This is a genomic window from Myxococcota bacterium, assembly GCA_039030075.1.
In the GTDB taxonomy this organism is placed as follows: Bacteria; Myxococcota_A; UBA9160; order UBA9160; family SMWR01; genus JAHEJV01.
Genome location: JBCCEW010000001.1, coordinates 115,344 through 346,029, shown reverse-complemented (window position 1 = coordinate 346,029; position 230,686 = coordinate 115,344). Strand labels below are relative to the sequence as shown.

Annotated in this window: 197 protein-coding genes, 1 tRNA gene and 1 pseudogene (2 of these 199 only partly in view); 99 read left to right on the top strand and 100 right to left on the bottom strand. The window is 68.1% G+C overall.

The genetic code is table 11. From position 1 onward, the window contains the following. Nucleotides 1-228, bottom strand: the 5' portion of a protein-coding gene (locus AAF430_01445; protein ID MEM7408883.1) for a hypothetical protein. 99 nt of this gene lie to the left of the window's left edge; only the first 228 of its 327 coding nucleotides appear in the window; the start codon lies at nt 226-228; the stop codon falls past the left edge of the window. Between the two features lie 18 nt (nt 229-246). Then, nucleotides 247-2,478 (bottom strand): DNA/RNA non-specific endonuclease, encoded by a 2,232-nt coding sequence (locus tag AAF430_01440; GenBank protein MEM7408882.1) that lies wholly within the window; start codon nt 2,476-2,478, stop codon nt 247-249. A gap of 284 nt (nt 2,479-2,762) precedes the next feature. Here AAF430_01440 and AAF430_01435 point away from each other — a divergent pair, with 284 nt between their 5' ends. The 3 genes from AAF430_01435 to AAF430_01425 all read left to right on the top strand — a co-directional run bounded on the left by AAF430_01435 (nt 2,763) and on the right by AAF430_01425 (nt 7,163). Continuing rightward, complete coding sequence (locus tag AAF430_01435) at nt 2,763-3,578, top strand: hypothetical protein (protein ID MEM7408881.1); 816 nt, start codon at nt 2,763-2,765, stop codon at nt 3,576-3,578. A 166-nt stretch (nt 3,579-3,744) separates the two neighbouring features. Continuing rightward, entirely contained in the window at nt 3,745-6,333 is a 2,589-nt protein-coding gene (locus tag AAF430_01430) for an AAA family ATPase (GenBank protein MEM7408880.1), read from the top strand. A 446-nt stretch (nt 6,334-6,779) separates the two neighbouring features. After that, nucleotides 6,780-7,163, top strand: a complete 384-nt coding sequence (locus tag AAF430_01425; GenBank protein MEM7408879.1) for a hypothetical protein — start codon at nt 6,780-6,782, stop codon at nt 7,161-7,163. A gap of 599 nt (nt 7,164-7,762) precedes the next feature. On the opposite strand, the gene AAF430_01420 is transcribed toward AAF430_01425, so the two are convergent. Both AAF430_01420 and AAF430_01415 read right to left on the bottom strand, forming a co-directional pair. Further along, the gene (locus AAF430_01420) at nt 7,763-8,752 is read right to left on the bottom strand and encodes a hypothetical protein (protein ID MEM7408878.1); all 990 of its coding nucleotides are present in this window, start codon (nt 8,750-8,752) and stop codon (nt 7,763-7,765) included. A gap of 86 nt (nt 8,753-8,838) precedes the next feature. Then, complete coding sequence (locus tag AAF430_01415) at nt 8,839-9,078, bottom strand: hypothetical protein (GenBank protein MEM7408877.1); 240 nt, start codon at nt 9,076-9,078, stop codon at nt 8,839-8,841. Nucleotides 9,079-9,362: 284 nt separating this feature from the next. On the opposite strand from AAF430_01415, the gene AAF430_01410 reads away from it, so the two are divergent. Together AAF430_01410 and AAF430_01405 are read left to right on the top strand one after the other, a co-directional pair. Then, the gene (locus AAF430_01410) at nt 9,363-9,584 is read left to right on the top strand and encodes a helix-turn-helix transcriptional regulator (protein MEM7408876.1); all 222 of its coding nucleotides are present in this window, start codon (nt 9,363-9,365) and stop codon (nt 9,582-9,584) included. A gap of 93 nt (nt 9,585-9,677) precedes the next feature. Next, entirely contained in the window at nt 9,678-11,324 is a 1,647-nt protein-coding gene (locus AAF430_01405) for a restriction endonuclease (GenBank protein MEM7408875.1), read from the top strand. A gap of 233 nt (nt 11,325-11,557) precedes the next feature. Here AAF430_01405 and AAF430_01400 read toward each other — a convergent pair whose 3' ends face one another. Then, nucleotides 11,558-11,800: a hypothetical protein gene (locus AAF430_01400; GenBank protein MEM7408874.1), complete on the bottom strand. Its 243-nt coding sequence runs from the start codon at nt 11,798-11,800 to the stop codon at nt 11,558-11,560. Nucleotides 11,801-12,109: 309 nt separating this feature from the next. Here AAF430_01400 and AAF430_01395 point away from each other — a divergent pair, with 309 nt between their 5' ends. From AAF430_01395 to AAF430_01375, 5 genes are all read left to right on the top strand, one after another. Then, nucleotides 12,110-13,855 (top strand): hypothetical protein, encoded by a 1,746-nt coding sequence (locus tag AAF430_01395; GenBank protein ID MEM7408873.1) that lies wholly within the window; start codon nt 12,110-12,112, stop codon nt 13,853-13,855. Next, the gene (locus AAF430_01390; protein MEM7408872.1) at nt 13,837-14,733 is read left to right on the top strand and encodes a hypothetical protein; all 897 of its coding nucleotides are present in this window, start codon (nt 13,837-13,839) and stop codon (nt 14,731-14,733) included. Before AAF430_01395 ends, AAF430_01390 begins: the two co-directional genes overlap by 19 nt. 1,301 nt (nt 14,734-16,034) lie before the next feature. Continuing rightward, complete coding sequence (locus AAF430_01385) at nt 16,035-16,331, top strand: hypothetical protein (protein ID MEM7408871.1); 297 nt, start codon at nt 16,035-16,037, stop codon at nt 16,329-16,331. Nucleotides 16,332-16,615: 284 nt separating this feature from the next. Next, nucleotides 16,616-17,662, top strand: coding sequence for a S8 family serine peptidase (locus AAF430_01380; GenBank protein ID MEM7408870.1), 1,047 nt, complete (start codon nt 16,616-16,618; stop codon nt 17,660-17,662). Nucleotides 17,663-17,707: 45 nt separating this feature from the next. Beyond that, the gene (locus AAF430_01375) at nt 17,708-17,959 is read left to right on the top strand and encodes a hypothetical protein (GenBank protein MEM7408869.1); all 252 of its coding nucleotides are present in this window, start codon (nt 17,708-17,710) and stop codon (nt 17,957-17,959) included. Nucleotides 17,960-18,070: 111 nt separating this feature from the next. Here the strand turns inward: AAF430_01375 and AAF430_01370 are convergent, their stop codons facing one another. Further along, a complete protein-coding gene (locus AAF430_01370; protein MEM7408868.1) occupies nt 18,071-18,823 on the bottom strand; it encodes a PEP-CTERM sorting domain-containing protein in 753 nt (250 codons plus the stop codon). Nucleotides 18,824-19,522: 699 nt separating this feature from the next. Here AAF430_01370 and AAF430_01365 point away from each other — a divergent pair. Beyond that, nucleotides 19,523-19,765, top strand: a complete 243-nt coding sequence (locus AAF430_01365) for a hypothetical protein (GenBank protein MEM7408867.1) — start codon at nt 19,523-19,525, stop codon at nt 19,763-19,765. Nucleotides 19,766-19,839: 74 nt separating this feature from the next. On the opposite strand, the gene AAF430_01360 is transcribed toward AAF430_01365, so the two are convergent. Beyond that, nucleotides 19,840-20,292: a hypothetical protein gene (locus AAF430_01360; GenBank protein ID MEM7408866.1), complete on the bottom strand. Its 453-nt coding sequence runs from the start codon at nt 20,290-20,292 to the stop codon at nt 19,840-19,842. Continuing rightward, nucleotides 20,270-23,149, bottom strand: a complete 2,880-nt coding sequence (mobF, locus tag AAF430_01355) for a MobF family relaxase (GenBank protein MEM7408865.1) — start codon at nt 23,147-23,149, stop codon at nt 20,270-20,272. The genes AAF430_01360 and mobF overlap by 23 nt, the downstream gene beginning before the upstream one ends. 324 nt (nt 23,150-23,473) lie before the next feature. Between mobF and AAF430_01350 the strand changes: the two genes are divergently transcribed. The 3 genes from AAF430_01350 (at nt 23,474) to AAF430_01340 (ending at nt 26,186) form a co-directional block, all read left to right on the top strand. Beyond that, nucleotides 23,474-24,904, top strand: a complete 1,431-nt coding sequence (locus AAF430_01350) for a hypothetical protein (GenBank protein MEM7408864.1) — start codon at nt 23,474-23,476, stop codon at nt 24,902-24,904. Nucleotides 24,905-24,915: 11 nt separating this feature from the next. Continuing rightward, the gene (locus tag AAF430_01345) at nt 24,916-25,818 is read left to right on the top strand and encodes a hypothetical protein (GenBank protein MEM7408863.1); all 903 of its coding nucleotides are present in this window, start codon (nt 24,916-24,918) and stop codon (nt 25,816-25,818) included. 65 nt (nt 25,819-25,883) lie between these two features. Further along, complete coding sequence (locus AAF430_01340; protein ID MEM7408862.1) at nt 25,884-26,186, top strand: H-NS histone family protein; 303 nt, start codon at nt 25,884-25,886, stop codon at nt 26,184-26,186. 82 nt (nt 26,187-26,268) lie between these two features. Here the strand turns inward: AAF430_01340 and AAF430_01335 are convergent, their stop codons facing one another. From AAF430_01335 to AAF430_01300, 8 genes are all read right to left on the bottom strand, one after another. After that, a complete protein-coding gene (locus tag AAF430_01335; GenBank protein ID MEM7408861.1) occupies nt 26,269-26,793 on the bottom strand; it encodes a hypothetical protein in 525 nt (174 codons plus the stop codon). Then, on the bottom strand, nt 26,790-27,050 hold the full coding sequence (locus AAF430_01330; GenBank protein MEM7408860.1) for a helix-turn-helix transcriptional regulator: 261 nt from the start codon (nt 27,048-27,050) through the stop codon (nt 26,790-26,792). The genes AAF430_01335 and AAF430_01330 overlap by 4 nt, the downstream gene beginning before the upstream one ends. 358 nt (nt 27,051-27,408) lie before the next feature. Further along, nucleotides 27,409-28,809: an RNA-binding domain-containing protein gene (locus AAF430_01325; protein ID MEM7408859.1), complete on the bottom strand. Its 1,401-nt coding sequence runs from the start codon at nt 28,807-28,809 to the stop codon at nt 27,409-27,411. A gap of 243 nt (nt 28,810-29,052) precedes the next feature. Next, entirely contained in the window at nt 29,053-33,951 is a 4,899-nt protein-coding gene (locus tag AAF430_01320; protein MEM7408858.1) for an FG-GAP-like repeat-containing protein, read from the bottom strand. Continuing rightward, entirely contained in the window at nt 33,948-34,697 is a 750-nt protein-coding gene (locus tag AAF430_01315) for a hypothetical protein (GenBank protein MEM7408857.1), read from the bottom strand. The genes AAF430_01320 and AAF430_01315 overlap by 4 nt, the downstream gene beginning before the upstream one ends. After that, nucleotides 34,675-38,877, bottom strand: coding sequence for a carboxypeptidase-like regulatory domain-containing protein (locus tag AAF430_01310; GenBank protein ID MEM7408856.1), 4,203 nt, complete (start codon nt 38,875-38,877; stop codon nt 34,675-34,677). Before AAF430_01310 ends, AAF430_01315 begins: the two co-directional genes overlap by 23 nt. Further along, nucleotides 38,865-39,113 (bottom strand): hypothetical protein, encoded by a 249-nt coding sequence (locus AAF430_01305; protein MEM7408855.1) that lies wholly within the window; start codon nt 39,111-39,113, stop codon nt 38,865-38,867. The genes AAF430_01310 and AAF430_01305 overlap by 13 nt, the downstream gene beginning before the upstream one ends. A 1,009-nt stretch (nt 39,114-40,122) precedes the next feature. Next, a tRNA-Lys gene (locus AAF430_01300) sits at nt 40,123-40,198 on the bottom strand. 182 nt (nt 40,199-40,380) lie between these two features. Here AAF430_01300 and AAF430_01295 point away from each other — a divergent pair. Both AAF430_01295 and AAF430_01290 read left to right on the top strand, forming a co-directional pair. Then, nucleotides 40,381-41,436, top strand: coding sequence for a hypothetical protein (locus AAF430_01295; protein ID MEM7408854.1), 1,056 nt, complete (start codon nt 40,381-40,383; stop codon nt 41,434-41,436). Between the two features lie 88 nt (nt 41,437-41,524). Then, nucleotides 41,525-42,265 carry a hypothetical protein gene (locus tag AAF430_01290; GenBank protein MEM7408853.1) on the top strand — a complete coding sequence of 247 codons (741 nt, stop codon included), beginning with the start codon at nt 41,525-41,527 and terminating at the stop codon, nt 42,263-42,265. A 564-nt stretch (nt 42,266-42,829) separates the two neighbouring features. Here the strand turns inward: AAF430_01290 and AAF430_01285 are convergent. From AAF430_01285 to AAF430_01270, 4 genes are all read right to left on the bottom strand, one after another. Further along, nucleotides 42,830-43,525 carry an endonuclease/exonuclease/phosphatase family protein gene (locus AAF430_01285; GenBank protein ID MEM7408852.1) on the bottom strand — a complete coding sequence of 232 codons (696 nt, stop codon included), beginning with the start codon at nt 43,523-43,525 and terminating at the stop codon, nt 42,830-42,832. A 98-nt stretch (nt 43,526-43,623) separates the two neighbouring features. After that, nucleotides 43,624-44,919, bottom strand: coding sequence for an adenylosuccinate synthase (locus AAF430_01280; protein MEM7408851.1), 1,296 nt, complete (start codon nt 44,917-44,919; stop codon nt 43,624-43,626). Beyond that, the gene (gene serA / locus AAF430_01275; GenBank protein ID MEM7408850.1) at nt 44,916-46,502 is read right to left on the bottom strand and encodes a phosphoglycerate dehydrogenase; all 1,587 of its coding nucleotides are present in this window, start codon (nt 46,500-46,502) and stop codon (nt 44,916-44,918) included. The genes AAF430_01280 and serA overlap by 4 nt, the downstream gene beginning before the upstream one ends. 11 nt (nt 46,503-46,513) lie before the next feature. Beyond that, nucleotides 46,514-47,656, bottom strand: a complete 1,143-nt coding sequence (locus AAF430_01270; GenBank protein ID MEM7408849.1) for an alanine--glyoxylate aminotransferase family protein — start codon at nt 47,654-47,656, stop codon at nt 46,514-46,516. Nucleotides 47,657-47,868: 212 nt separating this feature from the next. Between AAF430_01270 and aroA the strand changes: the two genes are divergently transcribed. The 4 genes from aroA to AAF430_01250 are packed head-to-tail and all read left to right on the top strand — an operon-like array spanning nt 47,869 to nt 52,222. Beyond that, the gene (gene aroA / locus AAF430_01265; GenBank protein MEM7408848.1) at nt 47,869-49,143 is read left to right on the top strand and encodes a 3-phosphoshikimate 1-carboxyvinyltransferase; all 1,275 of its coding nucleotides are present in this window, start codon (nt 47,869-47,871) and stop codon (nt 49,141-49,143) included. An 8-nt stretch (nt 49,144-49,151) separates the two neighbouring features. Further along, a complete protein-coding gene (locus AAF430_01260; GenBank protein ID MEM7408847.1) occupies nt 49,152-49,922 on the top strand; it encodes an ABC transporter ATP-binding protein in 771 nt (256 codons plus the stop codon). Beyond that, on the top strand, nt 49,919-50,710 hold the full coding sequence (locus AAF430_01255; GenBank protein ID MEM7408846.1) for a hypothetical protein: 792 nt from the start codon (nt 49,919-49,921) through the stop codon (nt 50,708-50,710). Before AAF430_01260 ends, AAF430_01255 begins: the two co-directional genes overlap by 4 nt. A gap of 9 nt (nt 50,711-50,719) precedes the next feature. Then, on the top strand, nt 50,720-52,222 hold the full coding sequence (locus AAF430_01250; GenBank protein MEM7408845.1) for a DUF4350 domain-containing protein: 1,503 nt from the start codon (nt 50,720-50,722) through the stop codon (nt 52,220-52,222). A 23-nt stretch (nt 52,223-52,245) separates the two neighbouring features. Here the strand turns inward: AAF430_01250 and AAF430_01245 are convergent, their stop codons facing one another. Both AAF430_01245 and AAF430_01240 read right to left on the bottom strand, forming a co-directional pair. Beyond that, a complete protein-coding gene (locus tag AAF430_01245) occupies nt 52,246-52,677 on the bottom strand; it encodes a biopolymer transporter ExbD (protein MEM7408844.1) in 432 nt (143 codons plus the stop codon). After that, nucleotides 52,655-53,344, bottom strand: a complete 690-nt coding sequence (locus tag AAF430_01240) for a MotA/TolQ/ExbB proton channel family protein (GenBank protein ID MEM7408843.1) — start codon at nt 53,342-53,344, stop codon at nt 52,655-52,657. Before AAF430_01240 ends, AAF430_01245 begins: the two co-directional genes overlap by 23 nt. A gap of 679 nt (nt 53,345-54,023) precedes the next feature. Here AAF430_01240 and AAF430_01235 point away from each other — a divergent pair. From AAF430_01235 to AAF430_01225, 3 genes are all read left to right on the top strand, one after another. Further along, nucleotides 54,024-55,175, top strand: coding sequence for a TonB family protein (locus AAF430_01235; protein ID MEM7408842.1), 1,152 nt, complete (start codon nt 54,024-54,026; stop codon nt 55,173-55,175). After that, nucleotides 55,168-58,458: a hypothetical protein gene (locus tag AAF430_01230; GenBank protein MEM7408841.1), complete on the top strand. Its 3,291-nt coding sequence runs from the start codon at nt 55,168-55,170 to the stop codon at nt 58,456-58,458. Before AAF430_01235 ends, AAF430_01230 begins: the two co-directional genes overlap by 8 nt. 171 nt (nt 58,459-58,629) lie before the next feature. Next, nucleotides 58,630-59,403: a tetratricopeptide repeat protein gene (locus tag AAF430_01225; GenBank protein MEM7408840.1), complete on the top strand. Its 774-nt coding sequence runs from the start codon at nt 58,630-58,632 to the stop codon at nt 59,401-59,403. Here the strand turns inward: AAF430_01225 and AAF430_01220 are convergent. From AAF430_01220 to AAF430_01210, 3 genes are all read right to left on the bottom strand, one after another. After that, nucleotides 59,355-59,840 carry a DUF2914 domain-containing protein gene (locus tag AAF430_01220; protein ID MEM7408839.1) on the bottom strand — a complete coding sequence of 162 codons (486 nt, stop codon included), beginning with the start codon at nt 59,838-59,840 and terminating at the stop codon, nt 59,355-59,357. The two genes, AAF430_01225 and AAF430_01220, sit on opposite strands and share 49 nt — an antisense overlap. Nucleotides 59,841-59,939: 99 nt before the next feature. Next, nucleotides 59,940-60,476 carry a DUF4124 domain-containing protein gene (locus AAF430_01215; GenBank protein ID MEM7408838.1) on the bottom strand — a complete coding sequence of 179 codons (537 nt, stop codon included), beginning with the start codon at nt 60,474-60,476 and terminating at the stop codon, nt 59,940-59,942. A 58-nt stretch (nt 60,477-60,534) separates the two neighbouring features. Then, nucleotides 60,535-61,422, bottom strand: a complete 888-nt coding sequence (locus tag AAF430_01210; protein ID MEM7408837.1) for an aspartyl protease family protein — start codon at nt 61,420-61,422, stop codon at nt 60,535-60,537. Between the two features lie 110 nt (nt 61,423-61,532). Between AAF430_01210 and AAF430_01205 the strand changes: the two genes are divergently transcribed. Then, nucleotides 61,533-62,339, top strand: a complete 807-nt coding sequence (locus tag AAF430_01205; GenBank protein ID MEM7408836.1) for a DUF455 family protein — start codon at nt 61,533-61,535, stop codon at nt 62,337-62,339. Next, nucleotides 62,336-63,427, top strand: coding sequence for a hypothetical protein (locus tag AAF430_01200; protein MEM7408835.1), 1,092 nt, complete (start codon nt 62,336-62,338; stop codon nt 63,425-63,427). Before AAF430_01205 ends, AAF430_01200 begins: the two co-directional genes overlap by 4 nt. On the opposite strand, the gene AAF430_01195 is transcribed toward AAF430_01200, so the two are convergent. Both AAF430_01195 and AAF430_01190 read right to left on the bottom strand, forming a co-directional pair. Further along, nucleotides 63,424-64,332: a GDYXXLXY domain-containing protein gene (locus AAF430_01195; protein MEM7408834.1), complete on the bottom strand. Its 909-nt coding sequence runs from the start codon at nt 64,330-64,332 to the stop codon at nt 63,424-63,426. The genes AAF430_01200 and AAF430_01195 overlap by 4 nt on opposite strands. Further along, the gene (locus tag AAF430_01190) at nt 64,329-65,657 is read right to left on the bottom strand and encodes a DUF2157 domain-containing protein (protein ID MEM7408833.1); all 1,329 of its coding nucleotides are present in this window, start codon (nt 65,655-65,657) and stop codon (nt 64,329-64,331) included. The genes AAF430_01195 and AAF430_01190 overlap by 4 nt, the downstream gene beginning before the upstream one ends. Nucleotides 65,658-65,964: 307 nt before the next feature. On the opposite strand from AAF430_01190, the gene AAF430_01185 reads away from it, so the two are divergent. The 4 genes from AAF430_01185 (at nt 65,965) to AAF430_01170 (ending at nt 69,757) form a co-directional block, all read left to right on the top strand. Beyond that, nucleotides 65,965-66,444 (top strand): hypothetical protein, encoded by a 480-nt coding sequence (locus tag AAF430_01185; protein MEM7408832.1) that lies wholly within the window; start codon nt 65,965-65,967, stop codon nt 66,442-66,444. 177 nt (nt 66,445-66,621) lie between these two features. Further along, a complete protein-coding gene (locus AAF430_01180; GenBank protein MEM7408831.1) occupies nt 66,622-67,908 on the top strand; it encodes a sigma 54-interacting transcriptional regulator in 1,287 nt (428 codons plus the stop codon). A gap of 77 nt (nt 67,909-67,985) precedes the next feature. Next, nucleotides 67,986-68,690, top strand: a complete 705-nt coding sequence (locus AAF430_01175) for a class I SAM-dependent methyltransferase (protein ID MEM7408830.1) — start codon at nt 67,986-67,988, stop codon at nt 68,688-68,690. A gap of 218 nt (nt 68,691-68,908) precedes the next feature. Beyond that, nucleotides 68,909-69,757, top strand: coding sequence for a TauD/TfdA family dioxygenase (locus AAF430_01170; protein MEM7408829.1), 849 nt, complete (start codon nt 68,909-68,911; stop codon nt 69,755-69,757). A gap of 61 nt (nt 69,758-69,818) precedes the next feature. Here AAF430_01170 and AAF430_01165 read toward each other — a convergent pair whose 3' ends face one another. Further along, nucleotides 69,819-70,349, bottom strand: coding sequence for a hypothetical protein (locus AAF430_01165; GenBank protein ID MEM7408828.1), 531 nt, complete (start codon nt 70,347-70,349; stop codon nt 69,819-69,821). Between the two features lie 116 nt (nt 70,350-70,465). On the opposite strand from AAF430_01165, the gene AAF430_01160 reads away from it, so the two are divergent. Beyond that, nucleotides 70,466-71,398 (top strand): LysR family transcriptional regulator, encoded by a 933-nt coding sequence (locus AAF430_01160; protein MEM7408827.1) that lies wholly within the window; start codon nt 70,466-70,468, stop codon nt 71,396-71,398. Between the two features lie 72 nt (nt 71,399-71,470). On the opposite strand, the gene AAF430_01155 is transcribed toward AAF430_01160, so the two are convergent. After that, on the bottom strand, nt 71,471-72,349 hold the full coding sequence (locus tag AAF430_01155; GenBank protein ID MEM7408826.1) for a hypothetical protein: 879 nt from the start codon (nt 72,347-72,349) through the stop codon (nt 71,471-71,473). A gap of 147 nt (nt 72,350-72,496) precedes the next feature. On the opposite strand from AAF430_01155, the gene AAF430_01150 reads away from it, so the two are divergent. Both AAF430_01150 and AAF430_01145 read left to right on the top strand, forming a co-directional pair. Further along, the gene (locus tag AAF430_01150) at nt 72,497-73,906 is read left to right on the top strand and encodes a wax ester/triacylglycerol synthase family O-acyltransferase (protein MEM7408825.1); all 1,410 of its coding nucleotides are present in this window, start codon (nt 72,497-72,499) and stop codon (nt 73,904-73,906) included. Further along, complete coding sequence (locus AAF430_01145; protein ID MEM7408824.1) at nt 73,903-74,520, top strand: TetR/AcrR family transcriptional regulator; 618 nt, start codon at nt 73,903-73,905, stop codon at nt 74,518-74,520. The genes AAF430_01150 and AAF430_01145 overlap by 4 nt, the downstream gene beginning before the upstream one ends. On the opposite strand, the gene AAF430_01140 is transcribed toward AAF430_01145, so the two are convergent. Continuing rightward, nucleotides 74,517-74,954, bottom strand: coding sequence for an Rrf2 family transcriptional regulator (locus AAF430_01140; protein MEM7408823.1), 438 nt, complete (start codon nt 74,952-74,954; stop codon nt 74,517-74,519). The two genes, AAF430_01145 and AAF430_01140, sit on opposite strands and share 4 nt — an antisense overlap. Before the next feature lie 103 nt (nt 74,955-75,057). Between AAF430_01140 and AAF430_01135 the strand changes: the two genes are divergently transcribed. From AAF430_01135 to AAF430_01110, 6 genes are all read left to right on the top strand, one after another. Next, complete coding sequence (locus tag AAF430_01135) at nt 75,058-75,714, top strand: SCO family protein (GenBank protein MEM7408822.1); 657 nt, start codon at nt 75,058-75,060, stop codon at nt 75,712-75,714. A gap of 2 nt (nt 75,715-75,716) precedes the next feature. Further along, nucleotides 75,717-76,211: a copper chaperone PCu(A)C gene (locus tag AAF430_01130; protein ID MEM7408821.1), complete on the top strand. Its 495-nt coding sequence runs from the start codon at nt 75,717-75,719 to the stop codon at nt 76,209-76,211. Further along, the gene (locus tag AAF430_01125; GenBank protein MEM7408820.1) at nt 76,208-76,738 is read left to right on the top strand and encodes a cytochrome C oxidase subunit II; all 531 of its coding nucleotides are present in this window, start codon (nt 76,208-76,210) and stop codon (nt 76,736-76,738) included. The genes AAF430_01130 and AAF430_01125 overlap by 4 nt, the downstream gene beginning before the upstream one ends. Then, nucleotides 76,738-78,171 (top strand): cbb3-type cytochrome c oxidase subunit I, encoded by a 1,434-nt coding sequence (locus AAF430_01120; protein ID MEM7408819.1) that lies wholly within the window; start codon nt 76,738-76,740, stop codon nt 78,169-78,171. The genes AAF430_01125 and AAF430_01120 overlap by 1 nt, the downstream gene beginning before the upstream one ends. Nucleotides 78,172-78,183: 12 nt before the next feature. Continuing rightward, nucleotides 78,184-78,777 (top strand): SCO family protein, encoded by a 594-nt coding sequence (locus AAF430_01115; protein ID MEM7408818.1) that lies wholly within the window; start codon nt 78,184-78,186, stop codon nt 78,775-78,777. 74 nt (nt 78,778-78,851) lie between these two features. Then, a complete protein-coding gene (locus AAF430_01110; protein MEM7408817.1) occupies nt 78,852-79,364 on the top strand; it encodes a hypothetical protein in 513 nt (170 codons plus the stop codon). A gap of 16 nt (nt 79,365-79,380) precedes the next feature. Here the strand turns inward: AAF430_01110 and AAF430_01105 are convergent, their stop codons facing one another. Then, nucleotides 79,381-80,934 carry an acetyl-CoA acetyltransferase gene (locus AAF430_01105; protein ID MEM7408816.1) on the bottom strand — a complete coding sequence of 518 codons (1,554 nt, stop codon included), beginning with the start codon at nt 80,932-80,934 and terminating at the stop codon, nt 79,381-79,383. A gap of 355 nt (nt 80,935-81,289) precedes the next feature. On the opposite strand from AAF430_01105, the gene AAF430_01100 reads away from it, so the two are divergent. Further along, the gene (locus AAF430_01100) at nt 81,290-82,291 is read left to right on the top strand and encodes a hypothetical protein (GenBank protein ID MEM7408815.1); all 1,002 of its coding nucleotides are present in this window, start codon (nt 81,290-81,292) and stop codon (nt 82,289-82,291) included. On the opposite strand, the gene AAF430_01095 is transcribed toward AAF430_01100, so the two are convergent. The 4 genes from AAF430_01095 to AAF430_01080 form a co-directional block, all read right to left on the bottom strand. Further along, nucleotides 82,288-82,701: a hypothetical protein gene (locus tag AAF430_01095; protein ID MEM7408814.1), complete on the bottom strand. Its 414-nt coding sequence runs from the start codon at nt 82,699-82,701 to the stop codon at nt 82,288-82,290. The genes AAF430_01100 and AAF430_01095 overlap by 4 nt on opposite strands. Further along, nucleotides 82,698-83,849 (bottom strand): PepSY-associated TM helix domain-containing protein, encoded by a 1,152-nt coding sequence (locus AAF430_01090; GenBank protein ID MEM7408813.1) that lies wholly within the window; start codon nt 83,847-83,849, stop codon nt 82,698-82,700. The genes AAF430_01095 and AAF430_01090 overlap by 4 nt, the downstream gene beginning before the upstream one ends. A gap of 14 nt (nt 83,850-83,863) precedes the next feature. Continuing rightward, nucleotides 83,864-86,098 (bottom strand): TonB-dependent receptor, encoded by a 2,235-nt coding sequence (locus AAF430_01085; protein ID MEM7408812.1) that lies wholly within the window; start codon nt 86,096-86,098, stop codon nt 83,864-83,866. Between the two features lie 68 nt (nt 86,099-86,166). Further along, nucleotides 86,167-87,084, bottom strand: a complete 918-nt coding sequence (locus tag AAF430_01080; protein ID MEM7408811.1) for a hypothetical protein — start codon at nt 87,082-87,084, stop codon at nt 86,167-86,169. A gap of 163 nt (nt 87,085-87,247) precedes the next feature. Between AAF430_01080 and AAF430_01075 the strand changes: the two genes are divergently transcribed. The 3 genes from AAF430_01075 to AAF430_01065 all read left to right on the top strand — a co-directional run bounded on the left by AAF430_01075 (nt 87,248) and on the right by AAF430_01065 (nt 91,810). Further along, nucleotides 87,248-89,686 carry a tetratricopeptide repeat protein gene (locus tag AAF430_01075; protein MEM7408810.1) on the top strand — a complete coding sequence of 813 codons (2,439 nt, stop codon included), beginning with the start codon at nt 87,248-87,250 and terminating at the stop codon, nt 89,684-89,686. After that, complete coding sequence (locus AAF430_01070) at nt 89,676-91,052, top strand: sulfatase-like hydrolase/transferase (protein ID MEM7408809.1); 1,377 nt, start codon at nt 89,676-89,678, stop codon at nt 91,050-91,052. The genes AAF430_01075 and AAF430_01070 overlap by 11 nt, the downstream gene beginning before the upstream one ends. Nucleotides 91,053-91,198: 146 nt before the next feature. Then, complete coding sequence (locus AAF430_01065) at nt 91,199-91,810, top strand: PEP-CTERM sorting domain-containing protein (protein MEM7408808.1); 612 nt, start codon at nt 91,199-91,201, stop codon at nt 91,808-91,810. 92 nt (nt 91,811-91,902) lie between these two features. Here the strand turns inward: AAF430_01065 and AAF430_01060 are convergent, their stop codons facing one another. Beyond that, complete coding sequence (locus tag AAF430_01060) at nt 91,903-92,319, bottom strand: hypothetical protein (GenBank protein MEM7408807.1); 417 nt, start codon at nt 92,317-92,319, stop codon at nt 91,903-91,905. 195 nt (nt 92,320-92,514) lie between these two features. Between AAF430_01060 and AAF430_01055 the strand changes: the two genes are divergently transcribed. Together AAF430_01055 and AAF430_01050 are read left to right on the top strand one after the other, a co-directional pair. After that, a complete protein-coding gene (locus tag AAF430_01055) occupies nt 92,515-93,090 on the top strand; it encodes a TetR/AcrR family transcriptional regulator (GenBank protein MEM7408806.1) in 576 nt (191 codons plus the stop codon). Then, nucleotides 93,087-94,022, top strand: a complete 936-nt coding sequence (locus AAF430_01050) for an SDR family NAD(P)-dependent oxidoreductase (GenBank protein ID MEM7408805.1) — start codon at nt 93,087-93,089, stop codon at nt 94,020-94,022. Before AAF430_01055 ends, AAF430_01050 begins: the two co-directional genes overlap by 4 nt. Before the next feature lie 4 nt (nt 94,023-94,026). On the opposite strand, the gene AAF430_01045 is transcribed toward AAF430_01050, so the two are convergent. The 6 genes from AAF430_01045 to AAF430_01020 all read right to left on the bottom strand — a co-directional run bounded on the left by AAF430_01045 (nt 94,027) and on the right by AAF430_01020 (nt 100,108). Then, complete coding sequence (locus tag AAF430_01045) at nt 94,027-94,455, bottom strand: ester cyclase (protein MEM7408804.1); 429 nt, start codon at nt 94,453-94,455, stop codon at nt 94,027-94,029. Further along, the gene (locus AAF430_01040; GenBank protein MEM7408803.1) at nt 94,452-95,912 is read right to left on the bottom strand and encodes an amidase; all 1,461 of its coding nucleotides are present in this window, start codon (nt 95,910-95,912) and stop codon (nt 94,452-94,454) included. Before AAF430_01040 ends, AAF430_01045 begins: the two co-directional genes overlap by 4 nt. Before the next feature lie 79 nt (nt 95,913-95,991). Then, nucleotides 95,992-97,314, bottom strand: a complete 1,323-nt coding sequence (locus tag AAF430_01035; GenBank protein MEM7408802.1) for a sulfotransferase — start codon at nt 97,312-97,314, stop codon at nt 95,992-95,994. Between the two features lie 9 nt (nt 97,315-97,323). Beyond that, a complete protein-coding gene (locus AAF430_01030; protein MEM7408801.1) occupies nt 97,324-98,526 on the bottom strand; it encodes a hypothetical protein in 1,203 nt (400 codons plus the stop codon). After that, complete coding sequence (locus AAF430_01025) at nt 98,523-99,308, bottom strand: SDR family NAD(P)-dependent oxidoreductase (GenBank protein ID MEM7408800.1); 786 nt, start codon at nt 99,306-99,308, stop codon at nt 98,523-98,525. Before AAF430_01025 ends, AAF430_01030 begins: the two co-directional genes overlap by 4 nt. After that, the gene (locus AAF430_01020) at nt 99,305-100,108 is read right to left on the bottom strand and encodes a hypothetical protein (GenBank protein MEM7408799.1); all 804 of its coding nucleotides are present in this window, start codon (nt 100,106-100,108) and stop codon (nt 99,305-99,307) included. Before AAF430_01020 ends, AAF430_01025 begins: the two co-directional genes overlap by 4 nt. 122 nt (nt 100,109-100,230) lie before the next feature. On the opposite strand from AAF430_01020, the gene AAF430_01015 reads away from it, so the two are divergent. After that, a complete protein-coding gene (locus AAF430_01015; GenBank protein ID MEM7408798.1) occupies nt 100,231-101,178 on the top strand; it encodes a cyclase family protein in 948 nt (315 codons plus the stop codon). Between the two features lie 12 nt (nt 101,179-101,190). Here the strand turns inward: AAF430_01015 and AAF430_01010 are convergent, their stop codons facing one another. Both AAF430_01010 and AAF430_01005 read right to left on the bottom strand, forming a co-directional pair. After that, complete coding sequence (locus AAF430_01010; GenBank protein MEM7408797.1) at nt 101,191-102,861, bottom strand: ATP-binding cassette domain-containing protein; 1,671 nt, start codon at nt 102,859-102,861, stop codon at nt 101,191-101,193. A 121-nt stretch (nt 102,862-102,982) separates the two neighbouring features. Beyond that, a complete protein-coding gene (locus AAF430_01005) occupies nt 102,983-104,566 on the bottom strand; it encodes a long-chain-fatty-acid--CoA ligase (protein ID MEM7408796.1) in 1,584 nt (527 codons plus the stop codon). 96 nt (nt 104,567-104,662) lie between these two features. On the opposite strand from AAF430_01005, the gene AAF430_01000 reads away from it, so the two are divergent. Next, complete coding sequence (locus tag AAF430_01000) at nt 104,663-105,106, top strand: nitroreductase/quinone reductase family protein (protein MEM7408795.1); 444 nt, start codon at nt 104,663-104,665, stop codon at nt 105,104-105,106. 3 nt (nt 105,107-105,109) lie between these two features. On the opposite strand, the gene AAF430_00995 is transcribed toward AAF430_01000, so the two are convergent. Together AAF430_00995 and AAF430_00990 are read right to left on the bottom strand one after the other, a co-directional pair. Next, on the bottom strand, nt 105,110-105,604 hold the full coding sequence (locus AAF430_00995; protein MEM7408794.1) for a thioesterase family protein: 495 nt from the start codon (nt 105,602-105,604) through the stop codon (nt 105,110-105,112). Beyond that, nucleotides 105,597-105,977, bottom strand: coding sequence for a nuclear transport factor 2 family protein (locus AAF430_00990; GenBank protein MEM7408793.1), 381 nt, complete (start codon nt 105,975-105,977; stop codon nt 105,597-105,599). Before AAF430_00990 ends, AAF430_00995 begins: the two co-directional genes overlap by 8 nt. Nucleotides 105,978-106,103: 126 nt before the next feature. On the opposite strand from AAF430_00990, the gene AAF430_00985 reads away from it, so the two are divergent. After that, nucleotides 106,104-106,559 carry an L-2-amino-thiazoline-4-carboxylic acid hydrolase gene (locus tag AAF430_00985; GenBank protein MEM7408792.1) on the top strand — a complete coding sequence of 152 codons (456 nt, stop codon included), beginning with the start codon at nt 106,104-106,106 and terminating at the stop codon, nt 106,557-106,559. 24 nt (nt 106,560-106,583) lie between these two features. On the opposite strand, the gene AAF430_00980 is transcribed toward AAF430_00985, so the two are convergent. Further along, complete coding sequence (locus AAF430_00980) at nt 106,584-107,429, bottom strand: TauD/TfdA family dioxygenase (GenBank protein MEM7408791.1); 846 nt, start codon at nt 107,427-107,429, stop codon at nt 106,584-106,586. 116 nt (nt 107,430-107,545) lie between these two features. On the opposite strand from AAF430_00980, the gene AAF430_00975 reads away from it, so the two are divergent. Together AAF430_00975 and AAF430_00970 are read left to right on the top strand one after the other, a co-directional pair. Next, nucleotides 107,546-108,769: a cytochrome P450 gene (locus AAF430_00975; protein MEM7408790.1), complete on the top strand. Its 1,224-nt coding sequence runs from the start codon at nt 107,546-107,548 to the stop codon at nt 108,767-108,769. After that, complete coding sequence (locus tag AAF430_00970) at nt 108,766-109,557, top strand: phytanoyl-CoA dioxygenase family protein (GenBank protein ID MEM7408789.1); 792 nt, start codon at nt 108,766-108,768, stop codon at nt 109,555-109,557. The genes AAF430_00975 and AAF430_00970 overlap by 4 nt, the downstream gene beginning before the upstream one ends. On the opposite strand, the gene AAF430_00965 is transcribed toward AAF430_00970, so the two are convergent. From AAF430_00965 to AAF430_00940, 6 genes and pseudogenes are all read right to left on the bottom strand, one after another. After that, the gene (locus tag AAF430_00965) at nt 109,518-110,843 is read right to left on the bottom strand and encodes a cytochrome P450 (GenBank protein ID MEM7408788.1); all 1,326 of its coding nucleotides are present in this window, start codon (nt 110,841-110,843) and stop codon (nt 109,518-109,520) included. The genes AAF430_00970 and AAF430_00965 overlap by 40 nt on opposite strands. 15 nt (nt 110,844-110,858) lie before the next feature. Further along, nucleotides 110,859-111,308: a DUF2147 domain-containing protein gene (locus AAF430_00960; protein MEM7408787.1), complete on the bottom strand. Its 450-nt coding sequence runs from the start codon at nt 111,306-111,308 to the stop codon at nt 110,859-110,861. A 744-nt stretch (nt 111,309-112,052) separates the two neighbouring features. Then, nucleotides 112,053-112,274 (bottom strand): annotated as a pseudogene (locus AAF430_00955) (prepilin-type N-terminal cleavage/methylation domain-containing protein). Nucleotides 112,275-112,322: 48 nt separating this feature from the next. Further along, entirely contained in the window at nt 112,323-113,459 is a 1,137-nt protein-coding gene (locus tag AAF430_00950; GenBank protein ID MEM7408786.1) for a serine hydrolase domain-containing protein, read from the bottom strand. A gap of 45 nt (nt 113,460-113,504) precedes the next feature. Next, nucleotides 113,505-114,389, bottom strand: coding sequence for a lysophospholipid acyltransferase family protein (locus tag AAF430_00945; GenBank protein ID MEM7408785.1), 885 nt, complete (start codon nt 114,387-114,389; stop codon nt 113,505-113,507). A gap of 243 nt (nt 114,390-114,632) precedes the next feature. Further along, nucleotides 114,633-115,322 (bottom strand): dienelactone hydrolase family protein, encoded by a 690-nt coding sequence (locus tag AAF430_00940; protein MEM7408784.1) that lies wholly within the window; start codon nt 115,320-115,322, stop codon nt 114,633-114,635. Between the two features lie 60 nt (nt 115,323-115,382). On the opposite strand from AAF430_00940, the gene AAF430_00935 reads away from it, so the two are divergent. Beyond that, the gene (locus AAF430_00935) at nt 115,383-116,579 is read left to right on the top strand and encodes a hypothetical protein (protein ID MEM7408783.1); all 1,197 of its coding nucleotides are present in this window, start codon (nt 115,383-115,385) and stop codon (nt 116,577-116,579) included. Beyond that, entirely contained in the window at nt 116,572-117,321 is a 750-nt protein-coding gene (locus AAF430_00930) for a 3-hydroxyacyl-CoA dehydrogenase family protein (protein MEM7408782.1), read from the top strand. The genes AAF430_00935 and AAF430_00930 overlap by 8 nt, the downstream gene beginning before the upstream one ends. Nucleotides 117,322-117,327: 6 nt before the next feature. On the opposite strand, the gene AAF430_00925 is transcribed toward AAF430_00930, so the two are convergent. Together AAF430_00925 and AAF430_00920 are read right to left on the bottom strand one after the other, a co-directional pair. Beyond that, nucleotides 117,328-117,996: a diguanylate cyclase gene (locus tag AAF430_00925; GenBank protein MEM7408781.1), complete on the bottom strand. Its 669-nt coding sequence runs from the start codon at nt 117,994-117,996 to the stop codon at nt 117,328-117,330. A gap of 72 nt (nt 117,997-118,068) precedes the next feature. Then, nucleotides 118,069-118,749 carry a hypothetical protein gene (locus tag AAF430_00920; protein ID MEM7408780.1) on the bottom strand — a complete coding sequence of 227 codons (681 nt, stop codon included), beginning with the start codon at nt 118,747-118,749 and terminating at the stop codon, nt 118,069-118,071. A gap of 193 nt (nt 118,750-118,942) precedes the next feature. On the opposite strand from AAF430_00920, the gene AAF430_00915 reads away from it, so the two are divergent. Genes AAF430_00915 through nrtS form a run of 3 tightly spaced genes read left to right on the top strand, consistent with a single transcriptional unit; the run spans nt 118,943 to nt 121,464 of the window. Beyond that, on the top strand, nt 118,943-119,767 hold the full coding sequence (locus AAF430_00915) for a class I SAM-dependent methyltransferase (protein MEM7408779.1): 825 nt from the start codon (nt 118,943-118,945) through the stop codon (nt 119,765-119,767). Nucleotides 119,768-119,779: 12 nt separating this feature from the next. Beyond that, the gene (gene cysS, locus AAF430_00910) at nt 119,780-121,201 is read left to right on the top strand and encodes a cysteine--tRNA ligase (GenBank protein MEM7408778.1); all 1,422 of its coding nucleotides are present in this window, start codon (nt 119,780-119,782) and stop codon (nt 121,199-121,201) included. A 17-nt stretch (nt 121,202-121,218) separates the two neighbouring features. Beyond that, a complete protein-coding gene (gene nrtS / locus AAF430_00905) occupies nt 121,219-121,464 on the top strand; it encodes a nitrate/nitrite transporter NrtS (GenBank protein ID MEM7408777.1) in 246 nt (81 codons plus the stop codon). A 15-nt stretch (nt 121,465-121,479) separates the two neighbouring features. Here nrtS and AAF430_00900 read toward each other — a convergent pair whose 3' ends face one another. The 3 genes from AAF430_00900 to AAF430_00890 form a co-directional block, all read right to left on the bottom strand. Beyond that, complete coding sequence (locus AAF430_00900; protein MEM7408776.1) at nt 121,480-121,893, bottom strand: RidA family protein; 414 nt, start codon at nt 121,891-121,893, stop codon at nt 121,480-121,482. Between the two features lie 101 nt (nt 121,894-121,994). Then, nucleotides 121,995-124,406 (bottom strand): MMPL family transporter, encoded by a 2,412-nt coding sequence (locus AAF430_00895; GenBank protein MEM7408775.1) that lies wholly within the window; start codon nt 124,404-124,406, stop codon nt 121,995-121,997. A 128-nt stretch (nt 124,407-124,534) separates the two neighbouring features. Beyond that, entirely contained in the window at nt 124,535-126,661 is a 2,127-nt protein-coding gene (locus tag AAF430_00890) for a tetratricopeptide repeat protein (protein MEM7408774.1), read from the bottom strand. A 152-nt stretch (nt 126,662-126,813) separates the two neighbouring features. On the opposite strand from AAF430_00890, the gene AAF430_00885 reads away from it, so the two are divergent. Then, complete coding sequence (locus AAF430_00885) at nt 126,814-128,094, top strand: glycosyltransferase (GenBank protein ID MEM7408773.1); 1,281 nt, start codon at nt 126,814-126,816, stop codon at nt 128,092-128,094. Nucleotides 128,095-128,100: 6 nt separating this feature from the next. Here the strand turns inward: AAF430_00885 and AAF430_00880 are convergent, their stop codons facing one another. Genes AAF430_00880 through AAF430_00870 form a run of 3 tightly spaced genes read right to left on the bottom strand, consistent with a single transcriptional unit; the run spans nt 128,101 to nt 130,361 of the window. After that, entirely contained in the window at nt 128,101-129,477 is a 1,377-nt protein-coding gene (locus AAF430_00880) for a phosphotransferase family protein (protein ID MEM7408772.1), read from the bottom strand. 17 nt (nt 129,478-129,494) lie between these two features. Further along, nucleotides 129,495-129,959 (bottom strand): TIGR03618 family F420-dependent PPOX class oxidoreductase, encoded by a 465-nt coding sequence (locus tag AAF430_00875; GenBank protein ID MEM7408771.1) that lies wholly within the window; start codon nt 129,957-129,959, stop codon nt 129,495-129,497. A 45-nt stretch (nt 129,960-130,004) separates the two neighbouring features. Further along, entirely contained in the window at nt 130,005-130,361 is a 357-nt protein-coding gene (locus AAF430_00870) for a (2Fe-2S) ferredoxin domain-containing protein (protein ID MEM7408770.1), read from the bottom strand. A gap of 244 nt (nt 130,362-130,605) precedes the next feature. Between AAF430_00870 and AAF430_00865 the strand changes: the two genes are divergently transcribed. Continuing rightward, nucleotides 130,606-131,553 carry a ferritin-like domain-containing protein gene (locus tag AAF430_00865; GenBank protein ID MEM7408769.1) on the top strand — a complete coding sequence of 316 codons (948 nt, stop codon included), beginning with the start codon at nt 130,606-130,608 and terminating at the stop codon, nt 131,551-131,553. Then, entirely contained in the window at nt 131,550-132,224 is a 675-nt protein-coding gene (locus tag AAF430_00860; GenBank protein MEM7408768.1) for a hypothetical protein, read from the top strand. Before AAF430_00865 ends, AAF430_00860 begins: the two co-directional genes overlap by 4 nt. 34 nt (nt 132,225-132,258) lie before the next feature. Here AAF430_00860 and AAF430_00855 read toward each other — a convergent pair whose 3' ends face one another. Beyond that, nucleotides 132,259-133,392 carry an epoxide hydrolase family protein gene (locus AAF430_00855; GenBank protein MEM7408767.1) on the bottom strand — a complete coding sequence of 378 codons (1,134 nt, stop codon included), beginning with the start codon at nt 133,390-133,392 and terminating at the stop codon, nt 132,259-132,261. A 111-nt stretch (nt 133,393-133,503) separates the two neighbouring features. Here AAF430_00855 and AAF430_00850 point away from each other — a divergent pair, with 111 nt between their 5' ends. Beyond that, on the top strand, nt 133,504-134,688 hold the full coding sequence (locus AAF430_00850) for an OmpA family protein (GenBank protein MEM7408766.1): 1,185 nt from the start codon (nt 133,504-133,506) through the stop codon (nt 134,686-134,688). Nucleotides 134,689-134,715: 27 nt separating this feature from the next. Then, entirely contained in the window at nt 134,716-135,552 is an 837-nt protein-coding gene (locus AAF430_00845) for an SMP-30/gluconolactonase/LRE family protein (GenBank protein MEM7408765.1), read from the top strand. 18 nt (nt 135,553-135,570) lie between these two features. Here the strand turns inward: AAF430_00845 and AAF430_00840 are convergent, their stop codons facing one another. Continuing rightward, nucleotides 135,571-136,779 carry an acyl-CoA dehydrogenase family protein gene (locus tag AAF430_00840; protein ID MEM7408764.1) on the bottom strand — a complete coding sequence of 403 codons (1,209 nt, stop codon included), beginning with the start codon at nt 136,777-136,779 and terminating at the stop codon, nt 135,571-135,573. 55 nt (nt 136,780-136,834) lie between these two features. Then, entirely contained in the window at nt 136,835-137,908 is a 1,074-nt protein-coding gene (locus tag AAF430_00835) for an acyl-CoA dehydrogenase family protein (GenBank protein ID MEM7408763.1), read from the bottom strand. Between the two features lie 73 nt (nt 137,909-137,981). Here AAF430_00835 and AAF430_00830 point away from each other — a divergent pair, with 73 nt between their 5' ends. Further along, nucleotides 137,982-139,514: a carboxyl transferase domain-containing protein gene (locus AAF430_00830; GenBank protein MEM7408762.1), complete on the top strand. Its 1,533-nt coding sequence runs from the start codon at nt 137,982-137,984 to the stop codon at nt 139,512-139,514. Between the two features lie 11 nt (nt 139,515-139,525). Here AAF430_00830 and AAF430_00825 read toward each other — a convergent pair whose 3' ends face one another. Next, entirely contained in the window at nt 139,526-140,362 is an 837-nt protein-coding gene (locus AAF430_00825) for a glutathione S-transferase family protein (GenBank protein ID MEM7408761.1), read from the bottom strand. Nucleotides 140,363-140,396: 34 nt separating this feature from the next. Then, nucleotides 140,397-142,667 (bottom strand): molybdopterin-dependent oxidoreductase, encoded by a 2,271-nt coding sequence (locus tag AAF430_00820; protein MEM7408760.1) that lies wholly within the window; start codon nt 142,665-142,667, stop codon nt 140,397-140,399. A gap of 97 nt (nt 142,668-142,764) precedes the next feature. On the opposite strand from AAF430_00820, the gene AAF430_00815 reads away from it, so the two are divergent. The 5 genes from AAF430_00815 (at nt 142,765) to AAF430_00795 (ending at nt 146,899) form a co-directional block, all read left to right on the top strand. Next, entirely contained in the window at nt 142,765-143,217 is a 453-nt protein-coding gene (locus AAF430_00815) for a helix-turn-helix domain-containing protein (GenBank protein MEM7408759.1), read from the top strand. A gap of 64 nt (nt 143,218-143,281) precedes the next feature. Further along, nucleotides 143,282-143,620, top strand: coding sequence for a PilZ domain-containing protein (locus AAF430_00810; GenBank protein ID MEM7408758.1), 339 nt, complete (start codon nt 143,282-143,284; stop codon nt 143,618-143,620). A 49-nt stretch (nt 143,621-143,669) separates the two neighbouring features. Continuing rightward, nucleotides 143,670-144,824 (top strand): acyl-CoA dehydrogenase family protein, encoded by a 1,155-nt coding sequence (locus AAF430_00805; GenBank protein MEM7408757.1) that lies wholly within the window; start codon nt 143,670-143,672, stop codon nt 144,822-144,824. Next, nucleotides 144,821-146,068 carry an acyl-CoA dehydrogenase family protein gene (locus AAF430_00800; protein ID MEM7408756.1) on the top strand — a complete coding sequence of 416 codons (1,248 nt, stop codon included), beginning with the start codon at nt 144,821-144,823 and terminating at the stop codon, nt 146,066-146,068. The genes AAF430_00805 and AAF430_00800 overlap by 4 nt, the downstream gene beginning before the upstream one ends. A gap of 48 nt (nt 146,069-146,116) precedes the next feature. Next, nucleotides 146,117-146,899, top strand: a complete 783-nt coding sequence (locus AAF430_00795) for an enoyl-CoA hydratase/isomerase family protein (GenBank protein ID MEM7408755.1) — start codon at nt 146,117-146,119, stop codon at nt 146,897-146,899. Here the strand turns inward: AAF430_00795 and AAF430_00790 are convergent. From AAF430_00790 to thrS, 7 genes are all read right to left on the bottom strand, one after another. Next, on the bottom strand, nt 146,896-147,840 hold the full coding sequence (locus AAF430_00790; protein ID MEM7408754.1) for a thioesterase family protein: 945 nt from the start codon (nt 147,838-147,840) through the stop codon (nt 146,896-146,898). The genes AAF430_00795 and AAF430_00790 overlap by 4 nt on opposite strands. Nucleotides 147,841-147,854: 14 nt before the next feature. Continuing rightward, nucleotides 147,855-149,003, bottom strand: coding sequence for an acyl-CoA dehydrogenase family protein (locus tag AAF430_00785; GenBank protein MEM7408753.1), 1,149 nt, complete (start codon nt 149,001-149,003; stop codon nt 147,855-147,857). Between the two features lie 68 nt (nt 149,004-149,071). After that, the gene (locus tag AAF430_00780; protein ID MEM7408752.1) at nt 149,072-150,289 is read right to left on the bottom strand and encodes an acyl-CoA dehydrogenase family protein; all 1,218 of its coding nucleotides are present in this window, start codon (nt 150,287-150,289) and stop codon (nt 149,072-149,074) included. A 140-nt stretch (nt 150,290-150,429) separates the two neighbouring features. Next, nucleotides 150,430-151,179, bottom strand: a complete 750-nt coding sequence (locus AAF430_00775) for an enoyl-CoA hydratase/isomerase family protein (protein MEM7408751.1) — start codon at nt 151,177-151,179, stop codon at nt 150,430-150,432. 28 nt (nt 151,180-151,207) lie between these two features. Beyond that, nucleotides 151,208-152,773, bottom strand: coding sequence for an acyl-CoA synthetase (locus AAF430_00770; GenBank protein MEM7408750.1), 1,566 nt, complete (start codon nt 152,771-152,773; stop codon nt 151,208-151,210). A gap of 33 nt (nt 152,774-152,806) precedes the next feature. Beyond that, nucleotides 152,807-153,457, bottom strand: coding sequence for a nitroreductase family protein (locus AAF430_00765; GenBank protein ID MEM7408749.1), 651 nt, complete (start codon nt 153,455-153,457; stop codon nt 152,807-152,809). 95 nt (nt 153,458-153,552) lie between these two features. Beyond that, nucleotides 153,553-155,544, bottom strand: coding sequence for a threonine--tRNA ligase (gene thrS / locus AAF430_00760; GenBank protein ID MEM7408748.1), 1,992 nt, complete (start codon nt 155,542-155,544; stop codon nt 153,553-153,555). A gap of 181 nt (nt 155,545-155,725) precedes the next feature. Between thrS and AAF430_00755 the strand changes: the two genes are divergently transcribed. Together AAF430_00755 and AAF430_00750 are read left to right on the top strand one after the other, a co-directional pair. Beyond that, nucleotides 155,726-156,931, top strand: a complete 1,206-nt coding sequence (locus AAF430_00755) for a phytanoyl-CoA dioxygenase family protein (protein ID MEM7408747.1) — start codon at nt 155,726-155,728, stop codon at nt 156,929-156,931. 23 nt (nt 156,932-156,954) lie between these two features. Next, nucleotides 156,955-157,653: a spermidine synthase gene (locus AAF430_00750; GenBank protein MEM7408746.1), complete on the top strand. Its 699-nt coding sequence runs from the start codon at nt 156,955-156,957 to the stop codon at nt 157,651-157,653. A 10-nt stretch (nt 157,654-157,663) separates the two neighbouring features. On the opposite strand, the gene AAF430_00745 is transcribed toward AAF430_00750, so the two are convergent. Beyond that, on the bottom strand, nt 157,664-159,877 hold the full coding sequence (locus tag AAF430_00745) for a DUF3604 domain-containing protein (GenBank protein ID MEM7408745.1): 2,214 nt from the start codon (nt 159,875-159,877) through the stop codon (nt 157,664-157,666). A gap of 61 nt (nt 159,878-159,938) precedes the next feature. After that, nucleotides 159,939-160,763 (bottom strand): lysophospholipid acyltransferase family protein, encoded by an 825-nt coding sequence (locus AAF430_00740; GenBank protein ID MEM7408744.1) that lies wholly within the window; start codon nt 160,761-160,763, stop codon nt 159,939-159,941. Nucleotides 160,764-160,987: 224 nt separating this feature from the next. On the opposite strand from AAF430_00740, the gene AAF430_00735 reads away from it, so the two are divergent. The 6 genes from AAF430_00735 to AAF430_00710 all read left to right on the top strand — a co-directional run bounded on the left by AAF430_00735 (nt 160,988) and on the right by AAF430_00710 (nt 166,292). Beyond that, nucleotides 160,988-162,271, top strand: coding sequence for an NAD(P)/FAD-dependent oxidoreductase (locus AAF430_00735; GenBank protein ID MEM7408743.1), 1,284 nt, complete (start codon nt 160,988-160,990; stop codon nt 162,269-162,271). After that, complete coding sequence (locus AAF430_00730) at nt 162,268-163,005, top strand: glycosyltransferase family 2 protein (GenBank protein MEM7408742.1); 738 nt, start codon at nt 162,268-162,270, stop codon at nt 163,003-163,005. The genes AAF430_00735 and AAF430_00730 overlap by 4 nt, the downstream gene beginning before the upstream one ends. A 116-nt stretch (nt 163,006-163,121) precedes the next feature. Next, complete coding sequence (locus AAF430_00725; protein ID MEM7408741.1) at nt 163,122-163,406, top strand: acyl carrier protein; 285 nt, start codon at nt 163,122-163,124, stop codon at nt 163,404-163,406. Next, nucleotides 163,403-164,008: a hypothetical protein gene (locus AAF430_00720; protein MEM7408740.1), complete on the top strand. Its 606-nt coding sequence runs from the start codon at nt 163,403-163,405 to the stop codon at nt 164,006-164,008. The genes AAF430_00725 and AAF430_00720 overlap by 4 nt, the downstream gene beginning before the upstream one ends. Further along, the gene (locus tag AAF430_00715) at nt 164,005-165,060 is read left to right on the top strand and encodes a hypothetical protein (GenBank protein ID MEM7408739.1); all 1,056 of its coding nucleotides are present in this window, start codon (nt 164,005-164,007) and stop codon (nt 165,058-165,060) included. Before AAF430_00720 ends, AAF430_00715 begins: the two co-directional genes overlap by 4 nt. Next, the gene (locus tag AAF430_00710) at nt 165,057-166,292 is read left to right on the top strand and encodes a beta-ketoacyl-ACP synthase (protein ID MEM7408738.1); all 1,236 of its coding nucleotides are present in this window, start codon (nt 165,057-165,059) and stop codon (nt 166,290-166,292) included. Before AAF430_00715 ends, AAF430_00710 begins: the two co-directional genes overlap by 4 nt. On the opposite strand, the gene AAF430_00705 is transcribed toward AAF430_00710, so the two are convergent. The 7 genes from AAF430_00705 to AAF430_00675 form a co-directional block, all read right to left on the bottom strand. Beyond that, nucleotides 166,289-166,963, bottom strand: coding sequence for a hypothetical protein (locus AAF430_00705; GenBank protein MEM7408737.1), 675 nt, complete (start codon nt 166,961-166,963; stop codon nt 166,289-166,291). The genes AAF430_00710 and AAF430_00705 overlap by 4 nt on opposite strands. A 6-nt stretch (nt 166,964-166,969) precedes the next feature. Beyond that, nucleotides 166,970-167,740: a hypothetical protein gene (locus AAF430_00700; protein MEM7408736.1), complete on the bottom strand. Its 771-nt coding sequence runs from the start codon at nt 167,738-167,740 to the stop codon at nt 166,970-166,972. 65 nt (nt 167,741-167,805) lie between these two features. Then, complete coding sequence (locus tag AAF430_00695) at nt 167,806-169,593, bottom strand: carboxylesterase family protein (GenBank protein ID MEM7408735.1); 1,788 nt, start codon at nt 169,591-169,593, stop codon at nt 167,806-167,808. A gap of 131 nt (nt 169,594-169,724) precedes the next feature. Further along, nucleotides 169,725-174,251, bottom strand: a complete 4,527-nt coding sequence (locus AAF430_00690; GenBank protein ID MEM7408734.1) for a DEAD/DEAH box helicase — start codon at nt 174,249-174,251, stop codon at nt 169,725-169,727. 50 nt (nt 174,252-174,301) lie between these two features. Continuing rightward, nucleotides 174,302-176,416, bottom strand: a complete 2,115-nt coding sequence (locus tag AAF430_00685) for a PQQ-dependent dehydrogenase, methanol/ethanol family (protein ID MEM7408733.1) — start codon at nt 176,414-176,416, stop codon at nt 174,302-174,304. An 82-nt stretch (nt 176,417-176,498) separates the two neighbouring features. Next, nucleotides 176,499-177,116: a carboxymuconolactone decarboxylase family protein gene (locus AAF430_00680; protein MEM7408732.1), complete on the bottom strand. Its 618-nt coding sequence runs from the start codon at nt 177,114-177,116 to the stop codon at nt 176,499-176,501. Next, nucleotides 177,113-177,748: a VOC family protein gene (locus tag AAF430_00675; GenBank protein MEM7408731.1), complete on the bottom strand. Its 636-nt coding sequence runs from the start codon at nt 177,746-177,748 to the stop codon at nt 177,113-177,115. The genes AAF430_00680 and AAF430_00675 overlap by 4 nt, the downstream gene beginning before the upstream one ends. A 126-nt stretch (nt 177,749-177,874) precedes the next feature. Here AAF430_00675 and AAF430_00670 point away from each other — a divergent pair, with 126 nt between their 5' ends. Further along, nucleotides 177,875-178,465: a TetR/AcrR family transcriptional regulator gene (locus AAF430_00670; protein ID MEM7408730.1), complete on the top strand. Its 591-nt coding sequence runs from the start codon at nt 177,875-177,877 to the stop codon at nt 178,463-178,465. A gap of 51 nt (nt 178,466-178,516) precedes the next feature. Here AAF430_00670 and AAF430_00665 read toward each other — a convergent pair whose 3' ends face one another. Together AAF430_00665 and AAF430_00660 are read right to left on the bottom strand one after the other, a co-directional pair. Then, on the bottom strand, nt 178,517-179,752 hold the full coding sequence (locus AAF430_00665) for an acetyl-CoA acetyltransferase (GenBank protein MEM7408729.1): 1,236 nt from the start codon (nt 179,750-179,752) through the stop codon (nt 178,517-178,519). 65 nt (nt 179,753-179,817) lie between these two features. Further along, nucleotides 179,818-181,170 (bottom strand): 3-hydroxyacyl-CoA dehydrogenase family protein, encoded by a 1,353-nt coding sequence (locus tag AAF430_00660; GenBank protein ID MEM7408728.1) that lies wholly within the window; start codon nt 181,168-181,170, stop codon nt 179,818-179,820. A gap of 380 nt (nt 181,171-181,550) precedes the next feature. On the opposite strand from AAF430_00660, the gene AAF430_00655 reads away from it, so the two are divergent. The 4 genes from AAF430_00655 to AAF430_00640 all read left to right on the top strand — a co-directional run bounded on the left by AAF430_00655 (nt 181,551) and on the right by AAF430_00640 (nt 188,066). After that, entirely contained in the window at nt 181,551-182,756 is a 1,206-nt protein-coding gene (locus AAF430_00655) for a CoA transferase (GenBank protein ID MEM7408727.1), read from the top strand. A 161-nt stretch (nt 182,757-182,917) separates the two neighbouring features. After that, a complete protein-coding gene (locus AAF430_00650) occupies nt 182,918-183,706 on the top strand; it encodes a GntR family transcriptional regulator (protein MEM7408726.1) in 789 nt (262 codons plus the stop codon). Further along, nucleotides 183,706-184,869, top strand: a complete 1,164-nt coding sequence (locus AAF430_00645; protein ID MEM7408725.1) for an efflux RND transporter periplasmic adaptor subunit — start codon at nt 183,706-183,708, stop codon at nt 184,867-184,869. Before AAF430_00650 ends, AAF430_00645 begins: the two co-directional genes overlap by 1 nt. Continuing rightward, nucleotides 184,866-188,066, top strand: coding sequence for an efflux RND transporter permease subunit (locus tag AAF430_00640; GenBank protein ID MEM7408724.1), 3,201 nt, complete (start codon nt 184,866-184,868; stop codon nt 188,064-188,066). The genes AAF430_00645 and AAF430_00640 overlap by 4 nt, the downstream gene beginning before the upstream one ends. 9 nt (nt 188,067-188,075) lie before the next feature. Here AAF430_00640 and AAF430_00635 read toward each other — a convergent pair whose 3' ends face one another. The 6 genes from AAF430_00635 to AAF430_00610 form a co-directional block, all read right to left on the bottom strand. Continuing rightward, nucleotides 188,076-190,184: a glycoside hydrolase family 3 N-terminal domain-containing protein gene (locus AAF430_00635; GenBank protein ID MEM7408723.1), complete on the bottom strand. Its 2,109-nt coding sequence runs from the start codon at nt 190,182-190,184 to the stop codon at nt 188,076-188,078. A 52-nt stretch (nt 190,185-190,236) separates the two neighbouring features. After that, entirely contained in the window at nt 190,237-190,689 is a 453-nt protein-coding gene (locus AAF430_00630; protein ID MEM7408722.1) for a hypothetical protein, read from the bottom strand. 29 nt (nt 190,690-190,718) lie between these two features. Continuing rightward, entirely contained in the window at nt 190,719-193,196 is a 2,478-nt protein-coding gene (locus tag AAF430_00625; protein MEM7408721.1) for an MMPL family transporter, read from the bottom strand. Nucleotides 193,197-193,303: 107 nt separating this feature from the next. Continuing rightward, nucleotides 193,304-194,314, bottom strand: a complete 1,011-nt coding sequence (locus tag AAF430_00620; GenBank protein MEM7408720.1) for an enoyl-CoA hydratase/isomerase family protein — start codon at nt 194,312-194,314, stop codon at nt 193,304-193,306. Nucleotides 194,315-194,335: 21 nt separating this feature from the next. Continuing rightward, on the bottom strand, nt 194,336-195,841 hold the full coding sequence (locus tag AAF430_00615) for an AMP-binding protein (GenBank protein ID MEM7408719.1): 1,506 nt from the start codon (nt 195,839-195,841) through the stop codon (nt 194,336-194,338). 22 nt (nt 195,842-195,863) lie between these two features. Continuing rightward, nucleotides 195,864-196,175 carry a hypothetical protein gene (locus tag AAF430_00610; protein ID MEM7408718.1) on the bottom strand — a complete coding sequence of 104 codons (312 nt, stop codon included), beginning with the start codon at nt 196,173-196,175 and terminating at the stop codon, nt 195,864-195,866. A gap of 130 nt (nt 196,176-196,305) precedes the next feature. On the opposite strand from AAF430_00610, the gene AAF430_00605 reads away from it, so the two are divergent. The 3 genes from AAF430_00605 to hemB all read left to right on the top strand — a co-directional run bounded on the left by AAF430_00605 (nt 196,306) and on the right by hemB (nt 200,142). After that, nucleotides 196,306-197,718 carry a CoA transferase gene (locus AAF430_00605; GenBank protein MEM7408717.1) on the top strand — a complete coding sequence of 471 codons (1,413 nt, stop codon included), beginning with the start codon at nt 196,306-196,308 and terminating at the stop codon, nt 197,716-197,718. Beyond that, the gene (locus tag AAF430_00600) at nt 197,712-199,106 is read left to right on the top strand and encodes an amidohydrolase family protein (GenBank protein ID MEM7408716.1); all 1,395 of its coding nucleotides are present in this window, start codon (nt 197,712-197,714) and stop codon (nt 199,104-199,106) included. The genes AAF430_00605 and AAF430_00600 overlap by 7 nt, the downstream gene beginning before the upstream one ends. 64 nt (nt 199,107-199,170) lie before the next feature. Beyond that, the gene (gene hemB, locus AAF430_00595; protein MEM7408715.1) at nt 199,171-200,142 is read left to right on the top strand and encodes a porphobilinogen synthase; all 972 of its coding nucleotides are present in this window, start codon (nt 199,171-199,173) and stop codon (nt 200,140-200,142) included. A gap of 21 nt (nt 200,143-200,163) precedes the next feature. On the opposite strand, the gene AAF430_00590 is transcribed toward hemB, so the two are convergent. The 4 genes from AAF430_00590 to AAF430_00575 all read right to left on the bottom strand — a co-directional run bounded on the left by AAF430_00590 (nt 200,164) and on the right by AAF430_00575 (nt 205,881). Next, nucleotides 200,164-201,018, bottom strand: a complete 855-nt coding sequence (locus tag AAF430_00590; GenBank protein ID MEM7408714.1) for an SDR family NAD(P)-dependent oxidoreductase — start codon at nt 201,016-201,018, stop codon at nt 200,164-200,166. 45 nt (nt 201,019-201,063) lie between these two features. Next, nucleotides 201,064-202,569 (bottom strand): hypothetical protein, encoded by a 1,506-nt coding sequence (locus tag AAF430_00585; protein MEM7408713.1) that lies wholly within the window; start codon nt 202,567-202,569, stop codon nt 201,064-201,066. A 49-nt stretch (nt 202,570-202,618) separates the two neighbouring features. After that, nucleotides 202,619-204,739, bottom strand: coding sequence for a LamG domain-containing protein (locus AAF430_00580; GenBank protein MEM7408712.1), 2,121 nt, complete (start codon nt 204,737-204,739; stop codon nt 202,619-202,621). A 92-nt stretch (nt 204,740-204,831) separates the two neighbouring features. After that, nucleotides 204,832-205,881 carry a hypothetical protein gene (locus AAF430_00575; protein ID MEM7408711.1) on the bottom strand — a complete coding sequence of 350 codons (1,050 nt, stop codon included), beginning with the start codon at nt 205,879-205,881 and terminating at the stop codon, nt 204,832-204,834. A 488-nt stretch (nt 205,882-206,369) separates the two neighbouring features. On the opposite strand from AAF430_00575, the gene AAF430_00570 reads away from it, so the two are divergent. The 5 genes from AAF430_00570 (at nt 206,370) to AAF430_00550 (ending at nt 211,608) form a co-directional block, all read left to right on the top strand. Continuing rightward, nucleotides 206,370-208,568, top strand: a complete 2,199-nt coding sequence (locus AAF430_00570; protein ID MEM7408710.1) for a thioredoxin family protein — start codon at nt 206,370-206,372, stop codon at nt 208,566-208,568. A gap of 63 nt (nt 208,569-208,631) precedes the next feature. Continuing rightward, on the top strand, nt 208,632-209,153 hold the full coding sequence (locus tag AAF430_00565; GenBank protein ID MEM7408709.1) for a TlpA disulfide reductase family protein: 522 nt from the start codon (nt 208,632-208,634) through the stop codon (nt 209,151-209,153). An 8-nt stretch (nt 209,154-209,161) separates the two neighbouring features. After that, complete coding sequence (locus tag AAF430_00560; protein ID MEM7408708.1) at nt 209,162-209,374, top strand: DUF4266 domain-containing protein; 213 nt, start codon at nt 209,162-209,164, stop codon at nt 209,372-209,374. 24 nt (nt 209,375-209,398) lie between these two features. Further along, complete coding sequence (locus tag AAF430_00555) at nt 209,399-210,685, top strand: DUF3570 domain-containing protein (protein ID MEM7408707.1); 1,287 nt, start codon at nt 209,399-209,401, stop codon at nt 210,683-210,685. A gap of 5 nt (nt 210,686-210,690) precedes the next feature. Further along, a complete protein-coding gene (locus AAF430_00550; GenBank protein ID MEM7408706.1) occupies nt 210,691-211,608 on the top strand; it encodes an FAD:protein FMN transferase in 918 nt (305 codons plus the stop codon). 22 nt (nt 211,609-211,630) lie between these two features. Here the strand turns inward: AAF430_00550 and AAF430_00545 are convergent, their stop codons facing one another. After that, nucleotides 211,631-213,913 (bottom strand): secretin N-terminal domain-containing protein, encoded by a 2,283-nt coding sequence (locus AAF430_00545; protein MEM7408705.1) that lies wholly within the window; start codon nt 213,911-213,913, stop codon nt 211,631-211,633. A gap of 124 nt (nt 213,914-214,037) precedes the next feature. Between AAF430_00545 and AAF430_00540 the strand changes: the two genes are divergently transcribed. From AAF430_00540 to AAF430_00515, 6 genes are read left to right on the top strand one after another with little or no spacing between them, the layout of a single operon-like run. After that, the gene (locus AAF430_00540; protein ID MEM7408704.1) at nt 214,038-214,868 is read left to right on the top strand and encodes an outer membrane beta-barrel protein; all 831 of its coding nucleotides are present in this window, start codon (nt 214,038-214,040) and stop codon (nt 214,866-214,868) included. Between the two features lie 12 nt (nt 214,869-214,880). Continuing rightward, nucleotides 214,881-215,345: a hypothetical protein gene (locus tag AAF430_00535; protein ID MEM7408703.1), complete on the top strand. Its 465-nt coding sequence runs from the start codon at nt 214,881-214,883 to the stop codon at nt 215,343-215,345. Between the two features lie 13 nt (nt 215,346-215,358). Continuing rightward, nucleotides 215,359-216,663, top strand: a complete 1,305-nt coding sequence (locus AAF430_00530; protein ID MEM7408702.1) for a hypothetical protein — start codon at nt 215,359-215,361, stop codon at nt 216,661-216,663. A 9-nt stretch (nt 216,664-216,672) separates the two neighbouring features. Next, complete coding sequence (locus tag AAF430_00525; protein ID MEM7408701.1) at nt 216,673-218,700, top strand: hypothetical protein; 2,028 nt, start codon at nt 216,673-216,675, stop codon at nt 218,698-218,700. Nucleotides 218,701-218,717: 17 nt separating this feature from the next. Then, on the top strand, nt 218,718-219,263 hold the full coding sequence (locus AAF430_00520; GenBank protein MEM7408700.1) for a hypothetical protein: 546 nt from the start codon (nt 218,718-218,720) through the stop codon (nt 219,261-219,263). A gap of 37 nt (nt 219,264-219,300) precedes the next feature. Continuing rightward, nucleotides 219,301-219,876 (top strand): hypothetical protein, encoded by a 576-nt coding sequence (locus tag AAF430_00515; protein ID MEM7408699.1) that lies wholly within the window; start codon nt 219,301-219,303, stop codon nt 219,874-219,876. On the opposite strand, the gene AAF430_00510 is transcribed toward AAF430_00515, so the two are convergent. Next, complete coding sequence (locus AAF430_00510; GenBank protein ID MEM7408698.1) at nt 219,873-220,751, bottom strand: hypothetical protein; 879 nt, start codon at nt 220,749-220,751, stop codon at nt 219,873-219,875. The genes AAF430_00515 and AAF430_00510 overlap by 4 nt on opposite strands. 75 nt (nt 220,752-220,826) lie before the next feature. Between AAF430_00510 and AAF430_00505 the strand changes: the two genes are divergently transcribed. Next, a complete protein-coding gene (locus AAF430_00505; protein ID MEM7408697.1) occupies nt 220,827-221,405 on the top strand; it encodes a shikimate kinase in 579 nt (192 codons plus the stop codon). A 14-nt stretch (nt 221,406-221,419) separates the two neighbouring features. Here AAF430_00505 and AAF430_00500 read toward each other — a convergent pair whose 3' ends face one another. The 3 genes from AAF430_00500 to AAF430_00490 form a co-directional block, all read right to left on the bottom strand. Then, a complete protein-coding gene (locus AAF430_00500) occupies nt 221,420-222,190 on the bottom strand; it encodes an exodeoxyribonuclease III (protein ID MEM7408696.1) in 771 nt (256 codons plus the stop codon). A 7-nt stretch (nt 222,191-222,197) separates the two neighbouring features. After that, nucleotides 222,198-223,007, bottom strand: coding sequence for an SDR family oxidoreductase (locus tag AAF430_00495; protein MEM7408695.1), 810 nt, complete (start codon nt 223,005-223,007; stop codon nt 222,198-222,200). A 151-nt stretch (nt 223,008-223,158) separates the two neighbouring features. Beyond that, nucleotides 223,159-223,800: a PEP-CTERM sorting domain-containing protein gene (locus AAF430_00490; GenBank protein ID MEM7408694.1), complete on the bottom strand. Its 642-nt coding sequence runs from the start codon at nt 223,798-223,800 to the stop codon at nt 223,159-223,161. A gap of 109 nt (nt 223,801-223,909) precedes the next feature. Here AAF430_00490 and AAF430_00485 point away from each other — a divergent pair, with 109 nt between their 5' ends. From AAF430_00485 to AAF430_00470, 4 genes are read left to right on the top strand one after another with little or no spacing between them, the layout of a single operon-like run. Continuing rightward, nucleotides 223,910-224,695 carry a hypothetical protein gene (locus AAF430_00485; GenBank protein MEM7408693.1) on the top strand — a complete coding sequence of 262 codons (786 nt, stop codon included), beginning with the start codon at nt 223,910-223,912 and terminating at the stop codon, nt 224,693-224,695. Between the two features lie 46 nt (nt 224,696-224,741). After that, nucleotides 224,742-225,488, top strand: coding sequence for a methyltransferase domain-containing protein (locus tag AAF430_00480; GenBank protein MEM7408692.1), 747 nt, complete (start codon nt 224,742-224,744; stop codon nt 225,486-225,488). Beyond that, nucleotides 225,485-226,663, top strand: coding sequence for a glycosyltransferase family 2 protein (locus tag AAF430_00475; GenBank protein MEM7408691.1), 1,179 nt, complete (start codon nt 225,485-225,487; stop codon nt 226,661-226,663). The genes AAF430_00480 and AAF430_00475 overlap by 4 nt, the downstream gene beginning before the upstream one ends. Continuing rightward, nucleotides 226,660-227,208 carry a methyltransferase domain-containing protein gene (locus tag AAF430_00470; GenBank protein MEM7408690.1) on the top strand — a complete coding sequence of 183 codons (549 nt, stop codon included), beginning with the start codon at nt 226,660-226,662 and terminating at the stop codon, nt 227,206-227,208. Before AAF430_00475 ends, AAF430_00470 begins: the two co-directional genes overlap by 4 nt. On the opposite strand, the gene AAF430_00465 is transcribed toward AAF430_00470, so the two are convergent. Further along, nucleotides 227,189-229,387 carry a hypothetical protein gene (locus AAF430_00465; GenBank protein ID MEM7408689.1) on the bottom strand — a complete coding sequence of 733 codons (2,199 nt, stop codon included), beginning with the start codon at nt 229,385-229,387 and terminating at the stop codon, nt 227,189-227,191. The two genes, AAF430_00470 and AAF430_00465, sit on opposite strands and share 20 nt — an antisense overlap. 338 nt (nt 229,388-229,725) lie before the next feature. On the opposite strand from AAF430_00465, the gene AAF430_00460 reads away from it, so the two are divergent. Together AAF430_00460 and AAF430_00455 are read left to right on the top strand one after the other, a co-directional pair. After that, nucleotides 229,726-230,478, top strand: coding sequence for a hypothetical protein (locus AAF430_00460; GenBank protein ID MEM7408688.1), 753 nt, complete (start codon nt 229,726-229,728; stop codon nt 230,476-230,478). Between the two features lie 90 nt (nt 230,479-230,568). Next, nucleotides 230,569-230,686, top strand: partial view of a Bax inhibitor-1 family protein gene (locus tag AAF430_00455; protein MEM7408687.1) — the 5' portion only. 590 nt of this gene lie beyond the right edge of the window; the window shows 118 of its 708 coding nt (coding positions 1-118); its start codon is at nt 230,569-230,571; its stop codon lies beyond the right edge, outside the window.

The window sequence follows — 230,686 nt, the reverse complement described above, 5'->3', positions numbered from 1 at the left end:
ACCGTAGTTTCCAGATCTGTACCCCCTCACGACACCATCCAGCAGCTCATTAGCCGCCGCAATACAGTGCTCTTTGTCGCGGCAGAACCCATCTGCGACCTGCGCGTGCAGCAATCCAGCGATCATCGTTTCAGCAGAGTTGGTCAGCGTCAGGCCTGCTTCCTTGAGCGCCTTCTGAGCCGTCCCTTGGACCCAGGCCACGTAGTCATCATCGATCTCAACCTTCACAATCTCGTCCTCCGGAAGCTAGCTGCGTCCACCCTTCCCTTTGCGCCCCGACTTCCCTCTCGACCGTCTCGATAGCGCAAGACTCGCAACCCCTTCTTCCCTCACCTCGGACTCAGACCGCTTGCGCGCGGACTCCGGGACCGTCTCGTGAATATCTGCGCGCTCCACGGATTTCCCAAAATCCAGGCCCGTCAGCGCTTCTATCTCCGGAACAGTGGAGATGAAATCGTCAATATCGGTTGTGTCATCGATCGCCTCCGCCGCTTCTGGAACCTCGCGCAGCAACGGGCTTTGGTCCGCGAGGAGAGCCAGAGCCGAGAGGTCACCCGACTCGCTCCAAACTACGATTTTCCAGAACTGCAAAGGGACCCTAAATCCCTCGAACACGTCTTCGCGGTACGGCGGGTCGTCGTCGTCGAGCACCGGACCCGTAAACACGCACAGCCGCAGGTCATCCGATCTAGCGCTGTCCAAGACATGGTTTTCGATCCCCTGCCAGAAACGGGTTCTGCTATTGAAGCTTCCGACCTGCGGGGTGCAGTTCGTGAAGTGGAACGTATCGGCTTCTGCTCGTAGAGCCCGAGCATCAGATCCCCAACAGGGATCCAGCCGTCGAACCATGTGGCCTCGATGAAAGATGCGTCCCAACCGGTTGCGCCCAGGAGACACGCGCTGGCTTGTGTACATCGAGTCATTGCCGCAGAGCGATGGATCAATCCTTGGATCGTCGTACCATTTCTCGCGTGCTTCCGGACCTGACTCCGCCTCTACGACCAAGGCTTCAGCCCGACTCACTTCTCCAGTCTTGCGATTGATCGACTTCAGGCTCTTTCCGTCGATATTGCAAGCCGTCACTAGCGGCAAACCGCGCACGCCGTCCACGTACACGCTGAAGTGCTCGTAGGCGAACTCGAACGGGTCATCGCCGGGCTCCGCCTGCAGATTCGCCGCGAGGCGATCCAAAACACCATGCCTCGCGCCAGGTAGGGGAATCCGGTGGCCTTTCAAGAACTCTGCTCTGTACCCTCTACGGTTCTCGTAGTTGCGGTTGACGGTCCTTCGGAACGCCTCCGGACCTGGTTCGGCGGGGACCACTACTTGCTTGGCCGTATCCGGCGCGGCCGAGGGCCGACCGAAGGCACCTGGAATGGCCACCGAGATCTCAATGGGAACACGCCAAACAGCTGTTCCATCTGCTCGGACTTCCGCACCTCGCTCGTCCTCAGCGCGGCCATCGCCCCGTGTCGCGCCCACCTGAAGGCCCGATGTGCTCTCGCCGAGGCCAAGCACTTCGGTAAGAAGAGCCCGCTGGGCGGCTCCGAGATCGCCGCGTTTCGCGCGAAGCTCGTCCACAATCGCGCTGATCCGAATGCCCTCGTTGACGAAGCGCGGAACCGGCAGACCGTCCGGCCCGCGATCCTGGCGCCACGGACCACCCCAGTGATGAAGGGCGATGGCCTGCCACTGGTTGTTGAAGACGGGCGCTCCAGATGATCCTGGCTCTGTGTCGGCGACGTAGTGGAGCACGTGAGACAATCGGGAAACCAGCCGGTTCTCGCGGAGGACCACCTCTTTCAGCCGACCATCCGGGTGCTGGACAATGTTCGCGACCTCGCCAAGCGAGTGCTTGTTCGAGGCATCGGAGAGCGGACTCGCGCCAAAGTCGCGAACAGACGTGCCTCCCGAGAGCTGCGCTCCGATGGCAACGACCGTGTAGTCGAGGTCATCTCGATCGTCTGTTACAAACAGCGCGCCAGGGTCGAACTCGAACCGGCACACCTCGCGTGGTCTCCCGAACACGTCGGTCTCGTAGTCGAACTCCGCAACGAACGACAGGCAGTCACGCTCTGACTCAAGCACGTGGTTGTTCGTAAGAAACACACCAGGTGCAACGAGGAAACCGGTCCCGTTCGCGCGCCCGTCCCGGAACGAGACGCGACCGACCGTACGCGCGGCCGCCATGCCACGCTCCAAAAACGCCACACCAACGAAGTCGCGGGTGGGTCCCCAGATTCGCTCTGGGCCTGCCTCCTCTGGTGTCGGAAAGACTCTCTCGGAGGAAGGCGCATCTAGCCGAAAGACCGTGGTTTGGACGGGGGCTAGCCTGGCCTCTGCCAAAACCCGCTCGGCTGCGCGCTCAGGCTCCGGTTCTGCAGCGAGAGGCGTACCGCGCCGAACAGCAGCGATGGACTCCATCTGTTGTTCGTTGCACTCGCGAACGCGCCGAAGCGCGCCCTCTTCGATCGACATCGGTCTTCTCATCGTTTGCTCCAGTCAGCATTCTCGCATCGTCCAGCATCCGCTCAGACACACTCGAGCTCACCCTGCAACTCGATTCTATAGTGATCCGACACCGCCGATGGACAGATTTCCGCTCTCGCCGAGAGAGCCGGGGAGCGCCCGACAGCGAATCGTGTCAACGCAGCTTGCGGTCGGCCACGGCTTCGAAACGTCTTGCAGAGATCAAACTTCGGCCGGCACGATGGGGCGATCTCGCTCCCCAATCACTGGCGGTCCAGCCGATGTCTCTACGAGTGATCCTCCTTCTCTCGCCTTTCCTTCTCAGCTCAAATGCCTGCAGTTGGGCGAACTTCCATTCCGTCCACCGCGACTTCGAGCTTGGTGGACCTGAAGGAAGGAAGGTTGCACGTGCGGACGCCCTAGATGCGAAGCAACGCGTCGTGCTGTCCAAGCGCTACAAGACGTCGAAGGGTGAGCGCGTGATGACTTGTGCCGAGCCCAGCCCGGACGCTCTCCAAGCGCTGAGTGCCGCACTGGCGGCCGCCGTCCAGGTTGCCGAGAAAGGCTCGGGTGAAATCTCCGCGAACACCGCCGAAGGAGCCCTCAACATCGGCCTCCGAACACAGAGCATTCAGCTCCTGCGCGACGCGATGTACCGAATCTGTGAGGGATACTTCAGCAGCGCGATTGGTGGTCCCGACTATCAACTGCTTCACCTTCGCTATCGAGACTCGATGGTGGCGTTGCTCGCAATTGAGCAACTCACAGGTGCAGTCCGACCGCAGCTCTATGGGATCGGCGCAGGCGGCACGTCTAGTGTCACTTCGGAGTCGAAGAGCGATGATTCTAGCTCGACATCAACAACTACGGTCTCGGGGACTGGGTCTGCCGCGCCCGCACTTACATCTCTCACGGACGAGGCGGCGCAGCACGTCGCGGAGGCCGTTGATAGGATCGTTCAACGAATCGTCGAGAAGGACTACACACTCGAGTACTGCTTGACCTACCTGAGCGAGATCGTGGAAGAACCCCAGGTGAGCCCCTGGGTCTCGGATCACTGCAAGAAGGTGTTGGACGCGAGCGCCAAGAGAGCCCTTACCGCGCGATAGCCGTCTTTGGCTGCCTGCGCTCCAAAGGTGCTAGTGGATACGCGTCCAGTACTAGAGTACTTCTAGCAGCTCTTCATCCCCGACTGAAACAGCGATCGGAGCCCTGGCCACGTACGGAAGACGTCACACTCCGAGTCGGCCGGCCGATGACGGACGTTGAGGCGCTGTGGAAGTTCTTACCGAGATACTCACGTGGTCGCGAGACCGTCCGGACTGGCAGCGAGACGCGTTGCGACGGCTGGTGACGGTCGGCGACCTCGATGGCGACGACATCGACGAGCTCGCGCTCATCTGCAAGGCGGAGCATGGGCTCGCAGAACCACAAGATCACGAGCCGCTTGCTGATGAACATCTTCCGTCGGGCGGCGCCTACCCCACTGCCGTCAGCCTCACCGACCTAACGCATCACGGCGGCGTCAATGCACTCGCGGCGGACCAGAGGATCGCATTCAGCCCGTCGTTGACAATCGTCTATGGCGCGAACGCTGCCGGGAAGTCCGGCTACACCCGGATACTCAAGAGCGCCTGTAGGGCGCGAGGGGCCGAGGACGTGCTGGGCAATGTCCTATCAGGTGCCCCTCCCGGGCAACCAAACGCAACTATCCGATTCATGGTTGGAGATGATAACAAGGAAGACTCGTGGACCGGCGAGGCAGAAGCCAGCCCCGAGCTGAGCCAAGTCAAGGTGTTCGATAGTCACTGCGCGTCCGTCTACTTGAGGGAGAAGACAGATGTCGCATTTCGGCCGTTTGGTCTCGACCTCTTCGACAAGCTCTCCAACACCTGCGAAGCCGTGAAGGAAATAGTCGAGCGCGAACAGAACGCTCTTGCTGCCGCGCCAAACGACCTACCGGATCTTCCAGAGGAAACTGCAGCCCACCGCATCGCGTCACGAATCACGTCGCTGACGAGCGCGGAGAAGGTCCGTGAAGTCGGGACCCTGAGCGAGACGGAGATAGAGCGACTCGCTGAGCTCAAGAAGGCGTCGCAGGACATGAGGTCGGACGATCCGGCCGCCCTCGCTCAAACTCTACGCCTACGGGCCCAGCGCCTTCGCTCGCTGGCTTCTGATCTTGGGACGCTTTCAAACGGAGTGTCCTCCGAAACGATACGGGCACTTGCAGACGCGCAAGGCGCTCGATCCCGTGCCGCCGCAGAGGCAGAGCGAACACAGCAAGCCGCCCTAGCTGACGGACTCCTGAACGGCACCGGATCCGAGACTTGGAAGACCCTTTGGGAAGCCGCGCGACGGTTCTCGAACGCTCACGCCTACACCGACCACGAGTTTCCGGCGACCCACGACCGGGCGCGATGTGTCCTTTGCCAACAAAATCTCGAAAGGGCCGCGGTCGAGAGGCTTTGCCAGCTTGAGGACCTCGTCCAATCTACCGCGCAGAAACAGCTAGACGAGGCCTCGACCGAGTTCAATCGACGGCTGCGGCATCTTGAGGACCTCTCGTTCTCAGGCGAATCGATCAACACAGCGGTCGAGGACCTGAGGATCGAGGCGGAGCAGCTCGCCGAGACGGTCGAAAGGGCCCTCGCTGAGGGTAGCGAAACTCAATCCGAGGTTGTCTCTGCAGTTTCCGCCAAATCACCTATCCCCGCGACACGCAGTATCCGGTTCCCGACTGAGGAAGTGAACTCTCAGGCCCAGGCGGTCGAGAACCGGGCCACGCTGCTCACATCTGGTAGCGACCCGAGCCGACTTGATCGGCTAGTAGACGAGCTACAAGAACTTGAAGCGCGGGCGAGCCTCAGCAAGAAGCTGCAGGGCGTGCTGGACGAGATCGAGAGGCAGAAGCGACTAGCTGCCTACCAGGTGTGCCTGAAGGACACAGGCACCGGAGCGATTACACGGAAGAATACCGAGGTCACAAAGAGAGTCGTCACGGAGAGACTCGCCTCAAGCTTCCTGGCAGAGCTCGCGCGCCTGAAATTCGCGCATGTCGAGATGGAACTGCGTGCAGCTGGGGGTGCACGAGGGACGCTCTTCCACGAGATCGTGCTCAAACGAGCCCCGGGGGTTGAAGTCCCGAAGGTGGTCAGCGAAGGGGAAGGCCGCACGCTCTCCATTGCTGCGTTCTTCGCCGAGCTGAGCACCGCAGAGAACCCGTCCGCGATTCTCTTCGACGATCCCGTGTCTTCGCTCGATCACGACTGGCGCGAAAACGTAGCGCGGAGACTCGCAGAAGAATCGCTTTCTCGGCAGGTCGTCGTGTTTACCCATGACATCGTCTTCATGGTTGCCCTGGCTGCCTGTGCCGAAGAGGTCGGCGCGGAGTGCAAGCATCAATACGTACGCCAGGAGCGAAACATCGGCGCTGGCGTTGCATCTCCAGATCTTCCATGGATCGCAATGAAAACGAGAGACCGGATCGGCGTTCTTCGGAAAATGCACCAGGGCGCAGACAAGATATTCCGGACACGCACGGAGACCGAGTACGAGCGAGAGGCGATCCTGATCTACGGCTTTCTGCGTGAGGCTTGGGAACGGGCTCTGGAGGAGGTCCTTCTCGGCGGGGTCGTCGAACGCTACCGGAAGAGTGTTCAGACCCGGCAGATCATCCAGCTGTCACGGATCACGAAAGAGGAATGCGAGACGCTCGAAAGCGCGATGACCAAGTGTTCGCGATTCCTTCCTGGCCACGACAAGTCACCCGCCGAGAATCCTCCACTCCCTGATGGAGACGAGCTTCGCAAAGATATCGATACAATCGACCACTGGGTCAAGGCAATCAACAAGCGACGCTAGGCCAACCTCCTCTGCCGTTCCGATCGCGCTCGCCCTGATCGCCTCGAGCTTCCGATGGACCTTCCGCCGCCGAGATCGGCTCGACGACGAACGCGAGGATCGCAACCGGATCAAAACTCAGGATTCGCGCGGGACCAGCTCGGGGCGACCGTGGACAAGACGCCGCGACCTGAAAACCAGGGACTGCGCTGAGTCGAGGACAAGGGCGCTCAAGCGACGTGTTGTCTGGCGAAACTACCTGCGGTTACGAATCAAGGCGCGGATTCTCCGGGAGAAGAGCCAGTTCCCTAGGCGCTGGCGGAGCGAGTGCAGCGAGGGCTTCAGTCTCTCCTCGGGTTGAACCGCGAGATTGAACCGCTCTATCTCTCCCCAGTCGTATTTCTCGGGCTCCGAGATTTTCCAGAGCCACCGGTGGCGCCTGCCGCGCCGGCGCGTCTGTAGTCGGCATGAGCCACGCGGTTTCGCGCCTGCCTGAAGTCGCACGCGAAGTCGCTGGGAACCGGGGACTCGTAGTAAGAGACATGGTTCTCCCAGCGCGGAGCGTCTCCCGTAAGGATGCGCTCCCTACGGATTCGCATGAGCTTCTCAGCCTCGGCCTGGAGGATGCGATCGCATTCTTCGTGTGGAACGGTGCCAAGGCGGCCCCGTTCGCGCTTGATATTCCCGAGGTAGAACTCGTAGAGATGGTGCGGAAAGCGCGCGTACGCATCGAACATGGCCAAGAGAAGCCGCTTGTCCGTCCTACCACCGAAGTTGACGGCGGAGAAGTCTGCGAAATCGAGAAAAGCTTGATCACACTTGAAGAACTCGTGCACCAAGACTCTCTGTAAATGGTCCCAGTCATCTGCGCCCGGAGATCGACTCATGCGTCGTCGCCCCCAACGACCTGGAGCTCAGCGGCCGGACCCGACGAATCGTGCACTGGAGCCCGTAGATGCCCAAAGGCTACCACGATCGACTAGGCGGCCTGAGGGCTGGGCCGCTGAAGCGTGTGCGCTGCGTGACCAACTAGGGCAGCGCGAATGATCGGCACTTCGTCCGGACGCCTGCGAGCGCATCGAGCACGGCTGCCAGGTCGATCGATTCGTCTCGGAAAGAGAGAACTTGGCTAGTTGGGTTGTAGCTGCGGTGAGCGAGCCGCGGCAGAGTCATCGCTGTGGGCTCAAGTGGGTCGATCCCGTAGTCCATGTAGACGGCGGAGCTATTTCCATCGAACCACTCTTCGCCTCTCTCATCGTATGCTCGAAGTGGTTTCGAGTGGTTCGCGTGCTACATGAATCTCTAGCTCGGACGCCTAGCAGGGACAGCCGGCCTCTCGAGCCAGCCGATCTGCTCGTTTCGACTTCCCGCAATCCGCGCCACACAGCCAGAGAAGACTCAGCCCCCAGCATCGCATCTGGGAACGAAGGGAGAACGATCCGCCGAATCCTTACAGTCGAATGTTGAAGGTCAGCCTAAGCAGACGCTGATCGAGGAACGCCTTGCTCGGATCCTCGCCTGCGATCAGATCCAATCCGATACCTGCAGATCGACCTCGTTCGATCAGAGACCCATCTTCATCCCGCTCTCGGTACACATCAGCTGCGATCGTTAGGCGCCCATAGGGGTAGAACGGACCGCCGTCGTACTCAATCGTATCCTTGATGTCCTGCCTGAGCTGACCGTCGCCTGTGATCGTCAACCCCTCGACCACCGGAATACCGCCCCACCAACCCGGGAGAACGTCCAAAGCAAAGCGGAGCTTTCCTGCGACCCGAATAGCACTCCCCGTCGACTGATCTGTCCCCGATTTGACCCGATACGCACCGTCATACTCGAGTCCGACATAGGGACTGAACTCATAGGACAACAGCTTGGTCGCACCGGCTTCCGATCGAATCGTATGAATGTGGTTCGGCACGTACAGCGGCACCTTGAGTCTGCGCTGCGGCCTGGGATCGCCCGGGTCGGGAACGGGGGGCTTCGATCCCTTCCGGAAATACTCTCTTTGTATGAGCAGCGATGCGAACACGGAGGCTTGCGCGCTTTCCGTATCGCCGACCTCGTCGTGGCGGTGATTCAAAGTTCCAATCACAATCGGTGTCGTACAGTCGCTGAAGGCACGGGGGGCGCAGTTGGTGACTGAGTCAAAGGGCAGCGCGTCGATCGACACCCCAGACAAGATCAGGTTTTGTTCCTTGTCCTGGTCGCTGTTCCTCTGCAACTCGACGAACGCGGATGTTGTGGCCCTCGACATCCAGTCGTTTGGCGTGAAATCGTATACAAGCGCGCCGGTGATCGAGAAGGTGTCGCTTGCCCCTCGCGGCGCACTCAGACCCAATGACGCGGCGTCGGCCCGTTGCTTCTCAGACTGAAACGACCGGCGAAGGCTAATCCGCGACCACGACAGCCAGTCCGCTCCGCCATCGGTGCCCGGCACCTCCTCTTGCGCTGTCCCAGGCGCCCCAATGAGGATCGCAAGTAGGAGCAACAGAAGAGCACTCCCTGCCCGCTGAACCCGCCGCATCAACTACTACCCTTTGCCCGCGACCAGACCAGGTCGATGCTCGCCTTCACGGTCGCCAGCCGGCCGCACTCAGCCTTGGAGATGACAGCGTCCGAGTTGTACTCCCGCGCGATAACCTCGAACCCGGGCGCAAGGCTCTCCCTCTGTCGCACGCCCATGTCTAAGTGGTTCTTCAGAGAGTGGGTCTCCTTGATGCTCTCTTCGCTATAGCCACTCACGATCGACAAGTTGTGGATCACACGCTTCTTGATCTGACTTCGCGACGGATTAGGCACGGTCTCCACTCCAGGTTGTGCAGGCCCTCGGCGCTCTCTTTAGCCCCGGGGCCGTCATCGCAATCAAGAGACGGCCGAGAGTCAGTTCACCGTTACCAGACCGTCCCTAGGTCATTCTACGGTGCAACCCGGTCCTTCCGAAAACTGCAAGAGAGATTGCGCCAACCGCGGCAACGGCCGAGCAGGGACGCGCCCGCTCATGCAGTATCCGCATAGTCACGAGAGAGATCGATGGTCGCGAGATGCCGATGCCCGCGACCCGCAAGCCTGCGTACCAACGCTTCCTCAAGCTGCTCGTTGCCGCTCGCCACGATGCGGGACTCACTCAGATGGAGGCTGCGAAACGCCTCCGTACCAATCAGAGTTTCGTCTCGAGGTGCGAGAGTGGAGACCGGCGCGTTGACGTCGTGGAGCTTCAGAGCTTCGCGAAGGCCTACGGCAAGCGAATCACGTACTTCTACAAGGACTAGGACGAGGCAGATCGGGTGGTTTTGGCCACATAGCGGCACGAGCACTCCGACCCTCTGATAGGGAACCACGACACCGAGAGAAGCCACCCCACCATGCCGACCCAGATCGACGAGAACGACATCGTCCGCGATATCGAGAGTCGTGAGTATGTCATCGACGTAGTCGAAGACTGGATCACGCCCGCCGGGAACTACCGCAAGGCTCCGATGTACTGCGCAACACTGGAGAATGAGTTCCTCGGCCTCTCGAAGATCGTCAAGGCCAAGCTCCGCAGCGAGGTCGAACAAAAGGCCAGAAGACAACTCCAGACATGGGCCAATCGCGAACTCCGCGAGCGTGTCGCGGAAGCAAAACAGGACCTGCGAGAGCGCGCCGCAGAGATGACGCGCATTGCTCAGGAGGAAGTCGAGCAGCTCCGGGGAACGCTCGAAGCCACGCTCTCCATAGACGACCGCATTCACTGGCCGTCTCTGCTCGAGACGCGGGAGTATGCCCGCGAGGTGTTCGAACCGGACCCAGAGCCGAACGCCCCTGAACGGACCTTCCTTCTCTACCTCTGGCCGCCCGCCTGGAACCGCAAGGTTGCCCAGCACCAAGAGGAACTCTCCGCGCATCGGTCTCGAACGCGCGAACTCAAGGCCACACATGATCAGCGAGAGGATGAGGCGGCGGAGATCTTCCGAAAGGCGAAGGAAGAGAAGAACCGCTCCATTGGGGCCTTTCAGGCTGCATTCGAAGCCGGACAGCGCGAGGCGATCGAAGAGTACGTCTCGATGGTCTTCGAGCGCTCCGCCTACCCTGCTCGGCTGATCCCATCGATCATCGCGAGGTTCGATGAAGAAAGCCGCACGATCATCGCCGACATCTCGGTCCCTGGCCCCGACGACGTCTCAGCCATCGCCTCCTACAAGCTTACTGATCGAAACCGTGCGATCGCGCCCGTAGAGCTGAAGAAGCGCGAGCGTGAGGATCTCTACGACTCAGCCATCAAGCAGCTGGCTCTGAGGGTCATGCACGAGGTGTTTGAGTCTGTGTACACGGAGCACGTCGCTCGGGTCGTTGCCAACGTCTGGACCACGGTCATCGACAAAGCGACTGGACACGATCAAACGTCGTGCTTCCTGTCGGTTAGTGAAGCCAGAGAGCAGTTCGACGGCCTCAATCTCGCCCGGGTGGATCCGACGGAGTGCATCAAACAGCTAAAGGGCCTAATCGCAGGCCCCCTCTCCCAGGTCGCACCAGTTCAACCGATCATGACCTTCAATCGGGATGATCCGAGATTCGTTGAATCCCGCGAGATGCTCGCGGAGCTCAACGCTCTGACCAATCTCGCCGAGATCCCGTGGGAGGAGTTTGAACACCTCGTCAGAGAGCTCTTCGCGAAGATGTTCTCCGAGCATGGCGCCGAAGTGAAGGTCACGAGATCCAGCCAAGATGGTGGCGTGGACGCCGTCGTGTTCGACCCGGACCCGATTCGGGGCGGGAAGTTCGTGATCCAGGCCAAGCGCTACACCAAAGCCGTGCCCGTCTCAGCCGTCCGCGACCTCTACGGGACCATGCTCAATGAGGGCGCCGCGAAGGGCCTTCTTGTAACGACGGCCCACTTCGGCGCGCAGGCAAGAGAGTTTGCCAAAGACAAGCCGATCTCGCTGATCGACGGATCGAACCTCGTCTATCTCCTCGAGCAGCACGGACATCCGGTCCGAATCGACGTCGAAGCAGCGCGGCGGAACCGCTAGACCGAATCGCCGAGAGAACTCGCAATGCCTGCCCTAGAGAGCTCCGTGGCCGACTGCTCATCCACCCAAGCGATATCGCTGGCGGACCAGCACCGTTGGCAACCGCGATCTATCGCATTGCCATACGCGCACTCAGATGCGATTCGCAAAACGACCACCCCTACGTGAGGAACCACCAGCACGGCCTAGGAGCACTCAAGGCTGAATGCTCCTAGGCGATGCGGTTAGCGGCGTCAGCCGTCGACATCGCAATGGTTGACCTTCGTGGCATTGCAAACGAGCAGCTCCTCACGGCACGACCGGAGCAGACTCACTTCGCGCTGCAGCCGCGCGATCTTCAGCTGGAGCGCTCGAACCGTACGAGCGAACTCGAGCTCATGAACCCGCGTCGGTTGACGCGCCGGGCGCGAATCGGCGACCGCGCCCCCCATACCCAACAACCCCATAGCAATGGCCAATGCGAGACATCGTCTCATCCTCGTTCTCCTATCGAGCGAGCCGAAATGGCTCAACGAGAACGACTCTCTTTGGTCGGCAGGTCCGATTTCAAGTATTTGATATTATTGATCTTTTTTCCCAACGTGACGAGCCAATTTTGGCCCTGCAGGCGTGCAGCGTAGGACTAGCAGGCGCGGTATGTCTGAAGCTCCTGCGCGCAAGAAGGCCCCCACGAGACGAAACAACTACAAACAGCTTCTCGTTTGCGATCCACACACAGAGAATTCCTCCAAACAAATGGACCGGTTACACTGCGGCGGTCCAGCTGCACCATCTCTGTGCGGCACATGTGTTCGGTTTCTCCAGCACACCCGCTTCCGAAGCTGCAACTCAACTACACGGCCGCCGACCGCAAAGTCGAGATCTACGTGACACCTACGACCAAGCTAAACCTGCCTACGCAAGAAGAATGGAACGCTTTAGCCCGGGGACTTGCGGAGGCGCTCGAGAAGGCCGACAACACCGCCGCATCGCAGCACATAGACCAATTCAAGGAACACGTGCTTCCATCCGGAGAGCGAGTTCTCGCGTTCGATTGTGATCGCATCGCCAAAGAGACTCGTCACGCCGAAGCTACGTTCCGCAACTACGGCGGCCAGATCAAGGCAGCACTCTCGCAAGTTCCAAGGCCCGACGACGGACACTCAGATCCCTCAGTCGACGTCGCGATCGCGAGGATCAATGAGGTAGTCCCCGAGCTACAGGAGGAGATCAAGGCGCTGCAAGACAAGCGCGATCTCACCAGCGAGCCCCGACACCTGTTCCTCTTCATTCGACGCGAGCACGTCGTAGATCGCACGATCAACTTGAGACGCGCTCTCCACGTCGGCTACACCGACCTCCCGCCGCGGTTTCCCTACAACCGCCTCGGACCAGCGATTGATGGCGCAAAACGGCTCTGGATCCTGCAATACTGCCTACCCCGATTCGTCGAACACCGGCATCTCGATCGGTTCTTGACGCGAGGCGGCGTGGCCCAAATCGTCTTGTGCCACCCGGATAGCGAAGCCGCAAGACAGCGCTCGCTGCAGTTAGAAAGAGAAGACGATCACATCAGCAACCGTATTCGTGGCCATCTCAGAGAGTGGTTGGAGTCCCACCCCGACCGCATCAACGGCGCAACAGAGGGCATCACGATTCGCTTCACTCACGACCCGATCCCGTACACCGTCTACGCAACCAATGAAGTAGCGTGGCAGAGCTTCGCATTCGATAGGCTCGCGTCCAATGACGGTCCCCAACTCGAGATCAAGGGAGGAAGCAGAGCTTACCTCGCCATCCAGCGCTACTTCGATTCACTCTTTGATCGCCTCAGCCAGCGGGAAGCCGACGAGTTGATTGAAGAAGCCAGACGATCGGTCATGGGCGGGAATTCAGCATCGCCTCGTCCGACCGGGTCCTATTCGGTCTATGTTCACGTGCGGGATGCAACAAGACTCGATCTTCGGGAATGCCAGAAGCTCCGCGGTGCGCAGCAGCTGTCCACGGATCGGTCTACGATGTCGCCAACTGCGGAGATGCTCATCGGGGATCGGCTACCAGCAGAGCAAGCCAAATCCCTCGCACAGAAGGCCGTAGCACGTTGCACTTCTATACCCAATGCGAGGGTCGAACTAGCGCAGATTCTCTACCGGCGGCAGGATGACGACGCACAGCAGGACTTCGCCGACTATGCCCCCCCGACCATCGACCTTGAGAGCATTGAGGGAGTCGAGCAGACACTGAATACACCGATCTATCGGTGCGACATCGTCATGCGAATGCCGAAGTCGACACGGGAAGTACGTCAAGCCTTTCTCACGGAGGGCGATCGCCTCAAACGTCTCGAACTCGACGTCAGCGAAGCGGTAGTCTATGAAGAAGGGACAATATTCTCGTTCGGAAAACTTCCGTTCGAGTCCCGCGAAGAGCTTAGAGCTTGGACCCTCAGAGCTGACGATCGTGTCCGTGAAGAGCTAGGCGCCGTGACCAACCCCCCAGCGATCGAGGTCCGAGCCGAAGCGACAATCTTGCGGTGGGAGTCTGGCGCCTAGATGACCTGCTTGAGAACCAAGAAATGATCGTCTCAGTCTTCGGAACCGGGAACTCAGGTGCCGCCCTCGTGCACGGCCTGCTGAATGCGCACGGAATCGAGGAGCTAAGGATCGCATCACATCGAAGGGTGTCTGCCGAAGCTGCGTATCTCGACGCCGTTAGCTCAACCATCGACCCACTCTTTCCGATTCGAGTCGTCGACGCTCATGCGTCCGGCGAAGCGGAGGCAATCGTCCTCTCCTCTGGCATGCAGATCCCAGAAGGTGCCTCTGCGGGGTTCGTGTTCGACCAGAACGCGGAGATGCTGCGCAGAGTGTGCGACACTGTCTCGCCGCGCGATGACTCCATAGTCATCGTGATTGCTAGCCCGGTCGATGATGTTACAAGCGTCGTGCGAGACCATCTCGGCGCTCGCGCGGGCCCCGTCATCGGATTTGGCGGCGATCTCGATTTCGCCCGTCTACGGCATTCCCTTCGCATTCGGAGATTGCCGTGCAAGCCGATCACTATCGTCGGCGAACACGGAAGGAACGCCATACCTGTGTTCGAGCCAGAGGAAGACTACAGTCGCGTGGCGCGCGATATTCGCACTCACCTTCCGCGGATCACCGAGGGCGGACGACCACGAAATCTTGCTACCGGAGCTTGGCTTGCCGAGTTGGTCGAGTCCCTCGCCAATGGCGCTGGACGGACACACATAGTTTCAGCCCCTCATCCAGCCTTCGGTCTAGCCTTGACTTGGCCATTCCGCGTTCAGGAACAGGGCCGCCTTGAGATGGTGGAGACACAGCTGCCGCCATTGGCCGCTCATGACCTCGACCGTCTCATCGATGCAAAACGTAGGATGGACACCGCACGGCTAGATTCCGTCCTGTAGCCCCTCGTTTCAGCGATGACGCTGGGTGCAACTGTGATCAGCCCGACGGTGCGCTTGCCCGGGGCTGGATTCTGGTCGAGCTCGAGTTCCTCGACGCAGAGCCAGCCGTGTCCCTTCTTCAGGAAAGACCCCTGGCACACACCTCTAAAGGGAGTATCGAGTCCGCCGCTTCGAGGGAGGCCCTTTAAAGTCACTCAGAGGCGTTCGCTCGACGGGCCAAGCTCTAGGCATCAGGTGCTGCTTATGGCACGCCTCGCACCGGAATGACCGCGCCAGGATCTCCTGCGACCGGAACCTCCGCCCCGCGAAACCCACCGGCCCCGCTTGCCAAGGCCCAAAAGCGAACTCGCCGGCGAACCAGCACTGCGCAACCGAAAGGCCGCGTCCGCGATTGGCCTCGTCGCGCCGCGGCGTGGGCTCGACGGCCATACTCTCCGTCATCGAACCTAGCTCTTTCCGTCAGAGGCCGTCGATCATCGCAAGCCAATCGACGCACTCCTTGGGTGAGTACTCGGCGAACCGTGCCGCCTCCACGACCGATTCCGCAGACAAGTCTCTGATCGACGTACAGAATCGGCTCTTCAGGATGGCATCGACTCGGGCTCGGTACTCCAAAGAGCTAGCTGAGATCGGGTGGTTCGTAGGTGGGAGGGTCATGTTCTGTTGTCCTTTCGTTCTCGGTTTGAGACCTCCATACGGGCGATCCCTTATGGACTACGCCCATCGGCGGCTCTCACCCAAGCTGCATCGAGCTTGTTGGAGGGGCCGCATCCTCGGAGGAACCGACAAGCGAAATTGCCGGCGAAGGGGACGCCGATAGAACAAGAAGGGAATTATCCGCCTCGGAGGAGTCACAGACGAGTTGACGATCAGGTGGGCACTGAACCTCCCCGCCCGACGGCCCGAAACCAACGGCACCAGGAACAGAATGCGAATTCAGAGGCCGTAGGAGCCCTCTCAGAGTTTCCCTGATCGCCGCGGCATTCACCTGGTCGAGGAAACTGCACCGCCTTCTCGGGCTTCCACGAGCACCTTAGGCGCCATCGCCCGAAGCAACCTCGCAAGCCTCTGAAACTCTTGGATCTTTCGCACATGCGGAGATGGCGGGCCAGCATTGGGACCAAATGCGCCAGCCGTCCAGCTCTGCCGGCTGCGCCCCCACCGAAACGACGTCGTGGAAATGGCGACGGCGCAAGTGAGATTGCGGGTCCACACCAACACGGCGCTTGGTACAGGGTCGAGTGACGTAGCACTGTGTCGTATCTCATATGACAAACGCGCTTCCACCGAAGGAGAGACCCATGGCAGCGAAAAAGAAGCCCGCAACTGCACGCAGCCTCGAGAAGAGCGCAAAGGCCATCGAGAGCGCGATCGCGAAGGAGCGAAAAAGCAAGCCGACCATCAAGGCACTCGGCGGAATTGGCGCCGCACTGACGGCCATTCGTGAGTTCTGCAAGAACTGGCCGAAGGTGAAGCCAATTCTCAAGAAAGCGATCGCCTTCCTCCGGAAGAACGGCCAGGGCACGATCGCGGACGTCCTCTCGTCCTTGGTCAGGTTCCTCGACGCGGTCGCGAAGGTCTGCAAGATCATCCCGTAGAAGGAGACCTCATGGAATCCCGCAGAAAGCCGCCCAACGAACGCTTGGCTCACGTCCCTGGGCAGCTGTTGGTCCGCGTGAAGCCGAGCGCCATCCCCAGAAGCCCGGGCGCTCTCAAGATGAGTACGGCCAGCGCCTCAGCCCTGCCCGAGTCAGTCTCGGCTCCACTCGATTACCTTCGGCGAAACGCTGGCCTCAAGAGTGTAGACGCCATCTTCTCGAAACGACGCAACACGCTCGGCCGGGCCAGGGTAACGGCGAAGGCCCGGAAGGAGCTAGCGGTGATGAGCAGCGTCACCGACAGTTCGCACGAGTATCTCGAGGGCATCAACATGCTCGCCGTTGATGCCAAGAAGGTGACGCCTGCCCTACTCAAGAAGCTCACGTCGTCCTCAAGCGTCGAGTATGTTGAGCGCATGCCCGCTCGCTGGACCCAAGCAGCAAAGGCGTCCAAGGGAGTGGACCCGCTCCTCAACCTGCAATGGGGCCTGCGCGCGATACGCTGGTTCCAGGCCAAGCGCCCGAAGGCAAGCCGCATCGAAGTGGCGATCCTGGATACGGGCATCGACGATCGCCATCCGGACTTCAAGGGTGTGTCCATCAGCTACAACTACAAACCGTTCCGAAAGCGTGACCTTCTTGGACACGGTACGCACGTCGCCGGAACCGTGGCGGCGCTCGCCAACAACAGTATTGGCGTCGCAGGTGTCGCCGATTGCAGTTTGTCCATATGGAAGATATTCCCGGACGAGCCGGCTTCCGATGGCGAGTACTATGTCGACGGAGAGGCGTACTTGCGAGCCCTGCGATCGGTCCTTGATTCGCGCATCAAGGTGGTGAACTTGAGCATCGGCGGCACGGAGAAGTCTCGGACTGAAGCGATGCTTTTCCGGCGCATGTACGATTCAGGCATCACCGTCTGCGCGGCGATGGGCAACGACTTCGAGTACGGAAACCCCAAGGAATACCCGGCAGGGTATGACGGCGTCCTGTCGATCGGGTCGATCGCCGAGAACCGTGTGCGCTCGAGCTTCTCGAATACCGGGCGACACATTGACCTGGTGGGTCCCGGATCAAATATCCTCTCAACTCTGCCCCGCCAGAAGAGCCCGTTCTACGATGGCACGAAGTACGGCGTGATGAGTGGTACCTCGATGGCAACGCCCCACGTGGCTGGTGCCGCAGCTCTCGCCGTGAAGAAGTATCCGACCTTGAATGCCCTCGGCATCAAGAAGAAGCTCACCAAAACGCAGAAACTGCCGATGATGCGCGGAAAGAAGTGGACGCCAAGCTATGGCGCCGGGTTGCTCGACCTTTCGAAGGCGCTGTAGCCTCATCTAGGGAGGGCCACTATCTCGGGGGACTCTCCCGAGCACATGAAGATCCAGCTCAAGTTCAAGGCGAGTGCGAGCGAGCGCTCAAAGGACCGGGTGGCGGCACAGCTGAAGCGACGCGGCGCCGACCGCGTTCGCCCTCTGTTCCCCGGCGATGAAGACGAGGAGTTTTCCTTGCTTCATGTCGTCGATTGTGAAGACCAAGACGTCGCCGACAAGCTCCTGCGCTACCTGAAACGCTCTCGTGCGGTGGAGTTCGCTGAGGGCGAGGCCCGTCGCCGCCTCATCAAGTGATCCCTCTAGCGCCATTTCCGTCTCGAGCCCCTCGCCGGCAGGGGCAGTCGGCAGGTTCTGTCTGTACGCCCAGGAGAGCCGATAAGGCGCCCATGGACCATACAGCCTGCGCTACACGCTGAAGAGCTGCCCCCTGCGGCGCGATGCCAACAGCACGAGACCGCCCGCCAGTAGAGCCGCGGTTGCCGGTTCCGGTACGACCTGGATCGAGGTCAACGTGCCTCGCACTTGATACCCGCCCGAGCAACTCTCTGACTCAGCAGCACATGTCGAGACGACGAATAGGCCCGTAGGCTGGAAGGGCGCATCCAGACTCAGTACCGGAAGAACGTTCGGATCAAAGCTCCCGCCGGCTGCCAGACTCAGCAGCATCGATGGGCCTCGCAAGAAGAAGCCGTCGAATCCCGGCAGAGGCGTGGAGACCTCCGACGCATCGAAGCCAACTGAAACACTACCGCTCCCGACACTGTTGAAGACTGCCGAGAGACTGAACACGATGTCCGTGAGGCTGATGGTCGCGGGGCCCAGGGACAACGTGTAGTCGGCATCGAAACCGAAGATCCCGGCTCCCGGAGACGCATGCGTATCCACAGCGTTGTTATCGAACGCGACCTGAAACGAAAAGTCGTCGCCAATGCCAAAACTAGTGGGCGATCCCGAACCGTGAACCGCGTCGATAGTGCCCTGAGCCAGATAGGCGATTGGCGCGGCCTTTGCTGTCACCGCTCCAACGGCCAACACCACCCCGAGAACACCTGCAGATTTCCGCCACATCGCCGCTCCCTCTCCCGATACGGGACTCGCGCCAGACTCCATCGAGTATGCACTATCTGCATATTTGTTGGCAAGGCTGAATGAGATCACTCTCCGCTACCTAGAGCAGCTCCTCCACCAACCCCAGCCCGGATGACGCAGAGACACCGGGCACAATCATGGGGCGATTCGCGCGCTCAGGCCCGGCCGCACTCGCCCAACGAGCCCCCCATGCGCTGGTGCCCCGGCCCTGGCTCCGCAATGTCGGTTCCAACATTGGCGACCCCGCATCGATCACCCTGGCACCGAGTGGGCGCGACCCAAAGGAGCCACCGAAGGAAGGGGAAGGGTTCCGTTCGCTAGAGCAAACCCACAACAAGCGACCGCAGTTCGAGCCTCGCTCCGAGAGCCGCCTTACCGAACCGGGCGGTGCACGCCTGACCCCCCTTCTAATCGCCACGCTCGCGCTTGCGGGCTAGACCGGCAGAACTTCGTTCCGCCACTTCCCGAGCATTGGGCGCCCGCTGAATCTCTTCTCCGAGCTCTTCGTTGATGGCTCTTCGCGATCGTTCTCTCAAACCTCCTTCCTCTCGTTCCTCCGCGCCTTTGCAACCTCCCCATCTGCCCTTTCCTGCCTCAGATCCCGTAGCACGGCCGCCGGCCCAATCGCGATAGGCGCATTTCGGCTCCCCCCAGAGGGTCACCCCCCAAAATGCTGATCGCGGAACGTCTCCTTCCGTGCTCTACGGGTCGGCGAGAAAGGGCTGCGAAGGATGCAGCGCTTCAAACCAAACGAAGAAGGAGAAAACCATGACTACGAAGAACAATACTCAAGCGAACACGCAGGCTCAGCAGAGCCCCAATGCACCGGACTTCATCGCCTACTCGGTCATCGACCGCGGCGTTGGAAACAAGCCGTTCTGGCGGTCCATCGGTTCCGCCTGGATGCACGAGGACGGCAACGGACTTCAGGTCCGCCTCGATGCCATGCCGCTCGAGGGCACCGTGACCCTGCGAATCCCGCTACCGACCGAAGAGGACACCAGGTCCTAGCGGGCCTCGCGCCCCGTGGGACCTTGGTTCCGCGGGGCGGTTCTTGCTCCAGCCCAGTGGTGAACGCTCCCGATTCACGGCTCAGACAGAGGATCAGAGCTGACGCTCGGAACGTCCTCGGCACTGCTGGTGATCGTGATCCCGTGGATCTCAAGCTCGGCTTCGTCCGTCGCCAGCGCCGTCGCCCGGTCCATCTCTTCAACCGTGTCGGCCGTTTGTTGGCGGATGCCTCGGTATAGGCGCTCGAGGTTCCGCCCCACGACCGCAACCCGATGAGTGGTGAATGTGAGCACGATCCGATCGTGCGGGAAGTACTCGACTCCCATCAGGCAGTGATACGGAAAACTGAACCAGCTTTCGGTCTTCCGACGAAACTCCAGCTGGCGCGGCAGCTCCTTGATTGGGAGCTGTAGGCGCTCGAACAACGCTTCGTCGACTGACTCCATCGGTCCCGGCGGCTGGGATGCAGGTTCCATCGGCCCGACCGGCTTGCGCGACCGACGCTCAAATAGTTCTTTCGGGTCCATCTCGTCGTCTCCACATTTGCTGCGCTGCTGCTCGAGCCTGCCGGAGAAGGCCTACGGTTTGCGCGCGCGCGAAAGCCCGGGCCTCGCCTCGCACCCGCTGCGTCCAAAGAACGTGTCTCTGCAGCCTCTTGCTGTCTTCACGCATCCCGAACCGCTCGAGCTCCAGAGCGCTCGTACGCGTTGCACTGGCCATCACGCGTGCCCTGAGCTGTTCCCTGTCGTCCGTGTAGATGACAACGCTCTCCCGGCCGCGACTGACACTCACGTAGAACTGCTCGCTAGAGCTCGCAGGGAAAGACTCCGACCCCTGCGCAATCAGCACCCTGTCGACCGTCTTCCCCTGCGAGGCATGAGAGGTGACGCAGTAGCCGTGTGTCAGGTTCCCGTAATCACGGCCTACAACAAAGGTGCCCGTCACCCTCCCCTTCGCGTTTCGGCCGAGGACCCTGAGATCTCCACCTTCGGTGAAGCTGTCGACCTCGTAGATCGCCCCGTTTCGCAGTTCTTGCCTGCGCCCGCTAGGCCCACACGACGCAGCCATGCCATTTCGGGTGATACGAATGCGGTCGCCTCGTGACAGGCCGATCGCATCCTCAGTGAACACATCGAACCGGTCCGCCTGGCGGAGCGGCAGCGCGATGGGCTGGTCGGGGCCTCGCGCTTCCGCGTTCTCGACCCACACCTTCGTGCCCTCGTTCGAGACCACCCTGTATTTCTGGCCGCGCTTCAGGCCTGCAACTGCGCGGTGCGCCTGAACGACAACCCCCGGGCGATAGTTGGCGGCGTCACCGCGCTCCGCCTCGGTCAGCCCCAAGCTGCGAAGCCGCGAGAATGTGCGCTCCTCCGCTTCAAGCATTCGAGCCTCTCGAAGGCCCTCGCGTATCGTCGACGTCACCTTCTCACCTTCGCTGTGCGTAGGAGACACCACCAGGGCCGTCTTCTGGTCTTCAAGAACCGTACTGAGATATCCCTGGGCCAGCTCCACGTACCGCTCCTCGCTCGCTACCTCGCGAATGGCCCCCATCTCGTCGAGCTGCGCGAACCCAGCTTCAATCCCACTCCTCTCGCCGCTACTGATGGCCTCCACCGCTTCCCGATAGACTCGATTGGTCTGTCGATAGATCCTCGTGAGCTCCGCCGGCCGAAGCCCCGCCTCATTCTCAAGCACGCGCAGGGCATCCCCGCGGGCAACAGGGGCGTGTTGCGTCACGTCTCCTGAAAGAACCACCCGCGCATTCGTGCGGTCTGCGATCTCGAACAGGCGGCTCATATCCGGTGCACCCAGCGTTCCGGCTTCATCCACCCAGATCACCTGGCCCTCGATATCGGACTGAAGCGCGTCGTCTTGCAAGAGCTTCGCGACGGTCGTGGCGTTCTCGAACCCTTCCCCAACCAAGACCCCCCGAGACGCTTCCGCTCCAGGAGCAAAGAAGAAGACCTCCCGACCGCCTGCGCGAATGCCATCGCGGGCGGCCCGCATCATGGTTGTCTTGCCCGTCCCAGCCTTTCCCCGCACCAAGATCACGCGATCCTGGGACGAGAGGACATGCTCCACGGCGGCAATCTGATGGCTATCCGGCAACCGACCATCGGACATGAGCTCGCGAAAGGCGGTGTTGCGGGCGGCGCCGTCCGCTGCGAGAGCCTTGCGGGTCCCACGCCCATCCTGTGCCCACTTCACCATCGCCCGCTCTTCCCGCAGCACTTCGGGCGTCGTAACCTGCGCCGTTCCGTGGATCTGGGCCGAAATCAGCCGCCCGTCCGCCTTTCGCCGCGCGAATTCCGCCTCCACCTCCGCGACTGAAACAGACCCCAATCCGTGACCGATTGCGTCCGCCAAGAGGCTTACCTCCCGAACCACGGATTGACGCTCGAAACCGTGAGCGGTCGCGAAATCGAGACAATCAGCGGCGGTCCGGTCCAACGAAACAGAGACGCCTCGTGCCATTCTCTCCTTGCGAACGCGCTCTCGGAGCAAGGTTCCCTGCAGCTCCTCGGACGTGAGCCGCGAGGCCCATTCCGCCCGCTGCTGGGCCTTATCCTCCCCCTCTTTCTTGGCCTCGCGGGTCAGCGCCCCGAACTGGTCTTTCAACCGATCGCTCTGGATGCCTCGGGCCTCGGCGAACGCGTTGATCAGCGCCGTGCGCCGGGAGAACGTTTCCACAAGCTCGCGTGAATAGCCTTCGAGCTCCCAACCGTTGGCATGACGCTCGATTTGGAAACCCAGATCCTGGAGTCGCTCCGCGAACCGGGAGTCGAACGCCGCCTGGTAGTACGGGGCACGTTTCCACACCTCCTCGAGATCAACCGCCTTCCAGCATTCCTCGATCGCATCAAAGGTGGAATTGAAGGTGTAACAGTGAGCGTGGAGATGGGGATCAGAACGCCCTTCCACGGGCCTCGCCGTGAAGTGAATGAACTCTGCCCAGGCGAGATTGCCGGTCGTCCGGTTGTGGTTCGCACCATCCTTTCGGACACGCGCCGCCGCGTCCCTCTCCATCTCTTCCATGGTCTCGCGAACTGAAGCCTTGAACGCCTCGAGAATCTCCGCACTGTCCGTGAGCGCCTGATGAATGGAGACGGATTTCGGAACCGAGAAACTGATGTCGAAGCCGACCCGCCGATTTGCCTTCGTGCGGGCCGTAAGTCTTTCACCCGTCTCTGGATGGGTATTTTCACAGAGAGCATGAAACTGGTCGCGATCGACCTTCCCTCGAAGCCCCAAGAGCGTCGCACCCAGCCCGCGCCACATCCCCGCGACTTCACGGCCTTCCGTGTAGTAGTCCTCGCGCTGGAGGCCCTTGTCGAAGTAGGCCTTTGCCCCCTCGGCATCTGTTCCCGCATGAAACCGCAGCATCTTGAGCGTCCTTCACCAACAGTGCCCACCCGCAACGGGTACGCACTTCCCGCGTTTAACGCCCTGCTTCTATTGACACGTTACAGTGTATCACGTTTTTCTAATGCACAGAAGCACGAACTCAGTCGCCCAAAGAAATCAAGCCGTTAGTCAGACATGCAAGATGGAGTACAGGCATCTCTCCTAACGGTAAACCGTTAGGTGCGCGCACGAACTAACACTCGCTTCGTACCACATGAGCTTGACGCGGTGTTCTGGTTTCGTTCACGATGACCATCGCACGCACGTGCAACGCTGTTCTGCCCTCTCGCTTGGTGGACGCACGTGAAACACGAGATCCTGGATCATCCCCTGATCTACTTCTCGAAGGGCCAGTCCGGCCGCTTCCGCAAGCGAGAGGTGTGCTCAGACGCGTGGACCATCCGCGACGCGTGTCAGGGAACAGCGATCTTCGGCGCGATTGGCTCTGGGAAGACTTCGGGAAGTGGCCGCGCTCTCGCACGCGCGTTCCTCTCGAACCACCTGGGTGGCCTGGTCCTAACGGCCAAGCGCGACGAAGCGGAGACGTGGCAACGCTACTGCGAGGAAACCGGCCGCTCAGACTCGCTGATCCAGGTGTCCGCACGAGGCTCTAAGTACCCGTACCGATTTAACTTTCTGGACTACGAGATGCACCGCGCCGATGACGGCGGTGGGCGAACAGAGAACCTGGTTGACCTCTTCGCGACGGTGCTTGAGATCGATGACGACAACCGGACTGAGGAACCCTTCTGGCGAAATTCCCTTCGCGAGCTCGTCCGAAACGCCGTCGACCTCCTTCGGCTTGCCGACCAACCGATTTCAATCGATGCGCTCAACGAAGTCATTCGCTCGGGACCGCTCAGCAAAGCGGAAGTTGAAGAGAGTGCGTTCCTTCACGAGTCGTACTGCGCACAGTGCATTGGCGATGCCTTCGAACGGGCCCAGAACGCGAATGACAAGCACGATCTGCGTCGCACCACGCGCTATTGGACCGAGGAATACCCGACAATCCCTGAGAAGACGCGCGGGTGCATTCTCGCGATGTTTCGGAGCCTCACCAGCGGCTTCTCGCGATCTGATTTCCACCAGCTCTTCTGCACGGATACGACATTCACGCCCGAGGACACGTTTCGCGGAAGAATTATCCTTCTCGACCTTCCAACGCTCGCATACCAGAAGACCGGGACGATTGCACAGGCCGTCTTCAAGTACGTCTGGCAGAAGGCAGTCGCGAGACGAGACGTTTCCCAGAATCCTCGACCCGTGTTTCTCTGGGTGGATGAAGCTCAACAGTTCGTCAATTCCTACGACGCCGCATACCAGGCCATCGCACGCAGCCACCTAGGCTGCACGGTGTTCCTTACCCAGAATCTCCCCAGCTATTACGCGACGATGAATGGCCGCTCGAGCAAGGATCAAGCCGACCAACTCCTCGGCAACTTCTCGACGCTCGTCTTCCATCAGAACTCATGCCCGATTACAAACGAATGGGCGGCCTCACGCATTGCGCGCACATGGCAGAAACGCTGGAGCTTTACCGCTGGGCCGGGCGGAGCCTCTGCGACACGGAGTTCGTCTTCTGAGTTTCAGGTCGACCCGTATGAATTCACGGTCCTCCGCAAAGGCGGGCCGCAATCCGGTTTCGAAGTGGATGCTGTGCTTTTTCAAGGGGGGCGCACCTGGGATCGAACCGGCAAGACGTTCTTGCCTGCGACGTTCTCACAACGGGATTAGAGGAGGCCTTCATGCGGCTCCAGACGACGGCGGGCAAGGTCCTCAGCTTCGCATTCCAGACCCATCCCAACATTCCCCAGACCCTGTTTCGGTTGAACTTCGGCAGACGCGAGTTTACGTTTCTACGGGGGTTTCTTCTCCCTCTTGGCGTCTTGCTCGCGGCCGTCTACTTCCGCGCCGCTCTACCGCGAGAGATGATCTACGCGCCCCTTCTCATCCTGCCACCCTTCGCATCCTCTCCTGAGATCCAGAGCCTTCTGGCCGACAAGACCGACGGCGTTCCTCAGTTCGAAGGATTCTTCTTCCTGGGTCTCTTGGCCCTCTTCCTCGCGACTGGCTTGATCCACCTCGTAGTGGGGAAGGTCCAGCGCGTGCGGAACCTCGATCCGGTCAACACATACTTCTGGGGCGAATCCTGGCTGATGCGGCTTCCTGGTCTCAGAAGCGCCAACCCCAGACACGTGCTTGGGAAAGGTGAGCCGTTGCTGCTCTTGGCCTTGGGCTACGCCCTCTGCGCCGTCGTACCAGCCTTCGGGCTCTATCTGACCGTCTCGGGAATCGTCTACTACCTCGAGCAGCGCGTCACCTGGAATGCGCTCAAGAGCGATACGCTCGACGCGCGGGACGCCTTGGTCTCCGCTCAGGTTAGAGAAGAGCAGCACGAGTACGCGCAATGGTTCTTAGAGCAAGCCGAGACTCGCGCGGCCCAGCAGAGCATTCCGCTTCAGACCTTGGCCGAGATTCATCAAAACCCGCACCGGCTCCTCGATCTCAGCGCCGACGAGACGCTCGCGGTCACATCCACAGTCGGCCCGGAAGAGTTCCTCTCGATCTGCGACCAACTATCTGGGGAAGAACAAGAACGGGTCTTCTCCAGGCTTCCGATCCGACGCCCGCAGTCGAAGACCGCCTAGTCGGCCCCCAGCAGGAGATCCCCATGGCCAATGGAACCGCTCCCCTCCCCATCGATGTCTCAGACTTGGACCTGCCTGCTCTTCGGGCGCTCGAGAACGTCGTATCCGACCGCATCAGCGCTCTCGAGGCCGAGCACCGCGAGGCGGCCTTTCGGGCTCTCGAGGAGATCGCCCAGCGTCACGGCCTCACCAAAGCCGAGGTCGTGGCACGCTTCCGCGGGCGACGAAACGGCAAGCCCAAGAACCCGCCCCGCTACCGCAATCCCGAGAACCCCACAGAGACCTGGACCGGCGTCGGGCGACGCCCGAGATGGGTAGAAGCGCAGATCGCTGCCGGAAAGGCCCTAGAAGAACTCTCGCTGGGTTAGCCACCAGCTCCAGGTCCAGCCGTGCCTCAAACGAACCGCCGATCACTCGCACCGGAATCGGCAACACCAGGCTTGGGCTGGTCTAGGGATAGCGAATCCAATCGAGCAACCAGGCGAGGAGGCGGACGACCGGAAGTGACAGGCCAGTCGCATAGAGCAACTGAAGGTTGCACTGGACACGAACCCGCCTTGCCCCACTACGGTCGTTGCTAACCACCGCGGCCACCCATTCCCCTTCTGCATCAGCGAGAATGGGATCAACGATGTCCTCATACCTCTTTCTCGGGAAGACGAATCTCAGGACGCGCGCGAATCGCTCGCCCGGGGGCGGCCCTTCCCTATGATGGACTGTCTCGACATAGGTCCGCCAAATGAGCGGCTCCATATAGGCTCGAAGCAGCCCCTCGTCGCCATTTACCAGCAGAGTTTGAAGCTCATCAAAGTCGTCAACGATGCCACTGACGCTACTGCAGCCCACAGCAGCATCGGGCGTTCCTACCCAACGCGACCCGCTGAGCTCATACTGGATCCGGCCGTCCTCTTGCCTCTCGAAGTGGAAGACGGTGGTCAGCTGACTGAGAGCATCTCGATCGGCAGCAGGGTTCATGCTGGTGACGCCAGGAGGTGATCGAGCTGCGCCAATAGATCTAGCGCGCTCAGTCCAGCATCAGTCACCCGATAGAGGCGCCGGGCGCGGCCGGGCATGTCTCTCGGCTTGCGCTCCAGCTCTGACTCGATGAGCCCTTTGGCCTGAAGGCGTTCGAGCGTGACGTAGACGGTTCCAGCCTTTAGGGCGCCGCCAGAGAGCCTGACCAGCTCGAGGCCATACAGTTGCTCACCGCCACCCAGGAGGTTGAGTGCCACCCGTTCTTTAGGAGAGAGTCCTCTCGAGGCCATTTCGTGACTATATCAGGAACGGATCATACTTCAAATATGGATCAGGATCCCAATCGGCGCCGGCTCGCTTCGCCCCCGGAGGCCCCGACGCCCGGGAGACTCGTCCGCGTCACCAGAGCCTCTGACTCCTGTCGCAGGTACGAGTTCGACGAGGCGCCAGCAGGCCTCTAGGAAGCACGATCGTTGCGATTGTTGTTCGGCCGCGTGATCACTAGCGATTCGCTGGCAGACAGACCCACCTCAGCTCTCCAGGCCGACCAGCAATCCCTGACGGCGCACCGCAGCCTCGGCGTTGGGTGCAAGCCCTCCCGGTTGGAAGTAGATCCTAGAGACGCCTCGCGAGCAGCCTTTCAACCAGATCCTCAACGACCGAATCCCCGAGCTCAAAGCCCTGGAACACCGCGAACACCCTCGCGACCACATTGCCCACGAATCCAGCGAGAGCAGACGGCGACGTCTCAACAGGCACAACGACCTCAGCGGAAACTCTGTCCTGCATGCAGATACGCCCGGGCGAGATATCGCGCCCCGGACTCGCCCACGAGCTTAGCTCCCGATTCGCGAGACCCGTCCATCGAAAAGCGAATGCGACCTCCGCTGTCTCGGCATCTGCGTCGGACAACAGCATCGCTCGCGCGAACCTCAACGGCACTGCGATGGCCTCCGCTACTCGGAGCACAACCAATGCGAAATCCAGCGACTTCAAGGGCTCGATTCGCTGCACGAGGTCGTCCTGAAGCGCACGGAGCAGATAGAACTCCCCGCCTGGATCGCGACGCCAGAAATCCAGATGACTGCTCAGGCCGGGTTCTGCACTCCAAATGAACGCCTCCCAGCCGTCCCCGTATACGTAGGGACGCGCGTCCTGCTCTCGGAATCCTCGGCTGTCGACCCAGACGGGCCAGCCTGTGTAGTTGGGGTTGTTTGCATCCAAGAGCGAGAGGAATGATTCATTTGCAACATGGAGTACCAGGGCGCCGTTCACGACTGCTGCCACTTCCATCGTCCCGAAACCAGGGAGGTCAGGGCTCCTCCGAACAAGCTCCGTGTTGTAGCGATCAAACCCACGGTCAAGAAGCGCTTGCGCACGCTCCTCCCCGGTTGGGTCGGGCTCACCCAGCTGGAGGCTCTCTGCGAAAGAGCGAACATCCTCTCTCGTGAGATTGGGGAGATGTCGCCGGATAAACCGCCCGACATCTGCGTCGCGATTGTCGAAGCAGATCTCCACGATCCGAGGCCAATCCTTCCATGTTGCCTCGGTCGTACTTACCGTGTTGTTCGACTCGAGCGACCGAACGTAGACAGCGTCTCTTCGAACTAGGGGCCTTCCGCCTTCTGGATCGTCAAGGGCGCGCTTGGCGGCGACTGGCGTACGCACACCCGGCTCCACCTCAACCACCGGGAAGGTGGCACCCTCTCGGTCGACGAAGTGCACATGCGCCTCGAAGGCCTCGGAAGCGTATTTGGCGACGATTCCCTGGACCACGTCAGCGTGGAAGTCGGACCTGACGTTCTCGGGCGCAGCCGCAATGTCGGGTGAGCCATCTGCGTCTGCAAAGCCGATTAAGAGGTACCCGCCGTTCTGGTTTCTCAGGGCGATACACGCCCTCGCGATCTTTGCGATTCCCTGAGGCGTTTCCGGATCAAACCATCCCTTCAGCTCAACCGGCAGCGACTCGCGAGGCCGAGACACGAGACTCTCAATCTGTTCGGGCCCAGACGACATAGCTAGAGTCTACTGACAGACTCGCGGAGAGAGGCGGAACCCTCGATCACTCTGGTGAACCCGATGGCGACTCTCTCAGAGTTGGTGTGGTCGCGGATGAGCTCGACCGCCCGCCGTGTCCGATCAATCCGCTCCGTGAGACACTCCCGGCCCGGCGGTCCTAGCTTCCACCCAGATCAGGAACCTCCTACCCCACTATTGGACGAGCAGCCAAACTGATTCGGGCGGTACGAATGGAATGCGTCAGGGCAAGTCGTCGCCGGCGTCGAGCGGATCTGTCCCATCGCTAATGACTTCCTCTCCATCGGTACGCCCCCCTCCGTCAGAGTCCGGATCAGAGGGGTTGGTACCATGCAAGACGACTTCGTCTTGATCTGAAAGCCCATCTCCGTCAACGTCCGCGAGTCTCTGCGCGTTAACACAAAGACCAGACGGAAAAGGCTCTGCGCCGCTAACGAGATTCGTTGAAACGATGTCGGACTTACCATCGCCGTTTATGTCGCCAAGCGACAGGTTGACCAATGGGGCCCCGGCGATCGCAAACCGTTCTTGCTCATACACGCCGGGGGACGTGGCCAGGAAGACTCGAGCCATTCGATCGTCGCCCACAGCGAAATCGACGAGTCCGTCGCTATTGATGTCTCCAATTGAGACAACTGATCGTGAGCTTGGATTTGTCGCGAGCGTTGAATCCACGAGCGTCGGGGGACCGAAGGTCCCGTTCCCAAGTGAGAAGAGAACGGCCACGTCCCCCCCTTGGGACCCGATGCGATTCGCATCGACCACCACGATATCCGCGGCGGAGTCTCCATCGAGATCAGAGACGTCGAATGCTGTGGCGTTGGGAATCCCCGACGAGAGCACCTCTGCCTGAAACGTGCCGTCGCCGTGCCCGATCAGGACCGCAATCTGATCGTTTGTTCTTCGTGCTACGAGATCAAACTCACCGTCGCCGTCCACATCAGCGATACGCAGATCTTCTATGGGTGCTCCAAGCGCGGTGTCGGATTCGACGCCGAACGTTCCATCGCCGTTGCCAAGGATCACGCGAAGCTGATCTTGCGGCGAGCCGTGCGCGTAGGAAACATCCAAGAACCCGTCCCCATTCAGATCCGCTACCCGAACCGCGCCCGCGCTCGTCGAGGGCGCGAAGGTAGCTACGGGGGAACCGAACGTTCCGTCCGCATTGCCTAGGCGCAGATCGACAGAACTGACTGCATCCACCCCACCCTGGCCGTCAAAATCGCCGAATGCAACAGGAGATGATAGACCCGTTGAACCGACGCCAACCTTCGTAAAGACCCCTGAAGGGCTGGCAAGAAACACACTGAAGCCGCTTCCGTCACGAACGGAGATGTCGTCCAGCCCATCCCCGCTAACGTCATCGACGGTCAACTCAGCGAGTCCAGGGGCGATGGCAAGAGCGTCCGGAACGCCCAAGTCTCTTTGTCCTTGGTTGATCAGGATTGGACCCGCCTGGTTGATGCGGAGGTCGACGCTCCCGTCTCCGTTGACGTCGCCAAGCCCCCAGCCGTTCCGGGCGGTGGCCGCCGCAGGGAATCGAGCCTCCGGCTCAAGCGTTCCATCGCCCAGCCCAAAGAAGACCGAGACGCCTCGGGGGTCAGCGCTCGGGTTCGCGACAACATCGACGTTCCCATCTCCATCCAAATCAGCGCTATCGATCGCGTCTACATTGCCCGCTACCGGATACTGAACAGGTGAGCCAAACACGAAGTTACCAAGAGCTGGAACGACGATCAGGTCGTCCGATGCAGTTCCGGCAACAACCTCCCCTGCCCCATCGCCATCCAGATCAGCGACCTTGACCTCGGTCGCGACGTTCGGGAGTGACAGAAACCTTGAGCTAAAGAGTGTCGGGCCACTCTTGATTCGCAACACATTCGAGATATGTGTGGACACAAAGTCGGGTTGTCCGTTCCCCGAAACATCTCCCACAGAGAACCTCACCAGCGAACTTGCACCAACTGGCTGGGTCACAACAGTCCCAAACGTTCCGTCTCCGTTCCCCTGATAGAGTGTGACGTTCGAGCCTCCGAGGTCCGCTGTAACGACATCAAGCACGTCGTCGAGACTAAAGTCAGCGATACCTACCTGGCCAACCTGGGCGGGCTGGCTTCTTGCTGTGTACACCTCTGGGCCAAACGTCCCATCGCCGACGCCCAACAGCACAGTCACTCCATCTCCTGCCGTCACAAGATCCGGAAACGCGTCCCCGTTCATGTTTCCCGCGCCCAGTCCGACTGGCCCGTGCCCCACCGTATGGAAGGATGCGGGACCGAACTTGCCACCCCCAGTCCCTAACCGGACGAAGACACCACATTGGCTCGCGCACCCCGGTGCCGGCTCAGTCGTTGTCACGAGATCCGCAAACCCGTCTTGATTGAGGTCAACGAGAATCTCGGAAGAAAGCGTCGATTGTCCATTCTCCACGTAGAGCCCCTCGAAAAGAGGGACCTCGGGAGCGACGATGTCGCCAATGTCGACACTCCCGTTCAGGATCGGCGTGGTGGGCAAAGACAAGCCAGATACTGGGCGCCCGCCGAGAATTCCCGAAACGCGTAGCTGAACATCACCGAAGATCGTTGGGACTCCCGAGACGGTGAAGAAGCCGTTCGCATCCGACACACCGAAGGCTCCGCCTATCGTCGTCAGAACCGCCCCTGCGACTCCGCTGCCACCAGAATCCACAACGCGTCCAGTGATCGTCGCGAGCGGGTCATCTACGAGCGGCAATGTCAACTGCTCACTCGACTGGTTACCAGCCAGATCCTCCGCCTCGACGTTGATCACGACCTCGGTACCTACTGCCGGGGCGGGCACCGACAGCACGTATGGGAGTGTTGAATCAGTGGCCTCCAAGGCGCCGTCCACGAAAACCCGAACCTCATCAACGCCCACATCGTCCACGGCGGACACCCGCACTACGAGGGTAGAACCGCGCACAACCTGCTCGCCTACCGATGGCGAAACAACAGTCAGCGTGGGCGGCAGCCCGCCCGAATCACCAGACAGGTATTGGCCAATGTACAGAGCCGTGGTCCCCGAACCCTGATTCTCAAGGGCTGCGCCCGACACGGCCGTCAGGTAGGCGAACCTCGCGTCGGCAGCCAAGCCGAGTCCATTGTCATCAGAGAACCCACTGAAATCGATCGTGCCCACGCTCAGCGGCGACGCCGGATTTTCCACATTAACGATTGGCACACCATTGACAAAGAATATGTCGGCCCCCAATGCCAGGCTGCCGGAGATAGCCACGTCGGTGAGCAGCCCACCAGTAGCAGGTGGAACCGTTGCTACGACTGCCGGTGCCGACGGGATCGAGATGTCAACCAGAGTCATCCCGGATGCTCGGTCGGCCACGATGGCCTCGTCACCTAGAACCACAACATCTCGCGCGTTCCCCAAGCCCCCAACCGAACCCAAAACTGCCGGCGAGGAAACGTCTGAGAGGTCGACTACCCATGCGGTCGCCCCTCCCACCACTACAGCCAGAGTCCCGTCGTCCGAGAACGAGACGCCTTCCGCGTCACCGGAGAGGGCGGCAGAGGCGACGAGAATCGGCGCGCTTGGATCGGACCAGTCGACCACCGCAAGCCCAGCATTGCCATCGGCCACAGCCGCAAGAGACCCTCTCACGGCTACATCCCGGGCATCGCCCGGCGTGTCTACCCCGCCAATCAGCACTGGCGCGGCCTGAGCTCCTACATCAACAAACTCAAGCCCCGCATCCGCGACCGCGACCACCGCGATCTCCCCGGATGCCTTTACGTCGTAGGCCGCACCAGCGGTAGGCAATGTGCCAACGATTGAGGGAGCTGCACGATCTCCGACATCCAGAATCAAGAGTCCCGCATCCCCTGCCGCGACATACGCAGTGTCTCCGTTTACGTCGACGTTGTTGGCGTATCCTGGCAGCGAGAGCTGACTCAACGGCGTTGGCGCAAAGCTAGTGACCGTGCCGGAAGACTGAGCGCTGAAGCCTGAGTTCATCGCGGTAATCGTGCACGCTCCATTCTGAGAAGCGAAGACCCGACCGTCTTGGGTGCCGAAGTTGCACACCAGCAGGTCGTCGGACGCATATGAAGTACCGAGTGCGGTCGACGTCAGGTCGATCTGAAAACCATCTAGGAGGGTTCCTTCCACCTGCAAAAGAAAGGACGCCTCAGCCACAACTGTATTCACGACGACCGAGAAGCTCGACGGCACGATCGCCAGAGACTGAAGGCCGGCTGCGAGATCGAAGCTAAGCGCGTCAGTGGGATCCGTCCCAAGGGTGAACTCGAGCTCGTCTCGAAATCCGTCGCCGTCAGTGTCTGCGAGCAGCGGGTTCGTCTGGAAGCCGTCCTCACCTGCAACCACCTCTTCGCCATCGCTGAGACCATCACCGTCGCTGTCGGCGAGGAGGATGTCAGTTCCAAAATCCACGAGCTCGGCTCGGTTGTCGAGACCGTCACCGTCGGGATCTTCAATCCCGTCCAACGGATCGCTGGGGTTCAGGCCATTGGCTAGCTCAAGATCATCCGGGATTCCGTCTCCATCCGCGTCCCCACCCACGACGACGTCCAACGCCAGAATCCCAAGCGCACCTTGATAGAGCACTGAGATCAGCGACCTACCGCTGGCCACAGCAGTAACCAAACCGTCTGGAGACACGGTTGCGATCGAGTCGTTCGTGGATCGATACTGGACCTCGGACGCGAGGGTTACGTCGACCTCGGAACCGCCGGGGAGAACTGCTTCTACCAGAAGCTGCGTAGTTTCTCCGGCAGTTATCAGAGTTACGGAAGGTGCGGTCACCCGCAGCCGCTCTGGAACTGGAGTCGCCTGGACTGAGGTGAAAACGTTCGCGAATCCGGTTGAGACTCCCTCCTCAAGCACCACAGGCTCGGAGTAGCCTCTCTCTGTGGTGCCATTCCTGGCACAATTCACTCTGGCCCGAACGGGCCCAAAATTCGAAGGGACGTTGTCCACCCTCCAAGTACCATCGGCCTGCACTCGGGCCGAGCGATTCAGCACGCTTACTGTGCAGTCTTCATCAAGAGCGACCTGGGCGAGCGCCGCATTCGAAGCGACGAGGCTGCAGCCGATAAGCGCCCTACTCACCCAACCGCGGACAGTCATCGAGCGAACCTCTCAATCTCTTCCCTCGGTACCGATCTGAGCTTCTCTATGGTTAGCCGCGCGGCCTCTGGCGCGTCGGCGACGACCTGACGCCCCGGAGGTCGGATCAGCTGCATCGCAGGTGATTCAAGATCCGCGACGAGCGAAACCTGATAGCGCGTCCCGAGTAGCATCTCGCTGGCCTGATCCGTTGACAGATCAGCTCCCCCTCCCATCATCGGAGGGGGGCTCTGAAGAGAAGGCAGATCTACGATGAGCCAACCTGCTTCATCAAGGTTCCATCGCGCCTCGATTCTCTCGAAGATGTCGACCCCGTAGTCTTGCTGGACTACGACGACGTCAGTCGGATCACCGTGACGATCAAACGCTTCTGCAATGACGGCAGCAAGCCAAACAGTCAGGTCCTCGACCGAGGCATCAAGCAGCTCCTCGCGGTCGGGCCCCGACACTCGAACGAGTGCAACGCGCTCGTCAACCATCACATACGCCGCGTCGCTGAACAGAGGGTCTTCTGACAGCCGCTCGAAGTATCCGCCCGCTCCAATCAGGACGCCCCCATGAAACTGCTGGACGTCACGGTGCTCGCGCACCTCCTGAAGCGTCGAACCCAGGCTCACGCCCGTGACCAGGGAGGGGATCGCTGAAGACTCGCCGGTGCACGCAACGATTACGGGCACCAAAGCCGCCACGAAGAACGCAGCCAACCCGGTCGTGACCTCATCTCTAATTGTTGATGACCAGCTCATTCGCCCTCACTGCCCTCTCGATCTCGTCCAGGATCGCCTGCAACGTCTCTGCTTGAGCGCAGTCGCATTGCACGAGTTCGAGCCCGAATGCGTTGTTTGATAGGTCCATTCCCGATTCGAGGCAGGAGTTTCCATCAAAGTCCTCGTGCGCCTCGCCGAATGACGCAGCGAACGCTGGACCCAGCGACTGGGGGACAATGCTCCTCGCGCCAACCGCCATCCACGCCGCGTGCACAAACGCATTGTGCATGCCGACAGAATCCTCGCCGGGCGGCCGTCCGAAACGAGCGTCGGCCTCGGCAAAGGCCACGTTTCTCGCATTGACCATCAGCGCGCCTTCTGCGGGATTGAGCACGTAGAGTGCTAGCTCTACCGAGTTCATCGGATAGGACTCGGGAATCGAGTCCCGAAAGTCCTGCAGAGCCGGTCCACCGTTCTGCACAAGCTCCGAGAAAACGTCGATTGTTATCGAGTCGGAAGCCGACTGCCCACCGGGTAGAGCGGTCACGGTTACGGAGACGCTCTTCTCTCCCGCTGTGGTGTAGTGAAAGTTATGATCAACGGTATCGGCGCTCGCTACGTTTGCTCCGGGCGTGGACCACGCGTAGGTCGCGATGCCACTTGGAACGAACTCAGCCCGAAGCCCGAGCGCACCAATGCCTCCCAGGGAGAAGGGACAAACATCCGTCACGCGAGGGAAGATCCTAACCACCAAGGTTTCGGCGCTTCCTGCTTGAGCGGGCAAGCCGCCACAATGCCACCCCCCCTCTACGATCCCAACTCCGGCGCTAGACACCACCTGCGAGCCGTCTTCCGACACCTCGCCGGTGCCAATCGACACGAAACGTCCGAGCCCGTGATCAAACGAGTAGAACTCCACGATCTGTCCTGGAACGAAGCCGTCCGTATTCGGGAAGCTCACGCGGGCTGGAGGGTCGAACACGACACCAGACGGCTGCACGGTGATCACGAATCTCGGCTGCTGTCCGCCGTTTGGTTCCATCGGAATCTTGTCTGAGTTCACAAGCGTGACCGACACAGTCCCCGAGCTTCCGCCTCCTGGGAACGTGGCGGAGCCGGGATCAATCGTCATCTCAAAGCCGGGCAAACTCGATGACGTCAGCGTTCCTCCTGTGTTCGCATCGACGAACAGTCCGCCGGCCACGTCAATTGGAAGGAGGTAGATTGGCCGCCCCACATCATTGTTGCTTCCCGCGATAGAAAGAAGCTCAAACTCAAGCACAGGCCAGGTTCCAGCACGTATCGCGGTTGTTCCATCGACGTGGAGATGAAGGAGCCCAGCCGGCGCACCAGTCAGCTCGAACTGACCCTCCGCATCGGTCACCGCCTGAAGGGACGTTCCATCGATTGATACCGTCACTCCCTCGATTGGCACGTCAGCATTGTCCAGAACGACTCCACTTACCCGTGTGGAAGACGGATCGCCAGGGATCACACCAGAGGCGACGAACCTTGCTGCAACGCTGGGAGCACCCGAGAGGAACGCTCGGACCACGTTGTTCTCGATACCACCAGTGGCCCCCAAGGCGAGCTCCGCCATGGCGACTCCGTTCTCGTCTGACAAAACAACTAGGGAGCCCTGACCCGCCAAAAGCCCGCCGCCCTCGACCACCTCGAACGTAACCGATTCGCCCGCTACACGATTTCCGCTGATGTCAGTTACGATTGCCATCAGCGGCCTTGCCAGAACGCTTCCCACTGGAGCGCTCTGGTGGTCCCCTGAATCGATACTGAGCATCGAGGGAGCGCTGCTGACCCCCGTCGCGTAGAAGGTCACGGAACCGTATCCAGTAGCGCTCGCGCGGATAAGGTTGCCCGCCGCGCCTGCGGCTTCACCGAAACGGAATGACACCTGCGCCCGTCCTGCCACGCCTGTCTGCTCCACCGACACGCGCCCCGATGTAGACGAGCCCACCACCTCACCGTTGTTCCGCAGGACCCGGAAGACGACCGGCACCCCCTGCGCGGGGAGCCCGGCTTCATCCAGGACCTCGACTTCCAACGGGCTCGTTGCAAGGGTGGCGACAACGCCAGATTGACCATCCCCACTGATGATCCGCAGACGATCGAATGTTCCCGCCACACGGGACACGCTCACGCTCGCCTGCCCAGTGTTCCCTGCCGAGTCAGTAGCTGTCGCGATGATTGTGTTGGGACCGACAGAGAGCGGGACTCCCGTGGCAACGAATCGCCGATTCGAGACCTGCGCGGAAACACCGTTCACGTCCACCGATACGTTTGCCGCATTCACCGTTCCCATCACGTGATCATTCACCATTCCGGTGACCACGATTGAGGAACTCGTGACCGATGGTCCGTCGCTCGGTAGGTCTAGGGCAACGACCGGTGGAGTGACGTCTACCGTCACCGTCACAGCAGCAACGCCCACGTTTCCGTTCCCGTCGACCGCCCGAGCGTCCAAGAGTGAAGTGCCATCCACGACAGGCACGGTCGCGGTGAACGTCGCCGTCCCATCTCCAACTGGGCTCAAGGTGGCCGGAACGCCCTTCACCTCGACCGTAGCTCCGTCATCATCGACGGTTCCCGAAACCGCGACCGTGGGCCCCGTCACGATTGCGAAGTTCTCTGGAGAGGTAACGGACACCTCCGGCGGCGTGGCCTGAAACACTGAGATGATTCTCGTATCGCTCCCGAACGAGTTCGTCGCGAGGAGGGTGATGACATTCACACCCTCTACTAGCGGGACTTCCACAGAAAACGTCCCATCGCTCACAATCGCAGGGACACCGTTCACCGTGACGACCGCGTCTGGCCCGCTCACGAACCCTGCCAGACTCAACGTATCTCCAGAAACGACAGCTCCGTCCTGGATGGAGTCGAATGCCACGGATGGGACGGCTTCGACGTTGACCGTTGTGGACGCAGCTCCCGTGTTCCCGGCTGCGTCGGTCACTTCTACGGTCACTACGTTCGATCCGCTTACCCCGTTGAAGTTCGAACTCACGCTTGAGCCTTCAAGGAAGGCCTCGACGCCGTTGACCATCGCCTCAAGGAGAGGACTGGTATCAGTGGCCATCGCATTGACAAACACAATCGCTTCCTGCGTCGTGCTGCCGTCTACAGGCGCGGTGATCGACACGGCAGGTGGAATCGTGTCCAGAAACACCGTGATTGTCTGCGAGTCGCTTCCCGCTGGATTCGTCGCAACGACAGTCAAAAGGTTCTGCCCCTCAACCAACGAGATAGGAGCCTCGAACACGCCACCAATGTCGACCGCCGCAACTCCTCCTACGGTCACGGACGAAGCCCCGTCGACGGTGACGGCAAGGACCGCCGCGTCCGCACCCACGTAGGTGCCATCGCTGGGCACCGTGTTCACGATCACCGGTGGGTCACGGTAGACGGTCACGAAATCCGAAACTGTCTGACCGGCCAAGAGCGCCTGCGCTTCAATCCGAGTAGCGATTCCCGTAAGCGGCACCGCCGGCAAGCTAAACTGACCTGCCGAAACAACTGCATCCACGCCATCGATCATCACGCGCATCGTTGGCGGATCAATCGCTCCTGCGAGATCCACTGACGAGGTCCCAGAAGGCACGACCAGCTGATCCGCGGGCGAATCAATCCGTACCAACGGGCAGGGAACCGTTCCAGCGCAGCTAAGGCCAGACGGGCCGGGTATTCCGTTCGCGGTGAACTGCCGTAGGAAATGAGGCGAGAAATCCTCACCATCGATGTCGTCGTCGCCGTCCAGATCTGCCTCCTCACAGCGAGGATCGCTCTGGGGAACCTTTATCGCCGTGAAGCAGTCGAGGAAGCTGACCTCGGGGCTTCCGGCCCCTGAGTTGAAATCTTCACCGTCTACGTCTCCATCGTTTGCCGCGTTCGGGTGCATGTCGCCGTCACAGATGTTTCCGTAGCCGTCGCGTGACGTATCTCTCTGAACGTTCTCGCCTTCGTCGGGATCCAGCGGGCCGTTCGGGGTATCCACGCAGTTGTCGCACGCATTGCCCAGACCGTCCGAGTCGTTGTCTTGCTGCTGCGCATTCGGGGTATAGATGCAGTTATCTCCAGCATCCGGGATACCGTCGCCGTCGAAGTCCTGAGCCAAGAGGGCGCTCGGGACAAGGCATGCGAGGACGAGAACGGCGAAGCTCCGGCGCCCCACGATCGCCAGCACCGGTGTCAGTACTGACATTCAAAACCCAACAGGGTGGTCTTGCCGGCGCTCTGCACTTGCACGACGAGCAGAACGGTTCCCGAAGGAGGCCCCTCAGCCGGCGGAGAAATCGTGATAAGCCCCGTCGGCGAAACCGAGAGCCCGGCGGCCAGTGGCAAGAACTGGGTGACAGAAGTGACGTCGGCACTTGTTCCATCGACATAGTGCGCCGTCACGGTCGCTTGAACGGTCGTGGTGCCGCTGATTTCGAACACGTTCGGGCGAATCTCAACGAGCGAGGGGCTAACTGAAACGCCAAGACGCTCCGCGCTCGAGTTCGCGAGAATGGCACTTGGAGATACGGCGAGAAAAAGCAAAGTACAAAGGGATGCGATGCAGGAGTCAGCCACTCGAGCCAAGTGAGCCTCCGACTAAGAATCGAGTTGGATCGGAACAGAACGCCGGCTCCGTCGGTGCATGGCGTGCTCATTCCTAGTTACTCACGATCGTGTTCGAAGTTGGTCATGTCGCGCAAGCGTTTTTTGGGCCCGAAGGACCTTGCCACCGGATCGTCACCATCGATTGCGACCGTGACCACGTTGACGCTCGAAAACCAAGTACCGAGATCAGTCAAGCTGGGGAGCAAGGGTTCTTGCGGTGAGCCGTCTCGTGCGCAACCAGCTCGCGCGGAATGTCACGTGCCACCCATGCAAGGCTCGGTCGACGCGAGGAGCACATCTTTGTCGCGCGACGGCAACGCGAGGAACACGCAGAACGGAGGCCAGCAGATCCCGCCCGATGAGGCTGATATGAGATGGGTGCGCCCCGTCGGGACCGTATCTTGTAGACCCGGTCGTGAAGACCAGCTGGCGCCGCAGTGCGGCGGATTTCTCGTATCGCTCGCACGATCACCTCTTGCTTCGATCCGCGTGTCTCGACGGCCGCGGATACCCGTTTTGCACCGTCGAGCTCGACCGCCGGTGTCCGTGAATCCAATCCAAGGACGACTGGACCGAGGTCGCGTTCGCCGAACGAAACCCGACGAAACAGCGTTCGAGCGCGCGCGCCACCCTGTACTTGCTGGCGAATCCGGCCTGCGTAGTCCCACCTTGCGCTGCTCCGCCGATCGAGCGAAATTCCTCACGATGGGTGACGAGGTGAGGAGCGCTCCGCGGTTCGAACGCGACCCGCACTGTGTCCACGATGTAGACACACGAGGGCGCAGCTACGTCGCAACCTGCCAGACGCCTTCGCTCGGAAACCCCGGAGGCGTGTGCGCTTTTCTGGTAGGCCGTGGGGGGCTCGAACCCCCGACCCTCGGATTAAAAGTCCGGTGCTCTACCAACTGAGCTAACGGCCCGGGCGGAGGATAGCGGCGTCGGGGCCCGGAGCGATGCGCTTCGCGGGCGGTCCCGCGCCACCCGGGCGGCGTTTCTGCGCAGCTTCGATTTCCTGCGCAACTTCCGGGGGCCCGGCGGGTTCGCCCTTCCAGACCGCGGCGATGCGTCTGCCCCCGAAACGCCATGCGGTCGGGAGGTGCGCATGCCGTCCTGGGCCTGGATCGCGACCCTGCTCTTCGGCCTCGGGCTCGGTGTCCCAGGAACGGCGCAGGCCGAGTTCACGGTCGCGAGCTTCGTCGCGAGCGTCTTCGACACCGCGCGCGGCCGCGAGATCGCCTACACGCTCTACTACCCCGAGGCGTTCTCTGGCACCGCGCCGGTGCTCCTCTTCTCGCACGGCGGGACCGGCTCGATCGATGGGCACACGCGACTCGGCCACTTCGGAACCGGCTGGGCAGCCGGGGGCTACGTCGCGATCCACCTGAACCACCTGCCTTCGGCGCCGGGCGTGCCCCATCGGGTCGACCGCCCGCTCGACGTGTCCTTCGTGCTCGATGCGCTCCAGGACGGCAGCCTGCACCTGCCCGCCGAGTTCGGCGGCGAGCTCGCGCTGGACACCTTCGGACATGGCGGCCACTCCTTCGGCGCCTACACGTCGATGGCCCTTGCCGGTGGGGTCTATCCGCCGTTCGGAAGCCTGCGCGACCCGCGCGTCGTCGCGATCGCGCCGGTGTCGCCCCAGGGCGCCGACCAGTTCGGCGCCTTCGACGACGGCCCGGCCGACAACACCTGGGCGGGGATCGAGCTGCCCGTCTTCAGCTTCGTGGGCGGCGACGAGATGGACACGAACGCCATCGGCACGATTCAGCAGGAAGGCTGGCGCCGCGTGCCCTTCGATCGCTTTCCGAGCTTCGACGACAAGCTCCTCGCCGTCCTGCCCGGCAACGACCACGGCGAGATGGGCAACCAGGGTGACGCCGTGACCCAGGCGTACCTCGCCACCCAGACGCGGCGCTTCTTCGACGTCTACCTCCGCGGCCACACCTCGCAGGCCTGCGCGCTGGGTAGCGATCCGGTCTTCCCCGATCAGCAGCTCGAGGCGAAATCGGACCCGCTGGCCGGACTCGTCGTCCTCTGCCCGCCGCCCCTGGGCCTCCCGGAGCCGCGCTCCCAGTGGGCGCTGCTGCTCGGAGCCGGCCTCGTCGCGATGCTACGACGCCGCCGCGTCGCACGAAGACAGAGCGGCCCAAGCCGCTAGCGGGCAGCGGGTCGCGCCCCGCTCGAGGCTTCCGTTGCCAGCGGGTTGCCGGTTCAAGCGCCGGCAACGGCAGGTCGATCCCTCGGTCATGCCGAACACGCTGCCGCGACGCATGGGGATCTGGATCGGGCTGGCCTTCGTGGCCGTCTTCTCGCTGGGAGCGGGCCCATGGCTGCGGGACCTCTTCGACCGCGTAGATCGCCTGGAGGCCATCGTGGAGGCGCTCGACCAATCCTCGATCGTCGTCGACGACAACGACCGCGTGATCGGGCCCGTGATCGACTATTGGCCGTTCCAGGCCTACGCGAGCGTGAATCAGCTCGACGCCTATATGGGCCCGGGCTCGACGCGTCTCGCCGCTGTCATCGTCTCATTCGAGCCCGATGGCTTCATTCCGATGCCGCTCCAGGTGTCCGGATCGCGATCGGTCGACACACCGAATGTCCATGGTCGCCAGGACGTGGGGTTCGAGACGATCGACTGTTCGGGGGACCCCATGATCCCGGGTTCCCGCGTCGAGACGATCACCCCGGGCTACGTCCGGCGGGAGGGCAGCGAGAAAATGCTGTTTGGGCTCCGGCGCGACACCGAGCCCGAGCGCGTCACGATCCTGTCGGTGTTCTCGTCGTACGGCCGCCAAGATCGCGGCCGCTGCAACGAAGCGATTCGACCGTTCGCGACGAATGCGTACCGGATGAGCTTCTTGTTCGATCTCCAGCGGGAGTTCAGGCAGCCCATCCGCACCGTTCGCGCGGCGGACCTGGTGGGCCTCGAAGTGGAGATCTCGGAGCGCCGAGAAAGGCGCCGCCCGCGCCGGCGGCGCTGGTAGCAGCCCGGTACCCGCCGGGGTGCGAGGCGAATTAATTTTCGCTTTTCTTTTACCAAGGGGTTGATTTTCGCTTTTTCTTCGCGTACCGTCTCTCTCGTGCCGGACAACCCCCTTGGTCGGCACATCCGAGCTGAGCGATCCCCAAGCTCAGCGAGGATCAGCAAGGACCGGGATTTCGAACGTCCTGGAACGAGACCGAGACGAAGTCGAGCGTTGGCCGGAAGGCCCGGCCCAACGGACGGCTCATGGAGACGAGGCGAGGTCAGCTCCCCATCAAGCGGGTGTCTCAGCAGAGGCAGGAAGACCTCTGAGCATTCCCTGGACAGGGCGTGCTCCCAACAAGCACCTCGCGCCCCAGGCCGGATGGCCCCCGGGTCGCGCTCTTCCCGCCCCGCCGCTCCTGTTCTCGACGCTTCTCGATGCGTCGCGCTGCAGCAGAACCGACTCCCGCGGCTTCGCCCGATTCCACGCGCGGGTGAGCGAACTTCCCACCAGGTTCGCTCACCCGCTTCGTCTTTCTGGAGACGCGCGTGAGAACCGGTCTTGGGAAGGGGCGACCTTCGGCTAGCCGAGGGTGACGTCGACGAGCAGTCCGCTGTGGTCCGTACCCTCGATGTGCAGGGTGCGCGCGTCCTCGACGTGCACTCCCTGGACGAAGGCGTGGTCGATGCGCAGCATGCGGGGCGCGCCCGACCAGGGTCCCCAGGTCCACGCCGCGGTCCGGCCCTGGCGCTGCGCCACCTCCAGCGGGCCGTCGCGCAGCACGCTGGCCACCCGACGGTAGACCGGCCACAGCGGCGTCGCGTTGAAGTCGCCCACCAGCACCAGCGGGTCCTCGGCGCCGACACCCGCCAGATGCCGCATCAGGGACGCGATCTGCACCCGCCGGGTCGCCAGACTGCGCGGGATGGGCAGCACGTGCGGCGCCCAGACGTGCACGTTCCAGACGCAGAGCTCCCGGCCGAGACCGGGCCAGTCCTTGGGGTCGAGACGCACGGTCCGAACCGGCTTCTCCTGCATCTCCAAGCGACCGAAATCGGCGGGCGCGCGCAGCGCGATCCCCAGGCCGTAGTGGTCCTCGGAGGGCTCCAGCTGGCCGTGCTGGAGCACGCTGGCGATCGCCTCGGCCTGCTCGGGCGCCAGCTCCTGGAAGCACGCGACGTCGACGTCCTCGGCCACGAGCACCCGCTCGAGCGCCTCCGGCGTCGCGCCACCGCTTCCCCACAAATTCGCCGAGAGAATCCGCAATCGGTCGGGCATGCCCTGTGCCTTTCGGCGGCTGGCGCTTCGGGCTGAACCCGAACCACGGCGCCGCGGGGAGGGCCCCGAAAACGCCCCGGAACGAACTGGGCGGGCCCTCAGTCGCCGAATGGGTCGCGGCGAGCGATGGTTTCGTCACGGCCGGGACCAATCGAAATCAGCTCCACCGGCACCCCGACCAGCGCCTCGACCCGCTTCACGTAGTCCTGGGCCGCGGTCGGCAGCTCGTCGAAGCGGCGGCACGTGGTCAGGTCCCCCGTCCAGCCCGGGTGGCTCTCGTAGATCGGCTCGGCCCGCTCGATCTCGGCCAGGGTCATCGGGAACTCGTCGGTCAGCTTCCCGTCGATGCGGTACTGGGTCGCGATCTTGATCTCATCGAGGCCCGACAGAACGTCGAGCTTGTTGACTGCGAGGCTCGTGTAGCCGCTCACCGTGGCCGCCTCGCGCAGCATCACCCCGTCGAGCCAGCCGCAGCGACGCGGACGCCCGGTCGTCGCACCGAACTCCGCTCCCTGTTGGCGCAGCTGCTCGCCGAGCGCGTCATCGAGCTCGGTCGGGAACGGCCCACCCCCCACACGCGTGGTGTAGGCCTTGGTGATGCCGAGGACGCCCTGGATGCGCGTCGGCCCGATTCCGGCCCCTGCACACACCGCCCCCGCCACACAGTTCGATGAGGTGACGTAGGGATAGGTGCCATGGTCGATGTCGAGGAAGTTGCCCTGGGCGCCCTCGAAGAGCACCCGCTTGCCGTCGCGAAGCGCGCGCTCGAGGGTGCGCTCGGTGTGGTCGACGTAGGGTTCGAGACGCCGTCCCCACTCGACGGCGCGCTCGGCGATCTCGTCGATGTCGAGTGCCTGCCAGCCGTAGACGTTCGTCAGCTCGAAGTTCTTCTTCTCGCCCAGGAATGCGATCGCCTCGCGCAGCCGGTCCGGGTCGAGCAGGTCGGCCACGCGAATCCCGCGCCGGGTCACTTTGTCTTCGTAGGCAGGGCCGATACCACGCCCCGTGGTCCCGATCGCCTTGCCCCGCAACGCCTCTTCGCGCGCCTTGTCGAGCGCACGGTGCCACTCGAAGATCACGTGGGCACGGCCCGACACCCGCACGCGCGACGGGTCCTTCAGGACGCCGCGTGCGAGGAGCGTCTCGAGCTCGCCCAGGAGGATGTCGGGATCGACGACCACGCCGGGCCCGATCAGGTTGACCGTACCCGGGTCGAGCACGCCCGCCGGCACGACGTGGAGCACGGTCTGCTCGCCATCGACCACCAGGGTGTGGCCGGCGTTGTTGCCGCCGTGGAAGCGCACGACCAGATCGGCCCGCTGGGCCAACCAGTCGACGACCTTCCCCTTCCCTTCATCGCCCCACTGGGCGCCTACCGCGATCAGGGTGGTCATGAGCCCAGGTCCAGCAGCTGCACGGAGACGGCGCTCGGCATGTTTCGCAGGGCTTCGACCACGTTCTCCGGCGGTGCCGGCTGCACGTTCACCAGCATGGCGGCCTGCCCTCCTTCGGGCTGCAGCGCCAGCTGCATCCGCGAGATGTTGATGCCCGCTTCACCCAGCATCGTCCCGACGATTCCGACCACGCCGGGCTCGTCTCGGTTCTGGATGAAGAGCGTGGGGCCTTCGGGAATGGCTTCGAGCATGAAGTCGTCGACGCGCACGATCCGCGGCTGCCCGCCTTCGAAGACGGCGCCCACGATCAGACGGTTGTCGCAGCCCACGACGCGCGTCGTGATCGCGCTAGCGAAGTCCTCGGTGCGGCTCGCCTTGGATTCGATCACCTTGATGCCGTGCTCGCGCGCGATGATCGGCGCGTTCACCATGTTCACCGAGTCGGTCACGGGCTCGAGCAGGCCCTTCAACACGGCGACGGTGATCGGTGCGACGTCGAGCTCGGCCGCCGCGCCCGAATATTCGATCTCGATCTGCTCGATCGAGGCCTTGCAGAGCTGCCCCTGAAAACGCCCGAGCTTCTCGCCCAGGGTGAGGTAGGGACGGATCCGGGTCGCGAGCTCCTTCGAGATCGACGGCACGTTGATGGCGTTGTTGATCACCCCACCGACCAGGTAGTCGCGCACCTGCTCGGCCACGGCGATCGCGACGTTCACCTGGGCCTGCTCGGTCGAGGCTCCCAGGTGCGGTGTACAGATCACCTTCTCGTGGCTCACGAGCGGGTGATCCGCAGCGGGCGGCTCCTGCTCGAAGACGTCGAGGGCCGCGCCCCCGACCTGCCCCGAATCCAGGGCTTCGAGCAGGGCTTCTTCGTCGACGATCCCGCCACGGGCCGCGTTCACCACCAAGAGGCCGGGCTTCGCCTTCGCGAAGGCCGCCTTGTTGAGCAGCCCCGCGGTGTCGGGTGTGCGGGGCACGTGCACGCTGACCGCGTCCGCGCGCGCGAGCAGCGACTCGAGATCCAGGAGCTCGACATCCAGCTTCGCCGCCGCCTCTTCCGACAGGAAGGGGTCGTAGGCGAGCACCTTCATGCCGAGCCCGCGTGCGCGCTCGGCGACGATCCGGCCGATGTTGCCGAGCCCGAGCACGCCGAGGGTGCGGTTGTAGAGCTCGACACCGACGAAGCGCTTCTTCTCCCACTTCCCGGACTTCATCGACGCGGTGGCCTGAGGCACGTGGCGCGCCAGAGACACGAGCAGGGCGATCGCGTGCTCGGCGGTGGTCACCGTGTTGCCGCCCGGCGTGTTCATCACGACGATGCCGCGGGCAGACGCCGCGCCCACGTCGACGTTGTCGACGCCGATCCCGGCACGGCCGACCACGGCCAGCTGCTTCGCGGCCTCGATCACCTCGGCGGTCACCTCGGTGCCACTGCGGATGATCAGGCCATCGGCGTCGGCGATGGCTTCGAGGAGCTCTTCCGGCGACAGGCCGGGCGAGTCCACCACCTCGATCCCCGGGGCGCGCTCGAGGATCTCGAGGCCCTGGGTCGCGAGCGAATCGGATACGAGGACTTTGGGCACGCGGATCTCCGTCAGTCGCTGAGCAGTTCGGTCGCCGTGCGCGCGCCTTCGCCGAGCTTGTGGACGTAGCCCAGAGAAGCGAGCGCCATCTCGACGGCGGCGATGCAGGCGATCGTGTCGAAACGATCGAAGTAGCCGAGGTGGGCGATGCGGAAGATCTTCCCCTTCAGCTTCCCCTGACCGTCGGCGAGCGTGTAGCCGAGCTTGTCGCGCAGGTGCTTGCGCAGAGCGGCCCCGTCGATGCCGTCGGGAACCCGGACGGCCGTGCAGGCCGGGCTCGGGTCGTCGGGCGCCAGCAGCTCGAGGTTCATCGCGCGCATCGCCTCGCGGGTCGCGTGGGCGAGCTTCTCGGTGCGCGTCCAGGTCTCCTCGAGGCCCTGCTCGTCGAGAATCATCTTCAGGCACTCGGCCAACCCCATGAGCAGGCTCACCGCCGGCGTCCACGAGGTCTGGTCGGTCTCGAGGCCCTTCAGCTCCTTGTCGAGCGAGAAGTAGTAGTGGGGCAGGTCCGAGGTCTGCATGAAGCGCTGGGCGCGGTCCGAGAGCGCCATGAAGGCGAGACCCGGCGGCATCATGAACGCCTTCTGCGACCCCGAGATCACGACATCGAGACCCCAGGCGTCCATCGGCAGGTCGTAGACCCCCACCGCGGTGATCGCATCGACGACCATCAGCCGGTCGTCCGAGCGGCGCACGATCTCGGCGACTTCGCGCACCGGGTGACGCACGGCCGTGCTCGTCTCGGAACCCTGGAGGTAGACGGCCTTGATGTCCGGGTTCGCGTCGAGGGCGGCCTCGACGACCTTCGGGTCGACGGCCTGGCCCCACTCGACGTCGATGTTGGTGGTGCGCACGCCGTAGGCCTCGGCGATCTCGGTCCAGCGCTCGCCGAACTTCCCACCGCGCACGACGAGCACGTGGTCGCCGGCGCAGAGGAGATTCGAGACGGCCGCGTCCATCGCACCGGTCCCCGAAGCCGCGAACATCAGCACCGGACTCTCGGTCTGGAACAGCCGCTGCAGGCCCCGCTTGCACTCCTGGAACACGGGCAGGAAGTCGGGCGCCCGGTGGTTGATCACGGGCTGGGCCATCGCCAGGCGCACGCGGTCCGGCACCGGCACCGGGCCGGGCGTGAAGAGTCGACGCTTCAACATGGGTGGTGGGCTCCCGAGACGGGACGAAGGGTTTTGGGTGGGCAGGAACTGCGGGACGCCGCGGGGCCCGGGGGCCCCGGGAGTGCGCTTCCAGGGCCCGCGGAGGGTCTGGGGCAGCGGCAAAAGTCGCGCAAAGACGAGAGTTTGCTGGAGTGCCTGGGGGGTGTCAACGCGACCCGCGAAGTGCCCGCCCTTGGGGTAGGTTGCAGCGCGTGAAGCCGCTGCCCGACGAGCTCACGATCGCTCCCCGAGGCCGACTCGACGCCCGGGTGCGGGTGCCGGGATCGAAGAGCGTCACCAACCGCGCCCTGCTCGTCGCGGCCCTGGCCCGCGGCGAGAGTCGGCTCCGCGGCGGTCTCCACAGCGACGACACGGTGGCGATGCAGCGCGGGCTTGCCGCTCTGGGCTGTCGCGTGGACGCCGGAGAAGACCCCTGGATCGTGCCGGGCGTCGATGGGCGCTTCGCCGCCCCGCAGACGCCCCTGGACACCCAGAATTCGGGCACGACCGCCCGCTTCCTCACCGCCGCCGCCACCCTCGCAGCCGGACCGGTCGTGATCGACGGAAACGCCCGGATGCGCGAGCGACCGATCGACGATCTCACCCGCGCCCTCGAAGGACTGGGCGCCTCCTGCCGCCTCGAAGGCGCCGGTGGCTGCCCGCCGGTGCGGGTGGCCGGGGGTGGCCTCCCGGGTGGGCATGCTCGGATCGACGCGAGCCGCTCGAGCCAGTTCGTGTCGGCCGTGCTGTTGAGCGCGCCCTACGCCGCGGCTCCCGTCACCCTCGGCTTCGAAGGCGACGTCGTCTCGGTGCCCTACATCGACCTCACCCTCGAGGTCATGCGCGACTTCGGTGCCGAAGCGGGCTGGCGGGACGCGCGCAGCCTCCAGGTGTCGAACCAGCAACGCTACGCGGGCCGCGACTACCCGATCGAAGCGGACGCATCTTCCGCGGCCTACCCCTTCTGCGCGGCCGCCATTGCGGGCGGACGCGTGCGCGTGGACGGCCTCCGCATCGATACCCAACAGCCCGACCTGGGGATCCTCGAGCTGCTCGCCCAGATGGGTTGTTCCGTGGAGCGCGGCGGCGACTGGGCGGCGGTCGCGCGCTCGGGATCGCTGCGCGGCATCGACGTCGACATGAACCGCTTGCCCGACGCCGTGCTCGCGCTCGCGGTCGTCGCGTGCTTCGCCGACGGTCCCACCCACATTCGCAATGTCGCCAACCTGCGGATCAAGGAGACCGACCGGCTCACCGCCCTCGAGACCGAGCTGCGCAAGCTCGGCGTTCGGGCCGACGCCGGGCCGGACGACCTGCGCATCGATCCGCGTCCCCTCCGCGGCGCCGCCATCGACACTTACGACGACCACCGGATGGCGATGTCCTTCGCCCTGGCAGGGCTGGTCCAATCGGGGGTCGTGATTCGTGACCCGAGCTGTGTGTCGAAGACCTGGCCCGGGTTCTTCGACGTCTTCGAGAAGCTCTGAGGTCCCGCTTGCCGAGCGCCCCGGACACACCGACCGAACGTTCCGACGCGGCGGCGACGGACGCTTCCCCCGCCATCGAAGCCAGTCGCCTCGAGCGCCGCTTCGGCGACCGCCGCGCCATCAGCGGCCTCGACCTCCGGGTTCCGCGCGGGCAGGCCTTCGGACTGCTCGGCGCCAACGGCGCGGGGAAGACGACGCTGCTGCACATGATCACCGGCGCGCTGCTGCCGAGCGCCGGATCGCTGTGCGTCCTCGGCCACTCCCCCATCGACGCACCGGACGCCGTCCATCGCGAACTCGGGTTCACCGCTGAGACCCCCGCCCTCTACCCCGAGCTGCGCGTCGACGCCTTCCTGCGTTTCATGGCCGGCGCACGCGGCTTGGGCCGCGGCGACGCACGCCGGGCAGTCGAACGCGAGCTCGAGCGTTTCGATCTCACCGCCGTGGCGCGCCGGCCAATCGGCCCCCTGTCGAAGGGAACGCGCCAGCGCGTCTCCCTGGCCCAGGCCTTTCTCCACGATCCCGCGCTCGTCGTGATCGACGAACCGACCAGCGGCCTCGACCCCCACCAGCGCGAAGCGGTGCGCGGCCTGCTCGCGGGGCTGGCCGGCGACCGCACCCTGCTGCTCTCGACCCACGACCTCGACGAAGCCCGACGGCTGACCGCGCGCGTCGCCGTGCTGCAAGCGGGACGCTGTGTCGCGTCGGGCACCACCGCGGAGGTGCTCGACGCGGGCGGCGTCCTCCAATGGTTCGACGCGCCCCCGGACGCCGCATGACGCCGTTCCTCGCCCTGCTTCGCAAGGAGCTCGCCTGTCTGTTCGGAACCAGCGGGGTCTACCTCGTCCTCACGGGTGTCTCGCTCGTCAGCGCGCTGATCTTCTTCGAGCATCTCCAGGTCTACAACCAGGTGCTCTTCGTCTACGCGAGTTCGACGATGGGGGGATTCGAGACCGACACCCTGCCCGACTACGTGAACCTCTGGGACTCGGTCTTCTTCCCGGTCGCCGAAACCCTCGCGGTCACCCTGCTGGCGGCCATCCCGCTCGTGACGATGCGGGTCTTCGCGGAAGAACGGGCCCGGGGAACCGATACGCTGCTCTTCGCCACGCGGTTGACCGGAGGACGCATCGTCGTCGCCAAGTTCGTGGTGACCTTCGTCCTGGTCACCGGAATGCTCGCCGCGAGCTTCCTCTACCCGGCCGCGGCGATCGAGCGCGGTGGCATTGGCGCCGAACACCTCTTCTCCGTCTTCCTCGGGCTCTGGCTCCACGGCCTGGCCGTCGCCGCGATCGGGCTCGCGTGCTCGGCCTTCGCATCGCACCAGTGGGTGGCCGCGATCGCCGCCTGGACCGCCGCCTTCGTGTTCTGGGACTTCGGCTGGGCCACGCCCTTCGTGAACGAGGGCCTCGCCGCAAGCCTGCGCCAGCTCTCGTTGCGCGAGCACGTCGGCACCCTCGCCGAGGGCGTCGTCGCCGCCACCGACCTCGCCTACTTCGCCGGGGTCATCCTCGTCGGGCTGGCGCTCGCCCGTTTCGCCTGGGACCTGCGTCGGGTGGGTGCATGAGGGGCCGTCGTGACGCGTGAGCTGGGTCTCGCGGGCTGCCTCGCCCTCGCCTTCGGTCTGGGCGCCTACTACGCCACGGGACGCTTCGGCGCGTTCAGTGCCCTCAATGTGGGGCTCGGTCTGCTCGCGCTCGCCACCTCGATCGCGCGCGGTGCGGTCAGCCTCTACACGGAGAGCAGCCGCGCCGCACACAGCCTGGTGTGGCGGGGCCTCGCGGGCGTGGGCGTCGCCGGCGCCCTCGCGGTCGTGCTCTTCCAGGGCGCACGTTGGCTCGACTGGCGCGCCGACTGGACCTTCGAGCAGCGCTACCAAGTCTCCGAGGCCACCCAGCGTGCCGTAGAAGAACTGTGCGGCCCGGTCGAGCTCCTGCACTTCCACGAACCCGGCGACCCGCGCAACCGCCGCACGGCGCTGCTGCTCGACGCGATCGCGCGCTTCGGCGACGTGCACTGGCGCGGGCTCTCCCTCGCGGAGGCGCCCGCTGAAGCGGACCACTACGGCATCGGACGCTCGAACAGCGTGGTCGTAAGGCTCCGCGGGGAACCCGGAACCAGCGATCACTTCGAGCGCGTGACACGTCCGACCGAAGGGGGGCTCTACGAAGCGCTCTACCGTCTCTGCGGGGCGGAGGCCGCCACCCTGCTGAGCTTCGGTGGCCACGGGGAAGGCGACCTCGCGCGCGGCGACGCGCCCGGCTTCGCCGGCCTGGCCGCCGCCCTCGCCACCGAGGGGTACACGCTCCGACGCCGCTCCTCCCTCGCGCTCTCCGAGGTCCCGGCCGAGGTCGACGCCGTGTTGGTGCTCGCCCCCGAGCGCGCGCTGCCCGATCGCACCGTCGTCGCCCTCGAACGACACCTCGACCGGGGCGGATCGCTCATCGCCTTCCTCGAGCCAGGCGTGCGCTCGGGCCTCGAACCCCTGCTGGAGCGCTTCGGACTCGCCTCCCCGGATGCCGAACTTCGGGATCCGGAGGGCGTCGTGGACGCGCCAGCGGAGATCGCCGCCCGCCACTACGAGACCCACCCGATCACCGACGGGCTCGATGCCAGCCGCTTCACCTTCTTCGTAGGGGCCCGCTCGTTCGCGTTGCGCAGGACCGAACCCGACGCCCGGGTGGGTGCGCTCGTCTACGCGAGCCCGCGATCACGCCTGGTCGACCCGGCGGCTCCCGACTCCGAGGTCGAAGCGGCGGGCTCGTATCGCCCGATCGCCGTGCGTGGTCGCTACCCGCGCGGAGCGGGGGAGGCGCGCATCTTCGCCGTGGGAGATGCCGACTTCGCGTCGAACCGACACCTGCGCAGCGTCTACAACCTCGACCTCGTGCTCAACGGCGTGCACTGGGCATTGGGCCGCGAGCCCGCGATCACGCTGCGACCGAAGCTGCGCGACCGCGTGCAGTTCCCGCTGCCCGCCACCGACGCGCTCCAATCCTTCTACGGCCTGGGGCTGCTGGTACCCGAGCTGCTCCTGCTCACGGGCTTGTGGCTCGCGCTCCGCAGACGGGCCGGCTAGCCCGCCGCAGAGCGAACGCCTGCTCAGCTCGCTTCGGACACCGCCGGTTTGGTCGCCAAGGCGATGCCCTGGGCTCCCGCCTGCTGCGCCACGTCGAGGATGTTCACGGCCTGCCCCAGGAGCACCTTCCGATCTCCGCGCAGGATCACGATCTTCTCGCGCGAGTCGGCGAGCGCCGATTCGAGCACCTCGAAGAGGTTCTCTTCGCTAGCAGCCACCTCGTTCACGAGGATCTCGCCGTCGGGCGTGACTTCCACCGTCACGCCCGTCGGGGTCGTATCGCTGACCGCCGCACCTGGCAGGTCGATGTTCTTGCTCTGATTGGCCACCACCGACGTCGTGACCATGAAGATCACGAGCAACACCAGGAAGACGTCGGTCAGCGGGGTGATGTTGATCTCGGCGACGACCCCGTCATCGGGGTTCTCGTCGTCAGCCGGCCGGAACGAAGCCATCGGCCACCTCCGCGTCTGCCGTCTCGTCGACCACCTTTGCATCGGCCGACTCGAGGAAGAGCAATGCCTGCACGAAGCGCTCGCAGGAGCGCGCGTAGGTGCCGGCGATCGCGCCGACCCGCGTCTGCAGGTAGTTGAAGAACATCAGGGCGATGATGGCGACCGCGAGGCCAGCGGCCGTCGCGATGAGGGCTTCCGAGATGCCCGACGCCACGACCTCGAAACCGCCGGCGCCGTGCTCGGCCATGTCGCCGAAGGCGCGAATGATGCCGACCACCGTGCCGAACAGGCCGACGTAGGGTGCCAGCGATCCGACCGTACCGATCACCCAGAGGCCACGCTTGAGGTCGAAGGACGCCTCCTGCCGCGAGGTGAGCAGCACGCGCTCGAGGTCTTCGAGGGGCACGTTCCGCCACCGCATCGCTTCGGTGTAGATCTCGGCGATCCGCTGATCCGAGTCTTCGCAGAGCTTCTGTGCGCCGGCGAGATCACGCCGGACGAGCAGGTCGATCGTTTCCTTGGTGAGCTTCCGCGTCGCGTCCTGCACGCCGCGGAAGCGCCAGAGCCGCTCGAAGAAAATACCGAGCGCCAGGATCGACCCGACCAGCAGCGGGTAGTTGGTCATCCCACCCTGGTGGATCAGCTCGAGAATCGTCTGGGAGTCCACGGTCTCTTCTCCTTCTCGCTCCGGATCCCGGCAGGGAATCCGGCCGTCGCGCCCGTCCCCGAGCGGCGCCGCTCGGGTGCCGCGTCGGACGCGCTCGCCGCCTCTCGCGGCAAACTGTTTTCCTTATTGGCGTCAGCAGGTTACCGAATCGCCTGCCGGCGTTCGAAAGGCCTCTCGGAGGTTTGACACCCCCAGGACCCTTACTTAGGATCGCCTTCGTTCCAGCGGGGTTCGCTGAATCTCCGCGCCCTGCGGGCGTCTTTCGAAGGTGCTCACCCCCTGGACCGCACTCGAACCCATCCGGCCCCGGACATCCTTGGTCTTCTGGCGCACCGGGAAAACGCCCACGTTCTCGGACGCTTCCCTCGGACTTGCACCGTTTCTGCCCGGCCGCGAACGCGGCCCAGCGCACCCCAGGAATCGCCCGCGACTGTACTCGGGAAGCACCGCCCCGGCTTGCCGATCCTCGAAGTGTGAATGTGTGTGGCCCCGAACACCGATCGCGTGACCTCGGAGGTGGAAAGTGGCACTGGAGAACAGGTGGGTGTGAAGCGCCCGGTCCGCGGTGCGGGGAAATCCGCCACCGGGACGCGCGGCGCGGCTGCATCTGCCCTCCATGGCTTCGCGCGACCCCGGAGCAGGGCGCGGTCATGGAACCGCTGGAAAGTCTGAGTTGCCTGTGACGAGCGAAAATCTGATCCAGGGCCGCCGTAAGAAGCAGAAGGCGCGACCGAAGCGGCGCGCGCTGGCTGCCGCAATGGCGGCCCCGCGCGCGGGAGCCGCAGCCGCGGCCTACCCGGGCTACGTCGAGTCCGACGACGATGCCCGCACGCGCACCTTCCTGACCGGGTCCTTCCTCCTGCACGCCGCGGGCTTCGCGGTGCTGCTCTTCCTCGCCAGCCTGGCCCCGGTCATCGAAGAGACCATCATCCCCGTGCAGATCCTGCGCGAAGAAGTCGAGCCGCCGCCGCCCCCGCCGAAACCGGCTTCGGCGCCGCGCGCATTGGCCGAGCGCCGGAACCTGCCCTTCGCACCCGCGGTGCAGGCGGTCCAGCCCCAGATCGTGAACCCCCACGTGATCGCCGAGGCGGCACCCGTGGTCGCGGCGGAGACCTTCCAGATGGAAGCGGTCGGGACGCGCGCCGCTCCGACGGAGATCCGCTCTCAGGCGGTGGTCGTCGAGCGCGTCTCGGCGGTCAACAGTGCGGCGCGTGCCCAGGTCGCGGCCGTCGACGTCGCCCGCGCCGCCGGGCCGGTCGTCCGCGGACCTACGAAGGTCAACGTCCCTGCCGGCCCCTCGGTGGGACCGCGCAAGGTGGAAGCGGCGCCGGTGGGCACGACAGTCGGCACCTCGCCGATTGCCATCGGTAGCGGCAATGGCAGTTCCGTTCAGGAAGGCGTGATTTCCAACCGCGACGTGGTCGGCACCCCCGAAGGTGCACTCGTCGTCGCGGTCGATACCTCGATCGGCCAGGGCGTGTTCGGCGGTGAAGCGCCGAACGGCACGGGCACCGAGCCGGTCTCGAAGAAGACCTGCCTCAATCGGCCCGCGGTCCGCACCTATGTGTCCGGCATCAAGGACCGGGTCTACGACCGCTGGGTCCTGCCGCCCGGAGTCGACGCTGGACGCAAGGTGAAGCTGCGCTTCCGTGTCGACGTCGCCGGCTCGGCCTCGAGCGTCACGATCGTCAGCACCGAAGACAACGCGCTCGGAGCCAGTGCCGTCGACGCCCTGCGCTCCGCCGCGCCCTTCCCTCCCATGCCCGAACCGGTCCGCTGCCTCGCGCGCGTTCCGATCGTCGGCACCTTCAGCAACCCGGTCGGTGGCTAGCACGCTGCGTCACTCTCGCGTCGGGCTCGCCAGTCTCGCTCTCGCTGCACTGGCGCTGCCGGCGTCTGCCCAGGACAGCAACTGCTCTCCGGTCGAGCTCCTCTACGACGACACCGAGCAGATCGCCGAGAGTCGCAAGGACACCAACCGCGATTGCAAGTTCGACGAGGTCGTCTACTACATCGACGGCCTGGCCGAGCGCGCCGAGCGCGACACCGACTACGACGGTCGGAACGACGTCTGGCTGTTCTTCGAGAAGGATGGAAAGACGCCCGCTCGCCAGGACGAGGACACCGACGGCGACGGCAAGAAGGACCGCTGGATCACCTACCGCAAGGGCCAGCCGAGCCTGCAGCTCGATGACCAGAACGGCGACGGCAAGGCCGACAACTCCCTCCAGTTCGAGGACGGAAAGCCGAAGCGGCTGGAAGAAGACACCAACTTCGACGGCCAACCGAACCGGGTGACGAACTACCGCGAGGGCGCCGTCGAGAGCGTCGAGATCGACAGCGACCACGACGGCCGCACCAACGTCCTCGCGCGATTCACCGACGGCGAGAAGGTCAAGGAAGAGCAGGACCTCGACAAGAACGGCAAGTACGAGGTGGCGATCTTCTTCGAGAACGAAATCCGCACGCGGATCGAGGAAGACACCACCGGCAACGGCAAGAAGGACGTCGTCACCCACCTCGCGTCGGACGGCCAGACCGTCGAACGCCGCGAAGCCGACACCAGCGGCGACGGGCGGTTCGACAGCGTGGCCTTCTTCGAAGACGGGGTCGAGCGCCGTCAGCAGCGCGACGAGGACGTCAACGGCACGCCCGAACTCGTGATCCTGCTGGATGCGGACGGCAAGCGGGAGCGCGAAGAGATCGATGAGGATCAGAATGGTGCTCCCGAGCTGGTTCGCCTCTACGAAGCCGGCAAGCGCGTGCGGGAAGAAGAGGACACCGCGGGCGATGCGCGCCCCGAGGTGGTGAGCCTCTTCGACGGCGACGTGCTGCTGCGACGCGACGCCGACACCGACGAGGACGGCCGCATCGATACGACCGTCGTCTTCGCCGACGGGCGCAAGGCCTCCCAGGAAGAAGACCGCAACGGCGACGGTCAGGTCGACGCGAAGTACACCTTCGACGCGAAGGAGCGGGTCGCTACGGAGTCACTCGACGAAACCGGCGACGGGGCCTTCGATACCCGCAGCACCTTCACCGACGGCAAGCTCGTGCGGCGCAGCATCGATGCGAAGGACGAAGCCGCGGCGCGCGAGGAGTTCTACGAGAAGGGTCAGCTGACCCGGGTGGAGCTCGACGAGCGCGGAGACGGCCAGACGGACCTCTGGAACTTCTACACCCGCGGCGACCGGCTGGCGCGCCAGGAGCAGGACACGGACGGAAATGGCCAGGTCGACACCTGGGTCGAACTCGACCCGAAGACGGGCAAGGAGCGCGAGCTCCGTCGCGATACCTCGGGCGACGGCCAGGTCGACTTCTGGCGCACGAGCGACGCAGCCGGCATGGCCCAGGAGACCCGCGAAGACCGCAACGCCGACGGCCAGCCGGACCGCACCGTCCAGTTCGCGGCGGGGAAGCCCGAGCGTTTCGAAGAGGACAGCAACTTCGACGGCAAGATCGACCTGCGCGGCACCCTCGACGCGGAGGGTCAGGTGCTGTCCGACGAGGCCGACACCGACGCCGACGGGCGCTTCGAGCTGCGCACGGCCTACGCCGCCGGCGAGAAACAGCGCGAGGAGCGCGACACGACCGGCGACGGGAAGTTCGACGTGGTCACCCTGTTCGAAGCCGGGGCGCAGGTCTCTCAGCAGCGCGACACCACCGGCGACGGCAGCTTCGACTCCACCCTTCGCTTCGCCGATGGGCGCGAGCAGCAGCAGGAGCGGGATACCAACGGCGACGGCAAACCCGACGTCTTCGTCCGGCTCGATGCCGATCAGCGCCCCGAGCGCGAAGAGATCGACGCCAACTTCGACGGCAATCCGGACCTCGTGAAGCAGTACGAAGCCGGCGTGCTGGCCCGAGAAGAGGCCGATCAGGACTTCGACGGGCGCTTCGAGCTCGTGACCCGCTACGAGGCAGGCGCCCGGGTGGCATCGGAAGCCGATCTCAACGGGGACGAATCCCCCGACGTGGTGGTCGCGTATGCCGCCGGCAAGAAGACCGAGCAGCGCGAGGACCGGGACTTCGACGGCAACGACGACATCGTCACGACCTTCGACGCCGAGGAGCGCCCCAGCGCGGTGCGCGAGGACTCGGATGGCGACGGCACCTTCGACACCCAGACGCTCTACGAGGCGGGCGAGATCCTGCGCACGGAGAAGGACCGCAACGGCGACGGCACGCCCGACGTCGTGGCCCACTACGTGGGCGGCAGCCTCGTCCGACAGGAAGAGGACTCGGACTTCGACGGCACCTTCGACCGCCGCAGCGTCGCCGGCGAAGGGGGCACGCAGATCCAGGAGGCCGACGCGGATGGCGACGGCGCCACCGACACCTGGATCACCACCAGCGCCGAGGGGGTCGTCATCCGCAAGCAGGAAGATCGCGACCGCAACGGCGAGCCCGACCTCTCGGCGTGGTTCGAGGGCGGGAAGCTGGCGCGTCTCGAACAGGACACGGGTGGCCGCGGCTGCGTCGACCTCAAGCAGTGGTTCCATCCCGACGAGTCCGTGCGCGCCGAGTATCGAGACACCACGGGCAACTGCACGACGAACGTGTGGAGCTTCTTCGAGGGCGGCGCCCTCGTGCGACAGGGCCTCGACACCTCGGGCAACGGCCGACCCGACGTCCTGAACCACATGAACGGCAACGGCAAGGTGAAGGTGCAGGAAGTTGCGAGCGGCGAGAATGGGTCCAGCCCGGACAAGAAGCTCTTCCTCGCCGGCGACGGCGTCGTCACCGCCCAGTGCCTGCTCGGCGATGCGGGCAAGAAGCTCACCACCCGCGCGCTGGTGCGCGGCGGCGTGGTGAACGAGGTGCTCATCGACACGTCCGGAAACGGCCGCGCCGACACCCGCCAGATCCTGTCGGGCGGTCAGCTGGCCCGGCTCGATGCCGACACCACCGGAGACGGGAAGCCGGACGTCGTCCAGGTCTACGAAGGCGGCGCCCTCGCCTACCAGGACGAAGACACGAACGGCGACGGCCTCGTCGATCAGCGCTTCCGAGGCAACCAGCCCGCGGCGGTCCCTGCGGGCGCGAAGATCGCGGGGGGCGGATTCGCCCACCTCGGCTGCGGGAGCTTCAGCGGCTTCTGGTGGAAACGCTAAGCGAACCGGAACCTTCCGCCGCCACCCTGCCGACGTTGCAAAAAACCCCCATCCCGGTGACGACCGTCACGGGCCCAACCCCGACGTCCGGTCGATCCAAGCCCTCAAGAAGGCCCGGTCCCCCTGTTCGCGGGGTCCGGAAACGCCTTCCAGGAGCGGGAGTCAGGGAAAATGGGACGGATCGACACGACGGACGACCGGGCGCAGCTCCTCGAGCAGGCCGCGCGAGCGCGCTCGAAGCGCCAGCGGCGGCGCGCCATCGCGCTCTACCGCCAGGTGCTGGTGAGCGAGCGCCACAGCATCGAGATCCACGAGAAGCTGGCGCCGCTCCTGGCGGAGACCGGCCAGCACTTCGACGCGTGGAACAGCTACCGGCTGATCGCCCAGTCGGCGCTGCGCGAAGGGCGCGACGACCGGGCGATCGCCGTCTACCGCGAAGCGACGCGCGCGGTACCCCAGGAGATCCAGAGCTGGCAGGGGCTCGCCCGCCTGCTCGCGCGACGCGGCGACACGGACGGCGCGGTCGAAGCGCTGGTGGAAGGAAGCCACCAGTTCACCGGCCACTTCCTTCGCCCCCAGGCGATTCACCTGCTGCGCCGCGCGCGCAGCATCTCTCCGTGGCACTTCGAAACGGTGCTCGAGCTCGCGCGCCACCTGGGCCGCAGCGACCAGAGCGTCGAAGCCCGCATGCTGCTCGACGGCTTGCTCGAACGCTGTGAGCCCTGGCGCCGGTCACGGGTACGCGTCGCCCAGCTCTCGGTGGAGCCCGGGCCGCGCGCCCTCTGGGCCTGGTTCGTCAGCTGGTGGAGCGGCGATGAGCCCGAGGAACCCGAGCCCACCGCCGACGTCTTCCCGCTGCTGGCGCTCGCCCCGAGCGCCGACGATGCCGACCTCGATCAGCGGATGTCGTCGGACGAGGCCGGGACCGCTTCCGCCGCTTCGTAGACGAAGCGGTCGCTGCGGAGCACCTCACCCGACGGCGCGACCACCTCGAGCGTCCATTCGCCGGTCCACTCGGGCAGCAGCGCCTTGCGCGAGTACACGCGCCAGCGCGGCCCGCCAACATCGAAGCTCACTTCTGCGCGGATCGTTTCGCCCTGGCTCCAGCGGTGGGTCACCGTCTGGCCCTGCAGGTCGCGAAGCTCGGTGAAGTAGAAGAGCTCCTCGGTACCGAGGCTCACGCTCTCCACCTCGTCCGTCGGCTCGCGCTCGAACACCGATGTGGTCACCGCCGCACGCGCCACCGATCCAGCGGGCGATGCTTCCGCCTCGATCGCCGTGGTGGCTTCCGCGCCCTCCATGGGCTCCATCTCTGCCACCCCGGTGGCGGCAGTGCTGAGCCCCAGGGCGATCACGAATACGAACCCGGTCGTCCCTCGCATCTTCTCTCCTCCCTCGTGGCGGCTTGGGAGCCGCCTGGCGTCGCGCCGTCCACTCTTCCCGATCGCGGACGGTCGCCGTTTCATCTCGAAATCCAGATCTCAGTCGCGAATCCAGCCCGGCAGACAGCCGGCCTTCCGACACTCGTCGCGCAAACCTTCGTCGAGATAGGCCTGCAACTCGGTGGTGCGCGAATCGAGCCCCTCGAACTCGCGCCGCAGCTCACGGCAGTCGACCGTCTGCTTGATGCCTGCGTCGTCGCGGGTCGTGACGTAGCCACCGCGGTTGCAGTGGGTCACGTACTGCTTCAGCCAGTCGCGGCGCAGCGACAGCTCGGCGAGTTCCTTCTCGGCCGAGGTCTTCTTCTGGCGCCAGTGCATCGCCTGGCTCTCCTCGGCCTGAACCGCGTGACGGTGTCGCTCACGCGCGGCAGGAGCCGCAGGTGTGGAAGCGGCCGGCTTGCTCGGCTCGGCCTTGTGGATCACCACGTCGGGAACGAAGGGATCGGCCCCTGGGCACTGTTCCTTCTGGTCCGTGAAGATCGTGCGTCCGCCGGGCCCCTTGCATTTGAAGAGCTCGGCCGCGACGGGCGTCGCGAACCCAATCAAGAGAAGCGTCATGAGCCACAGACGGTGCATCAGCGGTTCCTCGTTCGGCGGCAGGGGACACCTCGCCGCGTCGAGGCCCGAGCGGGCCTCATTCTCTCCAGATCTGGGGGACGTCGAGTCGGTCGGCTTCGCGTTCGAGACGAGCCAGCTCGGCTTCGAGTTCCTTGCGGCGCGCCAGAAGCGGAGCGCGTTCGTCCTGGCGGAGGTCCCGGCGCGTCGACAGATAGAGTGCGATACGGCGCAGCGGGTCGTTCACGGTCTCGAAGCGTCGACGCCATTGATCGGGCCCGAGGCCGCCGCGAATGTTCGGGTTCGGGACCAGGGTCATCACGCCGCGCGCGGCGTCCACCCGGTAGACGAAGTTGTTGAAGAAGTCGCCCCCGAGGAGACCGATCCGCATCGACGGATTGACGGTGGCCGTCAGGTGCTCGACCCGTGCCCCGCCCACCTGAACAGACTGCACCGGCACGAGCGCCCGCGCCACGACGCCGTTCGCCGTGTGGACCTGCACGAAGTCGGTGTCCGAGCGGATGCGAATGCCGAGTTTCTCTGCGTAGATCGAGGGGATCGAGACGCCGCTCGCCCCCGTGTCGATCAGGAACGGAACTCGCACCAGGTCGTTGAGCGTGGCCTCGACACGCATCAGTGAGCCGTTGCGCTGAAACGGGATTTCGATCTCGCCGCCGCGGGTCACGGTGCGCGGAAGCACGCGCCGGGCGGTGCTCGCGTGACTGGCGGGTGCCGCGCCCTTGCCGCCGTTCTCGAAGGTCTGCACCCCACGCGCGTTGCGACTCGCGCGCATGTTACGACGCACCTGCGCGCGGTACTCGAGGGGCACCTTCTCGAGCTGTTCGGTGAAGTGGAGACGCCCGTCCTCATCCGTCCACCGATAGATCTGCGCGTCCGCAGGCAGGCAGACAGCCATTCCGAAGCCGAGAACGGCGATCGACAGAGCCCAGCGCTTCGCGTCTCTCACGCTCCGACTCATCGGATGAACCCGAGCCCTGGTTGAGCCCACGGCGCGGCGCGTTTTGCGCGAGAGCTGCACACGGATTGCCGCTTCCTGAGGTCGCTATCCTCGTGCCCGTGACGACCCCGACCCTGCGCGATTTCTGCCGCGGCATCCTCGAAAATGGCGATCTCGAGACGAAACTCGCGCCGCCGCCGCCGGCGTGCCGCGACGCCCAGCCCGGGCCGGCCCTCGACGTCACGGAACCGGCGAGGGCCCCCGAGATCGCCCTCACAGCGAAGGCCGGGAAGCTGCCGCGGCCCTCGGCTCTGCGGGAGGCCAGCGCCCGCGCCTCGTGCCTGGCCCGCTTCGCCCACCACGAGCTGATGGCCGTCGAGCTCTTCGCCTGGGCGCTGCTGCGCTGGCCCGAGCTTCCCGCCGAGTTGCGCGCCGCCTGGCGCGGCATCCTCGAAGACGAGCAGCGGCATTGCCAGCTCTACCTCGAACGCCTCTCGGCCCATGGCGGCCAGCTCGCCGACCACCCCCGCTCGGACTACTTCTGGCGCCACGCCGCGACGATCGCGGCCGCGCCGGCGGGCCCGGCAGCCTTCCTCTCCGCGATGGGGCTGACGCTCGAGCAGGCGAACCTCGATTTCTCCGGGCTCTACGCCGAGGCGTTTCGCGAAGCGGGAGACACCGAGAGCGCCGAGGTGTGCGAGAGGGTCCACGCGGACGAGATTCGCCACGTGCGCGTGTCGGCCGTCTGGCTGCAGCGGCTCGCGGAGAACGACGACGACTGGCAGGCCTACACCAGCACCGTGCCCTTCCCGTTCGGCGCCAACCGCGCCAAGGGTCGTCGCTTCGACGCCGAGTCGCGACGCCTCGCGGGTCTGTCGGAAACCTTCATCGAAGGCGTGCGCGCCGCGAGCTCGCAGACGCGTTGAGCACGGCCGTCCTGCACCCGAACGTCGGCGGCGAGGAACCGGGCGGCCCCGACGTGCCGGCCGCGCGCGCCATGGCCCAGCTTTGGAGGCTGGCCTTCGGCAACGCCGCCGGCTGGCCCGACGACACCCCGGCGGCCTGGCCCGACACTTGGGGACCGTTTCCCTCGGAGCCGGCGTTCGACTGGCAGCGCGAGGACGGGCTGTGGGCCTGGTGGAACGACGCGGAGAGTTGCGCCCGCGCCGACGCCACCTCCCTGCCGCTGATCGGGGCCGACCCCGCGGTGGTCGCGCGCGTGCACGACAAGGGCTTCGCCGTCGCCTGCTGCGAACGGGAACGCCTCTTCCCGCGACCGCTGCGAAGCCGCGTGCACGTGTTCGCTCCCGAGGCTTGGGACGACGTCGATCGCTTCGCGGCGGCGCTCTGGGAACACATCGCCGAGTGGCCCGGAGCCTGGCGGGACACCGCCACCCTGAAACCGCGGATCGGCACCAGTGGACGTGGCCGCGTGCGGATCGATACCGAGGGCAGCTGGTTGGGAGCGCTGCCGCGCTTGGCCGCGCGCGGTGGTGCGGTGCTGGAACCCTGGCTTCCGCGCCGAGACGACTACTCGGTGCAGCTCCATATCGCGCGCGACGGAACGCTCACGCTGCTCGGCGTGCTCACCCTCGCCGTGTCCGAGGCGGGCGTCTACCTCGGGCATCGCGGAGAACTCGACCATCGCGGCCGGGTCACCACGGGCACCGGGGTCGAGGACGCGCTGCTCGGCGCGGCGATGGAGGTGGCACAGGCCGCGCACGGCGAAGGCTACTGGGGCCCCTGCAGTGTGGACGCGTTCTCCTTCGATCATGAGGGCGAGGTCGTGCTGCGACCCGTCGTCGAGTTCAACGCGCGGTTCACGACGGGCACGGTGCTGCTCGCCCTCCTGCGACGCGCGCGGGCCGCCTACGAAGCGGTCGTCCCCGCGGAACCCGGCACGCGGCGCGCGTTTCGCTTCGGTACGGGCCTATCCGCCGGAAGCCCCGCGTGGCGCACGGACCTCGGCGCCGGCACGCCCCTCGAGGTCGACGCCGCGCGCACCGACCCCTAGCGGTGCACGCCGACGACGACGTCGCCCAGACGCAGCTCCCGCAGCGCCGGCGTTACGTCCTCGACGCGGCCGGGCTGGGCCAGGAGTGCCGCGATTTCCCCCGCGCTCGGGGTCTGGCCGTGATCTTGCCGACGCAGGACCGCGCGCCACTGGTATCGCAGCTGACCTTCGCGCGGCTCTTTCGTTTCCACGAAGTAATGCAGCGCGCCCAGGGTATCCACGAACACCCATTCGCTCGCGACCTGCGGATCGAGATCGACCGGGAAGGCCACACACTCGGCGGGACTCCGACACGGTTGCGACGCCTGGTTCGTGAAGCGCTCGATGGCCGTGACCAGATCCTCGGGCAGCCGCTCGCCCTCGGGCACTCCGATGCGCTCGCGCGCCGGCGCCAGCGGCCGGCGGCGACGCGGGTCGACCACGAGGTCTTCGAGCAAGGCGTGCGCTCCCTCGACGCGCACGACCGCGAAGCTCTCGGCGCCTCGGCGCATCTCGGCTTCGACGCGGGGGGCTTCGTGCTCGGGGAGGTAGTAGCGATCGAAGGCGAGTCGCACGCTGGCGGTGTGTTCGTAGGCGGACAGCACCCGCACCGGCACGACATCGAGGCCCTCGGGCGGGTCCGCGTACGCGGCTTCGAGCACGGCGAAGCCCTCGGTGTCGACACCGAGCGAGGCGAAGGCGTCACCACCTGCAGCGACCCGCCCGTCGTCCGCCCACGGAACCGAGGCCGGCGCGAAGTTCAGCCGGACATAGCGCCCGCGGAACGCATCGACGGGATCGATCGGCGCCGTCTGGAACCGGTAGGCCTGCCCGGGCGCGGCGGCTTCCGCAGTCCACCAGAGCCCAGCGATCTGCGCGAGTTGGAGCGCCACCGCCAGCACGAAACACCACTTGCGACCGGTCACTGTGCACCTCCTTCCTGGGCGGACCCAGGCGGGTCGTTGTCCTCCCCGCGTCGGCGCAGGTGCAGGTTCAAGACCAGGAACGCAAGCCCCAGACCCATGAAGACGAGGCCGCGCACGGTGAAGCTCCACTCGCTGTCGAGGAAGCGCTGGGCGATCACCGCGCCGAGCAGCAGCATGCCGCCGTTCGCGCGACCGAGCGCGCCGTGGGCGAGCCCCGAGAGCACGGTGGCCGCGCCAAGAGCGCCGGCGTAGAGCGCCATCGTCCAGGCTGCGCCGGTTTCATCGCCGATGAAGCCGCCTGCGAAGAACGCCACCACGAAGGCGAGCGGGACCCCCAGCCACAGCAGCTGCGCAACGTCGCGACGTGAACCGGCGGCCACCGCTCCCCATCCGATCCCGACCACCGCCAAAGCACCGACGCCCCAAGCGGGCAACGCATGATGCCAGGCCCCCGACGCTCCAATCGACTGATCGAGGCCACCCCAGGCATCCGAGAAGCCCAACACGAACAGGGCTCCGGCGAGGGTGGTCATGCCGAGCGCATTCGCGGCGCGCTTCGCGAAGGGCACGAGGGAGTGGAGCTCACGGTCCCCCATCGCGACGAACGCGGCCGCAGTCGCGAGGGTCAGTAGCGCCACGAAGAACACGTGGCCGAGCGGCGCTTGGAGAAGACAACCCGCGAGCACCGCGGGCACCCCCACCCACGCGACCAGGCCATCACGGGCCGACATCGCGCTGCGACGCCCGAGCATCCCCGCGTAGGGCACCACCGCGGCGATCAGACTCCAGAAGGGCCAGGGCGAGGCGTCGTCACCCCAGTGGAAAGGAATCACCGAAACCGCGATCCCCAGGACCAACGCGAACGCCGCACGAGAATCCAGGGCATAGGCCAGGGGGATCGTGCACCAGCCCCAGGTCACGAGGAATCCGCCGAGATCACCGGGGATCTGATGGGTCTGCTGTAGGAGCGCGAGACCGGCCGCGAAGCCGAGGGATGCGAACAGGGCGGCCGCTTCGGTCCAGGCAGTCGACGCGATCCGTCGCCACAAGGCGAAGCCCGCCACTCCCTGCCCGACCGCAACGGTGCCCAGGCTGACGGCGGTGCGCATCGGGTCGGACAGCGACGCCCAGTTGTGGGCAAGCAGCAGCACGGCGCCGAGCCCGATCAGCGCCGCGCCCAGCACGGCGAAGAGCGGGATGGCCGGACGTGCCGCCGCGCGATCGGCGTAGTGCTCCCGCACCCGCGACGACACCCCGGGCTCGAGCACCCCGGCGTCGACCAGCGCGTCGAGTTCGCTCATCCACCAGCGGCGTCGCCAATCCATACGGTCCTCCCTGCGCACCTGATTCCGGGCACGCGCTGGCCCTGCCTATCGCAAGGGCTGTGCCCGGCTCTCGGCCGGGCCCCGATTGTGCATCCAGATCAATGGCTTAGGGCACCGTTTTGCGGGTTCCCGAGGGGTCTCGAGAGCCGGCGTTGCCGGACACCGCGTGTCAGGGCCCATACACACGGAGATCGCCCCGATTGTGCGAATCTCTTCGAAGGGCATGGCGTCACACGGGAGTCCGCGGCCGAGGAACGGGGGCCGCGAGAGCCTGGCCACACCCAACGAGCCGGGAGGAGGATGGGACATGCGAGGACGGATCGAAGGAGCACCGAGGCGAAGCCTGCAGAAGCACCTCGGCTGGACACTCGGAGCCCTGGCGCTCAGCTGGTTCGCAGCCGGCGCCGCGCAAGCCGATCACGCCGCCAGCAGCGTCGTGGTAACCCACGCGGTCTACGGGGGCGACCTGCACTACGCCGACGGCTACGGCGATTGGTTCATCGAGCCGCAGCTCGTCCACTACAAGAAGCGGCACCGCCACTACCGGAACCACCGGAAGTTCCGCCGCGGGCACCACCGCTACCACCGTGGCTTCTACAACCGGCACGGGCGCCACTACCGCGACCACCGCTACTTCGGGCCCGGCTACGGACACCGCGGGAAGTGGTGGAAGCACAAGCGCCGCGGTCATGGCTACTACTACGACGACCACCCCCGCTTCCGTCACCGGGTGGGCGACGGCCATCGCGAGCGGCGCCACCGTCGCTACCGCTCCCACGACTGGTAGACCTTGAACCCCAAGGCCCGGGCTTCACCGCCCGGGCCTTTTCCTTGGGCCCCCCTGGCCGCCGGCCGGCCCGCGGCCGGCCAGATCGCCCGATCCCGGATCCGTCGACGCATGGGCGTGTCCTAGAGCGGCATAGGACTTGCTCCGACATCTCCACCCCCTTTGCCTGGAGATGCCGTGATCACCCGCCTGTGTTGGATCGGGGAAGCCGACCGCTTCCCGCCCGAACTCCTCGACGACCCCCGTTTCGATGTGACCTGGCTGGATGTCCGTTGGCTCGACGCCACGCCCAAACGACTGCCCGACTGCGATGCGGTCCTGCTCGATGCGCCCAAGGATCCTCCTCGCCTCCAACCCAGCCTGGCGAAACGCGCCGCGCCCCTACTCGTGCGCTCGGGCGACACCGGGCGTTGGCACGACCTCGGCGCCGACGCCGTGCTTCCGGCAGACGCGTGCGTGGCCGACCTCCGCGCGGCCCTCGACCTTCTGCGCGGCGGCGCCGCCGGCGAGCGCGACACACCGGTGGCCGTGTCGGCAGAGATGCGCGCCGTCTTCCGCTCGGCGCGAGGTGCCGGCCGCTCGGACGCCACGGTGTTGATCGTCGGCGAGACCGGGACGGGCAAAGAAGTCGTGGCGCGCGCCGTGCACGAGGCCAGCGATCGGGCGGAGCGCTCCTTCGTCGCCCTGAACTGCGCCGCCCTCCCCGACGGCCTGCTCGAGAGCGAGCTCTTCGGACACACGCGCGGCGCCTTCACCGGGGCCGAGCGCGAACGCAAGGGGGCCTTCGAAGAAGCCGACGGCGGCACCCTCTTCCTCGATGAAGTCGGCGAGACGTCGGGCGCGTTCCAGGCGAAGCTGCTTCGCGTTCTGCAGGAGCGCGCCTTTCGTCCGCTGGGTGCCCCGCGCTCACGCCGCGTCGACGTGCGCGTCCTCGCTGCCACGCACCGCGATCTGCCCCGGGAAGTCGCGGCGGGACGCTTCCGAGAAGACCTCTTCTTCCGTCTGGCAGTGGTCCCGATCCCACTGCCGCCGCTCCGCGAGCGCCGCGACGACATCCTCGCGCTCGCCGAGCACTTCCTACGCCAGCTCGGAGCCCGCGAGCGAAAGCCCGGCTGCACGCTGGCCGCGAGTGCACGCCAACGCCTACGACATCGCAGCTGGCCGGGCAACGTGCGTGAGCTGGAGAATGCGATCCAGCGGGCGCTCATCGCGGCGGCTCCCGGTTCCGTCCTTCACGCGGAGGCGTTCGACGATCCCTGGGAGGATCGCGAGCGTCCCGAGGCGTCCGTCGAAGCCGACACCCAACGCGAGGCACCACTCCGCGAGAACCTCGATCGGGTCGAAGCCTGGCTGATCCGCGACGCCCTCGATCGCCAGCACGGACACAAGAGCGCGACGGCCCGCACGCTCGGCCTGACTCGAGAGGGTCTCTACAAGAAGATGAAACGATTGGGGATCGAGTAGGCCGGACACGCGCTCGCGTCGGCGGCGTCGGGCGTTAAGGTCGCTTCGCAATGGCGCGCCTCCGGACACGATCCTTCTTGACCTCCCTCCTCGCCCTCGGGCTCACGCTGCTCGGCTGTGGCCCGCGCATGGTGGAGCGAGAGGGGCACCGGGTCTTCAACCCGGCCTATCTCTGGTGGCTCGATCTGCCCCAGCGCGCGTCGTGGCAGCAGCCCGAAGCTGTGCTCGATGCGCTGGAGATCGCGGAGGGCGACGTCGTCGCCGACATCGGCGCCGGGGGCGGCTACTTCGCCGAGCGCCTGGCCACGCGCGTCGGGCCAGCCGGCCGGGTCTACGCCACCGACGTCCAGGACGAGATGATCGAGGCCCTCGACGAGCGGGTAGAAGCACGAGGCCTCGACAACGTGCGCGTGGTGCGCGCCGCCTTCGACGATCCGACGCTCCCGCGCGCGTGCTGCGACCTCGTCTTCTTCGCGAACGTGTACAAGGAGATCGACGGCCGCGTCGACTACATGAAGCGGGTGGCACGCGTGCTACGCCCCGGCGCGCGCGTGGCGATCCTCGCCTTCCATCCCGATGCCCCCGGCCCCGGTCCGCCGGTCGGCGACCGCCTGGCCGCGGAGACCGTCACCCGGGAGCTGGCCAGCGCGGGCTACACCCTCGCGTCGACCCGCGACTTCCTCCCCAGGCACTACCTGCTGGTGTTCGAGCCGGCGATTGCACGCCCGCCTGCGGACGCGCACGCCGGGACGCGGAAGCGCGCGTCGATCGTCCTCGAGTAGGAAAATCGGCGTGCAGACGCGCGCTAGCTCGCCACTGGGCTTCCTGCGTACCGGCGCGCCGAGTTCAAGACGAAGCGGCTCGGGATCGCGCCATGCCGAACGCGCTCGCCCCACCCTCGAGCGCGCAAGTGGCGTGGCGTACTTCGGGGCGACGAACGTCCAGCTCGCATGAATGCGCCTTCTGCTACACAGTTCGACTTCGACCGGGAGGATCGGACATGGAGCTCATCGTCAAGAAGACCGGAGGACTTCTCGGAGCACGGATCGAGGGGGTCGACTTCTCGAGGCCACTCACCGAAGCCACGATCGAAGCGATTGCCGACGCCCTGTACGAGCACCAGGTCGTTTCTGTGGCCGCTGCCGAGATGACGCCGGAGCAGCACGAGCAGATCGCCTCCCACTTCGGCGAGCTCGAAGAGCACGCCACGGATCAGTTCGAGGTCGACGAGAACGCGAGCCATATCACCATCATCGACTCCGATCAAGGCCACCGGGCCGACATGTGGCATGCCGATGAGACCTTTCTCGCCGAGCCTCCGCTGGTCAACGCCTTGCACGGCAAGATCATCCCCGAGAGCGGCGGAGACACCGCGTTTCGCAGCACGGCGGCTGCGTACGAGGCGCTGTCGGACAAGATCAAGGAACTCATCGACGATCTCAGCGCGATCCACGACTACGGCCACCTCTACGAAGTGGGGTGGCGCGCCGGACTGCCGCTCGGGAAAGCGATGGGCGACGCGCTCGCGAAGGGCCTGATCCACTCGCACCCGATCGTGCGGACCCACCCCGTGACGGGTCGAAAATGGCTGACCATCAACCACACCTACACGCGCTTCATCGAAGGCCTGTTCCCAGATGAAGCCGAAGCCATCCTGAACATGCTGCTGGCGCACCTGCAGAAACCCGAGTTCGGCTATCGCCACTCCTGGCAAGAAGGCGACCTCCTGCTCTGGGACCAACAGGCCGTCCAACACTACGCCGTGAACGACTTCAGCGGTCGGCGCCTGGTTCATCGCATCGCCGTCCTGCGGTCGCGCGAGTCCTACACCGGCATCAAGACGGCCTGACCGCCGCGCTCTACGAGAAGCGGACGGCGGGATCGATCGGCGCCGCAGACCGAGGATCCACCTAGGGCTGCGCGTAGCTCACCGAGTCTTCCCAATCGACGAACCAGAGAATCCGGCCCGTGCGCGCCACGCGCGCGCCGTGAAGGGTCTGAATCGTCGTCTGGTGGCGCGCCCAGAGACCCCACAGCACAGCTTCGAACGCGCTTTCTTCGTAGCCAACGTGTTCCGTGTCGAAGCGCTCGACCTTGCCGTCCACGATCACGAAGAACGGCAGCCACGAGCGAACGGACAGGAGCTCGTATCCCTCCGGATGCTCGGACGCCTTGCGCTCGGTGAACGTCTGGAGTTCCAGATGCAGCAGCGGCCAGTAGGTGAGGTCGAAGAGCGCGTCCTCGGCCTCGGGCTTCGCCTCGAGTGCGCGGGCGAGATCGCGCGATTCCGCTGGCGCGGCCTCGGGGAACGCGTGGTTCGCAGCGCAGCCTGTCCCCGTGACCACGAACACGAGCACCGCGAGCAGGCTCACCGAGAGACGACTGCGCGCAGCGGCCCCTCGGTCGCGCGGCGGGAATCGAGTGGGTCGGGTCGGATGCATGCTGGCTCCTTTGCAGTGATGCGGAACCCGGGCGCGTCCCCGGGCAGGCGAGGGAGTAGCCATGCGACGGATGGGGGTAAATTGCCGAAATCTGGACTTCTGATATACGAAATTGCATGAATTGGGAGACGGTCCGCTTCGATTGGAACCAGGCGCGCGCCTTCCTGGCGACCGCGGAAGAAGGGTCGCTGTCCGCCGCGGCGCGGGCGCTCGACCTCACCCAGCCCACCCTCGGCCGCCAGGTCGCGGCGCTGGAAGCCGAACTCGGCATCACCCTCTTCGAGCGCGTCGGCCGCTCGCTCTCGCTGACGAACTCGGGCATCGAGTTGCTCGAGCACTTTCGTGCCATGGGGGACGCGGCCGCGCGCATCACGCTCGCGGCCTCCGGCCAGTCGCAGGCGATCGATGGCCAGGTACGGATCACGACCACGGACATGGTCGCGACCCACATCCTCCCCCCGATGCTGCGGCGCGTGCGCGACGCCGCACCGGGCATCGACCTCGAGATCATCGCGTCGAACGAAGTGCGCGACCTACATCGACGGGAAGCCGACATCGCGATCCGTCACGTACGTCCCGAGCAGCCCGACCTGATTGCGCGCCTCATCGGCGAGACCACCGCCCGATTCTATGCGGCCACCGCGTACCTGGAGCGACACGGACGCCCCCAGAGCGCCGCCGATCTCGAAGAGGCGCTCTTCGTGGGAGGCGAGCAGCCCGAGCGATACGTCCCGGGCCTGAACGCCCTCGGCCTCGCGCTCGACCCGGCACAGTTCAAGATCACGACCACGAGCGGCCCGGCGATGATCGAGCTCATGAGACAGGGATACGGCATCTCTCCTCTCCCGAAGGCGATCGCCGCACGTGAACCGCTACTCGAGTGCGTCCTTCCCGAACTGCCCCCGATCCCAGTGCCCGTCTGGCTCGTCACGCATCGGGAGCTGCACACCAGCCGTCGCATCCGCTTGGTCTACGACGAGCTTGCGGAAGCCCTGGCGGCGTTCCTCGGATCGGAAGCGGCCACCGACCCCGGAGCCGGCCGGCCCTAGCCGTGGGCGCAGAGCCCGACGGCGTTCAGACCTCCGAAGAGCGCCACGGCGGGTGTTCTCCCGAGACGAGTGTTACACGAGCCCATGTCGGCGAATGCGCACCGTGAACCAGAGCACGAGCGCGAGCGAGATGGGAAGCGCGATCCAGCAGAGCGCTGCTCCCACCCAGTAGAGCGCGCACTCGAACGCCGAGGCTTCTCGCGGCGCCGGTGCCTTGGGCTCGAACACCTGGGCCGTGTAGAGATGCCGGTACCTGTGAAACCGCTCTTGCATCGTCGTAATCCAGCGGCGCAGGCGTTCGAGGCTCGGCGCTTCGCGCAGCACGGCGAGGGGGAGGCCTGGGATGCTCGCGCACATCTGGACGATGCCGAAGAGCTGCAGGTCCGCCGTGTCCGGAACGGTGCCACCGAAGAGCCCGCCGTCGGGCGGGAGGTCGGCCTGGATCCGCTCGAAGGCGGTGAGCAGACCCGCCTCGTCGCGGTTCGGCACCCGCCGACGTCCAAGCGAGATCAGGACGAAGAAATAGAACACGGGGAAGGCGCGCCAGACGTGGTTCCAGAGCTGGCGAAGGCGCGACGGATCGCCGTCGCTGACGTGGCTGAAGCGTTCCCAGAACTGCCACGGATCATCGACCCGGTGCATGGCGGCCTGCATGAAGAGCTGCCCCAACGCGCGCTGTCGCTTCGCGTCGACCTCCGAGTATCCGAGCGCCGCCAGGATCCGCCCGGAGTCGAGCTGCCAGGCCGGGTCGTCGATCTGCTGATCGTTGCGCTGCTGGCCGCTGAGCTGGGCGGCCGGCATCAGGACACCCGAAGCCCAGAAGACCGACCACGGCGGTGCCGTCTCGAGCGCGTGATCGATCCCGGCCTCATGGAGGCCGAGGAGCACCGCCTGCACCCACGGCGAGTGGTCGTTTCCGTAGACCCGGACGTGGCGCGGAGCTGTGGTCACGGGCGGGAACGTCGCGAACGCGGCATGACCGCGCCAGAAGGCTCCACTCGGCCGCTCCGGGCCGACCAGAGCCTTATTGACAACCATATCAACAACGATATTCTTATTGACAAGGCACTCAACAAGCAATCCACAAGGAACGCCGCCATGCCCAGCCGATCCCCGATGACCTACCAGGACCACCTGAGTGACGCCGACGCCTTGATGCTGACCCTCGAGCAGGATCCGACGCTCCGCTCGACGATCGTCAGCACCTGGCTGCTGGACCGGGCCCCGGACCTGGCCCGCTTCGAGCACAAGCTCGAGCGCGCGCTCGAGATCATCCCGCGCCTGCGCCAGCGCATCGTCCGCGACGCGCTCGGCATCGCGACGCCGAAGTGGGAGCGCGACCCCGACTTCGACCTGCGCTTCCACCTGCGGCGCACGCACCTCGGCGGCGACGGAACCCTGCGGGACCTGCTCGACCACGCCGAGCCGATCGCCATGCAGGCCTTCGACATGAGCCGCCCGCTGTGGGAGCTGCATCTCATCGACGGCCTCGAAGGCGGCCGCTGCGCGGCGCTCATGAAGCTCCATCATGCGATCAGCGACGGTGTGGGCCTGGTGAAGATGACCGAGTGTCTGATCGAGAAGGGCCCCGACGACGAAGAGCTGCCGCCCCTGCGGAAGACCGACGCAGACTTCGCGCCGCCCAGCGCCTGGGAGCGCCTCGGCGACGCCCTGGAACACCGCATCTCGTCGGCCCTCGAGAACCTCGAGAGCGCGGGTAGCGCCGCGGCGAACGAGGCCTTCGACGCCGTCCGCAACCCGGTGGCGCGTTTCCGCGAGCTGCGCGACACGGCCAGCTCGATCGCGCGGGTGTTGGCGCCGGCGTCGGAGCCGATGTCGCCGGTCATGCGCGACCGCTCGACGCGCGTGCGCTTCGACTACCTGTCCGTCCCCCTCGAAGAGCTGAAGCGGGCGGGCAAGACCCAAGGCGCGTCGGTGAACGATGCGTTCGTGGCCGCCGTCGCCGGAGGTCTGGCGCGCTACCACGAGGAGCAGGGTTCCCCGGTCGACTGCCTGCGCATGCTCATGCCCGTCAACGTGCGTTCGGGCGAGCGCGCCTCGGAGGTCGGAAACCAGTTCTCGCCGGCCCGGTTCGAAGTTCCCGTGGGCATCAGCGACCCGGCGAAGCGCATCCGCGCCATCCGGGCGGCGTCGCGCGAGCAGCGCGACGAGCCGGCGCTCCCGCTGATCGGCCCGATCTCCGCCGCCCTCGGCCGCCTGCCCGAGAGCGCCGTCGTGGCGCTCTTCGGTGCGATGCAGCGCACGACGGATTTCACCACCAGCAACGTGCCCGGGCCGCGCCGTCCCACCTGGATGAGCGGAGCGCGCGTGGAGGCGGTCCTGCCCTTCGGCCCCCTCGCCGGCGCCGCCCTCAACGTGACGGTGTTCAGCTACGACGGCGCGATGCACGTCGGCATCAACGCCGACCCGGCCGCGGTGGACGACCCGGAGCTGCTCTTCGAATGCCTGCAGAAGAGCTTCGACGAGGTCCTCACGATCGTCGCATGAGCGCCGAAGTCCCCCAACGCAAGCGACTACCGCCCGAGGAGCGCCGCGCGCAGCTGCTCGGCATCGCGATCGACGTATTCGCCGATCGCGGCCTGGGCGCCGCGCGTCACGCCGAGATCGCCGAACGCGCGGGCGTGGCCGTTTCCACGGTGTTCGTCTATTTCCCCACCCGCGAGGACCTCGTGCGCGACGTCCTCGACGCGGTCGCCGCGTTCTTCCTGGGGCTCCTCGAGCGCGCCCACGCGCGCGAAGCCCCCTGCGCCGAGATCCTCCGCGGGATCAACGAACGCCTGCTCGGAGAACTCGAGAAGAACCGCAGCCACGTGCTGGTCTGGCTCGAGTGGGGCTCGGCCGTGCGGGAAGAAGCCTGGCCCGCCTACCGGGCATTCAGTGAGCAGGCAGTGGCCATCACCCAGCGCACCTTCGAGCGCGGTCAGCGCGAGGGCAGCGTCCCGGCCGACGCCGATGTCGAATCGCTCGCGCGTCTGTTCACGTCGAGCTCCCAGTCGATCGCGCGGCTGCAGCTCGGCGACGTCGACCGCGGCACCATCGAGCGCTACCTCGACACGCTGCTCCAGGCGGTCCTTCCTGACGCTCCGGCAGAGACCTCCTAGGCAATCTCCAAGAGACGGGTCATCGCCCGGCGCTTCGTCATCAGATCGCCCAGCGTGTACGCGTCGAGTGTCGCAAGGAACGCGTCGAGTGCGGCGCTCAGTGCCCCCTGCAGCCCACATGCGGGCTCGATGACACAGTGGCCTGAAGAACCCGGCCCGAAACACTCCACCAGCGCGAGATTCTCTTCGGTGGCGCGCACGACCTCGCCTAAGCTGATGTCGTCCGCCGACCTGGCGAGCTTCACGCCGCCGCCTCTGCCACGGAGCGACTCGACGTATCCTTCGTTCGCAAGGCCCCGCACCACTTTCATGACGTGGCCGCGCGAGATCCCGTAGGCGTCCGAGATGTCTTCGATGCGCGTGAGTTCACCCGGCATGGCGGCCAGGTACATCAACACGCGAAGGCTGTAGTCCGTATAACGCGTCAACTGCATCGCCCATCCTTCGCTTCGCTCGCATCCGTCGGAAACAAGCGCACACACGACTTGGCTGAGACGTGTTGTCTAAAAAGAATATGTATTCTATCTTTTTTGTGCAATGGCGCGCACACCCCTCCTGAGCGCGGACTCCCGCATCCTGTACCTGCAGGTGCCGCTGATCGTGATCGCCGCGGCCTTCACCTGGCTCGGTGTGGGGGGAAGTCCGGCGACAGCCCGGCTCGACGCGGGAGCTGGCTACACCCGTCTCGCGCCGCCGCTCCCGCTCCCCGATTTCGAACTCGAGAGCGCACCCAGCGGGAATCCGCTGCGACCGGCCGACCTCGCCGGAGCCTGGACCCTGCTCGCCGTCGGGTTCGCCTCGTGTCCCGACATCTGTCCCAACACGCTGAGCGTCCTTTCGCGTGCCGCGGCTACGCTGTGGCCCGATACCGCCGACGCCCGCGTCCTGTTCGTCTCCGTCGATCCGGAACGCGACGACGTGGAACGTCTCGGCGCCTACGCCGGCCATTTCGGCCCCCACGTCCGGGCGGCCACGGGCACCCACCCCGCGCTCCGAGAGCTCACGCATCCGCTCGGGCTCTTCTACGCCCGATCCGAGTCCGGCGATCCGGCGCACTACGCGGTCGAGCACGCGACGAGCGTGCTCGTGATCGACCCGGACGGCGCCGTGATCGGCGTGTTGTCTGGCGCCGAACTCCACACCGAAGGGGTGATCACGGCGCTTCGGTCACTGCTCGCGCGAGAAGGAGCGTGACCGTGTACCCGAAGCACCTTCCCTGCGTCCTGTCCGCCGTCATCGGGCTGGCGGGCAGCGCGTCGGCGAACGGTTCCATCGAGGTCTCCGAGGCCTACGTGCCCGAGCCCCCTCCGGTCGCCCGGATGGCCGCGGCCTACTTGCGCGTCGTGAACCAGGGCGCCCTGCCGGCGCGCATCATCGGCGCCGAGGCGGATTGCGCCGAGCGGGTCGAGATCCATCGCACAGTGCACGCCAACGGCCGAGCGCGAATGGAGAGCGTCACGACGCTCGACCTAGCACCGGGCGAGGCGCTGGCCTTCGCTCCCGGCGGCCTTCACCTCATGCTCCACGGTACGCGCCTCCAGGCCGGAGATGCCTGCCAGTTTCGCCTGCTCCTGTCCGAGCCCTCGGAAGTTCTCTTCGAGGCCCCGGTGCGGAGCCGGAACCGCGCGCCCACGCCCCACCACCACGCAGGATCCGAGCGAGAAGCCGGACCCGAAGGAGAAGCGCGTTGACCATCCAAGCCACCGCAACGCTCATCAGCTTCGCCGGCATCGCCTTGATGGTCGGCATCTTCCTGTTCGTCCTCGCCCGTTCCGGGGACGAAGCCGCCTACGACACCGTGCAACCGCGCGCCTACAGCCTGCGGAAGCAACTCTTCTTCATCCTCCTGGCCGGCTTCTTCATCGTCCCCGCCCTCACCCTCCGTCACCTCCCTTACTCGCCCGACGGCGTGGAGTCGACGGTCGTCGACGTCACCGCGCACCAGTGGCGCTGGGAGATCTCGCAAACCGACTTCACGGCCGGTGAGTCCGTGCTGTTCCGGGTGGGCAGCGCCGACGTCAACCATGGCTTCGCGATCTACGACGACACCAACCGCGTGCTCGCCCAGGTCCAGGCCATGCCGGGGTACGTGAACGAGATCGCCTTCAAGTTCGACGACCCAGGCACCTATCGGATCATGTGCCTCGAGTACTGCGGCCTCGTCCATCACGGCATGCTGGCCGCGCTGAGCGTCACCGACGCCAGGGAGACCCTGTAGTGGCGGCGCCGACTTCGATTCAGGACCCCCGTCGCCCCGAAGCCTGGGTATGGGTCTACTTCGCCACCGTGGGCATCGTCGTGGCGCTGATGATGGTCTTCGGTCTGGTCATGCGCCTCGGCCAAGCCGGGCTGATCGAGCTTCCGCTCACCTGGTTCTACCAGCTCATGACCATGCACGGCGTGGGGATGGTCGGGATCTCCGGCGTCGGTGGCGCCGCCATCCTCTACCACTTCCTTTCGCAGCACGTGGAGCTGTCGCGGAAGATCTTCATCGCGAACTTCGTCTTGTTCCTGATCGGCGCCGTGTTGCTCCTGGGGCCGAGCCTGCTCGGCAGCTATGCCGGAGCGTGGACCTTCCTCTACCCCCTCCCCCAGAACTCGGGCGGCCAGTGGGCGCCGAGTGCCGCGGCCATCCATCTGACCGGGCTCGCCCTCGTCGGTGTGGGCTTCCTGCTCTTCCACCTCGACAACGCCCGCGCGATCCTCGCCCGCTACGGCTCGCTCGGCAATGCCCTCGGCTGGCCTCAGCTCTTCGGCAACTCCAGCGAAGAGCCGCCGCCGGCGAGCGTCGTCGCGGGAACGATGGTGCTCATCGTGAACATCCTGGGCCTGGTGAGCGGGGCCTCGATCATCGTCCTGTCGATCGTCGGCATCTTGAACCCGAGTTTCGAGATCGACGCGCTGCTCGCGAAGAACATGATCTACATGTTCGGCCACGTCTTCATCAACGCGACGATCTACATGTCGGTCACCGCGGTCTACGAGCTGCTCCCGCTCTACACGGGGCGTCCGTGGAAGGTGAACAAGGTCTTCCTCGCCGCCTGGAACATCTCGACGATCTTCGTGGTGATCGTCTACCCGCACCACTTGCTCATGGACTTCGCTCAGCCCACCTGGCTGCACGTGCTCGGCCAGGTGATCTCTTACGGGAGCGGCTTCCCGGTGCTCGTGGTGACCGCGTTCGGTGCCCTCACGCTGATCCACCGCTCGGGCATCCGTTGGACCGCAGCGAGCGGCTTCCTCGTGCTCTCGATGTTCGGCTGGTCCGCTGGTGTGATCCCGGCCGTCGTGGATGGCACGATCGCGGCGAACCAGGTCATGCACAACACCCAGTGGGTGCCGGGCCACTTCCACTTCTACCTGGTGCTCGGCCTGGTCTCGATGTTCTTCGGGTTTGCCCTCCACTACTCGAGAGGCACCGGCGACTCGGCCGCAGACCGGGTCGCCCTCTGGACCTACGCCATCGCCGGGCTCGGCTTCACGTGCGCGTTCCTCGCAGCGGGCGCCCAGAGCGTGCCCCGCCGCTGGGCCATCCACCTCGAGGAATGGCACGGCATCGCGCTCGTCGGTTCGGTCTTCGGGGCCCTCGTCGTCGTGGCCACCCTGCTCCTCGTGGTGCGGATCGCGGTTCGCGCCCGGAGCGTCGCGTAGCAGGCGGTCCAGATGATGGAGCGCGCAGCGGTCGCAGCGGTCGTCGTCGCGGGGCTCGTGTCCTTTGCCGTCGCCACGGACGGTTTCCGAGCCGTCACGACGGAGGGCGCCCGACGCCTCGACGTGGAACATGCGCCGCGGCCTCTCCCCGCCGCATCCCTCCGCGATCACCGCGGGTTCGCGTTCTCCTGGGACGACTACGCGGGCTCCCCGGTACTCGTCGAGTTCATCTTCACCACCTGCCCGGACGTGTGTCAGAAGATGAGCTCGGACCTCGGGGAGCTCGTCCGAACGGAACAGGCGCGCGGGAGCGACCTTCGCTTCGTGAGCGTTTCGTTCGACCCGGCGAACGACACGGTCGCGCAGCTCGCACGCGTGGCCCGCCACTTCGGCGCCGACGGCGCGCGCTGGCGCTTCGCCCGGATCGACGATGCGGCAGAGCTCGAGACCACCCTCGCCACCTTCGGGATCGTGGCCGTCCCGAGCCCGAGCCGCGGCTTCGAGCACAACGCGGCGATCCACGGAATCGATCGCAAGGGGCGTCTCGCACGGATCAGCGACCTGGAAGCCAGCGCCGCGATCGCGGCCTGGGCGCGCAGCCTGTGACGCGCCGGATCGCGATCGGACTCGCGTTGTGGACGAGCGCGGCTGTGTTCTTCGGCGGGTGGCTCGAGACGCGGATGCTCACGCACGCGCTGGTGCAACTCCCCAGCCTCGCGATCGCGGGCTTTCTACTCGCGCCCCGCGGCCGCGGGGGTGCGGACCGATTTGCCCCGTCCGCGCTGCTGGTGGCGCTCTTCGCCGCGGCGATCTGGATGCTGCCGCGCATGCTCGACGCCGCGCTCGAGAACCCGGTCGTCGGCGTTCTGAAGTGCGTGACGATTCCGCTGCTCGTGGGTCTGCCGCTCGGCTGGTCGTGGCCCCGACTCTCGGGCGTCACCCGGGCCTTCGTCTGGTCGAACGCGGTCTCGATGCTCGTCACCCTCGGCTGGCTCTACAAGGCCGCACCCGTGCGCGTGTGCAACTACTACCTGGTGGCAGAACAGGACCAGGTGGGAGCGGCCTACCTCGTCCTTGCCGTCGTGATCGGGGTGGGTTGGCTGCCGCGCCTGTTCCTCCGCGCCGCGCCCATCCCCGCGACCGCACCGGAGTCGTCGCCGCACGGACTCCAACCGGTTCCCACCCGCGGTTGAGGAGAGCGCTTCCGCCTCAGGCGAGCCGGAAGCGATTGCCGTCTTCGCCGGTCTCCACGACGACCGCCGCGCCGAGCGGTTCTTCCTTCGCCATCTGGGCGAGGGTGGCGCTCTCGTCTTCCTTGGCCGTGGCCAGGAAGCGCACGTCGTCCGCGAGCCGTCCGAGAATCACGGCCTGCTCGGGGCTGCCGTCGCGCCCGTACATCAGGGTGTAGGTCTCGATGGTGGCACGGCCCGAGGGCGTCTCGGTGAACGGCGGCGACTCCACCGCGTCGATCTCGGCCTGCAGCGCCGCGCTGTCCCAGGCGCGGAAAGGCGCGGGCCGGGTCGAGAGGATCCCCACGGCGTACTTCGAGAGGAACCCGCCGTTCGCTCCCACGAAGCCTGCGCTGCCCGGGTCGGCGCGCAAGCGCCCCACCACGCTGGCGATGGCGTGCATCGAATAGTTGTTGCCGGGGCCGCCGAAGTACGGGAGGCCCCCGGTCGCCGTCAGACCCCGCGGATCGTCGGCCGCGAGGCCGAGCCCCTCGGCCACACTCGACACCGCGATCGGGAAGCAGCTGTAGAAATCGAAGGCCGCCAGGTCGTCGAGACCGATCCCCGCCCGCTCGAGCGCCAGGCGCGTTGCCGCGACCGCCGCGGGATAGGCGCTCGGATCCGCCCGGTGCTCGACGACTTTCTCCTTCGCGGCTGCATAGCCGTGCAGAAACACGCATTGCTCGGCAGCGACGCCGAGTCGTCTCGCAACGTCGACTCGGGTGACGAGCACCGCAGCGCCCTGGTTCACCCGATCCTGCGCCACCACGAGGCGCGGATAGGGGTCGGCGATCAGCCGGTTCTCGGCGGTCACCTGAGCGATCTCGGCAGGGGTATACGCGGGATTCTCAGCGAAGGCGTAGGGGTTCGCCGCGGCGCACGCCGAGAAGGGTGCGAACCAGGTGGCCATCTCGGCGCGCCAGGCAGCGCGGTCGGCTCCCGCGCGCCCGCGTCGGGCGTTCTCGCAGAGCCCGTAGAGCGGCGGTGCGGCCAACAGACCGTGACGGTAGGAGTGGATCGAGAGGATCCCCTGGATCTGTTGGCCCTGACGGTCCTCGACGGCTTCGTCCAGCTCCTCCGACCAGTCGGCTTGTCCCCCGGTCTTCACCAGATGGCGCGCCGTCGCGATCGCCTCGGCGCCCGTGAGCAGCGCCGCGCGGAATTCCCCCGATGCGACGCGCTCACAGGCTTCCGCCAACAGGGATTGCGGCGTGTTCCCGCCGGCGTCCTCCCAGGTGGCCGTCGCGGGGCGGATTCCGAGCCGCCGACAGATGGAACGTGGAAAGTTGTTCGAGCGACCGAAGGGAAGCTTCAAGTGGCGCGCCGAGTCGTCGAAGGTCCGCGTCGTCGCGATCCAATCGATCTCGGCACCGATGCGGTCGGCGGCACCGGAGTCCGCCATCGCCGCGCGACTCGCTTCGACAGCCATCTCGACGGCCGACCAGCCCTGGTAGGCCGGCGCTCCGACGCGATCGACGCACTGGCCGACGCCGACGAGAACGGGGGTTTCATCCGGAACCGCTGAAAAATCCATGACGCCCTTTGCCGCGCAGCGTGCGGGGAGCAACACCGGTACCCCGCGTCCGCCGGGCGAGCAACCCGCCCCGCTTCCCAGCCCTCCGGCCGTCCCGACCCACCCCTGGTACCACCCCCGAATTCCAAGCCGAGGCGACCGCCGCACGTCTCGCGCAACCGGGGCGCAGTTTCCGTTGGAGGTCCGCTCCTTTCCAGCGGGTTTCACCACGTTCGTGACGCGCGCTTCACGCCTACGCAGGATTGTTCGCTTTACGACGGCTGCCATGTCTTGCAGTCTGAGGTGGGTTGCCTGCGCGCGTGGAGGGGTGCGCTCGGTGGCCCGTCGTACCCCCGAAGCCCGGAGCCCACCGCGCATGAGAAGCTGCCTCCTGCTCGTGCTCTGCCTGTCGACGGCATTCCCCGCCGCGGCCGCAATGGTCTCGGAACGGTTGTTCTGGACCGACCAGACCCGCCGGGGCGTGTTCCGTTCGGCGGTCGACGGATCCGGCGCCAGCGAGATCGTCGACACCGGTGGCGCGCCCAGTGGGATCGCCGCCAACAACCTCTTCCTCTACTGGGCGAACGGGCAGAGCCTGTTCCGCGCCGACCTCGACGGGTCGGGAGCGAAAGAGATCGTGGACCTCGTCGCTGTATTCGGAACGGGACCCTACGGAACCGGATCCTGGGCGCCGCGCGGTGTGACCCTGGCCGACACGTTCGTGTACTGGGTCGACTCGGAACAGGAGGGCCTGTTCCGCGCGCGTCTCGACGGCTCCGTGCCGACGCGCTTGCTCGACTTCACCACGGACCTCGGGCTGATGGCGCCCGACTACGATGCGGTCGGGCTCGCCTCGAGCGACACCTTCCTCTACTGGACCGATGTCAGCGCGGACGTGATCGTGCGCGCGGAGCTGGACGGCGCCAACCCGACCGTGCTGGTCACCGGAAGCACATCCGATGCGTTTACGGGCATCGCCGTCAACGACACCCACCTCTTCTGGGTCGACGCGCTCGACGGCGTCTTCCGCTCGGACCTCGAGGGCGGGAACCCGGTCGAGATCATCGACCGCTCGGCCTTCTTTGGGCCCCCCGTGCTCCGCGAGATCACCCTCGACGCCAAGACCCTCTACGTCACCGTCGACGGCGTGAGCGGCTCCAGCGCCGAGGGCTTGTTCAGCGCCGACCTGTCCGGTGGCGGGCTGACCCAGCTGATCAATCTGCACTCGGCGTTTCCGGCCGCGGCGGGGAGCGGACCTCGAGGGGTCGCGTTGGGCGTGACGCCGCCCGCCGTCCCCGCGCTGGGCGGGTGGGGCCTCGGCGCCCTCGCCGCCGCTCTGATCTACGCCGCACGTCGCGTCCAGACCCGCGCGACCTAGCGCGGCCGACCCAGATCCCAACGCACCTCCTGGAAGCGTGCGTCGAAGAGCCGGATGACCACGCGCTCCGCGCCGGGCGGTACGGCGAGGGACGTCTCGAAGGCGTGCGACTCGGACTCGGGATCGCGCTCGGGCTCGACGCGCACCCGCGGTCCCTCGACGATCTCCAGACCGAACGACGCGTCGCGGGAGAGCTCGAGCCGAAGCTCCAGGTCGCGTCCCGCGCGTACCCGTCCGCGCGTGAAGAGCTTCGCCTCCGCCTCGCCGAGGGTGTGCGCGCCGTGATCCCGCCAGCCCCACGGAACCGGCTCGTAGACGACGCTCAGAACGAGCGCGACCGCCGGCAAGAGCAGCGTGGGCCAGCGCAAGGGCCCGAGGCCGGTCCACCAGATACGCCATCGAGCGCTCATGCCGACACCTCGGGCCGAGTCTCACTCTCTGCCGACCCGCGTCGACCCAGCTGCCCGCGCTCGAGTCCCTGTCGGATCCGTTCGACGTAGACGAGCGCCCCGCTGATCGCGAGACCGGTGAGGAAGAGACCCGCGACGAACCAGAGGAACTTCGTCGTCAGCCCGCCGAAGGTCCCGAAGTGCAGCGGATCTGCCGCCTCGGACAGGCGCTGATGGACGCCGAGTTCCTCCCCGCGACGACTTCCCAGAACCGCACCGGTAATGGGGTCGAAGTGGACCGCGTTGGAGCGCGATCGCACCAGACTCGCCGTGAGCTGACCGCCCACCACGAGGGCGCGGTCCGCCTCTTCGGGAAACACGATCGACTCGACCGCCAGCCCGGGCAGCTGGGCTCGGGCGCTTTCGACGGCGGCATCGAGGCGCGCTCCATCGAAGTCGGCCGGCAGTCGCTCGTCGCGCGCCGGCACTTCGACCGTCAACACCACGGGCGCATCGCCTCCCAGGCTCTCGACCAGGTACCACATCCCCGTGATCGACATCAGCGCGACGAACCACGCGCTCCAGACGCCGGCCAGACGGTGGAGATCCCCCAGCCAGAGACGGGGCCGTCGCTCGAAACGAGGCCGGCGAAAGAAGCCGCGCCAGAACTTCCCGTAGATCACGAGGCCACTGACGAGGGACAAGAGCAAAGGCAGTGAAAGCGCCGACACGATGGGAATGCCGACCTTCGGCGGCAACATCAGGTGGCGGTGCACCATTCGGAAGAAACGCTGCACGTTGAACCAACGCGTCTCCCCCTGGAACGACCCGTCGCGCGGGTCGAGCCACAGCCGCACCGGCTCGCCCCAGGAGGTAATGAGCGTCGCCTGGAGCGCGAACCCGTCCCCGACGGGTCGGGTCAAGCTCAACCACGCGGCCTCGGGGCGTTCGCGCCGGGCTGCGTCGAACGCGGCTCCCCAGGCAATCGCCTCCGGTTCGATCCCGTCCGCGCGCATCGCCGGTTCGAGCAACCAGTCGACTTCGTGGCTGAGGACCGCGAGGGTTCCCGTGGCCAGCACGAACCCGAGCAGGATCGACAGTTTCAGGCCCAACCAGGAGTGGAGCCAGAACCACCAGCGGCGCCGAGCCTTCTTCGCTTCCTTCCTCACTCGGAGGATTGCCCTTACAGGTATGCGGTGAGCCGGATCCCGAAGATACGCGGGTGGGGGTCGACGCGCTCAGGGAATGCGTCCCCCTGGAACGAGCGGCGGACCCCCGTGAAGTACTTCCTGTCGGCGAGGTTCTCGACGTAGCCGACCAATCGGAAGCGATCCGATTCGAAGCCCGCCCGCAGATTGACCACGCTGTAGGAAGGAACGAAGAACCGACGATCTTGCGTGGTCCGCTTCAGGAAGCTCGCGCCGACATCGAAGAAGGTGTCGTCGACGTAGGACCATTCTCCGCGCAGGAACGCGGCCACGAGCCCGAGGCGCCCGGTATTGATCGCAGGAAAGGTGTACTGCCCGTAGCCGTTCAAGGTCCATTCCGGCGCGCGCGGCAGCACCTCGCCGGTGAGGTCGGCTCCTCCCGCCGGGGCTCCCTCGAATGAGGCGTCGCGGAAACGCTCGTACTCCGCCTTGACGTAGCCGGCTCCGAAGCCGAGTTCGAGGCCGTTGCATGGGATGATCAGGTCCAATCCGCGGCACGGAAGCGCCGTCGCCTCGACCTCGAATCCCTCGCTCCGGGCGCGCGCCGCATTCTGAACCTGGATCAGGCTCGGGAACATCGGATCCCCGGCCGTGCGCACCTGCAAGTCTTTCCAGTCGTAGCGAAAGACCGCGCCGGTGAGCCGCAGCCGCTCCTGGAAGAGCCGCGCCTTGAGGCCGGCCTCCCAGCTGCGGATCCGCTCGTCATCGAAGGTCCGCGCCTCCCCGAGATCGACGATGCCCGTCCCCCCACCGTTCTTGAAGCCCGTCGAGTTCGAGACGTAGGCGAGCACCGAGTCGTTGAGGTGGATGGTGAGGATCGCGCGGTACGAGAAGTCCCGATCGCGCTCGCGCTGGCCCGGATTCGTTGCGACCGTGGGCGGAAAGCCGGGGAAGAACAGGGCGCTCTGCCGGTCCTTTCGCTCGGTGACCACCTCGGTATGGCGCCCGCCAAGCGTGATGTCGACTCGCGGCCGGATCCCCCATTCGGTCAGGCCGACATCGAGCTGGGGGGTCGCATGCCAGACGGCGTCGGCGAACACGGCCCAGGTCTCCGTCTCCTCGTCGAGACTGAGCTCGAAGATCGTGTCGTTGAACCGGTTGTCACGGTCGGTGAAGAACACCCCGTCTGTGCCCAGCTCGTCCCGGGCGATGATGCCCCCGACGATCAGATCGACCTGATCGAAGAGCGTGACATCGATGCGGACCTCCTGGCTCATCGACTCGAGGTCGTTGCCCGCAGTACCAACGAGTTCGGCCGCGATCGTCTCGTCCCGGTCGTTGACCTCGAGATAGTCGTTGGTGATGTAGCCCGTGATCGACGTGAGTTTCGCGAGCCCGAAATCGAGGGTGCCGTTGCCGACGATCAAGAAGCCCTCATTGCGGGAGCGCTGGTTGAAATCGGTCGCGATTCGGAGGCGATCTGGCACATCCAGCGTCATGGGATCGCGCGCCACGAAGTTGTTGGCGCCCTGGTCGGAGCGGGTGAGTCGTGCACTCACGTCATAGGTGAAGTTCTCTGTCGGCGTCCAGCGCAAGGACGCGCGACCACCACCGGCGATGAGGTCGGCCTCGCTGCCCGGCCCGGTGTTCTCGATGAACCCATCCGACTGCTCGACGTAGCTGGCCACGCGGACGGCCAGCACGTCCTTCAGAATCGGAGCGTTGACCACGGCCCGGGCCTTCCAGGTATTGAAGCGCTCGAAACCGATCTCGGCCGATCCGCCCCACTCTTGCTGAGGCTTCACCGTCGTTATGCTGATCGCGCCGGCGGTCGCGTTGCGGCCGAAGTAGGTGCCCTGGGGCCCGCGCAGGATCGCCAGGCTCTCGATGTCGATGAGCGCCGGATCGAAGGTACGGATCGACTGCCCCGGCGCGACGTTGAAGCCGTCGACGTAGATGCCCAACGTGTTGGCACGGCCGCCGATGTTGCCCACACCGCGCACGGCCACCTGGCTACGCGCCCGGTTGCCATTGTTCGTGAAGCTCACGTTCGGCGTCTGGAGGAAGTACTCCTGGACGCCCTCGATCTGGCGCTCCTCGATGTCGCGTCCGGAGAACGCCGTCAGGCTGATGGGGATCGTCTCCTGCTTCTCGCGCCGCCCCTGGGCCGTGACGAAGATGTCTCCCAGCGAAAGCGTCTCGTCGTCGGCCGGCTCTTCGTCGTCAGAGTCCTGCGCTGCGGCGCCTCCTGCCACGAGCGTCCACGCCAACGCCAGCACAAGGGTCCGGGCGGCGACACGCCGAAGCGTCCGCAGTTGGGGGGTGGCGAGCAGAATGGCTAGCGCCTTCGCGAGCGTCCGCGTGCGAGAGCGAACAAGGCGACCGCGCCACAGATGAGCGACGCACGCAGAGAGGGCTCGGGCAGTGCCACGATCTGGCCCGTGAGGGTGCCGTCGATCGGGAGCCCGTTGAGATCGAAGGTGACGTCCACGTCGATCGGGATCGTGATCTGCGGGATGCTCGGGTTCCCGGCCGAGGGCGCGATGGTGCCGCCTGTGGCCGTGTTCGGGCCGATCAAGCCGCTCGTCGGCAACACCGTGTCCAACTGGTCCAGGATCGGCTGGCCGGCCAGGGTGACCAACCCGTCGTAGTCCATCGTCATCGCAGAGATGCCGACGGTGAGGGCGGTGCTGTCGAAGCTGGTGCCGGTGATCGTGATCGGCCCGGCGCTCGAAATATCGAACTGCAGATCGTCGAAGCTCAGGAAGGACCCATCGGTTTCGAAGCCGGTGATCGTCTCACCGCGCACCCGCGCCCCGATCGTGGCCGTCCCGGTCGTTGCATCCGAGTACTGACCGTTCGGGTTCTGCGCGTTCACGAGCGCGGGGTTGAACGACGCGGGGTTGGGCCGGTAGCTGCCCGAGTCGAGCCCGCCGATCAGGTGGGTGCCCGAGGTGAAGGCAATCGAGGTGCCCGCGACGTAGTCCGAAGCGACCGTGCCGTCGAGATCGGCCGCGTTTCCGTCGTTCCAGGGCCCGAAGTCCAGGCTGGTCTGGTTGCGGAACTTCAGGATCAGGGCGATGAACGGCGGGAACTCGGCGCTCGGAACCATCACGAAATCGGGCGAGTCCGGGATCGTGAAGACGAGCTGGCTCTGGGTCTCGTCGATGTCCCAACTCTGAGGAACGGCAGACACCGGGATCGCCATCATTACGGCCGTCGAAAGCCAAGTCAGTGCCAACGCCGCCAACCGCATGGGGAGCCTCCAGAGGGCCGAGCCCGGGTGGAACCCACCCGGCGCGCCGGAAGGTGCGCTTATTGAAAATGAATGTCAACTTCAGAAAGTCCAGAGCCAGAGAGCGCGGGTCGATTCCGACCGCGCCCCAAGGCCGCTCACTCCACCCGCTAGCCTGCCCGCCGTGTCGTCCCTCCCTTCCTTCCTCTGCCGCGTCGCGACCCGCCCTGCCCTGGTGGCGACGGTGCTCTGTGCGGTCGTGTGCGGACTCGCCTGCGATTCCGACGAGCGGGAGCTCGACGCAGCGCGCGAGCAGGTTCCGCTTGCCATCGCGCGCGAGGACCGGCAAGCCGCCGTCGCGGCGCTGGCCGATCTGCGCGGCGTGGTTCCTGAAGAGCCTGCCGAGCTCGTCGAACTCGCCGAGCTGTTCTCTCGCGCAGGCGAAGCGCCCGACGCGCTCTGGCTCCTCGAGGTCGGTGCCGAGAAGTTCCCGAACGACCCGGACGTGCGACTCGCCCTGGCACGCACCGCGTTGCTGGTGCAGAACCCGGCTCTCGCGGTCGCCAGCGCGGGTCGCTGGGTGGACGACACCGTCCGCGGTCGGGACGCGCTGTTGCTGATGGCCGAGGCGCAGCTCGACCTCGGCGACCTCGACGCCGCGGTCGGTTCGCTCGATCGGGCCCGCGACCTCGACCCTTCTCACCCCGCGAGCCACCTCGCCCGGGTACAGCTCTACCTCGCCGAAGGGCGCACCGAAGAAGCGAGCGCGGCCGCGGACGCCGCCCTCGCCGCGCTGGGCGACGACCCCGAGTCACTCGCCACCTTCGAACGCGTCCGCGCCCAACTGCAGATCGCCCGCGGAGAACACGACGCTGCGCAGCGCTGGCTCACCGACCGACTCGACGCCGTTCCGTCGGACCTCGCCTCGTGGCAACTCTGGATCGCACTCGCCCAGACGACGGGGGATGCCGGACCGCTGCGCCAGGCGGTCGATACGGCCCTCGCCGCGGATCCGACCCAGGCCGAGCTCGAGATGATCCGCGCATCCGCCGCCGCGTTGGAGCGGAAGCCGGAGGAAGCCGACGCCGCCCTGCAACGCTACGCGGAAGGGAGCGCGTCGTCCCTCGCGGTCGTGCCCTGGGTCCAGCGCCTGATGGCGCGCGGAGATCTCGACGCTGCCGAAGCCGCGCTCGCTTCGTGGCAGGCCGAGCGCGCCCCCGTGGCCGCGGTGAAGCTCCTCTCGTGCGAGCTGAGCCTCGACCGGGGCGCGGTCGAGGCGGCGGACGACTGCATCGACGACTACGCGCGCCTCCCCGATGCCGTGGCCGTGCGCGCCGACTACCTACGCGGGCGCCTCGCTCTCTTCAGCGGCGATGCGCAAGGCGCCGCCGATGTGCTCTCCGAGGTGGTGTCCGAGCTCGACCTGGCACCGACACAGTACTGGTTCGGTCGAGCCCGGGAGGCCCAGGGGGATCTCGAGGGAGCGGCGCGGCGCTACGGGCTCGCAATGGTGCGCGACCAGGGCTGGGCCGAGCCCGTCGCCGCGCTCGCGCGCCTCTCGGCGCTCCGCGGTCAGTGGCAGGAAGCGGAAGCCACCTCGGCACGCTGGGCACGCATGGCGCCGGACTCGGAGGATGCCTGGGCGCTGCTCCTGCAGGCACGTCAACGGCGCAATGAACGAGCGCGCGCTTCGGGACCGGCCACCCGACTGCGGGACAGCGTCGAGATCGCGCGCGAGGCGCGCGAGCGCTTTCCGGAGTCGGCGCGCTTCGGCGTCTGGTACGCACAGTGGCTGCGACGCGCGGGACGGGACGGCGAGGCCCTGCCCGAGATCGAGCGATTGGCGCAGGCGCATGCGGACGACACCTGGGCCGTCGTCGAGATCGCGCGCTTCCACGCCCTGGGAGACGCGCATCGGGGCCTCCAGGAGGCGCGCGCTGCCGTCTCGCGCTTCCCGGAGCACGCCCCCGCCCAGGCGCTGCTCGCCGAGGTCGGCTTCGCCGCCGGAGCCATCGAAGAAGCCGATGCCGCGACCAGCCGCGCGTTGGAACTCGCGCCCGAAGACGCCACCCCACTCCGCGTTCGGTGTCGCTTCCGCACCGCCGCGGGGCGCTTTGCGGGCGCCGTCGAGGACTGCGAGCGCTACCTGGCCGCGGGCGCCGAGGATGCCGAAGCGCACTTCTGGCTCGGTGTCGCACGGGCGGGAAGCGGCCAGGGAGACACCGACGGAGCCATCGACGCCTATCGGCGCGCCATCGCGCTCGACTCGACCGACTTTCGTCCTCACAACAACCTGGCGGACCTCCTCGCCCAGCGTGGCGACACCGAGGCCGCGTTGACCGCGGCGCAAGAGGCCTATCGCCTCTCCGACGGCAATCCCTACGTGGCGGATACCGTCGGTGCGCTCTACCTCGAGCGGGGTCTGGCGACCCGCGCCGTCTCGCTTCTCGAGGAAGCCCACGCCGCTCTCCCCGAAGTCCCTGGCGTTCGTCTGAACCTGGCGCGCGCGTACATGGCGAGCGACCGGAGGACCGACGCCGAAGGCCTGCTCCAGCCCTGGCTCGATACCGAAGCCGGCCGTCCCCACGCATCGCTGGGCCGCGAGATCCTGCGTGGGCCGTAGCCTGCAGCGCCGGATTGGCGCGCTCGCGGTCTGCCTGCTCGCGTTCGTCGCTTGCGACGACGCGGCGCCGCGCGGGACGATCGCCGCACGCCTCGCCGAGATCCCGCATCCGGACCTCGTGCTGATCGTGGTCGACACCCTGCGCGCCGACCGAACGACGCCCTACGGAGAAGCGCGCCCCACGACGCCCGAACTCGAGGCGTGGGCCCAGCGCGGTGTGGTCTTCGAGAAGGTCCTGGCCCAGTCCTCCTGGACGAAGATCTCGATGGCGTCGCTCATGACCTCCCTCTGGCCGACCAGTCACGCCATCCAATTGCCCGACGATGGACTGAGTGAACGTGCGCTCACGCTGGCCGAGCAGCTCCAGGACTCGGGCTACGCGACCTACGGTGTTCAAACCAACGGGTGGCTGCACCAGAGTTTCGGGTTCCACCAGGGGTTCGACCGCTATCTGTTTCCGAAAGGGGCCGACGGCCAGCAACGGGCCGACCACTCGTCCCTCTGGCCACACGCGGATCGCGTCGTCACCGAGGCCGAGCGACTCCTCACGGAGCGCGATCCCGAGCGTCCGATCTTTCTCTACCTGCACTTCATGGACGTGCACGAGTACGCGGCCCCACCCGAGTTCAAGTCCTTCGGCACGGGTGCGGAAGCCGACTACGTCGCGTCGATTCGCTGGGTCGACGATGCGGTGCGTCGGGTTCGCGTCGCGGTCGAGCGCGGAGCGCGCGGCCAGGAGACGGTGATGGTGCTCGGGTCGGATCACGGCGAGACCTTCGGGGAGCACGGCGTGCACGGGCACGCCCGCAACGTGTTCTCGGCGGTCCTCGAAGTGCCCCTCGTGTGGCGCCTGCCCTTCGCCACCGAACCGGTGCGCGTGGCGACGCGGGTTCGCAACCTCGACGTGGCCCCGACCCTGCTGGAGATGGCCGGCGTCCCCGTGCCCGAGGCGTTCGCCGGCGAATCGCTGCTCCCCCTCATGACCGACGCGACGGACGAAGCCCGCCGGGATCGGCCGTCGGCCGCGGCGCTGGGATTTCCGCTCTTCCCCGACGCTGCGATCCAGGAATCGTTCCACCGCGGGGCATGGGTCTACGCGCGCAACGCTCCGGCCGTCCCGCCCGAGAGTCCAGACGCCTATCGAAACGAAGCGGACGCCCCCGGCGCCGAGTACCTGTTCGATCGTCGGGTCGACCCAGGCGAGAACCTGAACCTGGCGGAGCGGGAGCCCGAGCAGCGGGACGCGCTCCGGGCCGGATTCGCCGACCACCAACGCACCCACCAGGCCCAGGACGTGCGCGCGGAAGACGTTCGGATCGACCCGGCGATCGCCGAGCGGCTGCGGGCGATGGGCTACCTCCGCTAGTCCCAACCGTAGAGAAGAGCCCCCACAACTGGGCCATTTTCGGCACATTTTCGCCCAGTTTTTGAAAATGCAATCCATTTTCATCTGGAGGGGAAGACACCCGGGCGGTAGCATGCGCCCCACGTTCTTTGGGAAGGGGACATTTCATGCTGTTTTCTGTTCTGAATCGGATTCGGGCCGCTCGCTTCGCGGCCATCGCCGCCGCCTCTGCGGCCCTGTTGCTCATCGGCTCCTCCGCCTCCGCGGCGCCGGTGCAGGTGAGCTACGGGATCACGGGCGGCACCATCAACCTGGGTGGTCCCAACATCAACGTGACGGCGGGTACCTACAACGTGCTCTACGCCGGTGGCGCTCCGACGGTGGGCGGCACGCTCAGCAGCGGTGCGTTCTCGCTGACGGGCCTCGGCTTCCAGATCACCCAGCCGCTCAATGGCTCCACGGTGTTCGGGCTGCTCGCGCCGGTCACGGGGATCCTGTCGGCAGGACTCGTCGGCACGGGCGCGATCAACGCGCCGCTCCCGCCGTCGTTCCTGCTGTCCGGCAACCTGACGCTGGCCGCTTCGCCTCCGGGCGGAGGGCTGTCGGCTGCCGGCCTGGTCCTCGGAACCTTCAATGCGACCCTCATCGCGCCCTTCGCCTTCGCGGTGACGGGCATCGAGCTGAGCCGCACGGTGGTTCCCGAGCCCAGCACCGCCTGGCTGCTCGGCCTCGGCCTCGCGGGCCTCGCCGGCTTCACGCGCGCGCGAGCGCGTCGCTAGGCCAACGGCCCCAGACCGGAACGCACGGCCGCGGCGCACCGAGCGCCGCGGCCGTTTTCGTTTCCGCGCGCTCGACAGGCACGCGTCCCGCCTCAGGGCTCCGGAAGCGGCTCGAGGCGGTACGTCACCTTCCCGCCGAAGAAGAACCGCAGGCGGTCGGCCCACCAGTCGTCACGGCCGTATTTCTCGCGGAAGCGCTCGTGAATCCGATCGAGGTCCGCCGGTGCGTCGACCCGCACCGCCGCGAACGCGTAGGTCTGCTCGCCGGCGCGCAGTTCCACGTCGCCGGTGCGCGCGACGTTCTGCCCCCAGGTGGCGCGAGGCGTGGTGCGAATGAAGAGCGAGCCGTCGAGCTCGGCGAACCAGATCCGGCGCTCGCGGAGCGTGCCGTCGGCGTCGGTCGTGAGCGTCACGACCTCGCGATCGAGGTCGGAGATGCCCGCGCCCAGGGTGGCGGCGGCGATTGCCAGGAGCAGCGCGACTCGCTGCCAGGGTTCGGTCTTTCGCATGGGATCCTCTCGGGACGGGCGCGCCTGGAAGCGCGAATCGGGTTGGCTATTTCGAGTTGTACTCGATAATATTCGAGTGTGACACGAAATGCGAAGAAAGCCAGACCCGCGGAAGCCTCCCGCCAGAAGCAGCGCCACTCCCCTCGCAAGCGGCGCGCGAAGGCAGGACGCCCGCGCTCCGACGCCCCGCGCGCCGTGGCCCGAGAGCGCCTCGTCGCCGCTGCGACCGAGCTCTTCGCCACCTCCGGCTTCGGCGGCACCACCACCGCGACCATTGCAAGCGCCGCCGGCGTGTCCGAAGGCACCCTCTTCCACCACTTCCCGACCAAGCGCGCCCTCCTCGCCGAGGTCGGCGTGCGCGAAGGCGATCGTGTGCTGGGGGTTGCCTTCGCGGGCCTCGACCCCGCCGCGCCGCCGCCCGATCCCGAGACCCTGATTCGCGCCCTGTTCCACTACGCGCAGCAGGCCCCGGACGCCTACCGCGTGTTCGCGATGGACGGCGACCAGGAAGACCTGGAAGCCGGGTTCGCAGCGAAGCGGGAGCGGGTGACGCAGGGCCTCGCAGCCCTGCTTGCCGGTTGGAGCGCGCGCGGCCATCTGCGCCGAATGGATCCGGAGATCGTCGCGACTCTGATCTTCGCCATCGTCGACACGGCGGTGCGGCGTCTCGTACTCGAAGACCGCTGGGCGGAAGAAGACGCCTGGCTCCGGGAAGTGGTGGGCGCGGTCCGTGCGTTGCTCGGTGCCAGGCAAGCCGGAGCGGACGCGTGAGCGTGCCCTTCGCCGAGCGGGTGACCCGCCACCCGTCGATCTCGGCCGCCCGACGACTCGCCCTGGGCGGCTGGCGTCAGGCCGCCCGCACGCCGCACTGCCCCGACACGCCGCGGCTCGACGGCGCCCGCGCGCTCGTCACCGGGGGGAGCCGAGGGATCGGACTCGCCACCAGCCAGGGGCTCGCCGAACGCGGCGCCCAGGTCTGGATGGCCTCGCGCGACGCCCGTAGCGGGGCGTCGGTGGCGCGCGAACTCGCGCAGCGCTCCGCCGGCGACGCCCATTTCCTCGCCCTCGATCTCGCCGACCTCGATGCCATCGCCCACAGCCTCGACGCGCTCGCCGAGCAACTCGCTCCGGGGCGTCCCCTGGATCTGTTCGTTGCGAATGCGGGCCTCTGGCCCACGCGCTACGCGCGGTCGGCGCAGGGTCACGAGGTCGCGTTCGCCACGAACGTGCTCGGCCACCAGGCCCTGCTCCAAGGGGCGATCGCGCGGGGGCTCCTCGCGGACAACGCGCGGGTGATCTTCGTAACCGGCGACATCTACATCCTGGCTTCGGAATGCACCCCGGACTTCCGCTACCGCACGCCGCTCGGCGGCCAACTCGCGTACTGTCGCAGCAAGCTCGGCAACCTCTGGCAAGCACGAGAATGGGCGGAGCGGCGGCCCGACCTGCGCGTCCACGCGGTGCACCCCGGCGTGATCGCTTCGGAGCTGGGCGTGTCTGGAGCGGCAGGCCTCAAGCGCGCGATCATGCTGCCCCTCGCCGCCGGCGCTCAGACGACGCTCTTCTGCGCCACCCAGCCCGAGCTGACGAGCGGGAGCTACTACCACAACGTGCTCGGGCGGGTCGAACTCGACCCGCGCGACCCCGCGGCGAACGCCGCGGGCGCCAAGGCGCTCTGGGAATGCCTCGAAGACCTGCGCTGAGCGGCTAGCTCGCCGCGCTCGGCAGGAGCCCGAGCTGGGTGAGCAGCCCGAGCGTGTCCGAGTAGCGCCAAGCGCGGCGCACCTGTCCGTCCACGACCTCGAGGAGCGTGCAGTTCTCGACGTGGAAGTGCTTTCCGGTCGCTGGCTGCCCGTAGAACGGGCCGTCGTTCGTGCCGGTGAGCGTGTAGCGAAGCGTCACGACGCCCCGCTCCTCCCAGACCTCGAGCTTCTCGAGATGGACGTCCGACGCCGCGCGCCACCATTCGGCGAGCGAGGCGGCTTCGGTATCCGGATCGGTCGACGTGGGCTGGCCGTGCACGAACGCCTGGTAGTCGTCGTGGAGCAGCGCTCGGTAGCCGGCCTGGTCCCGGCCGTTGTCGCATTCGATGACCCGGTCGACGCACGCGAGCGGGCTCAGGGGTGCACCGCTCACGCGTCGTCTCCGTAGCCCGGGGGCGGCTGGAAGCCACCGAACTCGTCGGCCAGGAGCCGGGCGAACTCGATGCAGGTGCGATCGCTGAACTCGGCGCCCGCCGCCTGCAGACCGATGGGCAATCCGTCGTCCGCCAGCCCGGTCGGGAACACGGTGCTGGGGAGATAGGCCGCCGTGATCAGGCCGGCCCAGAACACCTGCTTGCCGTACGGCTGGCAGCGTTCGTCGACATCGAGGGTGCGCGCGATGAAGGGCGTGTGATCGTGCGGGAAGGCCGTCGTCGGCATCTGGGGACAGAGCAGGATGTCCCAGTCTTCGAAGAAGGCGTTCCAACTCTGGCGCAGCGCGCCGCGCGCGTGGGTGGCCCGCACCCAATCGCGGTGCGACTGGGTCATGGTGCGCAGACCCACTGCCTCCGGGCTCTCGTCGTCGTCGGCCAGCTGGCCCGCCGCCGCTTCGAGGTTCGCGTACACCTCGTTCGGGAAACCCGCCGACAGCTGGCCGTTCAAGACGGTCTGGTACACCCGATAGATCGCGGCACTGTCGAAACCGGCGGGACGCGCCCGATCATCGACCTTCGCCCCCAGAGCGGCGAGACGATCGGCCACCTGCTGGACGCGATCGCCGACGGCCGCGCTGACCGGACACTCGGGATCGTCGGCCCAGACCGCGACGCGGAACTCGGAGAGGGTCTTCCGCGCGGGCTCGGGCAAGGCCAGGCGCCACCCGCGCTCGTGGAAGCGGTCGGCGCCGGACACGACCTCCAACGCAGTCGCGAGATCCTCGGCGCTGCGCGCCATCGGCCCGACCACGGCGATGTCCGGCGAAGCGACGGCGCCGGGCAACGCGTGCCCCTGATCCGGCACGATGCCGTAGGTGGGCTTGTGGCCGTAGACGCCGCAGAAGTGGGCCGGGTTGCGGATCGAGCCGCCGATGTCCGAGCCGCTCTCGAGCGCGCAGAAGCCCGCCGCCAGGGCGGCGGAAGAGCCGCCGGACGATCCGCCCGGCGTACGCTCGAGATTCCAGGGGTTGTTCGTGGTGCCATAGATGTCGTTGTAACTCTGGAAGTCGCTGAGCTGGAGCGGGACGTTCGTCTTCCCCAGGAAGTGGCCGCCCGCTTCGCGCAGGAATGCCACGGTCGCCGCGTCCTGCTTCGCCACGTTGTCCCGGAACGCGGGCGTCCCCCAGGTCGTGGGAAGCCCGACGACGTCGTAGGCCTCCTTGATCGTCATCGGAACGCCGTGGAACGGCCCGCGCGGCGTGCCGGCCGCCAGCTCGGCATCGGCTCGCTCGGCCGCCGTCAGCGCCGCCTCGAAATCCCGGACGACCACGGCGTTGACCACGTCGTCGTAGCGCTCGATCCGGCGGATGTAGAGTTCGGTCAATTCGCGAGAGCTGATCTCTTTGGCGCGAATGCGCGCAGCGAGGCGCGTCGCCGAATCGAAGGCGATCGACATGGGAAGCTCCTTGGGTCCGGGCCTCGCCGCTCGCGGCGCTCGGGTCCGCGGCGCGCGGGGGGCAAGGGCCGGCAGTCTATCAGGACGGGCTCTGGGCCGGGTTCGCCGTGTCCGTGTCGAGGCCGAACGCCTCGTGGTAGCGGACGAAGCGCGCGGCGAGGCGATCGGGCGCGATCCCGACGAGATCGCGGTCGTAGCGGTGGGCCCCGGCGTGGTCATCGGTCTTGGTCTCGACGACGGCGCGCATGGCCGCCTCGACATCGGCCGGCAGCGAGATCTCGAACTGGCCGTAGAGCTCCCGCGCTACGGCGATCGGGTCGTCGATGAACGCCCGGTGGTGGCTGTGATGGATCTGCCCCTCCGGCAGCGCGCCCGCCTCGGTCGCGTCCACGAGCCGCTCGAAGGTGGCCGCGTAGCGATCGACGTGGTGGGTGCCGATTGCCGCCACGTCGACGGAGTCGCTGTGGGCGTAGCGGAGCGTGGCGATCAGACTCGTGAGCGAGGCGAGGAGCGTCGGGACGTTCCGGTGGGTGATGGCGACCTTGGCGTCCGGGTACGCGCCGAAGAGCACGGGAAGCGCGTGCAGGTGGACCGGCGACTTCAGGACCCAGCGTACCCGGTCCTGCCGACGCTGGAGCACCTGGAGCACCAGGCGGTGCATCCGATAGGCGGGCGCCATGTCGGAGGCCTCGAGCCACGCCTCGTAGCTCGGGATCGCATAGCGCGCGGTGAACTCCTCCGACTGGAACGCGAACGACATCGCCGACAGACACTCTTTGGGACGGCTTGCCGCGTAGGTGTGGATCGAGCGGAGGTCCTGCACGACGCTCTGCGGTCCGGAGAGCTCGACTTCGGCCAGACCGATCCGCGCGTCTTCCGTCGCCTCTTCCGTCGAGACCAGGGCGCTGCGCGGCGTCGGCAGCGGGCGCAGCAGCTCCCAACCGAGCGGCACGCGGTGCCGCGCGTCCGCCGCCAGCAGCCGGTGCAGGATCGTCGTCCCCGTGCGCGGGGCCCCCGCCACGAAGACCGGTGCGCGCACCTCTTCATCGGCGATGCCTGGATCCTGGGCCAGCGCGGCCATCAACTGGAAGCGCACTTCGATGAGACGGAGCAGGAACCGACGCGTGAGCCAGCGCCCCACGCGGTGGAGCCGCGCTTCGTGCTCGAGCGCCTCGCCCAGCCGCCGGAGCTGGGCCAGCGCGAACTCGGCCTCGAACCCCGGCGCACCGAAGGCCGCGTCCAGCCGACGCGCCGTTCCGATGTCGACGCCCCGCTGGGCCGCGGCCGTACGAAGCCACTCGTCCGCGGACAGCGGCAGATCGGCGGCATCCCAGGCCGGCCCTCCCCCGCCGCGGTTCACCCCCTCCACCCAGTCCGGACGCGCCGGCGCCTTCCAGGACACGGGCGCCTGCTAGGTCCGGAAGCGCCAGGCGAGGTGAGCCTGGCGGTCGCGGAGAGTGGTTCGGCGCTCTTCGGGGCTGACGCGCGCGGCGTCGTCGGGAAGCAACGCTGCGAGCGCATCGAAGGCAACCACCCGCACCTGGGGCGCCGGATCCGAACGGGGCCAGAACCAGCGATACGTCAGCAGCCCGTCGCGATGCGCGCCGGTGTCGAGCCAGTTCGCGACGCCCGGGTCCCGGTGGGCCAGCACGATGCGCGCCCGGCCATCCGGGTCGACCGCGATCTGCTGGTGATTGAGCGAGGTGATGCGATGCACCGGGTCGATGGGCTCGTACCACCCGAGGCTCGCGAGCTGCAGGCCCCAGTACGGCGCGTCGGGAACGTCCGTGTCGATCACGAGCGCCTCGTCGGGAGCCAGATCCCAGAACAGGAAGGCGTAGCGCGCGGCGGCGAGGCCCTTCGCCACCGCCCCGTGCATCGTGAAGGTGTTGTCCGTCGCGGCAGCGCGATGTTCGCGCAGGTAGTCGTTCCAGCCGCGCATCGAGTGCTCGACCTGTGCCCAGGCGTGCTCGAGCTGCTCGGCCAGGAGCGCGTCGTCGCGGGTCGGCGGTGACTCCGGGGGGTCGAGACATTCGATCGTGAACACCGCCGGCTCCTCGGGCTGCCAGTCGACGTAGAACTCGCGCAGTGAGAGCGTCGTGACGTCCTCGGGGATCTCGACCCAGCCGGGTTCGCTGCCGTCGCCGCCGAAGCAGATCTCGAACGGATCGCCGGGACCGATCCCCAGGTCCGGCGACGACAGCGCCTTGCGCGTTCCCCACTCGGGCATGTGCATGAACCCGACGCGCAGGGTCAGCGCGAAGCGTTCGCAGCTGCGCATCTGGCCGCGAATCCGATAGCGACGCCTCGGGTCGATGCGCGCATGGTGATAGACGTTGTCCTGGTTCGGACCGCCCCATTGGGTGAACAGGTCGTTCGAGCGGTGAAAGAACGGCGCCGTGGTATCCGCGTGCGCGAGGGCCCAGCCGAGCCAACACGACACCTGATCCGCCAGGTGGGCGACGCCTTCGGTCAGATCGCCCGCGTGTCCCGGGAAGGGGTCCGAGGCCAGCTCCTCTCCGAGCGCCTCGAGGCGACGACAGAAACGGCGCCATGCGGCGACGGCGGGAGCCTCGGAAGCGCCCCCGCTGGGTGCGTCTCCGCCCGCGCTCACGCGCGCATCACCCCGCCACCGTCCACCATCAGGGTCTGGCCGGTGACGTATTGGCTCGCATCGCTCAGCAGGAACGCCACGGTCGGCGCGATGTCGAGCTCGGGATCCCCGTCGCGCCGGAGCGGGTGCTCCGCGTACATCGTCGCGAAGGCGGCCGCGCGATCGCCGCCGTCGTCGCTGACCGGCATCCGATGGGCCACGGAGGCGGGACACACACAGTTCACCGTGATCCCGAACTCGCCCCACTCCCGCGCAGCCGTCCGTGTGAGCGAACGCACCGCCTCCTTCGCGGCCGAGTAGGGCCCGTAACCCGGCGCTCCCGTCAGGCCCATCGCGGACCCGAAAGTGACGATGCGGCCGCGGCCACGCTCGCGCATCGCAGGGAGGACTGCCTGCATCAGCCACAGGGTGCCGCGCGGACCCGTGTCGACCACGCGATCGAAGTCCTTGGGTTGGACGTCGGCGAGCTTCGTCACAGGACGCAAGGACTGGGCGTTCGCGACCAGCCCGTCGATCTGACCGAACGCCTCGAGAGTCGCCGCGGCCAACGCCAGATTCGCTTCCCGATCTGCGACGTCCGACACCCGGGTTCGATGCTCGACACCGAGACCGTCCAGTTCGCTCGACACGGCATCAAGTCGCTCGGCCTTGCGCCCGGTGATCATCAGCCGAACGCCGGCGCGTCCCAGCACGAGCGCCAGACCGCGACCGATGCCGCGCGACCCGCCGGTGAGAATGACGCTCTTGCCGGCAAGATCCGACGGCAGCGGGGGTGTGTTCATGCCGTCACGGTACCGCGCCCAGGCGCACGGGCGAGCCGCGCGAACGCCGTCGCGACGCGACGATCCCGGCCCTCGTCGCGCAACGTAAGCGCCAACGCGCCTTGGTCAGGCTCGCCGATCCAATCGGCGGTGGCCGTTACGGGACCCAGCGAGGCGGCCGCCAGATAGCGAAGGTCGAGCTCCGTCACGACCCGATGCGCGAGACCCGACGCCTGCGCCCGCGCCAACGCCGCCGACTCGCAGAGCAGGGCCACGAGTGCGCCTTGTAGGACGCCTTCCGGGTTCAGCAGGCGCGGCGCGAGTGGCAGGCGAACGGTGCCGGGCGTGCCCGACACCGGTTCGATCCCGACCTCGGCGTCGAGCGGGCGAGCGAGCGGGTGGAACGGAATCTCGGCCGGCGTCGCGAGGTCGGTGGGGGCGGCCGTGCCCGGGTCCCGCGGAACCCGCATGAAGGTCACCACGCCCTGTGCGAAGTCGACCGCTCCGGTTGCGAGCCGAACCGCGGTGGTGACGAGACGACGCCCCGGGCGCAAGACTTCCGCGTGGGCCACGAGCCGGTCCGGCGCCGACGGAGCGGGAATTCGCAACGACAGGTCGGTGGTGAACGTCGCTTCCGAACCCGCCAATGCGCGGGTCACGAAGCCACCGACGAGATCGATCGCCGAGGCCACGACGGTGGCGCGGAGTGCACCATGGACGCACACCGCGTCGTACGGTTCGACGACGAGGGGCGCTGCGGAGTCGGCAGTCCGCGTGAACCCGTAGCGTGCAAAGAGCGGAACGTGGTCTTCGGACCCCAAAACGACCTCTCCTCCGGTCCTTCGGCGCGACGTCTCGGAGCCGGTGAAACGTACCGCGAAACTCCCCTGCGAAGGACCATCCCGCCTAGACTGGGCGCGCCCTGCCATGGAAGGAACTTCCCATGATCGCACCTTGCACCCGTTGGCTCGCTTTCCTCGCCCTCGTCGTCTTCTTGACACCGGCCGCATTCGCCGAAGAGGACTGGTACCCGTCGAAGTACGGGGCGGAAGACACGCTCGGCGCCGTCAACGTCCTGAAGCCGGCGCACGTCATCGCGGCGATGAAGCTCGTCAAGGAAGGAAAGACCTACGCGCTCGGCGTTCCCACCGGTCCGCGCACACCTGCCTACGGCACGCGGAAGTATCAGATCATGACCACCGGAGGGGATCCCTCGGGCGGGACCCTCGGCGAGAACCAGGCCACCTTCAACGACGACCTGCTGATGACCTGGGTCGGCATCGGCTCTCAACTCGATGGGCTGGGCCACCTCGGGATCAACCACCGCTACTACAACGGCGTGCACGCCTCCGAGTTCGTCCGGCTCGATGGGCTCACGCGGTTCAGCACCCACGAGGTCCCGCCGATCGTCACGCGCGGGATTCTCGTCGACCTCGCGGGGTGGAAGGACGTCCCCTATCTGCCCGCCGGCACGGCCATCAACGAAGCCGAGATCGTCGCGGCCCTGGCGGCTCAGGGAGACACGAAGATCTCCGAGGGCGATGTGGTGTTGCTCCATACGGGTTGGCAGGCGCTCGCCGAGAGCGATCCCGACACCTTCCTGCAGGGCGAGCCCGGGCTCGGCGTCGGGGGAGCCGAGTACCTGGCGAAGCTCGGCGTGGTGGCCGTGGGCGCCGATACCTGGGGCGTCGAAGTCGTCCCCGGCGAGAGCGACACCATCATCTTTCCCGTGCACCAGGACCTACTCGCGAAGCATGGGGTGTACCTGCTCGAGAACATGAACACCGCTGAGCTCGCGAAGGATCAGGCCACCGAGTTCCTCTTCGTACTCGGGCAGCCTCGCTTCGTCGGCTCGGTCCAGGCGGTGATCAACCCGGTGGCGATCCGCTGACGTCTGGGACGGCTAGCGCCGGCCCTTCTTCTTGGCGCCACGGGCCGCGCGCTTCGATTCCTTCGCGCGGCGCAGCACCTCGTCCGCATTCAGGTGGTCCTCACCCGAACGCGCCAGGTACTCGTCGTAGGTGCCGGGAAAGTCCTGCATGCCGTCGGGCGACAGCTCGATGATGCGCGTGGCCAACTCGTTGACGAACCAGCGATCGTGGGAGACGAAGATCAGCGTGCCCTCGTAGGCGCGGAGCGCGTCGACCAACGCCTCGATCGCCTCGAGGTCGAGGTGGTTGGTGGGCTCGTCGAGCACCAGCACATTCGGCTTCTCGATCGACTGGCGCGCGAAGATCAGCCGCGCCGCCTCGCCTCCGGACAGCGCTTCGAGGCGCTTGTCGGTCTCGTCCCCGGTGAAGAGGACAGCCGCGAGGTTTCCCTTCACGAAGCCGACGCTCTCGCCGCGGCTGTAGCCGGTCAGCCACTCTTCGATGGTCTGGCGGCCGGCGCCGATCTGGGCCTTGTGGTCCTGGGCGACGTAGCCCGGGTAGGTCTCGTAGCCCCACTCGACCTCGCCCGCATCGGCGGGGGTCTCGCCCATGATCACCTGCAGGAGCGTCGACTTGCCGATGCCGTTGGGACCGATGATCGCGACCCGCTCGCCGCGCTGGATGGTGAGGTCGACGCCCAGGAGCACCTGGTTGTCCCCGTAGGCCTTCGCGATTCCCTCCACGGCGAGCGCCTGTCGGCCGCTCGGCCGCTGGGGCTCGAAGCGGAAGCGCGGATAGCGCCGCGAGCTCTCGGGCAGGCGCTCGATGTCGATGCGCTCGATCGTCTTCAGCTTGCTCTGGGCCTGGCGAGCCTTCGTGGCCTTCGCCCGGAAGCGCTCGACGAACGCCCTGTGCTCGGCGATCTCGGCTTCCCGCTTGGCGATCTCCTTCTCGCGGCGCTCGCGCTCCTCGCGCTTCGCCACGACGAAGCGCGCGTAGTTCCCCGGATACGCCTTGATGGTGTCGTAGTCGACATCGACGATGTGGGTAGCCACCGTGTCGAGGAAGCGGTGGTCGTGCGAGATCAGGAGGGCCGCGCCCTTGTAGTCCTGCAGGAACTCTTCGAGCCAGCGAATCGAGAGGATGTCCAGGTGGTTCGTCGGCTCGTCGAGCAGCAGCGCGTCGGGCTGGGCTGCCAGCACCTGGGCCAGCAGGACGCGCAACTTGAAGCCACCCGAGAGGGAAGACAGAGGCTGATCATGGACGGCCTGGGCGATCCCGAGCCCCTCCAGGATCTCCGCCGAGCGCGCCTCGAGGCTGTAGCCGTCGGCCTGGACGATGCGCTCCTCGAGTTCGGCGTAGCGGTCGCCGTCGAAGTGGGTCTCGGCGTTGGCGAGGATCTGCTCCTTCTCGGCCATCGCGTCCCAGAGCGCCCGGTCGCCCATCATCACGACGTCGAGAATGCGCTCCTGCTCGTACTGGAAATGGTCCTGCCCGAGCACGCCCAACACGGCCCGCTTCGGCACGGAGAGCTCGCCGTCGCTGGCGCTCTCTTCGCCGGTCAGGATCTTCAGCAGCGTCGACTTCCCACAGCCGTTCGCGCCCACGATCCCGTAGCGCGCGCCGCGCTGGAACTGGAGCGTCACGCCTTCGAAGAGCGTGCGATCGCCGTAGCTCTTCGCGAGGTTCGATACCGAAATCATGGCCAGGGCGGCTCCGCGAGGGGAGCCGACACTCGGCTCACCGGGAATGGGCGGACGCTTGGGTCCGCGGCGGCCGGACGGTAGCGACCCGCGCAGCCGAGCGCGACGCAGGGCGGCCCGGCTAGCCGCTCACGCGGCGCGCGCCCTCCCAGTACTTCTCGCGCAGCTTGAACTTCTGGAGCTTCCCCGTGGCCGTGCGAGGCAGCTCGGGCACGAACTCGATCGAGGTCGGGCACTTGAAGTGGGCGAGATGCTCGCGACAGAAGGCGATCAGCCCGGCTTCGTCCAGGGCCTCGCCCTCGCGGAGGACCACCAGGGCCTTCGGCGTCTCGCCCCACTTCTCGTGGGGCACGCCGATGACGGCGCACTCGAGGACCGCGGGGTGCTGGTAGAGCGCATCCTCGATCTCGGGCGAGCTGATGTTCTCGCCACCCGAGATGATGACGTCCTTCTTGCGGTCGACGATGTGGACGCTCGCCGTGGCGTCCCAGACGCCGAGGTCACCGGTGTGGAAGAAGCCGTCGTAGAGGCACGCGTCGGTCTGGTCCGGCTGCTCCCAGTAGCCCTTGAAGACGACGTTCGAACGGGCGCAGACCTCCCCGACGGTCTCGCCGTCCTTCGGGACGGGCTTCCCATCGTCGTCCAGTACCTGGAGTTCGACGCCGATCCCCGCGACGCCCGCGCGGGCGCGGCGCGCGTAGTCGCCCTCTTCCCACTGGGCGTCGGGCTGGGAAACGGTCAGGAGAGGAGCCGTCTCCGTGAGGCCATAGATCTGGATGAAGTCCCAGCCCAGCTCGCGCTCCAGCCGCTCGATGAACGCGGCGGGCGGCGGAGCTCCGGCCACGACGAAACGCGGCTTCGTCGCGATCGTGTGCTTCGCCTTGTCCGGGTAGTCGAGGATGGTGCGCAGTACGGCCGGGGCCATGCAGGCGAAGGTCACGCCCTCGTCCTCGATCAAGCGATAGATGGCCTCGCCCTCGACGGCGCGCAACACCACGTGAGTGCCTGCCATTCCCGTCAAGGCGTAGACGCCGCCCCAACCATTGCAGTGGAACATCGGCAGGGTCCACAGCTCGACGTCGCCGTGGTGGATGCCGAGGTGCGCGATCATGTTGTAGGCGTTCAGGTAGCAGTTGCGATGCGTGAGCATCACGCCCTTCGGCCGCGCGGTGGTCCCCGAGGTGTAGTTGATCGAGACGACGTCGTTCTCAGCGAGCGGCGTCGGCGGGGCGGGCGGCGGCGCATCCGACATGGGCGCGATCCCGGCCTCCCAGTCGATCCAGCCGTCGGGCGTCGCTCCTCCGTGCTGGGCGACGATCCAGTGTTCGACCTTCGGCAGTGCGCCACGAATCTCGTCGACGATGCCCGTGTACTCCCCGTCGACGAGGATCGCCTTCACGCCCGCGTGGTCGATGATGTACTGGTGATCGGCGGCCACCAGGCGGTAGTTCAAGGGAACCAGGATCGCGCCGATCTGGCTGGTCCCGTAGAAGCTCTCGAGAAAGAAGTGGGAGTTCGGGCTCAGGATGCAGACGCGATCGCCCTGCCCGACGCCGAGGGAGAGCAACCAGTTCGACAGACGGTTCGCACGTGCCTGGAGCTCGGCGTAGGTGAAGCGGTGGGCGCCGTCGACGACGGCGAGCTTCTCGCCGTAGAGCCGGGCGGCGCGGTGCAGGAAATCGTTGACGAGGAGGGGCACTTCCATGGTGCCCACAGAGTACACAGGGCGAGCGCGCGCCGGGAACTCGCGCGCAGCCGGGGTTGGGTCTAGGCTTCCCGTTCTTCACACGCGGAGGACCCCATGACCGATATGCGACAGGTGCCCTGGATCGCCGAGCACATCCAGCTCTACCAGACCGACCCCGAGAAGGCCCACATGTGGGACTCGACGCACCTCGGCGGGCCCGGTCTGTTGCCGACGCTGCTGCTCACGACGATCGGTCGGAAGTCCGGTGAGCCCCGCCCCCTCCCGCTCATCTACGGGGAGGCCGATGGCAGCTACGTGATCATCGCGTCGAAGGGCGGCATGCCGAACCACCCGGTGTGGTTCCTGAACCTCGAAGCCCAGCCCGACTGTGAGCTGATGGTCGGCCCGAAGGCCGTGTCGGCACGGGCCCGGGTCGCAGAGGGCGACGAGCGCTCCCGACTCTGGAAACAGATGGTCGAGATCTATCCGCCCTACACCGACTACGAAAAGAACGCGGCCCCGCGCGTGATCCCCGTGGTGGTACTCGATCCGCGCTGAGGGTCAGGTAGGCCGCGCTTCCCAGGCGGCGGCGACATCCGGCAGCACGGCGTAGGCCGACAAGAACTCGGACGGCATCCGGCGCGGCTTCCCGCTGCTGATCTCGATGCACACGTAGTCGATCTCGCCTTGGAGCAGCTGACGCCCGTCACTCGTGCGCTGGATCTGGAAGCGACGCGTCGCGCGCAGACGTCCGTCGTTCCGCACGATCCAGTTGGCGGCGCGCACCTCGTCAGCCGCAAACGCAGGCGCGAGGTACTGGAGCCGGACTGCGTGCACCGCCATCGCGCGATCGAGGCGTTGCCACGCGTCCCAACCCGTGCCGACGTGATCGGCGTGCTCCCAGGCGACGGACTCGCACCAGGCGAGGTAGACCGCGTTGTTCACGTGGCCGAGCCGATCCACCTCGGCGGCCTCGACGATGCGGGAGATCGCGAAGGGCGACGGCAGCTCCCAGACGAGCCCTCCCGACGGAGGCCCAGCCGAGCCTTCAGGCATCGAGCGGCTCGTCCCAGTGACCGTCGCCGTAGGGGGCGTTCCAGCACTCGGCGAGCCGGCCGTCGGCGACGCGAAACACCTCGATCCCGCTGAGGCGCTTGTCGCCCGCCTTCGTCATCACGAGATTCCAGACCGACGTGGCCAAGGTGTCGTCGGCATGCACCAGCACCCGGTCGATCACGACGCCCATCTGCTCCACGCCGAAGCGGAGCCGTTCGATCTGCTCGTCATGGCTGAGGCGGGTGGGTGCCTTGCCGGGGTCGTGGCGCACGATCGGATCGGCGCAGAGCTCTCGGACCAGCTCGTACTGCGCCTGGTTGCTCGCTTCATCCCAGTAGCGTTCGAGCAACACCTGGGCCAAGGGCTTCGACATCAGGGACCTCCGTGGGGCGGGCAACGACCGCCTGCGATCGGCGCCCGGCGTGACAGGGAAACTGCGATACTGGGCGAATCGCGCGGGGATGCCACCCTCGCCACCAGAATCCGAGGAGCCTCATCCATGGCGGCGGAAGACCTCACCCTCTTCGAACGGCTGCGGATCCAGATGGAGGCCCTCGTACCCGTGATCCGCGCGTTCGAGGCCGAGTTCGGCGGAGACGCCGTCAAGGCGGTCCTCGAAGCGCGCCTGCAGAACGACCTCGACGAGGCAACCGCGACGACACCGCCACAGGCCGATCTCCGTGTGATGACCGCCGGGACCGAGGCCTACGCGGCCGGCGACGTCCTCGACTACGAGGTGCTCACCGTCAGCGAGGATCGCTTCGAGATGAACGTCACGCGCTGCGGATACGCGGCGCTGATGGAAGAGCTCGACGCACGTGATCTCGGGCCGCTTCTCATCTGCAACCACGACTTCCCGATGGCGCTGCGCATGGGCGCCGAGCTGGAGCGCACCCAGACCTGCATGCGGGGCGCGTCGCACTGCGACTTCCGCTACCGCCGCCGCAGCGGCTGAGCCCAGGCGCCCGCGCGGAGCGGCTCACGCCCCGAGCGCGCACCCCTCGATGGTGATCCGGTGCATCACCCGACGGTGTCCGTGGTAGTCATTCTGGGCCCAGTGCCAGGTCGCCCGGTTGTCCCAGAAGGCCACCGACCCGGGCTCCCACCGGAAGCGGGTGACATGGCGCGCGTCGGTGGCGACCCGGTAGAGCTTGCCGAGCAGCTCTTTGGCGGGCTCGGGCTCCCAGCCTGCGATTCCGATCGTGAAGCCCGGGTTCACGTAGAGCGCCCGTCGGCCCGATAGCGGATGACGGATCACCACGGGATGGGTGACGTCGTGCAGATCGTCGGCGGCCGACGCGTTGCCGATCCGATCGCGGGCGTCGCCTCGGTAGACGTCGGCCCGTGTCCCGAAGATGTGATGTGCCGAGTGGACGGCGCGCAGCCCTTCGACGGTTTCCTTCAGCTCGTCGGAGAGCGCGTCGTAGGCGGCGTACATCCCGGCGAACCAGGTATCGCCACCCTCGGGCGGCAGTTCACGCGCCACCAGCATCGAGCCCAGCGCCGGCTCCTCGTCGTAGGAATGGTCCGTGTGCCAACCGCCACCGATGTTCTGCTTCTGCTCGGGTTCCTTGGCGACGAGCGCGATCTGGGGGTGGTCGGGATGGGCGGCGAAGAAGCGATTGACGTTGATCTTGCCGAAGCGCTCGGCGAACGCGATGTGATCCGTCTCCGCCAGCGTCTGGTCGCGGAAGAAGAGCAGCCCGTGCTCGGCGAAGGCGTCGCGCACTCGGCCGAAAGCCGCTTCGTCGAGGCCCTGCGCCAACTGAGCGCCACGCACCTCGGCACCGACCGCGGGAAGCGGCTGAATGGACAGGGCCGTCATCGGGAGCCTCCTCGTGCCAGGGACGGTCCTCTAGCATGAACTGCCGACGGCGAGGACGCCAGCCTGGGCAGAAGCGACTGGGCTAGCGTCTCCTCTGCGTCTCGAAGGGAGGATCCATGGAATCGCCCGTCCCCACCGGCCTCCAGCTCTCGGTTCTCGACAAGCAGTTCCGCGAGGACCCCTACCCCGTCCTCGCCGAGCTCCGGCGCCGAGAGCCGATCCACTTCGACACGCAGCTGCAGCGCTATGTCTTCACGCGTCACGACGACGTCGCCGCGATCCTCCGCAACCCCCACTATTGGAGCGATCCCCGCAAAGGGCGGCCCGGCAGCTTCACCCGCGAGTTCCTCGGACAGGGCGACGAGGAACCCTCGATGCTCTTGATGGACGAACCCGGGCACCGACGGCTCCGAGAGCTCGTGCGACATCCGTTCACACCGCGCGCGGTGGAGCGCTGGCGCGACCGGGCACGGGAGGTGGCCGAGCGTACGATCGCCGCGCTCCCCGCCGAGGGCGAATTCGAGCTGGTCTCGTCGGTGTCGGGTCCGATCCCGACGATCGTCATCGCCGAGTTGCTCGGGGTCGATCCGGATCGCCACGCAGATTTCAAGTCGTGGGGCGACGCCATGATCGCCGTGTCCTTCAACCCGGCCGCGGAACCGGGAGACGTCGCGATCGCAGAACGTGCCCGCGAGGCCCTGGGCGCCTTCTTCCTCGAGGAGATCGAGTCTCGCCGACGAACGCCCGGCGACGACCTGGTGACCGCGTTGGTCGAGGCCGAGGTCGACGGCGACCGACTCACCGATCACGAGATCGTGCTGCAGTGCAATCTGCTGCTCCTCGCCGGCAACCTCACCACGACCGACCTGATCGGCAACGCGGTGATGGCCCTGCTGCGCCACCCGGACCAGCTCGAGAAGCTCCGGGCGCGCCCCGACCTGATGAAGAACGCCGTCGAGGAGGTGCTCCGCTACGACACGCCGGTCACCAACTCGGGCCGCATCGCCCACGAAGATCTGGTCATCGACGGGGTCGAGATCGGCCAGGGCGAGTCGCTCTCGGTGTCGCTCGCGGCCGCCAACCGCGACCCCGCCGTGTACCCGGACCCGGATCGCTTCGACATCGAACGCGAGGACGTCCATCACCACGCGTTCGGGGGCGGTCGCCACTTCTGTCTGGGCGCCCATCTGGCCCGACTGGAAGCGGCCGAGGCCCTGGCCGCGCTCCTCGATCGCTACCCGCACCTCGAGCCGGGGGATCGCGGCCAAAGCTACGCCGTGAACCCGAGCTTCCGCGGCTTCTCCGAGTGTTGGGTGCGGGGCGCTGCCACATCGCGATGAGCGACGGCGCGTCGGCCCCGGATCCGCGCGCGCTCGCGGCGCTGCGCGAAGACGGCTACTGCGTCCTGCCCGACCTGCTCGCACCCGAGCGGGTGGCGTCGTTTCGCGCGGTCCTCGCGCCGCTTCTCGACGTGCATCCGACCGGGCGGCGTCCCTTCGAAGGCCTGCGCACCCAGCGCGTCTACGCGTTGCTCACGAAATGCCCCGAGATGGCTGCGCTCGTCGAACACCCGGCGCTGCTCGGCTTCGCGGAAGCGACCCTGACGCCCGGGTTCCTGCTATCGAGCCTGCAGGCGGTCCACATCCAGTCGGGCGAAGCCGCCCAGGACCTCCACTGCGACGACGACGCCGGCGCACCGCCCCGCCCGCGAGCCCCCCAAGGCATCAGCGGCATGTGGGCACTCGAGGACTTCACCTCCCAGAACGGCGGGACCCGCCTCGTCCCCGGAAGTCACCGCTGGGGCCCCGATCGCCAGCCCGAATCCGAGGACATCGTCTCGGTCGAGATGCCCGCCGGCTCGCTTCTGGTCTACCTCGGCGGCGTGCTCCACGGCGGCGGCGCCCACCGCGAAGGACCGCCGCGCCTGGGTGTCTCGGTGATCTACACCCAGCCCTGGCTGCGGCAGTTCGAGAACCTCACCGTCGCCACGCCTCCGGCGGTCGCCGCCCAGTTCTCCGAGCGTATCCAGCGCATGCTCGGGTACAGCCTGCTCTTCGCCCTCGGCAACGTGGACGGACGCGACCCGATTCACCTCGTCCGGGACGCGGCGTCCGAGCGAAGCCGGTAGGCGACCCGACACGGACGATCGGCGCGCGCGACCCCGCCGAGCTGGCGCCGCAGGGGCTTCGGCTCGCTGAAGCGCGGCTCCAGCTCGAATCGCCGCAGCAGTTCGCCCACCGCGTGGCGGATCGCGAGGATCGCAAAGCCCTGGGCCGGGCAGCTGTGTGCGCCGAAGCCGAAGGTGGTGACGCTCTCTGTCGCCTCGAGTTCGTCGGCCCGGGTGAAGCGCCGACCTGCGTAGTGGTCGGGGTCGAAGTGCTCCAGGCCAGACAACACGCTGTCGTTGGTCACCGACAGCACCGTGGCCACGAACGCGCCGAGCTTCAGCTGATAGGTGTGTCGACCGTCGAAGAGCTCGGCCGGTCGCAGGACCTGACGCAGGATCATCGATCGCTGTCGTAGCCGGATCGACTCGTGGGCGCAGCGCTCGAGGAGGGCGTCGTCCCCCTCGCGCACCCGTTCGAGCAGGGCCGGACGCTCGAGCAGGTGGACCAGCGTCCAGGCGAGCGCTGCAAACAGGTTCGACTGGGAGCCCATGTGCACCAGCACCACGTCACGCGCGATGCCCTGGAGGCGCTCGGGGCCCTCGACGTCCGACCAGGCCGCACGGATGCGCGCGAAGAGATCGTCGGGTCCGTCGGGATTCGCATCGGCGCGCGCGGCGAGTTCTCCCAGGATCGCGTCGAGCTCACCGAGGGCGCGTCGCTCGGCGCGCTTCCCGGTCGCGATCGTCCAGAAGGCCCGCTCGGGGTGCACGAAGGATTCCGAGCTGTCGAGGCGGTCCAGCAGGGGCACGAGTCGGTCGAGATAGCGGGGAGAGGCCGCCTCCGCGCCTGCCCAGGACGCCAGCCCGACGCGGTGCCCCAAGCGACGTGCCCACGCGAACGCCTCGAAGTCCCCTCCCCCGCGCAGCTCCTCGAGCTGCAAGCCGACCGCCCCTTCGAGGTTGCGCCGATAGGCATCCACGTCGTCGCGCGCGAACAGGCCGTGGGGGAAGGTGCGGCGCCCGGCGAAGAGCTCGTCGGGCACCTTGTGCCGCAAGAGAGCGAAGTCGGCCGCGCCTTTGCTCGCCACCTTCTCGGGGAGCGCCCACAGGCCCCGGATGCCTTCGGGCGAGAACACACACAGGAGCGGGTAGCCGAAGGGCTCCAGTGCAAAGGTGTCCCCGAGACGCGCGCGGCTCCGACGGAAGAACGCGGCAGGGTCACGCAGCAGCGCAGGCCCGCAGCCCCAGCGCGGAACCCAGGAGTCTACGCACGGAGGTGTCGGTTCGACCCAGGTGAAGGACGACATCCGCGCGCCTCCTCGCTACGGCGTCGTGACCCGCTCGAAGCGTTCGGTGCGGCCGAGGAGTGAGATCCCGATGTACCCGCGCGCCCACAGCACACTGGTGTCACCGTCCTCGAACCAGAGGTAGCACGCGTAGGTGCTGCCGCTGTTGCCGTCGTAGATCCGCCCGTCGACCCATTGGCCCTCGCCCGGATCGAAGCGGAAGTCCCAGAACATATCGATCCCGACGAAGCGACGGCCCTGGAGCGCTGGGTCCGGGTTGTTCTCGTCGAGCTGTTCGGGCTCGTCGTAGGCGACCACGCGCCCGACGTAGCGATCCCCCTCGCGGAGCAGCTCCACCTGACCCGTCTTGTCGGGGAACCAGTAGCGGCCCAGCAGGTCGTCGCCTTGGGTTTCGGCCGACGCCGTGAGGCTGCTGGCCAGGAAGATCAGGACGCCCACGACGAGGAGAGAGACACGCGGTTGCATGGCCCAGGCATAGCGCTTCTCCCAGGCGGCGTCGGCGCCCTGCTTCGGGGCTGGGGAAAACCCAACGATCTCGCGGACGTCCCGGCACGCCTGCGGGTTTGTGGATCAAGCCGCTACGCGGAAATACCGATGGACCGGACCATGCGGATCCAACGCCTGGGACCCCTCGTCGCAACCGCGATCGTGCTGAGCAGCCCCGCGAGCGCAGCCCCGGAGGCCATGCTCGCGGTGCGCCCGGTGTTGCCCGGAGACATCGCGACGCGCGTGCGTCAGGACGTTCCCGAACCGAGCTCGGCCCTGCTGATCGCCGGCGGGATGCTCGGTCTCGGCTTGTGGCGCAGGCGTCGCAAGCAACAGCCGTCGCTGCGTGCGCGAAGCGCGCAACCCGGCTGGCAGCGCCGTGTGCTGGGCGACCTAGAAGACGCTCCGGCCCGAGACGTTGTCGCAGGGCTCGACCGAGTCGACGGACCCCGCCGTTCCCGCACAGGTCGTCGGCCCCTGCCCTAGGTGGGTCTTCGAGTCGATGTTCCCGGTGCGGTAGTGCCACATCTGGGCCGTGGCGTCGGCGTCGAGATTGCCGTGGGCCGTCGCGTGGAAGATCGTCCCCGCGGCATCGGTGTTGACGCCGTAGGTGAAGAACACGTTGCCCTCGGGCGCCCACCCCATCGCCGCGTAGCCGGCGTTGGGCGTGAAGGAGTTCGTGCTGTTTCCGGCGGCGACGACAGGCGCGACGTCCGCCGAGACGAAGCGGTTGTACTCGGCGAGATAGGCGATCTCGGCGGCGCGGATCGCGGCGAGATTCGCCTTCGCCTCGCTCGTCTTCGTCTTCATCTGGTGGCGCAGGAAGTTCGGGATGGCGATCGCGGCGAGAACCCCGATGATCGCGACCACGATCATGAGTTCGACGAGCGTGAAACCACGCCGGCCGCGGTTGCTTCGGGGGAGGGCTCGGTGGAGTGCATTCATGGGCAAGAACGCATTCGGCTGGGCGCCCGGTCCACTTGAGGACGAATCTCACCCCTGCCCGATCGCCTTGTAGGCGGCCAGAACCAGGCTCCCCCCGCGCGGATCCCCGAGCAGCTCGGCTTCCATCCGGTTCATGACGTAAGCGACCGAGAGCTCGGCGTCCTGGTCGATCACGGCGAGGGAGCCACCCCAACCGCCCCAGAAGCAGGCGCGCTCGCCGGAGGTGAGCGCAAAGGCCCCGCCGAAGAGCCCGAACCCCATACCGAACCGGATCGGCACCCCGAGCACCCGGTCGGTGCCCTCGCTCTGTACCTCGAAGACCCGGTCGAGGGTTCGCTTCGAGAGCAGCTGCACCCCGTCGACCGCGCCGCCACAGGCGAGCGCCGAGTGGATCCGCGCGACGGCGCGCGCATTGCCGATACCGCCTGCGGCCGGGATCTCGGCGCGACGCCAGCCCGTCGTGCGGGGCTCGCTGCCGTTCACCGGGCAGCTGCGCAGGGTGCGGATCGCGATCGAGTCCTTCGCGCCCTCGCGTTGATTGAGCGCGACCTCGGGCGGCACCAGCTCGCCTACCCGCGCGTCGTGTTCGGGCGGCAACCCGATGTGGAAATCGGCGCCGAGCGGTTCCGCGACGTGCTGGCGGAAGAACGCGCCCAGGGTGTCGCCGGTGATGCGGCGGACGAGCTCGGCCTGGAGGTAGCCCTGGGTCACCGCGTGGTATCCCGAGCCGTCCCCGGGCGTCCACCAGGGCGCCTGTCGCGCGAGCCCGTCGGCGATGGCGGCGTGGTCGTAGAGTTCCTCGGGCGCAGCGAGGGGCGGATCGAATCCCGAGAGCCCCGCGCTGTGGCTCATCACGTGGGAGACGCGCACGTCGTCCTTGCCGTTCTGGGCGAACTCGGGCCAGTAGCGCGCGACCGGCGCATCGAGATCGAGCTCCCCGCGATCCGCCAGCACCAGCAGACTGATCGCGGCCATCGTCTTCGTCGTCGAGTAGACGTTGACGATCGTGTCCTCCTGCCAGGGCGCCCCTCCCTTGGCGGCGTCGCCCGCCCAGAGATCCACGACGGGACGACCCGCCCGGGTGACGGCGACGCTGGCCCCCACCTCGCGCCCCTGCTCGAAATTGGCGCGAAAGGCGTCGCGGACGGGTTCGAATTCGGGGGCGCAGTGGCCGTGGATCTCCATCGGGGTCCTCCTCGGCCGGGCAGCATAGGCCACCGGCCAGGCCCGCTAGAAGAACCAGTTGCTGCGCGCGGCGCGCCCGTCCGAGATGAGCCGGCGGATCTCGGCCTTCACCATCTCGACGCGCTCCTCGATCGCCGCGTCGTCTTCGTTGGCGTCGCCCTCGAAGAAGATCGGAGCACCGAAGTGCAGATGGAACTTCACCGGAAACGGCAGCATTCCGAGCGCGCCGAGCCAGGGGAACGTCGGTGTGATGGGAAAGGCGGGCGAACCGAACAGGCGTCCGATCCAGCGCGGGTTCGCGAGCCCCGGCGACTGCTCTTCGGCGCCCACGATGCCGACCGGCACGATCGGGGTGCCGGTCTCGAGGGCGAGTCGCACGAATCCGAGCCCGAAGCGCTGCAGCTGGTAGCGCTGGTCGAAGGTCTTCACGAAGCCGCGCTCACCCTCCGGGAAGGCCATGATCGCCTCTTCTTCTTCCAGGAGCTGGACGCAGTTCTCGGGGCGACCGACCACGCTCCCCATGCGGTGCATCATCACGTTGAAGAAGGGAATCGTCGGCAGGAAGTACTCGCCCATGCCACGCACCACCCGCGGCGGCTCCCCTTCGAGGAACAGGGAGGTCGCGAGCATCGCGCCGTCCCACGCGAAGGTGTTGCCGGCGTGGTTCGCGATCAGGAGCACCCGCCCCTGCGGCACCTTCTCCACGCCGCGGGTCTCGACGCGCAGGTAGTGCCGGTACACCCAGGCCATCAACGCCATCGCGTACCGCGCCACGCTGGGATCGAAGCCGAAACGATCGATGCCGTACTCGTTCAACCGCGTCGGAATGCGCGCGACGCGCCCGTCCATCTCGGCCAGCAACTCCCGGGCCGGTCCGGGAAGCCAGCGCTCCCAGTCGGGTTCTTCCGCCAGCCGCCGTCCGCTCGGCACGATCTCCTGCAGGGACCGTTCTTCCCGACGGGAGTCTCGATCCGCGCGGGACGCATGGTCGCCGGAACCGGTGTCGCCGGAACCTCTGTGACCGGAACGTCTGGACGGGGAATTCGGGTGCGCGGACATCGGGCCATCCTGGCGCCAGTCAGCGTCTCCGCTCGGAAGGGCGCCCGCCTCGAGAGGAGCGAATCACGGAGCGTAGCCCCACCCGCCATCCCGGCGATCGCCGGGGCGTCGCCTCTAGAGCTCGGCGCGCAGCCGGGCGAGCGCGGCGTCCCAGAAGCCCTGGGCGGCCACCGCGTCGAAGCGATCGGCGAGCACCGGATCGAAGAACACCGCCTCGGCCCCGGGTTGAACCCGCAGCTCGCTGGCGATCCCCTCGTCGCGCATCCGCCGCAGCCATTCCGAAGCCCGCCCCGCCTCGACCAGGGGATCCTTCTCACCGAACACCGAGAACACGGGCGCCTCGAGGGTGGCCAGGGGAAGGGTTTCCGACTCTCCCGAGGATCCGCCCCCGGCCTGGACCACGAGCCCCACACGGGCTCCGCGGGCCGCGGCTTCGAGCGCCAGCCACCCGCCCCGTCCGAATCCGATGACGCCGACCCGGCTTCCCTCGGTCGCGTCTTCGTTGAAGAGTTGCTCGATGCCCGCGTCGACGACGCGGCGCTCGGTGTCATGGAGCGCGTCGGCATCGACCTCGGGCAGGCGTGGCGCCAGCGCGACGAAGCCGTGCCGGGTCAGGCGGCGACACGCATCCGCCAGCAGATCCCCGTCCCGACGTTCGATCGCACCGTCCGACAGGACGAGGACGCCCGGTCCCCGGCCCGAAGCCGGCAGCGCGGCGTGGGCCAGGGTGAGGCCATGGCTCGCACCCAGGCGGGCAGTCGATGCGGTGTTCGAACGCGACGGATCGCGAGGGCTCTGGGTCACGGATCCTCCCCACCCGCGGGCGCGCGGGCACCCTATTCATCGACTTGTACACTGCCGCGCATGAGCGCCCCCCGGCCGGTCTCCCTGCCGCCTGCGTTAGCGGCGATCCTGGAGACCCTCGAGGCCCACGGCGCCCGGGCGCACGTGGTGGGACGCGGCGCCCTCGCCCTCTGGCGGAACCAGCCGAGCCCCGGGTACGCCGTGCTCACGACGGCCTCTTCGGAGGCGCTCCTCCCCCTGTTCCCCACGGCGGTCGCGGGGGTCGGCGCCCGCCATTGGCGCCTGACGACGCCGGTCGGGCCGGTGGACCTGCGACCCACACCCCCCGAGCGCTCCCTCGCTGCCCAGCTGGCCGAGCAGGATTTCCGCTGCCATGCGATCGCCCTCGATGCACGCGGCCAGCTCGAAGACCCGTGGCAGGGCGTCGCGGACGCGACGGCCGGGTGCCTCGCCAGCCCGGAAGACCCGGCGGTGAGCCTCACCCGCGATCCTCTGCGCGCCCTGCGCGCGGTGCGCCTCGTGGCCACCGAGGGTTGGGCCCTCGCGCCGGACCTCGAAGCCGCCCTCCCCGACGCCGTCGGTGCGCTGTCGAAAGCCCCGGCCGCCCCGCTCCGTGCGGAACTCGGCGCCCTGCTCCAGGGCGAGCACGTCGCCGCGGGCCTTTCCCTGCTGCGACGCGCGGGCATCGAAGGCGCGTTGGCGCCCGGCGTCCGCGACGATGCGGCGGCGGTGGTGGCCGCCCTGCCCCCCGACCCGACCCTGCGACTCGCCGCTTGGCTGCGGGGAACCCGGGTGGTCCGGATCCTGCGCCGGCTGCGGGTGGCACGCGAGCGGGTCGTCGCGATCGAGCGCTTGCTGCAGCTCCACCCAATCGACGCCCTCGCCCCGCCCGATGCGGAAGGCCGCTGGCGACGACTCTGGCGACGCTCGGGAGAGCTGGTGCCCGGACTCCTCGCGCTGCGCGAGGCAGAGCTGGCAGCGGAGGGCCGAGCGGACCGACCCGACTTCCGAGCGATCCGCGACGTCCTCGACCGGGTGGCGAACGAACCCGAGGAAGCGCCGATCCTGGCACTCGACGGCCGGGCGGTGATGGACCTGCTCGGCTGCGGACCGGGCCCCGAGGTCGGCGATGCCATGCGTCGCCTGCGAGCGGTGGTGGCCGCCGACCCGACGAAGAACGATCCCGAAACCCTGCGCCGCCTGTTGTTGGACGAGCGCGACACCGAGCGAACCAACGGAAGGAACCCCGATGAGTGACGCGACGACGAGCCTGGGCGTGATCGGCGCCGGCGTGATGGGCAGCGGCATCGCCCAGACCGCCGCCACCCACGGCATCCGCACCCTCTGCACCGACATCGACGGCGATGCGCTGGCGAAGGCGCGGGAAGCCACCACCTCGGGGCGCTACGGCTTCGAGCGGGCGGTGGCGCGCGGCAAGCTGAGCCGCGAAGACGCGGACGCCGCCCTGGCGCGGCTCGAGTTCACGTCGGATCTCGACGCCACCGTCGCCTGTAACGTCGTGCTCGAGTGCGTCCCCGAGCGCCTCGACCTGAAGCTCCACGTCCTGCGCGACCTCGACGCGCGGGCTCCAGCGTCCACGATCCTCGCGTCGAACACCTCGGGCTTCGCGATCACGGCCCTCGCCGCCGTGACCGAGCGGCCCGAGCAGGTGATCGGTTGGCATTGGGCGTCCCCGCCGCCGGTGATGCGCATGGCCGAGATCGTCACCACGCCGAAGACCAGCGACGCCACGGTCGAAACCGTGCGCGCGATGGCAGCGGCCTGCGGCAAGAACCCGATCGTGGTGAAGGACGATCCCACCCATTGGGGCTTCGTCGCCAACCGCATCTACTTCGCGATGATCCAGGAGGCCCAGCGCGTGGTGGACCAGGGAATCGCCTCACCGGAAGAGGTGAACCAGCTGATGACCGATTGCTTCAACTGGCCCGTCGGACCCTTCGCGATGGTCCGCGGGGCAACGGAAGGCTGGCAGGAGTAGCCCGCCCTACTCTGCGACGAAGACGCAGTCCTTGCCGGCGGCCTTCGCGCGGTAGAGCGCCCGGTCGGCCGCGTCGAAGAACGCGCGTTCGTCGGCCCGGAAGTGGGCGACGCCCGCGGACACGGTGGTTCGCACGGTGATCGGCCCCTCGAGACCGAGCACCGAGAACGCCGCCTCGGCGACGGTGAGGCGCACCTTCTCGGCGAGCGCCAAGGCCCCGGCGCGGTCGGTTCCGGGCGCCAGCAGGGCGAACTCTTCACCGCCGTAGCGGGTGAGCAGGTCGGTCTCGCGCAGCGCGCTCCGCATCAGACCGGCCACGCGCGCCAGCACGGCGTCACCGACGGCGTGTCCGTGGCGGTCGTTGAGGAGTTTGAAGTCGTCGAGGTCGAAGACGACCAGGGCGAGGTCGAGGCCGGTGCGCAGGGCCCGCTGGCGTTCCTGCCGAAGCGCCGCCCGGAACGCGCGGTGGTTCGGCAGCCCCGTCAGGGCATCGGTCAACGAGAGGGCGCGCAGGGCCTCGTTCTCGGCGCGCAGCGCCTCGACGCTCTCGCGGAGCGCCGCGTTCTCACGCCGCAGCGCTTCCTGCGGATCCTCGACCGGGATCAGCTGCACCGTGGGGTGCGCATCGGTCGGAGCGGGGGTGTGCGGAAGCCATCGCCAGGGGGTGGAGCGCATCGGGATTCTCCCTCGTGAGGGCCGGGGGCCTGCAGGGTGAGTGTCGGTTGGGTGGCTTTGCGCTTCGTTTTTTCAGGGGGTGTCCGACGTGCGCCCGAGGGCCCGCCGCAGCCGCTCCCGCAGACGCTTGATCTCGCTGCCGTCGACGCCCGGTCCGCGGATGGCCTGATGGAAGGACCGCTCGCCCATCGACAACACGCCCCGCGCCTCGGCGATTCGGCCCGCCTCGACGTAGGCGAGTCCACGCCGGTACAGGCCGATGAGCGACAGGGGCTGTCTGCCATGGCGTGCGGTGACGTAGTCGGCGAGGGCCCGTTCCATCGCCGCCGTCTCGGGGCGCGCCGCGCGGAACGCCTCGGAGACTTCGCAGCCCGCATCGAACGCCCGATGGTCGTAGGCGTCGAGGGCACCGGCCGGCAACAGGTAGCTCGCGATCCGCGCCTCGAAGCGACCACCGAATCCGATGTCGGCCCGACAGGTGCGACGCGCGACCACGGCGAGATCGCCGTCGGGCGGCGTCGCGCCTACCGCGAATGCGATCGGCTGCCAGCGCTCCCCATCGAAGCGCAGCACTTCGACGGGCCCGATGTCGACGCGGATCCCGGGCACGCCATCGGGCGCCTCGAGGCCCGCTAATACCTCGGGTAGGCCTCCGGACGCCTCCGGAAGCGCGGGCCGCCAACCCGGATGCGTCTGCCGGTAGTGCTCGTAGTGACCGCTCCCACACGCAAGGAGGAGCCAGGCACTGGCCATCGCGGCAGAGGTCGCGAGGGCTCGGCGCGGGCGGTGCCCGCGAGACGACGTGGGAGAAAGGTGCATCGGGTGGGGGCTCGTTGCGGAGCGCGAGTCTAGACGATCGTCGATTTCCGCGAGGGCCAACGGGCGTGAACCGCCGGGGCTGGTCCATACTGCAGCCGGCGCGACCACGCGCCGAGGGGGAACACCGATGGGGAAGCAGAAGCGGAAGAAGGACGGGAAGAACCAGGCGCGCGACGCCGACGTCTTCGCGCTCTACGAAGAGGCGGTGCAGGACCCGGAAGGCGACGTCGCCCTGGCCCGACGCATCTATCGCCAGGAGTACGGCCGCGAGCCCCTCTCGCTTCGTGAGGACTTCTGCGGAACCGCCGCCTTCTGCTGCGAGTGGGTGAAGGTCTCCGACGAGCACCGGGCCTTCGGCATCGATCTCGATCCCGACCCCCTCGCTTCGGCGCGCACCCGCAACCTGGCGAAGCTGGCCCCGGAGCAGGCGGCGCGGGTCGAGTTGATCCAGGGCGACGTCCGCGAGGCGAAGCATGCCGCCGTCGACGTCACGGTCGGCTTCAACTTCTCCTACTTCATCTTCCACGAGCGCAGCGACCTGCTCGCCTACTTCCGCCGCGCCCTCGAGTCCCTCGGGCCCCAGGGGCTGTTCCTGATCGATCTCTACGGGGGCTCCGAGGCCCAGCGCACGCTGACCGAGACGCGCGAGCACGACGACTTCGACTACGTCTGGGACCAGGACGTGTTCGACCCGATCCAGAACCGGGCCGTCAACTACATCCACTTCGAATTCCCCGACGGCAGCAGCATCGACCGGGCTTTCAAATACGATTGGCGACTCTGGAGCATCCCCGAGCTGCGCGACGTTCTGCACGAAGCCGGGTTCTCCCGGACCGATGCCTACTGGGAGCGCACCGATCGCAAGACCAATGAAGGCACCGGCGTCTACTACCGGGCGAAGCGCGCCCCGGACGACCCCGCCTGGGTCGCCTACATCGCGGCACTGCCCTAGAGCGAGATCGCGTTGAAGCTCCACGACAGCCGCACCGGCCAGCTGAAGGCCTTCGCCCCCCTCCACGAGGGGGAGGTGCGCATGTACCACTGCGGCCCGACGGTCTACAAGCGCCAGCACCTGGGAAACTTCCGGGCCTTCGTCCTGGCCGACCTGTTGCGTCGCAGCTTCGAGTACCTGGGCTACCGGGTGCACCAGATCATGAACATCACCGACGTCGGGCACCTCACCGAGGACGACGTCGCCGATGCCCAGGGCGAGGACAAGCTCCAGAAGGAGGCCGCGCGGCGTTCGCTCGACCCCTGGGAGATCGCGCGGGAAGAGGAGGCGAACTTCAAGGAGGACCTGGCGGTCCTGAAGATCCTGCCGGCCCACACCTACCCGCGCGCCACCGAACACGTCCCCGAGATGATCGCGATGATCGAGAAGCTGCTCGAAGACGGGCACGCCTACGCGGTCGAGGGGAACGTCTATTTCGATGTCGCCTCGTTTCCGCGATACGGCGAACTCTCGGGCAATACCATCGAGGAGCTCTCGACGGGGGCGTCGGGGCGCGTCGAAGACCGCAGCGACAAGCGCCACTCGGCGGACTTCGCGCTCTGGAAGCACGACCCGAAGCACCTGATGCAGTGGGACTCGCCGTTCGGTCGCGGCTTCCCCGGCTGGCACATCGAGTGCTCGGCCATGGCCCGCAAGTATCTCGGCGATCGCCTCGACATCCACACCGGCGGGCCGGACAACAAGTTCCCGCACCACGAGTGCGAGATCGCGCAGAGCGAGTCGGTGACCGGCGAGCGGTTCGTGGAGACCTGGATCCACTGCGGCTGGCTCGAGATCGGCGGTCAGAAGATGAGCAAGCGCGCCGGCACGCTCTACACCATCCCGGAGCTCGTCGAGAAGGGATACAGCGGCGAGGATCTGCGGCTCTACCTGCTGCGCCAGCACTACCGCTCTCCCCTCCCCTTCGATCTGTCCCTGATCGACGAAGCCGCGAAGACGCGTGCGAAGCTCGACAACTTCGTCTCCTATGAGATGGCCGAGCGTCCCGAGGGCCCCGACGATCCGGCGGTTGCCGCTGCGATCGAGACAGCGCGCGCGGCGTTCCGCGAAGCCCTCGAAGACGACCTCAACACTTCGGTGGCGCTGGCGGTCGTCCACGAGTTCATGACCGTCGTGAACCGGGCCCAGCCCGGCCGGGCCGACGCCGAACGCGCCGTCGCCCTGATGCGCGAGTTCGACCAGATCTTCGGGGTGCTCTCGGACGCGCCCGCCGCAGGTGCCGACGACGCCGAGATCGACGCCTTGGTGGCCGAACGCGACGCCGCCCGCGCCGCCAAGGACTGGGCGCGCGCCGACGCGCTCCGCGACACCCTCGCCGAGCGCGGGATCGAACTGCTGGATTCTCCCGAGGGAACCCGCTGGCGGCGCACCTAGCGCAAGGCCCCGCACGCATGGCGAACGACGCTCGCTCCTGGCTCGCACTGGCCCTTTCCTGGCCGGTGGTGCGGCGGGCGCTCGGCTACGCGGTGGTGGTGGGCGCGATCCTCATCGCCATCAACCATGGCGACGCGCTGCTCCGCGGCGAATGGACCGCGAACCGCCTGTGGAAGATGGGCCTGACACCGCTGGTGCCCTATCTGGTCTCGACGCTCTCGAGCGTCGGTGCGTTGCGCGCGTCCGAAAAACCCGCGGCGTAGCCGCCGATCGGCGCGTCAGTCCGCGACCGCCAGGGCGGCGATCTCCACCAGGTATACGGGGCTCGCCAGCGCCTGGACGCCGACCAGCGTGCTCGGCTTGAGCTCGAGGCGGTCCACACCGAGCTTCTCTGCCGCGAGACCGAAGCCCTTCGCGAGATCCCCGAACTTCGACTCTTCCCAACCCACGACGTAGATCGTGAAGCTGGTGACATCGTCCCAACCGGCGTCGGCCGCTTCGAGGGCGATGTTCACGTTCACGAGGGCCTGGGCGGTCTGCTGGGTGAGGTCGCCCTCGGCCACGATCGTCCCGGAAGCGTCCTGGCCGACCTGGCCCGCGATCTGGATGAAGCGCGAACCGCGCGATACCGACACCTGGGCGAAGCCTGCAGGCTTCGCGAGACCTTCGGGGTTCAGGGTTTCGACGGACATGACGTGGCTCCTGGGTGGATCGGGCGCGCTCGGGTTCGAGCGACGCAGTATACGCCCGTCCCGGCCCTCGCGACCCCGAGCCCACCGACAGCAGCCCTGCGTCAGCGCGCGTCGACGGCCCACCCTTCGATCGGAATCGCTTCCGCCGCCGGGCCCGAACGGTCTTCGTAGAGCCACGCCAGGAGACCGGGGAGGACGAGGAGATCCGCGGCGAGGGCCACGCTGATCGAGAGCGCCGCGATGACGCCGAAGTGCAGCATCGTGGTCAGAGACCCGAAGCCGTAGACGAGGAAACCACAGACGAGTGCGAGGCTCGTGAACAGCAGCGCCACGCCGGTGGTCCGAAGCGTCGCACGGATCGCGGCCTGGGGGTCTCCAAAGGCTCGCTGGTGGCGAACGAAGCCGTGGGCCATGTGGATCGTGTCGTCGACGGCGAGTCCGAGGACGATGCTGCCGACGAGCATCGTGAGCGTCCCGAGCGGGATCCCGGCCCAGCCCATGAAGCCGAGCGCCACGACGATCGGAGTCAGGTTCGGGATCATTGCGACGAGTCCGACGCGGAGATCGCCGACGAGCACGACCATCATCAGCGACACGAGCACGAACGCGATCAAGTAGCTCTCGATCAGGATCTCGTTCACGGACACGAACGCGCGGGTCACCAGAGTCTGCAGCCCTCCGAGCTTGATGTCGGCGTGCTCACCCAGCTCGAGACGGGCAAGCCGCTGTAGCTCTTCGGCGTAGGGAACGATGTGGTAGGCATCGGCCCAGGGGATCCGCGTCGTCATGCGTCCGACCCGATAGGTCGAATCGACCCACTTCTCGAGATCCTCGCTCCCCCCGTTCTCGAAGAGCAGCAGCTCCTGGGCGAGCAGCACGGAATCGTCCGGAACCCGGTACCACGCCGGATCTCCGCCGTGGAGCTCTTGGTGGAGTTCCTTCACGATGCGGTGCAAGCCGAGCACCTTCGCAGCGCGCAGGGGTCCGACCTCGAGGTCCAGGATCCTCGACTCGAGCCGGTCCATGGCCGCGAGGAGTTCGGGATCGCGCAGGCTCTTCCCGGGGTGGGCCTCGATGAGCAGCTCGAGCACGCCCGCCCCACCCATGTGGCGATCGACGATGTCGGTCGTCTCGACGAGCTCAGGATCGTTGCGAACCCATGCCAGGGGATCGTGACTCGTGCGCAGTTGGAGCGCGCCGAGGATCGCCGCGGCCCAGACGATCCCGAGCGCCGCGAAGACGCTCAGGCGATGGCGCAACGCCCAGTCCCCCACGGCCACCAACCGGCGCGCCGTGGCGCCCGACGGACGCGACCTCGCCTCCGGAACCCGCAGCGGGCACAGCACCAACAGGGCCGGCAGGAGCGAGAGGGCGTAGAGCGCCGCGAACGCGACACCCAGCGGGGCGAACACGCCAATCTGGGCAACTGGAATCAGACCCGCCGGCGCGAACGAGACCAGGCCGGCGACCGTCGTCGCAGCAGTCAGCACGATCGGCTTGCCGCTGTGATCGAGCGCCGCGATCACGGCGAGCCGACGGTCGCGCCCGGAAGCCCGCTTCTGCCGGAACACCGTGAGGACATGGACGGCGTAGCCGACCCCGACGGCCAGGAGGAAGGTCGGCAAGATCTGACTGCCGACGCCCACGGGTGCGCCGAAGACCGCCATGCAGCCCAGCGTTCCGACCAGCGAGAGCGCGACCACCGCCACCGCCAGCAAAGCCGCCAGCAGGCTGCGGAAGAGCAGGATCAAGAGCACCGTGATCACGGTCATGGCGAGGAAGAGCAGCCGCACGAAGTCGACGCGTAACGAGGTCGTCACGCGGTTCTGGATCAGGATCCCGCCACCGGCGCGGATCTCGAAGCCGTCCGCGCGGTGGCGCGAGACGATCTCGTGCACGGCGGCGATCACGTCGGCGTCTTCACCCGGCCCCATCTCCCGGCGGTCGGCACCCGTCGGTTCGAAGCTCAGTGGATCCACGGCTTCGCCGATCTCGTACTCCGTCTCGAACGCCACGAGCGTCCAGGCTTCGTCCGGGGAGATCACCAGGTTGGTGTAGAGCTCACTCGCGCGAACCGTGGTCTCGAAAGCGGCGAGTTCCTCCACCGTGCGCGGCATCTCCTCGAGGAGTTCGCCGACGTGAAGGGTGTCGCCGTGCGCCTCGAGGTGACGCACGTTGACGAGGCTCGTGATCGTCGAGAGATAGGGAACCTCGTTCTCGAGGTCTCGGTGCAGCGCCCGAAGCCGCTCGAGGAAGGCGCGATCCCCCAGGTTCTCGGGCAGGCGCACCGCGAGGACGACGGGCTCGCTGCGACCGAAGTAGTCGCGAAACGCGTTGAACTCGACGCGAACCGGGTCGTTCTCGGGCAGGAATCCCTCGGTCCGCGCATCGAAGCGAAGCTCCCCGAGCTGGGTGATCGAGACCAACGCCAGCAGGAGAGCGGCCGCCAGGACCCAGCCGGGCCGGGCCGCGACGAACTGCGCCCAGCGCGATCCCTCGATTCGTCGGTGCATCCCTCGCATCACCACTCCTCTCGATCACCCGTCTCGATGAGACGTGGAGAGGATCGGCAGCTCGGCGCGACACCGCCGTGAAGCGCTTCACTCCGGGGCGACGGATCTGCGAAGAATCGGCGGCGGCGCTAGCTCGCGACGCGCTCTTTCTGCCAGAGCGCGGCCGCGGCGCGCGCCTGCCAACGCTCTCGTGTCGACAGCCGCTCGGCGAGATCGCTGCGCAGGGCGTCGGCCTCGGCGTCGCCAGCGTCGCAGGCCACCGTGGCCCACATGTAGGCCGTCGTCAGATCGGGAGCGACACCGATCCCCGACGCGTAACAGCGTCCCAGGCGGCGCTGGGCCGACACGCTGCCGAGCTCGGCGGCGCGGCGGAACCAGTCGACGGCGCGCTCGCCATCGCAGCCCACGCCCTCGCCGCCGACGTAGAGCTCGCCCAGCTGGACCTGGGCCGACTTGTGTCCGGCGTGGGCGGCGCGACTGAACCACCAGAAGGCCAGGCGAGCGTCCTTCTCGGTGCCGTGACCGATCCGGTGCAGCAGCCCCAGGTTGTAGGCCGCCTCGACCACGCCCCGGCTCGCCGACTCCTCGAGCCAGTGGATCGCCGTCGACGGGTCGCACTCGCCCGCGTCTCCGGAGAGCAAGAGCATCGCCAGGTGGAACTGGGCCGAACGCAGGCCCCGCTCGGCGGCACGCTCGTACCAGACGACCGCCTCGGCGATGTCGGCTTCCACGCCCTCGCCGCGCTCGTAGAGCCATCCCAACGTGAACTCGGCCGCCGCATGCTCCTGCTTCGCCGAGCGTCGCAGCCAGTAGAGCGCGCGGGACAGGTCCCGCTCGCCCGCATCGCCCGTCTCGTAGAGGATGCCCAGGTGGCACTGGGCCGTGGCATCCCCCGCCTCGGCCGCCTTGCGAAACCAGTGGAGTGCGCGGCCCGGGTCCTGGGGAACCCCTGCGCCGTGGTCGTAGAGCGTGCCCAGGTGCCGTTGGGATTCGATGTGCCCCTGTTGCGCGGCGCGCTCGAACCAGGCGGCCGCACGGGACGCGTCGACTTCGACGCCGATCCCCTCGGCCGTACGCAGAGCCAACCGACACTGGGCGGCCGCATGACCGCGCGCCGCCGCCCGCTGATAGAGACCCGACACGCGGCGCTCCTCCGCCGCGTCGAGGTCGCCCTCGCGCTCGCGGAGCAGCGCCAACCGGAAGCAGGCCTCGGGTTCGTCCTGGCTCGCGGCGCGTTCCAACCATCCCCGCGTACGCGCGCGGTCCCGGCGGTTCACCGCCGGCAGACAACCGAGCACGCATTGGGCGGGCGCGTAGCCGCGACGGGCTGCGAAGCGCCAATGGGCCCGCGCCTGGGAGCCATCTCCCCAGGCGTACCACGCATCCCCGACCCGGTGGCGAACGGCCACGTCGTCGGCTGCATGTTCGAGGGCCTGTGCGACGTGGTGGCGGGCTTCGCCCATCGCGCGCCGTTCGCTCGCGAGGAAGACGGCAAGACGGGCATGCCCCAGTGCGGCGTCGGGCTGTTGGGCGATGCACGTGCGGAAGTGGTCCTCGGCTTCGGCGAGCCGACGCAGATCCCAGGCCACCTGACCGGCGTCGCAGTGGGCCTCGGCCCGTGCGGGATCCAGGCGCAGCGCGCGTCGCAGCGCGCGCCGCGCTTCCGGGCGTCGCCCCCGAGCGAGGAGGACACGCCCCAACGCGGCCCACGCCTCGGCGGAGGTCGGGAACTCGCGGACGGCGCGACGCAGGTGCCAGTTCGCCTCGGCAAGTCGACCGCGCTCGCCGAGCGAGGCCCCCAGCCGAATCCGGGCGTCCGGGTGTTCCGGCGCCAGGAACAAGAGGTCGCACCAATCGAGCTCGGCCGTCTCCCAGTCGCCGCGGGCTTCGCGGGCGCACGCGCGCAGGGCCAGGGCGTCCGGGTTCGGTGCGCAGCCGATCGCGCGGTCCAAGGCGTGCTCGGCCAGGCGCGGCTGTCCCTGCTCGAGGAGCACGGCACCGAGATCCGTCCAGGCGCGACCATCGCCCGGGATCCGGCGCACGCGTTCGCGGTAGGCATCGTGGGCCGCGGGCAGGTCGCCGGCCGCGCGTTCGCAGCGGGCCAGCTCGCTCCACCAGGCCGCCGGACCGCTCTCGGATGCGAGGGCAGCACGCCAGGACCGGGCCGCCTCCGGCCAGTCTCCTCGGGCCTGGGCCTGGATGGCCCGCCCCGCATGCTCCTGCGCCCTCTCGTGCGGTGCCTGCTGTGACTGCATCCCTGCGCTCCCCCTTCAATCGGGGTATCGGCAGGGACCGGCGCGAACCGTAGAGCCCAGCTGCTTTTTTTTGGCCTGGCGCGAAAACGCTGCAGCTTCAGGAAGCGGCAACCGATAAGCAGCTCGGGCCGTTGTGGCCCGGGAGCGCAGCCATGCGGATCGCCATCCTGACGAGCGAATTTCCGAGCCTCTCCGAGACCTTCGTCCACCACCACGTCACCGACCTGGTCGCCCGCGGCCACGAGGTGGAGGTCTTCCCGGAGCGGGGAGAGCCGCGCCTCACGCCATCGGCAGAGGGCGAACCCGACGCCCTGCTGGGCCGCCGCATCCTGCCGCCGCCGGTCCCCGAGAAGCGGGCCGCGCGCGTCGCCGGGGTCGCGCGTCATACCTGGCAGCACGGCTGGGATGCCGTCCCGCTGCTCCGCTCCTGTGACCCGCGCCGCTTCGGGCGCCGCGGACTCTCCCTGTCCCTGTTCTACCGTGGCCTGCCCCTGCTCGACCGCCGGCCCTACGACCTCGTGCACTGCCATCACGGACCCACCGGTGTCGACGCCGTGAAGCTCCAGCATCTCGGTCTTCTGAACGCGCCGCTCGTGGTCAGCTTCCACGGTCACGATCTGAACGTCGTCCCCCAGCAGGGGGGCGTACATCGCTACGACGCGCTGTGGCACCGCGCGGCGCGCCTGTTCGTGAACTCCGAGTTCTCGCGTGAACGCCTGCTCGCACTGGGGGCGCCCGAGGATCGCATCCGGCTGCTGCCCGTCGGCGTGCGCGTGAACGACTTTCGCCCAGCAGCACCCGCGGCGATTCGCGACGAACGGGTGTTGCTCAGCGTTGGGCGGCTCGTGCCCGTGAAGGGTTTCGGCGTCGCGCTCCACGCCTTCGCGAGCCTCGCCGCTCGCGCACCGGAGTGGCGCTACGTCATCGTCGGTGACGGACCCCAGCGCGCCGAGCTCGAGCAGCGCGCGCGCCAGCTCGGCATCGCCGAGCGCGTCCACTTCGCCGGTGCCCTCGCCCACGACGCCGTGCGTGGCTGGATGGCGAAGGCCCAGCTCTACTGCCAGCCCAGTCTGCGCGGCGACGACGGCGCCGAAGAGACCCAGGGCCTGGCCGTGGTCGAAGCCCAGGCGAGCGGCCTGCCCGTTGTCGTGAGTCGCAGCGGCGGTCTCCCGGAAAGCGTACGCGAGGGCGACACCGCCCTGCTCGCGGCGCCGGGCGATGCGCGCGATCTGGGCCGCGCACTCCGCGCCCTCGCCTTCTATCCCGAGCGCCGCGCACGGTTGGGCCGGGCCGGTCGGGCGTTCGCGCGGCACTTCGACCGCGACCGGATCACCGACGCGCTGGTCGGCGAGTACACCGAACTCTGCCAGCAGACCGTGCGTCCGCCGGGACGCTTCGTTCCGCCGCCGAAGCCGCCGCGCGCCTGGCGCTGAGCGACTTCAGCCGAGCGGCGGCAGCTCGATCCGCTGGGCCTCGGCGCCGACGAGCTCGCGCATCGCGGCGCCGAGCAGCGCCTCGCGTCGCAGGGTGCGTCGCACCAGCAACCGCAACAGCCCGGGACGGGTGTCGCGGGTCGCCTGCATCGCGAGCTGTTCGAGGGCGGCGTCGGCGTCTCGCCAGTCCGAAGGACGACGTCCCAGGAGCGCTGCGGTCTCGTCGAGATCTTCCGCTTCGAAGCGCGCGCCGTGCTGGTCGACGGCCCGCACGTACTCGGCGAGCCGTGCCGCCGTGTCCCAGGCGTAGGGATCGCCGTCCTTCGCCGAGGCACGCAGCATCTCGACCAGGGCGTCGGAGACCACGCCGTAGCGGTGGTCGCGCGGGTGCCCGAGGTCGGGCGACTCGATCTCGACGCCCTCGATCTCGGCGATCAGCTGGAGCGGAATGCGGCCGTAGACGCTGTTCCAACTCTCGTACTGCACGAGGTTGAGGCCCGGCGGCGGCTTCGCGCAGAGGTAACAGGTGGAGAGCGGAGTCACGACCATGAAACGCACCGCCTGATAGAGCAGGTCGTCGCGCTCGAAGTCCTCGCCGGTGATCTCCCGGTAGTACTGGATGCCCGCCGAGAGGTCGCCGAGCGGCTCGCTCAGATCGCGACTCAGCAGGGCACCGACATCGGCGAGCGGGTCGGACAGCGCCGCGAACTCGATGTCGATCACCGCCGTGACGCGTCCCTGGTCGAACAGGAACTGGCCCGCGTCGCCGACGACCGGAGCCACCCGCTCCCGGTGGGTCGGCACGTTCTCGCGCAGCCAACCGAGGATCAGCTCGATGGTCGGCTCGGGCTGATTCTTCCCCCGCTGGTACATGCGCTCCCAGCGCGGAATGTCGCCGAGGCTGCGCTCGGCCGCGGTCTGGGGCATCGGGCAACCGAGCGCTTCGAACTTCGAGGTCGGCAGCCGGTGGATCTCGGCGAGCAGGTCCAGGTAGTGCCGCAGCACCGCGCGCCGCTCGTCTTCGCTATCGGCCGTGGCCAGGTTCGCCCGACCCGGGGCGCGCTCCATCACGATCCCGGGCAGACTCTCGCAGAAGCCGTAGATGTGGGGCACGGGAATGCCGTGCGCCTCCAGCAGCTGGAGCACCTGCATCTCGCGCCGCAGGGTGTCCACGCCATCGGGCTCGAGCCCCCGGTCGCCGCGGTAGTAGAGCGGCAGGCGCTCGCCGTCGCGTTCGATGTCGAAGAACCAGGCGGGCCGCCAGCGCTCCTGACGCTCGGCGTGCACGAGCTCTCCGCCGACGAGGCCTTCGATCTCGCGGAAGGGGGCTCCCCATTCGCCGTCGTTCAGGAAGTCGTCGCGCGAGAACGGTTCGGATGACATCCGCCGGGCTCCTTGGCTCAGTAGGCTCCGCCGAGCTTGTTGTGGTCCCAGCTGACGATCTTCGTCGGCTTCACCACCACCGCAGTGCGCTTCACCGCCATCATCTTCGCGGCCTGCGGGATCTGGTCTTCCGGGACCTCGGGCTGATTCTTGCGGATCACGGCTTCGGCCACCGGGTGGATGCGTTCGGGCTCGGTGTAGAGCTCGGCGGTACCGCTGAAGGTCGCTCCACGCAGCTGATTGTAGGTGGTGCCGTCTTCGACCAGGACGGAAATCCGCGGGTCGCGCTGCAGATTCACGATCTTCTGGGACTTCGTGAACGTCTCGAAGACGATGTCGCCGTCCAGGACGGCGAACCACAGGGTCGTCAGGTGAGGCATCCCATCCTTACCGATCGTCGCCACCTGGAGGCTCTGCTGCGCTTCGACGAACTTCCAGAGCTCGTCGTCGGTCATTCGAATCTTGTCGCGTCGCTTCGGCATGTGGGGCTCCTTCGGTGTTGAGAGGATGCGGACGAGTGCGCCGACCTAGCTCGGCGCCCCCGCTCCCTCGTGGAACACGTAGTCCGCGACGGGCACGCCGCCGATAAGGTGTTCTTGAATGATGCGCTCGAGAACCAGGGGCGTGCACGAGTGGTACCAGACCGCTTCCGGGTACACGACGGCAATGGGGCCATGCATGCAGAGGCGCAGACAGTTCGCCTTGGTGCGAAACACGCCGCCGGACCCGGTGAGCGAAAGCTCATTCAGGCGCCGCTTGAGGTAGTCCCAGGCGGCGAGGCTGTCGTCGCGCTTGCAGCACTTCGGCTCGGTCTGATCCGCGCAAAGGAAGATGTGGCGCTGGATCGTGTCCACGCCGAGTTCGCGGGACTTGGCATCGAGCATCCGGCGGCGGGGATCGGACAAGGGCTCTCCAGGGGGCGCGGGTCGCCACGGGGAAGGGCCGGGCAGTATAGGCAGCCCCAAGCGCGCGTCCGCCGCCTCGGATTCGCGCTTGGACCCGGCCCCTGCGAGCCCCTATCCTGACACGTACACTGACGACACCTCACCGGCGCCCGGCGCGGCCGCGAGTTGCGGCCTGCCCCACCCTTTCGTCTCGGGCCCAGTGGGTGTGCGCCCCGGAGGTTCCATGCGCCGTTTCATCGAGCACACCGAACTCGCCCGCGACAGCCGCTTCATCCGACAGGACACCGCGGCCTCCACGGCTCTGGCGAATCTGCCCGACGACGTCGACGCCGTCGTCTCGGCCTTCGAGAAGCTGGCGCCGATGATCGAAGAAGCCGTCCGCGGCACCGCCGCCGAGGAACTCTTCGAGACCTACGGCCCGGCCTTCAGCCTCGTGACCCTCCAGGAGCCGATCCGGCCCGGCGAAGACGGAACCGACTCGCGCATGCGCCAGCGCATGCACGGCATCTTCGTGGGCGAGGTCCAGGCCCTCGAAGGCGCGGGGCGTTCGCTCTGGGACTTCCCGGACGCGCCCTGGGAATTCAAGATGAACATGGCGCGCCAGTGCTGGGACGAAGCCCGTCACGTCCAGATCTACGAGAAGCTGCTCGACCATGTCGGCGGCGAGCCGGGGATGTATCCCGAGAGCACGTTCCTGTTCGAGTGCGCCTGCTCCGACGACCCGGCGCTGCGCGTGGCCGGCGTGAACCGGGGCCTCGAGGGTCTCGCCTGCGACGTCTTCCGCGACGTCATGAAGTACGCCGCCGAGATCGGCGACGACAAGATGTACCAGGCGGTCGACTACGTTCTCGCCGACGAGCTGACCCACGTGCGGTTCGGCAGCGACTGGGTGAAGGAGTTCACGAAGGACGACCCCGATCGCTACAAGCGCGCCCAGGACTTCCGACGCCAGGTCGACAAACAGTTCAGCTTCGGCGGCGCGCGTTCGGACAACGACGATGCGGCGATCCCGATCGCGATGGAAGTGCGGCGCGAAGCCGGCTTCACCGAAGAAGAGCTCGACGACCTGAAGCAGCTCTCGAGCGGTGGCCCGACGAAGCAGACCCTGCGCGAAGCCGCACGCATCCTGCACGAACGCCACAAGGCGAAGGGCGCGGGAGCCGCAGCGTGAGCGAGCGTCTCTACCCCGGCAGCAATCAGGACGAGCGCACCACCTTCGCGCCCTACTCTGCCTTCGACATCCCGGCCGACCTGCGCGAGCTCCACGGCCGCTACGACGTCGAGGCGACCGCGCGGCGCGTCCGCAACTTCCGCTACGCGGAAGAGTGGATGATGATGATCATGGGCGGCTGGGTGGCCACCATTCCCGAAGTGCCGGTCAAGACCGGCCTGGGGAAGGTGATCTGGGAGACGGCGAAGGCGGCCGACGAGTTCGGCAAGCGGCTGCCCGAGCTGCGCTGCGGACGCAAGGCGCTGAGCCAGTCCGAAGCCGGCAACGACGGCTTCGCGTCCTTCATCCAGGAAGTCTCGGCGCCCGAGCGTCCCGACCAGACGATCGAGAAGCTGGCCGGCGTCTTCGACGTCCTCAAGCCCCATCTGGTGGAGCTCTACGAGCGTCACATGCGCGAGACCGACCCGATCTCGGACGCGCCGACGATCGACATCCTGGAAGACATCGTGCGCAAGACGCGCCGTCACATCGCCTGGGGCCACGAGGTGCTCGAGCGCCTCTGCGAGACCGAGGCGACCCAGCAGCGGCGCCGCGAACGCGCCCAGCACATGCGCAACGCGCTGATCGCCTGCGGCGGCGCCACCGGAGACCTCGCACCGGGCCAGGCCTGAGCGCCCGCCCCGGTTCCGAGCGCCCGGACTCGCCCTAGCGAACCGTCGCGAAGAACTTCCGCAGATCCTCGACGAAGCGCTCGGGCTGTTCCATCGCCGCGAAGTGGCCGCCCTCGGGCATCGTGGTCCAGTGGGTCACGTTGTAGTGCTTCTCGACCCAGCGCCGCGGGAAGCGGAAGATCTCCTTCGGGAAGCGCGCCACGCCGGTCGGCACTTCGACCCGGTTGCCGAGGTAGCCGATGCGCCCGCCCTTGAAGACCTCGTAGTAGAGCCGTGTCGAGCTGGTGATCGTGCCCGTCACCCAGTAGACCATGATGTTCGTGAGCAGCTCGTCGCGGGTGAGCACGCTCTCTACGTCGCCGTGGCAGTCGGTCCACGTGCGGAATTTCTCGACGATCCAGGCGGCCAGACCCGCCGGTGAGTCCATCAGCCCGAAGCCGAGGGTCTGGGGCTTCGTTCCCTGGATGCGCTGGTAACCGGTTTCGTCCGCATCGAACTGGGCCATGTCGGCGAGGTCGGCCTTCTCGGCGTCGGTCAGCTCGTCCACGTCGGGCTGGGGAATCGCCATCGGCATGTTGACGTGGATCCCGGCGACGTGATCCGGGTCGAGCAGGCCGATCTCGGTGGTGATGAGGGCGCCCCAATCGCCGCCCTGGGCGCCGTAGCGCGCGTAGCCGAGACGCTCCATCAACACGACGAAGGCCTCGGCCATGCGTCGGACGTCCCACTGACGCGAGCGAGTCGGTTCCGAGAATCCGTACCCCGGGAGCGACGGACACACGACGTGAAACGCGTCCTCGGGGTTGCCCCCGTGTCGCTCGGGATGGGTGAGCGGCTCGATCACCTTCAGGAACTCGACCACGGTGCCCGGCCAACCGTGGGAGATCAGCAGGGGGAACGCGTTCGGGTGGGGCGAGCGCGCGTGCAGGAAGTGAATGCGCTGCCCGTCGATGTTCGTTTCGAAGTGATCGAAGGCGTTCAGCCGCGCCTCGGCCGCCCGCCAGTCGAAGTCGTCGCGCCAGCTGGTGATCAGCTCGCGCAGGTAGCCCAGCTCGGTTCCGTAATCCCAGCCCGTGTCGGGAATCTGGTCGGGGAACCGCGTGGCCGAGATCCGGCGCGCGAGATCCTCGAGGACGTCGTCCGGGACGTGGATGCGATAGGGGGTGATGGAATCGGACACGGGTGTTCTCCTCGAATCGGATGGGACCGCGCACGCGACCGTGCCGAGGCGAGGCGCTACGCTGGCGCCCGGAGCCTATCCACCTAGGGGGACTCACGCATGACCCGTTCGACTCGTCGGATTCTCTCGCGGTCTTTCGCTCTGGCTCGACCGCTCACCGGCACGGCGCTCTGTGCCGCCTTCGCCCTCGCCTGCGCCACGCCCGTGACGCCCGCCCAGCCCATTGCCGCACCCGTCCTCGAGCCCGCCACGGGCGAGGCCGTGGTCGTCGACCACCTGGTCGTCCTGGTCGACGCCTCCGCCTCGGTCCCGGGGAGCACGCTCTTCCACAATGAGAAGGTGCTCGTGACCTCGTTTGCGAAGTCGATGCCCGAGGGCAGCTACGACGCGGGTGCGATCGCCTTCGGCGGCTTCAAGCGCGAGACCGACGCACTCGCGCGCTTCGATCGGAACCGCGTGGTGACCCACGCCGAGTCCCTGACCCACCTCTCCGAGGGAACGCCCCTGCACAAGGCGGTCAGCGAAGCCGGTGCGGCGCTCACCGAGAAGTCGGGAACCGCCGCGGTGGTCGTCTACAGCGATGGCGTCGTCACCGACGAAGTCGGGCGCGAGGTCGACCCGAGCGAGGTCCTCGCGGCGGCCGACGCGCTGCGCGAGGCCTACGACGGCCCGGTCTGCTTCCACACGGTGCAAACCGGTGCCGGTCAGACCGGAGCGGCACTGCTGCGCGACCTCGCGGCCAGCAGCGGCTGCGGCAGCTTCCGCCAGGCCGACCGCGTCAACACGGTCGCGGCTCTCCACCAGTTCCAGCGCGAAGTCTTCCTCGGCGCCGCACCCAGCCTGCCCGACGTCGCGGCAGCGCCCCGCGACCAGGACGGCGACGGAGTCCTCGACGGCAACGACCTCTGCCCGGGCACGCCGCGTGCGGCGGCCGTCGACGCCCGCGGCTGCTGGGTCGTGAAAGGCCTGCTCTTCCCGACCAACGGCGCAGCCATCGACGCGAAGGGCCAGCGCGCCCTCGACGAAGTGGCGGCCGTGCTCGAGGCGAACCCCCGGCTCCGTGTGCGTATCGACGGCCATACCGATGCCCAGGGAAGTGACGCGTACAACACGGCGCTCTCCCGCCGACGCGCCACGGCGGCGCGCGACTACCTGGTCTCGGCGGGCATCGCGTCCGATCGCCTCGACGCGAAGGGTTGGGGCGAGGGCAGCCCCGCCGAGTCCAACAAGACGGCCGCGGGACGCCAGGCGAACCGGCGCACCGAGATCACGGTCGTCCGCTAGCCGACCGTTCGAAACAGGAGTTCACGCGTGTCGTTCGAGGTACTCGCCAGCGGCTACGGGCTGGTCGAAGGGCCGACCGAGGACGTCGACGGCACCATTCTGTTCAGTGACGTCTTCGGGGGCGGCGTGTATCGCGTCGACCCCCAGACGCGCGAGGTGACGACGGTCGTCCCGAAGCGACGCGGGGTGGGAGGCATCGCGCTCCACGCGGACGGAGGAGTCGTGCTCTCGGGGCGCGACATCGTCCACGTGAAGGACGGGCAGACGCGCACGCTCTTCTCGATCGAAGGGTTGCCGGGCTGGAACGACCTCTGCACCGACGGCGAAGGGCGCGTCTACGCCGGAGCGCTGCGCTTCCCGGTCTTCGACCGCGATGCGCAGCCGATTCCCGGCGAGTGCTTCCGCATCGAGGCCGAGGGCAAGGCCACCGCGCTCTACGGAGGCGTCATGCACGGCAACGGCATCGCGTTCTCGCCCGACGGCCGCTCGACCCTCTACCACTCGGACACGCGCTCCGGCGTGGTGCTCGCCCACGACCTCACCCGGGGCGACGACGCGATCGAGCGGCGCAGCTTCCGCATGCAGGGCGGCCAGCCCGACGGGATGGCCGTCGACGAACGCGGGCGCATCTGGGTGGCCAGCGCGGGCGGCGGGCGCGTGGATCGCTACCGCGCCGACGGTCAGGTCGAGTGGAGCCTCGAGGTGCCGGCGCGGATCGTCACATCGCTGTGTTTCGCCGGCGAGGACGGACGCGACCTCATCGTCACCACCGCGGACCACACCGAACAGCCCGAGCTGCGCGGCTGCGTGCTGCGCACCCGGCTCGACGTTCCCGGCGCCAAGCTGACGCCGGCCACGATCTGATCCGTAGCGGCTGGGCGGCTAGCCCTTCGGCGCCCGCAGGTCGCGCGGCAGGCCCAACCCGCGCTCACCGATGATGTTGCGCTGGATGTTCGACGCGCCGCCAGCGATTGCGATCGCAATGGCGCTCATCATCCGCGCGGTCCAGGCGCCGGGCGTTCCCGCGGCGTAGGGGACCTGTTCCTCGTCGAGGAGCTCACGCAGCCCGTCGGCACCGATCCAATCGAAGCCCGCGTCCGAGAGCCCGCGACGCAGGTTCGTGCCGTGGAGCTTCATCATCATCATCGGCAGCATCACATCTTCGAGCTCGCCCCGCGCCGTTGCGCTCAGGATCCGCTTCGCCGTGTACTCCTGACTCAGCAGGTACCCCTCGAGCTCGGCCAGTCGCTGGCGCACATGGGGGTCCGAGAGCCCCGGGCCGGCGTTCCCGTCGCCCTTCCGCGCCAGCGCCACCAGCTCTTCGAACATGTGCCGCGTCTGGTTCGGATTGCCGATCATGTTGCGCTCGTGCTTGAGCGTGGCGCGCGAGACCTGCCAGCCCTGACCGCGCTGCCCGACGACGTTCTCGGCGGGCGTGCGCACACCGTCGAAGAACACCTCGTTGAAGAGGGCCCCGCCGGTCATTTCGCGCAGAGGCCGCACGTCGATGCCCGGCGATTTCATGTCGATCAGCAGGTAGGAGATACCCGCGTGCTTCGCAGCATCGGGCTCGGTGCGGAACAGCCCGAACATCCAGTCCGACTTCTCCGCACCGGACGTCCAGATCTTGTGGCCGTGGATCACCCACTCGTCGCCGACGAGCTCGGCGCGCGACGAGAGCGATGCGAGGTCGCTGCCCGCGCCCGGCTCGCTGTAGCCCTGGCACCAGATCTCCTCACCGGTGAGGGCCTTCGGGACGAAGCGCTGCTTCTGGGCCTCGGTACCCATCTCGAGCAGGGTCGGCGCGAGCATGGCGGCGCCCTGGGTCAGCAGGTTGCCCGGCGCGCCACTGCCCGCGTATTCCTCTTGCAGGATCTGGTCGAGGATCACGTCGGGCTCGCCCCCGGAGCCGCCGTACTCCACCGGGACGTGTCGGTAGACGAAGCCCCGCTCGATCCCGCGGCGGCGGAAGAGCGCCTGCTGCTCCTGCTCGGGCAACTTCGCCTCGTCGCCCTGCAGGGGCCAACCTTCGAGGAAGGCGCGCACCTCGGCGCGGAAGGCTTCGTACTTCTCTCCGTATCGTAGGTCCATCGGGGGTCTCCTGTGGCGCGCGGCTAGCGGGCAGCGCGCTTACCAGCTTCTGCGCCTACCAACCGGAAATCTGGGCAGCGCGCTCGCGGTGCACCTCGGGACCGCCGAGGAAGGTGCGGTCGAAGAGCACGCGCTTGAACCAGATCTGGACATCGGACTCCCAGGTGTACCCGATGCCCCCGTGCAGCTCGACGGCGTCGCGGGCGGCACCGATCGCGCGATCGGTGAGGTGGGCCTTCGCGTGGGCGGAAGCGTGGGGCGCCCGGTCCGGGAGCTGGTCGACCGCGTGCGCGGCGTACCACCACAGCCCGCGCGCGGGCTCGAGGGAGGTGGCCGCGTTCGCGATCTGGTGCTTCACGCCCTGAAACTGGGCGAGGGGCGTCCCGAACTGCTCGCGGGTTCCGGCGTACTCGATCGTCATGCGCAGGAGCCGCCAGGCCGCGCCGAACGCATCGGCCGCGAGGATCGCGAGAGCGGCGTCGCGCACGCGCGCGGCCGCGCCGGCGCCCGGCAGGGCCTCGGCCTTCGCGCCGTCGAGGTGCAGGTGAGCGATCCCGCGCGTGCGGTCGAGGCCCTCTTCCGCGGTCCACGACACGCCCGGGTCACCGGTCTCGACGAGGGCGAACCCACCGCCCTGGGTACCCACGACGAGCAGATCGGCCCGCGCCGCGTCGGGGACGTAGCGCTTCTCGCCGCGCAGCGACGCGCCCGGTGCCAACGCCCACTCCTCGGGCTGCCACGCAGAGGAGCCCTCGAGGAGCGCCACGGTGGCCGTGACGTCACCGGTCGCGAGCTTCGGCAGCCACTCGGCCTGCTGTGCCTCGCTGCCTCCCCAGGCGATCGCCAGACCAGCAAGGGCGTGACCGAGAAAGGGGACGGGCAGCGCGGCCTCCCCGAGCACTTCGGCCACGAGCGCCAGGTCCAACACTTCGAGACCGCTGCCACCGTGGGCCTCGGGCAGCGCGAGACCCCCGACGCCGATCTCGACGAGGCCCTTCCAGAGCTCGGGATCGTGGCCCTGCCCCGCCTCGAAGAGTTCGCGAAGGCGCGGCAGCGGGCACTCTTGGCCGGCGAAGTTGCGCAGGGTGTCCTGGAGGAGTCGCTGCTCCTCGGAGAGGCCAAAGTCCATGGGGGTCCTCGTTCGGCGCCTCGGCGCGGCGCTCGTGGGGACCGCTGATATACCATCGACAGCGGAGGATGTCGTGAGCGACACGCGAGACAGCGAATCTAGGGGCGGCCAGCGCCGGGACCAGCGTGCAAGCAGCGGCGAGGCGGACTGGAAACCGCTGCTCGATGAGCTCGATCGCCGTCAGTCGCGCGCACGGGACATGGGCGGCGAGGAACGCGTCGCGCGCCTCATGCACGGCCGCGGCAAGCGCGACGCACGCCAGCGCATCGCCGCCCTGTTCGATCCAGGCAGCTTTACCGAAATCGGCTCCCTGGTGGGCGGCGAGGACGTCCCGGCCGACGCCTTCGTGGCGGGCTTCGGGCGCATCGATGGTCGCCCGACTCTGGCCGGCGCGGAAGACTTCTCGGTGCTGGGGGGCTCGATCGGCAAGGGCTCGATGGCGAAGCGCTACCGCCTGTGTGAGCTCGCCGAGCAGGAGCGCATCCCGCTGGTGATGATGCTCGACGGCGCCGGGCACCGGTTGACCAGCAACCTCGAGGGAGGCGGACGCACCCCGAACGATCTTCTCGCCCTCGCCGACCTGTCCGGCCAGGTGCCGATGGTGTGTCTCGTGCTCGGCGCGTCGGCCGGCCACGGTGCCCTCGCCGCCCCGCTCTCCGACTTCACGGTGATGAGCGCTCACGCGTCGATGTTCACGGGCGGACCGCCGCTCGTGAAAGCCGCCACTGGCGAGGACGTCACCAAGGAAGAGCTCGGCGGCGCGAAGCTCTGCACCGAAGTCGCCGGCACCGCCCACAACCTCGCAGCCGACGACGACGAAGCGATCGCCATGGCGCGCCGCTACCTCGGCTACTTCCCGGCGAACTGCGCCGAGGCGCCGCCGCGTCGCGACGGCCCCGACGCCGCGCCGCGTCGACTCGAGCGCATCTTCGATCTCATGCCCGCGAACGAGCGACGCCCCTACAAGATGGCGCGCGTGCTCGAAGAAGTGGTCGACGCCGACAGCCTCTTCGAGATCCAGCCGCGCTACGGCCGCTCCCTGGTGTGCGCCCTCGCCTTCCTCGGCGGCCACGCCGTTGCCATCCTGGCGAACAACCCGGCCGTGCGCGCCGGCGCCGTCGATACGCCGGCGGCGATCAAGGCCACCGACTTCATCCACACCGCCGATGCCTTCGGCCTGCCCCTCGTCTTCCTCGCCGACAACCCGGGCGTCATGGCCGGCACCCAGGCCGAGCGCGACGGGATCCTGAAGTGGGCGGGGAAGATGTTCCAGGCTCAGCGGCGCGCGCGCGTCCCGAAGCTCCACGTCACGCTGCGCAAGTCCTTCGGGTTCGGCGCCTCGTCGATGGCCCAGAACCCCTTCGACAAGCAGACCCTGTCCTTCGCCTTCCCCGGCGTGACGATGGACGCGATGCCCGCGGCGAGCGGCGGTGCGTCCGCGAAGCTCGACTCGGACACCCAGTCCCAGGTGGAGGAGCGCCAGCGCGGCGGGCCGTGGGGCATGGCCGAGGCGCTGACCTACGACGACGTCATCGACCCCCGCGACCTGCGCGACAAGCTGATCGCCGGACTCTCCCTGCTCGCTCATCGCCGCGCGGGGGACTAGCCCGCAAGCGGTCAGGCCTGCGCGGCCTCGGCCTCGGCCCGCTTGCGTGCGACCTTGTCGAGGTAGGGTCCCAGGTCCGGTGCGAATGCGGCGTGCGCGCACAACCGCTCGAAGCAGGCCCACGCGCGGGGAAAGTCCTTCGCGGCGGCATCGAGCAGCGGAGGCACGCCGAGGGACGCGAGCGTCGCGAGGGACCGCCCCTCCCCGCACAGCAGGGTGATCTCGGCGGCGTACACGATGTCGGCGAGGCTCAAGGCCTCCCCCACCAGTGTCGCGCGGTCCGGGGCCAACGCCTGGTCCATCCCTGCCAGATAGGACGTCAACGCTTCGCGCGTTTCTTCGTAGAGAACAGCGTCGAGCCGATCACCGCCCAGCGCCAGCAGATAGCGCTGGGACGCGCGGGCGAAGACCAGGCTCACATCGAGAAAGCTGTCGATGCGTGACGCCTCGTAGGCATCGTGCCCGTAGAGGTTGCAGCGCGACTGGCCGATGCGCGCGACCGCGCGCGCGATGCTGTTCGACTCGAAGATCCCCACGCGACCGTCGGGGCTGAACGCCGCGGGAACCGTGCCGAAAGGATGCGCGTCGAGGAACGCGTCGGTCTTGTGGAGCTTCCCCTGGAAGCCGGTCCGGGCCTGGCGCTCCGTGTCGGAGGCATCGGCCTCGCCCGGCGCGAGTGGACGCGCCTCGAAATCCCACAGCCAGTTCGCGAGTTCCGGCGGCTTCGCACCGCGGGTCTCGAGATCCAGGCCGCACAGGCGCGCGGCGATCGTGGCTTTCGCCAGCCGCGGGTTGGGCAGGTAGGAGAAGAGCCGGAGGACCGGCCCTTCCGGAGACGTCGCACTCACGGCGTCGCCCACCTGCCGTCCCCCGTCTGCGGCATCACAGCGCTTCGACCCGGGCCAGGGTGCTCTTGTGCCAGGGGGTCCCGGCGAGCCAGTCCCGATCCTCGGCCGCCGTCAGCTCGTTCGGCGAGACGCCGGTCGGCTGCCGCGCGCCGCTCTCGTCGGGGTAGTCGAGTCCCAGACCGTTCGGGATCGACACGTGGCCGCGCTGCATCCGGTCGGAGAGCTCGACGCTCACCTCGGTGGCTCCGCGACGCGTCGACAGCCGCGCGCGGCCCCCATCGGCGAGGCCCAGCTCCTGGGCGTCTTCGGGGTGGATGCGCAGCGCCCCCCCGGCGTCCTTCTTCCGCCATTCCGGGTTGCGCACGATCGTGTTCGCTGTGAAGGAGCGTCGTTCTCCCGCCGACAGCAGGAACGGAAACTCGGCCGTTCCCGCGATCGGCGCACTGTCCTCGAGGCCTTCGAGTTCTTCGCGCAGTTCGGGAATCGACAGCTGGATCCGCTGGTCCGCCCGGGACACCCGCTCCCAGCTGGTATCCCAGTCGTCGACCGAGAAGATCACGCCGCTCTCCCCGGCGAGCACACCGTCGAAGAGCGCGTCCCCGAGGTCGAGGCCCTCGCCTTCGAAGCCCGCGCGCCGGATCGAGTCCGGATTCTTCTGCGCCGCCATGTGGCAGAGCGCATAGAGCACCGCGCCTTCGGCGAGCCGATGCGGGAGTTTGTCACCGATCGCGCGGAACAGCACCACCGGGGCCAGGGCGAAGAAATTCGGCTGGCTGCTCAACAACTCGAAGAACTTCTCCCGGAACGGGACGCGGCCTTCGTCCCAAGCGGTGCGCAGCGCCTCCACGGCCTCGGTGGGCATCTCGCCCATCGCCTCGACCAGGCGGGCGTGAAGCTCGGCTTCCGAGAAGAGCCCGTCCGGCGGCTCGAGCAGCGGCCGGCGCAGATGGAAGTAGTTGTGGGGGAACTCGAAGTTGAAGAACGTCGCCTCCGCCTTCTCGAACTGGGACGACACCGGCAACACGTAGTCGGCCGTACGCGCCGTCTCGGTCATCGCCACGTCGATCACCACGACGAAGTCGAGGGCCTCGAAGGCCTCGCGCATGCGCCGGCTGTCGGCCAGCGAGTGCACCGGATTCGCCGCTTCCACGAGCATGGCGCGGTAGCGCTTTTCGTGGTCGGTCAGGATCTCCTCGGGGATCACGTTGCACGGAACGAGCCCGGAGATGATGCGCGCCCCCGCCACCGGACTGGTGCGCTGGCCGCCACCCCCCGAGGAGCCGAGGGGCTGGAGCGAGGCGGGCGAGTACATCGCTCCCTTCTTCCCGAAGTTCCCCGTCGTGAAGGCGATCAGCCGGTGCAGGTAGCTGACCAGCGTCGAGTGGCGGTTCATCTGGACCCCGAGGTCCTCGAAGAGCGCCACGCTCTCCGCCGCCGCGATGCGGCGGCTGGCCGCGCGCACCTGGTCCTCGGGAACGCCCGACCTCTCGCAGTAGGTCGCGATGTCGAGACTCGCGAAGTGGGGCAGGATCTCTTCGCCGCCCTCGGTGTGGGCCTCGACCCAGGCCTTGTCGACGAGGTCTTCCTGCACGATCACGGCGATCATCGCCGAGAGCAGCCAGGCATCCGCGCCCGGCTTCACCGCCAGGTGGAAGTCGGCCAGGTCGGCCGTCTCGGTGCGCCGCGGATCGATCACGATCATGCTGCGCTTCGGATCCTTCGCGATCTCGCGCAGGGTGAGCCGGGCCTGGGGCATGCTGTGACTGAACCAGGGATTCTTGCCGATGAAGACCCCGACCTCGCAGTGCTCGAAGTCGCCGCGCGTGATGCAGCCGCTCATCTTGCCGGCCACCCAGAACTCGCCGGTCTTCTCCTGGGCCAGGGCGTTCGAGCGATAGCGCGAGCCCAGCACCGAACGGATCGTGCGCGAGTAGCCGCCGGGCAGATGGTTCCCCTGACCGCCGCCGCCGTAGTAGAAGATCGACTCCCCGCCGTGCTCGTCGCGGATCGCGGAGAAGCGCTCGGCCACCTCGCGGATCGCCGTGTCCCAGTCGATCGACTCGTAGGTTCCGTCCGCGCGCCGGCGCTGGGGCGTCAGCAGTCGGTCGCGACCGTTCTGGTAGTAGTCGAGGCGCGACGGCTTCTCGCAGGCGTAGCCCTTCGACATGACGTGCTTCTTGTCGCCGCGGATGCGCGTGAAGCGACGGCCGTCCTCTCCACCCAGCTGGATCTCGATCCCGCAGTTGCACTCACAGAGAATGCAGGCGGTGGAGTGCCATTCCGTGTTCTTCGCGGTGGTCGCCATGGGAGTCTCCTGGTGAAGGTGCGCGCCACGAGAGCATCCAGGATTTGGTTGCTTCATGCAACCAGAATCCGACGATCTGCGGTAGGCTGTCCTGACTGTGAGTCGCACCCGCTTCGATCACATGCAGTGCGGAATCGCCCAGGCGCTGGACGTCCTGGGCGATTGGTGGACCCTGCTGATCGTCCGCGATGCCTTCTTCGGCATCCGACGCTTCGCCGACTTCCAGGCGGATCTCGGCATCGCGAAGAACGTGCTCAGCGACCGCCTGAACCGGCTGGTCGAGAGCGAGATCCTCGAGCGGGTCGACGCGGGCACCCAGGGCACCCGCTACGAGTACGTCCTCACCGAGAAGGGCGAGGCCCTGCTGCCGGTGCTGACGTCGCTCCGCGAATGGAGCGATGACTGGGTCTTCGGCCGCGGCAACGAGCCCCTGGTCTTCCACGATCGCAAGAGCGGACGTCGGGTGCCCCGCATGGAGGTGCGCGCCGCCGACGGCCGCCGCCTCGGCCGGCGCGACCTCAAAGCCCAGCGCGGCCCCGGGGCGCGCTGAAACGCCTCCCCGGCTCGGCGAAATCGCGCATCCAGGCGGCCCGGCTCCGCGCCGATACGAAGGCATGGACGCGGATGGTGGCGACGAGCGGCGCTTCGAGCGCGAGCGCATCCGGATTCCGGGCAGCGTGCACTGCGGCGGCGAAACGCTGCGGGGGTTCGTGTCCAACCTGTCCGCCACCGGGCTCTTCCTCGAGACCCGCAGCCCCGCCCCGCCCGCCGGCCAGGACGTGCGCGTCGAGCTGGTGCGCTCGGAGAACGAGACCTTCGAGATCCTCGGTCGCGTCGCGCGGGTGGTGGGAGGACACCGGGCCGCCGCGCCGGTCGCGCGCCAGGGATTCGGGATCGCGCTGACCAGCGCGCCCGAAGCCTTCTACGCCTGGGTGGCCGAGCTCGGCGACTAGCCCGCGACCTCCGCGCCGCGGACCCCGCGCCAGGTGATACGATCGCGCGGTGCGGAGCCTCACCTACAGCGACGAGCAGGAGGAGTTCCGCTCGGTCGTGCGGCGTTTCCTCGACGATCATTCGCCGCCGACCGAAGTCCGCCGCTGGATGGAAGACGACGCGGGCTTCGACCCCGCGGTCTGGCGGCGCCTCTGCGACGACCTCGGTGTCGGGGGGCTCCACCTCCCCGAGGCCTACGGCGGTCAGGCGTTCTCCGCCGTCGAGCAGAGCATCGTGCTCCAGGAGATGGGACGCGCCCTGCTCTGCTCGCCCTACTTCGGCTCCATCGTGCTCGCGGCGACCGCGATCGCGCATGGCGCGACCGACGCCGCGAAGAAGGAGCGGCTGCCGGACCTCGCGAACGGAAGCCAGCGAGCAGCGCTCGCCTTCGCGGAGCAGACGAGTGCCTGGTCTCCCCACGACGTGGCCATGACGGCGACGGCCGACGGTGCCGACTTCCGCCTCGACGGATCGAAGCGGTTCGTCGTCGACGGCCACTCCGCCGATGGGCTGGTCGTCGTGGCCCGCGTCCCGGGCAGCACCGGAACCGACGGCCTGTCGCTCTTCTGGGTCGCCGGCGACGCGGACGGCCTGGAGCGACGTCGCCTCGAGAGCCTCGATCCCAGCCGCAAACTCGCCCAGCTCGACTTCGCAGGCGTCCGCGCCGCCGCGCTGGGCGCGCCGGGAACCGCCGCCGGCGCCCTCGATCACACCCTCGATCTCGCCTGTATCGCCCTCGCCCACGAGATGGTCGGCGGCGCCGAGCGCGTCCTCGAAACCACCGTCGAGTACGCGAAGACCCGCGTCCAGTTCGGGCGGCCGATCGGCTCGTTCCAGGCGATCAAACACAAGTGCGCCGACATGCTCGTCGACGTGGAGCTGGCGAAGTCGACCGCGATCCACGCGGCCGCGGCTGCGGCCGAGGGCGCCGAGGACCTGCCGCTGCTCGCGGCGCTGACAAAGGCGCTGGTCTCCGACGCCTATCGGACCGCGGCGACCGAGAGCATCCAGATTCACGGGGGCATCGGGTTCACCTGGGAGCACGACTGCCACCTCTACTTCAAGCGGGCGCGCAGTGCCGCGATCCTGCTCGGCGACGCCACCCATCACCGCGAACGCATGGCCCGGCTCCTCGAGCTCGGAGCCAGCAAGGCCTCGGCATGACCGTCACCGAAGCGAGCGTACGCGCGGAAGTCCGCGCCTGGCTGGAAGCCCACTGGGACCCGGAGCTCTCCTTGCGCGACTGGCGCGAGCGTCTCGCCGACTCGGGATGGGGCTGCCCGACCTGGCCCGAAGCCTGGTACGGGCGCGGGCTGCCGCTCGCCATGGAGAGCGTGGTGCGCCAGGAGTTCCGCCGGGCGGGGGCGGTGGGGATCGCCTCGGGCGGAGGCAGCGGACTCGCCGCGCCCACGATCCTCGAGCACGGCTCCGACGAACTGAAGCGCGCACTGCTGCGACCGATCATCACGGGCGAGCACGCCTGGTGCCAGCTCTTCAGCGAACCCGGCAGCGGCTCGGATCTCGCCGGGCTCACCACCCGCGCGGATCGCGACGGCGACGAGTTCGTGATCAGCGGCCAGAAGGTCTGGAACACCAGCGCGCATCACGCCCAGTACGGGATGCTGTTGGCGCGCACCAACTGGGACGTGCCGAAGCACCGCGGCATCAGCTACTTCGCCTTCGAAATGGAGCAGCCCGGCGTTACGGTGCGCCCGCTCCAGCAGATGAACGGGTACGCGTCCTTCAACGAGGTATTCATCAACGAGGCGCGGGCCACGCTCCACCAGGTGATCGGCCAGGTCGACCAGGGCTGGAGCGTCGCCCTCGCGACCCTCGCCCACGAACGTCGGCTGGCGGGGATCCACGACGACACGCCCCTCGAAGGCAGTGGCCGCGCGATCGAGGAGTACCGCGAGGAGCGCGCGCACGTGATGGCGCCCTACGTCTGGTATCCCCAACGCTACGGCCGCGTCGACCTGATCGTGAAGCGCGCCCGCGAAACCGGGCGCGACAACGACCCGGTGGTGCGCCAGGAGATCGCGAAGCTCCTCTCACTCCAGCGGGCCGCCGGCTGGACCGCCGAGCGCGCCAAGCAGGCGCGCGTGCTGGGCCGACCGCCCGGGCCGGAAGGGTCGATCGGCAAGCTCTGCGGTAGCCACATCGCACGCCAGGCCGCCGACACCCACGCCCTGATCTCCGAGAGCGACGCGCTACTCGCCGGCGAAGACGGACCCGAGGCCGGCATCATCGCGGAGATCCTGCTCTCGGTACCGGGCCAATCGATCGCCGGCGGAACCGACGAGATCCAGCGCAACATCCTGGCGGAACGCCAGCTGGGCCTGCCCCGCGACCCGACCACCGATGCCGGGAAGCCCTTCCGCGACGTGCCGCGCAACGTCGCGGACTGAACCGCCTACCCCCCGGAACGCTTCGTTCCCGCGAGGAGTCGCACCGACATGGAACCCTTCGGCCGCTTCGGCGACGTCCACGTCTCCCTCGGCGACGATGCCGTCGCCCTCGCCGAGATCCGGCGTCCGCCCAACAACTTCTTCGATCGTCCCCTGATCGCAGCCCTCGCCGATGCCTTCGAGGCCCTCGACGCCGAAGCCGGCTGCCGCGCGATCGTGCTCGCATCCGAAGGGCGCCACTTCTGCGCTGGCGCCGACTTCTCGGGACGCACGGGTCCCGTCGAGGACGACACGGGTCGCCATCTCTACGACGAGGCCGTCCGGCTGTTCGCGACGCGCACCCCGGTGGTCGCGGCGATCCAGGGCGCCGCGGTCGGCGGGGGGCTCGGCCTGGCGCTGATGCCGGACTTCCGGGTGGCCTGCGCCGAGGCGCGGTTCAGCGCCAACTTCGCGCGACTGGGCTTCCACCACGGTTTTGGTCTCTCGGTCACCCTGCCCCGGCTGGTCGGCCCCCAGGCGGCGGCCGAGCTCCTTTACACCGGTCTACGGGTGAAGGGCGACGAAGCCTTTGACATCGGTCTCTGCGACCGCCTGGTCGACCAGAGCGACGTGCGCCCCGAGGCACTCGCCCTCGCCCACGAGATCGCGCTCTCGGCGCCCCTCGCGATCGCGTCGATCCGCGAGACCCTCCGCGGCGACCTGGCCGCCGCGATCCGCGTCGCCACGGATCGGGAGAAGGCCGAGCAGGATCGGCTCCAGAAGACCGAGGACTTCCGCGAGGGCACGCGCGCGATGGCCGAGCGCCGTACGCCGGACTTCCGCGGGCGCTAGCGCAGGTCGGGGCGCAGGCGCGCTTCGAGATCGGCGCGAATCTCGGGCGGGAACTCGATCGCGCGGCGCTTCCCCAGGTGCAGTGCGAGCTCGACGACTTCGTTGGCGAGCAGGAGTTCCTGCGTGTCGAGGTCGAAGACCCAGTAGCGGCGCAGGTTCGTCTTGCGCGCGAGCTCGACGTTGGCGACGAAGCTCTGGATCCGCATCCCCGCCATGGGCTGCCGCACCATCACCGAGCGCGCCTCCATCGACGCGAGGCCCATCTTCCCGCCGTCGGGCAGGTCGAAGACCGGGGGACCGAGCGGCTTCCCGCGCACCTCCAGCGGCTCTCCACCCCACATGTAGAAGGGCCGCGCTTCGGCGGGCAATCGGCCCTCGGCGTCGCAATCGGCGGCGTCGATGCGCCGCGGCTTGCGAAAGGCGAGGCCCGTCGCGAGCGCGTCTTCGAGGCTGGGCGCGACCGGCGGCGCGTCGAGGTCGATGCTTCGCGGCCCGCCGTGTTCGGGCCGCAGCGCGAGGGAGCGTTCGAGCTCCTTGCGCGCGGCTCGCGGGATCACCAGCGCTTCCGGCTCGCCGGGCAGCCGGAACTCGACGTCGTGGCAGAAGGTCGCGGCCAGCTCTTCCCGCGCCGGGTTTCGGAGCTCGTGGTAGATCCGCAGGCAAGCGTCGTCGATGCGGATCAGACCTCCGTGCACCTCGAGGGCCGCACCCGTGTGCTGTTCCCGGTGGTAGCGGGTGAACATGCGCGGCAGGTCGTGGGCAAGCGGGCCCGCACTGCCGAAGCACGCCGCGTCCACGCCCAGCTCACCGAGCAGGCGATCCGTCGACGCCAGCGCGCGCGTCGCGTAGTGACGGACGTTCATGTGTCCGAGATCGTCGATTTCGTCCTCGCGTACCACACTCTCGTGCAGCACGCGGAGCGCACCCGCTGCGTGGGCCATCCCGCTCTCCCCGCTCAGTAGCCGAGCAATGTCGCGTAGCGATCGCGATGAAAGGAGGCGTTCCCGAAGGTCGCCTCGGTTGCGCGGGCGCGCTTGAGATAGAGGCCTGCGTCGAACTCGTCGGTGACCCCGATGCCCCCGTGGAGCTGGATCATCTCGTTCGACATGTGGTGCAGGAAATCGCCGGCCTTCGCCTTCGACAGCGAACACAGCAGGGCCAGCTCTTGGGAATGGGAGTCGCCGGCCTCGTCGATGGCCTGGAGCGCAGCTTCGACGCAGGAGCGGGTGAGTTCGAGCTTCGTGAAGCACTCGGCCGCCCGGTGCCCCAGCGCCTGGAAACCGCCGATCACCTCGCCGAACTGCACCCGGTTCTTCAGGTAGTCGAGCGTCATGTCGAAGGACTGGCCCGCCACGCCGAGCATCTCGGCGGCGAGACCGGCCCGGGCGCGATCGAGGATCTGATCGAGGACCGGCGCCGCACCGCCCTCGCTGCCGAGTAGGGCATCGGCCCCGACTTCCACGCCGTCGAAGTTCACGTTCGCGTACCCACGGCTGTCGGCGAGGGTCAGGCGCTGGCTCGAAACGCCGCCCTGCCCCGCCTCGACGAGGAACAGGGAGAGCCCTTCGGCGTCGCCCGGCTTGCCGCCGGTCCGCGCGACCACGACGAAGGCGTCGGCGCTGCCCCCCTCTAGGACGTGCTTCTTCTCGCCACTCAGGCGGTACCCGGCACCCGTCTTCTCGGCCTGGAGGGCCGTGCCGTACGGAGCGTGATGGGGCCTCTCGTCGACGGCGAGGGTGACGATCGCGGTGGCATCGGCGATGCCCGGCAGCCAGGCGGACTGCTGCGCTTCCGATCCCGCCAGGCGCAGCGCATTTGCGCCGACGAGCCCCGAGGCGAGCAGCGGCGAGGCGGTGAGCTGGCGGCCCAGCTCTTCGAGCACCACGCCGAAGGTGAGGTGACCCATGTCGACGCCGCCGAAAGCCTCGGGCACCACGATGCCGGGCCAGCCGAGCTCGCCGATCCCCGCCCACGTCGCCTTGTCGAAACCGGCCTCGGTCTTGCGGTCGCGCATCTCGCGAAACTTCGCGACGGGTGCTTCTTCGCCGGCCCAGGTCTTCGCCTGTTCCTTCAGCAGGTTCTGTTCTTCGGTGAGTGCCGCCATCTGTCATTCCCCGTAGCCGCGGCCCGAAGGGGCCGTCGGCTCGTTGCCGTTCGGTGAACGGTCTCGGTTCAGCCGCGTTGGGTGCTCTCGGGCAGGCCGAGAATGTTCTTCGCGATGATGTTGTTCTGGATCTCGTAGGAGCCGCCGTAGATCGAAATGGCCTTCCCCGAGAGCCAGTGACGCACGGCCTCGAGCTCGTGATCCTCGAAAGGATCGCCTTCCCAGCCCAGACCGGAGTGACCCAGGATCTCGATCGCGAGCTCGGCCCGCTCCTGGGAGACGTCGGACGCCGCGTTCTTCATGATCGACGCCGTCGCCGACACCTTCGCGTTGCCGCGGGCTTCGGCGATCATGCGCGACAGAGTCAGGTTCTGGGCCTTGGCGTTCATCAGGTGGGCGGTGATCCGGGTGCGCAGCTCGGGATCGGCGACGCGCCCCTCGGCGTCGGTGCCCACGTATTCCTTCGCGAGTGCGTGGATCGACTTCTTGGCCGCCGCGCCACCGGCACCGCGAGCGCCGGTCTGACTGGCGCGCTCGTGCTGGAGCAGGCGCTTGCCGACGGTCCAACCCCCATTCAGCGGCCCGAGCAGCTCACCCTTCGGCGTCGTCGCGTCGTTGAAGAAGGTCTCGCAGAAAGGCGACGCCCCCGCGATCAGCTCGATCGGACGCGTCTCGATGCCGGGCTGGTTCATGTCGAGGATCAGGAAGCTGATGCCGTCGCGCTTCGGCGCGTCGGGGTCGGTGCGCACCAGGCAACCGATCCACTGGGCGATGTTCGCGCCCGAGGTCCAGGTCTTCTGGCCGTTGACGAGCCAGTGGTCGCCCTTGTCCTCCGCCTTGCACTGGAGCGACGCGAGGTCCGAGCCCGCGTTCGGCTCGGAGTAGCCCAGCGCCCAGAAGACCTCGCCGCGGCAGATCGGCGGGATGTGGCGCTGCTTCTGCTCTTCGGTGCCGTACTCGAGGATCGTCGGGCCCACCATCGTGATGCCCATACCGGCCTTGACGGTGAGCGGGTTGAACGCGCCGAGCGCCGACATCTCCTTGCGCAGGACCTCGGCCTCGAGCTGGGAGAGCCCGCCACCGCCGTACTCGGAGGGCCAGGTCGGGGTGGCCCAGCCCTTCGCGCCGAGGCGCTGGCACCAGAGGTCCAGGTCGGCGTCCTCCGCCACGTGCTCCATCCCGATCAGCTCGGAGCCGCGGTGGGCGATCGACTTGGGGAAGTTCTCCTCGAGCCAGGCGCGGGCCTCGCCGCGGAAGGTCTCGAGGGCGTCCGTGGAATCGGGCATGGGGGTCTCCCTTGGGCGGCCCGGGACGAGCCGGGCGCGGCCATGCATCCTAGTCCATCGGGCCCGGGCCGCCGGTCCGCGACGGTCGCGGTCGCTCCCCGGAGCAAGGGGCCGGCCCGGCAACCGGGCCCGAGAACCCCCTAGGCGGGGTCGGCTTTCTTGCGCGACGGCCGCCCGCCCATGCGCTCCTTCATGTCCCGGGGCATGCCGTAGGGGGCCTGGCGCTCGTAGTCGAGGGCGCGAGAGCGCGGCGTATCGGCGTGGGTCCGCAGCAGGCGCTTCACCATCCGATTGGTGTCGGGCGAGTTGGCGGCGATCTCGGCGGCGAGCGCGTCGACGCTGGCGTCGAGCTGCTCCGCGGGACAGACCCGGTCGACCAGACCGATCTCCCCCGCCTCGCTCCCCGAGATGCGTCGGCTGGTGAACATCAGCTCCTTGGCGGTGGGCAGCCCGACCCGCTCGGGCAGGCGAACGCTCATGCCCCAGACGGGTACGAGGCCCCACTGGCCGTGGGTGTCGCCGAGCTTCGCGTCTTCGGCTGCGATGAGGAGGTCGCAACCCAGGGCGAGCTCCAGCCCGCCCGTGAAGCAGTGGCCGCGGATCTTCGCGATCGTCGGCATCGGCAGCTGTTCGAGCGCCTCGACGGTCTCGGACTCGAAGTGCTTGCTCGGCGCACGCTCGCCCGCAGCGATCGACTCGAGGTCGTGCCCCGCGCAGAACGAACGACCGGCGCCGGTGAGCACGACACACGCCACGTTCTCGTCGACCGCCAGGCGATCGATCTCCTCGCGAAGCGCCACGATCGACGGAATGTCGAGGGCGTTCAGCTTCTCGGGCCGGTTGAGCGTGAGGGTCGCGATGCCGCCCGCGTCTTCGCGCACGAGTCCCATGCTGGCTCCTTTCGCGGGGCGAGCGCGGCTAGACCAGCCGGGCCCCGCCTTCGCCCCAATAGCGATCTCGCAGCTTCCGCTTCGCCATCTTGCCGGTCTCGGTGCGGGGCAACGTGTCGACGAAGTCGATCGTGCGCGGACACTTGTAGTGGGCGATGCCCTCGCGGCAGTAGGCGATCAGCTCGGCCTCGAGCTCGGGCCCGGGCGTCTCTCCTTCCGCGGGGATGACGACGGCCTTCACCTCTTCGCCCATCTCTTCGTTCGGCACCCCGATCACCGCCACGTCGTCGACCTTCGGGTGGACCGTGAGATGGTCCTCGGTCTCCTGGGGATAGATGTTCACCCCGCCCGAGATGATCATGTTCGACTGGCGGTCGGTGAGGTAGAGGTAGCCCTCGTCGTCCAGGTAGCCGATGTCGCCGATCGTGAAGAGATCACCGTGGTAGGTGTTCTTCGTCTTCTCGGCGTCCTTGTGGTACTCGAAGCGCCCCGTGTTCGGCGCCTCGAAGTAGATCGCGCCCTCGGTGTTGGGCTTCGAGATCTCGGTGCCGTCCTCGTCGAGCACCCAGACCTTGCCGCCGGACCAGTGACGCCCCACGGAACCCTTGTGGGACAGCCATTCCTGGGCCCGGATCAGCGTGCCGCCGCCCTCGGTACCGGCGTAGTACTCGAGGATCGCGTCGCCCCACCACTCGATCATCTGCTCCTTGATCGGAATCGGGCACGGAGCCGCCGCGTGGACTGCGACGCGCAGCTTCGAGAGGTCGTAGCGCTCGCGCACGTCGCGGGGCAGCTGGAGCAGGCGTCGGAAGTGGGTGGGGACCCACTGGGACGACGTGACCGACTGGTCCTGCATCATCTGGATGGCGAGCTCGGCGTCGAACTTCGGCATGATCACCACCGACGCACCGATCCGCAGGTGCTGGGTGGTGAACATGAGCGGCGCCGTGTGATAGAGCGGCGCCGGACACAGGTAGCGGTCGTCTTCGTTGATCCCGAAGAAGCCGAGGAACGCCTTCGCGAACAGGGCGACCATCGGATCGCCGGGCGGCACGTCGGCGAGCGGGCGGCGTACCCCCTTCGGTCGCCCGGTGGTGCCCGACGAGTAGACCATGATCGCGCCCTCGCGTTCGTCGTCGAGCGGGACGTCGCTCGGGATCTCGGCCAGGGCGGCTTCGGCGGTCTCGAAGCCTGCCGGGGCCGTCCCCGAGCTGACCAGCCTGTGCTTCACGCGCGGGCACTGGGCCACGACGCTCGCGGCGACCTCCGCGAAGGCGGGCGACACGACCAGCACGTCGGCATCGCTGTTCTCGACGATGTACTGGATCTCGTCTTCCTGGAGATGCCAGTTGACGGGCGTGAAGTAGAGCCCGGCGCGGTGGCACGCCCAGAAGAGATCCATGTGGCTCGGATCCGTGTTCTCCATGAGCACGGCGACGCAGCCGCCGCGCTCGAGACCGCGCTTGCGGAACAGCGCCGCCCAGCGGCGTGAGCGCTCCTCGAGCTCGCCGAAGGTCTCGACGAACTCTCCGTTGCCCAGAATGATCGCGATCTTGTCCGGGTCGGCGGCGGCGTGAACGGCGATGGTTCCCATGGCGAAGCTCCTCTCGCGGCGGACGGGCTGGGCTCAGACCAGTTCCCACTGGTCGAAGGACGTGATGGTCTCGGGCCCGGGACGCTGCGCGACCTTGAAGTCGGTGCCGACCGTGTAGGCCACGGGCAGCAGCGCCACCTGGGTCACGTCGTCGGGAATGCCGAGCAGCTTCGCCGCTTCCTGTTCGCGGAAGAGGTGGAGGGTCGTCCAGGCCGAGCCGAGGCCCCGGCTGCGCAGCGCGAGCTGGAAGCTCCAGACCGCCGGCAGGATCGAGCCGTACATCGAAGCGTGTGCCGCGGCGGGCGCACCTTCGGGCACGCGTCCCGTCACGCAGGGAATCACGTGGACGGGCACCTCGTGGAGGTGGTCCATCAGGTAGAACGCCGAGTCGTAGACCCGCTGGGTCTGCGCGTCGGACGAGTCGAGGTTCTCCTTCGCCGCGGCGAGGTACTCCTTGCCGGTCTCGGCGTAGATCCGCGCCAGCTCGGCCCGCTTCCCGGCGTCGGTCACGACCATCCAGCGCCAGGTCTGGCTGTTGCTGCCCGTCGGCGCCTGCTGGGAGATGCGGATGCAGTCGAGGATCACCTCCCGCTCGACGGGACGCGTGAGATCCAGGCGCTTGCGCACCGCGCGGGTGGTCGAGAGCAGGCGATCGGTTTCGGCGAGATCGAAGGGGGCGGACATGGTGTCTCCTGGTTGGCTCGAGCGCAGGGGGCAGTGGGGCGCGCAAGTGTTTCTGACATACGCCGCGAGCGCCGGTCAAGCGGGGAAGCGCGGGCTCAGTCGGCGACCACCGCGGCGGCAGCGTTCTCCTCGGCGAAGCGCGCGAGGAAGTCGGCCACCGCCATTTCTCCCAGCTCGCCGTCCTCGCGCGAGCGGGCGTTGACGGTGCCCGAGTCCTGCTCGCGCTCACCCACGACCAGCGCGTAGGGCAGCTTGCGCAGGCTCGCCTCGCGGATCTTGTAGCCGACCCGGTCGTCCTTGAGGTTCGCCTCGGCGCGCACCCCGGCATCGAGCAGCTTCTCGTGCACCTCCTTCGCGTAGTCGAGGTACTTGTCGCTGACCGGGATGACGACGGCCTGCACCGGCGCCAGCCAGAGCGGGAAGCGCGCGGCGTAGTGCTCGATCAAGATGCCGAGGAAACGCTCGACGCTGCCGTAGCACGCGCGGTGAATCATCACCGGCGTGTGCTTCTGGCCGTCGGGGCCGACGTAGGTCAGCCCGAAGCGCGCCGGCATCGAGAAGTCGAGCTGGATCGTGCCGCACTGCCACGAGCGCTTCAGGGTGTCGCGAATGTGGAAGTCGATCTTCGGGCCGTAGAACGCACCGTCGCCCTCGTTGAGGTCGTACTCGATGCCCTCGGATTCGAGGGCCGTGCGCAGCGCCCCCTCGGCCTTCTCCCAGATCTCGTCGCTGCCGATGCTCTTCTCGGGGCGCGTCGACAGCTCGATGCGCACGTCGCCGAGGTCGAACATCGCGTAGACCTCCTTGAAGAAGGCGATCAGCATCGCGATCTCGCCCTCGATCTGCTCGGGCGTGCAGAAGTGGTGGGCGTCGTCCTGGGTGAAGGCCTGCACGCGGAAGAGTCCGTGCCGCACACCCGAGAGCTCGCGGCGGTGCACCAGGCCCATCTCGGAGAAGCGCAGGGGGAACTCGTTGTGGCTGCGCGGCCGCGTGCCGTAGACGAGCAGATGGCCAGGGCAGTTCATCGGCTTCACCGCCATCGGGCGGTCCTCTTCCACGTCTTCCTGCACGCCGTCGGGCGCGTTCTCGTCGCGCAGCTTCAGCTTCGTGAAGAACATGTTCTCGAGGTAGTTGTCGTAGTGGCCCGAGGTGTGCCAGAGCTGCTCGGACAGCACGAGCGGCGCCTTCACCTCGAAGTACCCGCGGCGACGCAACAGCCCGCGCATCGTGCCGGTGAGCAGGTTGAAGAGCACCGTGCCGTTCGGGTGGAAGAACGGGAAGCCCGGGGCGTCCTCGTGGAAGCTGAACAGGTCGAGCTGTTCGCCGAGCACGCGGTGATCGCGCTTCTTCGCCTCTTCGATGAGGCGAAGGTGCTCCTTCAACGCCTTCTTGTCGAAGAAGGCCGTGCCGTAGACCCTCACCAACTGCTCGCGGCTCGCATCGGCGCGCCAGTAGGAGCCGGCCACGCTGGTGAGCTTCACGTGCTTCAGCCAGCCCGTGCTCGGCACGTGCGGTCCGCGGCAAAGATCCACGAAGTCGCCGTGCTTGTAGAAGGAGAGTTCGTCGCCGCGGGCGCGGATGTCGCCGACGATCTCCTCCTTGAACTTGTTGTGCCCGCCGTCGATCGCCCGGTAGCGCGCAAACACCTCGTCGCGGTCCGGGTCCGCGACCACGCAGCGCTGGAAGGGGTGGTCCTCCTTCGCGATGCGTCCCATCTCGGCCTCGATGGCCGGGAAGTCGTCGGGCGTGATCTTTCCTTCCGGCAGATGGATGTCGTAGTAGAAGCCGTCTTCCACCACGGGCCCGATCGTGAGTTCGGCCTGAGGGAAGATGCGCAGGATCGCGTCGGCCATCAGGTGCGCAGCCGAATGCCGCAGCACCTCGAGGCCCTCGTCGTCCTTCTTCGTGAGAAGCGCCACTTCGGCGTCGTCCGGAAGCGGGAGGGCCAGGTCGACGATGTGACCATTCACCTTGGCGGCGACGGCGGCCTTGGCGAGGCCGGGGCCGATGTCGGCGGCGAGATCGGCGGCGCTGGCGCCAGCGGCAAGCTGACGCCGGCTCCCATCGGGGAGTCGGACTTCGGTCATCGGGATTCTCCTTCGCGGGACGGACACGAGCCGCCCTCGCCCTGCGCCCGATGGCTACCGCCCACCGAGCCGGACGTGGCCAGTCTACGCGGCCGGGCCCGCGAAGGGCACCCCCTGCCGCGAGGACCGGTGTCGATCGGATCACGGGGCCGAACGAGTACACTGGGCCCGGGAGGACGCCATGGCTCCGGAGACCCCGTCCCTGGACTTCGATCACTACCACCAGGTCGAGTTGCCCCGCCTGCTGGCCGAAGGGCGCGGCGCCCTGGCAGCTGCCGACGACCTGGAAGCAATCGGCGCCCTCGCCTTCCGGCTTCCCTCGGGCTCGGCCTATACGTACCGGCCGATCCCCGGTGGCGTCGCCGTCGAACCCGGCGAGGCGTCTGCGCGCGTGGTCGTCGAGCTGGCACCCCACTTGTGGGCCGATCTCGTACGCGACCTGGAATCCGCGTCCGGCCTGCTCTACTCGGGTCGCGTCACTCTGCGGCGCGGCTCCGGGATGCGCTTCGTGCGGTGGGAGCCCGGCCTGCGTGCCCTGTACCACGGTCGTCGCGTCTTCGACCCGGACACGGTCGACCTGCGCGACGCCGCGGGCAGCCCGCTCGATCCGCACCAGCACTTCCGCCTCGGCGACGATCGCGACGCCATGGCCCACTTCCTGCGCACCGCAGGCTTCCTGCTCGTGAAGGACGTCTTCCGTGCCGACGAGATCGCCGGCATGCGCGAAGCCGCCCTCTCCGAGGAACGCGGGGCGCGGCCCGGGGACCAGCGCTCGTGGTGGGGGAAGAACGCCGAGGGCGAGTCGCTGCTCTGCCGCGTCACCCGCTGTGACGAGGTCCCGGCCTTCCGCGGACTCCCCACCGACCCGCGCATCGCCGGGCTCGCGGCACTCTCGCACCTGCCGATGGTCCCGCGCGCCGAACAGACCGAGGACGGCGTCTCCGTGCTGATCAAGAACCCGTCGATGGCCGAGGGCCTGTCGGATCTGCCCTGGCACCGCGACTGCGGCATGGGTGGGCATGCGTCGATGTGCCCGGTGCTCGTGTTCTCGATCTACCTCTACCCGGGGCGACCCGAGACCGGCGAGCTGCGGGTACTGCCGGGCAGTCACGTCGCCTCGCTCGGCTTCATCGACGCCACCGACCCCCGCGCGCCCCGCGGTATCTCCCTCGCCGCCGACCCGGGAGATGTCTCGCTCCACTACAGCGACGTCATGCACGCGGCGCCGCCGCCCACGGGCGACGGCCCCTTCCGCAAGTGCGTGCTCGTGAACTACGCGCGCCCCGACGCCTACAACCATCGGGGCGACCAGAGCTACAACGACGTCCTGCTCGGCCGTGACGACGGCCAGGTCGAGCACCTCGAGAAGGTGGCCGAGCGCGCCTGAGGCGTTTGTCCTACCTCCTACCGATGTCGAACATCGAGTATCTCGAATCCGAAGAGTCTTCCCTGGGAATCGTCTGCCTGCGGAAGCGGGAGCTGCTGAGCCGGCCGGGAATGGTGGTGCACGAGCTGACCCTCGATCACCACTACCTGATGAGCACGTGCAACACGGCCTCCGAGCGCGCGCTCGCATCGCGCTCCATCGAGACCCATGGTGGCCGTGACCTCGACGTGTTGGTCGGCGGTCTCGGCCTCGGATACACCGCCGCCGCGGTGCTCGAGTCTCCCGCGGTCCGCCACCTCGAAGTCGTGGAGTTCCTGTCCCCGGTCGTGGATTGGGTGCGCGACGGACGCGTCCCGCTGTCCCCCGTGTTGCTCGCCGACGACCGTTTCCATACGCGCGTCGACGATGTCTACGGCGAGCTCTGGGCTCCGCCCGAGCGCCAGTGGGACCTCGTGCTGGTCGACGTCGACCACTCGCCCGAGGAGCCGCTCGGACGCGAGAGCGAGCGTTTCTACAGCGAGGCCGGCCTGCGGCACGCGAAAGCCCATCTGAAGCCCGGCGGGATCCTCGGCGTGTGGTCCCATGCCCCGTGCGCTCCCTTCGTCGCACGGCTGGAGGGCGTGTTCGAGCGGGTCTGGACCGAGTCGATCGACTTTCGCAACCCGCTCCTCGACCCCGACGAGGCGGCCGAGACGAACTGGCTGTTCTTCGCGCGCGCCTGAGAGAGCCCGCTCAGGGAGCGCGGGCGATCTCGGCCGGCGCTGCGTCGGGCGCACGCCAGTCGACGAAGATCGGGGACGACCAGGCACGCTCTTCGACCGGCGCCAGGCAGTCTTCGCTCTCGGGCGCCCACGGATCACAGGGCTGCATCTGTGTGCAGGGGCCCGCGTCGCCAGGTTCGCAGCGCAGGGTCCCCCCGTTCACGGCCGGGCTCGCAACCTCGATCGCGCGGACGTAGTACGTGGTGTCGCGCTGGCCAGCGACGAACTCGGGGTCCGAGAAGCGCACGACGCAGCCTTCCAGGTCACCATCGCAGGCGAAGGAGCGCCACGGGTCCTCGATCAGATCCGCCAGCGGTTCGTCGGCCGTGCGCTGGGGTCGTACGCGGATCACCTCGATCCGGACGATCGGCCGCCGCGTATCCGTGGGATGGAAGCACTCGCCGCCGCAGAGACGCGCCAGGCGGTCGGCGCCCACGCGCTCTTCCGTGCCCGCACGACAACCCGGTGCCTGTTCGTGGGACCCGACGGCGCGCACCTCGAACGTCGGTTCGCGGTCCATCGTGAGGTGACTGCCCATCGGGGCGCGCCCCCCGGACGCATTCGCGTCGATGGCGTCGAACCAGAGCAGGATGCGCGGCCCACTCGTCGCGTAGGTCTCGCGCGTCTCGAGCGCCTCCCAGATCGCCTCGCGGTGGCGCCGCGTCGCGTGCACTGCCACGAGCCCGCCGGTGAAGTAGAAGGATCCGGCGCGTTCGCGTTCGATCCACTCACTCGGCGCGACGTCGCCGGGATCGGCCGGACGCGCCTCGGGCGCCGGATCGAACTCGGGCGCCCCGATCGGTAGCTTCACCCGCGCCATCCGCGCGTCGGACATGCGTGTGCGCAAGAGTTCCTTGTATCCGGTGCCGGGGCGTGCCGTGTGGTTGTCGCTCGAAGCGATGAAGCCGAGCCGGAAGCGCTGGGGCGGCGCGTCGCCCTCGCTGCGCGAAAGACCGAGCAGCGCCTGGGCCGACGACCCCGGACGGTAGGAAAACGCGGGCGAGAAACAGTCGCGACACTGCCCGGCGTCGCCCCACTCCTCGGCACTCGCGCTCGGCACCGCCAGATGGCCGAGCCCCGCCGCCCCCTCGACGAAGTGGCGGCGCGCGTCGGCCGCGCGCGCCTCGCAGGTCTCTTCCGCCAGGCCCGCGTCGCCACAGCGACGGCGGATGATCTCTCCGGCTTGCCAGCAGGCGGGCAGGTAGTCGTCGCGGGGCGGCGGACAGCGCCGGACGCCGTCCGCGTCGACGGTCACGCCGCGCCAGTCCCGGTAGGGCTCGACGTTGCCGTGACCCGAGTACACCTCGACCAGACGCTGCAGCACAGGATCGTGCTGCTCGGGGGACAGCTGCTTCTCCCAGTTCGAACCCGGCGGCGTGTACATCCCCCAGGTCATGCCATGGGGAATCACGAGGGCGGCATGACCCCAATCCCGCAGCTTTGCGAACAGGCCGGCCGGGGTTGCGGTGAGTTCGCGGCAGTCGCTCGGGAGCTCACGCACCGGAACGCCGTCGGCGCAGCGGGGCGTGGCCTCGGTCTCTTCGAGGGCCGTCGCGTAGCGCAGGTAGGCGGGTTCGCCGGTGATCAGCGGCAAAACGCCCCGCACGAGGGCCGGAGCGCTCTGGAAGTACTGGGCCGGGGAATCCGCGCCGATCGGCCGTGTCGGGATGGAGGCGTCTTCGAGGTCGCGCAACACGACGTTGCGATGCCCGTAGTGGTTCTCGGGCGTCGTTCCCATGTGGGACCACTCCCAGCCGAGGAACGACACGAGATCCGAGGCGCCGCTCGCGTCGCGTCCGACCGCGTCGCATTGGCGCACGGTTTCCACGGTTTCCCGCCAGCGGCGCGGCGAGGCGCCCTCGGCATGGTCGTTGACCGACCAGAAGTCGAGCCCGGCGCAGAAGCGCGCGAAGTCGCAGGCATCGGCCACCGTGTGGCTGCCGCTGCCCCCCGTGAGCGGCAGGCTGAGCGTGTAGGCGTCGGCCGAGAACCCGGTATGCACATGGAAGTCGCCGAACAGGACCCGCTTCGCGCCCTCGGTTTCCGACGCTGGCCCCGGCACCCGCGGCTGCGCGAGGGGCGTCCCGGCATGGAGCGTCTCGCCGAGCCAGCCCCGGCCCGCGGCGTAGAGGACGGCCAGAAGCCCGAGAATCGCGAGCGACCCCAGCAGCAGAAACCGTTTCATGTGACCCCTGGTCGGTTCATGCGAGGCGGAGTCGGATTCGCCGGCACGGGTCCCGGGTGGGTCATGACGCCATCCTATCAGCGCCCGCGCGGCGCTCCTCGCGCATCTGGTCGAGAGCGTCCGCGATCGCCGCACGCGCTCGATCCGTGAGGGCGCGCACCACATCCCGCCTCACGCCGTCTCCGAAGGGGGGCGCGATCGGGTCGAGGTAGCGCATCCGCACGGGATAACGCCCGGAGGTCTGGGTCAGGTATCGCCCTTTCGGCAGGACGTCGCCCAGGCCCTCGATCGCAACCGGCTGCACCACGAGATCGTGATCGAAGGCAGCACGAAAGGCACCACGGTGAAACGTCCCGAGCTGACCGTCCGCGCTACGGGTGCCTTCGGGAAAGAAGAGCACGCTGCCCCCGCGCGACCGCGCGCCGCCGACGCTCGCGGCGATGTCCTCGAAGGACGGCAGCTCGCCCACGTCGCTCTGGAAGAAGCCGGCCAGCCGCGCGATCTCTCCGAACACGGGCACGCGCAGCATGTAGCGACGCACAGGCCCACCCAGGCGCGGCTCGATGGACATCAGGAGGAGCGGATCCAGGAACGAGGCGTGGTTCGCGACGATCAGACACGACCCGGGCGCGCGTCGCTCGCGACCCTCGATCACCGGCACCATGTAGAAGAGGTGGTCGAAGTAGAAGCGCAGCAACCGATGGGTCGCGTCACTGAAGAAGTTCCCGGCCCCGGCCCAGAAGCGTGACGAGATCCAGGTCAACGGAACCAGCGTCGCGCCGGACACGAGGGTGACTGCGACGAAGAACGCCCAACCGTGGTTCGCGCGCAACGCCCGCACGACGGCGGACTCGCGGCTCTCTGCTCCTCGGTCCCCGTCGCGCATCGCGGCCATGGTAGCGATCGCCTCTCCCGTCGAGCGCCGGGGCCCGATCGGCCACGGCTCCCGAACGCCAGGGCTCGTTCAGCGGCTCGAGCCGTCCCGAAGGCGCTGGCACTCGGGGGGCGGTCTCCACTTCGGTCCCTGGCGCGCGTGACGCCGCCCACGCGATGCAGCGGATTCGCGCTGGCAGGAGCGGCGGACGAGGACCGTTCCTCTAGACTTGCGCGATGTCCGCAGCGCGACAGCAGACCGATGTAGCGGTGATCGGCGGCGGGCCCGCCGGCACGACGTTCGCCCATCGACTCGCGCGCGCGGGCCATTCGGTCGTGGTGGTCGAGCAGTCCCAGCACCCGCGCTTCTGCGTCGGCGAGAGTCTCCTGCCCGCCACCATGCCGTTGTGTGCCGAGCTCGGCCTGCTCGAACGCTTCGAAAAGCAGCGCTTCGCCCGAAAATACGGGGCGTACTTCTGTTTCGAGGACGGAGCGGCCCCCGAGTACTTCCACTTCCCCGACGCCAGTCGCTGCCCGGCGGAGCACGCCTACGAGGTGCGACGCGCCGATTTCGACCGCGTGCTGTGGGAAGCCGCGCTCGAGGCCGGTGCCGAGGGACGCGACCGCACGACCGTCGAGCGCGTGCGCTTCGAGGGAGAGCGGGCCACCGGGCTCGACCTGGTCGATCCGGATGGACGCCGCGAGCGTCTCGATGCGCGCCTGGTCGCCGACTGCTCGGGCCGCACCACCCTGCTCGGACATCAGCTCGGGCTGCGTACGCGCGACACGAAGCTCCACAAGATCGCGCTCTACACCCACTACGCCGACATCCTGCGCTCGACGGGCGACGACGCGGGCACCATCGCCATCGTCGCGACGCCCTTCGGCTGGATGTGGCTGATCCCGTTCTCCGACGGAGGCGCCTCGGTGGGCGCGGTGATCGACCGCAGCTGGTACGGCGAGCGACGCCGTGCCGGCGTCGACCACGACGCGCTCTGGGCCGAGGTGCTCGAGATCGTCCCGGCCGTCGGTCAGCGGCTGCGCGGGGCCCGACAGTCGCGGCCGCTCGAGGCCACGGCCGACTTCCAATACCGCCTGGATCGCTGGGCCGGAGACGGTTGGCTGGTGGCTGGTGACGCCGGGGCGTTTCTCGATCCCGTGTTCTCCTCGGGCGTGCACCTGGCGATGACCGGCGCCGACCGCGCGAGTCGGGCGGCGCTGCGCACACTCGCGAAGGCGCGCCTCCCCGTCGCCGCAGACTTCGCGGCCTACGAACGCGAGAGCCGGGCAGCGCTCGGGATCTATGCGAAGTTCATCTATGCCTGGTACGACCCGGCGTTCCGCCAGGTGTTCATGCGGCCCCCCCACGACCGCCCCGGCGTCGGCTGGCTGAAGCGGGAGATCATCTCGGTGCTCGCGGGCGCCGTGCTCCCCACCTGGCGGGTACGGCCGCCGATCGAGCTGCTCCTGTTCTTTGCGCGGCTGCGGGCGCGCGAACTGCAGCGCGAGGCCGCCGCTTGAGCGATGGCTTCCGGCCCTGCGTCCTGATCCCGACCTACGACAACCCGGAGACGATTCGCGGCGTGGTCGAGCGGGCCGCCGGGTTCGGACCGCCGGTGCTCGTGATCGACGACGGCAGCGGTCCGCACGCGCGCCAGTTGCTCGAAGCCATCGCGGCCGACGGCCTCGCGCAGGTCGAGCGCCGCGACACGAACGGCGGCAAGGGCGCGGCGGTGAAGACCGGGTTCGTCGCCGCCGCCGCGGCAGGCCACACCCACGCGCTGCAGGTCGACGCCGACGGCCAACACGACCTCGACGACATCCCGCGCTTTCTCGACGAAGCGCGCGACCACCCGGACGCCCTGATCCTCGGCTACCCCGTCTTCGACGAGACCCAGCCCGCCGGCCGCGCCTTCGCGCGCCAGATCAGCGTGTTCTGGGTGAACCGCGAGGTGGGCACGGGCGTGATCCGCGACCCGCAGTGCGGGTTCCGGGTCTATCCCCTCGCGGCGGCGATGGCCGCCGAGGCCGGCGGAGACCACATGGAGTTCGACCAGGAGCTGCCGGTCCGCATGGCGTGGGCGGGCGTGCCGATCCGGAACCTGGCGACGCGGGTCCGCTACCTCGCGCCAGAGGAAGGAGGCGTCTCGCACTTCGACCTGCTGCGCGACAACCTCCGGATCAGCTGGCTCCACACGCGGCTGTCGATCCGGGCCGGGCTGGCCGGGCTCTTCGGCGGAGCCGGTTCGGGCTGAGCCAGCCCCTCGGGGAAAGCGACTCGGAGGCCGCTCGGTCGTCGTGCGCATTTCTCTCGTCGGGTTACGGTGTTGGGGCGTGCGTGCCGACACGCATCGCCAGGAGTCCGTCGCCCTTGCCGCTTTCGATCGAGCAGAATCCGAGCGCCGCAGAAGTGCTCATGGAACTGCGCTCCATGATGGAGGCGGAGTTCGGTCTATCCCCGGACGAGATCCAGCCCGATGTCCACCTGATCGACGATCTCGACCTCGACAGCATCGATCTGGTGGACCTGGCGGTATCCCTCGAAGAGCGCAGCAGCGTGAAGCTCGAAGAAGAAGAGCTGAAGTCGGTGCGGACGGTCGCGGACGCGGTTCGGGTGATCCACGAGGCCTTCCGGAGACGGTCCGAAGCGGCATGAGGATCGCGCGCGGCGTCCTGGCAGTGGCCTACCCGTTCCTGCTCTTCGCCGGCCTGCACTGGATCGAACCGCGCTGGATCGCAGCGGGGATCGCCATCGGATTCGGCGTTCGGGCGCTGCTCGCAGGCCGCGCCGGCTGGGACGCCTTGGCGCCCTGGCTGCTGCCGGCGGGCCTCGTCGCCGTCGTACTGGTCCCGACGCTCTGGTCGAATCACCCGGTCGCCCTGCTCTTCGTGCCCGTGCTCGTGAACCTCGGCCTGCTCGTGGCCTTCGGGCGCACCCTGCGCGGCGGCCCGAGCATGATCGAGCGCTTCGCGCGACTGCAGGATCCGGAGCTCTCGACGGCCCAGGTGGACCACTGCCGCGCCATGACCTGGATCTGGTGTGGCTTCTTCGTCGTCAACGCGGCCGTGTCCGCCGGGCTCGCCCTCGCGGGCGACCTTGCCGCCTGGACCCTCTACACCGGCTTCCTGGCCTACCTGCTGATGGGCGTGCTCTTCGTCGGCGAGTGGTTCGTGCGCGCCTGGCGCTTCCGCAAGTACGAAGGCTCGTTCGCCGAGCCACTCCTGCGTCGCTGGTTCCCGCCGGAGCCGTCGGCATGAGCGCCCCTTCCACCACGGCCGCTCCCTCCGCGAATCCCGGTCGCGCATCCGCGAACAACGCTGCTCCGGCCGCGAGTACCGCCACGGTACCCGCGAACTCAGCAACGAACTGGTCGCGGGCCGCGGAGCGCGGCTCGATGTGGGGCCTGCGCTTCACCGTCGCCTGCTACCGCTGGTTCGGTCGCCCCCTGAGCATGGTCCTCGTTCATGGCATCGTCGGCTACTTCTTCCTGACCGGCCGCACCCAGCGGCGTTCATCGCTCGCGTACCTGCGCCGCCTCGATGCCCTGCCCGAGGGCAAGCGCGCTCTCGGCCGTCCGCCCAGCGTGTGGACGAGCTTCCTCCACTTCCGCACCTTCGCCCTCAGCATCTTCGACCGGCTCGTGCTGTGGTTCGGGCGCGAAGACGAGCTGCGCTTCGACGTGGTCGGACGCGAAGACTTCGACCGGCTGCTCACCCCCACCCAGGGCGCGATCGTGGTCGGCGCCCACCTGGGCAGCTTCGACGCGCTGCGCGCCCTCGCCGATCGCGACGGCCGCGTCGTGAACGTGCTGATGTACACCCAGCACGCGCCGCGCATCAACGCGATCTTCCGGCAGCTCTCCCCCGACGTCGACGTGCGGGTGCTCCAGGTCGAACCCGACTCGATGGGGACGGTCCTGCAGATCCGACGCTGCATCGAGCGCGGCGAGCTGGTGGCGATCCTCGGCGATCGGGTGGAGCCCGCCGACCGCGGTCGCACCGCGCGGGTGACCCTCCTCGGCGGCGAGGTCGAGCTGCCGACGGCGCCCTATCTGATGGCCGGCCTGCTCGGCTGTCCGCTCTTCTTCATGGTGGCGGTGCGGGACGGCGACGCGCGTTACCGCGTCAGCGCCGAGGTCCTCTCGGAGGGCTTCACCCTGCGCCGCGCCGATCGCGACGCGACGCTCCAGCGCTTCGCCCAAGCATTCGCCGACCGGCTGGAGCACCATTGCCTGCGCGCCCCGCTCCAGTGGTTCAACTTCTTCGACTACTGGAACGAAGCGGCGGACGAGAGCGGAGGACGGTCGTGAAGCGGCGGGTGGTGGTCACGGGGATGGCGGGCTTGTCGCCCCTCGGTGGCGAATGGAAGGTCGTCCGCGACGCCCTGCGCAGTGGGCGCTCGGCGGTGACCACGCGGGACGACTGGGGCGACGTGGACGGTCTCCACACCCGCCTCGCCGCGCCGGTCTCCGCCTTCGAGACCCCGAAGCACTACTCGCGCAAGAAGCTCCGCAGCATGGGCCGCGACTCCTTGATGGCGACCCGCGCGACCGAGCTCGCCCTGGCCGACGCCCGTCTCCTCGAGCACCCGTCGCTCTCCGACGGCACCACCGGGGTGGCGTACGGCTGCACCCAAGGCAGTCCCGGCGCGCTCGAGGTCTACGCGCGCCAGTACTTCGGGAAGCGCACCACCAGCGGGATCCGCGGCAGCGACTTCATCCGCTTCATGAGTCACACCTGCGCCGCGAACATCGCCCAGTTCTTCGAGGTGCGCGGACGCGTGATTCCCACCGGGAGTGCCTGCACCTCGGGAAGCCAGGGCATCGGCTACGCCTACGAAGCCATCCGCTTCGGTCGGCAGGACGTGATGATCGGTGGCGGCGCCGAAGAGATCGAGTGCATCGATGCCGTGATCTTCGACGTCCTGATGGCCGCTTCCACACGCAACGACGCGCCGACGACGACCCCGCGCCCCTTCGACGCCGGCCGCGACGGCATCGTCGTGGCCGAGGGCGCAGGTACGCTGATCCTCGAGTCCCTCGAGTTCGCCGAGGCCCGCGGCGCGCGCATCTACGCCGAGATCCTGGGCTATGGAACCAACTGCGACGGCAGCCACATGACGAACCCCGAGGCCGACGGCATGGAGCGCGTGATGCGCCTCGCCCTCGAGGACGCCGAACTCGACCCGGCCGACATCGACTACGTCAACGCCCACGGCACGGGCACCGAAGTGGGCGACATCGCCGAGAGTGACGCCACCCACCGCGTGTTCGGACCCGAGGTGCCCGTCTCGACGCTGAAGGGCCACATGGGTCACACGCTCGGCGCCTGCGGCGCCCTCGAAGCCTGGATGACCCTCGAGATGCTGCGCGAGGGCTGGGTGGCTCCCACCCTGAATCTCGAAGCGCGCGATGAACGCTGCGCGCCCCTCGACTACGTCACGCGCGCGCCGCGGCCCCTCGAGATGGAGACCGTGGTCAGCAACAACTTCGCCTTCGGCGGCGTGAACACCTCACTCGTGTTCCGCCGCTGGACCGACTAGAGCTTCTCCAGGACGTCGGAGATCACCTCCACGAGGTGGAGATAGGCGTTGCCCCAGGCCCCTTCCCGAAGGAACCGCGGCTCGAGGCTCGGCGACCCCACGAAGGGGCGCAGAACCCAGGCGAGCTGGATTCCGACGAAGCCGTAGATGACCAGCCACGCCCGCAGCAGCCAGCGACTGCGGGGCTGGTGGGCGAGCAGAGGTGCGTAGAGGCGTCGGAGCGGCAGCTGGGCGAGAAGACTCGCCGAGCCGAAGGCGAACGCGTTGAAGAGCTTCGCCGCCTGGTAGTCGTTCCAGCTCGCGTACCAGAGGATCGTGATCGGCGCGAAGGAGGCGAGCGCGATCGCCGCGCACGCCTGCGCCGTCAACAGCGCCCCGATCGCGGGGCGAAGCTGAGACCGGAGCCCCAACAGGGCGTTCAGGACGAAGAAGCTCGGCAAACTGATCGCGAAGGTCACGACGATGAGCAGCGGCACCTTCGCCGCGGAGTAGAGCACCTGGCGGCTCAGCGCTCCGTGGGTCGCGGAGTACCCGCCGAGTGCAGCGCCGTAGAGCGCACCACTCACACCGATGATCGCGAAGAGGGCTGCGAGCGACGGAGCCGAGAGCGTGGACCGACTTCCCGACCGCAGGGCGGCATCGACGGATCCCAGCGACGCGGCGCCGACCACGACCGCCTAGCCTCCCAGAAGCTCTGTGATCGAGCGCAGCACGTCCACGAAGAAGTTGCTCTCGCGCGGTCGGAACCACGCGAACGGAAGCGCCGGACTTCCAATGAACGGGCGGAGCACCCACGCCATCTGCGCTCCCACGAGCCCGAAGACGGCCACCCAGACGCGAAACACGCGCACCGCGCGGACGTCGTCCGCCCCGGGAATCGACTCGATGGGTGCGGCGGGTTCGTCGGCCTCCGCGATCTCCGACGTCCGGACGGGCGCAACCCGCTCGGGGAACACGAGCCGCTGCAGCGTCCGCAACAAAAATGCCAGGCCGAGGGCTCCCGAGATCCCCGAGAAGACGACGACCAGCAGCTTCATGAACGGGTAGCTGCTGCTGCTGACCGCAAAGAACACCACGATCGGCGCGAACGAAGCAGAAACGGCCAACATGACCGCCGCGCTCGCCACGGCCAGGCGCAGCACCGACATCCAGTTCAGGGACGAGCCGATCAGGGCGTTGAAGACGTAGAGGGACGGAAGCGTCACCACGAGGGTCAGGACGAAGAGCAGCGGGAACTTGATCGCGCTCGCGAAGACCTGGAGAGCACCCTGCTCCGCACCCCGAATCACACCGAAGGCGCCCAGGGTCGCCCCCGAGACGATCGCGAGCATCAGCATCGCCACGAGCAGGCCCGCAAGCGGGGTTTCCATCTGGCCCGACGTCAGACGCTCGGGCGCGGTCTCCTCACCTCGAAGGATCCGGTCGAGTTGTGCGAACCATCCATTCACGGGCACCGCCCCCCCGAGCCCGTATCGGAGCGCCGGCGGAGTCGGTTGAGACGGCCCGATCGGCGCTAGGGCGCCGCCGGTTTGCGGCCGCTCCCGCAGCCGAGCCCGGCGCCGCGGTCGGCCACCCGGGGCGCGCCCCACACCCAGTCCCCGTAGATCTTGCAGCGGGTCGCTTCGTCCAGGCTCGCCTGGGCCAGATCGACGAAGAGTGCGTCGTTGGTGACGACTGCCGGCTCCATGCGGATCCCACCACCGGTCTCGGTGTCGAGCACGAGGTATTTGCCCGCGTCGGGCGCACTCGGGTCCCAGGCATCCCAGGCCGGCAGCTCGCGGGTGCGGCCGCGTCCCGGCGCGCCCTTCCAGGCGAACTCGGCCCAGTAGGACAGCATCGCGTCCGAGAGGGCAACCCGGCCCGGGGCGTTGTCGTCGTCGAAGAGCAGGTGGCTCTGGGGACCGAGGTTCCAGTGACCGAACACGAAGGGAATCTCGATGGCGTGGGCGGCGCCCACCAGCTGCCCGAGATCCGCCCACAGGATCCGCGGCTCCTCGTCCCAGTCGAAGCGATAGGCGTAGACGCTATCGCCTTGCACGGAGCGCATCGCCGACGCGAGGGCGTCGACGCCATTCGCTTTCCAGAAACGACTCTGCAGGGACGACAGCAGCTCGTAGCGCTCGGGGTCGCGAGCGCTCGGCACACCGAAGGTCCAACGCACGTGCTCGGGGTTCGCCATCAGGAAGAGCTTCTGTTCGTCGCGGTTGCTGCCCAGGATGATCGGCACCTGGGCGTAGGCCCCCGCCGCTAACGCTTCGATCGGCAGCGCTTCGGGGAGGACCACGCCATCGCGGAAGTTCTGGGGCTGGCGGAACAGACCAGTGCGCCCGCTGCTCTCGCCGTAGTCGCCGTAGGCGGCCAGCAGCTCGGCGGCAGTCTTCTCCCCGAGATAGGTCGCGATCTCGACCTCGGACAGGGTTTCGAGCTGGCGCGCGGCCGCCTTGCGATCCGGGGCGCCGTCGGCCATCCGCAGGCGCAGGAGCACCTCTTGCGATCCCGGTGCGCCACCCAGGGTCGGGCGCTCACCGGCGGCTTCCGCGTCTTCGAGACTGCTCGTCCGCGTGCCACCGCTCTGGACGATGGCGCGATGGAAGAGCCCCTGGGCGCCGGGAGCGAGGAGCAGCATCAGCACGTTCCGAGCGCCGGCGCTCTCGCCGAAGATCGTCACGTTCTCGGGATCGCCGCCGAAGTTCGCGGCGTTCTCCTGCACCCAGTGCAGGGCGCGGATCAGGTCGAGGGTGGCGAAGTTCCCCGACTCTTCCTCGTAGGTAGCGCCGTCGCGCAAGGCCGGGTGGCGGAAGAAACCGAGCGGTCCGAGCCGGTAGTTCGCGGTCACGACGATCACGTTGTGTCGCCTCGCGAGCACCGAGCCGTCATAGAAATCGCTGGCACCCGAGACATTGCCGCCGCCGTGGAACCACACCATCACCGGCAGGCGCCGGCCGCGCCCCGGCCACTCGTAGGGCTTGAAGGGCGGTGCGAAGACGTTGAGGGTGAGGCAGTCCTCGTCCCCGATCACGGTGCCGATCTCGCCGACCTGGTCGAGGGGGCTCGCGTACTGGGGGCAGCGCGCGCCGAAGGCGAGCATCTCGCGCGGCGTGTCCCAGGAGCGCGGGCTACGCGGCGCGCGCCAGCGGTACTTCCCGGTCGGCGGTGCGGCAAAGGGGATACCGCGCCAGACGTGACTGCCCTGGGCGTCACGGAAGCCGAGGATGCGACCACTCGTGAGGGTGCGCTCGGTCTGGGGATCGGCCGTCGGGAGCGGTGCCTCGGACGGGGCGCATGCGAGCGCCGTTGCCAACAGGGCGAATCCGGCGCCCCACCCTATTCGATTCCGCACTCGTCGCCGCTGGCCGTGGAACATGCGCTCGATCTCTCCTCGCTTTGGGGCGGAGAGAGTATAGGAGCCTCGCCCGGGTCGATCTTCCGCGTTCAACCCCGCGTGCCGGGGTGCACCTCGCGTGCGTCGCTACGGTCGAGCACCAGCGCTTTGTACTCGGCGCGGAAGCCCGCGCGCACGAAGCTCTCGCGCCACGGCGAGGTGGTCGCGGTGGCCCCGTCGATGCGCTCGATGCGCAAGGTGGTGCGCGCGCGGTGCCGGAAGAGCCGGTGCAGGCCGCGCGCCGCCCGCTCGATCCGCTCGGCCTCGCCCGGGTTCTCTTCCCCGTCCGGGAGGCTCCCGAAGGTCACGAGACGGGTGCCCGCGGCCTCGAGATAGAGCGCGAGGGTGCCTTCGACGATCACCACGCTCGCCCCACTCGCGCGACGCGGGGTGCCCTCCCCTCCGCAGGGGGCAGGCCAGCCGAGCGACACACCGAAGGGGTTGGCCGGATCGGTCGCAGCCAACACCCAGACGTCGCGCGCGGAAGCCGGTCCGGCCGACGTGCGCCGCGCAGCGCGCAAGCGATCGACGGCGCCGGCAAACGCGAACTGCGCGCCGGGAAGCGCATCGACGAAGTGCCCGCGTCGCAGCTTCCCCGCATCCTCCATGGCCCGGAGCACGGGGTAGACCGCCGCGAAACCGCCCAGCCAGCCTTCGAGCGGCATCGCGTCGCGGCTCGCGACCCCGTAGCGCTCGAGCAGCAGGAGCGAGCGTGCATGCGCACGGCGCGTCGGCGGAGCCTCGCTGCCGATCAGTTGCCCCACCGTCGACCAGCGTCCGCCGACCGAACCGAGCGCCCCACCCGGACGCCGACGCCCGCGGCGGGGCCGCAGGTCGCGGCGTGCGGCCAGCGTGCGCAGCGGCGCGAAGGTGTCGTTGGTCACCTGGCCTTTCCAGACGAGCCCCCAGAGCGCCTCGTAGAGCTCGGACTGGGACGTCCCGTCGAGCGCCGCGAGCAGCCCCTGGGTAAAGCTCGCCCCGCGCGCTTCGAGCTGATCCAGGATCGCCGTCTCGAGCGGCGTCAGGTCGTCGGGACGCGGCGGCGCTTCGGCCAGGAGGGCGACGCGCTCGCGGCGATACAGGGCCACGCGACCATCCCGTTCGCCGAGGGGCTCACAGCCGATCCACACCCATTCGCCCTGGGCGCCCTGGGCATCCAGGGCCTGCGGATCGTAGTCGGGCACGCGCGCAGGCAGCATCAAGCGCTCGAGCTCGGCAAAGGAGAGCGGGCAGCCTTCGAGCTGTTCCAGGGCGCGTTGGAGCGCCGGATCGCCGCCCCGCTCGTCGCCGAGGCCGTGCCATTCGCCGAGGAAGCGCGTCCAGGTCTCGTCATCGACCGGCGCCACCTCGGCGCGCAGCTTCGCGAGCGTGCGCCGGCGCAGCTGACGCAGCACCTCGGGGTCGCACCACTCGGGGGCGTCTCCATCGGGGTGGAAGTCGCCGTGAAGCAGGCGATCGCGTTGGACCAGCGCTTCCAGCACGGGCTCCACGGCCCCCGGCGCCAGTCCGAAACGCGCGGCGCACGCGTCCACGGTGAACGGGCCGCGCTGCCGCGCGAAACGCACGACCAGCTGTTCGAGGGAACGTGCGGTCGGTTCGAGGAAGGCCGCCGGAAGTCCTTTCGACGGGGCAAGGCCCAGGGCGTCGCGATAGAGACCGGCGTCTTCCGCGGCGATCCAGCGACGTTCGCCGGCGATCTCGACGTCCACGGCGCGCTGGGTGACCGCGAGGCTCTCGAGCCACTCGGAAGGGTCTTCGGCGCAGCGCGCTGAGAGCTCCGCCTCCGAGAGGTCGCCGAAGCGCCGCAGTCGGTCGTGCAACGCGTCGGGATGGCGCGCGCGCTCCTCGGGCCCGCGCTGCTGCAGCGTGACTTCGGTGTCTTCGATCACACGCGCGTCCAGCAGGTCGCGCAGGTCTTCCTGCCCGAGCAGGTCGCGCAGCATCGCGCGATCGAGGGTGAGCGCCTGGGCGCGTCGTTCGGCGACGGGCGTGTCGCCCTGGTAGAGGTACTGGGCGGTGTACTCGAACACCAGCGAACGGGCGAAGGCCGACGCCTGGCGCGTTTCGACGTCTTCGACCCGCACCTCGCCACGCCCGATCTCTTCGAGCAGGGAGACCAGACCGGGCACGTCGAAGACGTCCTGCAGACATGCGCGGTAGGTCTCGAGCACGATCGGGAACGAGGGAAACTCGCGCGCGACGGCGAGCAGGTTCTGGGCGCGCAGGCGCTGGGTCCAGAGCGGCGTGCGCGCACCGGGACGGCGGCGCGGCAAGAGCAGCGCGCGCGCTGCGTTCTCCCGGAACTGGCTCGCGAAGAGCGCCGAGTTCGCGAGCTGTCCGACGATCTCGTCCTCGACCTCGGAAGGATCGGGGATCAGCAGCGCGCTGTCGGGGAGCGCGTCGGCATCGGCGAAGCGGAGCAGGATCCCGTCGTCGCTCCACAGCGTCTGCACGGCGTAACCCGCCCGTCGCGAGAGCCGGGCCTCGATCGCGAGGGCCCAGGGCGCGTGCAGGCGCGCGCCGAAGGGGGACAGGATGCAGATGCGCCAGTCCCCGAGCTCGTCGCGAAAGCGCTCGATCGTGATCGCGCGATCGGTGGGCAGGGTCCCGGTCGACTCGCTCTGCTCCACGACGTAGTCGACCAGGTTGCGCGCCGCCCACTCGTCGAGGGTGTGTTCTTCCCGCAGCCAGCGCTCGGCGCGGTCGCGCCCCTCGTGAAGCGGCTTGGGGGCACCCGCCTGGTCGGCGAGCCGCCGCACGAAGCGCCCCAGCGCGCGTCCGAGTTCGATCGGGCGGCCGGGCCCCTCGCCCCGCCAGAAGGGCAAGCGCCCGACCTCGCCCGGCGCCGGTGACACGATCACCCGATCGCGGGAGATCTCTTCGACCCGCCAGGTGCTGGCGCCAAGGGTCACCGCATCGCCCGGACGCGTTTCGTGCACCATCTCTTCGTCGAGTTCGCCGATGCGCGGCCCGTCGCTGCCGCGGTGGACCGGGTAGAGCCCGCGATCCGGGATCGTCCCGCCCGAGACGAGCGACAGGGTCTTGCTGCCCGGCAAGGCCTCGAGCCGGTCGCTCTCGCGGTCCCAGCGCAGACGCGCTCGCAGCTCCGAGAAGTCGGTGGACGGGTAGCGCCCCGAGAGCATGTCGAGCACGCCGGTCAGCACTTCGCGCGAGAGGGTCTTGAAGGCGTGGGTGCGCTGCAAAAGGGCTTCGAGATCGGCGACCGTCGTCGCGTCCATGCCGCAGATGGCGACGATCTGCTGGGCCAGGACGTCGAGGGGGTTCTGCGGGACGCGCAGGGGCTCGACGGCGCCGGCGCCCATCCCGTCGGCGACCACCGCGGCTTCCAACAGGTCGCCCCGGTGCTTCGGGTAGAGCCGCCCGCGACTGGCCACCCCCACCTGGTGCCCGGCCCGACCGATGCGTTGCAGCCCGCGCGCGACCGCCCCCGGCGACTCGACGAGCAGCACGAGGTCGACCGCGCCCATGTCGATCCCCAGCTCGAGCGAGCTGGTCGCCACGATCGCGCGCAGCTGACCCGCCTTGAGCGCCTCCTCGATCTCGCGGCGCTTCGCGTGGGCCACGCTGCCGTGGTGAGCACGCGCCAGCGGTTCGCCGGCGAGGTCGTTGAGTCGCTGGGTCAAGCGCTCGCACAGTCCGCGGCTGTTCGTGAACACGATCGTGCTCTGATGGGCGCGGATCTGCTCCAGGAGTTCGGGATAGAGGGCAGGCCAGAGCCCGCCGCTCTCGCCGAGGGCGTCGGGGCGCGGGGGTGCCTCGGCCCCCTCCCCGTCCGACGCGGCGCCCTGCGGGAGCGGGTACCGGTCGGGCTGGGTCATGTCGGGCACGGGCACCGAGATCGTCAGGTCCAGCAGCGGCGTGCTGCTGGTGTCGACGATCTCGACGGACCGATCCCCGCCGAGGTAGTGCGCAATCTCGTCCAGCGGACGGGCCGTCGCCGAGAGGCCGATGCGCTGGGGAGCGCGCTCGGCGATCGCCTCGACCCGTTCGAGAGAGAGCGCGAGATGGGCGCCGCGCTTCGTCCCCGCCAGCGCGTGCACTTCGTCGACGACCACGGCCTCGAGGGACGCCAGCGTGTCGCGCTGACGCGAGCCGAGGATCAGGTAGAGCGACTCGGGGGTCGTGACCAGGATCTCGGCCGGATCCCGCGCCTGCTGGCGGCGTTCGTGGGGCGTGGTGTCGCCCGTTCGCACGGCGACCCGAGGCCAGCGCACCGCATCGTCGGGAGCCATGCCCGCGCGCAAGCCTGCGAGCGGCGCGCGCAGGTTGCGCTCGATGTCGTAGACCAGGGCTTTCAGGGGCGAGACGTAGAGCACCCGCACGCCGGGTTCCGGCGCGGGCCTCCGAACCAGCTGATCGATCCAATAGAAGAAGGCGGCCAGCGTCTTGCCGCTGCCAGTCGGGGCCAGCAGCAGCGCGTGCTTCCCCGCCGCGATCTCGGCCCAGCCCTGGGCCTGGACCGGGGTCGGCTCTCCGAACTCCTGGGCGAACCAGCGGCGCGCGTCCGGGCCGAAGGCCGCGAGCGGATCCGACGAAGACGGCGAGGGGGACGACACGCCGCCAGTCTAGGCGACGCGCCCCGTCGAAGCGGTGACGCGCGCCCCGTCTAGCGGGTGGCCGATTCCTGCACCAGGGCGGCGCGCCGCGTCAGCACGTAGGCGCGGATCGCCTCGACATCGCCCTCGCTCAGCCAGGCGTCGAAGCGCGGCATGCCGTTCGCGAGACGTGCGCCGCCGCGCACGATGGCGTCGAAGCCCTGGTACACCGCCGGGTCCGCCTTGCGGAGGTCGGGCAGCAAGCCGGCCACCGCACCCGCGCCGTGGCAGGTGCCGCACCAGCGGTGGAAGAGATCGCTGCCCGCCTTCACCTGGGCCGCGTCGAACTCGGCCGGGATCGCCACCAGCTCCTGCTCGATCCAGTCGTGGACCGGCAGCTTGCCGTCGGCGCCCAGGCGGAAGACCAGCAGTCGACCGATGTTCGTATCGCGTCGATTGCCCGCCGCGGCCGCCGCGGCGCCCGCGGCCAGGGCGAAGGCGCCGCCCCAACCGGCGAGGACCGCCACGTACTGCACCCCGTCGAGCTCGTAGGTGACCGGTGCCGCCACGATGCCGGTGCCCGCCGGCGTCTCCCACAGCGGCGTCCCGTCGTCGGCCTGGTAGGCGGCGAAGGTGCCGTGGGCCGTTCCCTGGAAGACCAGGTTGCCGGCGGTCGTCAGCGTTCCGCCGTTCCAGGGGCCGGTGTACTGGGCGCGCCAGACTTCCTTCTGGGCCACAGGGTCCCAGGCGAGCAGGTGTCCCGAGACCACCTCGCGCGGGAAGGCGTCGGCGACAGTGAAGTCGTAGCCGAGGTTCCAGGCACCCGGCTTGTAATCCCATTCCGGATCCAGCCGGAAGAAGTACGGCACCTCCTGGGCGGGGATGTAGACCAACCCGGTGTCCGGGTTGAAGGACATCGGGTGCCAGTTGTGGGCGCCGTGGGGCGACGGCTTGATCTCGATGATCTCGTTGCGGTAGTCGAGGTTCGGCACCTCGTTCGGGCGCCAGGTCTCGGTGTCGACGCCCTTGGCCCAGGTGACCTCGACGAAGGGCTCGGCCGAGATCGGGACGCCGGTCGCCCGGTCGATCACGTAGAAGAAGCCGTTCTTGGGTGCGTGCAGCAGCGTCTTGCGCGGCTCCCCGTCGATCGTGAGGTCGGCGAGGACGATGTCCTGCGTGGACGTGAAGTCCCACTTGTCACCGGGCGTCGTCTGGTAGTGCCAGACGAGTTCGCCGGTGTCGGGACGCAGCGCCAGGATCGAGCAGACGAAGAGATTGTCACCGCCGCCGGGGCTGCGAATGTGCTTGCTCCAAGGCGAGCCGTTGCCCGTGCCCACATAGAGGAGATCGAGCTCGGGGTCGAAGGCGATGGAGTTCCAAGCCGTACCGCCGCCGCCGACTTCCCAGTACTTCCCCGACGGATCCCAGGTCTTCGCAGCCATCTCGAGCTCAGGATGCTCGAAGGGCTTCGCCGGATCGCCGGGCACGGTGTAGAAGCGCCAGCGGAGTGCGCCGGTGTCGGCGTCGTAGGCCGAGAAGTAGCCGCGGACACCGAACTCGGCGCCACCGTTGCCCACGATGATGTTCCCCTTCACGACCCGCGGCGCCATCGTGATCGAGTAGGGCTTGGTCTGGTCGACGGTGACTTCGCTCCACACCAGCTCGCCGGTCTTGGCCTCGAGCGCCTGCAGACGACCGTCGAGGGTGCCCGCGTAGACGCGACCGCGGTACACGGCGACCCCGCGATTCACGACGTCGCAGCAAAGCTTCCCGCCCATCTCGCGCGGGACCTGCGGATCGTGCCGCCACAGGAGCTTTCCGGTGCGGGCATCGATCGCGAAGACGACACTCCAGGTCCCGGTCAGGTAGAGCACGCCGTCGACGACGATCGGCGTGGCTTCGAGGCCGCGCCGCGTCCCGAGGTCGTAGGACCAGGCGAGACCGAGATCGGCGACGTTGCCGGCATCGATCGCCGCCAGGGTGCTGTAGCGCTGCTCGGCGTAGTTGCCGCCGTAGGTCAGCCAGGTCTCGGGGTCCGCGCCTGCCGCGCGTAGCTGCGCGTCGTCGACCGCCGCCGCCGTCAGGCTGGACGGGGACGGGGCCCCCGCGTCGCCCCCGGTCGATGCGACGCAAGCACCGAAAGCGAGCAGGACGAAGAGCGAGGCGAAGAAGACACGGGCGCGCATGGTTCCCCCTGGCAAGGGACGCATCCTACCCGAGCGAGCCGGATCCCACCCGACCTCGCGCCGCTGCGCGCGGTCTGCGGCGCTACGGCAGCGGGCCCTTCGTCGGCGGCCCTTCCACCGGGAACGAACCCGACGGGGGCGGCGGCTCGAAGCTGACCAGGACACCCGAGATCAGCTGGTAGAACCCGACGAGGGTGACGACCTCGACCAGCCCCCGCTCGCCGAGAGCGGCACGCGCGCGCGCGGCCGTATCCTCGGGAAGCGTGCGTTGGTGGACGAGCGCGGCGGCCACGTCGTGCGCTGCCAGACCCGCCGCATCGAGCCCTTTCGGCGGCTTTCCGTGCCCGATCGCATCGATGGCGGACTCGGGGACGCCCTCGCGCCGCGCGACCAACCCGTGCACCCACCACTCGAAGTCGGCGCCCCAGGCCCGCGCCACCACCAGCACCGCGACCTCGCGCGCCGCGGGCGCAAGGTCCGTGTCGGTGCGGAGCGCCATCCCCGCCCCTTCGAGGAACCGTCCCACCGCCGGCGTGCGCAGGAAGGCGTCGAAGGGGCCGCTGAGGGTCCCGTCCTCGCGTAGCACGATCGCGCGCGCCGGGCCTTGCCCGCGCGGGCTCTCGAGCACCGCGTCGTACAAGGCGCGCTGGTCGGCGTCGAGGCCGTCGGGCGGAAGCGGCGTGAGCCGCGGGGCGCTCACGACCGAGCCTCGAAGAAGGGCGCGAGGTCCGGTGCCTCGCCGCGGTAGGTGCGCTCGAAGACCTCGGCGTCGGCCACGCCCTCGCGATGCCAGCGGTAGGCCTCTTCGGGATCGAAGAGGTAGCCGAAGAAGTTCTTCGCGAAGTGCCCCTCGGCGAACCAGTCGTTCATCTCGTCGCGCGTCTCGAAGCTGTCGCAGCCCAGCTCGACCTCGTTGCCGTCGGGGTCGTGGTAGTAGAGCGAGAACTGGAAGCCGTGGTTCACGCAGGTCGTCGGCGTGATGTTCGCTTCGTCGCGCAGGCGCGCATAGGTCGTCATCAGGTCGCTGAGCGAATCGAAGAGGTAGGCCCAGTGCGCGACGCCTTCGAGCGCGGGCGGCGCGCGCCCTTCGTCGGGAGCGGGCGCCGGGATGCGCGGGTCCTGGATGATCAGGACGCGGTGGTGCTCGTCGTCGTAGGTGAGGAAGGCGCCGTTCGGAATCTCGAAGAGGGCCTCGGCGTTGAGGACCGTCTTGTACCAGGGCGCCATCTGATCGAAGCGACGGGTGCGGAGCACGATGTGGCTGAAGCGCGCCGGTCGCAGCGGCGCCTGGGCGCCGAATTCGGGGAGCCGGGGATTGGCGATGGGAGGCATGGGGTCTCCGGAGCTGCCCTGCCCCGCTGCTGCCACACCCGCGTGCCGCAGCGCGAAGCAAGCTCATTATTCATCCGAATAATTCCCTCTTGATTTTCGCTTGTCAAGTGAATAATTTGCTTCCGCATGCAACGCGCCACCCAGCGAGAAGAGACCCGCCAGCGAATCGTCGACGCCGCCGTCGAGTGCTTCGCCGCGCTCGGGTTTCGAGGGGCGAGTACCCGCGAGATCGCGCGTCGCGCCGGCGCCAACCAGGGGCTCATCACCTACCACTTCGGGACCAAGGAGGCGCTCTGGCGCGCCGCGGTCACACAGATCTTCGACGCGATGCGCGCGCACCTGGAGCGAGAGCGCGGCGGGCTCCCCGATGGGGATCCGCGCGAGCGCCTGCGCCACACGATCCGCGCCTACGTGCGCTTCGCCGCGGAACGCCCCGAGCTCTTGTGCTTGATGATCGAGGAGGGGAAAACCGACGACGCCCGCATGACGTGGCTCGTCGACAACCACCTGCGGCCGATCGTCGACAGCGTGATGGTGGACGACATGCCGGAACTCGACGACACCCAGCGCGCCCACGCCTACTACGCCCTCGTGGGCGCCGGCTCGGTGATGTTCGCGGTCGCGCCCGAGTGCCGACGCCTGATGGGCATCGACCCGCGACGCGAGGCGGTCGTCGAGGCCCACGCCGATTTCGTGGCGCGGATGCTGGTCCCCTGATCCCCGCCCGGATGCGGGCGGAGCCAGGGCGAACGCGCAGCGGCTGCGGGGCTACTTGCCGACGACGAAGCTGCAGCTCGTGGTGCCGCTGCCGCCGATGTTCAGGGTCTGGACGTTCTTCGCGCCCTCGACCTGATAGGCGCCGGCCTCGCCCTGCACCTGCCAGTAGGCGTCGAGAAGCTGGCGCACGCCGGTGGCGCCCACCGGGTGACCGGCCCCGATCAGCCCACCGCTCGGGTTGATGGGGTGCTTGCCGTCGATCTCGAGCCAGCCCTCTTCCACCGCCTTCCAGCTTTCGCCGGGCTTCGTGATGCCGAAGTGGTCGATCGCCATGTACTCGGAGGTGGTGAAGCAGTCGTGGGTCTCGATCGCGTCGATGCCCGACACGTCCGGGATGCCCGCGCGCTTCATCGCCGACGTCACGGTGCTGCGCACGTGGGGCAACACGTACTCTTCGTTCGCGCTCTCCGCGATCTTGTCGTCGAACTTGAGGCGCGCCGTGTTGTGGCCCCAGCCCTTGATACGCGGGATGTCCTCGAGCTTCTGCCCGGTGCCCTTCGCGTACTTCTCGGCGTAGTCGCGCGACGCCAGGAACACGCAGACTGCGCCGTCGGTCACCTGGGAGCAGTCGGCGATGCGAATGCGCCCGCCGATCGCCGGGTTGTCGTCGGTGCGACAGAGCGCGTGCTCCTTGTTCATGTACCAGGTGCGCGTCTGGGCGTTCGGGTTCAGCTTCGCGTTCGCGTAGTTGATCTTCGAGATCTCGGCGAGGTGCTCGTCCTTCAGGCCGTAGCGCTTGTCGTACTCGTCACCGAGTCGACCGAAGAGCTTCGGGAACGGTGCCTCGACGCCCTCGGCCTCCTGGTCGAACCAGGCGGCGGTGCCCAGGTAGGTACCGCCCTTCCCCGAGTCGACCGTCTTCATCTGCTCGATGCCGACGACGGCCTGGAGGTCGTAGCGACCGGCCTCGATCTCGGCGGAAGCCGCCAGCAGCGCGATGCTGCCCGAGGCGCAGGCCGCCTCGTGGCGACCGGTGGGCAGGCCGCTGAACGCCGGGTGCACCTCCGTGAAGAAGGCGCCCAGGTGGCCCTGCATGCAGTAGAGCTCGGCGGCGAAGTTGCCGACGTGGGCGCTCTCGATCTCTTCGGGAGCGATCTCGGTCCGCTCGAGGGCACCGAGCACCGCCTCGCGCATCAGCGCGGAGAAGTGCTTGTTCTCCTTCGTCCAGTTGCGGGCGAAGTCGGTCATGTAGCCACCGAGGATGTAGACGTCGGAATTCGCGGCCATGGGTTCCTCTTTCGTGGGAGTGAGCGTCCCTTGGAGTGAGTGAGCGTGAGAGTCGGCGGGCGTCGCTAGCTCGCGACGAAGTACTTGCCGATGTTGATGTGGGGGTGCGAGAAGAAGCGCTTCGCGTCGCCGCTACGCGCCGCGCTCGAGAGCGCGGGCGGGACCGGCAGTTCGGCTTCTTCGATGAGCTTGACGGCCGACGCGGCGCCCATCGTGTCGACGAGCACGCCCGGCGGCGCCCAGTTGAAGCCCGCGCCCATGATCCGATCGATCCCGTCGAGATCGTCGGTGACCTCGCCCACCCGGTGGAACGCGTAGCTGATGTAGCCAGCGATCACCTTGCGAGCGAGCGACGCCTCGTCGCCTTCGGCCGCGAGGAAGCGCTGCATGCCCTGGACGTAGCGACCCTGGGAATACAGGTTGGCGACGTCATCGATGTAGGAGAGGTTGGGCAGCGTGAACTCGCTCTCGGGCTTGTAGTCGCCGCTCACCGGGTCGAGCACTGCACGCGTCTTCGTCTTGCGGTCGCGCTGGAAGAAGCCACCGCCCGACTTGTCGCCGAGCACGCCCTTCTCCATCAGCTTGTCCATGTAGGCGGGCAGCTTGAGGGTCTCGCGCGCCTCGTCGTTCGTCTTCTCGTAGACGTTGTCGACGATGGCGCGGTGGATGTCCCAGCCGACGAGGTCGATCGTCGCGAGGGGCGTCAGTGCACGGCCGGTGTAGGGCCCGACGATCCGGTCGACCAGCAGCGGTCCGATCTGCTCGGCGAGCTGCGCGGCTTCGTTCAGCACCTTGAAGCCGACCCGGTTGCCCGCGAAGGCAGGCGTGTCGTGGGTGCGGATCATCTCGCGGCCCAGGCGCACGCGCGAGAAGGCGTCGATGAAATCGACGACCTCCGGGTCGGTGTCGCGACCAGCGATGAGCTCGGTGCCGACGATCACGTTCGGCGGGTTGAAGAAGTGAAGGCCCAGGAAGTTCTTCTTGAACGAGGGGCTGCGACCGTCACAGAGCGTGTTGATCGAGATGCCCGAAGTGACCGTCGCGACGATGCTGTCGTCGCTGCGGGCCGCCTCGACGCGATCGAACATCGCCTTCTTGATCTCGAGGTCTTCGGTGAGCGCTTCGAACACGAGGTCGGCGCCCGCCACCGCGGACTCGAGGTCGTCGTCGTAGTCACCGACCTTCGCGCGGGAGGCCACCGTGGGCGAGCGGACCTGACCGATCGCGGCGTCCAGGCCCTCTTGCGCCTTTTCCTTCGTGCGGGCGAGGAACGTCACCTCGGCCACGGCCTGGGTGAAGAGGGCCGCGCTGCCGTAGCCCATGGTGCCGTTGGCGCCGAGGACGACGACGCGCTCGAGCTTGCGGCTCGCGAGGAGGCGTCGCACTTCGGCGCCGCTTTGGGTGCTGCTTCCGGACATGGGGGAATGTTCTCTCGTGGGAAGGGGTGTCGGGTGAGGCGCACCCACCCAAACGGGACCGACCATCCACGGGCGCGAGTCGGGAGTGGGGGGGCGCGCATGCCCGGAGCCCTCGGGGGCCTGTGCCGGGCGCAGATCCAGGGTGCGCCGCGCGGCGCGTTGCGTCAATGCACCTGTCACCAGTTTCGACCGGAGGTCGGGCGTTTGCGGCGGCTCTGGCCCGCTGCGTCGCGACTCCGAGTCAGCCTCGCGGTGCCGCGCCGGCGCCAGCCCGGCGCGTCCGGCAAGAAGCGTGTATCTCCCTGAGCATCCCCCGCGCGAGACACCCGATTCGGGCCGCCACCGAGGCCACGATCGGCGGGGCAGAAGGAGCGTGCGCGATGCCCGGACCGATGGATGGCGTGAAGGTCGTGGAGATGGGGGTGTGGGTCGCCGGGCCGGCCGCGGGCGGCGTGCTCGCCGACTGGGGCGCCGAGGTCGTCAAGATCGAGCCCCCGGGCATGGGCGACCCGGCCCGCAGCTTCTCCCAGATGCTGGGCGGCGACCTCCCCTTCAACCCGATCTTCGAGAACGACAACCGCAGCAAGCGGTCGATCGTGCTCGACCTCCGCGAGTCGGACGCCCGCGAGATCGCGCTCGAGCTGATCGCCGACGCCGACGTCTTCCTGACCAACATCCGCATGGCCGCGCTCGAACGCCTGGGCCTCGATGCGGCCACGCTGCTGCAGCGCCATCCCCGTCTCGTCTACGGGTTCATCAGCGGCTACGGGCTCGAGGGCCCCGACGCCGCCCGCGCCGCCTACGACATCGCGGGGTTCTGGGCGCGGTCGGGGATCGCGCACATGCTGACCTCCCCGGGCACCCACCCGCCGTTCCAACGGGGCGGGATGGGCGATCACACGGCCGGCCAGTCGCTCGCGGGCGGGATCTCGGCCGCGCTCTTCCACCGCGAACGCACCGGGAAGGGCCAGCTCGTCTCGACCTCGCTGCTCCGCCAGGGCGTCTACACGCTGAGCTTCGACCTGTCGGTGGCGGTGCGCTTCGGCGTGAACATGGGCGTCGCCAAGCGGGAGTCGATGGGGAACCCGTGCATCAACAACTACCAGGACAGCGAGGGACGCTGGTTCTGGATCGTCGGTCTCGAGGGCGATCGCCACTGGCCGCCCCTCTGCCGCGTCGCGGGTCACCCGGAGTGGATCGACGACCCGCGCTTCGCCGACCTCGGCGGCCGCGCGGAGCACGCCGCCGAGATCATCGGTGAGCTCGACCGCGTCTTCGCCACCCGCACCCGCGCCGAGTGGGGGAAGATCTTCGACGCCGAACCCGACATGTGGTGGGCGCCCGTGCAGGACCTCGACGAGGTGATGGCCGATGAGCAGGTCCACGCGGGCGGAGGCTTCGTCGATGTCCCCGATGGCGCTTCGACGACGAAGCTGCCGGCCTCGCCCGTCGACTTCGGCGGCTCGCCCTGGGCCCCGCGCGCGATGGCGCCCGACCACGGGCAGCACACCGAAGCGGTACTCGGGGAGCTGGGGCGCTCGGCGGATCAGATCGCGGACCTGCGCAAACGGGGCGTCGTCGCCTAGAAACGGCCGCACCGGACCTCTGATCCCTCCCCGCGGGGGAAGAAGGTCCGCCCCTGGGCGATTCCAGCGAGTCGAGGTAAAGTGAGGGCTCAATTGGTCCGACCAGTACGGTCCGACCAATCCCCGCCCCGGCCCCTGCGCGCCCGCTGGAGCCATCCTCCGTGTCGACTCACGCTGATCCCCTCGACGCCACCACCTCGGACAAACTGCGTTCGCGGTCCGGGCTCGTCTCGGCCGAACTCCGCGACGAGATCCTGCGCGGCCGCTATCGGGCCGGGGACCGGCTGCCTTCCGAGCGCGACCTGGCCGACCGTTTCTCGGTCCACCGGGGCACCGTCCGGGAAGCGCTGAAGCAACTCGAACAGCTCGGCCTCGCCGAGATCCGTCCGGGGGGAGGGGCCCGGGTCCAACCCCTCGAGAGTGCCAGCCTCGACGTGGTCGCCCATCTGCTCGAGCTGGACGACCCGCCCGAGCCGCGCCTCGTGGATCAGCTGCTGGAAGCCCTCAGCGGACTCTTCGCACTGGCCGCCCGACTGGGCGCCGAGCGCGCCGACGAGACCCAGCGCGATCGGGTGAAGACCCTGTTGCTCCGACTCGAAGACACCGCGCTCGATCTCGACGAGCGCCACGACACCATGCACCAGCTCGGCGACGCCTTCGTCGAGGCCAGCGGCAACCTCGTGCTCCAGCTGGTGCGCCACGGACTGAAGAGCCGCCAGATCTTCGACCGACTCCATGAGCACAACACCTTCCTCGCGCGAGATCGCTCGCCGGCAATCGGAGCGGTCTGGCTCCCCCATCTGCGCGAGGCGCTCGACGCCCGCGACGGTGCGGCGGCCGCGAACGCGGTGCACCAGATGACCCTCGAGTTTCGACGCTTCGCGCGAGAGACCCTCGAAGCGCGACTCCGGAACGAGTCTGACGCCGCGCACGTGAACGGAGTGCGCTGATGGCCGACCGCAAGCGACTCGTCCTGCCCGCGATCGTCGTCGGCATCGCCATCGTCGGCGCCGTGCTCCTGCTCGTGACCGCGCCGCCGGTCGAGAGCGAAGTGCCCGAGCGGACTCTCCTGTCCGTGCGCGTCGTCGAGCCCAGCCCGAAGACCGTCGCCCTGCGCGTGCGGACCCAGGGGACCGTCGCGCCCCGCACCGAGAGCGCGCTGATTCCCCAGGTCTCGGGGCCCGTCGTCTGGGTTTCGCCGAAGCTCGTCTCGGGCGGTTTCTTCGAGGTAGGCGAGCCGCTCCTGCGGATCGATGCCCAGGACTACGAGGCCGCGGTGGCCCGCGCGCGCGCCGCCCTCTCCCGAACCCGTGGCGAGTGGTCCCACGCCTCGTCCGAGCGCAAGCGCCAGGAAGAACTCTCGAAGCGCGACATCGGTTCGGACTCTCAGCTCTCGAACGCACGCCGCGCCGCTCGGGTGGGTTACGCGAACCTCTCGGACGCGCGCGTCGCGCTCGAGCAGGCCGAACGCGACCTCGCCCGCACCGAGCTGTTGGCGCCCTTCGCGGGGCGCGTCCGCGAAGAACGCGTCGACGTCGGGCAGTTCGTGAGTCGGGGAGAGTCGATCGCGACGCTCTACGCCACCGACTACGCCGAGATCCGACTGCCGGTTCCCGACCAGCAGCTCGCCTACCTCGAGCTGCCCGGCCTCGGTCGAAGCAGCGACGAGGAAGGACCGGCCGTGACCCTGCGAGCCCGCTTCGCCGGGGCCGAGCACTCCTGGCAGGGGCGCGTGGTGCGCACCGAGGGCGAGATCGATCCGCAGAGCCGCATGGTCCACGTGATCGCACGGGTGGAAGCGCCCTACGCCCCGAGCGAGACCGGGCGCCCGCCCCTCGCGGTGGGCCTCTTCGTGCGGGCCGAGATCGACGGTCGCCGCGAAGACGACGTGCTGGTCGTGCCCCGGGTCTCGCTCCGCGACGGCGACCGGATGCTTGTGGTCGACACCGAGGACCGACTCCAGCTGCGTCCCGCCCAGGTGCTGCGCATCGATGGCGACGAGGTGATGTTGCGCGCCCGCATCGCGAGCGGTGAGCGGGTGGTCGTGTCGAACCTCCAGACCGCCGTCGAGGGCATGCAGGTCCGGCCCCTGATCGAGGGCCCGCGCTCATGAGCCGGGTCATCGCCTGGTTCGTCCACAACCCGGTCGCCGCCAACCTCCTGATGTTCGTGCTCCTGGCCGGGGGCATGATGGCGCTCCCCCTGATCAACCAGGAGGAGTTTCCGAGCATCGAGACCGACGTGGTGCGGGTGACCGTCGAGTACACCGGCGCCACCCCCGAGGAGATCGAGCGCTCGATCTGCGTGCGGATCGAGGAAGAGATCGAAGGCGTTCCGAACCTCAAACGCGTGCGTTCGACCTCGGTCGAGGGCGTCTGCGCCGTCACGATCGAGGTGGTCGCCGGCGCCGACGTAAACGACGCGTTGGCGGAGGTCGAGAACCGGGTCGATGCCATCGACACCTTCCCGGACGAAGCCGAAAAGCCGATCGTCTCGAAGCTGGTGATCCGCAACACGGTGATCCGCGCGGCCATCCACGGCCACACCGGCGAGCGCACGCTCAAGCTCCTCGGGCAGCAGGCCCGCGACGAGATTGCCGGGCTGCCCGAGGTCTCCCAGGCGAGTCTGACCCATACCCGGCCCTACGAGCTCTCGATCGAGGTTTCCGAGGAGACGCTGCGCCGCCACGGCATCACCCTCGACACGATCGCCGCGGCGGTGCGCCGCTCCTCCCTCGACCTGCCCGGTGGTTCGGTCAAGACGACCGATGGTGAGATCCTGCTGCGCACGAAGGGGCAGGCCTACCAGGGCGAAGAGTTCGAGTCGATCGTGGTGCTGACGCGCAACGACGGGACGAGCGTTCGCCTCGGCGAGATCGCCCGCGTGATCGACGGCTTCGAAGACGTCGACCTCTCGGCCCGCTTCGCGGGCTCGCCGGCCGCCATCGTGAAGGTCGAGCGCATCGGCGACGAGGACATCCTCGACATCGCCGGAGCCGTCAAAGAGTGGACCGTGGGCTTCCGCGAGCGGCTGCCCGAGGGCGTGGAGATCACCCTCTTCAATGACGCTTCCGCGGATCTGGAGGTCCGACTCGACGCCCTGGTGGGCAATGCGCGTTCGGGACTCTTCCTCGTCGTCGCGATCCTGGCGCTGTTCCTGCGCTTCCGGCTCGCCATGTGGGTCGCTGCCGGCGTCCCGATCTCGTTCCTCGGCGCGATCATGATGTTCCCGAGCCTCGACCTCTCGATCAGCACGCTGACGGTGATGGCCTTCATCCTGGTGATCGGGATCCTCGTCGACGACGCCATCGTGATCGGCGAGAGCGTCTACACCCGGGAGGCCACCGCGAAGAACCAGACCGAAGCCGCGATCCTCGGGACCCAGGAGGTCTACGTCCCCGTGATCTTCGGGGTGATGACCACCGTCGCGGCGTTCCTGCCCCTGGTGCTCGCGCCGGGAAACATGGGCCGGTTCTTCAGCGTGATCGGCGTGACGGCTACGATCTGTCTCTTCTTCTCGCTGATCGAATCCCAGCTGATCCTGCCGTGTCACCTCGCGCACCGCCGGACCGAGTCGAGCGCCGGTGAGCCCAACCGCTTCGTCGCGCGTTGGATGCGCTTTCAGGGCTTCATGGGCAACTGGCTCGAGCAGTTCGCCAAGGAACGCTACGGCAGCGCGCTCCACCGTGCGCTCGAGTACCGCTACGTCACCGCGGCGCTCGCGTTGGGCCTGATGATCGTCACGGCCGCCCTCTTCTCCAGTGGCCGCATGCGGTACCAGTTCTTCCCCGACGTCCAGGGGAACGACGTCTTCGCCTCACTGACGCTCCCGCAGGGGACGCCACTCGAAACCGCGCGGGCCGCCGCGAAGGGGCTCGAAGACAGCGCGGTCGAAGTCGCGGCCGGCTTCGAGTCCGAGTATCCCGACGATCCCAACCCCATCGTCCACATGGTCTCCTCGATCGGCGAGAAGCTGGACCGCGACGGCCCCGGCAGCTTCGCCGTGCGCAGCGGGGGGTCCCACATCATCGAGGTGGGCCTGCAGCTGACCACCACGACCCTCCGGTCGTTCGACGCCGTCGAGTTCGCCAACCGCTGGAGGACCCGCGCCGGCGCCTTCCCCGACCAGGTGGAGCTCGTGTTCACCAGCAACGCTTTCTCCGCGGGAGACGCGATCGGGATCGAGCTGCGCGGCGGCAGCGTCGCGACGCGCACCCAGGCCGCGGCCGAGCTCCGGGGTCGACTCGCTTCGTACAAGGGCGTCGTGGACATCGCCGATTCGTTCCGCGGCGGCAAACAAGAGGTGCAGCTCGCCCTCTTCCCCGAGGCGCGCCCCCTCGGCCTGACCCTGCAGGACCTCGCCCGTCAGGTGCGCCAGTCGTTCTACGGCGAGGAAGCCCAGCGGATCCAGCGCGGCCAGGACGACATCAAGGTGATGATCCGCTACCCGGAGAACGAGCGACAGTCCCTCGGCTCCCTCGAAGAGATGCGGATCCGTACGGGAGACGGCGTCGAGGTGCCGTTCGCGGCGGTGGCCGATGCGCAACTCGACCGGGGCTTCGCCACGATCCAGCGCACCGACGGCCAGCGCGTGGTCACCGTCACCGCCGACGTCGATCGCGGCGTCACGACGCCCGAACGTGTCCTCGCCAGCGTCCTCAAGGAGATGCCGTCGTTGCTCGCGGGCTATCCCGGCGTGTCCTACCGCCTCTCGGGTGAACAGGAAGAGAACGCGAGCGCCCTGGCCGGGCTGCTGCGCGGGGCGGTCCTCGCGCTGCTGCTGATCTACGCGCTGCTCGCGATCCCGCTCCAGTCCTACAGCCAGCCCTTCGTGATCATGAGCGTGATCCCCTTCGGCGCCGTGGGCGCGATCCTCGGCCACCTGATCATGGGCTGGGATCTCGTGTTCTTCTCGGTGCTCGGCATCATGGCGCTCTCGGGCGTGGTGGTGAACGCGAGCCTCGTGCTCGTCCACTCGGTAAACCGCCGCCGCGCCGAAGGACTCCACACCGAAGACGCGGTACGCAGCGCCGGGATCGCGCGCTTCCGCCCGATCGTGCTGACCTGCATGACGACCTTCATCGGCCTGGTGCCATTGATGTTCGAAGCGGCACCGCCGGCGATCCCGCTGATCCCGATGGCGATCTCGCTCGGCTACGGCGTGCTGATGTCCGCCGTCGTCACGCTCTTCCTGGTGCCCGCGGGCTACCTGATCCTCGAGGACCTGACCGGAAGTCGAGAGGAGAGCCCGGCCGAAACCCTCGAAGACGTGCGTCCCCTGCCTGTCTCGGCGCGGGCGATCGCCGACTGAAACCGCCCGCTACTTCAGGGGCTGGGTCGCGATCGCGTCGAAGCCGATGTGCAGCTCGACGGCGGCGTCTTCGCGCAGCCAGCGTCCGCCCTCGCGGATGTCCAGAGGGGCCACGTCCAAGGGCAACGCCACGGTCGCGCTCGCGCCCGCATCGAGCGCCACCCGCCGGAAGGCGAGCAGTCGCTTCGGCGGCCGCATGCGCTCGGAACTGGGCACGCTTCCGTAGAGCTGCACCACCGTCGAGCCGGCGCGTGCGCCCCGGTTCGTCACGGTCACCTGCACGGACTCGTCCTGTTGTCTGCAGGTCTCGATCGCGAATTCGGTGTAGCCGAGGCCATAGCCGAAGGGCAGGTGCGGCGCGGTGCCCTGGTGGTCGAGCCACCATTGACCGTGGAGGAGGTCGTAGCGGAACGCGGTCGCGTCCTTGTCGAAGGGCACCAGGTCTTCGTCGCGCACCGGGACCGCGAAGGGAAGTCGCCCGCCGGGCTCGGACGCACCCAGCAGCACGTCGGCCAGGGCATGGCCGCCTTCCATCCCCGGGTACCAGAGCAGGAGCGTCGCCGCCGGCGTCTCGAGCCAGGGCATCACCACCGCGCTGCCGGCCATCACCGCGACGACCACGCGGTCGTGGGCCGCACAGGCGGCCGCGATCAGGGCCTCGTCCTCGGGACGCAGCCGCAGTGAGCTGCGATCGCCCCCGGCGGCGAAGCCGGGCATGCCGCCGTCGGGCGTCGGCTTCGGAGGCGGCGCGACGAAGTCGGGCGGGAACCCCGTCTCGGGGTGGTCCGAGGGCGGGTAGAGGAACGAGAGCTTCTGCATCGCCTCTGGGTCGACGAACTCTCCCTCGTCCTCCTTCGTGTAGCCGACGACGACCACCACCAGATCCGCGTCCGCCGTGATCGTGGTGTCCGCGTTCGCATGGACGACCTCGGCATCGGGCAGCGCGGCCTCCAGGCCCGCGAGCGGCGTGATCACCTCGGGCGGAAAGCCGTTGCTGCTGCCGCCGTCGCCCAGGTTGGGGACCGCTGCCAACCGGCCGAGGACGGCGACACGAGACAGGGCATGCGGCGCGACCGGCAAGAGCGCCCCGCGGTTGCGCAGCAGCACCATCGAAGCGGCCGCGGCTTCGCGGGCCAACGCCCGGTGTTCGGCGCAGGCCACCCGATGCGGCGGCGGTGGCGCGGCGAAGACGTGGGCGAAGCGCAGGAAGGTCGCCAGCGTCTCGACGGCCCGGTCCTCCACCTCGCTCGAGGCCAGCTCGCCCGAGTCGAGCGCGCCCGGGAGGTGGACGGCCCGATGCTGGCGGAAGGGCATCTCGACATTGCAGCCCGCACCGACCGACTTCACCGCATCGCGCAGGCCGAACGCGAAGTCGGTGATCACGAAACCGTCCCAGCCCCACTCGTCGCGCAGGATGTCGCGCAGGAGCACTCGATTCTCACCGCACCATTCGCCGTTCATGGCGTTGTAGCTGCTCATCACGCTCGCGACACCACCGTCGGCGACCCGTTTGAAGTGCGGCAGGTAGGTCTCGTGCAGCGAGCGCTCGTCGACTTCGATATCGACCTGGAAGCGTGCGTTCTCCATCGAGTTCAAGGCGAAGTGCTTCATGCACGCCATCACGTGTTCTTGCAGGCCTTCCGTCAGGGCGAGCGCCATCTCGCCGACGTGGTGCGGATCCTCGCCGTAGGTCTCCTGCGCACGTCCCCACGCGGGGTGACGCAAGAGATTCAGACACACGGCGCCCGTGAAGGTCGCGCCCTGGGCGCGCAGCTCGATGCCGATCGCCCGTCCCACGCGGCGCTCGAGATCGGGATCGAAGCTCGCGCCCCGCGCCATCGACACCGGGAACGCGGTGCACGCGCCGATCACGCAGCCACGCGGACCATCGGAGAAGTCGAGGCCCGGTACGCCGAGCCGCGTGTTCTTCACCGCCGGCCACGGATGGGTGTGGTACCCGCCGCTCGAGAGATCGATGATCCCGGGCCAGAAGGCGATATCTCCGTCGAGACACGCGAGCTGTTCGTCGAGGGACATCTGGTCGACGAGTGCGCGGGCCTCTTGGCGCGGATCGGCGCCCTCCCGGACCCGCCGGGCGGCGGCTTCGAATTCGGTCATGGCCCCAGTATGACGGCCCCGCGTGCTCGGCAGAAGGCCCCACCGGGTCGCGTCACTCGGCGAAGACGGCTTCCTCGTCCAGCTCTTCGATCGCCAGGAAGGCGCCGTCGCTGCCCTTCGCTTCGAGCAGCAGCGCGCTCTCGGTGGCGCGGAAGGTGATCGAGATCGCGCCGTCGGTGCCGTCCTTCACGCTGAACCCACTCACCGCGAAGAGCCCGAGCGAGTGGTTGCCGTCGACGCTGGGAGCGTTGCCCCGGTAGAGGTAGAGCAGGATGTCGATCTGCTCTTCGTCCTCGGTCCCGAACGCAACGGTCTCGGCGCACGGCAATGCACAGGGCACCTCCAGGATCGGCGCTACCTCGCCTGCGTCGAGTTCGAGCCCGACCGCTTCGGACAGGTAGTTGCCCTGGACCGCGGGCGTGTTCGCTTCCACCACGAAAGGCCCACGCTCGGGCCCGCACGCGAGCCAGCCCAAGCAGAGCACGATCGAGAGACGCTGGACCACGACGGACCTCCTTCGCACGGATCGGAAGATCAAGCCGGCTCCTTCGCCCGACCGGCGCCGATCCCCCATTCGCTGGCGTAGGACATCAGCGCCGACCCCACCACGACGTTCGAGACGAAGGCGCCCAGGATCGTCGCGGCCACGAGCCCGCCGAAGAGTCGCACGTTCGACATATAGGCACCCGCGAAGACCGCGAAGCCCGCCGCCAGTACGAGTGAGGTGACCAGCAAGGCCCGACCCGTGCCTTCGAGGGTTTCGTCGATTGCTTGCAGAGAATCACCCGACGCGACGTAGGACCGTCGGAAGTTGTGCATGTAGTGGATGGTGTCGTCGATCGCGAGCCCGAGGATGATCGCACCTGCCATCAGGCTCATCCCGTCGATGGGGGTCTCGCTCCAGCCCATGTAGCCGAGCAACACCATGATCGGGGCCAGGTTGGGCACGATGCTCAGCAAGCCGAGTCGGAGGCTCCCGAGCAGCAACATCATCATCGGCGCGATGATCGAGATGGCGAGGAGGTAGGAGCGCTGCATCGACGACATCAGCGAATCGAAGGTCCGCGAGAGCATCGAGAGCAGCCCGGTCATCGTCACCTCGGCCTCTGGGCCGACGCGCGACTCGACCTCCGCTCGAAGGTCTCGAATCACGGCGGGGTAGTGCAGCGTGTCCTCCCACGGCACCCGCAGCGACATCCGCGCCTGGCTGAAGCGCGTATCGACCATCTCTTCGAGATCGTCGGTGCCCGACCCCTCGAAGAGCAGCAGCTCCTGGGCGATCAGCCCGGCTTCGCGGGGTACCTCGTAGTAGGCGGGATCGTTCGCGTGGAGCGCCTGATGGGTCTCGCGCAGCACGTCGAGGATCGAGATGGACTGGGCGATCTTGAGCGGGCCACTTCGGTACTCGTCGGCATAGGCCTCGAATCCCTCGAGGCGTTCGAGGACGTCGGGTCGCTTGATCGCCTCGCTCTCCGGGTACGACACGACCACCTCGAGAGTGTTCACCCCACCGAGACGGTCGTTCATCAGCAGCGTGCCTTTTCGGGTGGCGTCCGACGCAGGCAGCCAGTCCATCGGGTCGTGGCTCATGAAGAGGTACTGCGCGCCGACCAGGGAGAACGCGAGGAGCGCCCCGGTTCCCACCAGGACCGACGCCCGGTGCTGGGCCGACCAGCGTCCGGTGGCGCGCAGCGCCCGATCGAGCCAGAGACTCGGCGCGTTCGGATTCGTCGTGGGGCGCGGCGACCCCATCGGCAAGATCGCCATCATCGCCGGGAGCAGCACCGCCGTGTACACGAAGGCGAGCATGACGCCAATCGGCGCGAACACGCCGACGTGCTGCGCCGGAGCCAGGTCCGCGGTGATGAACGACGCCAGCCCCCCCGCGGTCGTGAGACTCGTCAACAGGATGGCGAGGGCCGAGTGTCGGAACGAGAACCCGATCGCTTCGCGTTTCTCGTCGCCTCGGGCGCGAGCGAGGTAGTAGATGCTCAGGATGTGGACCGTGTCGCAGATGCCGACCCCGAGCAGAAACGAAGGCAGGATCTGGGTGCCCTGCCCGACGTCGGTCCCGCTCCAGGAGATCAGCCCGAAGGTCGTGACGAGGGTCGCCCCGACGATCACCAGCGGCAGGGCCACCGCCGCGGGCCGCCGGAAGAGCAGCGCCAGGAACAGCGCGATGGCGGAGATCGACGCGAGGATGAAGAAGCGCATGTCGTCGATCATGCGACGGTTCAGGGTCTCGGTCAGGACCGGTGCGCCGGCGAGGGAGATCCGGAAATCCGGAGCATCGAACTCGGCGGCCAGCACATCGGCCACCTCCATCGCCGCCGCCGTCTCTTCCGGCGGCAGGTAGAAGGATCCCCCGGCGCTGCGCTCGGTCTCCGAGGCGCGGCTGTCAGGGGCATCATCGAAACCCGCGAGCACGTCGACCTCTCCGGGGTCGACGTAGGCGGCGAGGCGGACCGAGAGGGTGGTGAGACGGCCATCCGCCGAAATCAGGGTGTTCTGGTAGAGCGGGTTCGCCATCACCCGCGACCGCAGTTCGTCGAGGTCCGCCTCCGATGTCGGCCAATCCTCGAGCAGGTCGCCCACGACGAGCGTGTCGCCCTCGCCGCGTGTGTCCCGAGCGTTGATCAGGCTCTGGACTTCATCCGCCGATTCGATGCGCTCCTCCGCCGCGTCGTGGAGCGCGCGCAAGCGCTCGAGGAAGGCGTGGGTCCAGATCGCATCGCTCTCGATCGCGAACGTGATCCGGGTCTCGCTGCCGAACTGCTCGCGGAAAGCGTCGTACTGCAGGCGAATCGGATCGTCGGGCCGGAGGTAGTTGTCGGTGGAGTTGTTGACGCGCAGGTCCGCCAGCAACGTGGCGAAGCCCAGCGCACATCCCAACCCGAAGGCGAGGAACCACCAGCGGCGGCGGCATACGAAGAGGGCCCAGTCTTCGAAGGCCGCCTCGATGCGGCCGCGCAGGTCGGTGGGCGACGGGGACGTGCCCGGTGCGAGGGCCATGTCGGGAATCTCTCGTTCTACGGGCGCAGCCTGCCAGGCCGCGAGGCCGCGCGAGGCGTGGGCATGCTAGCGCGGCCCGGCCGAGGGGCACTGGAAGGCGTGCCGCGTCAGTCGACGATCGCGTCGACCAGGCCCCACGACAGCGCGGTGGCCGCATCGAGGGCCACACCGCTCAGTGCCAGCCAGGCGGTGCGCTGCCGCCCGATGCGTCGGGGCAGGCTGACGGTCCCGCCGGCGCCGGGGACCAACCCCATCGACAGCTCGGGCAGGCGAAACGTCGCGTCCCGCCGTGCCACGACTCGTCCGGCGAACGCGGGGAGCTCGACGCCCGCACCCACGCAGGCCCCATGAACCGTGACCTCGAGCCGCCCATGCAGCTGGTGCAAGAGCCGCCCGGGGTGACGTGTCGCACGGATGGCATGCGCCGTGGCGGGATCCGGGGTCGTCCCGAACTCGGCGAGGTCGCCCCCGCTGCAGAAGGCACGGCCCTCACCGCGCAGACAGACCGACCCGAGGGTCTCGTCCATCACGGCGAGCTGCAGTGCTTCACAGAGCTCGTCGCGCATGCCGCGCGAGAATGCGTTGCGACGCTCGGGCCGGGCCAGCCAGATCTCCAGCCGACCCCGGTCCCGCTCGACGCGCACCGAGGCTCCGGGCCCGGGCAACGACCGCTCGGGCCGCGCGGCGAGCCAGCGACGGAACTCGTCGCCGGATTGCAGGGTCGAGTAGACCCACGACTCCGCCCATAGTCCCGCGTGCACCGCGAGCGCACCCGACGTGCGCAAGAGCTGAACGAGGGACTGGGCCGCGAGCGGGCTCGCTTCGATCGCCGTCGCGAGGATCGCGAGGGCGGCGTGATCGGCGACGACGACATCCAGGGCGTCGGCGACCCTTCGCGTGGCGCCGAATTCCTCGCCCGCCCCCACTCCGATGGTGGGGCACGGCAGCGAGGCCAGGGCCCCCACCACCGCGGTCACCTCGGCGTCCGGCGCCTCTGCGGGGAAACGGAGGAGGTCCACGGCCAGGAACGCCGCGCCCTTGAGCGGCGAGTAGGATTCGGTGCAGCCGGGGGTCGCGAGCTCGTCGCGCAGCGCGGTCCAATCGAGGAGCGCGGTCACGCGACGCGTCCCCCAGCGGGGCTAGGAGCCCTTCGCTGCGAAGTCGCTCCGCACGACACGGCGCAACAACTTCCCCGTCTCGTTGTAGGGGAGCTCGCCCACGAAGGAGATGTGCTGGGGAACCCGGGAGGACCGCAGCTGGTCCTTCACGTACGCCCGCAGCGCGTCGGCCTCGACCTCGCAGCCCGACTTGCACACGATCGCCGCGGCGACCGCCTCGCCCCACTGCTCGTCGGGGATCCCGACCACGGCGCAGTCCGCGACCGACTCGTGGTCGAGCAGCACCTCTTCGATCTCGCCCGGCGACATGTTCTCGCCACCCCGGACGATGATGTCGTCGATGCGCCCCTCGAGGAAGAGGTAGCCCTCGTCGTCGATCCAACCGCCGTCGCGGGTCGGGAAGAAGCCGTCGTTCTCGACGCGGGTGCCCTTTCCCAGGTACTCGCCCGATACCTGTTCGCCGCGCACGTAGATCTCGCCGCGCACACCGGCGGCGACGGCCTTGCCGTCCTCGTCGCGGATCTCGATCTCGACGCTGGGCAGCGCGCGCCCGACCGAACCGAGGCGACGTCGGCCTTCGTCAGTGTCGGCGACCGAAGCCACCCGGTGATCGTCGGGGCCGAGCACGGTGAGCGTCGAGCTGGTCTCGGTGAGTCCGTAGGCGTTCGTGAAATCCGTGGAAACCGGAAACAGCTTCATGGCCCGCTCGATCACGGGCAGTGGCATCTTGCCTCCGCCGTAGGAGAGCGCGACCAACGAAGGCAGCTCGGTCTTCTTCGTCTCGAGAGCGTCGACGATCCGCGTGAGCATCGTCGGGACGACGAACGCATGGGTGACCGACTCGCGCAGCGCGAGATCGATCCAGGCGTCGGCATCGAAGTTCGGCAGCTGCACGATCTTGCGACCCGAGTAGATCGAGCTCGCGATCGCCGCCATCCCAGCAATGTGATACGGCGGCACGCTCACCAGCCCGGCCGAACCCTCCGGCGCACTCCCGAACTCGACCGACGTCAGGATGTAGGACACGAGGTGTTTGTGCCGCAGCACGGCCGCCTTCGGCGGGCCGGTGGTCCCACTCGTAAAGAGCAGGATCGCGATCTCCTCGGGATCCATGCCCCAGCTGGCGTCGAGCGCGGTCCCCGCTCGCGAGCGCGAGAGGAAGTCGTCGCGGGTCGATGCCTTCACCCCCTCGCGCGCGTCGAGCTCCGCCGCGCGGGTGGGGTCGGTGATCAGGTGGCACGGCGTGATCTGTTCGATCAGGCGATCGAGTTCTTCGCCGGTGAGTCGATAGTTGAGCGGCACGAAGGGCACGCCCGCCCAGGCGCTCGCAAACAGTCCGACGGGCAGGGCCAGGCTGCTGACATCGAGGACGGCTGCGCGGGTCGCGCCCGATTCGCGAATCTCGGCGGCCGCGGCGCCCGCCGCGGCGAAGAGTTCGCCGTAGGTGAGCCGGTCGACCCCGTCGGTGACCGCGACGCGGTCGGGAAACCCCGAAGCCGCCATCTCGAGCAGCATCATCAGGTTCATAGCGGCTCCTGTCGCTCGGCGATCAGTCGGACGCGGGAAGCGGCTTCGCTTCCTTCAGCACGAGCGGTGCGTCGCCCAGGGCCAGGGTTCCCTCGCCCGGCTTGGTGCAGAGCAACTCGATCGTGCCGCCCTCGTCGACGTAGCGCTTGCCGATCTGGCTGCCCGCCTTCAAGTCCGGGTTGGGTGCTGCGCCGGCGGGCTTGTCGGCGCCAATGTCGAGCATCGGCTCGCCGCCGCAGCGCACGTCGACGTCGCCGTCGGGCGCCTGGATCACCATCAACTCGGTCGCGCACACCGCGCTCTGAATCCGACTTCCCGCCTTCAATTGTGCCATCGAACACCCACCCTCAATGAACGTCTGCCGGGGCATCGGCCCCCGGAGCCGCGCCATCCTACCGCAAGCCCGTGGGCCTGGGGATTCCGGCCGTCGTCGGTCCGGGTAGACTGACCTCTCGTTGATCGCCATGTCGCATCGCCCCGCAGCCCCGCCGGTTCCGACTCCGATCCCGGCTCCGCTTCCGATCCCGGCACAGGGAATCGCCGGTCGCTACGCGCGCCGGCTGCTGGAAGATCTGGGTGTCTCCACACGTGCGGCGCCCGCCCCCCCGCCGCCTGCGCCGGCGCTGGCCTGGGCGCGGTGCGGAGCGATGGCCCTCACCGGCTTGCCCGGGCAGACCCCACGCGTCCCCGATGGCGCGTTGGCCGCCTGCGCCGACGGGGTGGGCCTGGCGTGGACCGCCCTCGGGCTGCGGCCCCCCGGGCGGGGGAACGACGGCGCGGAAGGTGCCTCGGTCCTGCTCGGCGAGCGCGCCGCGCTGCTCGGCCTGGGACGCGCAGGCAGCGAGGCACCGGGGAGAAGCTGCCGTCTGTTGCGTGCTGCCGACGGTTGGGTGGCCCTGAACCTGGCGCGGACGGACGACCGCGACGCCCTCCCCGCTTGGCTCGAGACCCCGGGTGGCACGAGCGACGCCTGGGCGTTCGCCCGCCGCGGCGTCGCGACGCAGTCTCGCGCCACGCTCGCCGAACGCGCGGGCTGGCTCGGTCTCCCCTTTGCCGTTGCGTCCGACCCCACCGTCCCCGAGGTCTGGTGCCGTCGCGAACCATTCGGTCCGAGGGGCGCGCCGCCCCGACGGCCGCCGCTGGTGCTCGACTTCACCGCGCTGTGGGCCGGGCCGCTCGTCGGCAGCGGGCTCGCCGATGTCGGGGCACGGGTGGTGAAGATCGAGAGTGTCGGACGTCCCGACGGTGCGCGAGGGGGCGACCGCCGCTTCTTCGATCTCCTGAACGCCGGCAAGGCCTCGGTGGCGGTGGATACGACCGACCCGGGCGACCAGGCGTTGCTCGGCGCCCTGTTCGACGCCGCCGACGTCGTGCTCGAAAGCACCCGCCCGCGCGCGCTCGCCCAATGGGGTCTCGACTCAGAGCATTTCCTCACGGCGCGCCCGGGGCGGGTCTGGCTCTCGCTGACCGGCTACGGGCGAAGCGATCCGAGCCCGGGACGCGTCGCGTTCGGGGACGACGCGGGTGTCGCTGCCGGGTGTAGCGACGCGGTGGCGGGATCGGGAGACCCGGTCTTCTGCGGGGACGCCATCGCCGACCCCCTGGCCGGTCTGCACGCGACCCTGGCGGTCTGGGCGGCGTGGCGGACAGGGGGCGGCGAGCGACTTGACGTCTCCCTGGCGGGCGTCGCGCGGCACGCGCTGCGCTTCGCGCCCACGGGTCCCTACCACCTGGGGGGCTCGGGCGAGGCGCTGCGTGTGCACGCGGGCGAAGACGAGACGCCGGTCGCCGCTCCACGCGCACGCGCTCCGCGCGGACGCGCGCGTCCACTCGGTGCGGACACGACGACCTGGCGACGCGAACTGCGCACGTGTTGATCCGCAACGCCGAGATCGGCGGCGTCGCCCACCAGGACGTCCGGATCGCCAACGGACGCATCGTGACCGTCGGGGCGGCGCTCCCCAGCAACCCGAACGAACCCGTGCACGACGCGGCGGGCGGCGCCCTACTGCCCGGCCTGCACGATCACCACCTGCATCTGTTCGCACTGGCGGCCCAGGCCGTATCCGTCGCCTGCGGACCGCCCGACGTGACGACGGAAGCCGCCCTCGTCGAAACGCTCCGGAACGCGCCCCCGAGTGATGACAGCTGGCTGCGCGGCGTCGGCTACCACGAGTCGGTGGCGGGTCCACTCGACCGCGCGCGCCTCGACGCGTGGCTCCCCGATCGTCCGGCGCGGATCCAGCACCGCAGCGGCTCGCTGTGGATCCTCAACAGCGCCGCCCTCGACCGCGTGTGCGCCGGCACGGCGCCGCCGACCGGCGCCGAGCGCGATGCGCGGGGCCATCTCGACGGCCGTCTGTTTCGCCTCGATGCGTGGCTGCAGGAACGCCTGGCGGCATCGCCTCCGACGCTCGAGGCGGTCGGCCGCCGACTCGCACGCTGTGGCGTTACCGGCGTCACCGACGCGTCGGCCACCAACGACGCGGCGCGCTCCGCCGAGCTCGCCCGACGTCAGGACACGGGCGAGTTCCCCCAGCGACTGCGCATCATGGGCGACGATTCAGTCGAGGGTTTCGGCAGCGAACGCTGTGCGCCCGGCGAGCGCAAGATCCTGCTCGACGAAGCGCGCCTGCCGCCCTTCGAGGCATTCGTGGCCACGGCGCGCAGGGCGCACGAACGCGACCGCGCCGTGGCCGTTCACTGCGTGACGCGCACCGAGCTCGTCTTCTGCATCGCGGGCTTGCAGGAGGCCGGAAGCCATCCGGGCGATCGCATCGAACACGCCGCCGTGGCGCCGCCCGAGGTCGTGGACGCGGTGGCCGCAGCCGGACTTCGGGTGGTGACCCAACCCCACTTCCTCGCCGAACGCGGCGAGCAGTACCGCGTCGACGTGCCGGCCAAGGACCAGCCCTGGCTCTACCGTGCGGCCGGGTGGCACGCAGCGGGCGTGCCCCTCGCCGCCGGGAGCGACGCACCCTTCGGAGGCCCCGATCCCTGGCGCTCGATGCGCGCGGCGGTCGAGCGGCGGAGTGCCTCGGGCTCCGTGTTCGATGCATCCGAAGCGCTCTCGCCCGAAGCCGCACTCGCCCTCTTCATGACGCCCCTCGATGCTCCCGGTGGCGAAGCGCGGCGCATCGAAGTGGACGCCCCCGCCGACCTCTGCCTGCTCGACCGCCCGTGGCGCGCGGCGCGCGAACGCCTCTCGACAGACGACGTCGCCGCGACCTGGTGCGCGGGCCGACGTGTGCATCCGGCCCCCTGAACGCTTCGGGTCGCGTGACCCGGCCCACATCGCGACGCTTCGGGCAGGACGATACCCTTCGTCCATGCACATCCGACCGCGTCGCAACCGCGCTCGCCCGGCCCTGCGCCGCATGCTGCGCGAAACGCAACTCCGCCCGGACGACCTCGTCCTGCCGCTCTTCGTGCAGGAGGGCGAGAACCACGCGACGCCGATCGATTCGATGCCCGGACATGCCCGCCTGTCGATCGACCTCCTCGTACAGAAAGCGCGCGAAGCCGCGAGCCTGGGCGTCCCCGGCGTCGCGCTCTTCCCGGCCCTGCCCGATGACGAGAAGGATCCCCGCGGCAGCGCCAGCACGAAACCCGATGGGCTGCTCCAGCGAGCGGTCCGCGCGCTGAAGAACGCCCAACCCGAGCTGCTCGTGATCACGGACGTCGCCCTCGATCCCTATTCCTCGGATGGCCACGACGGCGTGGTGATCGGCGACCGCATCGACAACGATGAGACCCTGCCGATTCTCGCCGCGATGGCCGTCGCCCAGGCCGACGCCGGGGCCGACATCGTCGCCCCGTCGGACATGATGGACGGCCGGGTTGGCGCGATCCGCAACGCCCTCGACGAAGCCGGCCATTCCGAGGTCGCCATCGGCAGCTACTGCACGAAGTACGCGTCGGCCTTCTACGGTCCCTTCCGCGAGGCGCTCGACTCGACGCCCCGCGCCGGCGACAAGAAGACCTACCAGATGGATCCGGCCAACGCGCGCGAGGCCCTTCGGGAGATCGCCCTCGACGAAGCCGAGGGTGCCGATTGGCTGATGGTGAAGCCGGGGCTCGTGTATGCCGACATCATTCGGCTGGTGAGCGACAACACCGCGCTGCCCGTCGCGGCGTACCACGTGAGCGGCGAGTACGCGATGCTCCGTGCCGCCGCCGAGCGCGGCTGGCTCGACTACGACGCCTGCCTGCTCGAGAGCCTGCTCTCGCTCAAGCGCGCCGGTGCCGACGTGATCTTCACCTACGGCGCCCTCGACGCGGCCCGCCTGCTCGCCGACTGAGCGCCCGATCCCCCCTGCGGATCAGCTGCTGACCGGGGGTTCGTAGTTCGGGTTGCGCACGTGACGGATGTCGTCGAGCCGACGCTCGCACGCGAGTCGCCACGGATCGCCGTCCGGCGGGAACACGTAGAAGCGATCCTCTTCGATCGCCTCGAAGGTGCGCGCCGCGATCGCCTCGGGGGCGAGCCCTCCCACCGTGCTCGCGCGGAGCGCGTCCTCGACGAGGTCTCGCTCGGCGTGCGTGGGGCCGTCACGCTTCTGGTGCTCGGGGCGGTTGCGCTCCGAGTCGCCGATTCGCGTCGCGACCACCTCGGGGCACAAGACCGACACCCCGATCGCGGACTGCTTCGCGCGCAGCTCCAGGTACAGCGTCTCTGCCAGCGCGACGGCCGCATGCTTGCTCAACGTGTAGGGCGCCACGAAGGGCGACGTCGTCACGCCGGCCATCGAAGCCGTGATCACCTGATGGGCCGGTTCTCCGTGAGACAGCAGGCGTGGCGTGAATGCCCGGATCCCGTGGATCACGCCCCAGACGTTGACGTCGAGGACCCAGGCGTAGTCCGTCAGCGGCGCTTCCCAGGACAGCCCCGCCGCGAATACGCCGGCGTTGTGGCACACCACGTGCGCCGCCCCGAACGCGTCCTCGGTGGCTTCCGCGAGTGCGAGCAGATCATCGGCCTGGGTCACGTCCGTGACCACGGCCCGCACCTCGCCGCCGTGCTCGCGCAGCTGCGCTGCCGTGGCCTCGAGGGCGTCGCGTTGCACGTCCGCCAGCACCACATTCATGCCCGCTTCGGCGAAGCGCACGCCGAGGGCGCGTCCGATCCCACTCGCCGCACCGGTCACGACCGCTACCCGTCCCTGGAAGTCTCGCATCGCGCGAGTCTATCAGGATCGGGTGCGGTCGTGACTCAGGGAGAATCAGGTGTTGAAGCGCGGCAGGTTCGCGAACCCGATCACCGAGTCGAGCACGGCCGTGTCCGAGCCCAGGATGTGGTTCGGCAGCACGTCGCTCAGGCGGCCCGTCTCGTTGTGGAGCGCGAGGTAGTTGAGCACGACCGCCTCGGTCAGCGCGGTCACGTTGTCGCCCACGATCGAGGACGCCGTCTCCACCGAGGCGGAGTCGCGGTAGTACCCGATCTGGTTGCCGTTGCCCGCGAGCGCCGGACGACCATCGGGATCGTAGACGAGCAGCACCGCGCACGCGGTCGACGAGTTGTCGCCCCGCCAGACGAGCTTCCCGTCTCCGTCCTCCGTGTTGTCGACGGCGCCGTCGCTGAACACCGATCCGTCGCTCATCAGATAGATCACGACCGGCTTGTTCAGAAGCGCGGCGTACTCGAGGGCGGCGCCGATCTGCTGGCCGGCGATCTCGTCCTTCCGCTCACCGAGCTCGCGCGTGCCGTTGTGGTAGTCGTAGCCACCGAACTCCATCGTGCCGACGCCCGCATAGTCGTCGAGTACGAGCTTCATAATGGTTCCGGTCTTCCGGAACTCGCTCTGGCCGAACTCACCCGGCGCGATCACCGAGGTGAGCATGGGATCCTGGAGCGGATCGAGCGCGTTCGGATCGCCGAAGTCGGTCACCAGCTCGGTGGTCTCCTGGAAGCTGCAGTTGATCAACCCCTTCACGAGGTCGGTCTCGGGCAGCTTCGCCACCTTGTCGCCGGAGATCGCCTCCGCGGCGGCCATCACGGCCGACGCGTCCGCCGGGTCGTCCAACAGGGTCAGGAGCTTGCCCGTGTCGACGAGCCCGGTGGCCTCACTCGGCCGATCGACCTTCGTAGGACGGACCGTGGGATCGAACATCGACATCGGGATCGTCGACCGCCCGCCCGAATCACTCGCGCGGGTCCCGACCGAGCCGAGCAGCGCACCTGCCGCCCCGGCCGCGTTGATGCCGTAGATCGGGTTGAGCGGGTTGTTGCCCGTGTCGTTGTCCGAGCGCGCCGCGAAGACGACCCCGTTCGTGTTGGCGATCGTCGTATCGCTCGCACGCATCCGGATGCCGCGCAGCAAGGCGCTCTGGGTGTGGAACGCCAGCCCCATCGAGGTGTCGATGAAGGCCGGGTCCGCCGGCGTGCGATCGGCCGGCAGGCCCATCTTCCGGTAGCCATCGGGCGACATCGGATCGAGCTGCGTGTTCGTACCCACCAGGACGTTCGAGCCCGCGATGCTCGCCCCGCCTCCGAGGTCGAAGATCAGGAAGGGGAGCTTTCCGCCCGCCCCGCCGAGACCGCAGCTCACCATCGCCTGGGCCTTCGCCTCCTCGGACTTGAACAGGCCGAGCAGACTCGGGGCGGCGATCCACGCCGAGCCGGTGATGAAGCCCTGGGCCAGGAACTCACGCCGGGTCCGCGGGCGCGGGTGGTCCGGGTACCGGTAGGGGGCCATGACCCCTTCGCTGTAGCGTCGATTCTTGGACATGGGAGGTCCTCTCTTTGAATCGTGTCGGAGTTGGGTTTCCGGGTCGGGCTTAGTGGAGGGTGACAGCCGCGCTGCTGAGAACGGCGGCGCAGGTGCCCTTCACGACCGTGAGCGTTCGATTCGGATCGGTGCAGCCGGCCGGCGTGGAACACACCGCCGTCAGCTGGTTCACCAGCGCCAACAGGTGGGCGTCCACCTCGGCTTCCGTCGGCTGCATCACCAGATTCGATCCGACCATGCGGGCATAGAGCGGATCGAAGATCTGCTGCCGTTCCCCATCGGTGTCGAAGGCGAGGTCGGCCGTCTGCCCGAAGTTGAAGCCCGGGAAGTAGGTGGACCGGTCCGGACCCTCGACCAGCGCGTCGCAGTACTCGAGGGCGAGCTTCGCCGTTGCGACCTGGTGGGACGACACGAAGGAGCGCACGTCGTAGTCCGGCGGCAGCTGCTCCGCGATCTCGTCATAGGTCGCCGCGGCCACGTCCGTGCTCTGACCGGTGATCCGAGCGAAGGCCTCGTTCACCCGCACGAAGTCGCGCAGACCGTTCACCGGACGCGGGTCCGGATCCAGGATGACCGGCGCCGGGTCGACCGGGTCCTCGACCACCACGTTCTGGAAGCCGCCGAGATGCTCGAAGACCAGGGTGAACGTGTCGTCGGAACCGCTGCCACCCTTCGGCACCACCGTGCACTGGCGCGAGAGCTCTTGCCGCGTGCCCGAGGACGTGGTGTCGATCGTCTGGAAGCCCTGACCGCTGGTGGCGATGTCGCCGTTCACCGCGATCTGGATGTTCGAGATGCGGCTGCCGTTCGGAGCCGGGGTCCGCATCGTGGGCTGACAGAAGAGGTAGCTGTACTGGTCGAAGTCGGTGACCACGAACTCGACCGAGGCTCCCGCGCCCATCCACTGGGCCACGTCGAAGCGCATCAGGATGCGCTCGCCGACTCCCGCCTCGAAGTTCTGACGAATCTGGGCGTCGGTGAGAGCCTGGTTGTAGACGGCGACCAGCCGCAGCTGACCCATCCAGCGTCGATTGTTCGAGCGCTCGTTGGCAAGCACGAACGTGTAGCTCGGGTCCCAGTTCCAGAGCCGACTGGCCGGAAGCGGATCCGTGTCGTCGGTGAACACGCCGTCGACGTAGATCCGGCGACCGCGGAACTGGTCGTAGGTGACCACCACGTGCTGCAGACGATCCTGAGCATCGCGGTCCGCATCCTCGGTCTGGAGGGCGGGGAGACCGTTCGTGCCTTCGTCCTGTGCGCCCGGATCGATGTTCCGGTTGCGCACGTTGTAGTTGTACTCGACCTGCCCGAGCGTGAAGTTCCGCTCGTTCGTGTTCCGCGAGTAGGACACGATGCGGGCCGGGCCGGTCTGGTCGATGTTGGCCGGGGTGACCCAGGCCTCGACCGTGTACTGCTGCGTCCCGTTCGTCGGGTCGGCGATGCGATCGTAGAGCTTGCGGCTGGCCGCGTCGCTCGCGCGCAGAGAGCCGTTCTCGACGATGATGCCCCAGTTGCTCAGGAATTCGGCGTCGCCGCGCAGATCGAGGTCCATGGCCGGCGCCACGCCACTCGTATCGAAGGCGGTATCGCCCGTGCCTTCCTTGAACTCGTAGAGCGCGATCAGGTTGCCGAAGTAGCGCTCGCTGCCCGTATCGACGATGCCGTCGCTGAAGGCCTGGCTACCGCTCGAGAGCGCACCGTCCACGCTGACACCGCCGGAGCCGAAGTCGACCGCGTCGGCCCATGCCTGGATGGCGGCGGCCATCTCGGCGCCGGCAGTGGCGCAGCTCGGCGGCCAGCAGTGGTGGTTGAAGGAGACCAGCTTCACGACCATCCGCGAAGCCGAGGGGTTCCCGAGGTTCACCTTGCCCTGCGACGTGATCTGCTGATACGCCGTGGAGACACTGGGTGCCGCGAAGTGAGGCGAACCGGGGCCGCTGCCCGCATGACAGGTCGTGCAGTAGGTCGTGACGAGGGGGTAGACCGTCGCCTCGAAGGCCTCGACACCACCGGCCTGGGCCGAGAGGTTCAAGAAACCCGAGGAGCCACCGCCCGAACTGCCGCCCGACCCGCCACCGAACTCACCGCAGCCAAAGGCCAGGGCGGCGGTGAACACCAGGGCGCACAGACGTGCGCTTCGCTTCCATTCGATTCGCGTACGAGAGTGCATGGAACGCTCCACTCGCTTCTCGCACGACGGCCCGCCTCCAGCGCCGTGACGATGTTCCAGAAAGTTCGTTCGGAGGATGTGCCGGTTCATGGCTATTCCCCCTCCGTGCAGTGCACCGCCACGTCCGCGAAGACGCCGAGCATGTCGTAGCCCTGCTCGAACGTGTCGGCGATCGACTCGATGGCCGTCGCGTCGGCTTCGACCTGGGCGGGTCGGAAGCAGACGTGCTCGAAGACCTTCTGCACCTGGCAAACCGCGAAGGCGCGGCTGTGAGCCACCTCGGCGCCCAGCGTCTTCATGCCCAGACCGCTGCCGAGTTCGCTGTCGCTCCAGCCCAGGGCGGCGTTGCCGCCCGAGCGCCAGAGGTTCTGCCAGCTGTTGTCGACGGTGATGTGACCGCCCGGGAAGACGCCCGTGTTGATCGCGTACTTCCCCTGGACCTGGCCGCGCGTGTGCATCATGCGGCCTTCGAGGCCCTCGTCCGGGGCCCATTCGAAGTAGGCATAGGCCCCGGCGAGAGCGTCCTGGCCCGCGTGACAGCCCACGCACTGGGTATGGAAGATCGCGCTGTCACCGCCCGGGCTGCGGCTCACGTCCTGGCGGACGCGGTCGGCGGCGCGGTTGGTGTCCTTCATTTCCTCGAGGTCGCGGCACAGGTAGTTCAGCGAAGTGAAGCGCCACATCCGGCGGTTCGTACCCGCGCTGAAGAAGGCTTCGGCCGCCGCGCGGGTCGTCGTGACGCCCGCCGTGTCCTCGGGGTTCATCTCGGGGTGGAAGAACGACTGGGTCCGCTCCACCAACACCGTGTCGTTCGAGAGATCGAGGCCCATCATCTCGATCTCGCGATAGTGCTGGTTGCTGTCGATCGCGTAGTCGGTCGGCACCATGCCGGGCGCCGCGATGTAGACGCGATCCGCGGTCAGCACCTGATCGAAGGGGTGGCCATCACGGATACTGCCGATCACGGTCGCCACGTAGTCGTTCATGTCGACGAAGACGGTGCGTTCCACGTTGGTCCACGGCTTCACGAAGTTGGCGAGCGCCACGTTGTAGAAGTCGGGGCTCTCCATGGCTTCGAGCGCCGCAGCGCGCAGCTGGGCCTGCGTCGGAGTGGAGCCCGGAGGGCCCATCTCGTTCAGCATGAGAGTCAGCTGCGCTTCTGTGGGCGGAACGCCGACCAAGCGATCGAACATACGCTTGGCGCGGTCTCTCCGGTCTGCGTGAGCAGATGCGGCGAGAAGGAGAACGAGAAGCGCGACGACGAGAGCACCGAAGTCGCGACGACGCGCATGCGGTCGAAGGAGATGCGGGGTCATGGGAATCCTCTGATCACCCAACGGCCCCTCTCCTTGGCCGTTGTCGATTCGTTACGGTGGATTCCCCTCGCAGCCTTGTGATCCGCATCACCAAAGCCCGACTCGTTTCGAGAAATCGAAGCGGCGGGTCGGCACGTTGCGCGCAAGTGAACGCAAGGTCCACATCGGCAACCGGCATGTGCAGTTCACCGGCAACCGCCGAACCGCCGTGAGGTCGACGCGCGCGCGGAGATCCGAACGCATCCCGGGGGAGATCCGAACACAAGCATTCAACCCGACGTCGACACGGACCGATGACGCGACCGGAGACACCTATGCGAAGCACTCCCCCCCGACTTCTCTTCGCCTGGCTCTCGAGCCTCGTCCTGTGTCTGTGGTTCGGCCTGGCCCATGCGGACACGCATCGAACCGCCGAGGCCCATGGAGCCCCCGAAGGAGGCGAAGACCGCTTGACCGCGCGCCTCTGGGCAACCCCGAGCGAGGGCGCCTGGCGGATCGGCTTGGAACTCGTCCCCTCGCCCGGCTGGCACGTGTATTGGCGCAACGCCGGCGATACCGGTCTGCCGCCGAAGGTCGCGTGGGGCCTGGAAGGAAGCGACGCGGCGCCCGAAATGGGGCCGCTCGCGTGGCCCGCCCCGGAAGCCTTCTATGACCGTGAGATCGACCTGCTCTCCTACGGGTACGCGCGCCCCGTCTTGTTGGTGAGCGAAGCGCGCTTCCCCGACGACGCGACGGCCGTCGTCGCCGACGTCGAAGCACTGGTCTGTGCCCATGTCTGCCTCCCCGCCCGTTTCGCGTTGCGCGCACCGCTGTCGCCGGCGCCCGCCGAGGTGGTCGCGCGCTTCGACGCCGAGTCCGCGCGTGTGCCGCTTCCGTCCGAAGCGGTCGGCGTCTCGGTGCGCCTCGTCGAACCCGTGGCCACGAACGCCGAGGGCCAGCTGCGGGCGCGCTTGCGGGTGGAACCGTGCGGTAGCGCCGAGGACTGCGATTGGCGCGCCGCCGATGGGAGCTTCCCGTTCTTCCCCTACGCCAGCGAGGCAGCCGATTGGCGCGCGAGCGCAGCCACGCCGGTCGCGGATGGCCGCGCCGGAGCGTTCGAGATCGCACTCGTCGGGGAGCCGCTCGACGAAAGCGCCCTCGCCCCCCACCCGGCCGGTGTCCTGTCCCTGGTCGATGCGAGCGGCACCCCCCGCAGCGTCGAGATCGACCTGCGCGAAGTGCCGGTCGCGACGGCCACCGCACTGCCGGCCGCGAGTGATCCCACCCCAGGAGGGCTCGGCGAGTGGCTGCGTGCGCTGCTGCTCGGCTGGGTCGGAGGCCTGATCCTCAATCTCATGCCCTGCGTGTTGCCGGTGCTCGCGATCAAGCTCGCCGGGCTGGCGCAGCTCGCCCAGGGCTCGCACCACGAGCATCGACGCCACGCCGCGGCCTACATGGCGGGCATCGGCCTCTCGATGCTGGCGCTCGCCCTGGTGGTGCTCGCGCTGCGCTCCGCCGGCCATGCGGTCGGCTGGGGCTTCCAGCTCCAGGAGCCCGGCTTCCTGGTCGCCGTCTCGTGCCTGCTGGTCGCCTTTGCGCTGAACCTGTTCGGTGGCTTCGAAATTCTCGTCGACACGTCGAGGCTCAGCGCCATCGGCAGCAACGCCCCGGGCGCCGGTCGGAGCTTCTTCGACGGACTGCTCGCCGTGGCGCTCGCGACACCCTGCTCCGCCCCCTTCCTCGGTACGGCGGTCGGGTTCGCCTTCGCGAGCTCGGCGCCGGTGATCATCACGATCTTCCTCTCCATCGGGTTGGGGCTCGCGACGCCCTTCTTGTTGGCCGCCGCCTTCCCGGGTTGGGCCCGGCGGATGCCGCGCTCGGGCCCGTGGATGAGCGACCTGCGCGGGTTCCTCGCCTTCGCCCTGCTGCTCACGGTGGTATGGCTCCTGTGGATCCTGGGCCGGGCGAGTGGACCCGAGGCGGTGATCGCCACGCTGATGTTGCTGGTGGCCGTGGCCTTCGTCGGATTCCTGCTGGGCCTGCTGCAACGACGCGGCGTGTCGGTCTCGGCCGCCGTCTTCGCCGTGGCGATGATCGCGGTGACCACGGCCGGGATCGGCGCCATCGATCTCACCCCGCAGAGCCGCGCGGAGCCCGAAGCGCCAGCGATCGAGAGCGCCCTGCCCTATTCGGCAGACGCCGTCTCGGCGAGCCTCGCCGAGGGTCGCCCGGTCTTCGTCTACTTCACCGCCGACTGGTGCGTGACCTGCAAAGTGAACGAGAAGGGCGTGCTCGCGGACCCGTCGCTCGCCGAAACCCTGTCGCAGCTCGACTACGTGGTCTACCGCGCGGACTGGACGCGCCGTGACGACCGCATCCGCGGCGCACTCGCCGCGTTGGGCAAGGCCGGCGTTCCGGTCTACGCGCTCTACGCCCCCGGGGCCGCAGCGCCGCGCTTGCTCCCCGAGCTGCTCACCCGAGACGGACTGCGCACGGCCCTTCGCGAAGTCGCCGGCGCCGCGCCCCGGTCGTGATCTGCATCACCGAGTGAACTTGCCGGTGCATCGATGCACCGGACAACAACGAGGACCCTCATCGTGTCGAACCTCCCCCGCCGCACGTCTCGTTCCGCCCTTGCCGCTCTCGCGCTCGCGGTGCTCCTGAGCGCTTCCGCCACTCAGGCCGTCGAGGCCGGCGAGACGGCCCCGTCGTTCCAGCTGCCCGGCCTCACCGGCGGCACCGTGTCGCTCGAGGAGCATCGCGGGAAGGTCGTCTACCTCGATTTCTGGGCGTCCTGGTGCGGCCCCTGCGCCCAAGCGCTGCCGGCCCTCGACGCGCTCCGCCAGGAGTTCCCCGAAGAGGACTTCCAGGTCGTCGCCATCAACGTGGATGGGACGAGCGCGGCCGCGAAGAAGTTCTTGAAGCGCCGACCGGTCGGCTACCCGAGCGGCCTGGATCCCAAGGGGGAGACCCCGGCCCAGTTCGGGGTGGAAACCATGCCCACCTCGTTCTTGATCGATCGCAACGGAACCGTCCACCACGTCCACAAGGGCTTCCGCAAGCAGGACGTCGAGAGCCTGCGCAAGCGCATTCAGGCCCTCGTCGCGGCAGGACGATAGGAATGGCGATGCGTGCGTCCGTCCTGCTGCTGGCTGTGGTGCTCCTGGGTGCCGTGGGTTGTGAGTCCGTGCGTCCCTGGGAACGGGACGTCCTGGCCCGTACCGACATGGCATGGGATCCCGACCCGCTCGAGTCGGCACTCGAGAAGCACATCGAATTCAGCAAGGAAGGCTCGCTCGACGGCGGCGCCGCCGGCGGCGGCGGCTGCGGCTGCAACTAGCTGCCGAGCGTACGCGAGGGATCCATGAGCCGACGCAGAGCGCAGAACAAGGCCGCCGCACGGCGGGCGCGACAGCGCCGCCGACAGGCGAAGCGCCTCGAGCGCCAGACCCAACCGCGGACCTTCCTGCACGCGATCACCTCGGGCGCCCTCGCGCTGCCCGGGCTCGCCGATCGCGCGTCGGCCGAGTCGGCTCCCCTCGAGATGCGCGCCGACTACAAGTACTCGCAGTACAGCGAAGACAGCCTCGACAGTGGCAAGGCCGCACCGGGCAGCGAGCGCGACCGCTACGAGATCGACATCCACCAGTTCCGCTTCGAGGCGCCCGTCGGCGACCGCTGGGGAGTCGGACTCGAACTCGCCCACGAGACGATGACGGGCGCCACGCCGTGGTACGTCACCCCGGGTGCGACCCCCGCGGACGATCCGGTCCAGGTGATGACCGGCGCCACCATCGACGAAGCGCGCACCGACGCCATGCTCACGGGCACCCGCTACCTCGACCGCGGGACGCTCTCGGGCTCGACCGGTGTCTCGATCGAGAACGACTACCTCGCTGTCAATCTCGGCGTGAACGGCGAGCGCCAGTTCAACGAGAAGAACACCACGGTCTCGGCGGGCATTGGCGGCTCCTTCGACCAGATCGAACCCGTCGATACGGATCTCTTCCCGACACGCCCGGACAAAGAGAACAAGCAGACCTACAACCTCTCCCTCGGCGCCTCCCAGGTGCTCGGGCGCGCCACCACGATCCAGTCTTCACTGAAATACCAGCTCTCCGACGGCTTCCTCTCGGACCCGTACAAGCTCGCGTTCGTGGCGAACATTCCCGAGACCGACGAGCGACCCGATCAGCGGCACCAGTTCTCGTGGCTCACGCGTTTCCGCCACCACTTCACGCGCATGGGCGGCACGCTGCACCTCGACTACAAGCTCGGCGTCGACGACTGGGGCATCAACGCGCACGAGTTCGAGCTGGCCTGGTACCAGACGCTCTTCGAGCGCATCCGACTGATCCCCTCGCTCCGCTACTACTCCCAGAGCCAGGCGGACTTCTACGCACCCTTCTACGTCGGTCCCCGCAGCGACGGCTATCGCTCGAGCGACTACCGCCTCTCGCCGTACGGCGCGTTCGCCTACCGCTTGAAGGCCGCGGCGCGCTTCCAGACCTGGCAGCTCCTGTGGGACGCCAACGTGTCCTTCGAGCGCTACGAGAGCGCCTCGGATCTCGCGATCCAGAGCGTGGAAGTCGAGAACCCGGGCCTCGTCTCCTACAACCTGTTCTCGGTCGGTCTGACCGCACGGTTCTAGAGCGGGTGTCGGCGCGACTCCAGGCCTTTCGCTTCAAAGCGATGGGCTGCCCGTGCGCCCTGCAGCTCTACGCCGAGTCTCCGCGCCGCGCGCGCCACTGGGCCGCGGCCGCCCGGGGCGAGATTGCGCGACTCGAGCGCAAGTACTCCCGCTACCGTGGCGACAGCATCGTCGGGCGCATCAACGCCGGCGCTGGTGACGCGCCGGTTCGGGTCGATCCCGAGACGACCTCGCTGCTCGACTACGCCGAGACCTGCTTCCGACAGAGCGAAGGACGCTTCGACATCACCTCGGGCATCTTGCGGCGCGCCTGGGATTTCCGATCGGAGCGCCTTCCCCACCAGGACGCGATCGACGCCCTACTGCCCCATGTCGGCTGGCAGCGGGTGGAGTGGTGCGCGCCCGAGATTCGCCTGCCCGACACCGGGATGCAGATCGACCTCGGTGGCTTCGTGAAGGAATACGCCGCCGACCGGGTGGCACAGCTCCTGCGCGAAGCCGGCTGCCAGAGCGGCATCGTCGACCTCGGCGGCGACCTCGCCGTGATCGGCCCCCACCCCGGTGGCGCCCCCTGGCGGGTGGGGGTGCGGGACGCAAACGCACCCGATCGACCGGCCGGGCTGGTTCCCGTGACGAGTGGCGGTGTCGCGACGAGCGGCGACTACGAACGCTGCATGGTGGTCGACGGTGTTCGCTACGGGCACGTGCTCGACCCCCGCACCGGCTGGCCCATCGAGAGCCTGGCGAGCGTCACGGTCTTCGCGTCGCGCTGCCTGATCGCGGGCACGGCCTCGACGATCGCCCTGCTCCAGGGTGAGAGCGCCGCGCGCTGGCTCGACGATCTCGGACTGCCCCACACCCGCCAAGCCCACGGCGGCCCGGTGGAAGCGCACCTCGGCGACACCAGCGCCGACGCCGCCTAGCGCACGCGCCTACCGCAACCCCCTACTCGTCTTGCGAGCTGGCCGGCTCCGGCGAACCCGACTCGTCCGCGAGGGCCTGAGCGCGCGCTTCACGGTCGCGCACCAGCGCGGTGATCTGCTCCGCGAGTGCGAGCGCCTCGGGCGTCACCACCTCGGCCTCCACGGCGATCAGGATGTGTCGCTTGCGCAGGCTCTCGGCGGTGTTCGTGAAGGCCCACTTCAAGAAGGGGACCTGGGAGAGCCAGGGCACGCCGGCCTCAGCATCGGCTTCGACCGAATCGGCCTGGGTGGCCAGGATCGCCACGTCGCCGCTCTGCAGCAGGATCGTCGACTCGACGCTCAGCTCCTCGATGGTCGGACCGACGTCCTCGATCGGGCCCGCCAGCGATGCGCTGAGCGAGGTGACCTCCACGGCGAGGTCCAGCTCGATCGTGCCCTGAGCGCCGACCGTCGGCGTGATGCGCACGCTCGTGCCGACGTCGTAGCGCTCGATGTCCTGGCGCACCTGGGTGGCGATCGTCGTGTCGGTGGTCGACGACACGGGGACCGGGATGTTGTCACCGGCGAAGATCTCGTGCTCCTCGCCGCTCGTGACCAGCAGCCGCGGACGTACGATCGAATCGGTCTCGACGGTCCGCCCGCTCGCGGTGAAGGAGACCGTCTCCCGATTGATCATGAAGGGGAAGACGGCTCCCGTGATCGGGTCGACGATCGGCACGATCAGCGGCGCGCGGGTGTAGTTGGCGACCAACGGGGGGAGGTTCCCGCCCGCCGCCGGGTCCAGCACGCCGCCGGCGTCGACCCGCGACACCTGTGCGATCAGGTCGCGCGCCGAGTCCGGCTCGATGACCGACGGAATGATGTACTCGCTGCCCAGGTCGAGGGAGTCGTCGAGATCGAGCCGCAGGATGTCGAGGGACACCTTCACGAGCGTCGGCTCTCGATCGATCGCGCGCACCACGTCGAGAACGGCAGCGAGGTCGTCGGGGGCCGCGCGCACCAGCAGGCTGTGGGTGGCGGGATCCGCGCTCACCGCGAAATCGCGGCTCTGCAGACCGATCGCGCGCTCGATCCCCAGCGACCGCGCGAAGGCCACGTTCGTGTTCGCTCTCGGCGTATCGCGCAGCGACTCCAGGATCTCGACCAGGCGATCGAGGTCCGCGTGCTCGACGCGCACGACGTGGAACTTGCCGGATCCCGCCGCCGGGCGATCGAGACGACGCACGATCGAACGCGCACGCTCCACCGCATCTGGTCGCACCCGAAGCAGGACCCGGTTGGTGCGGGCGTCGAAACCCGACTCGAGGATGCCTTTCTCGCCCACCACTTCCTGCACCTGAGAGGCGAGGTTCTCGGCGTTGGAGAACTGGGCGCGCCAGATCACCCATTGACCGAGCTCGACGTCATCGAAGAGCAGGAGCGCCTCGCGAAGCCGGCGTAACCGGGACGCCGGCCCGGAGAGGATCAGGCTGTTGGTCGGCGGATACGACGTCGCGCGCGCCTGGGCTCCCACGAGCGGCTGAATCACCGGCGCGACGTGTTCGACGCGCATGGTCTCGAGTCGCACGAGGGTGGTGGCGACCGTGTCCGAGTCCGGGAGCGCGTCGTCGGTCACCCAGGGTCCGGGCGCTCCCTGGATCGACACGATCTTGCGGCCGCCACCGGGGGCCGGCACCGCCGCGAAACCGCGGATCAAGAGTGCGCTGTCGAGCATCGCGAGGGCTTCGTCGCGGCTGACCGTGCTGGGACCTTCGACGGTGAGGACGCCCGAGAGCGTCTCGTCGAAGATGAGCGTCTCGCCGGTGGCCTCCGCCAACTGGGTGACGACCTGACGCAACGGCGCCCGCTTGAAAGCGACCGAGACGCGATCGCCCGGTTGGCGGGCCGCGGGCAAACGCGGCATCGCGGGAAAGTCGACGGCGATGATCGACGCCCGTCGCTCGATGCTGGGTGGGGCCCCGGGACGCCGCTGGACGACGATCCGGACCTCGGGCGCTCCCCCGGCCTCGGCGCGGTCGAAGCTGGTGATGCGACGAACGGTCCCCTGCCGCCCGGGCACGATTCGCGTGGGAGCGGACGGGTCCAGGAAGGTGCCCGGCAGAGCGAGCATCAGCGTGCGGTCGTCCACCGGAACGAGACGGGGAGTGACCGGCGCCCCCGAGAAGATCAGCAGGCGCTCGCGGTCCTCGTCGACTTCGAGTTCCAGGCCGTACACGGCCACCGGTTCCTGGGCGTGGGTCGCCCCCGCCACGCCCAGCAAGGCGAGCGCAACGAGAGTTCCAAAAACGGGGCGAAAAAGCGTCAAGGGCTTCGATCCTGGGGCCGTTCTGCCGATGAGAAACGTGACGGGGGACACATAGCCACGCGCCCGCCCGCTCGAAGAAGCGTGGAAACCTGCCGGCAACCCCCCGGAACTGTTGAGGGAATTCATGCGCAGCCAGAGATCTCGAACATTCGGGTGGCTCCTGGGCCTTGCCCTGCTGCTGCCCGCGGCCAGCCCGGCCGCGGAACTCTACCTCGCGGGAAACATCGGCATCTCCTCGCTCACAGGCGAGGGGACCGGCACGAACAACTTCGTCAGTCTGACGAATTCGGGCTCGAGCAACGACTCCTCGCCGATCTACGGCGGTTCGCTCGGCATGGCCTTTCCGCTCAACGAAGCCCTGCCCTGGCGTATGAACCTGCCCGGCTTCGCGGTGCCCTACTGGCCCGGCCGCCAGCTGCGGTTCTTCGGCGAAGAAGACTGGCGTTTCCCCGATTGGCCGATGCGCGTCGAGATCGAACACCTGCGCGGACGCAACTTCGATCTCGATACGGACAGCTTCAATGCGCTCGAGCCGTACCGGGCCGACATCGATTCGTGGTCCGTGATGGGGAAGTTCCGGATGGACCTGCCCGTGCGCGCGCCGATCAACGCGATCTTCGGTCGCGTCCCGTGGCTCGATCCGCTCACGATCTACGGCAGCGGCGGTGCGGGGCTCGCCTTCACCGATCTCGCCGTCAGCACCTCGCTTCTGCTCGGCGACGACGACGCCCAGGAGTTCGCCTGGCAGGCGGGCGCCGGCGTTGGATACCAGCTGAACGAGCGCGTCAGCTGGAGCGTCGGTTGGCGCTTCTACAACCTCGGCAAGGTCGACACGGCCCTGACGGACACGACCTTCACCCCGCGCGGCAGCTACTCCGTGGACCTCACCGCGCAGGAGTTCACGACCTCCCTCCACTTCGCCTTCTGGCGGTTCAGCCTGCTCGGCGAAGACTAGGCATCCCCCCCGATGAACGCACCGAACCAGGGCGGGAATGCGCCCTCGTGGCTCTTTTCCTTCGTCGATCTGGCGTTCCTGCTGCTGATCGCGATGACACAGCTCGCAGAGGACGCACCGGTCGAGGCGCCCGTGCTCGGCGAGCTGGTCGTGCCCCGCATCGAGCAGGACGCGACGGCGAGTCTCCCGAGCCAGGCCCACGAACGCTGGCAGCTGCGCATCCATCCTCCGAGTGAGGAGGCGCCCTTCGAACTCGTGCGTGTCATCGACGGGGAACCGGCCGAGACCGAACGCGCCGAGCTCGAAGCGCTCCGCGACCGCCTCAGTGCGCTGCAGGGCGACGTCGGCAAGAAGCCCTTGCTGGCTCCCCACGAAGATTCGCGGAGTCAGGATCTACTCGACGCGGTGGCCCTGCTCGAAGAGCTGTGGCCAGGCACGCGGCGCGCGACGGTGTCGCCCCGCATGGCCCAGCGATGAACCGAGGCCTCCCATGAGCCGCGCCCGACTCGAAGGCCGCTACGGCTACGGCGCCGGTCGCGTACCGCTGCCGGTGGCGCCGTCGACGCGTCGTGTCGAGCCGCGACCGCTGCTCGAGGGAATCCGCGACTGGCAGCGCGAAGGTGCACCCGCGCGCACCGCCCGCGACTTCGCCCGCGGCCTCGCCCCGCCGCTCGTGGCCGCGCTCGCCATGTGGATGCTGCTGCTCCAGGTCGATCAGGACGACGACGCCGGCGTGCGCATCGTCGCCTTCGAGGACGAGCCCGTGGTCGTGGCAGAGGTCGAGCCTCCGCCGCCCGTGGTCCCCGAACCGGAACCGGTGCCCGAGCCCGAACCTGTGATTCCGGAACCCGAGCCCGTCGTCGTGCCCGAACCGGCGCCGCCGCCGGTGGTGGTCGCGCAAGCTCCGCCGCCGCCGAAGCCGCGGGTGGAACGGCCGAAGCCGCCGCCTCCTCCGAAGCAGCCGAGTCGCCCGCCGCCCCAGATCGATCGCATGATCGCCCAGGCCGCGCCGCCGCCCGAGCCCGCACCGGTGCAGCGACGCCGGCCGGCGCCGACGCTTCCGAAGGTGGCTCCGGCCCCCGCTCTTGCCATCGACGAACTGGCCCCGGACGAGCCCGCGCCCAACGATCGGCCGAGCCGCTCGGCGCCGGCCTTCGCCGTCGCGCGCGCGTCGCGCCCCGCGCCCAGTCTCGCTCCTGCGCCCGCGTTGGCGGCACCCGCCGCTCCCGCGCCCGAGACGCCGAGCCGCAGTGCCCGGCCGCGGCGCGATGCGCCGCGCAAGAGTGCCCCGCTTCCTGTCCCGAGCGCGGTGGCGCCGCCCCCCACGAGCCCGAACCGGCCCGAGCGCGCTCCGGCGCGCACACGTCGAGCCGCCACGCCGCCTCCCGGGCGCCGTTCGCGTGAGCGCGTCGAGGTGGCCTCGGTCGGCGCCGTGCCGGAGAAGGCACGGCGACGCCCGGAGCCGGCCCCGCGGCCCCGTCGCGCGGCCACCCCGGTCCAGCCGGCAGCCCGCGCCCGGACCGCCGACCCGCAGGCACGGATTCCGGGGATCTCCCTCGGATCCCTGGCCCCCTGCGTGTCCGACGCCCGGGAACTCGCCCTGAAACAAAAGGTCGTGGCCGAAGCCGGAAAACGAGCTTCGTGTGAGAGCCCGGCTGGCCGATTCCACCTGGTGGAGACGAAGAACGTGAACGCCTTCCTGATGGGCATCGAACCGGCGCCGCGGCGCCGGTCGGGTGACCGCTGTGAAGAGCTCGCGCACGCGCTCTCCTGCCTCGCGAAATCCCCCCGTTAGGAGCCGACGATGAAGGCGCTCGCCGCCCTCTCCCTGATGCTGACCCTGGCCGTCCCCGCGGCCGCCGCCGATTCGCCCTGGGCCGGCTATCTCGACTACGCCTACGTGTACTCGTCGGCGGATGCGGACGCGCTGCGCTCGCGCCTCTCCCAGTACGGGAACGAGGCCGGGATTCGGCTCGAGGACTACATTCCGGTGGCCTTCGGCCCGGGCGCGATCGAAGCCGCGCCGGACCCCGAGACGTCGATGCGGCGCGCGGCGATCGCCCAGCTCCTGCTCTATCTCGCGACGGGCGAACCCGATCACCTCGACGACAGCGTCGACACCATCGTGCAGCTCTCGGACCGTCTCGAACGGCACGAGAACCGCTACTGGTACCACTACATCCTCGCGCACCGCGCGCTCGAACGAGACCAGCGCTTCGACTTCGTCGGTGAGATGCTCGATCTGTGGCTGCACGTGATCGTGCCGCTCGAGACTCCCTACGACACGCTGCGCACCCTGTCCCTCTCGGACTCGCCGAACTCGGGCTTCGTGGCCGCGCTGCCCTATCTCTACGAGAACCTGTCGCGGCTGGTCCTGATCCGAAGCCAGCAGATGGGTGTCGACCGCGACCTCGACCCGCTGGCCGCCATCGTGCGCCTGCTCCACGACGGTCGTGTCGGCGCGCACCCCGACGTGATCCCCGTCGAGCTGTCCTCGAGGGCCTATCTCGATCGCATCGTGTCGCGGCTGGACGGCACCGAATCCGACGCGGGCAGCCTGACCTTTACGCTGGCCCTGTTCGAGGCCAGCAAGTACCACGACGAAGCGCGCTCGATGCTCGCCGAGCGCGGGCTCGAAGCCGAGACGATCAAGGCGATGCGCGTCGCGAGCGGCGCCTACGAGGCCGCCCTCGACCGCGCGGTGACCCTGCAGGGCCAGGCCGCGGTCTACACCCGCGTGCTGCGCCAGCTCGGCGAGGTGTACGCCGCGAAGCAGCGCCTCGGTGTCGACCCGGAGATCGACACCCCCTTCAGCATCGAGGGCGCGATCGACGTCTACGGTGAGCTGAAGGAAGGCGATGACCTTCGCGAGATGGGCTACGACGGCAAGGAAGACTACCTGGCGTCGATGCACGGCCTGTGGGAAGAGATCCAGGAGACCAGCCTCAACGCGGCCGACTACTACCTGACCCGCGCCGTCGAGAAGCCGCACCTGGCCGACGACTACGCGCGCAGCGCGGCGCGCATCTACGCCCGCTACCTCTCGCTCTTCCAGCGCTACGCCGTTCCTTCCGAGCGCGAGACGCTGCCGGACTCGGCCTACTTCGCGGCCTACGAGGCTGCACGGGGCTACGGCGATTCGCTCCTCACCTACGCGCGCGGTCGCCTGTCCCGCGCCGAGATGCGCCAGGCGACGCGTCGCTATGTCGCGGCGCTCCGTCTGTTCCCCTTCGACCGCCAGCTCTGGCCCAGCCTCGCTTCGTCGCTCGAGCGTCAGGGGCAGGAGAACAGCTACCTCGACCTCGCACGCCCCGTCGCCGAGGGCGTCACCAGCTCGCGCCATGTCGACAGCTGGATCCAGAAGGGCGAAGCCAGCGCGGCCCAGATCGCCGTCCTGCGACGCGCCCTCGCCGACAGCCAGGTGCTCGTCTACCTCGGCTTCGCCGAGGAGTCGACGGTGGCCGAGCTCGAGGACAGCCTGACCAGCCTGCGCACCCAGCACGAGCGGGCCGAGAACGACCTGATCGAACTGGCTGCGCGCCGCGACCGCCTCGGCCGCGACGTCGGACCCGCCGCGCCCGACCCGGACGCCGAGTTCCAGGTGAGCGGCGACCCGGTCGACGCCCTGCAGGTCGAGAACCTCGACCGCAAGATCGAACAGACCAAGCGCAGCCTGCTGCGCATGGAGAAGCAGATCGAGGCGCGCACCAGCGCACTGCCGCTCTTCAAGGCCACCCTCGGCACCGAGGCCATGGTCGAAGAGCTGCGCGCGCGCCGCGATCACCCGGTGCACACCCTCCTGCGCCGCATGTACCACGAGAATCGCCCCTAGGCGCGGGAGACACGAAGATGAACACCCATCGCTGGATTCCCCTGGCCCTCTTGTCCTTCGTGCTCGTCGTAGGCGCGGGCTGCGTGACCGACGAGACGATCGCCGACGACCTGCTCGAGCAGACCGCCAGGAGCGAGGCGAACGCGCCGCTCGGTGGCGAGGCCCTCGTGCAGCGCAAGCTCGACCTCGACCGGAGCTACCGGGACCTCTCGCACTTTCACGCGACCCTCGAGAGCCTGAACCGCCGCGGCGACCGCGGCGCTTCGGTGATGTTCCGCGAGTTCGTGGACATGTACCTCGTGAAGCACGTGCTGCCCCTACTCGAAGGCGAGTGGCAGAGTCGTCACCCGGAAGTGGCCGTGCTCGACGTGAACGTGCGCTTTGCGGTAGCCGAGCTCTGGCTCCAGATGGGATCGCCCTCGAGCACCGATCGCATGCTCGAGGAGATCGAGCGGCGCTATCCAGGCCGCGGAGAGATGGTCGTCTCGTACCCGCTCGGCAGCCAGGGAACGCTGCGCGAGGGCATCGAGCGCCTCCGCAACCGCGATTGGTGGAACGGCTGAAGCGTCCCGACGGACGCGACTGGCAGGAGAACGACGGATGTCCGATTGGCTGTTGACGTGCGTGGTGAGTGGCGCTGCCCTGGCCGCGGTGTGGTTTCCGCTCTATCGCGGCATGCGCCTCTGCTACGAGGCCCGCGCCGCCACACGCCATCTGGGTGCCGGTGAGCTGAAGCAGCACGTGGCGAAGAGCCCGAATGCGGCCGCCAACGAGCCGCTCGCGGTCGTGATGGTGCGGACGCTGATGAAGAGCCTGCAGGAGAACCAGGCGGGTCACCCGCGCGACTTCATCGTCGACGCGACGCGCCAGTACGTGGTGAACGAGTACGACACCCACTACGCACAGCGCATCTCGATGTACGCGAACCTGCTGCCTCCGATCGGGTTCATTGGCACGACGGGCGGCCTGCTGATCCTCTTCGTGTCGATGCACATGGCGGACTCGAGCCTGGAGCTCGGCGCACTCGCAATCGCGCTCACCTCGAGCATCTTCGCGCTGGTGGGCTTCTCCATGCTCGAAGGCATGAAGCTGCGGCTCTACACGCGCCTGCTGGCGTGCGTCGACGAAGTAATCTCGATGCAGCGCCGCTCCGAGGAGCGGCGGGCGGCGGCCTAGGCCCGCGCCCGACGCCGCCGCAGGGCGGCCAAGGCACACACCCCGAGACCGCCCCAACCGAGGGCGCCGCGGGGCTCGGGCATCATCACCAGATTCTCGATCTCGGCCTTGTAGAAGGCGAGATCGGCGAAGTAGGTGAGCTGGCCGTAGAGCGACGTGTCGGCGGGCTGGTTCTCGAATTCGGCGATGGCGAAGAGCAGGCCGGCGAGTTCCCAGTTCCCGCCGTTGTCCACGAACGCGGCCCCGCCCGAGTCGCCGGTCGCGGCCTGGCACTCGTGCGGCGAGTTCGCCGCGAACTCGTCGAAAGTGCTCCCAATGGACTCGGTACCGAGCACGCGTTCGGCGGGGAACACCTCGACGTGATTGGTGCCCCATCGCAACGTATTGCCCGGATCCCAGAGATAGCCGTCGATCGAGCCTCCGGGACCGGGCGGATTCCAGGACGTCGCAGGGCCCCGGTTCCGACCACGGCCGCCGGCGATGATGGCGGTTCCCATCGACGGGGTCGCCGACGCGATGGTCAGGCTCGGCAGGGACGGGCGGGGGAAGATCTCAAAGAGCAAGAGGTCCGCGAAGCTCCCGTCTCCGTTCGAAATCCGGACGTCACTGCCAGGAACGCTGGCGTAGGTCACGCCTCCGAGCAGCACGCTCTGGGGACCGACGTGATTCGCCGTGAGGACGGCCCCGTCGCCGAGGTACACGATGGTGAGCCCGTTTCCCAGCCCAATCCCCAGATGGGCCCAGCCCGGATCCGGGGAGGGGGCGGTGGTGTTTCCGCTGCCGTCGCCGGAATCGATGATCACCGCGCCCGCGGGCGAAACCGCATTCGCTCCCAACCAGAGGAGAACCGAGAACCACGACAGCCAGACGCGCATGAGCCGCCCCAGAGTACCCGATTTGAAGCCCTCCCCGGGTCGCCCCGCGGGAGCCGCTTCGGTATCCCTCCGCGTATGGCAGAACGAAGCGGTCACCCCGCGCTCGCGAAGAACCTCGTGCTGATCGGAGGCCGCGGCTGCGGCAAGAGCTCGGTCGCGAAACGCATCGCGCGCGCGAACAAGAACTTCATGCTCTTCTCCCTCGACGCGCTGATCCGCTACGAGGCCGAGGCCCGGACCGTCTCGCAGATCGTGGGGGATGAGGGCTGGCCCGGCTTCCGGGCGCGCGAGCGCGCGGTCGTCGAGAAGATCGCGCGCTTCGAGGGCGGCGCCCTCGTCGACACGGGAGGCGGCGTGATCGCGGACCTCGATGCCGACGGGCAGGAGGTCTACAGCGCCGCCAAAGTCGACGCGCTGCGACGTCATGGATTCGTCATCTACCTCGAGCGCTCCACGCGCTACCTGGAGCGCCGCACCTCGGGCGATCCCAACCGCCCGAAGCTGTCGGGCACCGAGAGCTTCGGCGACATCATGGAACGCCGCGATCCCTGGTATCGGCGCGCCGCCCACGCGGTCCTGCCCTGTCAGAACCTGTCGAAGCCCGAGATCGCCGAGAAGGCCCTGGAGCTCTTCTACCAGGATCTCGGCCTCTAGCGACCGGGCCGCGATCAGCGGAGATCCGCGTAGACCGGTGCGTGGTCCGAGGCGGTCAAGCCGTCCTTTTTCTTGCGGTACTCGCGATCGATCACCACGTCCTCGAGGCGCTCGGCCACGGCGGCCGTGCCCAGCAGGAAGTCGATGCGCAGGCCCTGCTTCTTGTGGAAGGCGCCCCCTCGGTAGTCCCACCAGCTGAAGGCCTGCTCCTCGGGGTACTTCGCCCGGAAGAGATCGACGACCTCCCCTTCGAGGAGCGCCGCGAGGCGCGTACGCTCGGCCTCGGTGTGGAAGATCCGTCCTTCGAAGGCTGCTCCGTTCCAGCTGTCGAGGGGCGTCGGGCAGATGTTGAAATCACCGCAGAGCACGGCGGGTTCGTCGGCCGTCCGCTCCGCCCAGTGCTCGGCGAGGCGCTCGTACCACGCCAGCTTGCGCGGGTAGTCGTCGTGTTCGACCGACTTCCCGTTCGGGCAGTAGACGGTGGTGAACGAGAGTCCCTCGACGCGCGCCGTGATCAGCCGCGCGCCGAGCTCGTCCATGCCCGGAAGCCCGGTCTGCACCAGCTCGGCGGGCTTCCGCGTGAGGATCGCCACGCCGTTCCAGCTCTTCTGCCCGTGGGCAAGGGCGTGATAGCCGAGGCGCTGGAAGTCGTCGTGGGGAAACTGGTCGTCGGTGAGCTTCAGCTCCTGGAGCCCGACGACATCGGGCTCACAGGCGGCGAGCCAGTGGGCCACGAAGTCGAAGCGGGCGCGCAGCCCATTGACGTTCCAGCTGGCGATGCGCATCGCGCGATCAGTCCAGGCGCAGGCCGCCGTTCGCGGCGAAGACCTGACCCGTCGTGTATCCGAAGAGCTTCGGATCGGCGATGGCGGTGACCGTCGCCGCCATCTCCTCGGGCTCGGCGATGCGTCCCACCAGCGTGGCCGCCCCCATCGCCTTGACGCCGGCCTCGCCGACCGCCTCGAGCATGGGCGTGTTCACCGGCCCGGGTGCGATCGCGTTCACCCGCGCGCGGTAGCTCGCGAACTCGCGGGCCGTCGTCTTCGTCGCCGATTCGATCGCGCCCTTCGCGGCGGTGTAGTCGAACTGTCCGATGTTGCCGTTGCGCGCGCTCACCGACGAGAAGTTCACGATGAAGCGGTTCACGCCGTCGTCCAGGGGCTGGTTCCCGTTCTCCTTGAAGAGCGGGTGCCAGTGCTGGTTCGCGACCTCGCGAGTAAACAGGAAGGTGCCGTGGAGGTGAACGGCCATCACCGCCTTGAAATCGTCGTAGGTCTTCTTCGTGATCCGCGAGTCGCGCGTGATGCCCGCCACGTTCACGACGCCGTTGATGCAGCCCGACGCCTCGAGCACCTTCGCCACGGCGGCCTGGACCTGGCCTTCGTCGGTGACGTTCGCCGCCGCCACGATCGGTTTCGGCGACCCGCCGGCGGCGATGGCCTTCGCTTCCTCCTCGAGCTTCGCCTCGTCGAGGTCCACGAGCGCCACCTGAGCGCCGTGCAGCGCCAGGCAGCGGGCCACGGCATTGCCGATGCCCTGACCGGCTCCCGTCACGATGTGGGTCTCGCCTTCGAAAGCGCCGTCGCGCAACAACCGTTCCATCCCTGCCCTGCCCTTCTCGCGTCGCGGCGGTGCGCGTGCGTTCGAGTGAAAACCGATGGCCCCCGGCGGCGGCGTACGACCGTCCGGCGGGGACGCCGGGGGCGGGAATATGGCGGCGAATCCGGACCGAATCAAACCGATCCGGGCTGGCTCAGCGAACGCGACGACGCGCGCCAGCGAAGGTCGCGAGACCCAACGCGAGCAGCCCGAACGCGCTGGGTTCGGGCACGACGCTCCAGGGTTCGAAGCCCGAGAACTGGTAGCGCGCCGTTCCCGGCGTCGGTCCGCTCTCGCCGAAGACGCCGCGTCCCCTGAGTCGATTTCCGAGGCTCTCGAGAACGAAGCCGCGCCGGCCCGAGAGCGGCGGCCCGAAGGCCTCTTGGATGCTGATGTCCCATTGGATCACCTGGCGCCCGGTCGGCAGTCCGCTGCCCTGAATGATGAACATGAAGAACTCGAGTTCGAGATCCGGCGTCTGGTCCGTGTACACGAAGGGCCCGGTCGAGATCCGGAAGGACTCGACGTCCTCCGCAACGAGGAGTCCCTGCGAGGGGAACTCCGCAAACGTGAATCTCGCCGTGATCGAGTCGTCGAAGTCCAGCACGCCGACCGCGCTCCCGGTGATCTCCATGAAGTTCGGGCCGCGGTACTCGAGGATGACCGCGGACGCGATGCCCGGAACGAGAAGGACGACACAGGCGAGCCAGCCCGCGGAACCGAGCCTGGCGAGAACCGCTCGGGTGGCGGAGGCGATTCGGGAGGGGCCGACCGCGCGTCGGCGACCGGTAGTCATTGGACACCTCGAGAGCGGGGCGCTTTCCTTCCCAGGGCCGCCACCCTACCACGATCGCCACCGCGGCTCGCCGCGCCCGAGCCCGGCGCTCTTCCTGGAGGATCTCTCGATGTCGTCTCTCGCGCTTCGCTGTGTGCTCGCGATCTGGGTCTCGCTCTGGATCGGCAGCGCCGCCGCCGCGGACCTGGCCGCCGCCCGCGCCCTGCTCGACTCGACGAAGGCGTCCGACGCCGAGGCTGCGTCGGAACAGTTCGAAGCGGCCGTGCGCGCGAACCCGGAGGACTTCGAGGCCCGCCTGGGGGCGGCGGAGTCGCTCAACCAGGTGATGGCGATCCGCACGAACGGGAACCTGCCCCTCGTCGATCGTCTGCAGGACACGCCGGCGAACAAGGCGCTGTGGTCGGCGCTCTCTCCGCGCGCGCTCGGCCACGCGCGCAAAGCGGTCGTGCTCGACCCCGCGTCGGTGCGGGCGGCCGCGGCCCTCGCCACGGCGTACATGTTCCACGCCTCGAGCCTCGGCATCCTGCAGTCGATCGTGTCGGGCGCAGGCAGCGAGTACCGCACCCACGCCGGTCGGCTGCTCGAGATGGACCCGCGCCACGAAGACGGCCTCGCGGACACGCTCTTCGCCAGCCTCTACCTCGTGGCCCCCTGGCCCGTGGGCGACAGCGACGCCGCCCGCTCCCACTTCGAGAAGGCGGCTGGCTACTCGCCGAAGTCGGTGCGCAACCAGTATGGGCTGGGCGTCTACTGGGCTCGGGAGGGAGACGCCGCGAAGGCGCGCCCGCACTTCCAGCGTGTCGCCGAACTCCCTTGCCGTCCGACCACCGAGCGCTTGTTTTGCGGCTTCATGAAGCAGGCCGCGCGAGACGCCATGGCCTCACTCGCGCGCTGACCCTTCCCTAAATGGCGCTCCGGGGCGTATCCTGCCCGGCCAGCCCATGTCCGAACCCGCCCTCGATGCACGTTCCCAACGCGAGCAAGCGTTCTTCGCCGACTGGTCGCTGAACCCGGCTGGCGACGCCCTGCGCTGGGAGCGAGAGCGCGCGCTGCTGCGGAAAGCCCGGCCCGGCGGACTCGGAAGCGTCCTGAGCCTGGGATGTGGCCGGGGGCAGTTCGAAACGCGGCTGGCCGCTTCCGCGGAACGCGTCCTCGGGATCGACCTCTCGCCCGAGTCGATCGCCGATGCGGAAGCGCACGCGCGCGAGACAGGCTGCGACAACGTGTACTTTGCCTGCGAGGACGTGGCGAGCTTCGCCTTCGAAGAGCGGTTCGACACGATCGTATGCGTCGGCTTTCTCCACCACCTCGACGCGGCCGGCTCTCTCGCCCTGCTCGAGCGGATCTACACGCACCTGCGACCCGGCGGGCTCCTGCACACCCAGGATCCGAACGTCCGTGGCGTGCTCCGCGCGGTCGGACGCGTGGTGCTCGGCGAGCGCTACCACCAGTTCCACAGCCCGGACGAACGCGAGCTCGACCCGGCCGAGGTCCGGGCCCAGGTGCTCCAGGCCGGTTTCGCGAAGGCCGATATCCACTACATGGACCTCGCACTGATCCCCGGCATGCAGCTCTGGCCCGCCGCGCCGCCGTGGACGATGCGCGCTCTCGCCGGCTTCGACCGCGCCTTCTGCGCCACCCCATTTCGCCGCGCGGCCAGCGGCTTCTCGATTCACGCGGAACGATGAGCGACACGCCGGACCTGGAAGTCAGTTTCGTGATGCCCTGCCTGAACGAGGCCGAGACTCTCGAGGGCTGCATCGCTGCGGCCCAGGGATGCATCGACGACCACGGACTCTCGGCCGAGATCGTGATCGCGGACAACGGCAGCACCGATGGGTCCCAGGAGATCGCGCGGCGGTGCGGCGCCCGCGTGGTCGATGTCCCCGAGCGCGGCTACGGCGCCGCACTCATGGGCGGCTTCGAGGCCGCGCGCGGACGCTTCCTGGTGATGGGCGACGCAGACCAGAGCTACGACTTCGGCGAGGCGATCGGGATGATCGAAGCGCTGCGCGAAGGTGCAGACCTCGTGATGGGATCCCGCTTCCGCGGCGAGATCGAACCCGGCGCCATGCCCTTCAGCCATCGTTACCTCGGGAACCCCGTGCTCAGCTTCATCGGTCGGCTGCTCTTCCGCTCACCGATCTCGGATTTCCACTGCGGCCTGCGCGCGCTGACCCGCGATACCTACGAGGCGCTGGGCCTGCGCACCTCGGGCATGGAGTTCGCGAGCGAAATGGTCGTGAAGGCGTCGGCACGACGGCTTCGGGTAGCCGAGGTGCCCATCACGCTGCATCCGGACCAGCGCTCGCGCCCGCCGCATCTGCGCACCTGGCGAGACGGCTGGCGTCACTTGCGCTTCATGATGACCATGTCGCCGCGTTGGGTGCTGTTCCTGCCCGGGCTGCTGGCGATGCTGGTGTTCGGCTCGCTGCTGCTGCGCCTGGCGAGCGGACCGCTCGCGGTCGGCAGTGTCATCCTCGACGTGCACACGCTGCAGGTCGCAGCGCTGGGCGTGATCCTCGGCTACCAGGCGGTCACCACAGCGATCGCAGCGCGCATCTACGCCGTGGCCGAGGAGATCGGCCCGCCGAGCCCCGGCATGATGCGCGCCTTCGACGTGTTCACGCTGGAGCGCGGCCTGGTGTTCGGAGCGATCCTCGTCGCGCTGGGGCTGAGCGGCGTCGGCTGGGCCGCCTGGGGATGGGCCGCGACCGGCTTCGGCCCGCTCGAACCCAGTCTCTCGATGCGCCCGCTCGTCCTCGGATCCACGGGTGTGGTTCTCGGCTTCCAGACCCTTTTCATGTCGTTCCTCTACAGCATGCTGGGGATCCGGCGCCGACGGGGCGCCGCAGCCGAGTGAAGGCCCTCGACGTCTTCCTGCGACGCTGGCGCGTGCGACTCGCATCGGAGCACGTGCGCTCGGGCGACCGGCTGCTCGACATCGGCTGCTTCGATCGCACGCTGATCGATGGCGTGGCCGACCGCATCACCTCGGCCGTGGGCGTCGATGCCGAAGTCGCCCCCAGCGTCGACGGCGCGATTCGCTTCGAACGGGGCCGCTTCCCCGACGACTTCGACTTCCCGAAGGAGAGCTTCGACTGCATCGCGGCCCTGGCGGTGCTCGAACACGTGGCCGAGCCCGACGCGTTCGCGAGCGCCTGCGCCGAAGCGCTGACACCGGGTGGGCGCCTGGTGCTCACCGTGCCCCACCCCTTCGTCGACCGGATCCTCGACGTGTTGATGGCGGTCGGCATCGCAGACGGCATGGCGGCCGAGCAACACCACGGGTTCGACGTGGCCGAAACGGTTCCGATCTTCGCGAAGGCCGGGCTTCGCCTCGAGCGCGAGGAGCGCTTTCAGCTCGGGCTGAACCGCCTGTTCGTGTTCACGAAGCCGGCAGGGTGAAGCGCGGACCGGCCACGACCGAACCCGTGCGCGCCGCCTGCTCGGGTACCTCGACGGTCTTCCGTTCGGTGCCTGCGACGACCTGGATCGCATCCAGGGTTCGGACCCCTCCCGTGTCCATGCCGCTCGCGTAGGGAAAGCGCAGGCGATATCGACCGCGCGAATCGGCTTGCGTCGAGGTCCGGTAGATGAACGGCGTCGTGCCGGCTTCCAGCCGGACGAGGGCGGTCACGGCGGCCCCGGCCGGTGCCTCGCCCTCGATTCGCGCGCCACCCACCCGCTCGTACACGGCGATGCGCGCCGTGTTGCCCTGCGTCTCGTACACCAGACGATGGCGGGTGAGCGCGGGAAGCAGTCGCACCCGACCGCCGCGACGCAGCGCCCCTTCCGACCCCCGCCGCGCCAGGAGTCGGCGCGTGAGCGAACCGGGTGGGTAGGGCTCCACGACGCCCGCGCCGTAGTCTTCGACCAGGATGTAGCGGGCGCCCAGCGCGTCGAGCTCGGCAAGAGCGCGCTCCTCGTCGACCGCCGCGTAGTAGCGCGTGGCCGCCGCCACGTTCTCCCGCGCAACGTAGGGCCCGAAGTTGTCCTGGATCACCGGCGCCTCCGCGTAGTACCGCACCTGGTGCCCGATTCCCCAGGCCGAGAGCACCGCACCGGGATCGGCGTCCTCCCGGGTCGGGTGATGGGTCGCGATGAACCGCGCCGCCTTTCGCACGTGGGCCATGCGCGTGTCCTCCGGATTCGCGCGAAGCCCCCGCGCCAACCGGACGTGGCTTTCGATGGCGGGCGCGACGGCCCAGCTCGCGACGAGGAGCGACACCAGGACGACCGCGGCCAGCACGACCGGGCGCTGCTCCCACCTCGTCCAGATCGCGCGCGCGAGGGCAACACCCGCAACCGCCCACACCAACGCGAAGGGCGCGGCGAAGCTGTTCGTGAAGCGCGCCTGGGACAGCGCGGCGAGACCAAAGGCCGCGCTCCACAGGCCCAGCATCCAGTGAGACGCGGCATGGGGGCGTCGGGTCACGGCCACACCCCAGGCCAGGGGGAATGCGAAGAGCAACCAGGTGAGGCGATGCACGCCGTTCATCGGCGCGGAGAAGCCGACACCGAGCAACGGACGCAGCTCGAGGATGCGGTCGTGGAACTGCTCGTCCCCGGTGAACCATCCCGACGAACGCTCGAGGCTCTGGGCCAGCTCGGGCACGATGAGCAGCGCGATGGCGACGCCCGCGAGGGCCACGCCCGCCCCGCTGGCCAGGCGCGAGCCGGCGCGCGCGCCCACGGGCCACGCCCACACGCCGGCGACGACCGCGAGGGCCAGGGCCGCGCAGCCGAAGTAGACGGGTTGGAACGAAGTGAGGGCGAGCGGCGTGAAGGCGCCGAGATCCTCGAACCCGCGCCCCCAGGCGAAGGGGAAGAGCGCGAGGGCGCAGAGGGCATGCGCACCCGCCAGGCGACGCGCCCGCGCCACCGCCAGCGCGCTGGAAGGCGCGAAAGCGGTCCAGGCGAGCGCGCCCGCTTGCGCCACCCCGAGGTGCAGCAGCGCACCGGGCCAGACCAGCAAGAGAGCCGCCGCTCCTGCGCCGGCCAGCCACGGCCAGATGCGGGGCCCCGCGTCGCGGCGGTCGACCAGGACCAGCACGCCGGCGAAGAGCGCCGTGCCGAGCCAGGCGACCGTCGCGTGGTGATCCAGGTAGCCGAGCTGCGTGAAGTTGTAGGCGGCGGGAAGCAGGGCCAGGAGCCCGGCCGCGGCCCAGCCGACCGCGACGCCAGCCAGACGCCGGCCTGCGTTGCCGATCGCGACGATCGCGAGCACGCCACAGATCACGGGCACCCAGGCACCGATCGTCTCCGCGCCCGCGCGGTCGTCGGTCCCGACCAGCAACCGAGTCAGGGCGGCGAGGGTCCAATCGAAACCCGGCGGCCAGGGCGAGGTGCCGCCATGGGGAAAGTTCATCCACGGGTCGCGCTCGAGGAGCGCGGGAAACTGCTCGATCGAGTGGGCGATGCGCCGCATGTGGTAGTACGAGTCGCCGTCGTAGAAGAGCACGCCTTCCGAAGTGAAGACCCGCGGCCACGGGAGCAGTCGCAGCAGGCCGCCACCGAGCGCGATCGCGCTCAGCCCGAGCCACCAACCTGCGCCGACCGGCGTGCGCGCCTCACTCTCCGCCACGGAGTGCTCCATGCTTGCGCATGATTCCACGCGTCGGGCTGCCCCGCATGAGCCCGAACCGCGCTCGGCGGAGCCACGCTGCTAGCGGCCAGACGTGTTCCGTGCGCGGAACCCGTCTTCGATCTTCCCGTAGCGAGGGCGCGATAGATCCGCGCCGGCCGGAGCATACGGCCCCGCCCTGGCCCGCCCAACGTCGCCGTTGCGCTGGGGAGAAGCACAGTTGCCGGTGACTTGCCGCAGGGAGTTCCCGGCGACACGGAACTGGGTCGGTAGCAGTTAAGGGGAATTCCCTACAGGCCGAAACGGTGTCATTGCTCACACCACCAAGGAGGCCCCCCATGGGTCGCTTCATGATCATGATGATGGCCGGCGGCGGATTGGTCGCGTGGCTTGGCTGGCAGGAACTGACGGTTTCCCAGGGCGCCACGGAGCTCCCCATGGACATCTCGCTCTCGGAGCTCGAGTCGGGCTCGGTTCCCGAGAACCCCCACCTGCGCATCGGTGACCACTACGCGATGCACCACGAGCTGGTGTTCTCGTATCGCACCGAGCGTTCGCAGGAGAATGAAGAACTCGGCCCGGAGCAGAAGCTCGACTACGCCTACTACCCGATCGTTGCGGTGGACAACCGCTTCATCCAGGAATGGATGAACCTCGAGAAGCTCTACGGCGACGCCGCCGAGATCCCCGAGGAGCAGTACCCCGACCCGGTCGAGTTCACGGTGCTGGTGCGCACCGAGCGCTTCAAGACCTTCGGCAGCCTGCCCGACGCCGGCTGGAACGAAGAGACGGAGCTGCAGGGCCTCGTCGTGAACAAGATCCGCTCGCTCACGGGCGAAGAGAAGGCGCTCGTCGGCGAGGGCTTCCCGAACGTCGACCTCGCCCAGGTGCTCCTGCTCGAGGAGGGCCGCCAGCCCGCCTCGGCCACGAAGTCCTTCGCCATGATGGGCGGCGGTGCGTTCGTCGCGGTGCTCCCGCTCGTCGCGATGGCGCGCAGCCGCAGTCGCGCCGCCGAGCTGCCGGCCACCGCGGCTTCGGGCGCGACGGACACCCCGGACTCGCCCGAGGGGCGTCAGCCGCACCAGGTGTAGCCCGACCGTTTTCCTCACCCCCCTGCTCTCTCCTCACCCCCCCAGGTTCGGGCCGGGTCGCTCTGCGGCCCGGCCCGTTCGGAGCCCCCCATGCAAGACGGTCACGCCCTCGACCCGCACAACCTGAATCCGGTTCCGAGCATCGACTCGCGGGAACAGTTCATCTCTCGCACCTACTCCCATCTCTTCGGAGCGGTGCTCGCCTTCA

Excerpts from the sequence above, each read along its gene's own strand:
- AAF430_00740 (MEM7408744.1), bottom strand. The coding sequence starts at position 160,763 with ATGCGCGACGGGGACCGAGGAGCAGAGAGCCGCGAGTCCGCCGTCGTG.
- AAF430_00915 (MEM7408779.1), top strand. The coding sequence starts at position 118,943 with ATGGGGAAGCAGAAGCGGAAGAAGGACGGGAAGAACCAGGCGCGCGAC.
- AAF430_00720 (MEM7408740.1), top strand. The coding sequence starts at position 163,403 with ATGAGGATCGCGCGCGGCGTCCTGGCAGTGGCCTACCCGTTCCTGCTC.
- AAF430_01385 (MEM7408871.1), top strand. The coding sequence starts at position 16,035 with ATGGCAGCGAAAAAGAAGCCCGCAACTGCACGCAGCCTCGAGAAGAGC.
- AAF430_01290 (MEM7408853.1), top strand. The coding sequence starts at position 41,525 with ATGCCGAACACGCTGCCGCGACGCATGGGGATCTGGATCGGGCTGGCC.
- AAF430_00835 (MEM7408763.1), bottom strand. The coding sequence starts at position 137,908 with ATGGACTTTGGCCTCTCCGAGGAGCAGCGACTCCTCCAGGACACCCTG.
- AAF430_01295 (MEM7408854.1), top strand. The coding sequence starts at position 40,381 with ATGCCGTCCTGGGCCTGGATCGCGACCCTGCTCTTCGGCCTCGGGCTC.
- AAF430_00785 (MEM7408753.1), bottom strand. The coding sequence starts at position 149,003 with ATGGCGGCACTCACCGAAGAACAGAACCTGCTGAAGGAACAGGCGAAG.
- AAF430_00960 (MEM7408787.1), bottom strand. The coding sequence starts at position 111,308 with ATGCAACCGCGTGTCTCTCTCCTCGTCGTGGGCGTCCTGATCTTCCTG.
- AAF430_01025 (MEM7408800.1), bottom strand. The coding sequence starts at position 99,308 with ATGAACACACCCCCGCTGCCGTCGGATCTTGCCGGCAAGAGCGTCATT.
- AAF430_00895 (MEM7408775.1), bottom strand. The coding sequence starts at position 124,406 with ATGCACCGACGAATCGAGGGATCGCGCTGGGCGCAGTTCGTCGCGGCC.
- AAF430_00755 (MEM7408747.1), top strand. The coding sequence starts at position 155,726 with ATGGCTCCGGAGACCCCGTCCCTGGACTTCGATCACTACCACCAGGTC.
- AAF430_01160 (MEM7408827.1), top strand. The coding sequence starts at position 70,466 with ATGAATTGGGAGACGGTCCGCTTCGATTGGAACCAGGCGCGCGCCTTC.
- AAF430_00935 (MEM7408783.1), top strand. The coding sequence starts at position 115,383 with ATGAGCGCCCCCCGGCCGGTCTCCCTGCCGCCTGCGTTAGCGGCGATC.
- AAF430_00715 (MEM7408739.1), top strand. The coding sequence starts at position 164,005 with ATGAGCGCCCCTTCCACCACGGCCGCTCCCTCCGCGAATCCCGGTCGC.
- AAF430_00930 (MEM7408782.1), top strand. The coding sequence starts at position 116,572 with ATGAGTGACGCGACGACGAGCCTGGGCGTGATCGGCGCCGGCGTGATG.
- AAF430_00660 (MEM7408728.1), bottom strand. The coding sequence starts at position 181,170 with ATGTCCGGAAGCAGCACCCAAAGCGGCGCCGAAGTGCGACGCCTCCTC.
- AAF430_01135 (MEM7408822.1), top strand. The coding sequence starts at position 75,058 with ATGGCGCGCACACCCCTCCTGAGCGCGGACTCCCGCATCCTGTACCTG.
- AAF430_00515 (MEM7408699.1), top strand. The coding sequence starts at position 219,301 with ATGTCCGATTGGCTGTTGACGTGCGTGGTGAGTGGCGCTGCCCTGGCC.
- AAF430_00970 (MEM7408789.1), top strand. The coding sequence starts at position 108,766 with ATGAGCGACGGCGCGTCGGCCCCGGATCCGCGCGCGCTCGCGGCGCTG.
- AAF430_00580 (MEM7408712.1), bottom strand. The coding sequence starts at position 204,739 with ATGCACTCTCGTACGCGAATCGAATGGAAGCGAAGCGCACGTCTGTGC.
- AAF430_01245 (MEM7408844.1), bottom strand. The coding sequence starts at position 52,677 with ATGGCTTCGTTCCGGCCGGCTGACGACGAGAACCCCGATGACGGGGTC.
- AAF430_01325 (MEM7408859.1), bottom strand. The coding sequence starts at position 28,809 with ATGTCGTCTGGGCCCGAACAGATTGAGAGTCTCGTGTCTCGGCCTCGC.
- AAF430_01380 (MEM7408870.1), top strand. The coding sequence starts at position 16,616 with ATGAGCAGCGTCACCGACAGTTCGCACGAGTATCTCGAGGGCATCAAC.
- AAF430_00505 (MEM7408697.1), top strand. The coding sequence starts at position 220,827 with ATGGCAGAACGAAGCGGTCACCCCGCGCTCGCGAAGAACCTCGTGCTG.
- AAF430_01320 (MEM7408858.1), bottom strand. The coding sequence starts at position 33,951 with ATGACTGTCCGCGGTTGGGTGAGTAGGGCGCTTATCGGCTGCAGCCTC.
- AAF430_01115 (MEM7408818.1), top strand. The coding sequence starts at position 78,184 with ATGATGGAGCGCGCAGCGGTCGCAGCGGTCGTCGTCGCGGGGCTCGTG.
- AAF430_00480 (MEM7408692.1), top strand. The coding sequence starts at position 224,742 with ATGTCCGAACCCGCCCTCGATGCACGTTCCCAACGCGAGCAAGCGTTC.
- AAF430_00590 (MEM7408714.1), bottom strand. The coding sequence starts at position 201,018 with ATGCGAGACTTCCAGGGACGGGTAGCGGTCGTGACCGGTGCGGCGAGT.
- AAF430_00540 (MEM7408704.1), top strand. The coding sequence starts at position 214,038 with ATGCGCAGCCAGAGATCTCGAACATTCGGGTGGCTCCTGGGCCTTGCC.
- AAF430_00790 (MEM7408754.1), bottom strand. The coding sequence starts at position 147,840 with ATGGCCCACGCAGCGGGTGCGCTCCGCGTGCTGCACGAGAGTGTGGTA.
- AAF430_00890 (MEM7408774.1), bottom strand. The coding sequence starts at position 126,661 with ATGCAGTCACAGCAGGCACCGCACGAGAGGGCGCAGGAGCATGCGGGG.
- AAF430_00745 (MEM7408745.1), bottom strand. The coding sequence starts at position 159,877 with ATGAAACGGTTTCTGCTGCTGGGGTCGCTCGCGATTCTCGGGCTTCTG.
- AAF430_01225 (MEM7408840.1), top strand. The coding sequence starts at position 58,630 with ATGGGACGGATCGACACGACGGACGACCGGGCGCAGCTCCTCGAGCAG.
- AAF430_01270 (MEM7408849.1), bottom strand. The coding sequence starts at position 47,656 with ATGTTGAAGCGTCGACTCTTCACGCCCGGCCCGGTGCCGGTGCCGGAC.
- AAF430_01105 (MEM7408816.1), bottom strand. The coding sequence starts at position 80,934 with ATGGATTTTTCAGCGGTTCCGGATGAAACCCCCGTTCTCGTCGGCGTC.
- AAF430_00985 (MEM7408792.1), top strand. The coding sequence starts at position 106,104 with ATGGCGGCGGAAGACCTCACCCTCTTCGAACGGCTGCGGATCCAGATG.
- AAF430_00530 (MEM7408702.1), top strand. The coding sequence starts at position 215,359 with ATGAGCCGCGCCCGACTCGAAGGCCGCTACGGCTACGGCGCCGGTCGC.
- AAF430_01410 (MEM7408876.1), top strand. The coding sequence starts at position 9,363 with ATGCCCGCGACCCGCAAGCCTGCGTACCAACGCTTCCTCAAGCTGCTC.
- AAF430_00875 (MEM7408771.1), bottom strand. The coding sequence starts at position 129,959 with ATGCCGAAGCGACGCGACAAGATTCGAATGACCGACGACGAGCTCTGG.
- AAF430_00525 (MEM7408701.1), top strand. The coding sequence starts at position 216,673 with ATGAAGGCGCTCGCCGCCCTCTCCCTGATGCTGACCCTGGCCGTCCCC.
- AAF430_00560 (MEM7408708.1), top strand. The coding sequence starts at position 209,162 with ATGCGTGCGTCCGTCCTGCTGCTGGCTGTGGTGCTCCTGGGTGCCGTG.
- AAF430_01220 (MEM7408839.1), bottom strand. The coding sequence starts at position 59,840 with ATGCGAGGGACGACCGGGTTCGTATTCGTGATCGCCCTGGGGCTCAGC.
- AAF430_00975 (MEM7408790.1), top strand. The coding sequence starts at position 107,546 with ATGGAATCGCCCGTCCCCACCGGCCTCCAGCTCTCGGTTCTCGACAAG.
- AAF430_00520 (MEM7408700.1), top strand. The coding sequence starts at position 218,718 with ATGAACACCCATCGCTGGATTCCCCTGGCCCTCTTGTCCTTCGTGCTC.
- AAF430_01345 (MEM7408863.1), top strand. The coding sequence starts at position 24,916 with ATGCGGCTCCAGACGACGGCGGGCAAGGTCCTCAGCTTCGCATTCCAG.
- AAF430_01150 (MEM7408825.1), top strand. The coding sequence starts at position 72,497 with ATGCCCAGCCGATCCCCGATGACCTACCAGGACCACCTGAGTGACGCC.
- AAF430_00635 (MEM7408723.1), bottom strand. The coding sequence starts at position 190,184 with ATGACCGAATTCGAAGCCGCCGCCCGGCGGGTCCGGGAGGGCGCCGAT.
- thrS (MEM7408748.1), bottom strand. The coding sequence starts at position 155,544 with ATGACCGAAGTCCGACTCCCCGATGGGAGCCGGCGTCAGCTTGCCGCT.
- AAF430_00500 (MEM7408696.1), bottom strand. The coding sequence starts at position 222,190 with ATGCGCATCGCCAGCTGGAACGTCAATGGGCTGCGCGCCCGCTTCGAC.
- AAF430_01095 (MEM7408814.1), bottom strand. The coding sequence starts at position 82,701 with ATGAGCGCTCGATGGCGTATCTGGTGGACCGGCCTCGGGCCCTTGCGC.
- AAF430_00990 (MEM7408793.1), bottom strand. The coding sequence starts at position 105,977 with ATGTCGAAGCCCTTGGCCCAGGTGTTGCTCGAACGCTACTGGGATGAA.
- AAF430_01395 (MEM7408873.1), top strand. The coding sequence starts at position 12,110 with ATGTGTTCGGTTTCTCCAGCACACCCGCTTCCGAAGCTGCAACTCAAC.
- AAF430_01215 (MEM7408838.1), bottom strand. The coding sequence starts at position 60,476 with ATGCACCGTCTGTGGCTCATGACGCTTCTCTTGATTGGGTTCGCGACG.
- AAF430_00925 (MEM7408781.1), bottom strand. The coding sequence starts at position 117,996 with ATGCGCTCCACCCCCTGGCGATGGCTTCCGCACACCCCCGCTCCGACC.
- hemB (MEM7408715.1), top strand. The coding sequence starts at position 199,171 with ATGCACATCCGACCGCGTCGCAACCGCGCTCGCCCGGCCCTGCGCCGC.
- AAF430_01010 (MEM7408797.1), bottom strand. The coding sequence starts at position 102,861 with ATGATTTCGGTATCGAACCTCGCGAAGAGCTACGGCGATCGCACGCTC.
- AAF430_01315 (MEM7408857.1), bottom strand. The coding sequence starts at position 34,697 with ATGAGCTGGTCATCAACAATTAGAGATGAGGTCACGACCGGGTTGGCT.
- AAF430_00685 (MEM7408733.1), bottom strand. The coding sequence starts at position 176,416 with ATGCGCGCCCGTGTCTTCTTCGCCTCGCTCTTCGTCCTGCTCGCTTTC.
- AAF430_01165 (MEM7408828.1), bottom strand. The coding sequence starts at position 70,349 with ATGCATCCGACCCGACCCACTCGATTCCCGCCGCGCGACCGAGGGGCC.
- AAF430_00900 (MEM7408776.1), bottom strand. The coding sequence starts at position 121,893 with ATGTCCGTCGAAACCCTGAACCCCGAAGGTCTCGCGAAGCCTGCAGGC.
- AAF430_00850 (MEM7408766.1), top strand. The coding sequence starts at position 133,504 with ATGACCCGTTCGACTCGTCGGATTCTCTCGCGGTCTTTCGCTCTGGCT.
- AAF430_00980 (MEM7408791.1), bottom strand. The coding sequence starts at position 107,429 with ATGACGGCCCTGTCCATTCAGCCGCTTCCCGCGGTCGGTGCCGAGGTG.
- AAF430_00995 (MEM7408794.1), bottom strand. The coding sequence starts at position 105,604 with ATGCCTGAAGGCTCGGCTGGGCCTCCGTCGGGAGGGCTCGTCTGGGAG.
- AAF430_00865 (MEM7408769.1), top strand. The coding sequence starts at position 130,606 with ATGCGCCGTTTCATCGAGCACACCGAACTCGCCCGCGACAGCCGCTTC.
- AAF430_00495 (MEM7408695.1), bottom strand. The coding sequence starts at position 223,007 with ATGGAACGGTTGTTGCGCGACGGCGCTTTCGAAGGCGAGACCCACATC.
- AAF430_01100 (MEM7408815.1), top strand. The coding sequence starts at position 81,290 with ATGAGAAGCTGCCTCCTGCTCGTGCTCTGCCTGTCGACGGCATTCCCC.
- AAF430_01170 (MEM7408829.1), top strand. The coding sequence starts at position 68,909 with ATGGAGCTCATCGTCAAGAAGACCGGAGGACTTCTCGGAGCACGGATC.
- AAF430_00810 (MEM7408758.1), top strand. The coding sequence starts at position 143,282 with ATGGACGCGGATGGTGGCGACGAGCGGCGCTTCGAGCGCGAGCGCATC.
- AAF430_00735 (MEM7408743.1), top strand. The coding sequence starts at position 160,988 with ATGTCCGCAGCGCGACAGCAGACCGATGTAGCGGTGATCGGCGGCGGG.
- AAF430_00800 (MEM7408756.1), top strand. The coding sequence starts at position 144,821 with ATGACCGTCACCGAAGCGAGCGTACGCGCGGAAGTCCGCGCCTGGCTG.
- AAF430_00885 (MEM7408773.1), top strand. The coding sequence starts at position 126,814 with ATGCGGATCGCCATCCTGACGAGCGAATTTCCGAGCCTCTCCGAGACC.
- AAF430_00490 (MEM7408694.1), bottom strand. The coding sequence starts at position 223,800 with ATGACTACCGGTCGCCGACGCGCGGTCGGCCCCTCCCGAATCGCCTCC.
- AAF430_00950 (MEM7408786.1), bottom strand. The coding sequence starts at position 113,459 with ATGGAGATCCACGGCCACTGCGCCCCCGAATTCGAACCCGTCCGCGAC.
- AAF430_01185 (MEM7408832.1), top strand. The coding sequence starts at position 65,965 with ATGCGAGGACGGATCGAAGGAGCACCGAGGCGAAGCCTGCAGAAGCAC.
- AAF430_01005 (MEM7408796.1), bottom strand. The coding sequence starts at position 104,566 with ATGGAAGTGCCCCTCCTCGTCAACGATTTCCTGCACCGCGCCGCCCGG.
- AAF430_00780 (MEM7408752.1), bottom strand. The coding sequence starts at position 150,289 with ATGCCCGATTCCACGGACGCCCTCGAGACCTTCCGCGGCGAGGCCCGC.
- AAF430_00880 (MEM7408772.1), bottom strand. The coding sequence starts at position 129,477 with ATGTCATCCGAACCGTTCTCGCGCGACGACTTCCTGAACGACGGCGAA.
- AAF430_00655 (MEM7408727.1), top strand. The coding sequence starts at position 181,551 with ATGCCCGGACCGATGGATGGCGTGAAGGTCGTGGAGATGGGGGTGTGG.
- AAF430_01080 (MEM7408811.1), bottom strand. The coding sequence starts at position 87,084 with ATGCGGTTGGCGGCGTTGGCACTGACTTGGCTTTCGACGGCCGTAATG.
- AAF430_01145 (MEM7408824.1), top strand. The coding sequence starts at position 73,903 with ATGAGCGCCGAAGTCCCCCAACGCAAGCGACTACCGCCCGAGGAGCGC.
- AAF430_00460 (MEM7408688.1), top strand. The coding sequence starts at position 229,726 with ATGGGTCGCTTCATGATCATGATGATGGCCGGCGGCGGATTGGTCGCG.
- nrtS (MEM7408777.1), top strand. The coding sequence starts at position 121,219 with ATGGCGAACGACGCTCGCTCCTGGCTCGCACTGGCCCTTTCCTGGCCG.
- AAF430_01140 (MEM7408823.1), bottom strand. The coding sequence starts at position 74,954 with ATGCAGTTGACGCGTTATACGGACTACAGCCTTCGCGTGTTGATGTAC.
- AAF430_00870 (MEM7408770.1), bottom strand. The coding sequence starts at position 130,361 with ATGCTCGATGCCAAGTCCCGCGAACTCGGCGTGGACACGATCCAGCGC.
- AAF430_00920 (MEM7408780.1), bottom strand. The coding sequence starts at position 118,749 with ATGGCCAGTGCCTGGCTCCTCCTTGCGTGTGGGAGCGGTCACTACGAG.
- AAF430_01405 (MEM7408875.1), top strand. The coding sequence starts at position 9,678 with ATGCCGACCCAGATCGACGAGAACGACATCGTCCGCGATATCGAGAGT.
- AAF430_00795 (MEM7408755.1), top strand. The coding sequence starts at position 146,117 with ATGGAACCCTTCGGCCGCTTCGGCGACGTCCACGTCTCCCTCGGCGAC.
- AAF430_00605 (MEM7408717.1), top strand. The coding sequence starts at position 196,306 with ATGTCGCATCGCCCCGCAGCCCCGCCGGTTCCGACTCCGATCCCGGCT.
- AAF430_01065 (MEM7408808.1), top strand. The coding sequence starts at position 91,199 with ATGCTGTTTTCTGTTCTGAATCGGATTCGGGCCGCTCGCTTCGCGGCC.
- AAF430_00820 (MEM7408760.1), bottom strand. The coding sequence starts at position 142,667 with ATGGCGACCACCGCGAAGAACACGGAATGGCACTCCACCGCCTGCATT.
- AAF430_00665 (MEM7408729.1), bottom strand. The coding sequence starts at position 179,752 with ATGGCCGCGAATTCCGACGTCTACATCCTCGGTGGCTACATGACCGAC.
- AAF430_01310 (MEM7408856.1), bottom strand. The coding sequence starts at position 38,877 with ATGTCAGTACTGACACCGGTGCTGGCGATCGTGGGGCGCCGGAGCTTC.
- AAF430_00775 (MEM7408751.1), bottom strand. The coding sequence starts at position 151,179 with ATGGGACTCGTGCGCGAAGACGCGGGCGGCATCGCGACCCTCACGCTC.
- AAF430_01440 (MEM7408882.1), bottom strand. The coding sequence starts at position 2,478 with ATGTCGATCGAAGAGGGCGCGCTTCGGCGCGTTCGCGAGTGCAACGAA.
- AAF430_00765 (MEM7408749.1), bottom strand. The coding sequence starts at position 153,457 with ATGTCCGCCCCCTTCGATCTCGCCGAAACCGATCGCCTGCTCTCGACC.
- AAF430_01425 (MEM7408879.1), top strand. The coding sequence starts at position 6,780 with ATGAGCCACGCGGTTTCGCGCCTGCCTGAAGTCGCACGCGAAGTCGCT.
- AAF430_00535 (MEM7408703.1), top strand. The coding sequence starts at position 214,881 with ATGAACGCACCGAACCAGGGCGGGAATGCGCCCTCGTGGCTCTTTTCC.
- AAF430_00640 (MEM7408724.1), top strand. The coding sequence starts at position 184,866 with ATGAGCCGGGTCATCGCCTGGTTCGTCCACAACCCGGTCGCCGCCAAC.
- AAF430_00645 (MEM7408725.1), top strand. The coding sequence starts at position 183,706 with ATGGCCGACCGCAAGCGACTCGTCCTGCCCGCGATCGTCGTCGGCATC.
- AAF430_01375 (MEM7408869.1), top strand. The coding sequence starts at position 17,708 with ATGAAGATCCAGCTCAAGTTCAAGGCGAGTGCGAGCGAGCGCTCAAAG.
- AAF430_00615 (MEM7408719.1), bottom strand. The coding sequence starts at position 195,841 with ATGAACCTGATGATGCTGCTCGAGATGGCGGCTTCGGGGTTTCCCGAC.
- AAF430_00575 (MEM7408711.1), bottom strand. The coding sequence starts at position 205,881 with ATGCTGAACGAGATGGGCCCTCCGGGCTCCACTCCGACGCAGGCCCAG.
- AAF430_01000 (MEM7408795.1), top strand. The coding sequence starts at position 104,663 with ATGACCGATATGCGACAGGTGCCCTGGATCGCCGAGCACATCCAGCTC.
- AAF430_00750 (MEM7408746.1), top strand. The coding sequence starts at position 156,955 with ATGTCGAACATCGAGTATCTCGAATCCGAAGAGTCTTCCCTGGGAATC.
- AAF430_00670 (MEM7408730.1), top strand. The coding sequence starts at position 177,875 with ATGCAACGCGCCACCCAGCGAGAAGAGACCCGCCAGCGAATCGTCGAC.
- AAF430_00965 (MEM7408788.1), bottom strand. The coding sequence starts at position 110,843 with ATGTCGTCCTTCACCTGGGTCGAACCGACACCTCCGTGCGTAGACTCC.
- AAF430_01335 (MEM7408861.1), bottom strand. The coding sequence starts at position 26,793 with ATGAACCCTGCTGCCGATCGAGATGCTCTCAGTCAGCTGACCACCGTC.
- AAF430_00585 (MEM7408713.1), bottom strand. The coding sequence starts at position 202,569 with ATGTCCAAGAATCGACGCTACAGCGAAGGGGTCATGGCCCCCTACCGG.
- AAF430_00675 (MEM7408731.1), bottom strand. The coding sequence starts at position 177,748 with ATGCCTCCCATCGCCAATCCCCGGCTCCCCGAATTCGGCGCCCAGGCG.
- AAF430_01365 (MEM7408867.1), top strand. The coding sequence starts at position 19,523 with ATGACTACGAAGAACAATACTCAAGCGAACACGCAGGCTCAGCAGAGC.
- AAF430_01255 (MEM7408846.1), top strand. The coding sequence starts at position 49,919 with ATGACGCCGTTCCTCGCCCTGCTTCGCAAGGAGCTCGCCTGTCTGTTC.
- AAF430_00570 (MEM7408710.1), top strand. The coding sequence starts at position 206,370 with ATGCGAAGCACTCCCCCCCGACTTCTCTTCGCCTGGCTCTCGAGCCTC.
- AAF430_00770 (MEM7408750.1), bottom strand. The coding sequence starts at position 152,773 with ATGGGAACCATCGCCGTTCACGCCGCCGCCGACCCGGACAAGATCGCG.
- AAF430_00485 (MEM7408693.1), top strand. The coding sequence starts at position 223,910 with ATGTCGTCTCTCGCGCTTCGCTGTGTGCTCGCGATCTGGGTCTCGCTC.
- AAF430_00555 (MEM7408707.1), top strand. The coding sequence starts at position 209,399 with ATGAGCCGACGCAGAGCGCAGAACAAGGCCGCCGCACGGCGGGCGCGA.
- AAF430_01280 (MEM7408851.1), bottom strand. The coding sequence starts at position 44,919 with ATGACCACCCTGATCGCGGTAGGCGCCCAGTGGGGCGATGAAGGGAAG.
- AAF430_01040 (MEM7408803.1), bottom strand. The coding sequence starts at position 95,912 with ATGTCGATCGCCTTCGATTCGGCGACGCGCCTCGCTGCGCGCATTCGC.
- AAF430_01400 (MEM7408874.1), bottom strand. The coding sequence starts at position 11,800 with ATGAGACGATGTCTCGCATTGGCCATTGCTATGGGGTTGTTGGGTATG.
- AAF430_00510 (MEM7408698.1), bottom strand. The coding sequence starts at position 220,751 with ATGCGCGTCTGGCTGTCGTGGTTCTCGGTTCTCCTCTGGTTGGGAGCG.
- AAF430_00610 (MEM7408718.1), bottom strand. The coding sequence starts at position 196,175 with ATGGCACAATTGAAGGCGGGAAGTCGGATTCAGAGCGCGGTGTGCGCG.
- AAF430_01015 (MEM7408798.1), top strand. The coding sequence starts at position 100,231 with ATGATCGCACCTTGCACCCGTTGGCTCGCTTTCCTCGCCCTCGTCGTC.
- mobF (MEM7408865.1), bottom strand. The coding sequence starts at position 23,149 with ATGCTGCGGTTTCATGCGGGAACAGATGCCGAGGGGGCAAAGGCCTAC.
- AAF430_00625 (MEM7408721.1), bottom strand. The coding sequence starts at position 193,196 with ATGGCCCTCGCACCGGGCACGTCCCCGTCGCCCACCGACCTGCGCGGC.
- AAF430_01060 (MEM7408807.1), bottom strand. The coding sequence starts at position 92,319 with ATGCGAAAGACCGAACCCTGGCAGCGAGTCGCGCTGCTCCTGGCAATC.
- AAF430_01110 (MEM7408817.1), top strand. The coding sequence starts at position 78,852 with ATGCTCACGCACGCGCTGGTGCAACTCCCCAGCCTCGCGATCGCGGGC.
- AAF430_00840 (MEM7408764.1), bottom strand. The coding sequence starts at position 136,779 with ATGGACCTACGATACGGAGAGAAGTACGAAGCCTTCCGCGCCGAGGTG.
- AAF430_01360 (MEM7408866.1), bottom strand. The coding sequence starts at position 20,292 with ATGGACCCGAAAGAACTATTTGAGCGTCGGTCGCGCAAGCCGGTCGGG.
- AAF430_01190 (MEM7408833.1), bottom strand. The coding sequence starts at position 65,657 with ATGGATTGGCGACGCCGCTGGTGGATGAGCGAACTCGACGCGCTGGTC.
- AAF430_00475 (MEM7408691.1), top strand. The coding sequence starts at position 225,485 with ATGAGCGACACGCCGGACCTGGAAGTCAGTTTCGTGATGCCCTGCCTG.
- AAF430_01285 (MEM7408852.1), bottom strand. The coding sequence starts at position 43,525 with ATGCCCGACCGATTGCGGATTCTCTCGGCGAATTTGTGGGGAAGCGGT.